This is a genomic window from Pseudomonas sp. GT1P32 (assembly GCF_054897805.1).
The window spans coordinates 3,400,201-3,629,920 of sequence record NZ_CM142704.1 but is presented as its reverse complement, the minus strand read 5'-3'; the positions used below and the strand labels follow the sequence as shown (position 1 = coordinate 3,629,920).

203 protein-coding genes, 5 tRNA genes, 3 rRNA genes, 1 other RNA gene and 2 pseudogenes (2 of these 214 running past the window's edge) are annotated in these 229,720 nt (G+C 58.9%); 116 read left to right on the top strand and 98 right to left on the bottom strand.

The window, feature by feature from the left end; genetic code table 11:
- Positions 1-124: the 5' end (the start) of an SDR family oxidoreductase gene (locus ACYZUC_RS16705; RefSeq protein ID WP_461989350.1), read on the bottom strand. It extends 563 nt beyond the left edge of the window; 124 of the gene's 687 nt are visible here — the first part of the coding sequence; the start codon lies at positions 122-124; the stop codon falls past the left edge of the window.
- Between the two features lie 25 nt (positions 125-149).
- Positions 150-500: a MerR family transcriptional regulator gene (locus ACYZUC_RS16700; RefSeq protein WP_192227000.1), complete on the bottom strand. Its 351-nt coding sequence runs from the start codon at positions 498-500 to the stop codon at positions 150-152.
- Between the two features lie 82 nt (positions 501-582).
- Here ACYZUC_RS16700 and ACYZUC_RS16695 point away from each other — a divergent pair, with 82 nt between their 5' ends.
- On the top strand, positions 583-1,023 hold the full coding sequence (locus ACYZUC_RS16695; protein ID WP_461989349.1) for a hypothetical protein: 441 nt from the start codon (positions 583-585) through the stop codon (positions 1,021-1,023).
- 40 nt (positions 1,024-1,063) lie between these two features.
- On the opposite strand, the gene ACYZUC_RS16690 is transcribed toward ACYZUC_RS16695, so the two are convergent.
- The 6 genes from ACYZUC_RS16690 to ACYZUC_RS16665 all read right to left on the bottom strand — a co-directional run bounded on the left by ACYZUC_RS16690 (position 1,064) and on the right by ACYZUC_RS16665 (position 7,575).
- On the bottom strand, positions 1,064-1,990 hold the full coding sequence (locus ACYZUC_RS16690; protein WP_461989348.1) for an ABC transporter permease: 927 nt from the start codon (positions 1,988-1,990) through the stop codon (positions 1,064-1,066).
- A complete protein-coding gene (locus ACYZUC_RS16685; RefSeq protein WP_461989347.1) occupies positions 1,990-3,096 on the bottom strand; it encodes an ABC transporter permease in 1,107 nt (368 codons plus the stop codon). Before ACYZUC_RS16685 ends, ACYZUC_RS16690 begins: the two co-directional genes overlap by 1 nt.
- An 11-nt stretch (positions 3,097-3,107) precedes the next feature.
- Entirely contained in the window at positions 3,108-4,673 is a 1,566-nt protein-coding gene (locus ACYZUC_RS16680; protein ID WP_461989346.1) for an ABC transporter ATP-binding protein, read from the bottom strand.
- A 531-nt stretch (positions 4,674-5,204) separates the two neighbouring features.
- Positions 5,205-5,786 (bottom strand): IMPACT family protein, encoded by a 582-nt coding sequence (locus tag ACYZUC_RS16675; protein WP_461989345.1) that lies wholly within the window; start codon positions 5,784-5,786, stop codon positions 5,205-5,207.
- A gap of 7 nt (positions 5,787-5,793) precedes the next feature.
- Positions 5,794-6,444: a TetR/AcrR family transcriptional regulator gene (locus ACYZUC_RS16670; protein ID WP_008031358.1), complete on the bottom strand. Its 651-nt coding sequence runs from the start codon at positions 6,442-6,444 to the stop codon at positions 5,794-5,796.
- A 210-nt stretch (positions 6,445-6,654) separates the two neighbouring features.
- Positions 6,655-7,575 carry a LysR family transcriptional regulator gene (locus ACYZUC_RS16665; protein WP_008031360.1) on the bottom strand — a complete coding sequence of 307 codons (921 nt, stop codon included), beginning with the start codon at positions 7,573-7,575 and terminating at the stop codon, positions 6,655-6,657.
- Positions 7,576-7,699: 124 nt separating this feature from the next.
- Between ACYZUC_RS16665 and aptA the strand changes: the two genes are divergently transcribed.
- The 14 genes from aptA to ACYZUC_RS16595 all read left to right on the top strand — a co-directional run bounded on the left by aptA (position 7,700) and on the right by ACYZUC_RS16595 (position 29,155).
- Positions 7,700-9,049, top strand: a complete 1,350-nt coding sequence (aptA, locus tag ACYZUC_RS16660) for an omega-aminotransferase AptA (RefSeq protein WP_192227006.1) — start codon at positions 7,700-7,702, stop codon at positions 9,047-9,049.
- A 64-nt stretch (positions 9,050-9,113) separates the two neighbouring features.
- Complete coding sequence (locus ACYZUC_RS16655; protein ID WP_008031364.1) at positions 9,114-10,607, top strand: CoA-acylating methylmalonate-semialdehyde dehydrogenase; 1,494 nt, start codon at positions 9,114-9,116, stop codon at positions 10,605-10,607.
- 627 nt (positions 10,608-11,234) lie between these two features.
- Positions 11,235-12,771, top strand: a 16S ribosomal RNA gene (locus ACYZUC_RS16650).
- 82 nt (positions 12,772-12,853) lie between these two features.
- Positions 12,854-12,930: transfer RNA gene (locus ACYZUC_RS16645), tRNA-Ile, on the top strand.
- Between the two features lie 28 nt (positions 12,931-12,958).
- Positions 12,959-13,034: transfer RNA gene (locus tag ACYZUC_RS16640), tRNA-Ala, on the top strand.
- A 236-nt stretch (positions 13,035-13,270) separates the two neighbouring features.
- A 23S ribosomal RNA gene (locus tag ACYZUC_RS16635) occupies positions 13,271-16,162 on the top strand.
- Between the two features lie 145 nt (positions 16,163-16,307).
- Positions 16,308-16,423: ribosomal RNA gene (gene rrf / locus ACYZUC_RS16630) — 5S ribosomal RNA — on the top strand.
- The 16S, 23S and 5S rRNA genes sit together here with 2 tRNA genes alongside, the layout of an rRNA operon.
- A 154-nt stretch (positions 16,424-16,577) precedes the next feature.
- Complete coding sequence (gene recC / locus ACYZUC_RS16625) at positions 16,578-20,030, top strand: exodeoxyribonuclease V subunit gamma (protein WP_461989344.1); 3,453 nt, start codon at positions 16,578-16,580, stop codon at positions 20,028-20,030.
- Positions 20,027-23,719, top strand: coding sequence for an exodeoxyribonuclease V subunit beta (gene recB, locus ACYZUC_RS16620; protein WP_461989343.1), 3,693 nt, complete (start codon positions 20,027-20,029; stop codon positions 23,717-23,719). Before recC ends, recB begins: the two co-directional genes overlap by 4 nt.
- Positions 23,716-25,824, top strand: coding sequence for an exodeoxyribonuclease V subunit alpha (gene recD, locus ACYZUC_RS16615; RefSeq protein WP_461989342.1), 2,109 nt, complete (start codon positions 23,716-23,718; stop codon positions 25,822-25,824). Before recB ends, recD begins: the two co-directional genes overlap by 4 nt.
- A gap of 120 nt (positions 25,825-25,944) precedes the next feature.
- A complete protein-coding gene (locus tag ACYZUC_RS16610; protein ID WP_461989341.1) occupies positions 25,945-26,520 on the top strand; it encodes a YfiR family protein in 576 nt (191 codons plus the stop codon).
- Positions 26,517-27,785 carry a diguanylate cyclase domain-containing protein gene (locus tag ACYZUC_RS16605; RefSeq protein ID WP_461989340.1) on the top strand — a complete coding sequence of 423 codons (1,269 nt, stop codon included), beginning with the start codon at positions 26,517-26,519 and terminating at the stop codon, positions 27,783-27,785. The genes ACYZUC_RS16610 and ACYZUC_RS16605 overlap by 4 nt, the downstream gene beginning before the upstream one ends.
- Positions 27,785-28,285: an OmpA family protein gene (locus tag ACYZUC_RS16600; RefSeq protein WP_461989339.1), complete on the top strand. Its 501-nt coding sequence runs from the start codon at positions 27,785-27,787 to the stop codon at positions 28,283-28,285. Before ACYZUC_RS16605 ends, ACYZUC_RS16600 begins: the two co-directional genes overlap by 1 nt.
- Before the next feature lie 78 nt (positions 28,286-28,363).
- Complete coding sequence (locus ACYZUC_RS16595) at positions 28,364-29,155, top strand: CatB-related O-acetyltransferase (protein ID WP_461989338.1); 792 nt, start codon at positions 28,364-28,366, stop codon at positions 29,153-29,155.
- On the opposite strand, the gene ACYZUC_RS16590 is transcribed toward ACYZUC_RS16595, so the two are convergent.
- Positions 29,094-30,041: a LysR family transcriptional regulator gene (locus ACYZUC_RS16590; protein ID WP_008040813.1), complete on the bottom strand. Its 948-nt coding sequence runs from the start codon at positions 30,039-30,041 to the stop codon at positions 29,094-29,096. The genes ACYZUC_RS16595 and ACYZUC_RS16590 overlap by 62 nt on opposite strands.
- Positions 30,042-30,190: 149 nt before the next feature.
- On the opposite strand from ACYZUC_RS16590, the gene ACYZUC_RS16585 reads away from it, so the two are divergent.
- Positions 30,191-31,717 carry a CoA-acylating methylmalonate-semialdehyde dehydrogenase gene (locus tag ACYZUC_RS16585; protein ID WP_008024085.1) on the top strand — a complete coding sequence of 509 codons (1,527 nt, stop codon included), beginning with the start codon at positions 30,191-30,193 and terminating at the stop codon, positions 31,715-31,717.
- 10 nt (positions 31,718-31,727) lie between these two features.
- Positions 31,728-32,615, top strand: a complete 888-nt coding sequence (gene mmsB, locus ACYZUC_RS16580; protein WP_461989337.1) for a 3-hydroxyisobutyrate dehydrogenase — start codon at positions 31,728-31,730, stop codon at positions 32,613-32,615.
- A gap of 109 nt (positions 32,616-32,724) precedes the next feature.
- Here the strand turns inward: mmsB and ACYZUC_RS16575 are convergent, their stop codons facing one another.
- Positions 32,725-33,648 carry a DMT family transporter gene (locus ACYZUC_RS16575; RefSeq protein ID WP_461989336.1) on the bottom strand — a complete coding sequence of 308 codons (924 nt, stop codon included), beginning with the start codon at positions 33,646-33,648 and terminating at the stop codon, positions 32,725-32,727.
- Positions 33,649-33,802: 154 nt separating this feature from the next.
- On the opposite strand from ACYZUC_RS16575, the gene ACYZUC_RS16570 reads away from it, so the two are divergent.
- On the top strand, positions 33,803-34,708 hold the full coding sequence (locus ACYZUC_RS16570; RefSeq protein WP_461989335.1) for a LysR family transcriptional regulator: 906 nt from the start codon (positions 33,803-33,805) through the stop codon (positions 34,706-34,708).
- A gap of 36 nt (positions 34,709-34,744) precedes the next feature.
- Here ACYZUC_RS16570 and ACYZUC_RS16565 read toward each other — a convergent pair whose 3' ends face one another.
- The 3 genes from ACYZUC_RS16565 to ACYZUC_RS16555 form a co-directional block, all read right to left on the bottom strand.
- Entirely contained in the window at positions 34,745-35,089 is a 345-nt protein-coding gene (locus ACYZUC_RS16565; RefSeq protein WP_008024653.1) for a cupin domain-containing protein, read from the bottom strand.
- A gap of 167 nt (positions 35,090-35,256) precedes the next feature.
- Positions 35,257-36,660, bottom strand: coding sequence for an amino acid permease (locus tag ACYZUC_RS16560; RefSeq protein ID WP_461989334.1), 1,404 nt, complete (start codon positions 36,658-36,660; stop codon positions 35,257-35,259).
- Between the two features lie 103 nt (positions 36,661-36,763).
- A complete protein-coding gene (locus ACYZUC_RS16555; protein WP_461989333.1) occupies positions 36,764-37,666 on the bottom strand; it encodes a LysR substrate-binding domain-containing protein in 903 nt (300 codons plus the stop codon).
- A 223-nt stretch (positions 37,667-37,889) separates the two neighbouring features.
- On the opposite strand from ACYZUC_RS16555, the gene ACYZUC_RS16550 reads away from it, so the two are divergent.
- Positions 37,890-38,654, top strand: a complete 765-nt coding sequence (locus ACYZUC_RS16550; protein ID WP_461989332.1) for a sulfite exporter TauE/SafE family protein — start codon at positions 37,890-37,892, stop codon at positions 38,652-38,654.
- Here the strand turns inward: ACYZUC_RS16550 and ACYZUC_RS16545 are convergent.
- The gene (locus ACYZUC_RS16545) at positions 38,644-38,958 is read right to left on the bottom strand and encodes a putative quinol monooxygenase (protein ID WP_461989331.1); all 315 of its coding nucleotides are present in this window, start codon (positions 38,956-38,958) and stop codon (positions 38,644-38,646) included. The genes ACYZUC_RS16550 and ACYZUC_RS16545 overlap by 11 nt on opposite strands.
- A gap of 162 nt (positions 38,959-39,120) precedes the next feature.
- Between ACYZUC_RS16545 and ACYZUC_RS16540 the strand changes: the two genes are divergently transcribed.
- The 10 genes from ACYZUC_RS16540 to ACYZUC_RS16495 all read left to right on the top strand — a co-directional run bounded on the left by ACYZUC_RS16540 (position 39,121) and on the right by ACYZUC_RS16495 (position 49,295).
- On the top strand, positions 39,121-39,711 hold the full coding sequence (locus ACYZUC_RS16540; protein WP_253401678.1) for an NADPH:quinone oxidoreductase MdaB: 591 nt from the start codon (positions 39,121-39,123) through the stop codon (positions 39,709-39,711).
- A 121-nt stretch (positions 39,712-39,832) separates the two neighbouring features.
- Positions 39,833-40,744, top strand: a complete 912-nt coding sequence (locus ACYZUC_RS16535; protein ID WP_461989330.1) for a LysR family transcriptional regulator — start codon at positions 39,833-39,835, stop codon at positions 40,742-40,744.
- A 103-nt stretch (positions 40,745-40,847) separates the two neighbouring features.
- Complete coding sequence (locus tag ACYZUC_RS16530; protein WP_461989329.1) at positions 40,848-41,741, top strand: NAD-dependent epimerase/dehydratase family protein; 894 nt, start codon at positions 40,848-40,850, stop codon at positions 41,739-41,741.
- Between the two features lie 205 nt (positions 41,742-41,946).
- Positions 41,947-43,392, top strand: coding sequence for a SulP family inorganic anion transporter (locus ACYZUC_RS16525; RefSeq protein WP_461989328.1), 1,446 nt, complete (start codon positions 41,947-41,949; stop codon positions 43,390-43,392).
- A 281-nt stretch (positions 43,393-43,673) separates the two neighbouring features.
- On the top strand, positions 43,674-45,023 hold the full coding sequence (locus ACYZUC_RS16520; RefSeq protein WP_461989327.1) for a GntT/GntP/DsdX family permease: 1,350 nt from the start codon (positions 43,674-43,676) through the stop codon (positions 45,021-45,023).
- 15 nt (positions 45,024-45,038) lie between these two features.
- Positions 45,039-45,899 carry a MurR/RpiR family transcriptional regulator gene (locus tag ACYZUC_RS16515; protein WP_223435496.1) on the top strand — a complete coding sequence of 287 codons (861 nt, stop codon included), beginning with the start codon at positions 45,039-45,041 and terminating at the stop codon, positions 45,897-45,899.
- Between the two features lies 1 nt (position 45,900).
- Positions 45,901-47,376 (top strand): N-acyl-D-amino-acid deacylase family protein, encoded by a 1,476-nt coding sequence (locus ACYZUC_RS16510; protein WP_461989326.1) that lies wholly within the window; start codon positions 45,901-45,903, stop codon positions 47,374-47,376.
- Between the two features lie 156 nt (positions 47,377-47,532).
- The gene (locus ACYZUC_RS16505; protein WP_461989325.1) at positions 47,533-47,901 is read left to right on the top strand and encodes a glyoxalase superfamily protein; all 369 of its coding nucleotides are present in this window, start codon (positions 47,533-47,535) and stop codon (positions 47,899-47,901) included.
- Positions 47,902-47,969: 68 nt separating this feature from the next.
- Complete coding sequence (locus ACYZUC_RS16500) at positions 47,970-48,182, top strand: FitA-like ribbon-helix-helix domain-containing protein (protein WP_461989324.1); 213 nt, start codon at positions 47,970-47,972, stop codon at positions 48,180-48,182.
- Positions 48,183-48,686: 504 nt separating this feature from the next.
- The gene (locus tag ACYZUC_RS16495; RefSeq protein ID WP_461989323.1) at positions 48,687-49,295 is read left to right on the top strand and encodes a hypothetical protein; all 609 of its coding nucleotides are present in this window, start codon (positions 48,687-48,689) and stop codon (positions 49,293-49,295) included.
- 97 nt (positions 49,296-49,392) lie between these two features.
- On the opposite strand, the gene ACYZUC_RS16490 is transcribed toward ACYZUC_RS16495, so the two are convergent.
- Complete coding sequence (locus tag ACYZUC_RS16490; protein ID WP_461996721.1) at positions 49,393-50,106, bottom strand: methyl-accepting chemotaxis protein; 714 nt, start codon at positions 50,104-50,106, stop codon at positions 49,393-49,395.
- Between the two features lie 144 nt (positions 50,107-50,250).
- Positions 50,251-51,177: pseudogene (locus ACYZUC_RS16485) on the bottom strand (methyl-accepting chemotaxis protein); the annotation flags it as partial.
- 393 nt (positions 51,178-51,570) lie between these two features.
- Here ACYZUC_RS16485 and pmrG point away from each other — a divergent pair.
- Positions 51,571-52,242, top strand: coding sequence for a lipopolysaccharide core heptose(II)-phosphate phosphatase PmrG (gene pmrG / locus ACYZUC_RS16480; RefSeq protein WP_461989322.1), 672 nt, complete (start codon positions 51,571-51,573; stop codon positions 52,240-52,242).
- Between the two features lie 8 nt (positions 52,243-52,250).
- On the top strand, positions 52,251-53,093 hold the full coding sequence (locus ACYZUC_RS16475) for a phosphatase PAP2 family protein (RefSeq protein ID WP_461989321.1): 843 nt from the start codon (positions 52,251-52,253) through the stop codon (positions 53,091-53,093).
- Between the two features lie 52 nt (positions 53,094-53,145).
- On the opposite strand, the gene ACYZUC_RS16470 is transcribed toward ACYZUC_RS16475, so the two are convergent.
- On the bottom strand, positions 53,146-53,406 hold the full coding sequence (locus ACYZUC_RS16470) for a DUF6124 family protein (protein WP_192227671.1): 261 nt from the start codon (positions 53,404-53,406) through the stop codon (positions 53,146-53,148).
- 637 nt (positions 53,407-54,043) lie between these two features.
- Entirely contained in the window at positions 54,044-55,450 is a 1,407-nt protein-coding gene (locus ACYZUC_RS16465; protein ID WP_461989320.1) for a DUF2252 domain-containing protein, read from the bottom strand.
- 213 nt (positions 55,451-55,663) lie between these two features.
- Between ACYZUC_RS16465 and ACYZUC_RS16460 the strand changes: the two genes are divergently transcribed.
- Positions 55,664-55,843, top strand: a complete 180-nt coding sequence (locus tag ACYZUC_RS16460) for a hypothetical protein (protein WP_411736640.1) — start codon at positions 55,664-55,666, stop codon at positions 55,841-55,843.
- A 135-nt stretch (positions 55,844-55,978) separates the two neighbouring features.
- Here the strand turns inward: ACYZUC_RS16460 and ACYZUC_RS16455 are convergent, their stop codons facing one another.
- The 9 genes and pseudogenes from ACYZUC_RS16455 to ACYZUC_RS16415 form a co-directional block, all read right to left on the bottom strand.
- Complete coding sequence (locus tag ACYZUC_RS16455) at positions 55,979-56,524, bottom strand: hypothetical protein (RefSeq protein WP_461989319.1); 546 nt, start codon at positions 56,522-56,524, stop codon at positions 55,979-55,981.
- A gap of 197 nt (positions 56,525-56,721) precedes the next feature.
- Positions 56,722-57,115: a transfer-messenger RNA gene (ssrA, locus tag ACYZUC_RS16450) on the bottom strand.
- Positions 57,116-57,228: 113 nt separating this feature from the next.
- A complete protein-coding gene (locus ACYZUC_RS16445; RefSeq protein ID WP_008029815.1) occupies positions 57,229-57,483 on the bottom strand; it encodes a hypothetical protein in 255 nt (84 codons plus the stop codon).
- 331 nt (positions 57,484-57,814) lie between these two features.
- Positions 57,815-58,087, bottom strand: coding sequence for a hypothetical protein (locus ACYZUC_RS16440; RefSeq protein WP_461989318.1), 273 nt, complete (start codon positions 58,085-58,087; stop codon positions 57,815-57,817).
- Between the two features lie 137 nt (positions 58,088-58,224).
- A pseudogene (locus tag ACYZUC_RS16435) lies at positions 58,225-61,029 on the bottom strand (FAD-binding and (Fe-S)-binding domain-containing protein); the annotation flags it as partial.
- Entirely contained in the window at positions 61,026-61,697 is a 672-nt protein-coding gene (locus ACYZUC_RS16430) for a LutC/YkgG family protein (RefSeq protein WP_461989317.1), read from the bottom strand. The pseudogene ACYZUC_RS16435 and the gene ACYZUC_RS16430, both read right to left, overlap by 4 nt.
- On the bottom strand, positions 61,697-63,151 hold the full coding sequence (locus tag ACYZUC_RS16425; RefSeq protein ID WP_008029808.1) for a LutB/LldF family L-lactate oxidation iron-sulfur protein: 1,455 nt from the start codon (positions 63,149-63,151) through the stop codon (positions 61,697-61,699). Before ACYZUC_RS16425 ends, ACYZUC_RS16430 begins: the two co-directional genes overlap by 1 nt.
- Positions 63,148-63,972 carry a (Fe-S)-binding protein gene (locus ACYZUC_RS16420; protein ID WP_461989316.1) on the bottom strand — a complete coding sequence of 275 codons (825 nt, stop codon included), beginning with the start codon at positions 63,970-63,972 and terminating at the stop codon, positions 63,148-63,150. The genes ACYZUC_RS16425 and ACYZUC_RS16420 overlap by 4 nt, the downstream gene beginning before the upstream one ends.
- A gap of 151 nt (positions 63,973-64,123) precedes the next feature.
- Entirely contained in the window at positions 64,124-65,818 is a 1,695-nt protein-coding gene (locus ACYZUC_RS16415; protein WP_461989315.1) for a lactate permease LctP family transporter, read from the bottom strand.
- 262 nt (positions 65,819-66,080) lie between these two features.
- Between ACYZUC_RS16415 and ACYZUC_RS16410 the strand changes: the two genes are divergently transcribed.
- Positions 66,081-66,848, top strand: a complete 768-nt coding sequence (locus ACYZUC_RS16410; protein WP_008029801.1) for a GntR family transcriptional regulator — start codon at positions 66,081-66,083, stop codon at positions 66,846-66,848.
- A gap of 110 nt (positions 66,849-66,958) precedes the next feature.
- Here the strand turns inward: ACYZUC_RS16410 and smpB are convergent, their stop codons facing one another.
- Positions 66,959-67,441, bottom strand: coding sequence for an SsrA-binding protein SmpB (gene smpB, locus ACYZUC_RS16405; RefSeq protein WP_008029800.1), 483 nt, complete (start codon positions 67,439-67,441; stop codon positions 66,959-66,961).
- Positions 67,442-67,559: 118 nt separating this feature from the next.
- Between smpB and ACYZUC_RS16400 the strand changes: the two genes are divergently transcribed.
- Genes ACYZUC_RS16400 through ACYZUC_RS16390 form a run of 3 tightly spaced genes read left to right on the top strand, consistent with a single transcriptional unit; the run spans position 67,560 to position 69,712 of the window.
- Positions 67,560-68,963 carry a sodium-dependent transporter gene (locus ACYZUC_RS16400; protein ID WP_461989314.1) on the top strand — a complete coding sequence of 468 codons (1,404 nt, stop codon included), beginning with the start codon at positions 67,560-67,562 and terminating at the stop codon, positions 68,961-68,963.
- 7 nt (positions 68,964-68,970) lie between these two features.
- The gene (locus ACYZUC_RS16395) at positions 68,971-69,405 is read left to right on the top strand and encodes a type II toxin-antitoxin system RatA family toxin (RefSeq protein WP_461989313.1); all 435 of its coding nucleotides are present in this window, start codon (positions 68,971-68,973) and stop codon (positions 69,403-69,405) included.
- Complete coding sequence (locus tag ACYZUC_RS16390; RefSeq protein WP_461989312.1) at positions 69,398-69,712, top strand: RnfH family protein; 315 nt, start codon at positions 69,398-69,400, stop codon at positions 69,710-69,712. The genes ACYZUC_RS16395 and ACYZUC_RS16390 overlap by 8 nt, the downstream gene beginning before the upstream one ends.
- Positions 69,713-69,773: 61 nt before the next feature.
- Here the strand turns inward: ACYZUC_RS16390 and ACYZUC_RS16385 are convergent, their stop codons facing one another.
- A complete protein-coding gene (locus tag ACYZUC_RS16385; protein ID WP_008029791.1) occupies positions 69,774-70,301 on the bottom strand; it encodes an outer membrane protein assembly factor BamE in 528 nt (175 codons plus the stop codon).
- A gap of 97 nt (positions 70,302-70,398) precedes the next feature.
- Here ACYZUC_RS16385 and fur point away from each other — a divergent pair, with 97 nt between their 5' ends.
- Positions 70,399-70,803: a ferric iron uptake transcriptional regulator gene (gene fur, locus ACYZUC_RS16380; RefSeq protein WP_003197684.1), complete on the top strand. Its 405-nt coding sequence runs from the start codon at positions 70,399-70,401 to the stop codon at positions 70,801-70,803.
- A 75-nt stretch (positions 70,804-70,878) separates the two neighbouring features.
- Here the strand turns inward: fur and recN are convergent, their stop codons facing one another.
- Positions 70,879-72,552 (bottom strand): DNA repair protein RecN, encoded by a 1,674-nt coding sequence (recN, locus tag ACYZUC_RS16375; RefSeq protein WP_007942901.1) that lies wholly within the window; start codon positions 72,550-72,552, stop codon positions 70,879-70,881.
- 241 nt (positions 72,553-72,793) lie between these two features.
- On the opposite strand from recN, the gene grpE reads away from it, so the two are divergent.
- The 8 genes from grpE to ACYZUC_RS16335 all read left to right on the top strand — a co-directional run bounded on the left by grpE (position 72,794) and on the right by ACYZUC_RS16335 (position 83,258).
- Positions 72,794-73,360: a nucleotide exchange factor GrpE gene (grpE, locus tag ACYZUC_RS16370; RefSeq protein WP_008029789.1), complete on the top strand. Its 567-nt coding sequence runs from the start codon at positions 72,794-72,796 to the stop codon at positions 73,358-73,360.
- Between the two features lie 102 nt (positions 73,361-73,462).
- Complete coding sequence (dnaK, locus tag ACYZUC_RS16365) at positions 73,463-75,379, top strand: molecular chaperone DnaK (RefSeq protein ID WP_392885230.1); 1,917 nt, start codon at positions 73,463-73,465, stop codon at positions 75,377-75,379.
- A 297-nt stretch (positions 75,380-75,676) separates the two neighbouring features.
- Entirely contained in the window at positions 75,677-76,801 is a 1,125-nt protein-coding gene (gene dnaJ / locus ACYZUC_RS16360) for a molecular chaperone DnaJ (RefSeq protein WP_008029785.1), read from the top strand.
- Positions 76,802-76,810: 9 nt separating this feature from the next.
- Entirely contained in the window at positions 76,811-77,617 is an 807-nt protein-coding gene (gene dapB, locus ACYZUC_RS16355; protein ID WP_461989311.1) for a 4-hydroxy-tetrahydrodipicolinate reductase, read from the top strand.
- 258 nt (positions 77,618-77,875) lie between these two features.
- Complete coding sequence (gene carA, locus ACYZUC_RS16350; protein WP_461989310.1) at positions 77,876-79,012, top strand: glutamine-hydrolyzing carbamoyl-phosphate synthase small subunit; 1,137 nt, start codon at positions 77,876-77,878, stop codon at positions 79,010-79,012.
- Positions 79,013-79,130: 118 nt separating this feature from the next.
- A complete protein-coding gene (gene carB / locus ACYZUC_RS16345) occupies positions 79,131-82,352 on the top strand; it encodes a carbamoyl-phosphate synthase large subunit (protein ID WP_461989309.1) in 3,222 nt (1,073 codons plus the stop codon).
- Positions 82,349-82,825, top strand: coding sequence for a transcription elongation factor GreA (gene greA / locus ACYZUC_RS16340; RefSeq protein WP_028623125.1), 477 nt, complete (start codon positions 82,349-82,351; stop codon positions 82,823-82,825). Before carB ends, greA begins: the two co-directional genes overlap by 4 nt.
- 28 nt (positions 82,826-82,853) lie before the next feature.
- On the top strand, positions 82,854-83,258 hold the full coding sequence (locus tag ACYZUC_RS16335; RefSeq protein WP_461996720.1) for an MFS transporter: 405 nt from the start codon (positions 82,854-82,856) through the stop codon (positions 83,256-83,258).
- Positions 83,259-83,267: 9 nt separating this feature from the next.
- Here ACYZUC_RS16335 and ACYZUC_RS16330 read toward each other — a convergent pair whose 3' ends face one another.
- Positions 83,268-83,576 (bottom strand): YhbY family RNA-binding protein, encoded by a 309-nt coding sequence (locus ACYZUC_RS16330; RefSeq protein ID WP_007942889.1) that lies wholly within the window; start codon positions 83,574-83,576, stop codon positions 83,268-83,270.
- A 105-nt stretch (positions 83,577-83,681) separates the two neighbouring features.
- Between ACYZUC_RS16330 and rlmE the strand changes: the two genes are divergently transcribed.
- The 16 genes from rlmE (at position 83,682) to ACYZUC_RS16250 (ending at position 99,195) form a co-directional block, all read left to right on the top strand.
- The gene (gene rlmE / locus ACYZUC_RS16325; protein WP_461989308.1) at positions 83,682-84,311 is read left to right on the top strand and encodes a 23S rRNA (uridine(2552)-2'-O)-methyltransferase RlmE; all 630 of its coding nucleotides are present in this window, start codon (positions 83,682-83,684) and stop codon (positions 84,309-84,311) included.
- A gap of 202 nt (positions 84,312-84,513) precedes the next feature.
- Positions 84,514-86,424: an ATP-dependent zinc metalloprotease FtsH gene (ftsH, locus tag ACYZUC_RS16320; RefSeq protein ID WP_032828773.1), complete on the top strand. Its 1,911-nt coding sequence runs from the start codon at positions 84,514-84,516 to the stop codon at positions 86,422-86,424.
- Between the two features lie 8 nt (positions 86,425-86,432).
- A complete protein-coding gene (gene folP / locus ACYZUC_RS16315) occupies positions 86,433-87,284 on the top strand; it encodes a dihydropteroate synthase (protein ID WP_192227692.1) in 852 nt (283 codons plus the stop codon).
- A gap of 16 nt (positions 87,285-87,300) precedes the next feature.
- Positions 87,301-88,638: a phosphoglucosamine mutase gene (glmM, locus tag ACYZUC_RS16310; RefSeq protein ID WP_461989307.1), complete on the top strand. Its 1,338-nt coding sequence runs from the start codon at positions 87,301-87,303 to the stop codon at positions 88,636-88,638.
- A 66-nt stretch (positions 88,639-88,704) separates the two neighbouring features.
- Positions 88,705-89,460: a triose-phosphate isomerase gene (tpiA, locus tag ACYZUC_RS16305; RefSeq protein WP_461989306.1), complete on the top strand. Its 756-nt coding sequence runs from the start codon at positions 88,705-88,707 to the stop codon at positions 89,458-89,460.
- Positions 89,461-89,464: 4 nt separating this feature from the next.
- Positions 89,465-89,848, top strand: a complete 384-nt coding sequence (gene secG / locus ACYZUC_RS16300) for a preprotein translocase subunit SecG (RefSeq protein ID WP_461996719.1) — start codon at positions 89,465-89,467, stop codon at positions 89,846-89,848.
- Positions 89,849-89,870: 22 nt separating this feature from the next.
- A tRNA-Leu gene (locus tag ACYZUC_RS16295) sits at positions 89,871-89,956 on the top strand.
- A gap of 96 nt (positions 89,957-90,052) precedes the next feature.
- Positions 90,053-90,129: transfer RNA gene (locus ACYZUC_RS16290), tRNA-Met, on the top strand.
- A gap of 138 nt (positions 90,130-90,267) precedes the next feature.
- Positions 90,268-90,726 carry a ribosome maturation factor RimP gene (gene rimP, locus ACYZUC_RS16285; RefSeq protein WP_032828556.1) on the top strand — a complete coding sequence of 153 codons (459 nt, stop codon included), beginning with the start codon at positions 90,268-90,270 and terminating at the stop codon, positions 90,724-90,726.
- 47 nt (positions 90,727-90,773) lie between these two features.
- Entirely contained in the window at positions 90,774-92,255 is a 1,482-nt protein-coding gene (gene nusA / locus ACYZUC_RS16280) for a transcription termination factor NusA (RefSeq protein ID WP_008024459.1), read from the top strand.
- Positions 92,256-92,282: 27 nt separating this feature from the next.
- On the top strand, positions 92,283-94,811 hold the full coding sequence (gene infB, locus ACYZUC_RS16275) for a translation initiation factor IF-2 (RefSeq protein ID WP_461989305.1): 2,529 nt from the start codon (positions 92,283-92,285) through the stop codon (positions 94,809-94,811).
- A gap of 159 nt (positions 94,812-94,970) precedes the next feature.
- Positions 94,971-95,372, top strand: a complete 402-nt coding sequence (gene rbfA / locus ACYZUC_RS16270; RefSeq protein WP_461989304.1) for a 30S ribosome-binding factor RbfA — start codon at positions 94,971-94,973, stop codon at positions 95,370-95,372.
- Positions 95,373-95,375: 3 nt separating this feature from the next.
- Positions 95,376-96,293, top strand: coding sequence for a tRNA pseudouridine(55) synthase TruB (gene truB / locus ACYZUC_RS16265; protein WP_461989303.1), 918 nt, complete (start codon positions 95,376-95,378; stop codon positions 96,291-96,293).
- Positions 96,294-96,410: 117 nt separating this feature from the next.
- Complete coding sequence (gene rpsO, locus ACYZUC_RS16260) at positions 96,411-96,680, top strand: 30S ribosomal protein S15 (protein ID WP_003197723.1); 270 nt, start codon at positions 96,411-96,413, stop codon at positions 96,678-96,680.
- Positions 96,681-96,874: 194 nt separating this feature from the next.
- Positions 96,875-98,980: a polyribonucleotide nucleotidyltransferase gene (pnp, locus tag ACYZUC_RS16255; RefSeq protein ID WP_007942868.1), complete on the top strand. Its 2,106-nt coding sequence runs from the start codon at positions 96,875-96,877 to the stop codon at positions 98,978-98,980.
- A 139-nt stretch (positions 98,981-99,119) separates the two neighbouring features.
- Positions 99,120-99,195, top strand: a tRNA-Thr gene (locus ACYZUC_RS16250).
- Between the two features lie 85 nt (positions 99,196-99,280).
- Here ACYZUC_RS16250 and ACYZUC_RS16245 read toward each other — a convergent pair.
- Together ACYZUC_RS16245 and ACYZUC_RS16240 are read right to left on the bottom strand one after the other, a co-directional pair.
- Positions 99,281-100,198, bottom strand: a complete 918-nt coding sequence (locus ACYZUC_RS16245; protein WP_461996718.1) for an SGNH/GDSL hydrolase family protein — start codon at positions 100,196-100,198, stop codon at positions 99,281-99,283.
- Positions 100,199-100,455: 257 nt separating this feature from the next.
- Entirely contained in the window at positions 100,456-101,493 is a 1,038-nt protein-coding gene (locus ACYZUC_RS16240; RefSeq protein WP_461989302.1) for a hypothetical protein, read from the bottom strand.
- 316 nt (positions 101,494-101,809) lie between these two features.
- On the opposite strand from ACYZUC_RS16240, the gene ACYZUC_RS16235 reads away from it, so the two are divergent.
- Positions 101,810-102,115, top strand: a complete 306-nt coding sequence (locus ACYZUC_RS16235) for a DUF6388 family protein (RefSeq protein WP_280162907.1) — start codon at positions 101,810-101,812, stop codon at positions 102,113-102,115.
- 105 nt (positions 102,116-102,220) lie between these two features.
- On the opposite strand, the gene nadC is transcribed toward ACYZUC_RS16235, so the two are convergent.
- Complete coding sequence (gene nadC, locus ACYZUC_RS16230) at positions 102,221-103,069, bottom strand: carboxylating nicotinate-nucleotide diphosphorylase (protein WP_461989301.1); 849 nt, start codon at positions 103,067-103,069, stop codon at positions 102,221-102,223.
- A gap of 360 nt (positions 103,070-103,429) precedes the next feature.
- Between nadC and ACYZUC_RS16225 the strand changes: the two genes are divergently transcribed.
- The 5 genes from ACYZUC_RS16225 (at position 103,430) to ACYZUC_RS16205 (ending at position 110,020) form a co-directional block, all read left to right on the top strand.
- Positions 103,430-105,640 carry a DUF1631 domain-containing protein gene (locus ACYZUC_RS16225; RefSeq protein ID WP_461989300.1) on the top strand — a complete coding sequence of 737 codons (2,211 nt, stop codon included), beginning with the start codon at positions 103,430-103,432 and terminating at the stop codon, positions 105,638-105,640.
- Positions 105,641-105,704: 64 nt separating this feature from the next.
- Positions 105,705-106,265, top strand: coding sequence for a 1,6-anhydro-N-acetylmuramyl-L-alanine amidase AmpD (gene ampD, locus ACYZUC_RS16220; protein WP_008024447.1), 561 nt, complete (start codon positions 105,705-105,707; stop codon positions 106,263-106,265).
- The gene (gene ampE, locus ACYZUC_RS16215; RefSeq protein WP_461989299.1) at positions 106,262-107,098 is read left to right on the top strand and encodes a regulatory signaling modulator protein AmpE; all 837 of its coding nucleotides are present in this window, start codon (positions 106,262-106,264) and stop codon (positions 107,096-107,098) included. The genes ampD and ampE overlap by 4 nt, the downstream gene beginning before the upstream one ends.
- Positions 107,099-107,363: 265 nt before the next feature.
- Entirely contained in the window at positions 107,364-109,394 is a 2,031-nt protein-coding gene (locus ACYZUC_RS16210; protein ID WP_461989298.1) for a methyl-accepting chemotaxis protein, read from the top strand.
- 236 nt (positions 109,395-109,630) lie between these two features.
- Complete coding sequence (locus ACYZUC_RS16205; protein ID WP_461989296.1) at positions 109,631-110,020, top strand: hypothetical protein; 390 nt, start codon at positions 109,631-109,633, stop codon at positions 110,018-110,020.
- Here the strand turns inward: ACYZUC_RS16205 and ACYZUC_RS16200 are convergent, their stop codons facing one another.
- On the bottom strand, positions 110,021-110,797 hold the full coding sequence (locus ACYZUC_RS16200; protein WP_461989294.1) for a TatD family hydrolase: 777 nt from the start codon (positions 110,795-110,797) through the stop codon (positions 110,021-110,023).
- Positions 110,798-110,800: 3 nt separating this feature from the next.
- A complete protein-coding gene (gene cra / locus ACYZUC_RS16195; protein WP_461989292.1) occupies positions 110,801-111,796 on the bottom strand; it encodes a catabolite repressor/activator in 996 nt (331 codons plus the stop codon).
- 282 nt (positions 111,797-112,078) lie between these two features.
- On the opposite strand from cra, the gene ptsP reads away from it, so the two are divergent.
- Genes ptsP through ACYZUC_RS16180 form a run of 3 tightly spaced genes read left to right on the top strand, consistent with a single transcriptional unit; the run spans position 112,079 to position 117,632 of the window.
- Positions 112,079-114,940, top strand: coding sequence for a phosphoenolpyruvate--protein phosphotransferase (ptsP, locus tag ACYZUC_RS16190; RefSeq protein ID WP_461989290.1), 2,862 nt, complete (start codon positions 112,079-112,081; stop codon positions 114,938-114,940).
- Positions 114,940-115,881 (top strand): 1-phosphofructokinase, encoded by a 942-nt coding sequence (pfkB, locus tag ACYZUC_RS16185; RefSeq protein WP_461989289.1) that lies wholly within the window; start codon positions 114,940-114,942, stop codon positions 115,879-115,881. The genes ptsP and pfkB overlap by 1 nt, the downstream gene beginning before the upstream one ends.
- Positions 115,882-115,892: 11 nt before the next feature.
- On the top strand, positions 115,893-117,632 hold the full coding sequence (locus tag ACYZUC_RS16180; protein WP_461989287.1) for a PTS fructose-like transporter subunit IIB: 1,740 nt from the start codon (positions 115,893-115,895) through the stop codon (positions 117,630-117,632).
- 221 nt (positions 117,633-117,853) lie between these two features.
- On the opposite strand, the gene ACYZUC_RS16175 is transcribed toward ACYZUC_RS16180, so the two are convergent.
- The 4 genes from ACYZUC_RS16175 to ACYZUC_RS16160 all read right to left on the bottom strand — a co-directional run bounded on the left by ACYZUC_RS16175 (position 117,854) and on the right by ACYZUC_RS16160 (position 120,731).
- Positions 117,854-118,129, bottom strand: a complete 276-nt coding sequence (locus tag ACYZUC_RS16175) for a bacteriocin immunity protein (RefSeq protein ID WP_461989285.1) — start codon at positions 118,127-118,129, stop codon at positions 117,854-117,856.
- A 7-nt stretch (positions 118,130-118,136) separates the two neighbouring features.
- The gene (locus tag ACYZUC_RS16170; RefSeq protein ID WP_461989283.1) at positions 118,137-119,492 is read right to left on the bottom strand and encodes an S-type pyocin domain-containing protein; all 1,356 of its coding nucleotides are present in this window, start codon (positions 119,490-119,492) and stop codon (positions 118,137-118,139) included.
- A 265-nt stretch (positions 119,493-119,757) separates the two neighbouring features.
- Positions 119,758-120,057 (bottom strand): hypothetical protein, encoded by a 300-nt coding sequence (locus tag ACYZUC_RS16165; RefSeq protein WP_192417411.1) that lies wholly within the window; start codon positions 120,055-120,057, stop codon positions 119,758-119,760.
- Positions 120,058-120,488: 431 nt separating this feature from the next.
- Positions 120,489-120,731, bottom strand: a complete 243-nt coding sequence (locus ACYZUC_RS16160) for a pyocin S6 family toxin immunity protein (protein WP_461989281.1) — start codon at positions 120,729-120,731, stop codon at positions 120,489-120,491.
- A gap of 390 nt (positions 120,732-121,121) precedes the next feature.
- On the opposite strand from ACYZUC_RS16160, the gene ACYZUC_RS16155 reads away from it, so the two are divergent.
- A complete protein-coding gene (locus tag ACYZUC_RS16155) occupies positions 121,122-122,663 on the top strand; it encodes an alkaline phosphatase D family protein (RefSeq protein ID WP_461989279.1) in 1,542 nt (513 codons plus the stop codon).
- Between the two features lie 80 nt (positions 122,664-122,743).
- Here the strand turns inward: ACYZUC_RS16155 and ACYZUC_RS16150 are convergent, their stop codons facing one another.
- Entirely contained in the window at positions 122,744-125,269 is a 2,526-nt protein-coding gene (locus ACYZUC_RS16150; RefSeq protein ID WP_461989277.1) for a PepSY domain-containing protein, read from the bottom strand.
- Between the two features lie 162 nt (positions 125,270-125,431).
- Positions 125,432-127,777: a TonB-dependent receptor gene (locus ACYZUC_RS16145; protein WP_461989275.1), complete on the bottom strand. Its 2,346-nt coding sequence runs from the start codon at positions 127,775-127,777 to the stop codon at positions 125,432-125,434.
- A 205-nt stretch (positions 127,778-127,982) separates the two neighbouring features.
- On the opposite strand from ACYZUC_RS16145, the gene ACYZUC_RS16140 reads away from it, so the two are divergent.
- Positions 127,983-128,663, top strand: a complete 681-nt coding sequence (locus tag ACYZUC_RS16140) for a Fe2+-dependent dioxygenase (protein WP_461989273.1) — start codon at positions 127,983-127,985, stop codon at positions 128,661-128,663.
- Positions 128,660-129,427: a tetratricopeptide repeat protein gene (locus ACYZUC_RS16135; RefSeq protein ID WP_461989271.1), complete on the top strand. Its 768-nt coding sequence runs from the start codon at positions 128,660-128,662 to the stop codon at positions 129,425-129,427. The genes ACYZUC_RS16140 and ACYZUC_RS16135 overlap by 4 nt, the downstream gene beginning before the upstream one ends.
- 169 nt (positions 129,428-129,596) lie before the next feature.
- Here ACYZUC_RS16135 and ACYZUC_RS16130 read toward each other — a convergent pair whose 3' ends face one another.
- From ACYZUC_RS16130 to ACYZUC_RS16110, 5 genes are all read right to left on the bottom strand, one after another.
- Positions 129,597-130,760, bottom strand: coding sequence for a type III PLP-dependent enzyme (locus ACYZUC_RS16130; protein ID WP_461989269.1), 1,164 nt, complete (start codon positions 130,758-130,760; stop codon positions 129,597-129,599).
- Positions 130,761-131,200: 440 nt separating this feature from the next.
- Entirely contained in the window at positions 131,201-132,358 is a 1,158-nt protein-coding gene (locus ACYZUC_RS16125; protein WP_461989267.1) for an osmoprotectant ABC transporter ATP-binding protein OsmV, read from the bottom strand.
- A complete protein-coding gene (locus ACYZUC_RS16120) occupies positions 132,355-133,008 on the bottom strand; it encodes an ABC transporter permease (RefSeq protein ID WP_007900392.1) in 654 nt (217 codons plus the stop codon). Before ACYZUC_RS16120 ends, ACYZUC_RS16125 begins: the two co-directional genes overlap by 4 nt.
- Positions 133,009-133,020: 12 nt before the next feature.
- On the bottom strand, positions 133,021-133,914 hold the full coding sequence (locus ACYZUC_RS16115) for a glycine betaine ABC transporter substrate-binding protein (protein ID WP_461989264.1): 894 nt from the start codon (positions 133,912-133,914) through the stop codon (positions 133,021-133,023).
- 20 nt (positions 133,915-133,934) lie between these two features.
- Positions 133,935-134,651 (bottom strand): ABC transporter permease, encoded by a 717-nt coding sequence (locus tag ACYZUC_RS16110; protein ID WP_223516425.1) that lies wholly within the window; start codon positions 134,649-134,651, stop codon positions 133,935-133,937.
- A 466-nt stretch (positions 134,652-135,117) separates the two neighbouring features.
- Between ACYZUC_RS16110 and ACYZUC_RS16105 the strand changes: the two genes are divergently transcribed.
- Positions 135,118-136,701: a peptide chain release factor 3 gene (locus ACYZUC_RS16105; RefSeq protein WP_461989261.1), complete on the top strand. Its 1,584-nt coding sequence runs from the start codon at positions 135,118-135,120 to the stop codon at positions 136,699-136,701.
- Between the two features lie 342 nt (positions 136,702-137,043).
- Positions 137,044-137,289 carry a hypothetical protein gene (locus ACYZUC_RS16100; protein ID WP_461989259.1) on the top strand — a complete coding sequence of 82 codons (246 nt, stop codon included), beginning with the start codon at positions 137,044-137,046 and terminating at the stop codon, positions 137,287-137,289.
- 188 nt (positions 137,290-137,477) lie between these two features.
- Here the strand turns inward: ACYZUC_RS16100 and ACYZUC_RS16095 are convergent, their stop codons facing one another.
- From ACYZUC_RS16095 to ACYZUC_RS16050, 10 genes are all read right to left on the bottom strand, one after another.
- Complete coding sequence (locus ACYZUC_RS16095) at positions 137,478-138,458, bottom strand: peptide ABC transporter ATP-binding protein (protein WP_008024408.1); 981 nt, start codon at positions 138,456-138,458, stop codon at positions 137,478-137,480.
- On the bottom strand, positions 138,458-139,426 hold the full coding sequence (locus ACYZUC_RS16090; RefSeq protein ID WP_461989257.1) for an ABC transporter ATP-binding protein: 969 nt from the start codon (positions 139,424-139,426) through the stop codon (positions 138,458-138,460). The genes ACYZUC_RS16095 and ACYZUC_RS16090 overlap by 1 nt, the downstream gene beginning before the upstream one ends.
- A gap of 10 nt (positions 139,427-139,436) precedes the next feature.
- Positions 139,437-140,360, bottom strand: coding sequence for an ABC transporter permease subunit (locus tag ACYZUC_RS16085; protein WP_008024403.1), 924 nt, complete (start codon positions 140,358-140,360; stop codon positions 139,437-139,439).
- A 10-nt stretch (positions 140,361-140,370) separates the two neighbouring features.
- Positions 140,371-141,381: an ABC transporter permease subunit gene (locus ACYZUC_RS16080; protein ID WP_461989255.1), complete on the bottom strand. Its 1,011-nt coding sequence runs from the start codon at positions 141,379-141,381 to the stop codon at positions 140,371-140,373.
- A gap of 74 nt (positions 141,382-141,455) precedes the next feature.
- A complete protein-coding gene (locus ACYZUC_RS16075) occupies positions 141,456-143,051 on the bottom strand; it encodes an ABC transporter substrate-binding protein (protein WP_461989253.1) in 1,596 nt (531 codons plus the stop codon).
- A gap of 77 nt (positions 143,052-143,128) precedes the next feature.
- The gene (locus ACYZUC_RS16070) at positions 143,129-144,562 is read right to left on the bottom strand and encodes an OprD family porin (RefSeq protein WP_461989251.1); all 1,434 of its coding nucleotides are present in this window, start codon (positions 144,560-144,562) and stop codon (positions 143,129-143,131) included.
- Positions 144,563-144,735: 173 nt separating this feature from the next.
- Positions 144,736-146,337 (bottom strand): ABC transporter substrate-binding protein, encoded by a 1,602-nt coding sequence (locus tag ACYZUC_RS16065; protein WP_461989250.1) that lies wholly within the window; start codon positions 146,335-146,337, stop codon positions 144,736-144,738.
- Positions 146,338-146,645: 308 nt separating this feature from the next.
- Positions 146,646-148,271, bottom strand: a complete 1,626-nt coding sequence (locus ACYZUC_RS16060; RefSeq protein ID WP_461989248.1) for an ABC transporter substrate-binding protein — start codon at positions 148,269-148,271, stop codon at positions 146,646-146,648.
- A gap of 258 nt (positions 148,272-148,529) precedes the next feature.
- Positions 148,530-150,131, bottom strand: a complete 1,602-nt coding sequence (locus ACYZUC_RS16055; RefSeq protein WP_461989246.1) for an ABC transporter substrate-binding protein — start codon at positions 150,129-150,131, stop codon at positions 148,530-148,532.
- A gap of 844 nt (positions 150,132-150,975) precedes the next feature.
- Positions 150,976-151,692, bottom strand: a complete 717-nt coding sequence (locus ACYZUC_RS16050; RefSeq protein ID WP_192417392.1) for an SIMPL domain-containing protein — start codon at positions 151,690-151,692, stop codon at positions 150,976-150,978.
- 326 nt (positions 151,693-152,018) lie between these two features.
- Here ACYZUC_RS16050 and ACYZUC_RS16045 point away from each other — a divergent pair, with 326 nt between their 5' ends.
- The 4 genes from ACYZUC_RS16045 (at position 152,019) to ACYZUC_RS16030 (ending at position 156,586) form a co-directional block, all read left to right on the top strand.
- Positions 152,019-153,281 (top strand): ATP-binding protein, encoded by a 1,263-nt coding sequence (locus tag ACYZUC_RS16045; protein ID WP_461989244.1) that lies wholly within the window; start codon positions 152,019-152,021, stop codon positions 153,279-153,281.
- Positions 153,274-153,834: a response regulator transcription factor gene (locus tag ACYZUC_RS16040; RefSeq protein WP_019582418.1), complete on the top strand. Its 561-nt coding sequence runs from the start codon at positions 153,274-153,276 to the stop codon at positions 153,832-153,834. The genes ACYZUC_RS16045 and ACYZUC_RS16040 overlap by 8 nt, the downstream gene beginning before the upstream one ends.
- Positions 153,835-153,931: 97 nt before the next feature.
- Complete coding sequence (locus ACYZUC_RS16035; RefSeq protein ID WP_461989242.1) at positions 153,932-155,659, top strand: ABC transporter ATP-binding protein/permease; 1,728 nt, start codon at positions 153,932-153,934, stop codon at positions 155,657-155,659.
- A 177-nt stretch (positions 155,660-155,836) separates the two neighbouring features.
- A complete protein-coding gene (locus tag ACYZUC_RS16030; RefSeq protein ID WP_031318393.1) occupies positions 155,837-156,586 on the top strand; it encodes a FadR/GntR family transcriptional regulator in 750 nt (249 codons plus the stop codon).
- A 157-nt stretch (positions 156,587-156,743) separates the two neighbouring features.
- On the opposite strand, the gene ACYZUC_RS16025 is transcribed toward ACYZUC_RS16030, so the two are convergent.
- Together ACYZUC_RS16025 and ACYZUC_RS16020 are read right to left on the bottom strand one after the other, a co-directional pair.
- A complete protein-coding gene (locus tag ACYZUC_RS16025) occupies positions 156,744-156,935 on the bottom strand; it encodes a hypothetical protein (RefSeq protein WP_008037435.1) in 192 nt (63 codons plus the stop codon).
- Between the two features lie 14 nt (positions 156,936-156,949).
- Positions 156,950-158,254 carry a phospholipase gene (locus tag ACYZUC_RS16020; protein WP_461989240.1) on the bottom strand — a complete coding sequence of 435 codons (1,305 nt, stop codon included), beginning with the start codon at positions 158,252-158,254 and terminating at the stop codon, positions 156,950-156,952.
- A gap of 245 nt (positions 158,255-158,499) precedes the next feature.
- Between ACYZUC_RS16020 and kdgD the strand changes: the two genes are divergently transcribed.
- The 5 genes from kdgD (at position 158,500) to ACYZUC_RS15995 (ending at position 165,125) form a co-directional block, all read left to right on the top strand.
- Entirely contained in the window at positions 158,500-159,411 is a 912-nt protein-coding gene (gene kdgD / locus ACYZUC_RS16015) for a 5-dehydro-4-deoxyglucarate dehydratase (RefSeq protein WP_008026855.1), read from the top strand.
- A 60-nt stretch (positions 159,412-159,471) separates the two neighbouring features.
- Positions 159,472-160,917, top strand: a complete 1,446-nt coding sequence (locus tag ACYZUC_RS16010; protein WP_461989238.1) for an aldehyde dehydrogenase family protein — start codon at positions 159,472-159,474, stop codon at positions 160,915-160,917.
- Positions 160,918-161,065: 148 nt separating this feature from the next.
- Positions 161,066-162,436, top strand: a complete 1,371-nt coding sequence (locus ACYZUC_RS16005; protein ID WP_461989236.1) for an MFS transporter — start codon at positions 161,066-161,068, stop codon at positions 162,434-162,436.
- A gap of 11 nt (positions 162,437-162,447) precedes the next feature.
- Positions 162,448-164,001, top strand: a complete 1,554-nt coding sequence (garD, locus tag ACYZUC_RS16000; protein WP_461989234.1) for a galactarate dehydratase — start codon at positions 162,448-162,450, stop codon at positions 163,999-164,001.
- Between the two features lie 182 nt (positions 164,002-164,183).
- The gene (locus tag ACYZUC_RS15995) at positions 164,184-165,125 is read left to right on the top strand and encodes an AEC family transporter (protein ID WP_461989232.1); all 942 of its coding nucleotides are present in this window, start codon (positions 164,184-164,186) and stop codon (positions 165,123-165,125) included.
- 110 nt (positions 165,126-165,235) lie between these two features.
- Here the strand turns inward: ACYZUC_RS15995 and ACYZUC_RS15990 are convergent, their stop codons facing one another.
- From ACYZUC_RS15990 to gatC, 6 genes are all read right to left on the bottom strand, one after another.
- Positions 165,236-165,616, bottom strand: a complete 381-nt coding sequence (locus tag ACYZUC_RS15990) for a carboxymuconolactone decarboxylase family protein (RefSeq protein ID WP_259155308.1) — start codon at positions 165,614-165,616, stop codon at positions 165,236-165,238.
- Positions 165,613-166,674 carry a calcium/sodium antiporter gene (locus ACYZUC_RS15985; protein ID WP_461989230.1) on the bottom strand — a complete coding sequence of 354 codons (1,062 nt, stop codon included), beginning with the start codon at positions 166,672-166,674 and terminating at the stop codon, positions 165,613-165,615. The genes ACYZUC_RS15990 and ACYZUC_RS15985 overlap by 4 nt, the downstream gene beginning before the upstream one ends.
- A gap of 50 nt (positions 166,675-166,724) precedes the next feature.
- Entirely contained in the window at positions 166,725-167,096 is a 372-nt protein-coding gene (locus ACYZUC_RS15980; RefSeq protein WP_461989228.1) for a septal ring lytic transglycosylase RlpA family protein, read from the bottom strand.
- A gap of 149 nt (positions 167,097-167,245) precedes the next feature.
- Positions 167,246-168,691, bottom strand: coding sequence for an Asp-tRNA(Asn)/Glu-tRNA(Gln) amidotransferase subunit GatB (gene gatB / locus ACYZUC_RS15975; protein ID WP_008026871.1), 1,446 nt, complete (start codon positions 168,689-168,691; stop codon positions 167,246-167,248).
- Positions 168,692-168,701: 10 nt separating this feature from the next.
- Positions 168,702-170,153, bottom strand: coding sequence for an Asp-tRNA(Asn)/Glu-tRNA(Gln) amidotransferase subunit GatA (gatA, locus tag ACYZUC_RS15970; RefSeq protein ID WP_008026874.1), 1,452 nt, complete (start codon positions 170,151-170,153; stop codon positions 168,702-168,704).
- Positions 170,154-170,169: 16 nt separating this feature from the next.
- On the bottom strand, positions 170,170-170,457 hold the full coding sequence (gatC, locus tag ACYZUC_RS15965; RefSeq protein ID WP_008026876.1) for an Asp-tRNA(Asn)/Glu-tRNA(Gln) amidotransferase subunit GatC: 288 nt from the start codon (positions 170,455-170,457) through the stop codon (positions 170,170-170,172).
- A 214-nt stretch (positions 170,458-170,671) separates the two neighbouring features.
- Here gatC and mreB point away from each other — a divergent pair, with 214 nt between their 5' ends.
- The 8 genes from mreB to tldD all read left to right on the top strand — a co-directional run bounded on the left by mreB (position 170,672) and on the right by tldD (position 182,019).
- Complete coding sequence (mreB, locus tag ACYZUC_RS15960) at positions 170,672-171,709, top strand: rod shape-determining protein MreB (protein ID WP_002555108.1); 1,038 nt, start codon at positions 170,672-170,674, stop codon at positions 171,707-171,709.
- Between the two features lie 140 nt (positions 171,710-171,849).
- Positions 171,850-173,010: a rod shape-determining protein MreC gene (mreC, locus tag ACYZUC_RS15955; protein ID WP_461996717.1), complete on the top strand. Its 1,161-nt coding sequence runs from the start codon at positions 171,850-171,852 to the stop codon at positions 173,008-173,010.
- Positions 173,010-173,501 (top strand): rod shape-determining protein MreD, encoded by a 492-nt coding sequence (gene mreD, locus ACYZUC_RS15950; RefSeq protein ID WP_008037410.1) that lies wholly within the window; start codon positions 173,010-173,012, stop codon positions 173,499-173,501. The genes mreC and mreD overlap by 1 nt, the downstream gene beginning before the upstream one ends.
- Before the next feature lie 44 nt (positions 173,502-173,545).
- The gene (locus tag ACYZUC_RS15945; RefSeq protein WP_461989225.1) at positions 173,546-174,142 is read left to right on the top strand and encodes a Maf family protein; all 597 of its coding nucleotides are present in this window, start codon (positions 173,546-173,548) and stop codon (positions 174,140-174,142) included.
- Between the two features lie 57 nt (positions 174,143-174,199).
- Positions 174,200-175,657, top strand: coding sequence for a ribonuclease G (gene rng, locus ACYZUC_RS15940; protein ID WP_461989223.1), 1,458 nt, complete (start codon positions 174,200-174,202; stop codon positions 175,655-175,657).
- A 75-nt stretch (positions 175,658-175,732) separates the two neighbouring features.
- Positions 175,733-179,536, top strand: a complete 3,804-nt coding sequence (locus ACYZUC_RS15935; RefSeq protein ID WP_461989221.1) for a YhdP family protein — start codon at positions 175,733-175,735, stop codon at positions 179,534-179,536.
- 173 nt (positions 179,537-179,709) lie between these two features.
- Positions 179,710-180,558, top strand: a complete 849-nt coding sequence (locus tag ACYZUC_RS15930; protein WP_461989219.1) for a carbon-nitrogen hydrolase family protein — start codon at positions 179,710-179,712, stop codon at positions 180,556-180,558.
- Positions 180,559-180,576: 18 nt separating this feature from the next.
- Positions 180,577-182,019, top strand: coding sequence for a metalloprotease TldD (tldD, locus tag ACYZUC_RS15925; RefSeq protein ID WP_461989217.1), 1,443 nt, complete (start codon positions 180,577-180,579; stop codon positions 182,017-182,019).
- 48 nt (positions 182,020-182,067) lie between these two features.
- Here tldD and yjgA read toward each other — a convergent pair whose 3' ends face one another.
- Positions 182,068-182,592: a ribosome biogenesis factor YjgA gene (gene yjgA / locus ACYZUC_RS15920; protein ID WP_007901505.1), complete on the bottom strand. Its 525-nt coding sequence runs from the start codon at positions 182,590-182,592 to the stop codon at positions 182,068-182,070.
- 108 nt (positions 182,593-182,700) lie between these two features.
- Between yjgA and pmbA the strand changes: the two genes are divergently transcribed.
- The 6 genes from pmbA (at position 182,701) to ACYZUC_RS15890 (ending at position 188,045) form a co-directional block, all read left to right on the top strand.
- Positions 182,701-184,047, top strand: a complete 1,347-nt coding sequence (pmbA, locus tag ACYZUC_RS15915) for a metalloprotease PmbA (protein ID WP_008026894.1) — start codon at positions 182,701-182,703, stop codon at positions 184,045-184,047.
- 237 nt (positions 184,048-184,284) lie between these two features.
- A complete protein-coding gene (locus ACYZUC_RS15910; RefSeq protein WP_461989215.1) occupies positions 184,285-184,692 on the top strand; it encodes a FagA protein in 408 nt (135 codons plus the stop codon).
- A complete protein-coding gene (locus ACYZUC_RS15905) occupies positions 184,673-186,049 on the top strand; it encodes a class II fumarate hydratase (protein WP_461989213.1) in 1,377 nt (458 codons plus the stop codon). The genes ACYZUC_RS15910 and ACYZUC_RS15905 overlap by 20 nt, the downstream gene beginning before the upstream one ends.
- A 27-nt stretch (positions 186,050-186,076) precedes the next feature.
- Positions 186,077-186,508, top strand: a complete 432-nt coding sequence (locus tag ACYZUC_RS15900) for a hypothetical protein (RefSeq protein ID WP_461989211.1) — start codon at positions 186,077-186,079, stop codon at positions 186,506-186,508.
- A 1-nt stretch (position 186,509) separates the two neighbouring features.
- Positions 186,510-187,121 carry a superoxide dismutase gene (locus tag ACYZUC_RS15895; protein ID WP_008026904.1) on the top strand — a complete coding sequence of 204 codons (612 nt, stop codon included), beginning with the start codon at positions 186,510-186,512 and terminating at the stop codon, positions 187,119-187,121.
- Between the two features lie 30 nt (positions 187,122-187,151).
- Positions 187,152-188,045 carry a ZIP family metal transporter gene (locus tag ACYZUC_RS15890; RefSeq protein WP_461989208.1) on the top strand — a complete coding sequence of 298 codons (894 nt, stop codon included), beginning with the start codon at positions 187,152-187,154 and terminating at the stop codon, positions 188,043-188,045.
- A 7-nt stretch (positions 188,046-188,052) separates the two neighbouring features.
- On the opposite strand, the gene ACYZUC_RS15885 is transcribed toward ACYZUC_RS15890, so the two are convergent.
- The 10 genes from ACYZUC_RS15885 to ACYZUC_RS15840 form a co-directional block, all read right to left on the bottom strand.
- Positions 188,053-188,328, bottom strand: coding sequence for an HPr family phosphocarrier protein (locus ACYZUC_RS15885; RefSeq protein ID WP_392885318.1), 276 nt, complete (start codon positions 188,326-188,328; stop codon positions 188,053-188,055).
- A 15-nt stretch (positions 188,329-188,343) separates the two neighbouring features.
- Positions 188,344-189,201 (bottom strand): RNase adapter RapZ, encoded by an 858-nt coding sequence (gene rapZ / locus ACYZUC_RS15880; protein WP_008026911.1) that lies wholly within the window; start codon positions 189,199-189,201, stop codon positions 188,344-188,346.
- Between the two features lie 2 nt (positions 189,202-189,203).
- Entirely contained in the window at positions 189,204-189,668 is a 465-nt protein-coding gene (gene ptsN / locus ACYZUC_RS15875; protein WP_008026914.1) for a PTS IIA-like nitrogen regulatory protein PtsN, read from the bottom strand.
- A 12-nt stretch (positions 189,669-189,680) separates the two neighbouring features.
- Entirely contained in the window at positions 189,681-189,989 is a 309-nt protein-coding gene (gene hpf, locus ACYZUC_RS15870; RefSeq protein WP_007941242.1) for a ribosome hibernation-promoting factor, HPF/YfiA family, read from the bottom strand.
- A 74-nt stretch (positions 189,990-190,063) separates the two neighbouring features.
- Positions 190,064-191,557, bottom strand: a complete 1,494-nt coding sequence (locus ACYZUC_RS15865; protein ID WP_032828652.1) for an RNA polymerase factor sigma-54 — start codon at positions 191,555-191,557, stop codon at positions 190,064-190,066.
- A 184-nt stretch (positions 191,558-191,741) separates the two neighbouring features.
- A complete protein-coding gene (gene lptB, locus ACYZUC_RS15860) occupies positions 191,742-192,467 on the bottom strand; it encodes an LPS export ABC transporter ATP-binding protein (protein ID WP_027924532.1) in 726 nt (241 codons plus the stop codon).
- Entirely contained in the window at positions 192,467-193,015 is a 549-nt protein-coding gene (gene lptA / locus ACYZUC_RS15855) for a lipopolysaccharide transport periplasmic protein LptA (protein ID WP_461989204.1), read from the bottom strand. Before lptA ends, lptB begins: the two co-directional genes overlap by 1 nt.
- The gene (gene lptC, locus ACYZUC_RS15850) at positions 193,002-193,574 is read right to left on the bottom strand and encodes an LPS export ABC transporter periplasmic protein LptC (protein ID WP_461989202.1); all 573 of its coding nucleotides are present in this window, start codon (positions 193,572-193,574) and stop codon (positions 193,002-193,004) included. Before lptC ends, lptA begins: the two co-directional genes overlap by 14 nt.
- A gap of 7 nt (positions 193,575-193,581) precedes the next feature.
- Complete coding sequence (locus tag ACYZUC_RS15845) at positions 193,582-194,106, bottom strand: KdsC family phosphatase (protein ID WP_008037377.1); 525 nt, start codon at positions 194,104-194,106, stop codon at positions 193,582-193,584.
- Complete coding sequence (locus ACYZUC_RS15840; protein WP_008026924.1) at positions 194,106-195,080, bottom strand: KpsF/GutQ family sugar-phosphate isomerase; 975 nt, start codon at positions 195,078-195,080, stop codon at positions 194,106-194,108. The genes ACYZUC_RS15845 and ACYZUC_RS15840 overlap by 1 nt, the downstream gene beginning before the upstream one ends.
- Before the next feature lie 276 nt (positions 195,081-195,356).
- Between ACYZUC_RS15840 and ACYZUC_RS15835 the strand changes: the two genes are divergently transcribed.
- The 10 genes from ACYZUC_RS15835 to hisC all read left to right on the top strand — a co-directional run bounded on the left by ACYZUC_RS15835 (position 195,357) and on the right by hisC (position 203,326).
- Complete coding sequence (locus ACYZUC_RS15835; RefSeq protein WP_461981368.1) at positions 195,357-196,166, top strand: ATP-binding cassette domain-containing protein; 810 nt, start codon at positions 195,357-195,359, stop codon at positions 196,164-196,166.
- Positions 196,166-196,963 (top strand): lipid asymmetry maintenance ABC transporter permease subunit MlaE, encoded by a 798-nt coding sequence (mlaE, locus tag ACYZUC_RS15830; RefSeq protein WP_008026928.1) that lies wholly within the window; start codon positions 196,166-196,168, stop codon positions 196,961-196,963. The genes ACYZUC_RS15835 and mlaE overlap by 1 nt, the downstream gene beginning before the upstream one ends.
- Entirely contained in the window at positions 196,963-197,430 is a 468-nt protein-coding gene (mlaD, locus tag ACYZUC_RS15825) for an outer membrane lipid asymmetry maintenance protein MlaD (RefSeq protein WP_461989199.1), read from the top strand. The genes mlaE and mlaD overlap by 1 nt, the downstream gene beginning before the upstream one ends.
- Before the next feature lie 11 nt (positions 197,431-197,441).
- Positions 197,442-198,098: an MlaC/ttg2D family ABC transporter substrate-binding protein gene (locus tag ACYZUC_RS15820; RefSeq protein ID WP_461989197.1), complete on the top strand. Its 657-nt coding sequence runs from the start codon at positions 197,442-197,444 to the stop codon at positions 198,096-198,098.
- Positions 198,095-198,400, top strand: coding sequence for an STAS domain-containing protein (locus ACYZUC_RS15815; protein WP_461989195.1), 306 nt, complete (start codon positions 198,095-198,097; stop codon positions 198,398-198,400). Before ACYZUC_RS15820 ends, ACYZUC_RS15815 begins: the two co-directional genes overlap by 4 nt.
- A 113-nt stretch (positions 198,401-198,513) precedes the next feature.
- Entirely contained in the window at positions 198,514-198,753 is a 240-nt protein-coding gene (locus tag ACYZUC_RS15810) for a BolA family protein (RefSeq protein ID WP_150710210.1), read from the top strand.
- A gap of 22 nt (positions 198,754-198,775) precedes the next feature.
- Entirely contained in the window at positions 198,776-200,041 is a 1,266-nt protein-coding gene (murA, locus tag ACYZUC_RS15805; RefSeq protein WP_017336551.1) for a UDP-N-acetylglucosamine 1-carboxyvinyltransferase, read from the top strand.
- A gap of 143 nt (positions 200,042-200,184) precedes the next feature.
- A complete protein-coding gene (gene hisG / locus ACYZUC_RS15800; RefSeq protein WP_008026940.1) occupies positions 200,185-200,820 on the top strand; it encodes an ATP phosphoribosyltransferase in 636 nt (211 codons plus the stop codon).
- 125 nt (positions 200,821-200,945) lie between these two features.
- Entirely contained in the window at positions 200,946-202,271 is a 1,326-nt protein-coding gene (gene hisD, locus ACYZUC_RS15795; protein WP_461989192.1) for a histidinol dehydrogenase, read from the top strand.
- A gap of 2 nt (positions 202,272-202,273) precedes the next feature.
- Positions 202,274-203,326: a histidinol-phosphate transaminase gene (gene hisC, locus ACYZUC_RS15790; RefSeq protein ID WP_461989190.1), complete on the top strand. Its 1,053-nt coding sequence runs from the start codon at positions 202,274-202,276 to the stop codon at positions 203,324-203,326.
- A 125-nt stretch (positions 203,327-203,451) separates the two neighbouring features.
- Here hisC and algW read toward each other — a convergent pair whose 3' ends face one another.
- Complete coding sequence (algW, locus tag ACYZUC_RS15785; RefSeq protein WP_008026944.1) at positions 203,452-204,612, bottom strand: Do family serine endopeptidase AlgW; 1,161 nt, start codon at positions 204,610-204,612, stop codon at positions 203,452-203,454.
- Between the two features lie 102 nt (positions 204,613-204,714).
- Here algW and ACYZUC_RS15780 point away from each other — a divergent pair, with 102 nt between their 5' ends.
- The 3 genes from ACYZUC_RS15780 (at position 204,715) to cysN (ending at position 208,546) form a co-directional block, all read left to right on the top strand.
- Positions 204,715-205,473 (top strand): Nif3-like dinuclear metal center hexameric protein, encoded by a 759-nt coding sequence (locus ACYZUC_RS15780; RefSeq protein ID WP_008037366.1) that lies wholly within the window; start codon positions 204,715-204,717, stop codon positions 205,471-205,473.
- Between the two features lie 247 nt (positions 205,474-205,720).
- Positions 205,721-206,638, top strand: a complete 918-nt coding sequence (gene cysD, locus ACYZUC_RS15775; RefSeq protein WP_008026947.1) for a sulfate adenylyltransferase subunit CysD — start codon at positions 205,721-205,723, stop codon at positions 206,636-206,638.
- A gap of 9 nt (positions 206,639-206,647) precedes the next feature.
- On the top strand, positions 206,648-208,546 hold the full coding sequence (gene cysN, locus ACYZUC_RS15770) for a sulfate adenylyltransferase subunit CysN (RefSeq protein ID WP_461989187.1): 1,899 nt from the start codon (positions 206,648-206,650) through the stop codon (positions 208,544-208,546).
- A 180-nt stretch (positions 208,547-208,726) separates the two neighbouring features.
- Here cysN and ACYZUC_RS15765 read toward each other — a convergent pair whose 3' ends face one another.
- From ACYZUC_RS15765 to ACYZUC_RS15755, 3 genes are read right to left on the bottom strand one after another with little or no spacing between them, the layout of a single operon-like run.
- Positions 208,727-209,629 carry an acyltransferase gene (locus ACYZUC_RS15765; RefSeq protein ID WP_461989185.1) on the bottom strand — a complete coding sequence of 301 codons (903 nt, stop codon included), beginning with the start codon at positions 209,627-209,629 and terminating at the stop codon, positions 208,727-208,729.
- Positions 209,630-211,729, bottom strand: coding sequence for a phosphate acetyltransferase (gene pta, locus ACYZUC_RS15760; protein ID WP_461989183.1), 2,100 nt, complete (start codon positions 211,727-211,729; stop codon positions 209,630-209,632). It lies immediately after the preceding gene.
- Positions 211,730-211,789: 60 nt separating this feature from the next.
- A complete protein-coding gene (locus ACYZUC_RS15755; protein WP_081500182.1) occupies positions 211,790-212,128 on the bottom strand; it encodes a DUF3565 domain-containing protein in 339 nt (112 codons plus the stop codon).
- On the opposite strand from ACYZUC_RS15755, the gene ACYZUC_RS15750 reads away from it, so the two are divergent.
- The 3 genes from ACYZUC_RS15750 to ACYZUC_RS15740 all read left to right on the top strand — a co-directional run bounded on the left by ACYZUC_RS15750 (position 212,097) and on the right by ACYZUC_RS15740 (position 214,514).
- Positions 212,097-212,582: an FKBP-type peptidyl-prolyl cis-trans isomerase gene (locus ACYZUC_RS15750; protein WP_007942189.1), complete on the top strand. Its 486-nt coding sequence runs from the start codon at positions 212,097-212,099 to the stop codon at positions 212,580-212,582. The genes ACYZUC_RS15755 and ACYZUC_RS15750 overlap by 32 nt on opposite strands.
- 123 nt (positions 212,583-212,705) lie before the next feature.
- Positions 212,706-213,188: a glutathione peroxidase gene (locus ACYZUC_RS15745; protein ID WP_461989181.1), complete on the top strand. Its 483-nt coding sequence runs from the start codon at positions 212,706-212,708 to the stop codon at positions 213,186-213,188.
- A gap of 222 nt (positions 213,189-213,410) precedes the next feature.
- The gene (locus ACYZUC_RS15740; protein WP_461989180.1) at positions 213,411-214,514 is read left to right on the top strand and encodes an NADH:flavin oxidoreductase; all 1,104 of its coding nucleotides are present in this window, start codon (positions 213,411-213,413) and stop codon (positions 214,512-214,514) included.
- 125 nt (positions 214,515-214,639) lie between these two features.
- Here the strand turns inward: ACYZUC_RS15740 and ACYZUC_RS15735 are convergent, their stop codons facing one another.
- The 9 genes from ACYZUC_RS15735 to cysZ all read right to left on the bottom strand — a co-directional run bounded on the left by ACYZUC_RS15735 (position 214,640) and on the right by cysZ (position 221,759).
- Complete coding sequence (locus ACYZUC_RS15735) at positions 214,640-215,839, bottom strand: glycosyltransferase family 4 protein (RefSeq protein ID WP_461989178.1); 1,200 nt, start codon at positions 215,837-215,839, stop codon at positions 214,640-214,642.
- Positions 215,840-215,918: 79 nt separating this feature from the next.
- Positions 215,919-216,470: an acyltransferase gene (locus tag ACYZUC_RS15730; protein ID WP_461989176.1), complete on the bottom strand. Its 552-nt coding sequence runs from the start codon at positions 216,468-216,470 to the stop codon at positions 215,919-215,921.
- Positions 216,467-216,877, bottom strand: coding sequence for a GtrA family protein (locus ACYZUC_RS15725; protein WP_461989175.1), 411 nt, complete (start codon positions 216,875-216,877; stop codon positions 216,467-216,469). Before ACYZUC_RS15725 ends, ACYZUC_RS15730 begins: the two co-directional genes overlap by 4 nt.
- On the bottom strand, positions 216,874-217,725 hold the full coding sequence (locus tag ACYZUC_RS15720) for a glycoside hydrolase family protein (RefSeq protein WP_461989173.1): 852 nt from the start codon (positions 217,723-217,725) through the stop codon (positions 216,874-216,876). The genes ACYZUC_RS15725 and ACYZUC_RS15720 overlap by 4 nt, the downstream gene beginning before the upstream one ends.
- A 56-nt stretch (positions 217,726-217,781) precedes the next feature.
- On the bottom strand, positions 217,782-218,447 hold the full coding sequence (locus ACYZUC_RS15715) for an acetyltransferase (RefSeq protein ID WP_461989171.1): 666 nt from the start codon (positions 218,445-218,447) through the stop codon (positions 217,782-217,784).
- Positions 218,444-219,079 (bottom strand): class I SAM-dependent methyltransferase, encoded by a 636-nt coding sequence (locus ACYZUC_RS15710; protein WP_461989169.1) that lies wholly within the window; start codon positions 219,077-219,079, stop codon positions 218,444-218,446. Before ACYZUC_RS15710 ends, ACYZUC_RS15715 begins: the two co-directional genes overlap by 4 nt.
- Positions 219,060-219,989, bottom strand: coding sequence for a glycosyltransferase family 2 protein (locus ACYZUC_RS15705; RefSeq protein ID WP_461989167.1), 930 nt, complete (start codon positions 219,987-219,989; stop codon positions 219,060-219,062). Before ACYZUC_RS15705 ends, ACYZUC_RS15710 begins: the two co-directional genes overlap by 20 nt.
- Positions 219,986-220,735 (bottom strand): WbqC family protein, encoded by a 750-nt coding sequence (locus tag ACYZUC_RS15700; protein ID WP_461996716.1) that lies wholly within the window; start codon positions 220,733-220,735, stop codon positions 219,986-219,988. Before ACYZUC_RS15700 ends, ACYZUC_RS15705 begins: the two co-directional genes overlap by 4 nt.
- Positions 220,736-220,982: 247 nt before the next feature.
- Complete coding sequence (gene cysZ, locus ACYZUC_RS15695; protein ID WP_461989166.1) at positions 220,983-221,759, bottom strand: sulfate transporter CysZ; 777 nt, start codon at positions 221,757-221,759, stop codon at positions 220,983-220,985.
- Positions 221,760-222,074: 315 nt separating this feature from the next.
- On the opposite strand from cysZ, the gene trxB reads away from it, so the two are divergent.
- Positions 222,075-223,037: a thioredoxin-disulfide reductase gene (gene trxB, locus ACYZUC_RS15690; protein WP_461989164.1), complete on the top strand. Its 963-nt coding sequence runs from the start codon at positions 222,075-222,077 to the stop codon at positions 223,035-223,037.
- Positions 223,038-223,190: 153 nt separating this feature from the next.
- Here the strand turns inward: trxB and ACYZUC_RS15685 are convergent, their stop codons facing one another.
- The 7 genes from ACYZUC_RS15685 to ACYZUC_RS15655 all read right to left on the bottom strand — a co-directional run bounded on the left by ACYZUC_RS15685 (position 223,191) and on the right by ACYZUC_RS15655 (position 227,811).
- Positions 223,191-224,441, bottom strand: coding sequence for a 2-aminoadipate transaminase (locus ACYZUC_RS15685; RefSeq protein WP_461989163.1), 1,251 nt, complete (start codon positions 224,439-224,441; stop codon positions 223,191-223,193).
- 248 nt (positions 224,442-224,689) lie between these two features.
- Positions 224,690-225,028, bottom strand: a complete 339-nt coding sequence (locus ACYZUC_RS15680) for a HopJ type III effector protein (protein ID WP_461989161.1) — start codon at positions 225,026-225,028, stop codon at positions 224,690-224,692.
- The gene (locus tag ACYZUC_RS15675) at positions 225,021-225,317 is read right to left on the bottom strand and encodes a DUF1244 domain-containing protein (protein WP_008026968.1); all 297 of its coding nucleotides are present in this window, start codon (positions 225,315-225,317) and stop codon (positions 225,021-225,023) included. Before ACYZUC_RS15675 ends, ACYZUC_RS15680 begins: the two co-directional genes overlap by 8 nt.
- Before the next feature lie 68 nt (positions 225,318-225,385).
- Complete coding sequence (folX, locus tag ACYZUC_RS15670; protein WP_461989159.1) at positions 225,386-225,757, bottom strand: dihydroneopterin triphosphate 2'-epimerase; 372 nt, start codon at positions 225,755-225,757, stop codon at positions 225,386-225,388.
- A gap of 2 nt (positions 225,758-225,759) precedes the next feature.
- Positions 225,760-226,335: a GTP cyclohydrolase I FolE gene (folE, locus tag ACYZUC_RS15665; protein WP_461989157.1), complete on the bottom strand. Its 576-nt coding sequence runs from the start codon at positions 226,333-226,335 to the stop codon at positions 225,760-225,762.
- 21 nt (positions 226,336-226,356) lie between these two features.
- Complete coding sequence (folM, locus tag ACYZUC_RS15660) at positions 226,357-227,067, bottom strand: dihydromonapterin reductase (protein ID WP_008037344.1); 711 nt, start codon at positions 227,065-227,067, stop codon at positions 226,357-226,359.
- 174 nt (positions 227,068-227,241) lie between these two features.
- Positions 227,242-227,811, bottom strand: coding sequence for an antibiotic biosynthesis monooxygenase (locus ACYZUC_RS15655; RefSeq protein ID WP_461989155.1), 570 nt, complete (start codon positions 227,809-227,811; stop codon positions 227,242-227,244).
- A gap of 211 nt (positions 227,812-228,022) precedes the next feature.
- Between ACYZUC_RS15655 and ACYZUC_RS15650 the strand changes: the two genes are divergently transcribed.
- The gene (locus ACYZUC_RS15650) at positions 228,023-228,982 is read left to right on the top strand and encodes a MerR family transcriptional regulator (RefSeq protein WP_461989153.1); all 960 of its coding nucleotides are present in this window, start codon (positions 228,023-228,025) and stop codon (positions 228,980-228,982) included.
- A 1-nt stretch (position 228,983) separates the two neighbouring features.
- Here ACYZUC_RS15650 and ACYZUC_RS15645 read toward each other — a convergent pair whose 3' ends face one another.
- Together ACYZUC_RS15645 and ACYZUC_RS15640 are read right to left on the bottom strand one after the other, a co-directional pair.
- Complete coding sequence (locus ACYZUC_RS15645) at positions 228,984-229,589, bottom strand: hypothetical protein (protein WP_461989151.1); 606 nt, start codon at positions 229,587-229,589, stop codon at positions 228,984-228,986.
- A 54-nt stretch (positions 229,590-229,643) separates the two neighbouring features.
- Positions 229,644-229,720 carry the end of a PAS domain-containing protein gene (locus tag ACYZUC_RS15640; protein WP_461989150.1) on the bottom strand. The gene runs 400 nt beyond the window's last position, so only the last 77 of its 477 coding nucleotides appear in the window; its start codon lies beyond the right edge, outside the window — the gene reads right to left on this strand; it ends in the stop codon at positions 229,644-229,646.

The window sequence follows — 229,720 nt, the reverse complement described above, 5'->3', positions numbered from 1 at the left end:
CGGCGTTCTGCGGGTTGCGCACGGTGGCGGTGACTTGCCAGCCGTCGGCCAGCAGGGTTTTCACCAGACCGAGGCCCAGGCCCCGGGAGGCGCCGATGATGAGTGCGGTTTTTACCTTGGACATGAGTGGCTTCCTTGATGAATGAGGATCACGGATTTAATGGACAACGCTGCCCGAGCCGTTGCTGCAACTCGTTGCGCAACGCGCCGAGTTCGTCCATTCGGGTTTCGATCAGTTTGAGTTTGTCTTGCAGCAATTGCGTGACGGCGCTGTCCGGATCGGGCGACTGCCACAACGCGGCGACGCTGTTGCCGATCTCGCCGAGGGTAAAGCCCAGCCGTTGAGCGGTCTTGATGTAGAGCACCAGTTGCACCATGTCATCCGGATATTCGCGATAACCGTTGGCACTACGTTGCGCCGCGATCAACCCGCGCTGCTCGTAGAAGCGCAGCGTGTCGCGGCTGACGGCGCTGGCCTGGGCTAATTCACCGATGCGCATGCTGATGTCTCGAGAGGGCTTGACCCTGGAGCATACTCCAGGCTTTAGGCTTGTTGCTCCCTGAATTTATGGAGCAGTGCCGATGTGGACTTCAACGCAATATCGCCGCGTGGTGCGCGGCAGCGCCTGGTATGACTTGATCGTGACGGCGGCGTTTGTCACGCCGTGGAGTTTTGCGGCGTTGCATGGGTTGTTGGCGGGTTTGAGTCAGGCTTTGGATTTGCCCGGCGAACTGCCGGCGTTTGAGCCGATGCACATGTTGATGGCGAACCTGTTGGGCTCGATCGTGTGCGTGTGGGCGGTGCTGCGGATTCGGGATCCGCAGCAGGTTTATGGCCGATATGACGCGGTCGGCAGATTCCTGTTCTCCACTTGGCAGCTCTATGCCTTGCTGCATGGCGCCAGTTCGCTGTTGGTGATTTTTCTGGTCTTTGAATTGGCTTGGGGCGTTGTTCAGGTGTTGCCTGTGCGGACGCCTTCGCGGGCAAGCCACGCTCCTACAGAATTTGCGCCAAACCTGTAGGAGCGAGGCTTGCCCGCGAAGAGGCCGGAGCAGACAACCCCTAATGCCCACCCTGCCAAGGCTGCCCCAACGACACCGGCGCATACAACCGTGTGCGCACGGCATCCCGCGACAGCAGCACCAACACCACAGTCGTCGCGACATACGGCAGCATCGCCAGCAGACTCGACGGAATCGCCAGCCCCAACCCCTGCGCCACCAGGTGCAGGATGCTGGCGAGCCCGAACAGATACGCCCCCAGCAGCAATCGCCATACCCGCCAACTGGCAAACACCACCAGCGCCAGGGCAATCCAGCCGCGACCGGCGCTCATGTTCTCCGCCCACATCGGCGTGTAGGCCAGCGACAGATACGCCCCGGCCAACCCCGCCATCGCGCCGCCGAACAGCACCGCCAGCGTCCGTACGCCCAACACCGGCAAGCCCATCGCACTGGCCGCATCCGGGTTTTCGCCGACGGCCTGAATGATCAGCCCGACACGACTTTTCACAATCACCCACGCCACCAGCGCAAACAACGCGAACGACAGATACACCAGCAGATCCTGTGCAAACAGCATCCGCCCGATCAGCGGGATCTCGCTCAGTAAAGGGATCGCCACCGGCTCAAAACCCGCCAGCGGTTTACCGACCCATGACGCACCGACAAAGGTCGACAGGCCCACACCAAAGATCGTCAGCGCCAACCCGGTGGCCACCTGATTGGCGTTGAACACCAGCGCCACCAACGCAAACAGCGACGACAGCAACATCCCGGCGAGCATCGCCAGCAACACGCCAAGCCACAGGTTGCCACTGTTCAACGCGACAATAAAACCGATCACCGCGCCAAACAGCATCATGCCTTCCTGGCCGAGGTTGAGGACGCCGCTCTTCTCACAAATCAACTCACCCAGCGCCACCAACAGCAACGGCGTGCCGCAGCGCACCATGGCGTAGAAAATATTGCTCAACAGATCGATATCCATCACAGCGCTCCTGCTTGTACGACGGTGGCTGATGCGCGACGCGTCCAGCGCAAATGCAAACGCGGTCGGTAGAGAATCAGCACGTCACTGGCCAGCAGGAAAAACAGCATCATGCCCTGGAACAATTGCGTGATCGCTTGCGGCAGATTCATGCTCATCTGCGCGTTCTCGCCACCGATGTACAGCAATGCCATCAACAGGCTGGAAAACAGAATGCCGATCGGATTGAGCCGCCCGAGAAATGCCACGGTGATCGCGGCGTAGCCATAGCCGGGCGAGACTTGCGGCACCAACTGACCAATCGGCCCGGTGACTTCACACACGCCGGCCAGCCCCGCCAAACCGCCGCTGACCAACAGCGCCAGCCAGATCAGCCGTTTCTCGCGAAACCCGACAAAACCCGCCGCACGCTTGTCCAGCCCGAGCACTTTGATCTGGAACCCGACAAAGCTTTTCTGCAGCAACACCCACACCGTCACCAACGCGAGCAGGGCAAAATAAACGCCGGCATGTACTCGACCGTCCTCCATCAACAACGGCAAACGGCTGGCATCGCCGAACATCGCCGACTCCGGAAAGTTGAACCCGGCCGGATCCTTCAGTGGCCCGTGCACACAGAACAGCAGCAGGTTCAGGGCGATGTAATTGAGCATGATGCTGGTGAGGATTTCGTTGGCATTGAAGCGCGTGCGCAACCACGCCGTCAGCCCGGCCCACGCCGCGCCGGCCAACGTGCCGACGAGCAGGATCAACACCAATGCCCAGCGACTTTGCAGACCGATGATGTTCACCGCCAACGCACTGCCGGCCAGCGCGCCGAGCAGCAATTGACCTTCGGCGCCGATGTTCCAGATCCGTGCCTGATACGCCACGGCCAGACCCAAGGCGCAGAGCAGAATCGGCAACGCCTTGACCAACAATTCGGAGACGCCATACAAGTCGCTGACCGGGGCGATCAGCAAGGTGTGCAATGTCAACAACGGGTCATGGCCCAACGCGATAAACAGCAGCGAGCCGCAGGCCAATGTCAGGGCCGCTGCCAATAACGGCGAGCACCACAGCATCAGGCGCGATTGCTGGCCACGGGGTTCGAGGGAAAGCAGCATGTGAAACTCCGTTAAACCGTTGCGGGTGCAAGTGATTGAGGGGCGTCGAACTGGCCGGCCATCCAGCCGCCGACGTCGATCAGGCGGGTGTCGACGGTCGCCCTGAGCGGCGACAAGCGTCCGCTGCACAAGGCGCCGAGGCGGTCGCTGATCTGGAACAGTTCGTCGAGGTCTTCGGAGATCACCAGGATCGCTGCGCCTGCATCGCGCAAGGCAATCAGCGCCCGGTGAATGGTTGCGGCGGCGCCGACGTCCACGCCCCAGGTCGGGTGCGCGGCCACCAGCAGTTTTGGTTGCTGAAGAATTTCCCGACCGAGGATGAATTTCTGCAAGTTGCCACCGGACAGACTGCGAGCCGGCGTTTGCGCATCGGGTGTCTTGACGCCGAAGCGGCGGATGATTTCTTCGGCCAGCGCCTTGACCTTGGTCCGCCGGATCAGCCCGTTGCGCACCAGGCCTTGTTGAAAGGCGCTGAGCAGGGCGTTGTCGGCCAGGCTCAATTCCGGCACCGCACCGTGCCCCAACCGTTCGGCGGGGACGAAGGCCAAGCCAAGTTTTCGGCGGGCATCCGGCGGCAAATGAGCCACCGCTTGCCCGTCAAAACGCAGGGTTGCACCGTCATTGCGGTGCAGGCGTTGTTCGCCACTGAGCAGCGCCAGCAACTCATCCTGGCCATTGCCTGCCACCCCGGCGATGCCGACGATTTCGCCACGGCGTACGTGCAGGTCGATGTCCTTCAGCGAGCAGCCAAACGGATCGGGGTTGTGCCACGACAATGCGTTCACGTTCAAAAATGCATCACCGCCCACAACCTTCGGGTAATCGGTGATCAGATCGGCCGCTTCCCCGACCATCAACTTCGCCAGTTGCTGATCCGAGCATTGCGCCGGCACGCAATGCCCCGCCACACGACCGCCGCGCAGCACCGTGGCGCTGTGGCACAACGCACGCACTTCACCGAGCTTGTGGCTGATAAACAGAATGCTGCAGCCCTCGGCCGCGAGCCGACGCAGGGTGACGAACAATTCGTCGGCCTCTTGCGGGGTCAGCACCGAGGTCGGTTCATCGAGAATCAGCAGGCGGATGTCCTGCATCAGGCACCGAATGATTTCCACCCGCTGCCGTTCGCCAATCGACAGGCTGTGGACAAGTCGCTCCGGTTCCACTGCCATGCCGTAGCGCCGGGACACTTCACGAATTTTTGGCTCAAGTTGTTTCGGTGTACCGGCCGCCGCGCCCATCGCCAGCGCAATGTTCTGCGCCACGCTGAGGGTTTCGAACAACGAGAAGTGCTGGAACACCATGCCGATTCCCAAACCGCGAGCCTGAGCCGGGTTGCGCATGGCCACGCGCTGGCCTTGCCAGATCATCTCGCCAGAATCAGCGTGGGTGACGCCGTAGATGATTTTCATCAACGTACTTTTGCCCGCGCCGTTTTCGCCGAGCAGCGCGTGGATTTCGCCGGGCGCAATACTCAGGTCGATGGCATCGTTGGCCAGGCAACCCGGGTAGCGTTTGCTGATTCTGCGCAGTTGCAGGCGAGGCGTTTGGTCGGGGATCGGCACGGGGTTGGGCATGACAGGCTCGGGTCGATGGGAGTTGTGCCTGTGGATAAAGCAATTTCCTGGCCATTGAGTCAGGAAAATTGAAAATGCTTGCCGGCCAAGGCATCGGGCGCGCCGCTTCGCCACATTTCGATCCCAACGCAGCACCACATAAGGGCGAAGCGGTAGATCAGGCTCCGGTTTTGCGCAGCTCGATTTGGTCAAAAAACGAGCAACCCTTTGCAAGCCATGCCGGATATGGGGCCGCGCCAGCCATGAACGGGTTATCCACAGATTGCTCCACAGTATTTGTGCGCAAGCGCAAAGCTCGGGCATAAGCACTGAGCGGCTATCTTCTAAAGGCGATAAACCACGCTAACTGATTGTTTTTACGTGGATTTAGTCTTTTTGAAGGCGGATTGGACGAAAAGTGAGCAATGCCCGCAAAGCCGCATGACAGAAGGGTTACAGCGGTATGTGCTCAGGTTATCCACAGCCGGGTGCACAGTAGATGTGGGCAAATACATGGGATCGATAGAAGGGCGTTGAGCGTTGTTGGTGCGCTCAGCGCTGCAACAGAATGCGCCCGCGACTCAAATCGGCCAGTTGCGTTTGCAGGGTGTCGATCTGTGCTTCGCCCATCGCCAATTTCAGCTCCACACCGTTGGCCGTGAACGTTTCTTCCACAACCAACCCGCCAAGTTCGGCCACCCGCAGTTTCACCAGCGTCAATTCGCCAAACCCGCAGGCGCAACTTAGCGGTACGCGGCTGATCAGCTCAACTTTCGGTGCCGCTTGCAGGCACTTGTTCGCGCCGCCGCCATAAGCCCGGGCGAGGCCGCCGGTGCCGAGTTGAATGCCGCCATACCAACGGATCACCAGCACCGCGACCTGGTCGCAATCCTGTGCATCGATGGCCGCCAGAATCGGGCGCCCGGCGGTGCCACCAGGCTCTCCGTCATCGGTGCTGCGGTATTGGGCGCCGAGTTTCCACGCCCAACAATTGTGCGTGGCGTTCAGATCGCTGTGCTGCTCGATGAACGCCTGGGCTTCAGCAGGGCTGCTGATCGGTGCGGCGAAGGTGATGAAGCGGCTTTTGCGAATCTCTTCGCGGTATTCGCAAAAGCCGCTGAGGGTATAAGGCATAGGAGTCTTAAATGGCTGGAGTCAGGCCGCAGCCTTTGAGAATGATGCGGATCAGGTTGTCGCCGGCGTCTTCCATGTCTTGCTTGGTCAGCTTGGTGCGGCCGCTGACACGGCAAATCTGCGTGGCAAAGTCCGCGTAATGCTGGGTGCTGCCCCACAACAGAAAGATCAGGTTGACCGGGTCGACCGGGTCCATTTTGCCAGCGTCGATCCACGCTTGAAACACCGCCGCCCGGCCCTGGAACCAGGCGCGGTAATCCTGGTTGAAATATTCGGTCAGGCATTCACCGCCGCTGATCACTTCCATGGCGAAGACTCGCGAGGCTTGCGGCTGGCGGCGGGAGAATTCCATCTTGGCGCGAATGTACCGCGTCAGCGCTTCGGCCGGATCATCCTCGGCGGTGAGGGTGTTGAAGGTGCTGTCCCACAACTGCAGGATGTTGCTCAGCACCGCCACGTACAACCCGAGCTTGTTGGTGAAGTAGTAATGCAGGTTCGCTTTGGGCAACCCGGCATTCAGGGCGATAGTGTTCATGCTCGTGCCTTTGAACCCGTGACGGGCGAACTCGTCTTCGGCGGCTTTGATGATGGTCTCTTCGTTCTTCTGACGAATGCGGCTGGCAGGTTTGCCGCCGTGAGCGGGGACTTCAAAGGTCATAGGCACTTCCGAACAGGTGGGTGGGTGCAACCAATGCGTTGATAGCGCAACCACAGTTTCCAGACAAGTCCTGAAGCAATAAAACCCCGAACACCACAAATCCCCGTAGGAGCGAAGCTTGCTCGCGAAGGCGTCTTAACATTCAACATTGATGTTAATTGAGCCGACGCCTTCGCGAGCAAGCTTCGCTCCTACAGGTTTCCACCTTATTCAGCGTGTTGCAGCCAGGCTCTCTAAAAAGCTTTCCAGCACTAGATGCGGGCGACGTCCCTTACGTGTCACCGATGCAAGGCTCAAGTCATAAAACCGTGCTGTCGGTTTCAGCGCGCGCAAGCGCCCTTGCTGCACCCAGAGGCTGGCGTAGTGGTCCGGCAGGTAACCGATGTAGCGCCCGGTGAGAATCAGAAACGCCATGCCTTCGCGGTCTGACGCACTGGCGGTGCAATTGAGTGCCTGGTAATGCGCCTGAATCTCGGCCGGCAGGCGGAAGGTCGGGGCGATGGCGTCCTGACTGTTGAGGCGCTCGTCATCCAGTTGTTTGTCGTCGACATAAAACAACGGATGACCAACCGCGCAATACAGCAGCGAACGTTCGCTGTAGAGCGGCTGATATTCCAGCCCCGACAGGGCGCTTGCCTGCGGCACCACGCCGACATGCAAGCGGCCGTCGAGCACGCCTTGCTCGACTTCATTGGGCGCGATCATGCGGATCTGAATCTGCACGTCCGGCCCGCGTTCCTTCAATTGCGCCAACGCGTGAGTGATGCGCATGTGGGGCAGGGTGACCAGGTTGTCGGTGAGGCCGATGGTCAATTCGCCGCGCAGGTGTTGGTGCAGGCCGTTGACCTCGGTGCGGAAACTTTCCAGCGCACTCAATAGCTGCAATGCCGATTGATACACCTCGCGGCCTTCTTCGGTCAGGGAAAACCCGGCGCGGCCTCGTTGGCACAGGCGCAGGCCGAGGCGCTGTTCCAGGTCGCTCATCTGTTGGCTGATCGCCGAGCGGCCGATCCCGAGCACCGACTCCGCCGCCGAGAAACCGCCGCATTCCACCACGCTGCGAAAAATCCGCAGCAAGCGGATATCAAAGTCGCTGACTTGTGCCAGAGGATCGGGGCGTCGAGTGCTCATAGTTTAGTGCTGGCCTGACTGAACGTTAGAAAAGTTGGATTTCACCGACTTTATCCCCGTGGCAATTTAGCTGCAAGAACGCTTTTCATCTCCACGCCGCTTATTGCCTTGCGAGGTTTTGCCCATGAACTTGCCTGAAAACGCCCCGAACTCCCTGGCCAGCCAGCTCAAGCTCGATGCTCACTGGATGCCCTACACCGCCAACCGAAATTTCCAGCGCGATCCGCGACTGATCGTGGCGGCCGAAGGTAGTTGGCTGACGGACGACAAGGGTCGCAAGGTCTACGATTCGCTGTCCGGTCTGTGGACCTGCGGCGCCGGGCACACCCGCAAGGAAATCCAGGAAGCGGTTGCCAAGCAGTTGGGCACCCTCGATTACTCGCCGGGCTTCCAGTACGGTCACCCGCTGTCGTTCCAACTGGCGGAAAAAATCACCGACCTGACGCCGGGCAATCTGAATCACGTGTTCTTCACCGACTCGGGTTCCGAGTGCGCTGACACTGCGGTGAAGATGGTCCGCGCTTACTGGCGTCTGAAAGGCCAGGCGACCAAAACCAAAATGATCGGCCGCGCCCGTGGTTACCACGGTGTGAACATCGCCGGCACCAGCCTCGGCGGCGTCAACGGCAACCGCAAAATCTTCGGTCAGGCGATGATGGACGTCGATCACCTGCCGCACACCTTGCTGGCGAGCAATGCTTACTCGCGTGGCATGCCAAAAGAGGGCGGTATCGCTTTGGCCGATGAGCTGCTCAAGCTGATCGAGCTGCATGACGCTTCGAACATCGCCGCCGTATTCGTCGAGCCAATGGCCGGTTCCGCTGGCGTGCTGGTTCCGCCTGAGGGCTACCTCAAGCGTCTGCGCGAGATCTGCGATCAGCACAACATCCTGCTGGTGTTCGACGAAGTGATCACCGGTTTCGGCCGTACCGGTTCGATGTTCGGCGCTGACAGCTTCGGCGTGACCCCGGACCTGATGTGCATCGCCAAGCAAGTCACCAACGGTGCGATCCCGATGGGCGCGGTGATTGCCAGCTCCGAGATCTACCAGACCTTCATGAACCAGGCGACGCCTGAGTACGCGGTGGAATTCCCGCACGGTTACACCTATTCCGCGCATCCGGTGGCTTGCGCCGCTGGCCTGGCCGCACTCGACCTGCTGCAAAAAGAAAACCTGGTGCAGAGCGTGGCCGACGTCGCACCGCATTTCGAAAATGCACTGCACGGCCTCAAGGGCTCGAAAAACATCATCGACATTCGTAACTACGGGCTGGCCGGTGCGATCCAGATCGCGCCTCGTGACGGCGATGCCATCGTGCGTCCGTTCGAAGCGGGTATGGCGCTGTGGAAAGCCGGGTTCTACGTGCGCTTTGGCGGCGACACCCTGCAGTTCGGCCCAACCTTCAACAGCAAGCCGCAAGACCTTGATCGTCTGTTTGACGCGGTCGGCGAAGTGCTGAACAAAATCGACTGATTTCCCCTTCTATATAGAGGCGCCCGTTGACGGGCGCCTGTGGACAACTTTTCTGGAGCCCCGCATGAGCCTTATCCCGCATTTGATCAACGGCGAACTGGTGACCGAAGACGGTCGCACGGCCGACGTGTTCAACCCGTCTACCGGCCAGGCGATTCACAAACTGCCATTGGCCAGCCGCGAAACCATCCAGAAAGCCATCGACTCGGCCAAGGCTGCGTTCCCGGCCTGGCGCAATACTCCGCCGGCCAAACGTGCGCAGGTAATGTTCCGCTTCAAGCAACTGCTGGAACAGAACGAAGCACGTATCGCCCAACTGATCAGCGAAGAACACGGCAAGACCCTGGAAGACGCGGCGGGTGAACTGAAGCGCGGCATCGAGAACGTCGAGTTCGCTTGCGCGGCACCGGAAATCCTCAAGGGTGAATACAGCCGCAACGTCGGGCCGAACATTGATGCCTGGTCGGACTTCCAGCCGTTGGGCGTGGTCGCTGGGATCACGCCGTTCAACTTCCCCGCGATGGTGCCGTTGTGGATGTACCCGCTGGCGATCGTCTGCGGCAACTGCTTCATCCTCAAACCTTCCGAGCGTGATCCGAGCTCGACGCTGTTGATCGCTCAGTTGTTGCTCGAAGCCGGTCTGCCGAAAGGCGTGTTGAGCGTGGTGCATGGTGACAAGGCTGCAGTGGACGCGCTGATCGAAGCGCCGGAAGTCAAAGCATTGAGTTTCGTTGGCTCGACGCCGATTGCCGAATACATCTACGCCGAAGGCACCAAGCGCGGCAAACGCGTTCAGGCACTGGGCGGCGCGAAGAACCACGCGGTGCTGATGCCGGATGCGGATCTGGATAACGCCGTCAGCGCACTGATGGGTGCGGCGTACGGTTCTTGCGGCGAGCGTTGCATGGCGATTTCGGTGGCCGTGTGCGTTGGCGACCAGGTGGCCGATGCGTTGGTGGCCAAGCTGACTCCGCAGATCAAGGCATTGAAGATTGGCGCAGGTACCACTTGTGGTCTGGACATGGGGCCGTTGGTTACCGGTCAGGCTCGTGACAAAGTCAGTGGCTATGTAGAAGACGGCGTTGCGTCCGGTGCAACCCTGGTGGTGGATGGTCGTGGTCTGAGCGTGGCCGGTCACGAGGAAGGGTTCTTCCTGGGCGGTTGCCTGTTCGATAACGTCACGCCGGAGATGCGTATCTATAAAGAAGAGATCTTTGGGCCAGTGCTGTGCGTTGTCCGGGTGAACAGCCTGGAAGAGGCGATGCAACTGATCAACGATCACGAATATGGCAACGGCACCTGCATCTTTACCCGTGATGGGGAAGCGGCGCGGTTGTTCTGCGATGAGATCGAAGTCGGCATGGTTGGCGTCAACGTGCCGTTGCCGGTGCCGGTGGCTTATCACAGCTTTGGCGGCTGGAAGCGTTCGCTGTTCGGCGATCTGCATGCGTATGGCCCGGATGGCGTGCGCTTCTACACCCGTCGCAAGGCCATTACCCAGCGCTGGCCACAGCGTGCGAGCCATGAAGCATCGCAATTCGCATTCCCTAGCTTGTAAGTAGAAGGGAAGAAGGCCGAGCCCCTTGGGGCTCGGCCTTCGTGTTTTCGGGCTTTTTTGACCTGTGTGACAGAAATGTGAAAATAGGTGTTGACGGCAGATTCTGGAAGTCTATAATTCGCCCCACTTCCGGCGCAGTCGAAACGGAAAACTCCTTGGTAAACAAAGAGTTACGCAGTTTTCGGCAGCGAGTTGCTTCAGGTTATCGAAGCCCAGAAGGAGTTGGTTAAGCGGTGTTGTGCGGCTTGATTGACGGTTCGATCTTCTCGGTCGAAAGCGGAGAAAAAGAGGTGTTGACAGCAGCGAGTAACGCTGTAGAATTCGCCTCCCGCTAACGAGAGATCGGAAGCGCAAGTGGTTGAAGTTGCAAAGGAAACTTTGAAAACTTCTGAAAATAACCGCTTGACAGATACAGAGGACGCTGTAGAATGCGCGCCTCGGTTGAGACGAAAGATCTTAACCAACCGCTCTTTAACAACTGAATCAAGCAATTCGTGTGGGTGCTTGTGGGGTCAGACTGATAGTCAACAAGATTATCAGCATCACAAGTTACTCCGCGAGAAATCAAAGATGTAACCAACGATTGCTGAGCCAAGTTTAGGGTTTCTTAAAAACCCAAAGATGTTTGAACTGAAGAGTTTGATCATGGCTCAGATTGAACGCTGGCGGCAGGCCTAACACATGCAAGTCGAGCGGTAGAGAGAAGCTTGCTTCTCTTGAGAGCGGCGGACGGGTGAGTAATGCCTAGGAATCTGCCTGGTAGTGGGGGATAACGCTCGGAAACGGACGCTAATACCGCATACGTCCTACGGGAGAAAGCAGGGGACCTTCGGGCCTTGCGCTATCAGATGAGCCTAGGTCGGATTAGCTAGTTGGTGAGGTAATGGCTCACCAAGGCGACGATCCGTAACTGGTCTGAGAGGATGATCAGTCACACTGGAACTGAGACACGGTCCAGACTCCTACGGGAGGCAGCAGTGGGGAATATTGGACAATGGGCGAAAGCCTGATCCAGCCATGCCGCGTGTGTGAAGAAGGTCTTCGGATTGTAAAGCACTTTAAGTTGGGAGGAAGGGCAGTAAATTAATACTTTGCTGTTTTGACGTTACCGACAGAATAAGCACCGGCTAACTCTGTGCCAGCAGCCGCGGTAATACAGAGGGTGCAAGCGTTAATCGGAATTACTGGGCGTAAAGCGCGCGTAGGTGGTTTGTTAAGTTGGATGTGAAATCCCCGGGCTCAACCTGGGAACTGCATTCAAAACTGACAAGCTAGAGTATGGTAGAGGGTGGTGGAATTTCCTGTGTAGCGGTGAAATGCGTAGATATAGGAAGGAACACCAGTGGCGAAGGCGACCACCTGGACTGATACTGACACTGAGGTGCGAAAGCGTGGGGAGCAAACAGGATTAGATACCCTGGTAGTCCACGCCGTAAACGATGTCAACTAGCCGTTGGGAGCCTTGAGCTCTTAGTGGCGCAGCTAACGCATTAAGTTGACCGCCTGGGGAGTACGGCCGCAAGGTTAAAACTCAAATGAATTGACGGGGGCCCGCACAAGCGGTGGAGCATGTGGTTTAATTCGAAGCAACGCGAAGAACCTTACCAGGCCTTGACATCCAATGAACTTTCCAGAGATGGATTGGTGCCTTCGGGAACATTGAGACAGGTGCTGCATGGCTGTCGTCAGCTCGTGTCGTGAGATGTTGGGTTAAGTCCCGTAACGAGCGCAACCCTTGTCCTTAGTTACCAGCACGTAATGGTGGGCACTCTAAGGAGACTGCCGGTGACAAACCGGAGGAAGGTGGGGATGACGTCAAGTCATCATGGCCCTTACGGCCTGGGCTACACACGTGCTACAATGGTCGGTACAGAGGGTTGCCAAGCCGCGAGGTGGAGCTAATCCCATAAAACCGATCGTAGTCCGGATCGCAGTCTGCAACTCGACTGCGTGAAGTCGGAATCGCTAGTAATCGCGAATCAGAATGTCGCGGTGAATACGTTCCCGGGCCTTGTACACACCGCCCGTCACACCATGGGAGTGGGTTGCACCAGAAGTAGCTAGTCTAACCTTCGGGAGGACGGTTACCACGGTGTGATTCATGACTGGGGTGAAGTCGTAACAAGGTAGCCGTAGGGGAACCTGCGGCTGGATCACCTCCTTAATCGACGACATCAGCTGCTCCATAAGTTCCCACACGAATTGCTTGATTCATTGAAGAAGACGATAAGAAGCAGCCCGAAATTGGGTCTGTAGCTCAGTTGGTTAGAGCGCACCCCTGATAAGGGTGAGGTCGGCAGTTCGAATCTGCCCAGACCCACCAATTTTTGTGTGGGATCCTGTAGCAATACGGGGCCATAGCTCAGCTGGGAGAGCGCCTGCCTTGCACGCAGGAGGTCAACGGTTCGATCCCGTTTGGCTCCACCACTACTGCTTCTGATTGTATAAAGCTTAGAAATGAGCATTCCATCGTGATGGTGGTGAATGTTGATTTCTAGTCTTTGGCTAGATCGTTCTTTAAAAATTTGGGTATGTGATAGAAAGATAGACTGGATAGCACTTTCACTGGTGTTTATTCAGGCTAAGGTAAAATTTGTGAGTTTAATCGCGAATTTTCGGCGAATGTCGTCTTCACAGTATAACCAGATTGCTTGGGGTTATATGGTCAAGTGAAGAAGCGCATACGGTGGATGCCTTGGCAGTCAGAGGCGATGAAAGACGTGGTAGCCTGCGAAAAGCTTCGGGGAGTCGGCAAACAGACTTTGATCCGGAGATGTCTGAATGGGGGAACCCACCTAACATAAGTTAGGTATCTTAAGCTGAATACATAGGCTTAAGAAGCGAACCAGGGGAACTGAAACATCTAAGTACCCTGAGGAAAAGAAATCAACCGAGATTCCCTTAGTAGTGGCGAGCGAACGGGGACTAGCCCTTAAGTGGCTTTGAGATTAGCGGAACGCTCTGGAAAGTGCGGCCATAGTGGGTGATAGCCCTGTACGCGAAAATCTCTTAGTCATGAAATCGAGTAGGACGGAGCACGAGAAACTTTGTCTGAATATGGGGGGACCATCCTCCAAGGCTAAATACTACTGACTGACCGATAGTGAACTAGTACCGTGAGGGAAAGGCGAAAAGAACCCCGGAGAGGGGAGTGAAATAGATCCTGAAACCGTATGCGTACAAGCAGTGGGAGCCCACTTTGTTGGGTGACTGCGTACCTTTTGTATAATGGGTCAGCGACTTATTTTCAGTGGCGAGCTTAACCGAATAGGGGAGGCGTAGCGAAAGCGAGTCTTAATAGGGCGTCTAGTCGCTGGGAATAGACCCGAAACCGGGCGATCTATCCATGGGCAGGTTGAAGGTTGGGTAACACTAACTGGAGGACCGAACCGACTACCGTTGAAAAGTTAGCGGATGACCTGTGGATCGGAGTGAAAGGCTAATCAAGCTCGGAGATAGCTGGTTCTCCTCGAAAGCTATTTAGGTAGCGCCTCATGTATCACTGTAGGGGGTAGAGCACTGTTTCGGCTAGGGGGTCATCCCGACTTACCAAACCGATGCAAACTCCGAATACCTACAAGTGCCGAGCATGGGAGACACACGGCGGGTGCTAACGTCCGTCGTGAAAAGGGAAACAACCCAGACCGTCAGCTAAGGTCCCAAAGTTATGGTTAAGTGGGAAACGATGTGGGAAGGCTTAGACAGCTAGGAGGTTGGCTTAGAAGCAGCCACCCTTTAAAGAAAGCGTAATAGCTCACTAGTCGAGTCGGCCTGCGCGGAAGATGTAACGGGGCTCAAACCATACACCGAAGCTACGGGTATCACTTAGGTGATGCGGTAGAGGAGCGTTCTGTAAGCCTGTGAAGGTGAGTTGAGAAGCTTGCTGGAGGTATCAGAAGTGCGAATGCTGACATGAGTAACGACAATGGGTGTGAAAAACACCCACGCCGAAAGACCAAGGTTTCCTGCGCAACGTTAATCGACGCAGGGTTAGTCGGTCCCTAAGGCGAGGCTGAAAAGCGTAGTCGATGGAAAACAGGTTAATATTCCTGTACTTCTGGTTATTGCGATGGAGGGACGGAGAAGGCTAGGCCAGCTTGGCGTTGGTTGTCCAAGTTTAAGGTGGTAGGCTGGAATCTTAGGTAAATCCGGGATTCTAAGGCCGAGAGCTGATGACGAGTGTTCTTTTAGAACACGAAGTGGTTGATGCCATGCTTCCAAGAAAAGCTTCTAAGCTTCAGGTAACCAGGAACCGTACCCCAAACCGACACAGGTGGTTGGGTAGAGAATACCAAGGCGCTTGAGAGAACTCGGGTGAAGGAACTAGGCAAAATGGCACCGTAACTTCGGGAGAAGGTGCGCCGGTGAGGGTGAAGGACTTGCTCCGTAAGCTCATGCCGGTCGAAGATACCAGGCCGCTGCGACTGTTTATTAAAAACACAGCACTCTGCAAACACGAAAGTGGACGTATAGGGTGTGACGCCTGCCCGGTGCCGGAAGGTTAATTGATGGGGTTAGCTAACGCGAAGCTCTTGATCGAAGCCCCGGTAAACGGCGGCCGTAACTATAACGGTCCTAAGGTAGCGAAATTCCTTGTCGGGTAAGTTCCGACCTGCACGAATGGCGTAACGATGGCGGCGCTGTCTCCACCCGAGACTCAGTGAAATTGAAATCGCTGTGAAGATGCAGTGTATCCGCGGCTAGACGGAAAGACCCCGTGAACCTTTACTATAGCTTTGCACTGGACTTTGAATTTGCTTGTGTAGGATAGGTGGGAGGCTTTGAAGCGTGGACGCCAGTTCGCGTGGAGCCAACCTTGAAATACCACCCTGGCAACTTTGAGGTTCTAACTCAGGTCCGTTATCCGGATCGAGGACAGTGTATGGTGGGTAGTTTGACTGGGGCGGTCTCCTCCTAAAGAGTAACGGAGGAGTACGAAGGTGCGCTCAGACCGGTCGGAAATCGGTCGTAGAGTATAAAGGCAAAAGCGCGCTTGACTGCGAGACAGACACGTCGAGCAGGTACGAAAGTAGGTCTTAGTGATCCGGTGGTTCTGTATGGAAGGGCCATCGCTCAACGGATAAAAGGTACTCCGGGGATAACAGGCTGATACCGCCCAAGAGTTCATATCGACGGCGGTGTTTGGCACCTCGATGTCGGCTCATCACATCCTGGGGCTGAAGCCGGTCCCAAGGGTATGGCTGTTCGCCATTTAAAGTGGTACGCGAGCTGGGTTTAGAACGTCGTGAGACAGTTCGGTCCCTATCTGCCGTGGACGTTTGAGATTTGAGAGGGGCTGCTCCTAGTACGAGAGGACCGGAGTGGACGAACCTCTGGTGTTCCGGTTGTCACGCCAGTGGCATTGCCGGGTAGCTATGTTCGGAATAGATAACCGCTGAAAGCATCTAAGCGGGAAACTAGCCTCAAGATGAGATCTCACTGGGACCTTGAGTCCCCTGAAGGGCCGTCGAAGACTACGACGTTGATAGGTTGGGTGTGTAAGCGCTGTGAGGCGTTGAGCTAACCAATACTAATTGCCCGTGAGGCTTGACCATATAACACCCAAGCAATTTGACTACTCGAAAGAGCATCAGATTGCGGTGTGTGAAGACGCAATGAACCGAAAGTTCGAGAGCAACACACAAACTATCGCATACCCAATTCGCTGGAACGTCGCAAGACGCGTCAGCTCAAGAATTTCTTGACGACCATAGAGCATTGGAACCACCTGATCCCATCCCGAACTCAGCAGTGAAACGATGCATCGCCGATGGTAGTGTGGGGTTTCCCCATGTGAGAGTAGGTCATCGTCAAGATTAAATTCCGAAACCCCAATTGCGAAAGCAGTTGGGGTTTTGTTTTGCCCGCAGGAAAGTTCGTACAGCATTACCGGACAGCTCCCGGCTGTCACAGTCTCCCGACAATGCTAAGGTTCGGCCCTAGCTTTTGTATTTTTCCAAGGAAGCCTTTATGCCGGACGCGACGTCCCTCAGTGCTGGTTTTATGGTGGTTCACGGTAACCGCCTGGACGAGCTGCGCAGCCTGGTGGTCAGCTGGATGCGGCGATACCCGCTGGCTCCCTTGGAAAATGAAATCGCTCTGGTGCAGAGCAACGGCATCGCCCAGTGGCTAAAGCTGGCACTGGCGGAAGACCCGGAAGAGGACGATATGGGCGGCTGCGGAATCGCCGCAGCCATCGACGTGCAATTGCCGGGCAGCTTCATGTGGCAGCTCTATCGCATGGTGCTTGGCCGAGATGAAATTCCTGCCAAGTCTTTGCTCGATAAGGCCCCGCTGACCTGGCGACTCATGCGACTACTTCCGCAGTTGATAGGTCAGCCCCACTTCGAGCCTCTGCAACGCTTTCTGACCAATGACACCGATTTGCGCAAACGCTATCAACTGGCGGAGCGGCTGGCAGACCTGTTCGACCAATATCAGGTGTACCGAGCCGACTGGCTTGAAGACTGGGCTGAAGGTCGTCATCAATTACGCAACGGTCGGGGTGAAGCGAAACCCCTGACCCCGGCCAACTGCTGGCAGGCGGAATTGTGGCGTGCGTTGTTGCTGGATGTGGGAGAGCAAGGCATGGCGCAAAGTCGTGCTGGCGTCCATCAACGATTTATCGAGCGCATCAACAACCTCGATGTCGCCCCCGACGGATTACCATCCCGAGTGATCGTTTTCGGGATTTCTTCGCTTCCCGCTCAAGCTCTGGAAGCACTCGCCGGTCTGGCCCGTTTCAGTCAGGTTTTGCTTTGTGTGCACAACCCATGTCGTCACCATTGGGCGGACATCGTCGCCGATAAAGACCTGTTACGGCATCAATACAAGCGTCAGGCCCGCAAGAGTGGCATGCCGGTCGTGCTGGATTCGCAAACGCTGCATCAGCATGCCCATCCGCTATTGGCAGCTTGGGGTAAACAAGGGCGGGACTACATTAATCTGCTCGACAGCTACGACGATCCCAACAGCTATCGCTCGGCGTTTCGTGACGGGCGCATTGATCTGTTCAGTGACAGCCAGCCACAGAACCTGCTGAACCAGCTGCAGGACGACATCCTCGAATTGCGTCCTCTGAATGAAACGCGCGAACGCTGGCCGGCAGTCGATACAGACGCGGATCAATCGATCCGTTTTCACATTGCCCACAGTGCTCAGCGCGAAGTAGAGATACTTCACGATCAGTTGCTCGCACGCTTCAGTGCTGATCCTGAGTTAAGACCGCGCGACATTATCGTGATGGTTCCGGACATCGACAGTTATGCACCGCATATTCGCGCTGTGTTCGGCCAGCTTGAACGCCATGACCCACGCTTCATTCCATTCACGCTCGCAGATCAAGGCCAGCGCGGTCGTGACCCGTTGCTGATTGCTGTCGAACACCTGCTCAAACTGCCCGACAGTCGTTTCCCCGTCAGTGAGATCCTTGATTTGCTGGACGTTCCAGCGTTGCGCGCTCGCTTTGGTGTAGAGGAACGTGACCTGCCGACCCTGCATCGCTGGATCGAAGGCGCAGGCATCCGCTGGGGTATGAGCGCCGAGCAACGAGCGGGGCTTGGATTGCCGCAGGAACTGGAGCAAAACAGTTGGCGTTTCGGTTTACGGCGGATGCTGCTTGGGTATGCAGTCGGCAGCGCCAGTGCTTGCCAAGGTATCGAGCCTTACGACGAAATTGGTGGTCTGGACGCCGCGCTCATAGGTCCTTTAGTGGCGCTCCTGGATGCGCTTGAAATTGCTCACCAGGAACTCACCCGACCTGCGCCGCCCCTGCAATGGGGGATGCGCCTGCAAGCGTTGGTACAGTTATTTTTCCAGGCCAGTAATGAGCATGACGACTACTTGCTTGCCCAGCTCGAAGAGTTGCGTGAGACCTGGCTTGAGACCTGTGAGTCTGTCGGTCTGTACGACGAGTTGCCGTTGACCGTAGTTCGTGAAGCCTGGCTCGCCGGTCTCGATCAGGGGCGCTTGTCCCAACGTTTTCTCGCCGGTGCAGTTAACTTTTGCACCTTGATGCCCATGCGCGCGATCCCGTTCAAGCTGGTCTGCCTGCTCGGGATGAATGATGGTGATTATCCGCGTGCGCAACCGCCACTGGACTTCGACCTGATGGGCAGCGATTACCGTCCGGGTGATCGCTCACGACGCGAAGATGACCGCTATCTGTTGTTGGAAGCGCTACTGTCTGCACGTAACCAGCTCTACATCAGTTGGGTTGGCCGCAGCATTCGCGATAACAGCGAACGCCCGGCTTCTGTGCTGATTGGCCAACTGCGCGACCATCTGGCCAGCGGATGGCGACTGCACAATGCCGATGAAGACTTGCTTGAGGCAATGACTCAGGAGCACCCGTTACAGCCTTTCAGTGCCCGCTATTTCCACGAAGGCGATGACTTGTTCAGCTACGCCAGCGAATGGCAGGTGCTTCATCAAGCTGTTGAGTCGGCAACCGATAACAGCATCCTCGCCCCCTATGTTCAGGACGAGCCGCTAAGCCTTGGCCAACTGCAGGATTTTCTGCGCAACCCGGTGCGTCACTTCTTCAGTCAGCGGCTGAAGGTGTTCTTTGAATCGGCTGAAGTGCCGCTTGCCGATGAGGAGCCATTTGTCCTCGACGCGCTGCAACGCTACAGCCTCAGCGACAGTTTGCTCGACGCCGCGCTGGAGCATCTGGATCAGTCCGATCAGGCTTTGGAGGCGCAGGCCAAACGTCTGCAAAACAGCGGCCTGCTGCCCATGGCCGGCTTTGGTGAATGCCTGCAACGGGAATTGATTGAGCCATTGCCGGATCTGCTGCAGCGTTATCAACATCTTTTGGCCCTGTGGCCGACACCGCTCACCAGCGCTTTACCTGTGAGTCTTGAGCTGCAAGGGCTGCGCCTCGAAGGCTGGCTCAGCGGTCTGCATCAGCGAGCTGACGGTGGTTTACTGTCGGTCACTACTATTCCCAACAGCATCGGCTCGATCAAGTCTCGCAAATGGCATCGTCTGACACGGTCATGGGTCAATCATCTGGTTGCCAGCGCCAGTGGAATGGCCATGACCACTGCGCTGGTGGCCAGTGACGACAGCCTGCTGCTCGGTCCGATGGAGAAGGATGTTGCATTCCGGACCCTGAGCGACCTGCTGATGGCCTGGCAAGCAGGCATGCGCCAACCTCTACCCATTGCAGTAAAAACGGCGTTTGCCTGGCTAACCCAGACTGATCCTGCCAAAGCCGACGCCGCTGCTCGCAAGGCCTATGAAGGCGACGGCCTGACCACTGACGGCGAGCGCCGCGAAAGTCCTGCGCTTGCCCGGCAGTTTGCTGACTATGACGCACTGATTGCCGACGAGACTTTCGCCGATTGGTGCAACGCCTTGTACAAGCCAATGCTGGAAGCCCCTTGGCGCTCATTGACCAGCGAGGAGCCGCGCTCATGACCAGCCAGACACCGTTGGCCCTGGCGTTCCCGCTGCGCGGCAGTCAACTGATCGAGGCCAGTGCCGGGACCGGCAAGACCTTCACTATTTCCGCGTTGTACCTGCGTCTGGTCTTGGGCCACGGCGGGGAATCGAGCGGATTTGGACGTGAACTGTTACCGCCGCAAATCCTCGTTGTGACGTTCACCGACGCCGCGACCAAAGAGCTGCGCGAACGTATTCGAACGCGTCTTGCCGAAGCCGCACGGTTTTTCCGCGATGAAACACCGGCGCCGGATGCCCTTATTGCTGAGCTGCGTGAACAGTACCTTCCCGAACAGTGGTCCGGATGCGCAAACCGTCTGGACATCGCTGCTCAGTGGATGGACGAAGCAGCTGTCTCGACCATCCACAGTTGGTGTCAGCGCATGTTGCGCGAGCACGCGTTCGACAGTGGCAGCCTGTTTACCCAGACCCTGGAAACCGATCACAGTGATTTGCTCGGCGAGGTTCTGCGCGATTACTGGCGATTGTTTTGTTACCCGATGCAAGGCGATGCGCTGAATTGGGTGCGGGGTAATTGGGGCGGGCCCGCAGCCCTGTTGCCGCGAGTTCGTGGTTTGTTCGCCAGTGAGCGCCACAGCGCTGAAGGCAAAGAGCCTGTCGAGCTGATCACTGAGTGTCTGCAAGAGCGACGGGCTGCATTGCTCGAACTCAAAATGCCTTGGCGTCAATGGGCGGACGAGTTGCTTGCCATCTGTCATGAGGGCGTCGCAAGTAAAAGCGTCGACGGTCGGAAGATGCAGGCACGCTATTTCGAACCCTGGTTCGAAAAGATAAAAACCTGGGCCGAAGATGAATTACTCGAGCAGTTGGATATTGGCACCGGCTTCACTCGCCTGACGCCTGATGGCATGGCTGAGGCGTGGAAAAAGGGCGAAGTGCCCAATCACCCGGGACTGGACGCAATGCCTGGCCTCAAGGCCAGTCTCGACAGTTTGCCGACCCCCGATGCGGCAGTCCTGCAACATGCCGCTCAATGGGTAGGCGCGCGGTTCGAGGAAGAAAAGCGTCGCCGCGCGGAAATGGGTTTCGATGACATGCTGCTGCGCCTCGATGCCGCGTTGCAAGCCGAGGGCGGCGAACGTTTGGCAACCCTGATCCGCGAGCAATTTCCGGTAGCGTTGATCGACGAATTCCAGGATACCGACCCGGTTCAGTACCAGATCTTCGAAAGCATCTATCGCATCGAGGACAACAATCCTGAATGCGGCCTGTTCCTGATCGGCGACCCGAAGCAGGCGATCTACGCCTTCCGTGGTGCCGACATCTATACCTACCTGCGTGCCCGCCAGGCCACCACTGGCCGGCTGCATACCCTGGGCACCAATTTCCGTTCCAGCCATGGCATGGTCGATGCGGTGAACCATGTGTTCGAGCGCGCCGAGTCGCGGGAAGCGGGGCGGGGCGCATTTCTGTTCCGTGAAAAAAGTGGCGAAAATCCGGTGCCGTTCCTGCCGGTCGCCTCCCAGGGCCGCAAAGAATTTCTGCAGGTTAAGGGGCAGGTTGTACCCGCTCTGAACATCTGGCATCTGCCCGCCGAACAACCATTGTCCGGCGCCGTTTACCGACAGCAATTAGCCGCTGCTTGCGCCAGCGAAATCACTGCTTTGCTCAATGGCGGGCAACAAGGCCAGGCGGGTTTCATCCAGGACGGCAAGGACTTCAAAGGCTTGCTGCCAGCGGATATTGCGATCCTGGTACGCGACGGCAAAGAGGCCCAGGCCGTGCGCGCCGAACTCACCGCTCGGGGCGTGCGCAGCGTGTATCTGTCGGACAAGGACTCGGTGTTCGCCGCACAGGAAGCTCATGACCTGCTGACCTGGCTCAAGGCCTGCGCCGAGCCGGATGTCGAGCGTCCGCTGCGAGCGGCGTTGGCCTGTATCACGCTGAATCTGTCGCTGGCTGAGCTGGAACGCTTGAATCAGGACGAGTTGGCGTGGGAAGCGCGGGTCATGCAGTTCCGCGGTTATCGCGAACTCTGGCGCAAACAGGGTGTGCTGCCGATGCTGCGTCGCTTGCTGCATGACTTCCAGCTACCTCAGGCACTGATCGCGCGAAGCGACGGCGAGCGTGTGCTGACCAACCTGTTGCACTTGTCCGAACTGCTGCAACAGGCGGCCGCCGAACTCGATGGCGAGCAAGCGTTGATCCGGCATTTATCCGAACACCTGGCGTTGTCCGGTCAGGCTGGCGAAGAGCAGATACTGCGTCTGGAGAGCGACGAGCAACTGGTCAAGGTCGTGACGATTCACAAGTCCAAGGGGCTTGAGTATCCGTTGGTGTTCCTGCCGTTCGTGTGTTCGGCGAAGCCGGTCGACGGCAGCCGCTTGCCGCTGCATTACCACGACGAGACCGGCAAGGCCCAAGTGACGTTGAAGCCGACACCTGAGTTGATCGCGTTGGCCGATCATGAGCGCCTGGCCGAGGATCTGCGCTTGTTGTATGTGGCCTTGACCCGTGCACAACACGCCTGTTGGCTCGGTGTTACGGACCTCAAGCGTGGCAATAACAACAGTTCGGTGCTGCACGTTTCGGCACTGGGTTACTTGCTGGGCGGTGGTGCGCCATTGACCGAATCGGCGGGGTTGACGCGTTGGCTTGAAGACTTGCAGCAGGACTGTCCGGCGCTGAACTACAGTGAAATGCCTGAAGAAACCGCCGAGCATTACCACCCGCCGCAAAACGATGCGACGTTGCTTGCCCCGCTGATTCCCAAACGCAAGGCCAGCGAAAACTGGTGGATTGCCTCCTACAGCGCCCTGCGCATTGGCGACAGCCTGAGCGTGGGCAGTGACGAAGCACCGGAAAACCCGCAAGCGCAAAAGCTGTTTGACGACGAGCGCCTTGACCCGGAAGCGCCGCGAGAAGTGGTCGCTGGCGGTGCCGATATCCATCGTTTCCCTCGTGGTCCGAATCCCGGCACCTTTCTCCATGGTTTGCTTGAATGGGCCGGTAACGAGGGTTTTGCTGCTACGCCACAAGCCGTGGAAGATGCCATTGCCCGTCGCTGCAACCGTCGTGGCTGGGAAGGCTGGATCACCACGCTGAGCGATTGGCTGCAGCACCTGCTCAAGTCGCCGCTGCACATCGGTGCCGGACAGGCGCCAGTGATGTTCGAGCAATTGACCCAGTACCGCGTCGAGATGGAATTCTGGTTCGCCAGCCATAAAGTCGATGTGCTCAAACTCGACGAACTGGTCCGCCAATACACCCACAATGGCGTTGCCCGTGTTGCAGCTGAACCGGTGTTGCTCAATGGCATGTTCAAGGGTTTCATCGATCTGACGTTCGAGCATGATGGTCGCTATTACGTCGCCGATTACAAATCCAACTGGTTGGGTGTCGATGACATGGCCTATACCGAGCAAGCCATGGAACAGTCGATTCTGGACAATCGCTACGACCTGCAATACGTGCTGTACCTGCTGGCCCTGCACCGCCAGCTCAAGGCACGGCTTGTCGATTACGATTACGACCGGCATGTCGGTGGGGCGCTGTATCTGTTCCTGCGTGGCACCCGCGCATCCAGTCAGGGCGTGTATTTCGCCCGTCCGCCAAGAGAACTGATCGAGCGTCTTGACCGGCTGTTCCAGGGCAAGCCAGAACCCAAGGCCGAACCCGCCTGGGAACAGGGAGTACTGCTATGAGTCGCACCTTCGCCGATTTGCTGCCGACGCCATTGGCAGCGGAAAGTCTGGCGAGTCTGGCACCGTTGAGTCGCGCCGATGACTTGTTGCTGCTGCTCACCCGTTGGGTAGAACGGGGTTGGTTGCGAGCGCTGGACAAGGCCTTCGTTGCGTTCTTGCACGAACTCGCTCCCGACGATGACCCTCTGGTGCTGTTGGCTGCGGCATTGACCAGCCACCAATTGGGCCACGGCCATGTCTGCCTGGACCTGTTCGAGACCCTGAAAGAGCCGGACTTCGCACTGTCATTGCCCCCGGAAGGTGATCTGCAAAGTGGCGCGATGCTGCTGCCATCACAATTGCTCGAGGCGCTGGACGGCGCCCATTGGTGCAAGGTACTGGCCGCCAGCAACTTGGTCGCATTGGCAGCCGACAGGAGTGAAACGGCTCAACAAAGGCCGTTGGTACTGTCGGGAAAACGCCTTTATCTGCGCCGCTATTGGGCTTACGAGCGGCGTATCGATGACGCCCTGCGTGTGCGTCTGGCCGAACACGAAACCACGCCGAGCGATCTGCCCCAACGTCTTGTCGGTCTGTTCGGTTCGGCCAGGCCTGGCGAGGTGATCGACTGGCAGAAACTAGCGTGTGCCTTGGCGACCCGCAGTGCCTTCAGCATCGTCACCGGCGGCCCGGGGACCGGCAAGACCACCACGGTCGTGCGCTTGCTGGCATTGCTTCAGGCGCCAGCGGTGGAGGCTGACAAACCCTTGCGCATCCGTCTCGCCGCCCCCACCGGGAAAGCTGCGGCACGGTTGACGGAATCCATCAGCCAACAAGTCCGCACGCTGGAAGTCGCTGAAGCCGTGCGAGATAAAATTCCGTCAGACGTTACCACCGTGCACCGTCTGCTCGGCAGTCGGCCCGGTACGCGACATTTCCGTCATCACGCCGGTAACCGTTTGCCGCTGGATGTGCTGGTGGTGGATGAAGCCTCGATGATCGACCTGGAGATGATGGCCAATCTTCTCGACGCGATGCCGGCTCATGCCCGACTGATTCTGCTGGGGGACAAGGACCAACTGGCCTCGGTGGAGGCCGGTGCTGTGCTGGGTGATCTGTGCCGCGACGCCGAGGCTGGTTGGTATAGCCCGCAGACGCGTCAGTGGCTGGAAACGGTCAGTGGTGAAAACCTCGCAACCAGTGGTTTGCAAGAAGACACTCAGGGGACTCATCCACTGGCCCAGCAAGTGGTGATGCTGCGTCACTCGCGTCGGTTCGGCGAGGGAAGCGGCATTGGCCAACTGGCGCGCTGGGTCAACCGGCAACAACCCGAAGAGGCTCGGCAGTTGCTGGCGGCTCGAAGCCACGGCGATGTATTTTCCCTGCCCCTCAAGGGTGAACAGGACCGGGCGCTGGAGCGCTTGTTACTCGAAGGGCATGGTGAGGGGCCGCAAGGCTACCGGCATTACCTCAGCCTGCTGCGCCACCTGCGGCCACCGCTCGACAGCTCGCTTGAGGATTCACGCTGGACCGATTGGGCACGCCAGGTGCTGCAAGCCTTTGACGCCTTCCAGTTGTTGTGTGCCGTTCGCAAAGGGCCATGGGGGGTGGAGGGCTTGAATCAGCGCGTGACCGATGCGTTGCTCAAGGCCCGGTTGATCGACAGCAATCAGCAGTGGTACGAAGGCCGGCCGGTGCTGATGACCCGTAACGACTATGGCTTGGGTTTGATGAACGGCGACATCGGCATTGCCCTCAAGTTGCCGGAGCGCGATGGTCCCGAGGCGGGTCGTCAGGTATTGCGCGTGGCCTTCCCGCGCAATGATGGCCAGGGTGGCGTGCGTTTTGTCCTGCCGAGCCGGCTCAATGATGTCGAAACCGTGTACGCCATGACCGTGCACAAATCCCAGGGCTCCGAGTTTGCCCATACGGCGCTGATTTTGCCGGACGCCCTGAACCCGGTTCTGACCAAGGAGCTGATCTATACCGGCATTACCCGGGCCAAGGACTGGTTCACATTGATCGAGCCACGTGCCGGAGTGTTTGAAGAGGCGGTCCGACGCAAGGTCAAGCGGTTGAGCGGGTTGATGCTGGAGTTGGAAGAGGCTGTCGAGCCGAGGCAATAAATGGCGGCGCCACCGGACGCCGGAAACTGTCCGAAGTGCCGTCGTACGTGGCCTCGCTGGTGTTTCAGCGCTGTGCTATCGTTGCGGCATCCTCCCGTTACGATCGAAGAGAATCCCTGCATGAAGGTGGCTGTCTGGATGACAGAGTGCGTCGCTGGCTGCAAGCAGGCCGTACTTGCAGGCTTTCTCTGTTTGCTGAGCGGCTTCGTTTTCGCTCAAGCGCAAACACCACCAGGCATGGCCGACCAGCGCGCCAAATCGGTCACGCAGGTTGTACTTGGGATACTCAGCTATGCCCGCTGGCCAGTTGAGCCCGCACAACTTCGTTTGTGCATCGTCGGCCCTACCGAATACACCGACGACCTGGTCAAGGGCACCACCCAGGCCACTGGCCGACCCGTTACCGTGCGCCGCCTGCTGGCCGACAACCCATCCATCGTCGGTGAGTGCGACGCGGTGTACATCGGCAAATTGACCAGCGAAGAGCGCAGCCGGCTGTTCGCTTCGCTGAGCGGGCATCCGGTGTTGAGCATCAGCGAAAGCGACGATCAATGCACCGTCGGCAGTCTGTTCTGTTTGCGTGTCGGCGATGAACAAGTGTCCTTTGAGGTCAACCTCGATTCCGTCGCCCGCAGCGGCGTGAGAATTCACCCAAGTGTGCTGCAACTGTCCCGCCGCAAACCGGCGGCGCCATGAGGCTATTCAAACCTGGCAGTCGCCCGACCTTGCGTTCGGTCATTGGCCGCGGTCATTTGATCGTCGCGCTGGTCGGCGTAGCCATGGCCAGCATCTCGCTGACGCTGCTCGGCGTCCTGGCTTTGCGGGTCTATGCCGACCACAACCTGCACCTGATCGCGCGCTCCATCAACTACACCGTGGAAGCTGCCGTGGTGTTCAACGACAAAGCCGCTGCCACCGAAGCGCTGGCACTGATCGCCTCCACCGAAGAAGTGGCGGATGCCCAAGTGCTGGACGAGCAAGGCAAGTTGTTGGCGCGTTGGCAGCGGCCGGAAACCGGATTGTTCTCTGATCTCAAAATGCAGATGGCCAAAGCCTTTCTGGAAAAGCCCATCAGCATGCCGATCATCCATCAAGGTCAGGCAATCGGCAGCATCCTGCTGATTGGCCACGGTGGCAGCCTGATGCGCTTCTTGCTCAGCGGTCTGATGGGCATCGTTTTGTGCACCGCCGCCAGTGCCTGGGTGGCGCTTTATCTGGCTCGCCGACAACTGCGCGGGATCACCGGCCCGCTGCGCAGTCTGGCGTTCGTGGCGCACGCTGCGCGCAGCGAACGAGCTTTCGATCAGCGTGTGCCGCCCGCCGACATCGCCGAACTCGATAACCTGGGCAATGACTTCAATGCCCTGCTCGATGAACTCGAATCCTGGCAAACCCACCTGCAAAGCGAGAATGAAACCCTCGCCCACCAGGCCAGTCATGACAGCCTCACCGGTTTGCCGAACCGGGCGTTTTTCGAAGGCCGATTGATGCGTGCGCTACGCAACGCCAACAAGCTCAACGAGCAGGTAGCGGTGCTGTTTCTCGACAGTGACCGGTTCAAGGAAATCAACGACACCTTCGGTCACGCCGCTGGCGACGCGGTGTTGGTCGCAGTCGCCAATCGGGTTCGTGCGCAACTGCGCGAAGAGGATCTGGTGGCGCGTCTTGGGGGGGACGAGTTTGCTGTCCTGCTGACACCGCTGCACAAGACCGAAGACGCCGAGCGGATCGCCGATAAAATCATTGCCAGCATGGAAGTTCCGATCCCGTTGCCGGGGCATACTCAGGTTTTGACTTCTCTGAGCATCGGCATTGCTGTGTACCCGGATCATGGTGCTACACCGGGTGCCCTGCTCAATGCTGCCGATGCGGCCATGTACCAGGCCAAACGCTTTTCCAGAGGTGCACAGCACACGTCAGGGTCGGAGCACCCTGTCGCCGATGTTCAAACCAGGAGCTAATGTTCGTGTTCTCATTCAATCTGCGATTTTTTGCGATCCCCTTGTTCATGGCTTTGCTGGCACTGACCGGTTGCCAGACGGCACCACAAAAAGGTTTGAGTCCGGCACAGGTTGCAGTGCTCCAACAGCAAGGTTTCGAGCTGACCGACGAGGGCTGGGCGTTTGGCTTGTCCGGCAAAGTGTTGTTTGGCAGTGATGTCGAAAGCCTGAATCCGCAGAGCACCGAGATCGTCGAGCGCATTGGCAAGGCGTTGCTGGGTGTCGGGATCGATCGGGTGCGGGTTGATGGTCACACCGATGCGTCGGGCAAAGAGACCTACAACGAACAGCTGTCCCTGCGCCGCGCGAACAGCGTCGGCAAGGTCCTGACCGCGGTCGGCATGAAAGAACAGAATATCCAGCTAAGGGGCTTTGGCAGCAGTGAGCCGGTAGCCTCCAACGATAACGCGGCCGGTCGAACCGAAAACCGCCGGGTGTCGATTGTGGTGAGCGCCGATTGATCGGCTGACCCTCTTTTTAACTATTCTTTTTGGGGGGATTGATACCCCCGTAGATGAACGGAACATGACGACTGCCACATGAAAAAAATAATAAATTACTGCCGCAACCACTTCTGGAAAAAATGGCTTCGCCAACATAAATGCAAGATCGCTGGCGGGGTGTCATCGCTTAACGCCAAAACCAAGTTGTTGGTGGAAGAGAATGTTTCGCTCGGTCATGTGGTGGTCGGCACCAAACGGTTGAGCATTGGTGCCCACACTTACATTCGAAGTGGTTGCGTGCTGTCCGCGGTGTCCTCGATAGGACGGTTTTGTTCGATTGGAAATGACTGCTACATCGGGCAAGACAAAAATACCCACCCGTCCGACTGGGTCAGTTCGCACCCCTTCCAATTTACCCGTACAAAACTGTCCTTCGAACCAGAGATCGTTGATGTAACGATCGGCGACGACGTCTGGATCGGACATGGCGCCATGATCATGGAAGGTGTCACGGTGGGCACGGGTGCCATTATCGCCACCCGCGCACTGGTTGCCCACGATGTGCCGCCCTACGCGGTTGTCGCCGGGATTCCGGCGAAGGTCATCAAGTATCGGCACCCGCCAGAGGTGGTGGCGCAGTTACTTGATAGCCGATGGTGGGAATGTAATGTCGATTTTCTTCTGAGCCTGCGCCTGGACGATCCCCGTTCTGCTTTGCCGATCATTGCCGATTCGCGCAGCGCCAATCAGGTTGTCTACAAGCAGGTGGAAGTCACCCGTAAAGGCTGCCAATTAGTCAGCAATCTCGGATTGGCCGCTCCGACGCTCAGTCTGCAAACCGAAGATCCCGCGTCTCGCCCAGTAACAACGGGCCATTCAGTTCAGTGACCTCCCTGATGTAATCCCACAACAGGGTAATCCGCTTGAGCTTGCGCAGGTCCTCCCGGCAGTACATCCAGAACTGCCGGGTGATGTTGATTTCCTCCGGCAACACCGGCAGCAACCGCGGATCCTGAGCCGCGAGGAAGCACGGCAGAATCGCCAGCGAACGCCCTTGCTGCGCTGCCACGAACTGCGCAATTACGCTGGTGCTGCGCAAGTTGGCGCTGGCGCCGGGCAGCACGTTCGCCAGGTACAACAGCTCCGAGCTGAAGGCCAGGTCGTCGACATAACTGATAAATGAATGCTTGCCCAAGTCTGTCGGGCGGCGGATCGGTGGGTGTTTGTCCAGATAGTCCTGGGTCGCGTACAGCTGCAACCGGTAGTCACAGAGTTTGCAGCAGACGTACGGGCCATGCTCCGGGCGCTCCAGGGCGATGACGATGTCCGCTTCGCGTTTGGACAGGCTGATGAAATGCGGCAGCGGCAGGATGTCCACCGAGATCGCCGGGTAGGCGTCGACGAAATGGCTCAGCTGCGGGGTGATGAAAAAGCTGCCGAACCCTTCGGTGCAACCCATCCGCACATGGCCGGACAGCGCCACGCCGGAACCGGAAACCTGTTCGCACGCCATGTGCAGCGTGCTCTCGATCGACTCGGCGTAACCCAGTAAACGCTGACCCTCAGCGGTCAGGACAAAACCGCTGGTCCGGGATTTTTCGAACAGCAACGTGCCCAATGCCGCTTCCAGCGAACTGATGCGCCGCGACACCGTGGTGTAGTCCACCGCCAGGCGCTTGGCCGCGGTGCTGGCCTTGCGGGTGCGGGCCACTTCGAGGAAAAACTTGAGGTCATCCCAGTTCAGCGAACCTAAAGACGTGATGTTTTTTTGCATGATGGACCGGCTTTTATGTGCGTTCTTATTAGAAGTTTGCACATCTATACTCCAAAAACAGTCCGACAACCAATTCGCGACACACGCCTCATCTCAAGGCGACTTATCCGCCTTGGCTCCCTGCATAACAACAAGTCCAGGAGACCAGCATGAACGCATCGCTCACGCCCAACGAAACCACTGTCCAGAACGTCAAGCTGTTGATCGACGGTGAGTGGGTCGAGTCCCAGACCACTGAGTGGCACGACATCGTCAACCCGGCGACTCAGCAAGTACTGGCCAAGGTTCCGTTTGCCACAGCCTCGGAAGTCGACGCCGCGATCAGCGCCGCCCATCGCGCCTTCCAGACCTGGAAGCTGACGCCGATCGGCGCCCGCATGCGCATCATGCTCAAGCTTCAGGCGTTGATCCGCGAGCACTCCAAGCGTATCGCCGTGGTGCTCAGCAACGAACAGGGCAAGACCATTGCCGACGCTGAAGGCGATATTTTCCGAGGCCTGGAAGTCGTCGAACACGCGTGCTCCATCGGCAGCCTGCAAATGGGCGAGTTCGCCGAGAACGTCGCGGGCGGCGTCGATACCTACACCCTGCGCCAGCCAATCGGCGTCTGCGCCGGCATCACCCCGTTCAACTTCCCGGCGATGATTCCATTGTGGATGTTCCCGATGGCCATCGCCTGCGGCAACACCTTCGTGCTGAAACCGTCCGAACAGGACCCGATGTCGACCATGCTGCTGGTGGAGCTGGCGATTGAAGCTGGCGTTCCGGCGGGCGTGCTCAACGTGGTTCACGGCGGCAAGGACGTGGTGGACGCGCTCTGCACCCACAAAGACATCAAGGCGGTTTCCTTCGTCGGTTCGACTGCCGTCGGTACTCACGTTTATGACCTGGCCGGTAAGCACGGCAAGCGCGTGCAATCGATGATGGGCGCGAAGAACCACGCTGTGGTGCTGCCGGATGCCAATCGCGAACAAGCGCTGAATGCGCTGGTCGGTGCCGGTTTCGGTGCGGCCGGTCAGCGTTGCATGGCAACGTCAGTGGTGGTGTTGGTCGGCGCGGCCAAGCAATGGCTGCCGGACCTGAAAGCGCTGGCGCAGAAACTCAAGGTCAATGCTGGCAGCGAGCCGGGCACGGACGTTGGTCCGGTGATCTCCAAGCGTGCCAAAGCGCGGATTCTGGATCTGATCGAAAGCGGTATCAAGGAAGGCGCCAAGCTTGAGCTGGATGGTCGTGACATCACGGTTCCCGGCTACGAGAAGGGCAACTTTGTCGGTCCGACTCTGTTCTCTGGCGTGACCCCCGAGATGCAGATCTACACCCAGGAAATCTTCGGCCCGGTATTGGTGGTGCTGGAAGTGAATACGCTCGACGAGGCCATCGCCCTGGTCAACGCCAACCCGTTCGGCAACGGCACGGGCCTGTTCACCCAAAGCGGTGCGGCGGCGCGCAAATTCCAGAACGAAATCGACGTGGGTCAGGTCGGCATCAACATTCCGATTCCGGTGCCGGTCCCGTTCTTCAGCTTCACCGGTTCGCGCGGTTCCAAACTCGGCGACCTCGGCCCGTATGGCAAGCAAGTGGTGCAGTTCTACACTCAGACCAAGACCGTCACCAGTCGCTGGTTCGATGACGACAGCGTCAACGACGGTGTGAACACCACCATCAACTTGCGTTAAGGAGCCGGACATGAAAATCGCTTTTATCGGTCTCGGCAACATGGGCGCGCCGATGGCGCGCAACCTGATCAAGGCCGGCCACGCGCTGCGACTGGTTGATTTGAACAAAACCGTTCTGGCCGAACTGGAGCAGCTGGGCGGCAGCATCAGCGCGACAGCTCGTGAAGCGGCTCAAGGCGCAGAGCTGGTGATCACCATGCTGCCCGCCGCTGTGCACGTGCGCAGCGTGTGGCTGGGTGAAGACGGCGTGCTGGCGGGGATCGCCAAAGGCGTGCCGGCCGTGGATTGCAGCACCATCGACCCGCAAACTGCGCGTGATGTGGCGGCGGCCGCTGCCAAGCAAGGCGTGGCCATGGCCGACGCGCCGGTGTCGGGCGGCACTGGCGGTGCAGCAGCCGGGACCCTGACCTTCATGGTCGGCGCCACGCCTGAACTGTTCGCCACACTGCAACCGGTGCTGGCGCAGATGGGTCGCAACATCGTCCATTGTGGCGAAGTCGGCACCGGGCAAATCGCCAAGATCTGCAACAACCTGCTGCTGGCGATCTCCATGGTTGGCGTCAGTGAAGCCATGGCATTGGGTGATGCTCTTGGGATCGACACGTCGGTGCTGGCCGGGATCATCAACAGTTCCACCGGGCGTTGCTGGAGTTCGGAGATGTACAACCCGTGGCCGGGCATCGTCGAAACGGCGCCTGCGTCGCGCGGTTATACCGGTGGTTTTGGTGCCGAGCTGATGCTCAAGGATCTGGGACTTGCCACGGAAGCGGCACGTCAGGCGCACCAACCGGTGGTGCTTGGCGCGGTGGCTCAGCAGTTGTATCAGGCGATGAGCCTGCGTGGGGAAGGTGGCAAGGATTTCTCGGCAATCATTAACAGCTATCGCAAACCACTGTAGGAGCCGGCTTGCCGGCGATGGGGTCGGCAAAGTCACCATTGATAGTGACTGATCCACCGCCATCGCCAGCAAGCTGGCTCCTACAGGAGCGGTGTGTGCGCATCGACATTTACCGGGAAATCACGTTGGGTGATCTCCCGGTTTTTTTGTGCCGGGCAGGCGTCTGGATCACATACACGCCAACGAGAATTGCGCTCATCGCGATCAGGTCCATCACTCGCAGCGCCTCTCCGGCAAGTAGCCCGATCAGCAGCGCCACCACCGGAGGCAGGTACGTCACTGTCGAGGCTTGCACCGCCCCCATTCGCTGCACGATGAAGTAGTAGAGGACATACGCAATCCCGGTGCCCGTCAGTCCAAGACCCAGCACGAGTCCGGTCAAGGCGACGCCACTCTGGCCGATGTTGCTCAAGCCCGAATAGGGCGTCACCACCGCGAGAATGAAGAGCGCCAATCCGACCTGATAAGTGGATAACGCGAGGGGCGTGATGTCCAGACTCGACATGAAGCGCCTGGCATAGACGAACGAACTTCCGAGGCTGAGCGATCCCAGGATCATGTAGCCCACCCCCCACAAATCGAGACCGCCAGCACCGGTGCTCCAGGGCCGAGCGATCAGCAGAACACCTAGGAATCCCAATGCCACGCCGACGATTTTTCTTGCGTTGATCGACTCTTGCTTCAGGAACAGCGCGGTCAGCAAAAACGCAAAAAGCGGGATGGCACCGCTGAGCATTCCGGCGACACTGGATGGCAGCAGCGCGGTCCCTTTTGCGAAGGCGTAGTAATACAACGCGGTCGCCAATATCGACATGACAAGGAAATGGGGCCAGTGGCGTAGGTGTTGCCTGCGCAGGACGCCGCGATAAAGCGCGAGTGCCAGGATCGGGAAGAAACCGAACAACACGCGAAGGAACACGATCTGGAGAGGACTGATCAGCTCGACCGCCCACTTCATGAAAATGAAATTGCTGCCCCAGATCAGGCCCAGGGATGCAAATGCCAGAATGGCAGAGCGCTCTATCGTTTTCATGCTTGACTCCACTGTGTTGGCGGCCTGTCTTGGCCCGGGATCGACGGTATCTCCACGTCGAAAGCGTCCCGGGTGTTGGTACAGAAGTTAAGCCCTTCAATATCTTGCGACTAGCCGGTAAATTCGCAAGGAATCCTTTCACACGTGAGAGACCATGGACCGACTCGAAGCCATGACCATCCTGGTGGCCGCTGTAGACGCGGGCAGTCTCTCCGCCGCCAGTCGTCAGCTGCGCATCCCCCTCGCCAAAGTCAGCCGCCGGGTCTCGGACCTTGAGGAACACTTGGGAATGCGCCTGCTCCTGCGCGGCACGCGCAAACTTGTTCTGACCGATGCCGGGCACGACTACGTCGCATCATGCCGGCGGATCCTGGAGGAGATTGCGCAGGCCGAGCGAACGGCTTCCGGCGAATACCGTGCGCCGCAGGGGGAGCTGATCATCAGCGCACCCGCGATCCTGGGCTGCATGCATGTGGTGCCCGTTGTGGTGGAGTTTCTGCGAACCTATTCAGACATCCGCGTGCGCTTGCAACTGACCGATCGGAACGTGAACCTCCTGGAAGAGCACGTCGATCTCGCTCTACGCTTCGGCGAACTGCCCGACAGCAGCATGATCGCCACACGCGTTGCGCTACTTCGACAGGTGCTGTGCGCGAGTCCCGCTTACCTGGAAACCCGCGGCACACCGATGACGCCCGATGATCTGGCATCGCACGACTGTGTGACGTACGAAGGTTTTTGGACCGGGAACTATTGGGCTTTCGGTACAAACACAGTTCCGCAGACGGTCCGTGTTTCCTCGCGGCTTGTCGTGGACTCGTCCGAGGCGGCGATCATCGCCGCAAGAGCCGGGGCAGGAATTGCACGGGCATTTTCGTATCAGGTGGATGACCTCGTGGAGGCGGGCTCGTTGGTCACTTTACTGGAGGCGTATGAACCTGCGCCGATGCCCGTCAATCTGATCTACCCCAACCAGAACCAGGTGCCGCTGAAGTTGCGTGCTTTCCTGGACTTCTCGGTCCCACGATTGAGGGACCGGCTTGGGTACAACAGACCGTAGTCGATGTAACCCGAGCCGATCGTCACGCAGTTTTTTTCAAGCAAACACAAAGTATTTTCGTACCGTCTCTACCACTTCCCACGTGCCTTTCATCCCCGGCTCGATGACGAAAATATCACCGGCACGCAGATGGATCGGCTCCTTTCCTTCCGGGGTGATGATGCAGTAGCCCTCGCGGAAGTCGCAGTATTCCCACTTCACGTATTCCACATACCACTTGCCCGGCGTGCAGATCCAGGTGCCCATGATCTTGCTGCCGTCTTCGCTGGTGTAGGCGTTGAGGTTGACGGTGTGCGGATCGCCTTCGAGTTTTTCCCATTTGCAGGCGTCGAGCACTGGCAGCGGGTGGGTGTCGCGAAGAACGGTAATCGGTGCGGACATGATGACTCCGAGCGTGATGGAGAACTGAAGTCGCACCCTATCGGGCTTGGTGCGGCGTCAGTTGTCTGTGCTCGACATCGAGGTATCCAGAAACGCTGGATTCACTGCGCTCGCCATAAAAAACGCCCCGGCATTCATCGAATGCCGGGGCGTTTTTTTTTACGCGATTACTGAGTCACTGACATCTTTCGGTGCCTGGCCATACGCAACCGATAGCACCCGTAGATGAGCAACACCCACACCGGCATGGCGTACACCGAGGCGCGCACTGGCGGAATCATCCAGATAACGCAGATGATCACGGCCATGAACGCCAGGCACAGGTAGTTGGTGTACGGCGACCAGAAAGCCTTGAAGCCTGGCACGATGCCGCGCTGGACCATGGCCTTGCGGAACTTCAAATGCGTGAGGCTGATCAGCGCCCAGTTGATCATCAAGGACGCGACCACCAGGGCAAACAACAACTCAAGCGCTTCATGCGGCGCGACGTAGTTGACCAGCACCGCCAGCATCGTGATCAACGCCGAAACGCCCAGTGCCAGCAACGGCACGCCCTGCTTGTTCAGCTTCATCAGCACTTTGGGCGCGTCGCCCTGTTCGGCCAGGCCGTAGAGCATGCGGCTGTTGCAGTACACGCCGCTGTTGTAGACCGAGAGCGCCGCGGTGAGCACCACGAAGTTGAGGATTTGTGCGGCGGTGTCGCTGCCGATCAAGGCGAAGATCTGCACGAACGGACTGCCGCTGTAGGCATCGCCTGAGGCGCCCAGTGTCTGCAGCAGTTGGTCCCACGGGTACAGCGACAACAACACGGTGAGTGCGCCGACGTAGAAGATCAGCACCCGATAAACCACTTGGTTGATGGCTTTGGGAATAACCTTGCGCGGTTCGCTGGCTTCGGCGGCGGTGATGCCGACCAGCTCCAGGCCGCCGAAGGAGAACATGATGAACGCCATCGCCATCAGCAAACCGTTGGTGCCATTGGGGAAGAAACCGCCGTGGCTCCACAGGTTGCTCACCGATGCTTGCGGGCCGCCGGTGCCGCTGAACAGCATGTAGCAGCCCAGGAGGATCATGCCGATGATGGCCACGACCTTGATGATCGCGAACCAGAACTCCATCTCGCCGAAGACTTTGACGTTCAGCGTATTGATCAGGTTGACCAGCACAAAGAACACCGCCGCGCTGACCCAGGTCGGCACCTCCGGCCACCAGAACTGCACATACTTGCCGACGGCTGTCAGCTCGGCCATGCCCACCAGCACATACAGGACCCAGTAGTTCCAGCCGGACAGGAAACCGGCAAAGCCGCCCCAGTAGTTGTGAGCGAAGTGGCTGAACGAGCCGGCCACGGGTTCCTCGACAATCATTTCGCCCAGTTGGCGCATGATCAGGAACGCGATGAAACCGGCAATCGCATAGCCGAGGATCATCGACGGTCCGGCGGATTTGAGCACTCCGGCGGAGCCCAGGAACAGCCCCGTACCAATGGCGCCGCCCAATGCGATCAGTTGAATGTGCCGATTTTTCAACCCCCGCTTGAGCGTTGCCTGTTGCAAGATTTCATCCGCCATCTGGTTCCCTTTTGGTTGTTGTGGCCAGGCCTGATTTGAAAGGGCAGATATTACTCTTCGCGGCCTTCGTCATACAGGTGCCTGTTGGGCCAAACACTGGTTTTCAAAGGCTCCCGGTCCGGTTTGCAGTGCACAACGCGTCGAGCAAGGCCCTGGCGTAACCGGGCAGGCCAGCGAACGAGCGGGCACACAGCAGCAGTTTGCGCTGCGCCCAGGCTTCCTGCAGGGCAACGTGTTTGAACGGTTGATCGACGGCCCGGCGCTCGATCGCCGCCAGCGGCACAATCGCCAGCCCGGCGCCGCGAGCGACCATGCGAATTACCCCGTCGAAGCCTTCCGCACGGATGCGGATTTGCATGCGCACGCCCGCGTGCAGCGCCTGTTCTTCGAGGTACACCGCCAGTGCGCTGTTGGCGCTCAGGCCGACGTAATCGTGATGCAGCGTCTCGCTGAAGCTCGGTGCTGCGCCCTCACCCAATGGATGCCCGAGTGGCATGATCAGCACCAGCGGATCGTCGCGAAAGGGCTGGGTTTCGAGGGCGTGGGTGTCGACGGCGTCGGAGACGATGCCAAGGTCCGCCGTACCCTGATGCAGTGCATGGACGATGCGCAGGCTCGGCAATTCCTGCAGATCAATGTCGAGGTTGGGGTGGCGACACAGGAAGTCCGCCAGCACTTCCGGCAGGTACTCGGTGATTGCCGTGGTGTTGCATAACAAACGCACCTGGCCTTTGACGCCTTTGGCGTATTCGGCCAGGTCCTGCTGCATGCGGTCTGCGTGTTGCAGCAGCAGCCGGGCGTGTTGCGCCAGGGCTTTTCCCGCAGGTGTGGCTGTGACACCGCGACGACCGCGTTCCAGAAAATCGATGCCGAGCGAAGCCTCCATCGCGCGGATTCGCGCGCTCGCCGCCGCCAGGGACAAATGGCTGCGCGCGGCGCCGGCGGTGATGTTGCCGGTGTCGAGGATGTTCAGGTAGAGGCGCAGGTCGGTCAGGTCGAAGTGCATGGGTACAGCCTCGGGAGGTGTGTTGACTGGGCAGCCGCCTTCGCGGGCAAGCCTCGCTCCTACACGATTTGCGCAACCCCTGTAGGAGCGAGCGGTGCGGCGATCCGACTTGCCCGCGAAGACGCCAGAAGCATCGACAAATTTTTAAGCCTCTATCAAAACAAGAGGCACCCTCAGTATATGGCAGATTTTCACACGGCCAATCCAGGCGCAGGATCAGCCCATGAATACACTCGCCACGTTCTACCAAAACCTTGGCCTGGCCCTTTCTCTGCTGGTCATCGCCACTTTCCTGCTGGCCGGCATGATCAAAGGCGTGATCGGCCTTGGCCTGCCAACCATCGCCATGGGCCTGCTCGGTCTGGCTATGGCACCGTCGCAGGCTGCGGCGCTGCTGATCATTCCAGCGACCCTGACCAACGTTTGGCAACTGACATTCGGCGGGCATTTGCGCGGGTTGGTCAGGCGGCTGTGGCCGATGCTGCTGGCAATCTTCATCGGCACCGGTGCCGGTACGGTTTGGATTGGCATGGCGGGTGGTCATTGGGTGGTGCGAGGGTTGGGCGCGGCATTGTTGCTCTATGCGTTGAGCGGTTTGTTTCTGCCGACCTTGCGCGTCAGCCGTCAGACCGAGCGCTGGCTCGGTCCGCTGTGCGGCGTGCTGACCGGCGTCATCACTTCCGCCACCGGCGTCTTCGTGATTCCGGCGGTGCCATATCTGCAAGCACTGGGTTTGAACAAGGATGAGCTGGTGCAGGCGCTGGGCCTGTCGTTCACCGTATCGACCCTCGCCCTCGCCGCCGGCCTGTTGTGGCGCGGGGCGCTGGGCGGTGGCGAGTTGAGCGCGTCATTGCTGGCGCTGATCCCGGCGGTGCTCGGCATGTTGCTCGGGCAATGGCTGCGCCAGCGGATCAGCGCCGTGCTGTTCAAACGCGTGTTCTTCATCGGCCTCGGAGTGCTCGGCGGCCACTTGCTGATCAGCGGGTAGCGGACGACGGGCTGAGCATCTCGATGGCGCGGATGTCGAAATCCCGTTCCAGGTATTCGTCGCGCTGCTCGAGGAACTGCTTCATGTGCGGCAGGTTCGAGTGCACGTCGAGGTGCGCCTGGGATTGCCAGATCTCGAAGAAGATAAACAGCGTCGGGTCCTGTTTGTCGCGCAGCATGTGGTACTCGATGCAGCCCGGCTCGGCACGACTCGCTTCCACATAGCCGCGGAAGAACGCTTCGAAGGCGTCGGATTTTTCCGGGCGGGTCTTGGCGTGCAGGATGAAGCCTTGTATTTCACTCATCAGGAGTCTCCTCAAAGTCAGAATCGGCGCCAGTTTATGGCAACAATCGCCTGTTGATTCGTGCGTATAGGTCAAATGAATTTTGCGAATTCAGGGCTTATTCCGCGCGAGGCCGGTCGCTAACCTGCCGCCATCCACTTTCTGACCCTTCCGAGATTCCTCATGAAAAAAGTACTGTTGCTCAATGGCGGCAAAAAGTTTGCGCACTCCGATGGCCGTTACAACACCACCTTGCATGAAGCCGCGTTGAGCGTGCTGGATCGCGGCGGCGTTGACGTGAAAGCCACCTTCATCGACGAGGGTTACGACGTCGCCGAAGAAGTCGCCAAATTCCTCTGGGCCGACGTGATCATTTATCAAATGCCGGGCTGGTGGATGGGCGCGCCGTGGACCGTGAAAAAGTACATCGACGAAGTCTTCACTGAAGGCCACGGCAGCCTCTACGCCAGTGACGGCCGCACCCGTTCCGATGCTTCGCAAAAGTACGGCAGCGGTGGTTTGGTGCAGGGCAAGCAATACATGTTGTCGCTGACCTGGAACGCGCCGCAGCAAGCCTTCGACGACCCGACCGACTTCTTCGAAGGCAAGGGCGTGGACGCGGTGTACTTCCCGTTCCACAAGGCCAACGAATTCCTCGGCATGACCGGTTTGCCGACGTTCCTGGCCGTTGACGTGATGAAACGCCCGAACATCGAAGGTGATGTGGCGCGTTATGAGCAGCACCTGACTGAGGTGTTCGGCCTGAAAGCATAAGGTTCGGCTACTATCGTCATCTGGAATCCGAACCTGTAGGAGCCGGCTTGCCGGCGATAGCAATCCTGAGGACGCCATCGCCAGCAAGCTGGCTCCTACAAAAAAGCGATAAGGAACACAGGTGAAAGCCAGATCCGATGAGTTGCAGATTTTCGTCTGCGTGATTGAGTGCGGATCTATTTCCGCTGCGGCCGAACAGGTCGGGCAGACGCCTTCGGCGGTCAGCCGCACGCTGTCGCGGCTGGAGGCCAAGCTCGATACCACGCTGATCAACCGCACCACGCGGCGCATGGACCTGACGGAGGAGGGCAAGTATTTCTTCGAGCACGCCAAACTGATTCTCGATCAGATGGAGGAACTTGAAGAACGCCTCAGTTCACGTCAGCAAACCCCGTCCGGGCGTTTGCGGATCAACGCCGCCTCGCCGTTCATGCTGCACGCCATCGTGCCGTACATCGACGAGTTCCGCCGGCTCTACCCGGACATCCAGCTCGAACTCAACAGCAACGACCTGATCATCGACCTGCTCGAACAAAGCACCGACATCGCCATCCGCATCGGCACGCTGGCCGACTCGACCCTGCACGCCCGTTCGCTGGGTTGCAGCCCGCTGCACATCGTCGCCAGCCCGGCTTACCTTGAGCAACACGGCACACCGCTGGTGGTCGAGGACCTGAGCGGGCACGCGCTGTTGGGCTTCACCCACAATGAAGGCCTCAACCAATGGCCGCTGCGTTATGTGCATGGCGATCGCTGGCCGATCGAGGCGTCCATCAGCGCGTCCAGCGGTGAGACGATCAGGCACCTGGCGCTGGAAGGTCAGGGCATTGCCAGCCTGTCGCATTTCATGACCATCGAAGACATCCGTGCCGGGCGCCTGAAAGTGCTGCTGGCGGATTTCAACAGCGGTTATCGCCAGCCGATCAACGCGGTCTATTACCGCAACTCGCAGCTCGCCCTGCGGATTCAGTGCTTCCTGGACTTTATCCAGGGCAAATTGGCGGTGTACGCGAATGCGGATTTTGAAGGTTGATTCATGACCCCTGCGCAAGAGTGAATTGGGTCAACGGGGATTTTTCAGTCGTGATGACTGCTTGATACTCGTTGCATCACTTATTCACGCAGGGAGTTTCTCCATGAACGTATTCGTTACCGGCGCTGCAGGTTTCATCGGCGGCTCCATTGCTACTGGCCTGGTTCGCGCTGGGCACAAGGTCACCGGCCTGGTGCGCAGCAGCGAACAAGCCAATGAACTGAGCGCGTTGGGCATCACAGCGGTCATCGGCACTCTTGACGACAGCGCACTACTGGCCGAACAGGCCCGCGCTGCCGACGCGGTGATCAACGCCGCCAGCAGCGACCATCGCGGCGCGGTGGAAGCCTTGGTCAATGCCTTGCGCGGTTCCAACAAAGTTTTCCTGCACACCAGCGGTTCGAGCATCGTCGGCGATGCGTCGGGCGGCCAGTTCGGCGACGCCATTTATTACGAAGACACGCTGCCGGAGCCTACTGTCGACAAGGCGGCCCGCGTGGCCATCGACAACCTGATCCTCGACGCGGCGAACGACGGGGTGAACTCGGCGGTCATCTGTAACACGCTGATCTACGGCCACAGCCTGGGCGTCAATCGCGACAGCGTGCAGTTGCCGCGCCTGCTGAAACAGGCACGCAAAAGTGGCGTGGTTCGGCATGTCGGCACCGGCCAGAACATCTGGTCCAACGTGCACATCGAAGATGTGGTTTCGCTGTACCTGCTGGCGCTGAGCAAAAATGTGCCGGGCACGTTCTATTTCGTTGAGAGTGGTGAAGCGTCGTTCATCGACATGACCACGGCGATTGCCCAGGCGTTGAATCTCGCTGAGCCGCAAGACTGGCCGCTGAAAGAGGCCGAAGCCGAGTGGGGTTATGAAATGGCCAACTACGGTTTGGGTTCCAACAGCCGGGTACGCGGCAAGCATGCGCGGGCATTGCTGGGTTGGGTGCCGAAGCGGACTTCGGTGGTTGAGTGGATTCGGGACGAGATGGTTTGAGTTCGCTCTAAACCGCGTCGCTGCCATCGCGAGCAGGCTCACTCCCACATTGGATCTCCATTAGACACATATTTTGTGTACGACGAAGGTCCCTGTGGGAGTGAGCCTGCTCGCGATGGCATTTTCTGCCACCCTGCAACTGGCCGGGTTTCCCTCAATTCCGTACCATCCGCCCCCTCTTTCCCAGCTGTGTCCAGTCCTCCCCATGAAAGCAAACCGTCTGCGCGCCGATGTCCTGGCCGGGCTCACCACATCCTTCGCCTTATTACCCGAATGCATCGCCTTCGCGCTGGTGGCTCACCTCAATCCGCTGATGGGCCTGTACGGCGCGTTCATCATTTGCACCCTGACCGCGCTGTTCGGTGGTCGGCCGGGCATGGTGTCGGGTGCGGCCGGTTCGATGGCCGTGGTGATCGTCGCGCTGGTGGTGCAGCACGGTGTGCAGTACTTGCTCGCGACGGTGTTGCTGGGCGGGTTGATCATGCTGGCGTTCGGGTTGTTGAAACTCGGCAAACTGGTGCGGATGGTGCCGCATCCGGTGATGCTCGGCTTCGTCAACGGCCTGGCGATCATCATCGCGCTGGCGCAACTGGAACACTTCAAGAGCGGTGACAACTGGCTCAGCGGCTCACCGCTTTATGTGATGAGCGGATTGGTGGCGCTGACGATGGCGATCGTCTATCTGCTGCCGCGCCTGACCCGCGCCGTGCCGCCAGCGCTGGTGGCGATTCTGGGCGTCGGGCTGGCGGTGTATCTGCTCGGCTTGCCGACTCGCACCCTGGGCGACATGGCGCACATCGCCGGTGGCTTGCCGACGTTTGCCTTGCCGGACATTCCGTGGACGCTGGCCACCCTGCGCATCATCGCCCCCTACGCGATATTGATGGCGCTGGTCGGCCTGCTGGAAACCCTGCTGACCCTGAACCTCACCGACGAAATCACCGAGAGCCGTGGCTTCCCGGATCGTGAATGTGTGGCGCTGGGCGCGGCCAACATGGTCTCCGGCGTGTTTGGCGGCATGGGCGGCTGCGCGATGATCGGCCAGACCGTGATCAACCTCAGCTCAGGCGGCCGTGGTCGGCTTTCCGGCGTGGTGGCCGGTGTGCTGATTCTGCTGTTCATTTTGTTTTTGTCGCCGCTGATCGAGCGCATTCCGCTGGCCGCACTGGTCGGCGTGATGTTCGTGGTGTCGCAACAGACGTTTGCCTGGGCATCGTTGCGCGTGGTCAACAAGGTGCCGCTGAACGACGTGCTGGTGATCGTCGCCGTGACGGTCATTACCGTATTCACCGACCTGGCCACCGCTGTGCTCTGCGGGATCATCATTGCCGCGCTCAACTTTGCCTGGCAGCAGGCCCGCGAGCTGTATGCCGACAGTCACCTCGAAGCCGACGGCAGCAAGCTTTACCTGCTGCATGGCACACTGTTTTTTGCCTCGACTACACCGTTCCTCAATCAGTTCGACCCTGCCAATGACCCGTCCGTGGTGACGATTGATTGCCGTCACCTGAGCTTCGTCGACTACTCGGCCATCGCCGCGCTGAAAACCCTGCGCGAACGCTACGCCAAGGCCGGCAAGCACCTGCGGGTGCTGCACTTGTCTGAGCGTTGCAAGAAATTGCTTAAGCGTGCTCGGGTCAGTCACGACTGAGTTCGCAATCCTGTGGGAGCGAGCCTGCTCGCGAAGAGGGAGTGTCAGCCGCGATAGGTGTTGGCTGACCCACCGCTTTCGCCGGCAAGCCGGTCTCGCTCCTACAGGGGAATGGATGAAAATCCGCCTGCCTGATTTTCATATTCACCGACCTCGCATACCTCTGCGCGACATCCCTTACCCCTCTACGAAAATTACTTTCACCTCGTTTGAGTTTCGCGCCTCGAAATGTTTTAAGAGTTTCACAAAACTTTCGACGTGACCCTTTCGAGGAGTACCGCATGACCCTGTCCTTCGGCTATTGGCTGCTGGTGTATGCCGCCATCGCCATCATCGCGCTGATCGTTCTGATCGCCCGTTACCGGCTTAATCCCTTCATCGTCATCACCCTGGTCTCCATCGGCCTGGCATTGCTCGCCGGCATGCCGCCGTCCGGCGTGGTTGGCGCCTACGAGGCCGGTGTCGGCAAAACCCTGGGGCACATTGCGCTGGTGGTGGCGCTGGGCACGATGCTCGGCAAGATGATGGCCGAGTCCGGCGGCGCCGAGCAGGTGGCGCGGACCTTGATTGACCGTTTCGGCGAGAAGAACGCGCATTGGGCGATGGTGTGCATTGCCTTCCTGGTCGGGCTGCCGTTGTTCTTCGAAGTCGGCTTCGTGTTGCTGGTGCCGATTGCCTTTACTGTGGCGCGCCGGGTCGGCGTGTCGATTCTGATGGTCGGTTTGCCGATGGTCGCCGGGCTGTCGGTGGTCCACGCCCTGGTGCCGCCGCACCCGGCGGCGATGCTCGCGGTGCAGGTGTATCAGGCGTCGGTCGGGCAGACGTTGATGTATGCGATTTTGATCGGCATTCCGACGGCGATCATTGCCGGCCCGCTGTACGCCAAATTCATCGTGCCGCGCATTCAACTGCCGGCGGAAAACCCGCTGGAACGGCAGTTCCTTGACCGCGAACCGCGCGACAGCCTGCCGGGTTTCGGCATCACCATGGCGACCATTCTGTTGCCGGTGCTGTTGATGCTGATCGGTGGCTGGGCCAACCTGATTTCCACGCCGGGCAGCGGCTTCAACCAGTTCTTGTTGTTCATCGGTAACTCGGTAATTGCGTTGTTGCTGGCGACCTTGCTGAGCTTCTGGACCCTCGGCCTCGCCCAGGGCTTCAACCGCGAATCGATCCTCAAGTTCACCAACGAATGCCTGGCACCAACTGCCAGCATCACCTTGCTGGTGGGCGCCGGCGGCGGTTTGAACCGGATCCTGGTAGACGCCGGGGTCACCGACCAGATCGTCAGCCTGGCCCACGAATTTCACTTGTCGCCGCTGCTGATGGGCTGGCTGTTCGCCGCGTTGATGCGCATCGCCACCGGCTCCGCCACCGTGGCCATGACCACCGCCTCCGGCATCGTCGCGCCGGTGGCCATTGGTCTGGGTTATCCGCACCCAGAGTTGCTGGTGCTGGCGACCGGCGCCGGGTCGGTTATCTTTTCCCACGTCAACGACGGCGGCTTCTGGTTGATCAAGGAATACTTCAACATGACCGTTGCCCAGACGTTCAAGACCTGGACCGTGCTGGAGACCATTATTTCGCTGGTCGCCTTTGCGTTGACCGTGGGTCTTTCTTACCTGATTTAACCGGAGCCGCCTGCCATGGACATCCTCTACCAGATCCGCGCCCGTCAGGATTCTTTCAGCGCCGGCGAAGGACGCATCGCGCGGCTGATGCTCGACGACGTAGGATTTGCCTCTGCTGCCAGCCTCGACGAGCTGGCGCTGAGAGCGGAAGTCAGCACCGCCACGCTGTCGCGTTTCGCCCGCACGGTGGGTTGCCGCGACTTGCGCGACCTGCGCCTACAACTGGCACAGGCCAGCGGCGTCGGCAGCCGTTTTCTCGACCCGGCGGGCACGCCCGATCAGTCGGCGTTCTATGGGCAGATTGTGGGCGATATCGAGTCGACGTTGCGTCAGCACCTGTCGGCGTTCGACGAGTCGCGCTTCGCCGACGCGGTGAAACTGTTGGGCAAGGCGCGGATGATTCACGCCTTCGGCATGGGCGGTTGCTCGACCTTGTGCAGCGATGAACTGCAAGTGCGGCTGGTGCGCTTCGGCTACCCGATTTCGGTGTGCCACGACCCGGTGATGATGCGGGTTACTGCGGCCAGCCTCAGTGCCGAGCACGTGGTCATCGTTTGTTCGCTGACCGGCATCACCCCTGAGTTGCTCGAAACGGTGGAAGTGGCCCGCAACTACGGCGCAAGGATTCTGGCCATCACACGCAGCGACTCGCCGTTGGCACAACTGGCCGACATCGTGCTGCCGCTGCAAAGTGCGGAAACCTCGTTCATCTACAAACCCACGGCGGCGCGCTACGGCATGCTGCTGGCCATCGATGTGCTCGCAACCGAGCTGGCACTGGCCAATCCTGAAGACAATCAAGAACGTCTGCGGCGGATCAAACTCGCCCTCGACGATTACCGCGGCGGCGACGATCACTTGCCGCTGGGAGACTGACATGATGTACGACACGCTGATTCGCAACGCCCTGATCATCGATGGCAGCAACGCCCCCGGTTACCCCGCCGACGTGGCGATTCTGCACGGCCGCATCGAGCGCATCGGCGACCTGCACGACGCCACTGCCAGCGAGGAGATCGACGCCGCCGGCCGAGTGCTGGCACCAGGTTTCATCGACGTGCACACCCACGACGACACGGTGGTGATCCGCCAGCCGCAAATGCTGCCCAAGCTCAGCCAGGGCGTGACCACGGTGATCGTCGGCAACTGCGGGATCAGCGCTTCGCCGGTGAGCTTGAAGGGCGATCCGCCAGACCCGATGAACCTGCTCGGCACCTCGGCGGCCTTTGTTTACCCGACGTTTCGCGACTACCGCGCGGCGGTCGAAGCGGCGAACACCACGTTGAACGTCGCCGCTCTGGTCGGCCACACCGCGTTGCGCAGCAATCACCTTGATGACCTGTTTCGCACGGCCACGCCGGATGAAATCAGCGCGATGCGTGAGCAACTGCGCGAGAGCCTTGAAGCCGGAGCGTTGGGTCTGTCCACTGGTCTGGCGTACGCTAGCGCGTTCTCGGCGTCCACCGATGAAGTGATGCAACTGACCGAAGAACTGACCGCGTTCGGCGCGGTGTACACCACGCATTTGCGCAGCGAATTCGAGCCCGTGCTGGAGGCCATGGACGAGGCGTTCCAGATCGGCCGCCATGCGCAATCACCGGTGATCATTTCCCACCTCAAATGTGCCGGCGCCGGTAACTGGGGACGGAGTCCGCAACTGTTGGCCTCACTTGAAGAGGCTGCGAAAACCCACCCGGTGGGCTGCGATTGTTATCCCTACGCGGCGAGCTCTTCGACCCTGGACCTCAAGCAGGTCACCGATGCGCACCGCATCACCATCACCTGGTCCACGCCGCACCCGGAACTCGGTGGCCGCGACCTGATGGATATCGCCGCCGAGTGGAATGTTCCACTGCTGGAGGCCGCTCGCCGGCTGCAACCGGCTGGCGCGGTGTACTACGGAATGGACGAGTCGGACGTACGAAGCATCCTCGCGCATCCGCTGTCGATGGTCGGCTCCGACGGCTTGCCGGAAGACCCGTTCCCGCATCCACGCCTGTGGGGCGCTTTCCCACGTGTACTCGGACATTTCAGTCGCGATGTCGGGCTGTTTCCGCTGCACACCGCGGTACACAAAATGACCGGGTTGTCCGCAGCGCGATTCGGCTTGAAGGAGCGCGGTGAAATCCGTGAAGGGCATTGGGCGGACCTGGTGTTGTTCGATCCTGCAACCATCCGTGATGTCGCGGATTTCAACGATCCGCAACGGGCGGCAGAAGGCATCGACGGGGTGTGGGTCAACGGTGTGTTGAGTTACAGCGAAGGGCAGGCGAACGGCAAAAGGGAAGGGCGGTTTCTGGCGCGGGAAGGCGATTTGCGTGACGGTTTTCAGAGCCTCCACAAACCCCTGTAGGAGCCAGGCTTGCCGGCGAAAGCGATCAGCCAGTCGACAAATCTTTTGAACTGCTTCACGTGGTGGCACATTGCAATTAAAGAAAGCCATCGCCAAGCCGAAGCGCTGACACTAGCCCGGCTACACTCTGGGCCTTACCAGTCTGGGAGCAACTTGATGAGCTTCGGCAAAACCACCCCGATCCTGCGGATTTTCGACGAAAACAAGGCCGTGGAGTTCTACGTCGACTTCCTCGGTTTCAAGATCGACTGGCAGCATCGTTTCGAGCCGAATTTCCCGCTGTACCTGCAAGTCTCCCGCGGCGAATGCGTGTTGCACTTGTCGGAGCATCACGGCGACAGCACACCGGGCTCGGCACTGCGCATCGAGACCGATGAGCTGGAGGCGTTTCAGCAGCAATTGCTGGCCAAGGAATACAAGTTTTCGCACCCACAGATTCAGGCCATGCCGTGGGGTAGCCAGGACATGACCATCGCTGATCCGTTCGGGAATCGGTTGGTGTTTACCAATGCGATTAGTGTGTAACGCGGCAGGAAAAATCACGCCTCGTGATAGTGTCGTCCGTTCAATTTCGACGAGCACAAGAGGCGCTTATGGCCAGCATTACCATTGGCAATCTTGATCAGCAGATCTACGAGCAATTGCGAATCGCGGCAGAGCGTAATTGCCGTTCAGTTGAAGAAGAGGCTCTCTTCATCTTGAGGAAAGCGCTCGACCCGAATGGTCGTACCTGCGGTTTGGGGACTCGAATCAATAATCGATTCAGAGAGAGTGGCGGTATCGAGTTAGATCTACCTCTGCGTTAAGGCGGTGAATGTGAGGCTAGAGGCCGATCCCAGGTAACCGTAGTCAGTTCAATTGCATTCGCGGGCAAGCCTCGCTCCTACAGGATTGATGTCGTTCAGATGATTTTCCGAACGACATCAATCCTGTAGGAGCGAGGCTTGCCCGCGAATGGGCCTTTGCTTCACCGCAACGTGAACGTCAAACCCTGAAGTGACTCACCATCATCTGCAAATGATTCCCCAACCACCCTGTTCAACACTGGACTTGGCAGTTTCGTCGCGGGCGGCGGTTTGCTCGAACATGTTGGGCGCATTGTTGCAGCCAGAAAAAAGGGATTGGGGTGTTTATTCCGTGGGATGCCCAGTAGCTTCGGCATGTAATGTTTCTACACAAGCCAGTATTCGCTGAAACGGGAAACCGTTCGTCGCAACTGTCATTTGTTACAGCTAGTTATTGTGCGGAACGGATATTAAAAGGAGAGCCAAAGGAAGCGACAATCGCGACCGGTGAAGGAGTACTGGATCATGATAGATGAAGCTGTTACAGCCAAAGAAGGAACACCAATTGAATCTCTGGTTACTGCCCCAACTATCACGGAACCTGCAGTCGGAGAGTACATTGTTCCCGGTTTTTTGATCCGAGCAGAAACTAACATAACTCCCCTTTCCGAATGGAATATAGAAATTCATGATGCCAAAAGCATGCTTTTAAAATCTAATTATAAAACTACTTCAAACTACGTCCGTTTCACCGTTTCAAAAGAACTTATTCAGCCAGGAGCAGGCTTTTACTTCAAGCTCGAGTATTACAGTTGGCCGTTTTGGAGTAAGTGGGCTTGGTCTGGCGACAAAGTAATGGGAATTGATCGTCCGTATTTTTTAAGCGGCTCCGGACCCGTCTATTCAACGACGCCGGTGATTAAGGCCGCCGGTTTTCCAGGTGCCATAATCAGATTGTATGAAGCCGGTTCGGGGGTGCATGTTCATGGCGAGGGCACGGTGAGAGCGGATGGCACTGTTGATATCCAGGTGACGAAACCACTGTGGTCAGGCAATTTTCCTATGACTGCTAATCAGACCAAAAACGGTGTGACGTCTGGTTGGGCGAATCAGCGGAATTTTATTGTTCCTTGAACATTATCATGCCGAGACAGGTAATCAGGAGGCTCGCAGTAATGCGAGCCTCCTTCATGAAACACGTCAAATTCTTTGTTGACGTGTTTTAGTACAGTCAAACCCTGAAGTGACTCACCATCATCTGCAACTGATTCCCCAACCGCGCCAGTTCAACACTGGACTTGGCCGTCTCGTCGCTGGCAGCGGCGGTCTGTTCGGACACGTCGCGTACGTTGATGATGCTGCGGCTGATCTCTTCGGCCACGGCGCTTTGCTGTTCGGCGGCGGCAGCGATCTGCTGGTTCATCGACTGGATGTTGGACACCGTGCGGGTGATGTTTTCCAGTGACACGCCGGCCTTGCGGGTCAGGGTGACGCTGCTGTCGGTGAGGGCGCGGCTGTTGTTCATCACGGCGGACACTTGTTGCGTGCCGTTCTGCAAACCGGCCACCAGGCCTTCGATTTCCTCGGTGGATTTCTGCGTGCGCTGGGCCAGGCCGCGGACTTCGTCGGCCACCACGGCAAAACCACGACCGGCTTCACCGGCACGCGCCGCTTCAATGGCGGCGTTGAGCGCCAGCAGGTTGGTCTGTTCGGCCACGGCTTTGATCACGTCCATGACGCTGCCGATCTTGTCGCTTTCGTGTTGCAGCACGCTCATGGCTTCGGTGGAACGCACCACTTCGCTGGCCAGGCGCTCGATCTGGGCAATGGCTTCGTTGACCACTTTGTCGCCTTCGCGGGCTTCGCCGTCGGCGGCGGCCGCTGCTTGTGACGCTTCCTCGGCATTGCGCGCGACTTCCTGCACGGTGGCGGTCATCTCGTGCATGGCAGTGGCCACCTGATCGGTCTCGATCTTCTGGCTGTTAACGCCGGCGCTGGTCTGCCCGGTTACGGCGGACAACTCTTCGGCGGCGCTGGCGATCTGAGTAACGCCGTCGCGGATACCGCTGATCAGGTCACGCAGGGTCACGCCCATGCGCGCAATGCCTTGCTGCAACACGCCGAGTTCATCGCGGCGCGTCACTTTGACGTCCTGGGACAGGTCGCCGCCGGCGATGCGCTCGACCACTGCAAGTGTGTCGCGCAGCGGGCGGGTGATCTGACGGGTGATGATGACGGCGGCAATGATCCCGACCAGCAGCGCCAGCAAAGTGCTGATCAGTTGCAGGGTGCGAGCCTGGGCGCTTTCAGCGTCGCGGCGGTCGAGCTGGATCTGATAGAGCTGATCACTCAGGGTGACGATGGCGGCGCCCTGATCGGTCATTTCCTTGCGCGCCTGCACGGCATCGTTGCTCGCGGCCTTATAGGCCTGCAAGGCGCTGCGGTAGTTGCCCAACGCGGTTTCCAGTTGGCGCAACTCGTCCAGCATAGTGTCGGCGAATTGCACATTGAGTTGTTTCAGGCTGGCGATGGCCGCGTCCAGTTGGCCGACGGCTTTCTGCTCGGTCTCGGCGTTGGTGGTCGCGGTATAACCGCGCACTTCGTAGCGGGCCAGCATGAACGCTTCCTTGGCGGCGGTGATGGCCTGGAATTGTTCGAAGCGCTGATCGCTCAACGGCATTTGTTGTACGCGGGTACTGATGGCGTTGATCAGCGAATTCGCATTTTCCGCGTTGGTGCCCATGGCGTCGCGCGCGCTGTTGCCGGCGCGGTAGGCGCTGCGCATTTTGTTCAGGGACGTTTTGTACGCGTCAATTTGCGTACCTTGCTCTTTGAGCAGCTTGAGGTTTTCCGGGCTCTTGAATTTCACCAGCAGCGCTTGTTGCTGAGCGGCAAACGCCTCCAGGGTGGTCTGGACGTTCTGCGCGGTGGTTTCATCGCCGTTGGCCAGCATGTATTGCAAGCGAACCACACGCAGCTTGGTCAGGCCGGCATTGAGCTGGGTGATGTCGCTCATCCAGTTGCTGCGGTCAATCAGGCTGCCCAGGCTCGTCCAGCCGGTCAGGGCGAGGACGCAGGTCAGTGCCAGGACCAGGCCAAACCCCAGGCCCAGTTTCATGTTCACGCTGATGTTGCCGAACCAGCTATTCATCAAATTCCTCCAGGAACGTTGCGCTTTTGGTCGTCGGTTGGCTGGAAGATTGTTGTTTTTGGTAGCCAAGGGTGTGTAGCAGGTCTGTATCGGCAGCAATCACTAGAGCTGAAAGGATTTTGTCAGACGGTTCTGTAACAAGAGTTTTTGCAGGGGGCTTAAGCTTTTTTTCACATGGGTTTCACCGACTGCCGACGCGAGCCTCTCTACCCTCACGGCATCGAATGTAAGTGATGCATGCCGGTGAGGCGGCCTGATGTGGAATTGAGACTGAGTCTGTTCGGGATCAAACGCTCGATTGATCTGAGCCGTTTTACCCGCTATCGAAACACCGTAGTGGTACTCGCCTCGGCGCTGCTGGTGATCCCGTTGACCGTCTGGCTGTTGCGGCCTGCCGCCGTTCCGGACCTGGCCCATGGCAATGTCGAGGGCGCCCAGGCGTTGTTGTCCGGTTGGGCCAAGGGCGACATGATTGTGCTGGTGCGCCATGTCGAGCGCTGCGATCACTCGACGGCCGAGTGCCTGACGGGCAATGATGGCATCACGGATCGTTCGCGCAGCGTCGCCGTGAGTGTCGGTGCGCAATTCGAAAGCCTCGGCCTGGGCAAGGCTGACATTTACAACAGCCCGATGATGCGGACCGCACAGACGGCCGCCTACATGTTCAACAAGGTCAGTACCAATGAGGAGTGGTTGATCAATTGCAAGGGCACTATGCTGCGTGACGCGCTGGCGCACAAAGTGCCAGGGCGTAATCTGATTCTGGTGACCCACAGTGAATGCATGGCGCAGATCGAAAAAGCCCTCAAGCTTCCGACGGCCACTCTTGGCTATGGCGCCTCCTTGTTTATCTCCGCCGAATCACTACAGGCGCCGCGAATGCTTGGTTACATCGAAGCTTCCGACTGGCGCTCGGTGACCAGCCAATGAGTAATCCCATGCGTTTTTACTATTTCAACTTCGGCATTCCTCTGGCCTGCGCGGCCGTCGTTTTTCTGATGTTCGACATGACCAAAATCGACATCGCGTTCAGCAATCTTTTTTTTGATCCGCTGACCCAGACCTTCCCGCTCGACCAGGTTCACTTCTTTGAGAAACTCACCCATAAATGGGCGCGCATCATTCCGAACTGGACTGCTGAAATTGCCTTGATCGGCGCGATGCTGTCGTTTGTCTGGCCCCTGATCAACCCGCAAAAGCGTCCGCGTCTTGGCCGATTCCTGGAGCGGAGCAAAGCCGCTCCGGTGCTGAAGTTTGCCTATGACCATCGTCGGGATTTTCTGTTTGTAGTGTTCGCGTTTGCCATTTGCACCGGGGTGATCCATTTCCTCAAGGCGCACACCAGCGTCTACTGCCCAATTGAAACGACCCTGTATGGCGGGAAAATTGCCCACATGGAGTGGTACGAAAACTTCCAACTGTTCAGGGAAGCCGGTGAAGGGCGCTGCTGGCCGGGCGGGCATGCTTCGGGCGGTTTCACCATGCTTGCGCTGTACTTCGTCGCGCGCCGCTACCGCTGGCGCTATTCGAAAGCGCTGATGTACGGCTCGCTGCTGCTCGGTTTTGTCTACGGCACAACGCGGGTTCTGCAAGGCTGGCACTACATGTCCCACACGTTTTGGGCCGGGATCTTCGTGTGGCTGGCGTGTTTGCTGACAGCGTTGGCGTTTTATGGGCGAGCGTCTCTGGAAAAATCTCTATTGACTGACGTGCCGTCATCGCGAGCAAGCTTGCTCCTACAGGAGACTGCGGTCGTGCGCGCAATCCGTGAGCAACAATGAACCCTTGTGGGAGCGAGCCTGCTCGCGATTAACGATGACGCGGTATGCCTGCCTACTCCTGCGGATCAACGTTATCCAGTGCCTGGTTCACTGCCAGCTCCGCCAGCATGATGATCTGCGCAATGGCCAGCGCGGTGTTGCGCTGTGAACCGTCGAGGTAGGTGGCTAAATCGCTGGTCATGACGCTGGCGGATGCCAATGACTCGCAGGCATGGGCGAGGAGGTTTTCAGTGCCGATGTCGGGGAGAATCGTGAAAAAGGGGCTGGGGCGATAGGGTTTGTTGGTGGGGGGATCGGGGATTAATTTATCCAAGGCGGTTCACCTATGACGTTGGAACCACCGCTTTCCGTTTCTCACACGGTGAAGAGGTGGCAGCTATGTGCGAGGTGAGAAAACGGGTCATAGGCAACCCGGCCAGACCGAAGTCTGCCCGCACACAGCCGCCATAACGCATTTGTAGACAGCGGATTAAGCTGGCGGCAATTATGCAGTTGCTGGCACTGGATGACTATGAATTGCCGGGTTCTCACACCCGATCACTGAGTTTTCAGTGACAAGCAAAGACTAAAGAGCCCGCTTCCGAGCAACAACCTTAAAAATCTGTGGGCGTTTTCTTCGTTTTTGGTAGGAGATGTCCTGCAATGACGACGACATTTTTATCGACAGTGAAGCCGCCATCGCGAGCGGGCTCGCTCCTACAGGAGACTGCGGTCGTACGCGCAATCCGTGAGCAAAGTCATCAAGCGGATGGCGTACGGCTACCGGGACAGCGAATTCTTTTTCATGAAGACCAAGAGCGTCTTTCCCGGTAATCCGTGAAGAACCCAAAAAAAAAGCCCGCGGGAGGGCGGGCAAACCGTAGTTTCTTGAATGAGCGAGCGCAATGTACCGGTTGCCGGGGCGCGATGGGGTGAAGAAAAATTCATCTGCGCCGCGGCAAAGTCGGGGCTTACGGCAAATGATCGGCCGCAAAGTCTGCCTCCGAGCGCGCCCGCAAACGCCCCTTGCGACACGCTTGCTGGAAGCGTTCGAAGTCGCGGTCATTCTGTTCGGTATAGGTTTTCGCATACTTGAACAGTGCATCGGCGAGCGCATCGCTTTTGCCGATATAACCACTGATCTGCGCGGCATGCCCGGACGATTTGGCATGTGCACGGGCGAGGGCGCGGCCGCAGATTCGGCCGTAGGCGGCAAAGGCTTCGGCGTCGAAGGTTTCCAGTTCGGCGGAGATTTTCATGTCGCGCAACTGACGCACGTAAAAATGACGACCGTTGGGGCCGGTGGTCCAGCCAAGGAACAGATCACTGGCGGACTGCATCAGCCGTTGACCATCGACCACGCGCTGACCGTTATGCCGCACGCGAGACTTGGCCTTCACGTAATCGGCGAGCACCGACTGCCGTGCTTCCTTGAATTGCAGGAACAACGGGAACTCTTGCTCGTCAGTCAGCAGCGCCACCAGGCAGCGCGTGCCGACACTGCCGACACCGACTACTTTGAACGCCAGGTCCTGAACATTGAAGCGCGACAGCAGCCCGCGCCGGTCAGCTTGCAGGGTCGTCCGATATTCACTCATGAACGTCTCGTAGAGCGGTCGCCAGTCCGCGAGCCGCAGCCAGTCATCGTCGGCATCCAGCAACGTGGTGTTTTTGTGCAGATGGAAAATTTCCGGCAGGTCATCGCGAATGATCAGACGGCCTGCGGCGTCACGTTCACTGATTTTCGGCAACAGTTCAGCATGGGTACGGCGTTCGGCTTTGGCGATGGCGCGCTCCACGTGTTCCAGCGTGGCTTTACTCGCCTGTTGCCGCAGGTCTTCGTAACTGATGGACTCGTACCAGTTCTCCAACGCGCTTTGCTCCGCGCATTCGAGCATCGTTTGCTGATACGCGGCGACCACTTCGCGGCAGACGTTTTCTTCCACGGTTTCGCCATGGCGCAGGTCACGGGCGGCCACCATGAAACTCGCCACCAGACGTTTGACATCCCATTCCCAAGGGCCGGGATGGACCTCATCGAAGTCATTGACGCTGAACAGCAGGTTGCGTTCCGGCGTGGCGAAACCGCCGAAGTTCATCAAGTGACTGTCACCACAGATCGTCGACACCAAGCCCATGTTCGCCGTGCTGGCCAGGTCGTGAGCCTGCAACAGCGCATTACCGCGATAAAAGGTGAACGGCGACACCAGCATGCGCCCGTAGCGCAACTCGACCAGAGAATTGACCCGGCCCTCGCTGGAGCGCTTGATCAGTGGCAGCGGGTCACGACTGGTTTTTCCGGTGGCCGCTTGATCACTGCGAGGGCAGTTTTTTCGAGCGTCCTTGCCTTGCTTCAAGCGGTCTTTGAGGGTGGTCATGTGGGCTCGGTAGATAAAAGTGATGAAAGGTCAGGTTTTGGTATCCGAACGATTTGTCTTTGATGGGATGAGTGTAGAGAAAAATGCTTAAAGCACTGCTTCAAGTTAGTTGATGTCATTTTGATGTTGAAGCGGGCAGTAATGGTCCCTAAAGTGCCTGTTCTTTTTTTCAAGAGAAGGAACTCCCGCGTGAAGATTATCCAGTGCTCTTTGATCTTGGGTGCCGTGTTCGTGTTGAGCGGTTGTGTGGTGCAAAGCACCTATAGCAAGACGATCGCCGTTACCAAGGACGCTGACGGTCGTGTGATTCAAACCGTTGAAAGCGAGACAGTGGTTCAGCCAGCCTCGGGTTACCCACTGCGACTGGAAAAAATCAAAGGTGTTCAACCTTGATGGTTCGTTGAAAAAACATCTCTTGGAAAGTGATCCCGGATAAAAAATCCAGGCAAAAAAAGGCCGTGAAGCTTCGATTTCTCGACGCTTCACGGCTTTGTTCATTCTGCGCAGCAAGAACCTCTACGAGCCAGATTACTTGGCCTTCGCGCTCTTGATGTCGCTGATGATTTGCTGCGCAATCGCCTGGACCTGTTTTTTGGTCATGGCCGACATCACGCCTTCCCATGCCGACGATGACGTGTCGTAGGTCCGGGTGCCGATCAGGCTCCCCGATTTCAAGTCAGAAAAGTCGGCGCTGGAATTGACCCAGGCGTTGCCCACCATAATGCCAGCGGCAACACGTGCCCCTGGCGTCAAGTAGCGGAAGTTGCTCACGTTGATGGTGATGCCGACGCCATCCTTGGTGCCCGAACTCAACGTCTGAGCCTCTGTAAGGCCGTAGCCGGCACGGGCGGCTTCTGCTTGCAGGGCCTCATTCCAGTCACGCTGCAAAAGGGGCCAGTCTTCATTCTGCTGGACCTTGCTGTTCCCTTTGAAATTGACCACCAGGTTTTGCTTCGCCGACTCCTGAATCGCCAGTGTTTCACCGCCGCCACTTTTTACCGACGCAGCACAACCGCTCAGAAGTGACACGGCCAGGAGGCATGAAAGGGAGAGCAAATGCTTTGGATTTTTCATTGAATGTCCATATCCGGAACGATTGGGTTGGCGCTAAACAGAGAATGGTAGCGATATGATGGCAATTGGCGCAATCCTGAGGCGAAGCCATTGATTTCGTCAAGCGGCGCGGTAGCTATCAATGAACCGACGTCAATCGTTCAGGCACAAAAAAGGCACTTGCGATAATCGCTAAGTGCCTTTTTTTCTAGCTTATTTGGTGGAGCCGGGGGGATTTGAACCCCCGTCCGCCAGTACTCCGCTGTCGGTACTACATGCGTAGCCGTGTCTATTAAGTTAACCCGCAGCGACCCGACGGGCAGGGTGCTTTGGGCGAGTTGTGTAAGTTTTAGCCGCTTCGTCCACAACGTACTGCACGGCGATTCTGTTCTATATGACAATCACTTTGGGTTTACAGACATCCCCTGATGATTGCTGGACCCGAAGGTACCAGGAGGGAAGGGCTAAGGCTGCTTACGCAGCGAGAGCGTATTCCCCGTAGGTTTCGTCATTGGCAACTATAAGAAGTTGCAACAGTGGATTTACGAGTTCTGTTACCAACTCGGCATGCACCTAAAGTTTCGCGACCGGCGTCGAATCCTAAACGGCCCCGTGCCTGTTGCTCTGTGAATCAAAGTGAACAGCAAGCCTGCGCAGTGTACGCCAACGTGGCTCAGAAGGCCACCCGATGCTTGGCGCGAGTGATCATGGGTTGGGATCTTTGCTCAGTTTGCCAGCGACAATCCCTGGGTGGCCTCGGTGACGCATTTTTTGTCGTCCCCGGCAGCTTTTGAAGCTTCGGCGCTGGCCAGCAGTCTTTTGATCTCCATTGTGGTGTTGTCGGCGCTCGCCGGCAGTGCATTCACTTTGGCTTTGAGCTGTTGCAGCTTGCTTGTACACAGGTCGTTGTCCGCTGCAAATACGGGAGAAGCCAACAGTGCAGCAGACATGAGCAAACCAGCGATCGCGGTACGTTTCATGGGTATTTCCTTGTACGGGTAGTCTCGGTGCTGCCATAGGGGCGGGGGCTCGGCCGAGGTCGAAAAACAAGCCACGATTGATCGGCCCTACCTAAAAGACTACGACGCTGCGCAAGAATTCGTTTTTCACCCGAAGGCTATGGAAAAAAGGTCCATGCAGGACCAAACCCCAGAAGCAACAAAACCCGCAGTTGGCGGGTTTTGGTTTGTTTCGCATTGGGTGGAGCCATCCTGAGCGCTCCCTGGCCTGTTGCTCTGTGAATCTTGATGAGCAACAAGCCTGCGAGTTTAACGCCAGGAAAGCCCACCCGAAGGTTGGCAGTGTGCCGGCTTACTTCCCGCCTTTGTTCGCGTTCTTGATTTCCTGGATAGTTTGTTCTGTCTCGGCGATGCAATCATCAGTCCCTTCCTTGGTGCCTTTTGCCTGGTCGGCTTTGGCTTGCTTGACGCTGTCCATTACCTGATCAGACATTTCTGGAGGAGTCTGTGCCCTGGCATTTTCGATGGTTTTAATGTTGACCGCGCAGAGGTCTTCAGCGGCAAACGAGGTGGACGCCATCAGCGAGACAGTAACGAACAGACCTAACAGTACAGAACGTTTCATGAGTATCTCCTTGAACTGAGGGTCCAGGCATTTGCTGGCCATCAGGACGGGCTGCCGAGTTTGGGTAAAGCCCGGCAATATCCGGGCTTAATCTGTGGACTACGACACTGCGTCAGGGTTCTATTTTTCTTCAGACAGCCCCTCGGCTGTGTGACCCGATCCACCAGATAGACCAGCCCGTGGTAGTCGATTCCGCCATGTTGCGTCAGACCGATCTCACAGGTGCGGCTGGTCGAAATCCCCTCGCTGCACTGTTGCACCGCGTCCTTGAGCGTACGCAGCGAATGGGCGTTCAGCTCCGGTGTGGTGAAGCCCTTGTCACCGGCAAATCCACAGCAGTGAATACCTTCGGGAATGACCACGTTTTTGCTGCACTTGCGCGCCAGATCAATCAGCGCCTGGCTTTCCCCGAGGTGCTGAGTGCTGCACGTGACGTGCACGGCGATGGGCGCTTCCTGCGGTGTGAAGTCGAGACGATCCATCAAATGCGTACGGATGAAACGCACCGGGTCGTACAGGTCCAGTCGAACCTCTCCCAGGTCCTGAACCAGTCGCAAGGTGCAGGGGCTGGTGTCGCAGTAGATCGGGTCGAGCCCGCCACGGCTGGCGTGCAGTAGTGCGCCAATCAGTTCCTGGCGCTTGTGTTCGGCCTGTTCGGCGTAGCCCTTGGAGGCAAACGGCTGGCCGCAGCAGAGACTGTCCTGGTTGTCCGGAAAGACTACCTGGTAACCGGCTTTTTCCAGCAGACCACGGGTTTTGTCGTACAGCGACATTTGCTCTTTATCACCGGCCGCCGGGCCCATGACCCGCGAGACGCAAGCCGCCAGGTACACCACGCGAGGGCGCTCGTCCGACACGATCGGGCTGAAGCGAATGGCTTTTTCTGGCTGCGGCATGGCGTTGGTCCATTGCGGGACCTGGCCTTTGGATAACTTCGTCAGCGTTGCCGAAAGCTTCGCCAGACGTGGCGCCCCCAGCAGCATCCGCGCGCCATTGGCCACATGCAGGGTGAAACGGGCGCCTTGCAGCGCGGTAGCGAAATTGCCTTCGAGCCAATTGGCGGTTTTCGTATGTGTCGCCTTACGGCTGCGAAGCTTTTTCACCAGCTCGCCAGTGTTGATTCCTACAGGGCAACGTTGTGCGCACAGTCCGGTGGCGGCGCAGGTGTCGATGCCCTGGTATTCGTAAGCGGCTTCGAGTTTCGTGGTGTCCACACCGGCGCGTTTTTTTGCCTGAATATCTCGCCAGATCACGATGCGCTGGCGCGGGCTCAGGGTCAGGCCTTTCGACGGGCAGACCGGCTCACAAAAACCGCACTCGATGCACTTATCCACAATCTCGTCGGCGGCAGGCAGCGGTTTCAGATGCTTGAGATGGATCTGCGGATCGTCACTGAGCACAACGTCCGGATTGAGAATGCCGTTGGGGTCGAGCAAGCGTTTGAGCTGCCACATCAACTGGTAGGCATCGCTGCCCCATTCCAGCTCCACGAACGGCGCCATGTTGCGACCGGTGCCATGCTCGGCTTTCAGCGAACCGCCGAACTCCACCGCGACCAACTGCGCCACGTCGTCCATGAACGCCTGGTAGCGTGCGACTTCTTCCGGGTTGTTGAAGCCTTGGGTGAAGACGAAGTGCAGATTACCTTCCAGCGCGTGTCCGAAAAGGATCGCTTCGTCGTAGTGATGCTTGTCGAACAACTCGATCAGACGATTCACGCCGATGGCCAGTTGTTCCACCGGGAAGGTTACGTCTTCGATGATCACCGTGGTGCCGGTTTTGCGCACCGCGCCGACGGCGGGAAAGGTGTCCTTGCGAATGGCCCAGAGACGGGCGTTCTCGATTGGGTCTTCGGTGAAGTCGACCTGTTTTTCCACTGGAAACGAAGTCAGCGACGCCATGATTTGCGCCAGTTGCTCGTGCAGCAAAGTCGACGACGCGGCGCGGGATTCGATCAGCAGCGCGCAGGCATTGTTCGACAGATGCTGTACGAAATCCGGCATGCCGGGTTTGTTCTGCACTGAACGCAGACTGCGACGGTCGAGCAGTTCCACGGCCGACACCGGTTGGCTTTTCAGCACGGTGACGGCGTTGCAGCAGGTCTCCACATCCGGGAACACGATCAGCGCCGACGCCTTGTTCGGGTGGTCGATCACCGTGTCGTAGGTCACGGCGCTGATGAACCCCAGCGTGCCTTCGGAACCCACCAGCAAGTGGCTCAAGATATCCACAGGCTCGTCGTAATCCACCAGGGCATTGAGTGACAGGCCGGTGGTATTTTTCAGACGGTATTTGTGGCGGATTTTTGCGGCTAATTCGGAATTGGCGCGGGTCTCGCGGCCCAGTGTCGCTAAACGGTCAAGCAACGCTGCGTGGCTCTCACGAAACGCCGCTACGCTCGCCGCATCTTCGGTGTCGAGACGGCTGCCGTCGGCGAGTACCAGGCGAATACCGGCCAGCGTGTGATAGGTATTTTGCGCCGTGCCGCAGCACATGCCGCTGGCGTTATTGGCGACGATACCGCCGATTTTACAGGCGTTGATCGAGGCCGGGTCGGGACCGATCTTGCGTCCGAATGGCGCTAGCCACGCGTTGGCCTGCGCGCCAATGACGCCCGGCTGCAGGCGGATTTGCGTGCCGTGGCCGCGGATCTCGCGTCCATTCCAGTTATCCCCAAGCACGATCAGCACCGAATCGCTGATGGCCTGGCCGGACAGGCTGGTGCCGGCGGCGCGGAAGGTCACCGGAACCTGATCCCGTTGCGCCAGTTTCAGCAGCGCCACCACTTCATCTTCAGACTCGACGCGGATCACCAGTTGCGGAATCAACCGGTAGAAACTGGCATCGGTGCCGAACGCCAATGTCGACAGCGGGTCGTCGAACCGTCGTTCTTGAGGTATCAGTTGCTGCGCATCTCGCAGGAAAGTCGCCGGTAGAGTCATTGGTCCTCCAGGATCAAAACCACCAGGTCTTTCGGGCCGTGGGCACCGTAAGCCAGGACTTGTTCGATGTCGGCCGTTTTCGACGGGCCGGACACCAACAGCGCGTTGGTCGGCATGCCGTGAGCCCAGTTGAACTCCTGCTGCACCTGATAGAAGTTGTCGCGGATTTCACTGGCCTTGAGCAGGGCGAAATGTACGGGTGGTACCAGGCTCATCAAGCGTGGTTCTTCCCGCGTCGGCCAGAGAATCAGACTACCTGTGGCGGCGATTGCGCCGAGGGTGGTGGTGAGGCTGGCCGGTGTATCGTTGAACAGCTCGGCTTTCCATTCTTCCACCGGGCGGTCGTAGGCCTGTAGCGTCGGCAAGCCAGGATTGTTCGCCCAGTGCTGAGTGACACGTTGACCGTGCGGCGTCGTCGGCGCGATCAACAGGCTCGGCAGCTGACGATCCCGCAGCAACTGGGCAAGCAGCGAAGGCCAGGCTTCGCCGGACGTTAGATGGATTTCCGTGTGCACCGCTTCCATCAGTTTGCGCAGCTGTGGAATGCGTTGTTCGGGGGCGTAGGTGTACGGCGCTGTCACCAGTTCGACGTCGAACTCGTCAGGCACGGGCGTGGTGCCGGTCAGACTTTTCCGTAACTTGGCGAGGATATTTTGCTTGGCGCTCATCAGCGGTCTCCCTGTTTGGCCAGATGCTCGCGGGCCATGTCGTGCAGTGAGCGGGCAGCCGGTTTCGGGGCGCTGTGGTTTTGCGTCCATGGGCCGACGTTGCTCGGTGCGAGGGCACGCAGACGCGTGGCGACAAAGCCGAACAGTCGATACAGCGTCGGCGAGCTGTTGAGCTTCGCCCAGGCATTCCAGATAAAACGCTCCTTGCGCGAATACTTGCTGCCCTGGCCGCGCATCACTTGATGCGGGCTGTCCGGGGCTTTGACGTTCTCTTCCCGCAGGCGACGCAGTAAGGAAGGGATAGGAATTTTTACCGGACAGACTTCGCCGCAAGCACCACACAGCGATGACGCACTCGGATGATCCGGGACATTCGCCAGGCCGACCATGTGCGGCGTGATGATTTTTCCGATAGGCCCAGGGTAAACCTCCCCATAGGCGTGGCCGCCGATTCGAGTGTAGACCGGGCAATGATTCATACAGGCGCCGCAGCGAATACAGTTCAGGGTCTGGCGCAATTCACTGTCGGCAAAGGCTTGGCTGCGACCGTTGTCCAGCAGCACAAGGTGCACTTCCTGTGGGCCATCGAGTTCATCGGCCTTGCGTGGGCCGGAGATCATGTTGACGTAGGTGGTGATCGGCTGGCCGAGGGCCGAGCGGGTCAACAGTGACACCAGTGGCACCACGTCACGCAGGTTTTCCACGACTTTTTCGATGCCGGTGACCGCGATGTGTACCGGCGGCACCGTGGTGGTCATGCGCCCGTTGCCTTCGTTTTCCACCAGCAGCAAGGTGCCGGTTTCGGCCACGGCGAAGTTGACGCCGGAGACGCCGATGTCCGCTTCGAAGAATTTCTGCCGCAAGACTTTGCGACCGATCTGAATGAGTTGGTCAACGTCCTTGGTGTATTCCACGCCAAGTTTGTCATGGAACAAGGACGCGACCTGACCGGCATTCTTGTGGATCGCCGGCATAATAATGTGTGAAGGCTTCTCGTGGTCGAGCTGGACGATGTACTCGCCCATGTCCGATTCCAGGCATTCAATGCCCCGTTCAGCGAGGAAATGGTTCATCTCCATTTCTTCGCTGACCATCGATTTGCCCTTGATCACTTGCCGCCCCTCGTGAGCGCGGATGATCGAGAGGACGATGCCATTGGCTTCGTCCACCGTTTCCGCCCAGTGCACTGTCACACCGTTGCGGGTCAGGTTCTGTTCAAGTTGCTCGAGCAGGTCGGGCAGCTTCGATAACGCACGGGCGCGGACAGCATTGCCCAGCGCTCGCAAATGTTCTCTTTCATGGGCATCGCTGAAGGACGCTGCCCGTTTTGTCATCAGAGAATCCATCGCAGTGCGAAAGTTGTTTCGCAGTTGCTTGTCACCCAACGCCTTGTGCGCACGGGTGCGGAAATCTTCTTCTACGGCAACCGTAGGAATAATCGCGGAAGCGTTCATTGAACACCTCCGGTGCGCTGCCAAAGGAAACTGGCCAGGTGTTGACCGCGCAACGCTTCCTTCTGTTTCTCCAGCGAGCCGTTGATGTTCATCAAGCAACCGCAATCGGCACTGAGTACCTTGTGCGCACCGGATTCCTTCAACGACCGGGTCTTGTCAGCCACCATCGCGCCGGAAATGTCTGGCATACGGACGCTGAAAGTCCCACCGAAGCCACAGCATTCACTTTCATGGCTGTGCTCGACTCGCTCCACATTCCCCAACTGCGCCAACAACTCGCGGCCGTGCAAGTGGGTGTTCATCTCACGACGTGCCGAACACGATGTGTGCAATGCCACTTTGACCGGTTCGCCGCTGTCCTTGAGCTGCACCTTGCAGACAAACAACAGAAACTCGGCCAGCTCATACGTCCGGGCCGCCAGGGCCTGAACCTGTTTCAACGTTTGCGGCTCGTCCTTGAACAAGTCGGCATAGTGCTCGCGCAGCATGCCGGCGCACGATCCCGACGGCACCACCACCGGATAATCTCCAGCGAACAGCGCCAGTTGCGCGCGCGCCACGGTCCGGGCCTGGTCGGTGTAACCGGAGGTGTAGGCCGGTTGCCCGCAGCAGCTTTGCCCTTGCGGGTACTCGACACGAATGCCTTCGCGTTCCAGCAGGTGAATCGCATCCATCCCGGCTTCGGGGTAGAACAGATCAACCACGCAGGTCCCGAACAGGTAGACCCGTGACGGTTTTTCGCTGGGGTATTGCCGAGGCTCGGGCAGTGGCGGGGCAACGCGGGTCGCGTTCGGCACGGCGTTGTAAAAAAGCTCGCTCATCAGGCGTGTCTCCGGGTGGTCCCGGTTATCCGTCCGCTGAGGCTGCTGAATATAGAGAGAGATTCTTTCAGCAGCCTTACAGACCGGGTTGTGAATAGCTGACGCCGGAATCGTGGTCCGGCGTCGGTTTTTGCGTTTTTTCTTGTAGTACTTAGTGCACCAGCATGCCGGTGAACCAGTAGGCCTGAGCCAAGGTGATCAGGCCGACGATGGTTGCGAAGAACAGGCTGTGCTTGAGGGTGAAACGGAACAGGTCCGATTCCTTGCCGACCAGACCGGTCGCGGCGCAGGCCACGGCGATCGATTGTGGCGAGATCATCTTGCCCGTCACGCCGCCGCTGGTGTTTGCCGCGACCAACAACACATCGTTCACACCAATCTGGTGCGCGGTGGTCGCTTGCAACGAGCTGAACAGCGCGTTGGACGAGGTATCGGAACCGGTCAGGAACACACCCAGCCAGCCGAGGAACGGCGAGAAGAACGGGAACGCCGCGCCAGTGCCTGCCAATACCAGCGCCATGGTCGACGACATGCCCGAGTAGTTGGTGACGAAGGCAAACGCCAGCACCATGCCGATGGACAGGATCGGCCAGCGCAGCTCGTAGAATGTCTCTCTCAAAGTGGTCAGACCAGTTTTTACGTTGATCTTCAACACCAGCATCGAGATCAGCGCGGAGAAGAAAATCGCCGTGCCGGTCGCGGAAATCGGATCGAGTTTGAACACGGCCGGGATGGCGGTCGGAGCGGTCACGATCGGTGCGACCTTGATCACCATTTGGTCCAGGTGCGGAATGGCGAAGTTAAACACCCAGCTGTACATCGAGCCACCGGCGGCGAACATCGCCTTGAACGGCTTCAGGGTCCAGATGGTGACCAGCACGGTGAGGATCAGGAACGGCGACCAGGCTTTGAAAATTTCACCGAGGCTGTAAGGCGAGGCCACGGTTGTGCGCGGCTGGCCGAAACCGCCGGCGCTGGCAGTCACAACGGAGGCTGAGACGGCGCCAGCAATGTGTTGGCCTGCGGCGCGTTTCGGTTGCCAGACTTTCAGGAACAGCGTCAGGGAAATCAGGCTGGCCAGGGCCGAGGTGATGTCTGGCAGTTCCGGGCCGATGAAGTTCGACGTGAAGTATTGGGTGACGGCGAAGCTCAATCCGGCCACCAGCGCTGCTGGCCAGGTTTCCCGCACGCCGCGCAGGCCGTCCATCATGAACACCAGCCAGAACGGCACGAACAGCGACAGCAACGGCAGTTGGCGGCCGGTCATGGCGCCGATCTTGAACGCGTCGATACCGGTCACTTGCCCGGCGACGATGATCGGAATCCCCAAGGCGCCGAAGGCCACTGGCGCGGTGTTGGCGATCAGGCACAGGCCTGCGGCGTACAGCGGGTTGAAGCCGAGCCCGACAAGGAGGGCGGCGGTAATCGCTACCGGTGCGCCGAAACCGGCTGCGCCTTCAAGGAATGCACCGAAGCAGAAACCGATCAGCAGCACCTGCAAACGCTGGTCGTCGGTGATCGACAGGACGGAGCTGCGAATCACTTCGAACTGACCACTCTTGACCGTCAGTTTGTAGAGGAACACGGCGGCGACGATGATCCACGCAATCGGCCACAGGCCGTAGGCGAAGCCATACCCGGCGGCGGCGAATGCCATATCGACCGGCATCTGGAACGCGAAGATGGCCACCGCAATGGACAAGGCCAGCGTGATGCTGCCGGCCACGTGCCCTTTGAGTCGGAACACGGCCAACGCCAGAAAGAAAAACACGATGGGGATAACGGCTGCGAGCGCGGAAAAGCCGAGGCTGCCGAGCGGGGTATAGAGCTGTTGCCAGGTTTGCATATGGGGTGGCCCCTAATTGTTGTTGGTCAGGCACTGATCAGCGTTCTTGGGTAATTGGTAATACCAATTTACAATCGCTGTTCGCTAGGGTAAAAGCCTTGTAGGCGGCGTGTCAATTTGCCGCCCTAAAACTTTTGTCGAACAAGCGCTATGGCGCCTGTTTGAGCCGGTCGTACAAATGCCGTCTGGTAGGTGCTGGCAAAGCGCCGATAGGCCAGAATAGAGAGCCCGGCGAGTCGTCGGGATCGTGGAGAATTGAGTTATGGGGTTTGATCAAATTCGTCAGCGCCGTTTGTCTGACGATATTGTCGAGCAGCTCGAGGGGATGATCCTCGAGGGCACGCTGAAGGCCGGTGAGCGCTTGCCGGCCGAGCGCGCATTGGCCGAGCAGTTCGGCGTGTCACGCCCTTCGTTGCGCGAAGCGATTCAGAAGCTGGCGGCCAAGGGCTTGCTGGTCAGCCGCCAGGGTGGCGGCAACTATGTGGTGGAGTCACTGGGCACGACCTTCAGTGATCCGCTGCTTCATCTGCTTGAAAGCAACCCCGAGGCCCAGCGCGATCTGCTGGAGTTTCGCCATACCCTGGAAGCGTCCTGCGCCTATTACGCAGCAATGCGGGCGACAGATGTCGATCGCGAGCGGCTGACCGCGGCCTTCAATGAATTGCAGGACTGCTACACCCGTCACGATGAAGTGAGTCGGGCGGAAGAGGGGGCGGCGGACGCGAAGTTTCACCTGGCAATCGCCGAAGCCAGTCACAACGCGGTGTTGCTGCACACCATTCGCGGGCTGTTCGATCTGCTCAAGCGCAACGTGGTGACCAACATTGGCGGCATGTACAAACAGCGCACGGAAACCCGCGACATGCTGATCACGCAGCATCGGGAGTTGTACATGGCGATTATCGAGGGAAGGGCGGAGCAGGCGCGGGAAGTTTCCAGTCGACACATTCTGTATGTACAGGAAGTGCTGGAAGAGGTGCGTCAGGAAGTGCAGCGCATGGCCCGGGCGGAGCGGCGCAAGGGGATGTAGTCAGTTAGTTTTGTATCGTTCGTGCGATTGCATTCGCGGGCAAGCCTCGCTCCTACAGGGTAACGTGTAGGAGCGAGGCTTGCCCGCGAAGAGGGCCTCAAGGCGAAAAATTACTCTTCCTTGCCCTTGTTGCGCACCGCTCGCTGCAACTCGCGACCGGCGTCGCGTTCGCGTTCGGTATCACGCTTGTCGTATTCCTTCTTGCCCTTGCCCAGAGCGATCTCGCACTTGACCATGTGCTTGCTCCAGTACCAGGACAGGCACACGCAGGCGTAACCCTTTTGCTGCACGGCGGCGGCCAGCTTTTCCAGCTCGCGGCGGTTGAGCAGCAATTTGCGGGTGCGCGTCGGATCGGCGATGACGTGCGTGCTGGCGGTCGTCAGGGGCGTAATGTGGCTGCCGAGCAGCCAGGCTTCGCCATCCTTGAGCAGCACGTAACTGTCGACCAGTTGCAGCTTGCTTGCCCGCAGACTTTTTACTTCCCAGCCGGCCAGGACCAGACCAGCCTCGAACCGATGTTCGATGAAGTAATCGTGTCGCGCCTTTTTATTCTGCGCGATGGTCCCTGTTGGGTGTTTCTTCTGTTTAGCCATAGGGGCGGCATTATAGGGAGTTGCACGCGAGTCGGCTACGGTGATGCTGCGTGCTTGAGCAGGTTGATTGAATCCCGGACAATGCGCCCTCTTTTTTCAATGCTTGGACGTGGTAACGATGTCGACAGACAAGGTTTCTGTCCACGGCAGTTGGGCTAGCCGCTGGGTCTTCATACTCGCCGCGACCGGTTCGGCCGTGGGCCTGGGTAGCATCTGGAAGTTCCCGTACATGGTCGGGGTCTACGGCGGCGGTGCCTTTGTATTGATGTTCCTGGCCTGTATCGCACTGATCGGCGTACCGGTCATGCTGGCTGAAACCCTGATCGGCCGGCGCGCCCGGCAAAGTCCAGCCAATGCCTTGAAGGTGCTGGCGCAGGAGGCCGGGCATTCGGGCAAGTGGTCCTGGGGCGCATTCGCCGGGATGATCACGGCGTTGCTGATCCTGTCTTTCTATAGTGTCGTCGGCGGTTGGTCGCTGGATTACATCATCGACATGGGTCGTGGCGACTTTCAGGGGGTAACGCCGGATCAGGTCGGTGCGTATTTTGGCAAGGTGATCGCCGATCCATGGCGCCTGACACTTTGGCACACGATTTTTATGCTGTTGTCCGCCGTCGTCATCGCCAGGGGCGTAGTCGCCGGCCTTGAGCGCAGCCTGCGCATCATGATGCCGCTGCTGTTTGTGATGATTCTGGTGCTGCTGGGTTACAGCATGACCACGGGCCATTTCATGGAGGGCGTGCATTTCATGTTCGACTTCCATCCGGAAAAAGTCCTCGACGGCTTGCTGCCGGCCATGGGGCACGCGTTCTTTTTCCTGAGCGTCGGCGTTGGTTCGATCATGATCTATGGCGCCTATATGCCGAAACATTCGTCGATCTCCGGCACCGTGGTCGGTGTCGCGCTGCTCGATACCTTTGTTTCGCTGGTCGCGGGCCTGGCATTGTTTCCGATTGTGTTCGCCGCCGGCCTGAACCCGAGCGAAGGCCCTGGCCTGATGTTCGTCAGCCTGCCATTTGCCTTTGGCAACGTAGCGTTCGGCCAGTTGATGGGGGTAGTGTTCTTCGTCCTGGTTGCGATTGCAGCCTGGAGTTCGGCGATTTCATTGCTCGAACCGATGGTGGCTTACCTGGTTGAACGCACTAAAGTCAGCCGCGCTTGGGTGACTTTCTGGCTGGCGTTCACCTGTTGGTTCGTCGGTCTGGGCACGGTGTTTTCCTTCAATATCTGGAAGGAAGCCAAATTTTTCGTGAACGAAGGCGGGATGTTCCATCTCTATCAATGGGGTGCGGCCGGCGGTCTGGATTTCTTTGGCGTGATCGATTTCTTTACTTCGCGGATCATGTTGCCACTCGGTGGTTTGTGTTTCGTGGTGTTTGCAGGCTGGGTGATGGGGCGTGAAGCGGTGCGCGACGAGTTGTCGATCCGCAGCCCCATGCTGTTCAATCTGTCCCTGTTTTTGATGCGCTATGTGGCGCCCATCGGCATTCTTGTAGTGTTTGCCGCCCAGCTGTGGAAGTGACGCTGACATGACGACACACATTCAACGTTCGGCTCTGCTGCCGTACCCGGCACAAGCGCTGTATGACCTGGTCAATGACGTGGCACGCTACCCGGAGTTTTTGCCGTGGTGCTCGTCGGCCGAAGTCCTCGAAAGCTCTCCCGAGTACATGCGCGCGAGCGTTGGCGTGGCCAAGGGTGGCCTCAGTCAGCATTTCGTGACGCGTAACACCCTGGTCCCCGGGCAATCGATCGAGATGAATCTCGAGGAGGGCCCATTCACGCAGTTGCATGGCATTTGGGTGTTCAAGGCGTTGACCGACAAGGCCTGCAAGATCAGCCTGGACCTGTCGTTCGATTACGCCGGGCCGATTGTTCGCGCGACCCTGGGGCCATTGTTCAATCAGGCAGCCAATACGCTCGTCGATGCGTTCTGCCAGCGCGCCAAACAGATACATGGTTAAGCCCGTGATCGAAGTCGAGGTGGTGTATGCCGCCGTTGATCGTCAGGTGCTTCGTGGTGTGACGGTGCCCGCAGGCACAACAGTGCGCGCAGCGCTGCTTGATTCGGGAATAGGCGAAGCGTTTCCAGAGCTGGATCTGGGCGAATGCCCTGTCGGGATATTCGGCAAGGTGATCGCCGATCCGGACACGCACCAGGTTCGGGCGGGGGATCGTATTGAGATCTATCGGCCTTTGCTGGCCGATCCGAAAGAGGTTCGCCGGTTGCGTGCGGCTAAGGCTGCCGAGGCAAAAGCCCGAAACCAGTGACCTGGTTAAATGCCAGGCAATAAAAAACCCGGACATTCCGGGTTTTTTATTGCGTCGCAAATTATTGCGGCGAGGTTTCCAGCGGTTCTGGCGTCGGGACTGGAACGGTTTCTACGCCGTCCACGTCCTTCTGGATCTGATCCAGCAACGAACCTGGCTTGACCGGTTTTTCCGGTTTCGGCTTCTCAGCGTTTTCAACAGGTGCGGTCACATTAGTGCCACTGTCCTTGCCGAGAATGGCTTCGTCCCGGCTCACGCCTGGCATGAAATCACCAGAGAGGCTGACAAGTTGGTCATTTGGGTTGAAGATAACGCTAATGCGTTCCTGTTGGCGTTCACCGCCACCGGGTTGCAGGCTGTACAGATAATCCCAGCGATCGGCATGGAACGTGTCGGTCAACAGGGGATTGCCCATGATAAACCGTACTTGCTTACGGGTCATTCCCGGGCGTAACTGGTTTATCATGTCCTGCGTGACGACATTGCCCTGCTGGATGTCGATTTTGTAAACCCCGGGGAATGAACAACCGGCGAGTGCGAGCAGTCCCACAAAGGTGAAACTGGTTAGCAAGAGCTTGGTGTTTTGCATCGGTGGGCGACTTCCACTATCTTGGCTGGGACAACGTAAACGCCGATCATACCCGCATTAAGAGAAGCTGCGAAGCAGCATCGCGAGAAAGCTGACCATGGTTGAAAATAGCGAACTACGCAAAGCCGGTCTCAAAGTGACCCTTCCACGGGTCAAAATTCTGCAAATGCTCGATTCCGCCGAGCAACGCCACATGAGTGCCGAGGATGTTTACAAGGCGCTGATGGAGGCTGGTGAGGACGTCGGTCTGGCCACGGTTTACCGTGTACTGACTCAGTTCGAGGCAGCTGGCCTTGTGGTGCGGCACAACTTCGACGGAGGCCATGCGGTCTTCGAGCTGGATGACGGCAAGCATCACGACCATATGGTCAACGTCGAAACCAGCGAAGTGATCGAATTCTTCGACGAAGAAATTGAGCGCCTGCAGAAAGCCATCGTCGACAAGTACGGTTTCGAGATGGTCGATCACAATCTGGTGCTGTACGTACGCAAGAAAAAGTAAGCATGTCGCGCGAATTTCACATTCGCGAAACGAACGAAGGCGACCCCAGGGTCGCCTTCGTGCTGTCTGCCGTTCTTAAATTTTTGCGGTAACGACCATTTTTTTCGCGTGCGCCAGGGATTCCTTGGTGAGGTCGATGCCGCCCAGCATCCGCGCGACTTCTTCAACGCGATCATTCTTGCTCAGCTTGGAGACGGCCGTGTGGGTCGCCTCTTCGCCACGCACCTTGTGCACAAATAGATGCTGATGCCCTTGCGCCGCCACTTGCGGCAAGTGAGTCACTGTCAGCACCTGCCCGCGCTCACCGAGGCGACGCAGTAACTGGCCGACAATCTCGGCCGTCGGGCCGCCGATACCGACGTCCACTTCGTCGAACACCAGGGTGGGTACGCGCGAGGTCTGTGCGGTGATCACCTGAATCGCCAGGCTGATCCGCGACAGCTCACCACCCGAGGCTACTTTGGCCAAAGCTTTCAAGGGCTGGCCGGGGTTGGCGCTGACCAGCAGTTCTACCTGTTCGAGACCGTTAGGCAGCAGCTCATCGCTGCTGTTGGGGCGCAACTCGATGGTAAAGCGGCCGCCGGGCATGCCTAGTCGCTGGATTTCCTGCTCCACGGCGCTGGCCAGGCTGCTGGAGGCCTGGTGGCGCAAATCGCTCAGTTCGCGAGCCTTCTCCTGATAATGGCGGGCATAAGAAGCCAGTTCATCGCTCAGGCGCTCGATGGATTCATCATTGGCATTCAGGGTTTCAATTTCATCCAGCAAGCGTTGCTGCATCTCGGCGACCTCGGTCGGCTGGATGCGGTGTTTGCGCGCCATGGTGTAGATCGCATCGAGGCGTTCTTCCAGGTACTGCAGGCGCGCCGGGTCGGCATCGAAGTTATCGAGGAAGCGATTCAGTTCGCCCACGGCCTCTTCAACCTGGATCTGTGCACTGGTCAGCAAACTGCTGGCTTCACCCAGTGCGCCGATCGAGTTGTTCACACTCGACAGGCGGTTGAGGCTGGCGGTCAGGGCGTTCAGGACATTGCCGGAATCACTTTCGCTGCATTGTTCGACCACTTGCCGGCAGATGCCCAGCAGGGTTTCGGCGTTGGTCAGGTTCTTGTGTTCCTGCTCCAACTGTTCCAGCTCGTTGTCGCCGAGGCCGAGATTTTCCAGCTCTTCGAGTTGATAGCTGAGCAGTTGATGGCGGGCGCGTTGTTCATCGCCGGAGTTGGAGAGGCGCTCCAGCTCCTGGCGAGTCTGGCGCCAGCGTTGGGCGGCCAATTGCACCTGGCGGGCAAGGTCGGTGGCGCCGGCGTATTCGTCGAGCAGGCGGCGGTGAGTATCGGTCTTGAGCAGGGATTGGTGCTCGTGCTGACTGTGGATATCAATCAACAACTCGCCCAGGGCCTTGAGATCACCAAGCGGGCAGGGCGTGCCATTGATATAGCCGCGCGAGCGCCCTTCAGCGGTGATCACCCGGCGCAAGATGCACGGGCCATCGCTTTCAAGGTCGCGCTCGGCCAGCCAGGCGCTGGCTTCGGGAATATCGACCAGGTCGAAGGTGGCCAGGATGTCTGCCTTGTCGGCGCCCGGGCGGACCACGCCACTGTCGGCGCGATCGCCCAGGGTCAGGCCGAGGGCGTCGAGCATGATCGACTTGCCGGCGCCGGTTTCCCCTGTGATCACACTCATCCCGCGATCGAGTTCGAGATCGAGATGTTCAACGATGGCGTAATTGTGTACGGACAGGTGCACCAGCATAAAGGCCGCTCCCAGGCTTTAGGTCTGGTTATTTATACAGTGTTTTATTTGTGGCTGACAATGCCCTCGCTTAGCTCGATTTGCTTGATCCGACGAAATCGTTAGCGCATCGGGAAATGACAATGCAGCTGTTTTTTGTAGGGTTAATCACAACAAACCCCTTGAAGCTGATTTTTGCGGCCCCATATAGCTGGGCAGAAGCGCGAGTTGAGCTCGCGGACGATATTGAAAGGAGAAATCTATGGCTGACGAACAGACAGTGGATACGCAAAATCAAGAAGCCAACCAGGGCTCCGCGGCTTCGGGTGAAGACCTCGCGGCTCGTGTACAAGTGCTCGAAGAGCAACTGGCAGGCGCGCAGGATCAGGCTTTGCGTGTTGCCGCCGATCTGCAGAACGTCCGCCGTCGCGCCGAGCAGGATGTCGAAAAGGCTCACAAATTCGCTCTGGAAAAATTTGCCGGTGATCTGCTGCCGATCATCGACAGCCTTGAGCGTGGCCTGGAGTTGTCCAACCCGGACGATGAAAGCATCCGCCCAATGCGCGAAGGCATCGAGCTGACCCTGAAAATGTTCCAGGACACCCTGAAGCGTTATCAGCTGGAAGCGATCGATCCGCATGGCGAACCGTTCAACGCCGTTCTTCATCAGGCAATGGCCATGCAGGAAAGCGCTGACGTCGAGCCGAACAGCGTGCTCAAGGTGTTCCAGAAGGGCTATCAGCTCAATGGTCGTCTGCTGCGCCCGGCCATGGTCGTGGTCAGCAAGGCACCGGCACCGGTTTCGCCTTCGATTGACGAGCAGGCTTGAAATTAGCCGCAAGGCCCCCATTTAGAAGTCAAGCGTTTAAGTGCTACCGCAGTTAGCCACCACTGCTGCGGCAACCAAATCCAAAGTTTCGGGAGAGTGAACATGGGCAAAATTATCGGTATCGACCTGGGGACTACCAACTCCTGCGTCTCCGTGCTTGAAAACGGCGTAGCCAAAGTTATTGAAAACGCTGAAGGCGCGCGTACCACGCCGTCGATCATCGCTTACGCCAACGACGGCGAAATCCTCGTTGGTCAGTCGGCCAAACGTCAGGCTGTGACCAATCCGCACAACACCCTGTATGCGGTGAAGCGTCTGATCGGTCGTAAGTTCGACGAAGAAGTCGTACAGAAAGACATCAAAATGGTCCCTTACAAAATCGCCAAGGCTGACAACGGCGACGCTTGGGTTGAAGTGAACGGCCAGAAAATGTCGCCGCCACAGATCTCGGCTGAAATTCTGAAGAAAATGAAGAAGACCGCCGAAGACTACCTCGGCGAGCCAGTGACCGAAGCGGTGATCACCGTTCCGGCCTACTTCAACGACAGCCAGCGCCAGGCGACCAAAGACGCCGGCCGCATCGCGGGCCTGGACGTTAAACGTATCATCAACGAACCAACTGCAGCCGCTCTGGCTTACGGTATGGACAAGGCGAAAGGCGATCACACCGTGATCGTTTACGACTTGGGCGGCGGTACTTTCGACGTTTCCGTGATCGAAATCGCTGAAGTCGATGGCGAGCACCAGTTCGAAGTATTGGCCACCAACGGTGACACGTTCCTGGGCGGTGAAGACTTTGACATTCGTCTGATCGACTACCTCGTCGACGAATTCAAGAAAGAAAGCGGCATGAACCTCAAAGGTGACCCGCTGGCCATGCAGCGCCTGAAAGAAGCCGCTGAAAAAGCCAAGATCGAACTGTCTTCGAGCATGTCGACCGACGTGAACCTGCCGTACATCACTGCAGACGCCACCGGTCCTAAGCACTTGAACGTGAAAATCTCCCGCGCCAAGCTGGAAGCGCTGGTTGAAGACCTGGTTCAACGCACCATCGAACCTTGCCGCATCGCTCTGAAAGACTCCGGTATCGACGTTGGCGCCATCAACGACGTGATCCTGGTAGGCGGTCAGACCCGTATGCCACTGGTTCAGAAGCTGGTGACCGAGTTCTTCGGTAAAGAAGCACGTAAAGACGTGAACCCGGACGAAGCCGTTGCCATGGGTGCTGCTATCCAGGGCGCCGTATTGGCCGGTGATGTGAAAGACGTTCTGCTGCTGGACGTCAGCCCGCTGACCCTGGGTATCGAAACCATGGGTGGCGTGATGACCGCGCTGATCGAGAAAAACACCACGATTCCTACCAAGAAATCGCAAGTGTTCTCGACTGCCGACGACAACCAGGGCGCCGTGACCATTCACGTGCTGCAAGGCGAGCGTAAGCAAGCCGCCCAGAACAAGTCCCTGGGCAAGTTCGACCTGGCCGAGATTCCACCAGCACCACGTGGCGTGCCACAAATCGAAGTGACCTTCGACATCGACGCCAACGGCATCCTGCACGTAGGCGCCAAAGACAAGGCCACCGGCAAGGCTCAATCGATCGTGATCAAGGCAAACTCCGGTTTGTCCGATGAAGAGATCGAGAAAATGATTCGCGATGCTGAAGCGAACTCCGAGGAAGACCGCAAGTTCGAAGAGCTGGCCACTGCCCGCAACCAGGGCGATGCACTGGTTCACTCGACTCGCAAAATGGTCACCGAGGCAGGCGATAAAGTGACTGCTGAAGAGAAGACTGCAATCGAAGCTGCTGTTGTTGCTCTGGAAGCCGCTGTTAAAGGCGACGACAAAGCTGCAATCGAAGCCAAGGTTGAAGAGCTGTCGAAAGTCTCCGCTCCAGTGGCGCAGAAGATGTACGCCGAACAGGCCCAGCCTGCTGAAGGCGCGGCACCGCACGACGAAAAAGCTGAAAAGGCTGACGACGTTGTCGATGCCGAGTTCGAAGAAGTCAAAGACCACAAGTAAGTTGTTGGTCGCCCGGTTGACTGCCTTTAGGCGGTGACTGGTAGGATGTCGCCGCGCGGGAGCCTGCTCCCGCGTTGGCGTGTCTGGAGTACACGAATTTTTACAGCATGCGACAACGCTCGTGTGCTGGTGGTATGGCCGGGAATGCTCCTGCTTTTCGAGCCGAAAGTACCGCAATGAATCAAAGACCAGGATCGTTGAATTGACGTGAGTTGGGTCCGGGCCTGTATTGGGGCTCAACGAGTTCGGCAGGGCTCAGGAGAGGTTTGCCGAACGTCCTTAAGAGTGCAAAGACTTATGGCAAAGCGTGACTATTACGAAGTATTGGGTGTTGAGCGTGGCACAAGCGAAGCGGACCTGAAAAAGGCCTACCGTCGCCTGGCGATGAAGCACCACCCGGACCGTAATCCCGATGACAAAGCGTCGGAAGAGATGTTCAAGGAGGCCAACGAGGCCTACGAAGTGCTGTCCGATTCCAGCAAGCGCGCGGCATACGACCAATACGGTCATGCCGGTGTCGACCCGAGCATGGGGGGCGGCGGTGCCGGGTTTGGCGGTCAGAACTTCTCCGACATCTTTGGCGATGTCTTCAGTGACTTCTTCGGTGGCGGTCGCGGCGGTGCTCGTGGCGGCGCTCAGCGCGGCAGCGACCTGCGTTACACCCTGGAACTGAATCTGGAAGAAGCGGTACGCGGTACCACCGTGAATATCCGCGTTCCGACGCTGGTCAACTGCAAGCCGTGCGATGGCTCGGGTGCCAAGAAAGGCTCTTCGCCAGTCACTTGCCCGACGTGCGGCGGTATTGGTCAGGTCCGCATGCAGCAAGGTTTCTTCTCGGTGCAGCAGACCTGCCCGCGCTGCCATGGTCAGGGCAAGATCATTTCCGACCCGTGCAACTCCTGCAACGGTGACGGTCGCGTCGAAGAGTACAAAACCCTTTCCGTGAAAGTGCCGGCCGGTGTCGACACCGGTGACCGCATTCGTCTGTCCGGCGAAGGCGAGGCGGGCGCTCAGGGTGGTCCGACGGGCGATCTGTACGTGGTGATCAACGTGCGCGAGCACGCGATCTTCCAGCGTGACGGCAAGCACTTGTTCTGCGAAGTGCCGATCAGTTTCGTCGATGCGGCGCTGGGTGGCGAGCTGGAGATTCCGACCCTTGATGGTCGGGTCAAATTGAAAATCCCTGAGGGGACTCAGACCGGCAAGCAGTTCCGCGTTCGCGGCAAAGGCGTTGCGCCTGTGCGTGGCGGCGGTGCCGGTGACCTGATGTGTCGTGTGGCGGTGGAAACCCCGGTCAATCTGGGCCGTCGTCAGCGCGAATTGCTGGAAGAGTTCCGCAGCTCCCTGGCAGACGACAACAGCCATTCGCCAAAAACCACTGGTTGGTTCGAAGGCGTGAAGCGCTTCTTCGGCGATCTGTAAGGAGTGAGCATGCGACGTATAGCTGTGATGGGCGCCGCTGGCCGCATGGGCAAGATCCTGGTTGAAGCGGTGCAGCAACGCGCGCCGCAGACCGGTCTGACAGCCGCCATTGTTCGCCCTGGCAGCACGCTGATTGGCGTGGATGCTGGTGAGTTGGCTTCGCTGGGGCGTATCGGTGTGCCGTTGTCCGGTAACCTGGATGCGGTCGCGGATGAATTCGATGTGTTGATCGATTTCACACTGCCGGAAGTCATGCTGAAAAACCTGGCGTTCTGCCGCAAGGCGGGCAAAGCCATGGTCATCGGCACGACGGGGCTCGACGCTGCACAAAAGCAGTTGCTGGCCGAGGCGGGCAAGGACATTCCTATCGTGTTCGCGGCCAACTTCAGCGTCGGCGTGAACCTGTCGCTGAAGCTGCTCGACATGGCTGCGCGCGTGCTGGGTGATGATGCCGACATCGAAATCATCGAAGCTCATCATCGGCACAAGATCGATGCGCCTTCGGGCACTGCCCTGCGTATGGGGGAGGTGATTGCCAGTGCGCTGGATCGTGACCTGCAGAAGGTCGCGGTCTACGGGCGTGAAGGTCACACCGGTGTGCGCGAGCGTGAAACGATCGGTTTTGCCACTGTGCGCGGCGGTGATGTGGTCGGTGATCACACCGTGCTGTTCGCCTGTGAGGGCGAGCGCCTGGAGATCACACATAAAGCGTCCAGTCGCATGACCTTCGCCAAGGGCGCTGTGCGTGCGGCGTTGTGGCTGGACAGTCGTGAGCCTGGCCTCTACGACATGCAAGACGTGCTCGACCTGCGTTAAGATGCAGCCGAAACCGGGTTCCAGCATTGCGTTTGGGCCCGGTTTTATTACGCCAAGCGACGTCCTGTCGCATTCTCCGGCCTTTAAGGCTCATTGGCGGTAGACCAAAAATGCCTTTTTCTGTAAGCTACAGCTTTAGTGTGTTCACTAAAAGCGCGCAGAATAATTCAGTGAATGAGCGGGGTGACGTGTCCATACGTCACTCCGCTTTTTTACACCTGCGATCGCCCTTTCAGGCTTTATTTACGGGAGGTCTTCTTGACTAAGCCAGCCATACTCGCCCTTGCTGATGGCAGCATTTTTCGCGGCGAAGCAATTGGAGCCGACGGTCAAACCGTTGGAGAGGTGGTGTTCAACACCGCCATGACCGGCTATCAGGAAATCCTTACCGATCCTTCCTACGCCCAACAGATCGTTACCCTGACTTACCCGCACATCGGCAACACCGGCACCACGCCGGAAGACGCCGAGTCCGACCGCGTCTGGTCCGCTGGCCTGGTCATCCGTGACCTGCCACTGGTTGCGAGCAACTGGCGTAACACGATGTCCCTGTCCGACTACCTGAAAGCCAACAACGTTGTGGCCATCGCCGGTATCGACACCCGCCGCCTGACGCGCATCCTGCGTGAAAAAGGCGCGCAGAACGGCTGCATCATGGCCGGTGACAACATTTCCGAAGAAGCGGCTATCGCCGCAGCTCAAGGCTTCCCGGGCCTCAAAGGCATGGACCTGGCGAAAGTCGTCAGCACCAAGGAAACCTACGAGTGGCGCTCAACTGTCTGGGACTTGAAAACCGACAGCCACGCGACTATCGACGCTTCCGAGCTGCCGTACCACGTGGTTGCCTACGACTACGGCGTCAAACTCAACATCCTGCGCATGCTGGTCGAGCGCGGTTGCCGTGTGACCGTGGTGCCGGCGCAAACGCCTGCCGCTGACGTGCTGGCGATGAAGCCGGACGGTGTGTTCCTGTCCAACGGCCCTGGCGACCCGGAGCCTTGCGACTACGCGATCCAGGCGATCAAGGATGTGCTGGAAACCGAGATTCCGGTATTCGGCATCTGCCTCGGCCACCAACTGCTGGCCCTGGCCTCCGGCGCCAAGACCCTGAAAATGGGTCACGGCCACCACGGTGCCAACCACCCGGTCCAGGATCTGGACAGCGGCGTGGTTATGATCACCAGCCAGAACCACGGTTTTGCGGTGGACGAAACGACCTTGCCAGCCAACGTGCGCGCGATTCACAAATCGCTGTTCGACGGCACCCTGCAAGGCATCGAGCGTACCGACAAGAGCGCCTTCAGCTTCCAGGGTCACCCGGAAGCCAGCCCTGGCCCGAACGACGTAGCGCCATTGTTCGATCGCTTCATCAACGAAATGGCCAAGCGACGCTGATCGCTCGCCCTGATGCAGCAGAGCTTGAGGGCGGTCCCGACACCGGCGGCCCCCTCAAGGCTTCACAGATTGAACAAGACGGCTTGCCGACTGACCTGCGGATTTGAGTGACAAACCCATGCCAAAACGTACAGACATTAAAAGCATCCTGATTCTCGGCGCTGGCCCGATCGTTATCGGCCAGGCCTGCGAATTCGACTACTCCGGCGCCCAGGCCTGCAAAGCCCTGCGCGAGGAGGGTTACCGCGTCATCCTGGTGAACTCCAACCCAGCGACCATCATGACCGACCCGGACATGGCCGACGCCACGTACATCGAGCCGATCAAATGGCAGACCGTTGCCAAGATCATCGAGAAAGAGCGTCCGGACGCGCTGCTGCCAACCATGGGCGGCCAGACCGCACTGAACTGCGCACTGGACCTGGAGCGCGAAGGCGTTCTGGAGAAGTTCGGCGTAGAAATGATCGGCGCCAACGCTGACACCATCGACAAGGCCGAAGACCGTTCGCGCTTTGACAAGGCGATGAAATCCATCGGCCTGGACTGCCCGCGTTCGGGTATCGCCCACAGCATGGAAGAAGCCAACGCAGTGCTCGAGAAGCTGGGCTTCCCGTGCATCATTCGTCCTTCCTTCACCATGGGCGGCACCGGTGGCGGTATCGCTTACAACCGTGAAGAGTTCGAAGAAATCTGCGCCCGTGGTCTGGACCTGTCGCCAACCAAAGAGCTGCTGATCGACGAATCCCTGATCGGCTGGAAAGAGTACGAGATGGAGGTTGTCCGCGATAAGAAGGACAACTGCATCATCGTCTGCTCCATTGAAAACTTTGACCCGATGGGCGTGCACACCGGTGACTCGATCACTGTTGCGCCGGCACAGACCCTGACGGACAAGGAATACCAGATCATGCGTAACGCCTCCCTGGCGGTACTGCGCGAGATCGGCGTGGAAACCGGCGGCTCCAACGTTCAGTTCGGCATCTGCCCGGACACTGGCCGCATGGTCGTCATCGAGATGAACCCGCGTGTTTCCCGTTCTTCGGCCCTGGCCTCGAAAGCCACCGGTTTCCCGATTGCGCGTATCGCTGCCAAGCTGGCGATCGGCTATACCCTGGACGAGCTGCAGAACGAAATCACCGGGGGCGCTACTCCGGCGTCGTTCGAGCCGTCGATCGACTACGTCGTCACCAAGCTGCCACGTTTCGCTTTCGAGAAATTCCCGAAAGCCGACGCACGCCTGACCACTCAAATGAAGTCGGTCGGTGAAGTCATGGCCATCGGCCGGACCTTCCAGGAATCCCTGCAGAAAGCCCTGCGCGGCCTGGAAGTGGGCGTTTGCGGCCTGGACGAGAAACTCGACCTGGGCAACCCGGAAAGCATGAGCATCCTCAAGCGCGAACTGACCGTGCCGGGCGCCGAGCGCATCTGGTACGTGGCTGACGCCTTCCGCGCCGGCCTGTCGGTCGAAGACATCTTCGGCATGAACATGATCGACCCGTGGTTCCTGGTACAGATCGAAGATCTGATCAAGGAAGAAGAGAAGGTCAAGACCCTGGGTCTGGCCAGCATCGACCGCGACTTGATGTTCAAGCTCAAGCGCAAAGGCTTCTCGGACATGCGTCTGGCCAAGCTGCTGGGTGTGACCGAAAAAGCTTTGCGTCGCCACCGTCACAAGCTGGAGATCTTCCCGGTCTACAAGCGCGTTGACACCTGCGCTGCCGAGTTCGCCACCGACACCGCCTACATGTACTCGACTTACGAGGAAGAGTGCGAAGCCGCGCCGTCGGGCCGCGACAAGATCATGATCCTCGGCGGCGGTCCAAACCGTATCGGCCAGGGCATCGAGTTCGACTACTGCTGCGTACACGCGGCACTGGCCCTGCGCGAAGACGGTTACGAGACCATCATGGTCAACTGCAACCCGGAAACCGTTTCCACCGACTACGACACCTCCGATCGCCTGTACTTCGAACCAGTAACCCTGGAAGACGTGCTGGAAATCTGCCGGGTCGAGAAGCCGAAAGGCGTGATCGTCCAGTACGGCGGCCAGACTCCATTGAAACTGGCTCGCGCCCTGGAAGAAGCCGGCGTGCCGATCATCGGCACCAGCCCTGACGCCATCGACCGTGCCGAAGACCGTGAGCGCTTCCAGCAAATGGTTGAGCGTCTGAACCTGCGTCAGCCGCCAAACGCCACCGTGCGCAGCGAAGACGAAGCGATTCGTGCCGCGGCCAAGATCGGTTACCCGCTGGTGGTTCGTCCGTCCTACGTACTGGGCGGCCGCGCGATGGAAATCGTCTACGAAGAAGAAGAGCTCAAGCGCTATCTGCGTGACGCAGTGAAAGTGTCCAACGACAGCCCGGTGCTGCTTGACCACTTCCTCAACTGCGCCATCGAGATGGACGTGGATGCGGTCTGCGACGGCACCGACGTGGTGATCGGCGCGATCATGCAGCACATCGAGCAGGCCGGCGTTCACTCCGGTGACTCCGCATGCTCCCTGCCGCCGTACTCGCTGCCTGCACACATCCAGGACGAGATGCGCGAACAGGTCAAGAAAATGGCCCTGGAACTGGGTGTTGTCGGCCTGATGAACGTTCAGTTGGCGCTGCAAGGCGAAGACATCTACGTCATCGAAGTCAACCCGCGCGCTTCCCGTACCGTACCGTTCGTGTCCAAGTGCATCGGTGTTTCCCTGGCAATGATCGCGGCTCGCGTGATGGCTGGCAAAACCCTGAAAGAAATCGGCTTCACCAAAGAAATCATCCCGAACTTCTACAGCGTGAAAGAGGCGGTCTTCCCGTTCGCCAAATTCCCTGGCGTGGACCCGATCCTGGGCCCAGAGATGAAGTCCACCGGTGAAGTGATGGGCGTGGGCGACACCTTCGGCGAAGCGTTCGCCAAGGCTCAGATGGGCGCCAGCGAAGTGCTGCCGACCGGCGGTACCGCGTTCATCAGCGTGCGTGACGACGACAAACCACTGGTTGCAGGCGTGGCCCGTGATCTGATCAACTTGGGCTTCGAAGTGGTTGCCACTGCCGGTACTGCCAAGCTGATCGAAGCCGCAGGCCTGAAAGTGCGCCGTGTGAACAAGGTGACTGAAGGTCGTCCGCACGTGGTCGACATGATCAAGAACGACGAAGTCACCCTGATCATCAACACCACCGAAGGTCGCCAGTCGATCGCTGACTCGTACTCCATTCGTCGTAATGCCTTGCAGCACAAGATCTACTGCACCACCACCATTGCTGCTGGCGAAGCCATCTGCGAAGCGCTGAAGTTCGGTCCCGAGAAGACCGTACGCCGCTTGCAGGATCTACACGCAGGATTGAAGGCATGATCAAGTACCCAATGACCGTCCAGGGCGCGAAAGCCCTGGAAGAAGAACACGCTCACCTGACCAAGGTCATCCGTCCAAAGCTCAGCCAGGACATCGGTACGGCCCGGGAATTGGGTGACTTGAAGGAAAACGCCGAATACCACGCTGCTCGCGAGCAGCAAGGTATGGTCGAGGCGCGGATTCGCGACATCGAAGGCCGGATTCAGAATCAGGTCATCATCGACGTCACGAGCATTCCTCACACCGGTAAAGTGATTTTCGGCACCACCGTTGAAATCGCCAACGTCGAGACGGATGAGCGCGTCACTTACCACATCGTGGGTGAGGACGAGGCTGACTTCAAACTCGGCAAGATTTCGGTAGGTTCGCCATTGGCCCGCGCCTTGATTGCCAAGGAAGAGGGTGATGTGGTTGCCGTGAAAACGCCGGGTGGCGTTATCGAGTACGAGATTGTCGAAGTTCGCCACATCTGAAAGAAGGCGCCCGCTGCGTGCGGGCGCCATGCTTTGGCAGCTGACTCAGATGTTGTGGGTTGGCGGTCTGTGGCTGTTACACATTGGTCTGCTGCCGGTGCTGGGCCAAATTGGCCTGGCGCCGCTGCTGATCGACGAAATTGCAGGCATGCTGAATGCGCTGATGGTGGGTTTCGCCTCTGCGTGTGTAGTTTTTCAGGCTTTGGTGCTGGTTCAGGCCGAGGGCCTTGCTAGTCTATGGCGCGATATTCGCGGGCAACTGCTGATGATGGCGCTGTATGCGTGCGCGATGTTTTTCGCGGTGCGCATGTTTTGGCCGGATGCGGGGCGTTGGCAAGTGTTCAGCTATCTTGTTCTGGGCTTTTCCGGGCTGGTGCTGGTCTTGCAGCCGGTGCCGGGATGGAGTGGCAGGGTGCGCGAAGCACACCCTTGACCCTTGCCATCACTTGAAGCGATGGACGTTCGACAGCTGCTTGTTGACGCTGAAGTTCTTGCGGTAAATCAGTGCCATCTTGCCGATGACTTGAACCAGATCCGCTTTGCCGACCTTGCAGAGTTCTGCAATGGACGCCAGGCGCGATTCGCGATCGAGGATGTTGAGCTTGATTTTGATCAGCTCGTGATCCGCCAAAGCGCGTTCAAGTTCGGCTAACACACCTTCAGTCAAACCGTTGTCAGCCACAATCAAAACTGGTTTCAGATGGTGGCCAATGGATTTGTACTGTTTCTTCTGCTCTTGAGTGAGCGGCATAATCTGACCCCTGCGTCTGATCTTGTAAAAAGCGGCGGCCAGTTTACCCGAGCGAGTCCGGGACCGCCCAGTTAATCACGACCCGTTTTATTTTCGAGGTGGCTAGTGGCCCGTTCCAAGACAAGCCTTAAGTGGCTGCAAAGACATGTCAACGATCCCTATGTGAAGCAGGCGCAGAAGGATGGTTATCGTTCGCGTGCGAGTTACAAGCTTCTGGAGGTCCAGGAGAAATACAAGCTGATCCGTCCGGGTATGAGCGTTGTCGACCTGGGGGCGGCCCCCGGCGGCTGGTCGCAGGTCACTAGTCGGCTGATCGGTGGTCAGGGGCGTCTGATCGCCTCGGACATCCTGGAAATGGACAGCATTCCGGACGTGACTTTCATCCAGGGTGACTTCACCGAGGACAAAGTGCTCGCTCAGATCCTTGAAGCCGTCGGTAATTCGCAGGTGGACCTTGTGATTTCCGATATGGCCCCCAATATGAGTGGTACGCCTGAGGTGGACATGCCAAAAGCCATGTTTCTATGTGAGCTGGCTCTTGATCTGGCGGCTCGGATACTCAAGCCGGGTGGTAATTTCGTGATCAAGGTGTTTCAGGGCGAAGGGTTTGATGCTTACGTGAAGGACGCCCGTCAGAAATTCGACAAGGTCCAGATGATCAAGCCGGACTCTTCCCGTGGCAGTTCCCGCGAGCAATACATGCTGGCTTGGGGCTACCGCGGTCGTAGTGAGTAAATCGAGGTTTTTTTGCGGGGCGATAGGTTTTTCGTATTTCGCCTTGTGGGAATTAGCGAATATTGTGTAGGAAGTGTTTCACAAAGGGTTACAGACGGCGCCTGCCAGTGTTGTAGGTAATGTAGTAAGTTAGGCCGGTGAATATCATGCGAAGCGCGCGCCATTAGCGGCGCTTGCTTCAGAGGGTAGTTAATTGAACGATATGGCAAAGAATCTGATCCTGTGGTTGATCATCGCGGCTGTCCTGGTGACAGTGATGAACAACTTCTCCAGCCCTAACGAGCCGCAGACCCTCAACTATTCCGACTTCATCCAGCAGGTCAAGGATGGCAAGGTCGAGCGCGTAGCCGTTGATGGCTATGTGATTACCGGTAAACGCAACGATGGCGACAGCTTCAAGACCATTCGTCCTGCGATCCAGGACAACGGTCTGATCGGCGATCTCGTGGACAACCACGTGGTAGTCGAAGGCAAGCAGCCTGAGCAGCAAAGCATCTGGACTCAACTGCTGGTCGCGAGCTTCCCGATCCTGGTGATCATCGCCGTGTTCATGTTCTTCATGCGGCAGATGCAGGGCGGTGCCGGAGGCAAGGGCGGGCCGATGAGCTTCGGCAAGAGCAAGGCGCGCCTGCTCTCCGAAGACCAGGTGAAAACTACCCTGGCTGACGTTGCCGGTTGCGACGAAGCCAAGGAAGAAGTCGGCGAGCTGGTCGAGTTCCTCCGCGATCCGGGCAAGTTCCAGCGTCTGGGCGGTCGCATTCCTCGCGGCGTGCTGATGGTCGGTCCTCCGGGTACCGGTAAAACCTTGCTGGCCAAGGCAATTGCCGGTGAAGCCAAGGTGCCGTTCTTCACCATTTCCGGTTCCGACTTTGTCGAAATGTTCGTAGGTGTCGGTGCGAGCCGTGTTCGCGACATGTTCGAGCAAGCCAAAAAACATGCGCCATGCATCATCTTCATCGATGAAATCGACGCCGTCGGTCGCCACCGTGGCGCCGGTATGGGTGGTGGTCACGACGAACGCGAGCAGACTCTCAACCAGTTGCTGGTAGAGATGGACGGCTTTGAAATGAATGACGGTATCATCGTCATCGCCGCAACCAACCGTCCGGACGTACTGGACCCTGCGTTGCTGCGTCCGGGCCGTTTCGACCGTCAGGTCGTTGTCGGTCTGCCGGACATCCGCGGTCGCGAGCAGATTCTCAAGGTCCATATGCGCAAAGTGCCAATGGGTGACGACGTCGCTCCGGCCGTGATCGCTCGTGGTACGCCTGGTTTCTCCGGTGCCGACCTTGCCAACCTGGTGAACGAGGCTTCGCTGTTTGCCGCTCGCACCGGCAAGCGCATCGTCGAGATGAAAGAATTCGAACTGGCGAAAGACAAGATCATGATGGGCGCCGAGCGCAAATCCATGGTCATGTCCGAGAAAGAGAAGCAGAACACCGCTTATCACGAAGCAGGCCATGCCATTGTTGGTCGCGTCGTGCCTGAGCATGATCCGGTCTACAAAGTGTCGATCATCCCGCGCGGTCGTGCGCTGGGTGTGACCATGTTCCTGCCGGAAGAAGATCGCTACAGCCTGTCCAAGCGTGCGTTGATCAGCCAGATCTGTTCGCTGTACGGCGGCCGTATCGCTGAAGAGATGACTTTGGGCTTTGACGGTGTCACCACCGGTGCATCCAACGACATCATGCGTGCCAGTCAGATTGCACGGAACATGGTGACCAAGTGGGGTCTGTCAGAGAAGCTCGGTCCGTTGATGTACGCCGAAGAAGAGGGTGAGGTGTTCCTCGGTCGCGGCGGCGGTGGTCAGAGTGCAAGCTTCTCCGGTGAGACAGCCAAGCTTATCGACTCCGAAGTGCGCAGCATCATTGACCAGTGCTATGGCACGGCCAAACAGATCCTCACGGATAACCGTGACAAGCTCGACGCCATGGCTGATGCCCTGATGAAGTATGAAACGATCGATGCCGATCAGATCGACGACATCATGGCGGGTCGTACGCCTCGCGAACCTCGTGACTGGTCGGGCGGCACCGGTACCTCCGGGACGCCTCCGGTGGTACAGGATGAGCGTCCGGAAACACCGATCGGCGGTCCGGCTGCTGACGTTTAAGGTTTGAAATGACTTCTGTTCAGTCCTCGACCCGGTTGCCTTGCGGCAACCGGGTTCTTGATTTGGCCCAGACGCATGTCATGGGCATTCTCAATGTCACCCCTGATTCCTTTTCCGATGGCGGCCAATACAGTCAGCTCGATGCGGCCCTGCGCCACGCCGAGGCCATGGTGCTGGCCGGCGCGACGCTGATTGATGTCGGTGGTGAATCGACCCGGCCCGGTGCCAGGGCGGTTTCGCCGCTCGAAGAGCTGGAGCGCGTAGCGCCGATTGTCGAGCGCATCAACCGCGAGCTGGATGTAATTATCTCGGTCGATACTTCCACTCCAGCTGTCATGCGTGAAGCGGCGCGGCTGGGTGCGGGTTTGATCAATGACGTCCGCTCGTTGCGTCGAGAGGGTGCTCTGGATGCGGCCGCCGCCACTGGCCTGCCTGTCTGTCTGATGCATATGCTCGGTGAGCCGGGCGACATGCAGGACAATCCGCATTATCAGGATGTCACCCGAGAGGTCGGCGAGTTTCTTGTCGAGCGCATGGCGCAGTGTGCGTCAGTCGGAATTCCGGCTGAGCGGATCATCCTGGATCCGGGTTTCGGCTTCGCCAAAACCTTGCAGCACAACCTGAGCTTGTTCAAACATATGGAAGTCCTGCATGCCTTGGGGCGGCCCCTGTTGGTCGGGGTTTCGCGAAAGAGCATGATAGGTCAGGCCTTGAATCGCCCGGTCGGTGAGCGACTGCATGGCGGTTTGGCGCTCGCGGCGCTGGCTTCATTCAAGGGGGCGCGTATATTGCGCGTCCATGATGTGGCCGAAACCGTCGATGTGGTGCGGATGATCGCCGCAGTGGAATCAGCCGAATAAGAATGATGGAGCACCTATGACTAAGAAATATTTTGGCACCGACGGCATTCGTGGTCGGGTCGGCGTGTACCCGATTACTCCTGAATTCATGCTCAAGCTCGGCTGGGCTGCGGGCATGGCGTTCCGCAAAATGGGCGCCTGCAAAGTGTTGGTAGGCAAGGACACCCGGATCTCCGGATACATGTTCGAATCGGCGCTCGAGGCCGGGCTGACTTCGGCGGGTGCCGACGTGATGCTCCTGGGCCCGATGCCGACGCCGGCCATCGCCTACCTGACGCGTACGTTCCATGCCGAAGCAGGTATCGTGATCAGTGCCTCGCACAATCCTCACGATGACAACGGCATCAAGTTTTTCTCCGGCAAGGGCACCAAGTTGCCGGATGAAGTCGAGCATATGATCGAAGAGCTGCTCGACACCCCGATGACCGTGGTTGAGTCGAGCAAAATCGGCAAAGTGTCGCGAATCAACGATGCTTCGGGTCGTTATATCGAATTCTGCAAGAGCAGCGTACCGACCGGCACCAGCTTTTCGGGCCTGAAGATCGTGATCGATTGCGCTCACGGTGCGACCTACAAAGTGGCGCCGAGTGTGTTTCGCGAGTTGGGCGCCGACGTTGTCGTGCTTTCAGCGCAGCCAAACGGCTTGAACATCAATGACAACTGCGGTTCGACCCATATGGGTCAGTTGCAGGCTGCCGTTCTTGCCGAGCATGCAGATCTCGGTATTGCGTTCGATGGTGATGGCGACCGGGTCCTGATGGTCGATCACACGGGTGCTGTTGTCGATGGTGACGAGCTGCTGTTCATCATCGCCCGCGACTTGCATGAGCGTGATCTGCTGAAAGGCGGTGTGGTCGGAACATTGATGAGTAACCTGGGGCTGGAGCTGGCCCTGGCAGATCTGTCGATTCCGTTTGTGCGTGCCAACGTCGGTGACCGTTATGTGATCGCGGATCTGCTGGAGCGCAATTGGCTGGTCGGTGGTGAGAACTCGGGTCATATCGTCTGCTTCAATCACACCACCACCGGTGATGCGATCATTGCAGCGTTGCAGGTGCTGATGGCATTGCAGACTCGCTCCGAAGGACTGGCTCAAGCCCGTCAGTCGCTGCGCAAGTGCCCTCAGGTGCTGATCAACGTGCGTTTCAGTGGCGGTGCGAGCCCGCTGGATCACCCGTCGGTCAAAGAGGCCAGTGAGCGCGTTACCAAGGCCATGGCTGGGCGTGGGCGCGTGCTGTTGCGCAAGTCCGGTACGGAGCCGTTGGTGCGTGTCATGGTCGAAGGCGAGGACGAAACACAGGTTCGCGGCTACGCCGAAGAGCTGGCAAAACTGGTTACTGAAGTTTCTGCCTGAATTCGGCTTGCCAGCCATGATTGTGTTGGGTAACATCTGCGCCCACTTTGACCGACGAGGTACAGCATGCGTCGCCCTATGGTAGCTGGTAACTGGAAGATGCACGGTACCCGCGCCAGCGTCGCTGAGCTGATCAACGGCCTGAGTCATTTGGCCTTGCCGAGCGGTGTTGATGTCGCGGTATTCCCGCCTTTCTTGCATATCAATCAAGTGATTGATGGTTTGAAAGGCAAGTCGATTTCGGTCGGCGCGCAGAACTCTGCAGTGGAATCCATGCAAGGTGCTTTGACCGGCGAAGTTGCACCGAGTCAGTTGGTGGATGCAGGTTGTACCTTTGTACTTGTCGGGCATTCCGAACGCCGCCAGATAATGGGCGAGCAGGACGGAATGCTGATTCGCAAGTTCGCAGCGGCACAGGCATGTGGCTTGATTCCAGTGTTGTGTATAGGGGAAACCCTGGAGCAGCGCGAAGCTGGAAAAACTCTTGAGGTTGTCGGGCGTCAGCTTGGCAGTATCATTGAGGAGCTGGGTGTTGGTGCTTTTGCAAATGCAGTCATTGCTTACGAGCCGGTCTGGGCCATTGGTACCGGGCTGACTGCTTCGCCGCAACAGGCGCAGGATGTGCACGCAGCCATTCGCGCTCAGTTGGCGGCAGAGAATTCTGAGGTCGCACAAGGTGTGCGGCTTCTATACGGCGGCAGCGTGAAGGCGGCCAATGCGGTCGAACTGTTCGGCATGCCGGATATCGATGGGGGGCTCATTGGTGGAGCTTCCCTGAATGCAGATGAGTTCGGTGCGATTTGTCGCGCCGCGGGAAACTGAAAAAATGCTGGAAACAGTCGTAGTCGTTTTTCATCTGCTGGGTGCATTGGGCGTAGTTGCTCTGGTATTGCTGCAGCAGGGTAAGGGTGCGGATGCTGGCGCGTCTTTCGGAGCAGGTGCTTCAAATACTGTGTTCGGAAGCCAAGGTTCCTCTACCTTTCTTAGTAAGTTTACTGCTATACTTGCCGCCGGTTTCTTCATAACCAGCTTAGGGTTAGGTTACTTTGCTAAAGAGAAAGCTCACCAGCTGACTCAAGTAGGTTTGCCAAATCCATCAGTGTTGGAAGTTCCAAAGCAAAAACCGGCTTCTGATGATGTACCGGTGCTTCAAGAGCAAAAGTCGGCTACTCCAGCGACTGACGTACCTCCAGCTCAAGAGCAAAAGTAAGAAGGGTTTCAAACGTAGTATTGCCGAGGTGGTGGAATTGGTAGACACGCAACCTTGAGGTGGTTGTGCCCATAGGGTGTAGGGGTTCGAGTCCCCTTCTCGGTACCAATTATCAGGAGAGCCCGCTGTTGCGGGCTTTCTTGTAGGTGGAAGGTTACATTGACCCTGTCAGGGATCGGTCGTATACTTCCGCCCCAGCTTTGTCGCGGGGTGGAGCAGTCTGGTAGCTCGTCGGGCTCATAACCCGAAGGTCGTCGGTTCAAATCCGGCCCCCGCAACCAGTTTAAGGAGCCCCTTTTAAGGGGCTTTTTGTTAGCTGGACACTTTCTACGCCGCTGTTCGACGGCGTTTCAAGGATGGGCGTTTCGCCCATTTTTTTATTTTGCATAGCATGCACATACATGCACGAGGGGGTTCAGGTGTCGAGCAAGCTAGAAGAGTTGCAGGCCTTGTTGGCCCCGGTGGTCGTGGCCCTAGGCTATGAATGCTGGGGTATTGAGTTTTCGGCTCAAGGTCGCCACTCAATGTTGCGCGTTTATATTGATAAAGAAGGCGGCGTGTTGGTGGACGATTGCGCCATCGTCAGCCGTCAGATCAGCGGTGTCCTGGATGTTGAAGATCCAATCGCCGTTGAGTACACCCTTGAAGTTTCCTCGCCTGGCATGGAACGCCCGCTGTTCACTATTGAGCAGTTTGCAAAATTTGCCGGTGAACAAGTGAAGATCAGGCTGCGCTCGCCTTTTGAAGGGCGACGCAACTTTCAGGGCCTTCTGCGCGGTGTAGAAGAGCAGGACGTCGTGGTGCAGGTAGAAGACCATGAGTTCCTGTTGCCGATCGATATGATCGACAAGGCCAACATTATTCCCAGTTTTGACTGAGACGCGGATCCCGCGGATCCAATGGCTTGCGAAAGGCGAGGCGTACGATGAGCAAAGAAGTACTGCTGGTTGTTGAGTCGGTATCCAATGAAAAGGGCGTACCGGCAAACGTAATTTTTGAAGCGCTGGAGCTGGCTCTGGCCACTGCTACCAAAAAGCGTTTCGAGGACGAAGTCGATCTGCGTGTGGAAATCAATCGCCACACCGGTGCTTACGAGACCTTCCGTCGCTGGACGGTTGTCGAAGAAGCAGACCTGGATGATCCGGCCATCGAAACCTGGCCGAGCAAGGTTGCCGAAACGCATCCTGGCGCCCAGGTTGGTGACGTAGTCGAAGAAAAAATCGAATCCATCGAGTTCGGCCGCATTGCTGCACAGACTGCCAAGCAAGTCATCGTGCAGAAAGTTCGCGAAGCCGAGCGCGCTCAAGTCGTTGACGCCTATCGCGAGCGCCTGGGGGAAATCATCTCCGGCACCGTGAAGAAAGTGACCCGCGACAATGTGATCGTCGACCTGGGCAACAACGCTGAAGCGTTGCTGGCTCGTGAAGACATCATCTCTCGCGAAACCTTCCGGGTTGGCGTGCGTCTGCGTGCGCTGCTCAAGGAAATCCGCACCGAGAACCGCGGCCCGCAGTTGATCCTGTCGCGTACCGCGCCGGAAATGCTGATCGAGTTGTTCCGCATCGAAGTGCCGGAAATCGCTGAAGGCCTGATCGAAGTAATGGCTGCCTCCCGTGACCCGGGTTCGCGCGCCAAGATCGCGGTCCGCTCCAAGGACAAACGCATCGACCCACAGGGCGCTTGCATCGGTATGCGCGGTTCGCGCGTCCAGGCAGTGTCGGGTGAGTTGGGCGGCGAGCGTGTTGACATCGTCCTGTGGGACGACAACCCGGCTCAGTTCGTAATCAACGCCATGTCCCCGGCTGAGGTTGCGGCAATTATCGTTGACGAAGATGCCCATGCAATGGACATCGCCGTTGGCGCAGACAATCTGGCTCAGGCCATCGGTCGCGGTGGTCAGAACGTGCGTCTGGCTAGCCAGTTGACTGGCTGGACCCTGAACGTGATGACCGAATCGGACATCCAGGCTAAGCAGCAAGCAGAAACCGGCGACATCCTGCGCAACTTCATCGACGAGCTGGAAGTCGACGAAGACCTGGCACAGGTGCTGGTAGATGAAGGCTTCACCAGCCTGGAAGAGATTGCCTACGTACCGTTGGAAGAAATGCTCAACATCGACGGCTTTGACGAAGAAACCGTCAACGAGCTTCGCGCTCGTGCCAAGGATCGTTTGTTGACCAAAGCCATCGCTACTGAGGAAAAGCTGGCAGACGCCCATCCGGCCGAAGACCTGCTCTCGCTTGAGGGTATGGACAAGGATTTGGCGATGGAACTGGCGGTGCGCGGCGTAATTACCCGCGAAGACCTGGCCGAGCAGTCTATTGACGACCTGCTCGACATCGACGGCATTGACGATGATCGTGCCGGCAAGTTGATCATGGCCGCCCGAGCCCACTGGTTCGAGTAATTAGGCGCGGCCTGAGGAGAGAAGTGCATGACGCAAGTCACGGTGAAACAACTGGCCGATGAGGTCAAAACACCGGTAGAGCGCCTGTTGCAGCAGATGCGTGAGGCAGGTCTGCCGCACACCGCCGCCGAAGAACATGTGACTGACAGTGAGAAGCAATCTTTGCTGACTCACTTGAAAAGCAGCCACAAGGCGAAAGTGGAAGAACCACGCAAGATCACACTGCAGCGTAAAACCACCAGCACCCTGCGTGTTGCTGGCAGCAAAAGCATCAGTGTTGAAGTCCGTAAAAAGAAAGTTTTCGTACAACGCAGCCCGGAAGAAATCGAGGCCGAGCGCAAACGCGAACTGGATGAACGTCGCGCAGTAGAAAATGCTGCTCGTCAGAAGGCTGAAGAAGAAGCCAAGCGTCGCGCCGAAGAAGAAGCGCGTCGTCAGCCTGCTGCTGCGCAAACCGCTACCAACGACGCTGTTGCAGCGCCGGTTGCCGTTGCCGAGCCTGTGCGTGAAAGCGCTCCGGTTATTGCAGCTGCTCCAGCTCCGTCTGCTGACGTTCGCAACAAGCAGAACGAACAGCGCCGTCCGGACAAACCACGTGCCGACGATAACAATCGTCGTGGCAGTGGCGATGGCGAGCGCAAAAACGCTCCGCATCGTGCTTCGGTTAAAGAGAAAGCGCCTGCTCCACGTGTTGCGCCACGTACTACCGACGAAGAAAGCGATGGCTTCCGTCGTGGTGGTCGCGGCAAGGCCAAGCTGAAGAAACGCAACGCTCACGGTTTCCAGAGCCCAACCGGCCCTGTAGTGCGCGAAGTGAAGATCGGCGAGACCATCACTGTTGGCGATCTTGCCCAGCAGATGTCGGTCAAGGCTGCTGAAATCATCAAGTTCATGTTCAAACTGGGTACCCCAGCGACCATCAACCAGGTACTGGATCAGGAAACTGCCCAACTGGTTGCCGAAGAGCTGGGCCACAAAGTGACCCTGGTCAGCGACACCGCCCTGGAAGATTCCCTGGCCGAGTCCCTGAAGTTTGAAGGTGAAGCGTTCTCCCGTGCTCCGGTCGTGACCGTAATGGGCCACGTTGACCACGGTAAGACCTCGCTGCTCGACTACATCCGTCGTGCCAAGGTTGCTGCTGGCGAAGCCGGCGGTATCACCCAGCACATCGGTGCGTACCACGTTGAAACCGAACGCGGCATGGTCACCTTCCTCGACACCCCTGGTCACGCCGCGTTTACCGCCATGCGTGCTCGTGGTGCCAAGGCGACCGACATCGTGATCCTGGTGGTTGCAGCGGACGACGGCGTGATGCCGCAGACCGTTGAAGCCGTTCAGCACGCCAAGGCTGCCGGTGTTCCGCTGGTTGTAGCTGTGAACAAAATCGACAAGCCGGGCGCCGATCTCGATCGCATCCGTAGCGAACTGTCGGTTCACGGCGTGACTTCGGAAGAGTGGGGCGGCGACACCCCGTTCGTATCGGTTTCGGCGAAAGTCGGTACTGGCGTGGACGAGTTGCTCGAAGCTGTTCTGCTGCAAGCTGAAGTTCTCGAACTGAAAGCAACTCCGTCGGCTCCGGGTCGTGGCGTTGTGGTTGAATCGCGTCTCGACAAAGGTCGTGGCCCGGTTGCTACCGTTCTGGTTCAAGACGGTACCCTGCGCCAAGGCGACATGGTCCTGGTCGGTTCGAACTATGGCCGTGTACGTGCCATGCTCGACGAGAACGGCAAGCCAATCAAAGAAGCCGGTCCTTCCATCCCTGTCGAGATCCTCGGCCTGGACGGTACGCCGGATGCTGGCGACGAGATGAGCGTGGTTGCCGACGAGAAGAAAGCCCGTGAAGTGGCTCTGTTCCGTCAAGGCAAGTTCCGCGAAGTCAAGCTGGCCCGTGCTCACGCCGGCAAGCTTGAAAACATCTTCGAGAACATGGGTCAGGAAGAGAAGAAGACGCTCAACATCGTCCTCAAATCCGACGTCCGTGGTTCGCTGGAAGCGTTGAACGGTGCCTTGAACGGCCTGGGTAACGACGAAGTGCAAGTGCGTGTTGTCGGTGGCGGTGTCGGTGGTATCACCGAGTCCGACGCTAACCTGGCACTGGCCTCCAACGCTGTACTGTTCGGCTTCAACGTGCGTGCCGATGCCGGCGCTCGCAAGATCGTCGAGCAGGAAGGTCTGGATATGCGTTACTACAACGTGATCTACGACATCATCGAAGACGTCAAGAAAGCCCTGACCGGTATGCTCGGCAGTGATGTTCGCGAGAACATCCTGGGTGTGGCCGAAGTGCGTGACGTGTTCCGTTCGCCGAAGTTTGGCGCGATCGCCGGTTGCATGGTTATCGAAGGTACTGTTCACCGTAACCGTCCAATCCGTGTACTGCGTGAAGACATCGTTATCTTCGAAGGCGAGTTGGAATCCCTGCGCCGCTTCAAGGATGACGCTTCCGAAGTACGTGCCGGCATGGAATGCGGTATCGGCGTGAAGAGCTACAACGACGTCAAAGTCGGTGACAAGATCGAAGTCTTCGAGAAGGTTCAGGTTGCTCGCAGCCTCTAACTCGCGCACTTCAAGGGCCACGATGGGCCGCTGCATGCAAATGCGCGGCACAGCGTCAGGACTCTAAACGCAACGCCCGGTCTGGCTTTTGTCAGGCCGGGCGTTTGCCGCTTTCAGACCCCACGGGTTTCACCGTGAGGCAGTAACAGGTAACAAGACATGGCAAAAGAATATAGCCGTACCCAGCGTATCGGCGATCAGATGCAGCGTGAGCTGGCACAGCTGATCCGTCGTGAAGTCAAAGATCCGCGCGTCGGCCTGGTCACCATTACCGCTGTTGAAGTCAGCCGTGACGTCGGTCACGCCAAGATTTTCATCACCGTGATGGGCCAGGACAACGCCGAAGATATTGCGCAAAGCATCAAGGTGCTCAACTCCGCCGCCGGTTTCCTGCGTATGCAGTTGGCTCGCGAAATGAAGTTGCGCAGCGTTCCGCAGTTGCACTTCCACTACGACGAAAGCGTCGTGCGTGGTGCGCACCTGTCGGCCCTGATCGAGCGTGCGGTGGCTGAAGACAATCAGCACCCGGTTGCGGCAGAAGTCGAAGACACCAAGGAGTAATCGGTGGCTCAGGTCAAACGTATCCGTCGTAACGTCAGCGGCATTATCCTGCTCGACAAACCGCTGGGGTTCACCTCCAACGCGGCGTTGCAGAAGGTTCGCTGGTTGCTGAACGCCGAGAAGGCCGGGCACACCGGCAGTCTTGATCCGCTGGCCACCGGCGTGTTGCCGCTGTGCTTCGGTGAGGCGACCAAGTTCTCGCAATACCTGCTCGATTCCGACAAGGGTTATGAAACCCTGGCGCAACTGGGCAAAACCACCACCACGGCGGATGCCGAAGGTGAAGTTTTGCAGGAGCGCCCGGTGACCGTTGGTCGATCCGATGTCGAAGCGGTACTGCCGAAATTTCGTGGGCAAATCAGTCAGATACCGCCGATGTACTCGGCGCTCAAGCGTGATGGCCAGCCGCTGTACAAGCTGGCACGTGCAGGCGAAGTAGTGGAGCGCGAACCGCGTTCTGTTACTATTGCGCGCTTGGAATTGCTGGCCTTTGAAGGTGATACTGCGCGGCTTGCGGTGGATTGCAGCAAAGGCACCTATATTCGCACCCTGGTGGAGGATATCGGTGAGCAACTCGGTTGTGGCGCTTACGTTGCGCAATTGCGACGTACCCAGGCCGGGCCTTTCACGCTGGCGCAGACTGTCACGCTTGAAGAGCTGGAAGCGGTACATGCCGAAGGCGGCAACGAAGCGGTCGACCGCTTCCTGATGCCATCGGACAGCGGCCTGCTGGATTGGCCACTGTTGCAGTTCTCGGAAGCGAGCGCGTTCTACTGGCTCAACGGCCAGCCGGTTCGCGCCCCGGATGCTCCGAAGTTCGGCATGGTACGGGTACAGGATCACAATGGTCGCTTCATCGGTATCGGTGAAGTGAGCGAAGACGGGCGCATCGCGCCGCGTCGACTGATTCGGTCAGAATGACCGGACGAGGGTGGCTGTTAACAGGCACGGTCACTACTCATTTTTAGATACAGGGATTTGTCCCTGGCCTGTTGAAGCTGTTTCTTTGAAACAGTTTCCTGATAAAAGGATTGCCTCATGGCTCTCGACGTTCAAGAAAAAGCTCAAATCGTAGCTGACTACCAGCAAGCTGTTGGTGACACTGGTTCGCCAGAAGTGCAAGTTGCACTGCTGACCCACAACATCAACAAACTGCAAGGTCACTTCAAGGCCAACGGTAAAGATCACCACTCCCGTCGTGGTCTGATCCGCATGGTAAACCAGCGTCGTAAGCTGCTGGACTACCTGAAAGGCAAGGACGTGAGCCGTTACAGCGCTCTGATCGCTCGCCTGGGTCTGCGTCGCTAATAAGCGATTGCGCTAGAGGTTGGTTGTCTGTCGTGCATCAGTGGGTTTCCGCTGGTGCATGGCAGGCTCCCAGCCTCAAGTTTTATCTGGATACACGTTTTACCCTGGACAGGCGTTGGGCCGATTCCCGACATTGCCCAAGAATTTCGCAAGAAGACAAGTTCCCCAAGAGCCACAAAAGAAGGTAGGACACCGTGAACCCGGTAATCAAAAAATTCCAGTTCGGTCAGTCGACCGTTACCCTCGAGACTGGCCGTATCGCCCGTCAGGCCTCCGGCGCAGTATTGGTCACCGTTGACGACGACGTCAGCGTATTGGTGACCGTAGTCGGTGCCAAGCAAGCCGATCCAGGCAAGGGCTTCTTCCCTCTGTCCGTTCACTACCAGGAAAAGACTTACGCTGCCGGTAAGATCCCTGGCGGTTTCTTCAAGCGTGAAGGCCGTCCTTCCGAGAAAGAAACCCTGACTTCCCGACTGATCGACCGTCCGATCCGTCCGCTGTTCCCGGAAGGCTTCATGAACGAAGTGCAGGTTGTCTGCACCGTCGTTTCCACCAGCAAGAAGACCGATCCGGACATCGCTGCGATGATCGGTACCTCGGCTGCGCTGGCCATCTCCGGCATTCCTTTCGATGGCCCGATCGGCGCTGCCCGCGTTGCGTTCCATGAAAGCACCGGCTACCTGCTGAACCCGACTTACGAACAACAGAAAGCATCGAGCCTGGACATGGTCGTTGCCGGTACGTCGGAAGCCGTTCTGATGGTTGAATCGGAAGCCAAAGAGCTGACCGAAGACCAGATGCTGGGCGCGGTACTGTTTGCTCACGACGAGTTCCAGGTGGTGATCAACGCCGTCAAGGAACTGGCCGCCGAAGCTGCCAAGCCGACCTGGACCTGGGCTCCACAACCAGAAGCCACTGCTCTGCTGGGCGCTATCCGTGCCGAGTTCGGCGACGCGATCTCCCAGGCTTACACCATCACCATCAAGGCCGACCGTTACGCTCGCCTGGGTGAGCTGAAGGATCAGGTTGTTGCCAAGCTGTCCGGTGAAGAAGGTCAGCCTTCTTCCAGCGAAGTCAAAGCTGCTTTCGGCGAAATCGAATACCGCACCGTTCGCGAAAACATCGTAAACGGCAAGCCACGTATCGACGGCCGCGACACCAAGACCGTACGTCCTTTGAACATCGAAGTCGGTGTTCTGCCAAAGACCCACGGTTCGGCTCTGTTCACCCGTGGCGAAACCCAGGCTCTGGTCGTTGCAACACTGGGCACCGCCCGTGACGCACAACTGCTGGACACCCTGGAAGGCGAGAAAAAAGACCCGTTCATGCTGCACTACAACTTCCCTCCGTTCTCGGTAGGTGAGTGTGGTCGCATGGGTGGCGCCGGTCGTCGCGAAATCGGTCACGGCCGTCTGGCCCGTCGTTCGATTGCAGCCATGCTGCCTGCTGCCGACGTGTTCCCGTACACCATCCGTGTTGTATCGGAAATCACCGAATCCAACGGTTCGAGCTCCATGGCTTCGGTCTGCGGCGCGTCCCTGGCCCTGATGGACGCCGGCGTTCCGATGAAGGCACCGGTTGCCGGTATCGCCATGGGTCTGGTTAAAGAAGGCGAGAAGTTCGCCATCCTGACCGACATCCTGGGTGACGAAGACCACCTCGGCGACATGGACTTCAAAGTAGCTGGTACCGCCAAAGGTGTTACCGCGCTGCAGATGGACATCAAGATCAAAGGCATCACCGAAGAAATCATGGAGATCGCTCTGGGCCAAGCCCTGGAAGCGCGCCTGAACATCCTCGGTCAGATGAACCAGATCATTGGCCAGTCGCGTACCGAACTGTCGGAAAACGCTCCGACCATGATCGCGATGAAAATCGACACCGACAAAATCCGTGATGTCATCGGTAAAGGCGGCGCGACCATTCGTGCGATCTGTGAAGAGACCAAGGCTTCGATCGACATCGAAGACGACGGCTCGATCAAGATCTTCGGCGAAACCAAGGAAGCGGCTGAAGCAGCACGTCAGCGCGTTCTGGGCATCACCGCAGAAGCTGAAATCGGCAAGATCTACGTCGGTAAAGTTGAGCGCATCGTCGACTTCGGCGCATTCGTCAACATCCTGCCGGGCAAGGACGGTCTGGTTCACATCTCGATGCTGAGCGATGCTCGCGTTGAGAAAGTGACCGACATCCTGAAAGAAGGCCAGGAAGTGGAAGTGCTGGTACTGGACGTGGACAACCGCGGCCGTATCAAGCTGTCCATCAAAGACGTAGCAGCAGCCAAGGCATCGGGCGTTTAATCACTCCCCACGCCTGACCGCTTCAACGTTATAAAAAATGCCCCGCAGTGAAAACTGCGGGGCATTTTTTTGTCTGTGAAAACTGGAAACGGTTTGTGGATTTGCCCGCTCCCAATCTCGATGCTAGGTTTAGCTCACCGCCCGTGTAGCTCAGCCGGTAGAGCAGCGCACTCGTAACGCGAAGGTCGCAGGTTCGATTCCTGTCTCGGGCACCACATCTGTTTTCCACTATCGGTCGATCCGACCGTAGCACTGGTAAGCGATGCGCCGGTGGCTCTGTCGCCACCGGCTTTGCTCATTTCAATTGATCGAGTTCCGGATATCAGGACCAAGTAACTCGGTGATCTTTTGATAGCCTTCAAAATTCGGATGAGCTGCGTTATCCCAGAAATAGCTTTTTCTGTTTGGTAGTTTTCTGAACTCTGACCCCAAGTCGACGATCTTGCAGTCGCATCCCTCGCCATTCCACGCAAGCAACAATCGGTTCACTTCTTCATTGCGTGCATCATGTTCGTCAAGGCGAGGCAGCAACGTGGAAATAATTACCTTTCCACCTTTGTCGTTCAGCGCCTTTGCGATCAACTTCAAGTTTTCAATCGTTTTCGGCGGAGCCCAAAAGTTCCAATCGTTTGTTCCGGCTAGGACAAAGTAGTAATTGGACGGTTTGATGTTGTCGAGACGGTCAATTACTTGCTGGGTATTGTCGCCACCTTCACCTGCATGGCCATACCCGACAACGTCGGTGTGAGGCCCTACAAACTGAACATCCGGCAGCGCGGGGGCGAGCAGACAGCGGAAATAACGGCCGTAGCTCCACCAGGTGATTGAGTCACCGACCATGGTCAGGGTTTTTGCGTTCTTCACTGGCTCGGTTTTAAGGGCGTAGAACTGGTAAGTGCCTGCCTTCTTCGGCGCCTTTCCAGATTCCCACTCAACATTCCCAACATAGGAAACCCCATCAATCAGGAAATCTTCTCCGAGGCGGAATCGGGCAGTCGACTGACCAGAGTCCATTTCATAGAGGGTGTCGTAGTCGAACACTGCATTCTTACCAGTGATATCCCCGGTCTCTGGTGAAAACTTAATCGAGTTGGATTCTAGTTTGTTCGTCTCGAAAGACCCGATCAGGGTTTTCCCAACGACGGCAGCGGGTTGCATCTCGCAGGCGGCTTGCGCTGTCGATGCGCCAAGCATGAGCAAGAGAAGGGTTCTGAGCATCACTGCTATTAGATCCATGTTTGTATGATGGGATCCAAGTCTACAAGCAGAGCTCGCGGATAACTGTATGGTTTTTGTTCGGGGGCTTGTGTGAAGCGATTGTGCTGGAGCTCCTATGTAGAAGAGTCACTGAGCCCCAGCAGATCGTAAAAATTACATGGGTTAATACACTGGGAACGTTGAGCATGTGGAACCGCGTTTAATCATTGGCTGTACTGCCTTTGATGCGATTCCTGCCCCGGGCACCATCCCCCTGTTTATTTCACCTTACTTCTCAGATCATCCACTGCGCGTTTCAGCTGATCCAGTTGACTGTCCTGATTGCTGACGTCCCGCTTGAGGCTGGACAGGTCGCTGGAACTCGCGCTGGAGTTCGACCCGGCGCTACGCTTCAAGTCTTCCACCTGACTGGCGAGCCTTTTCAAGTCGTTGTCCTGTGCGCTGACGGTGCGCTTGAGGTCGCTCACTTCGCTGGAGCTGGAGCTTGAACCGGAATTCGAGCCGCTGCTGCGCTTGAGATCGTCCATTTGGCTGGCAAGCTTTTTCAGGCCGTTGTCCTGTTCACTGACCGTGCGCTTGAGGTCGCTCACTTCGCTGGAACTGGCGCTTGAACCGGAATTCGAGCTGCTGCTGCGCTTGAGATCGTCCACCGCTTTAGCAAGGTTTTTCAGGCCGTTGTCCTGTTCACTGACCGTGCGCTTGAGGTCGCTCACTTCGCTGGAGCTGGCGCTTGAACCGGAATTCGAGCTGCTGTTGCGCTTGAGTTCGTCCACTGCTTTGGCGAGGTTTCTCAGGCCGGTTTCCTGTTCAGTGAGCGTGCGCTTGAGGTTGGCCACTTCGCTGGAACTGGAGCTGGAACTCGAACCGCTGTTGCGTTTGAACTCCTCCAATTGCTTGGTGAGTTCTTTCAGGTCCTTGTCCTGTTCGGTGGCAGTGCGTTTGAGGTTGGTTATCTCACTGGCACTCGAACTGGAGCTTGTTCCGTTGTTGCGCTTGAGTTCCTCGATGAGACGAGCCTGCGCTTCGAGGACATTCTTGAGTTCCTTGATGTCATCCGTGTTGGTTTTAGCGGTGCGTTGCAGTGTTTCCACACCCTCGACACTGAGATTGCTCCTGACCATGACGTCTTTACCATACAGCCTGTGAAAGACGAGGAAGCTGTCGGTGGAGGAAGGGTTGTCTGAGGCGAACTCCAGACTGGCCTGGGCCGTATTGGCCATTGCCATGTTGCCAAGAAAAAGGGCGGCCATGCCGGTTGCCAACAGGGTAGACGGAAGCTTCTTGAAAATGCGCATCACCTGAGTTCCTTGTGAAGTGCCTAGATGGCACATCGCTATGACTTTGCTTTTTGAAGGTTGTTCCTGTGTGGCAGGGGAATATTTTCAGAAAAACCGCTCGACAGTTTTTTTGTAGATTTGATGTAAAAGTCCATATAAATCGTCTTCCAAACGTCCTATATTCGGACATTGCACGAGCATCACCCTGCAGTTTTCAAATGATCCACGAATGGTTCTGAAGGCCAGACAAACCGGGCTTCACACGGTTTTTTGCGTCAGAGAGATCCTTGATGATCCAGATCCATCTTCCATTCCCCCGATCAGCGAGAACAACATGACCGTTAAAGAATTGACCCAGGAAGCCAGGCACGAAGAAGCGCTGAAGAAGTACGTGCTTGAGTCGCCCCAGCTAGCCGAAGAGATCAAGGACTTGCCCGCCGACGATCAGAAAGACCAGATTCAATGGGCGTTCGAGGATGAAGCAGAAGCCCAGGGCCTGCAGCCGTGGGAGCTGACGCTCAAGTACACCTCGAGCCCGGAAGAGTTTGAAGCGGCGCGACTGGTGCTGCACAAAGAGGCGGCCGAGGTATTGGGCGTCGAGTGGGAAGAGTACTGCGAGATGAATAATCTGGTGGTCTGACCCATGTAGGAGCCGGCTTGCTGGCGAGGGCGGCGTAACGTGTACACCGCGTCGCCTGGATCGCCAGCAAGCCGGCTCCTACAGTTTCATGTCGTTCAGGACATTTCAGAGGCTTAAACGCATCGACAGATCGACAGCCTTCACGTCCTTGGTCATCGCACCAATCGAAATGTAATCCACCCCGGTTTCTGCGATCGGCAGCAGCGTGCTTTCATTGATGCCGCCGCTGGCTTCCAGTTTTGCCTTGCCGCCATTCAGGCGCACGGCCTCGCGCATGTCATCCAGGCTCAACTCGTCGAGCATGATGATGTCGGCACCCGCCGCAAGCGCTTCTTTCAACTCATCCAGGCTTTCCACTTCGATCTCCACCGGTTTGCCCGGGGCGATCTTGTGCGCGGCGTTGATCGCTTCAGGGATGCCGCCGCTGGCAGCAATGTGGTTTTCCTTGATCAGGAAGGCGTCGTACAGGCCGATGCGGTGGTTGTGGCAGCCGCCGCAGGTCACGGCGTACTTTTGCGCCAGACGCAGCCCTGGCAGGGTTTTGCGGGTGTCGAGTAGCTTTACCTGCGTCTCGGCGACGAAATCCGCCAGGTATTGCGCACGAGTGGCCACGCCGGAGAGCAATTGCAGGAAATTCAGCGCACTGCGTTCGCCTGTGAGCAGCGAACGGGCAGGGCCTTCGAGGTGGAACAGCACTTGATTGGGCTTCACCCGTTCGCCATCGCGCACCTGCCAATGTACAGCCACTCGCGGGTCCAGTTGCAGGAAAACCGCATCAACCCAAGCGGTGCCGGCGATGACCGCGGCGTCGCGCGTGATGATGGTGGCTTTGGCCAGGCGTTCGGCCGGGATCAGCTGCGCGGTGATGTCGCCGCTGCCGATGTCTTCGCGCAACGCACGGCGTACGTTGGCTTCGATTTCGGCGGTCAGATCGGCGAGACGTAGATTCGGCATAACGGACTCCACAAACAAAGTGGCTCGATTATAGGGCCATGGCGCGGGGCAACCCAAGGCGCGCGAGACCTTCCGGTCGTTCTGGAACCTGCATTTGGTCGATTCTCTTGAGCCATCGAGGTTCAGCAGCGGTCCTTTGCAAGCGTCTATTTCAAAGAGAAACACAGAGTCTGCTGGCATACGGGGCATCTTTTGCAAGATAATGCGCCTTGCATTTGACGTCATGACTTTGACGTGTCTTTGGTTCGCCGATTATTGAATGACAGCGGGCGGGCATTGTCTTCTGTTGCGCGCGGCTGTGAGGCTGGCGTACTCGATCTTTTCAACCGAACCAAAGCATCACCGTTTCAGGAGGCCAGGATGCACAACGACGGGAATGTAGTGCCTTTGCACAAGGCAACTACCGATCAGGCGAGTCACTCGCCGCTCGCCCGCCTGCCTGTGATTCTGCTTCAGGTTCGCGACAAGGCCGCTCAACAGCTCAGGCATGCTCTGCAGGAGTTGTTCGATAACGCCGACGACACGCTGTTCGAAATGGCTGACCGGGCCCGCAATGACGTCGAGCAGAACATCTTTTTTGAAGCCATGCGCGACTTGCGCCTCAAGCGCAAAAATATCGAGCGGGTGTTTCTCGAACAATTCTTCGAAGCGTTTGTCGGTCTCGCAGGCAGTACTCAGACAGCCTTGCCTCAGGCATTGAGCCTCGATACGGCGGCGCAGCAGTCCGGTGATGACCTGGAACGTCGCGTGGCGGTGGAGGCCATGGTCAATAAAGTGCTGAACCGCGACGGTTTTGCGCTTGATCAATTGACCGCCCGACTCAGCACGTTGCTGGGCAAGCAGCTGGTGACTACGCACAATCCCCTGGGCCCGGCGATGCTCTGTGAGTATTTCATGCAGGCCGGGCGCAACCTGGGGGTCGAGATCAAGGTCAAGTTGATCATCCTCAAGCTTTTCGAGCGCTACGTGCTCAGTGATGCCGACCAGCTCTACACCGAAGCCAATCAGATATTGATCGCCACGGGCATATTGCCCGACCTGAAGCCTGCCCCGAACCGGCGTGCCATTGATCGTGCGCAGGCCAGTGTTCGTGCCGACCCCGTCGAGGCTGGCAACCGTTGCGACAGCACGCCAATCGACGACAGCGTGCAGGAAGTATTCGCGGCATTGCAGGAATTGCTGCTCCACGTGCGTGGCAGTGTCGCGCCAACGCTGGAAACCAGTGCTCAAGCGCAACCGATATCCACCCGCGACCTGCTGCGGCTGCTCTCGCACTTGCAGCAGTACGTGCCGGCTCCGGCGGTCCAGGACGACTTCGACCTGCGAAACCAGCTTGAGCAACTGCTGACCCGGGTCAGCGTCAAAAGCGGCAAGTCGCGTGTCGTCGGCGTCGCTGACGAAGATGTGATCAACCTGATCGCCATGCTCTTCGAATGCATCCTCGATGACCGCAATCTGCCGGATTCCCTCAAGGCGCTGATCGGGCGCTTGCAGATCCCGATGCTGAAAGTGGCCGTGCTCGACAAGAGCTTCTTCAGCCGCAGCAGTCACCCGGCCCGTCGTCTGCTCAATGAAATCGCCGCCGCGGCCCTGGGCTGGGGCGAGTGTGATGACCACGAGCGCGACAGCCTGTACCTGCGCATCGAGCAAGTGGTGCAGCGTTTGTTGAACGACTTTGTCGACGATCCGGCGATCTTCTCCGAATTGCTGGCGGATTTTCTGGCGTTCACCAGCGACGAGCGTCGTCGCAGCGATTTGTTGGAGCAGCGTACCCGCGACGCCGAAGAGGGCCGCGCCAAAACCGAACTGGCCCGGCAACGCGTCGAGCTGGCGTTGAATCAGGCGTTGTTGGGCAAAGTGCTGCCGCAACGGGTGGTGGCGTTTGTTCAGGACGCCTGGAGCCAGGTGCTGCTGCTGACCTGCCTCAAGCACGGCGATCAGTCCGCCGAGTGGCATGCGGATGTGCACACCATGGAGCAATTGATCTGGAGCGTGCAGCGCCATGACGACGCTGATGCAAACCTGCGCCTGTTGGCGCTGGTGCCGGGGTTGCTCAAGTCCTTGCGCGACGGGTTGAGCAGTTCGGCGTTCGATCCGTTCGCTACCGGAGAGTTTTTCAGCGAGCTGGAAGGCTTGCACGTTCAACTGTTTGAACGAGCGGACCAGGCACCGGCCGCCACCCGTCCAGCCGATGCGCCGCTGATGGTTGAGGTGCGTGAAGAAATCGTGCTGCTCACCGCGGACGAAGGGCCGGTGGAATCGGTCTCGGTGCGCTTGCCGGCGGATGATCCAGGCCTGCTTCAAGTCGATCAGTTGCACGCGGGTTGCTGGGTCGAATTTCAGGAAGATGAGGAAAACACCCTGCGCTGCAAGCTCGCCGCGATCATCGACGCCACGGGCAAGTACATTTTCGTCAACCGCACCGGCATGAAAGTGCTGGAGCGCAGCCGTACCGGGCTGGCGCTGGATTTCCGTCGTGGCGCGGTGCGCACCCTCGACGACACCTTGCTGTTCGATCGGGCCCTGGAGTCGGTGGTCGGCAACCTGCGGCGGCTCAATCGCGGCAAGTGATCGCGCGCCGAGGGTCTATCGCGGCATACTGGGCACCAACACAGTCGTCGTTGAAGGAACCTGTATGCAGTTGGACCCCGCGAGCGGTTGGTGTCAGGGCGTGAACGTTTGCCCGTCACCCAACTTCAATGCGCGCCCCACGGGCGAAATTTCCCTGCTGGTGATCCACAACATCAGTCTGCCGCCGGCACAGTTTGCCACCGGCAAGGTGCAGGAATTTTTCCAGAACCGGCTGGATGTCACAGAGCATCCCTACTTTGAAGGGATCGCTGACCTACGGGTGTCTGCGCATTTTCTGATTGAGCGTGACGGCACCGTCACTCAGTTTGTCTCTTGTCTTGAACGTGCCTGGCATGCCGGCGTGTCGTGTTTCGACGGCCGGGAAACCTGTAATGATTTTTCCGTGGGCATCGAGCTTGAAGGCACGGATGATCTGCCGTTCACCGATGCTCAATATGACGCGTTGACGGCCCTGACCTTGCAACTGCAAAGCGCTTTTACGGGCATCACCGCGCAGCGCATCTGCGGGCACAGCGACATCGCGCCGGGGCGCAAGACGGATCCCGGACCTGCGTTCGACTGGGCGCGTTATCGCGCGGCCCTGGCTAAAGAGGAACCACAATGAGTTTTCTGGTGTTGCTGTTGGCGGTCTGGATCGAGAAGTTCTCGGCCCTGCGCCATCGGGTTCAACGTGATGGCGGTTGGGTGGGCGAGTTGCGCAAGCTTGAAGCCAACCCGCGTCTGGTCAATCGCCCGTGGTTGATTTTGCTGATTCTGGTGCTGCTGCCGGTGGCACTGCTGGGGTTGCTGCTGGTGGTGCTGGATCCGGTCGCTTACGGTCTGTTGGCGCTGCCGGTGCATTTGCTGGTGGTGATTTATAGCCTGGGGCGTGGTGATCTGCTGGCCGGTCTCGGACCGTTTCGCGATGCCTGGCGCCGGGAAGACCTGCAAGCTGCCGCTCACGTGGCAAAACGTGATCTGGACATTTGTGCCGAAAGCGGCGAGCAACTGCTGGAACGGGTTGAAGGGCATCTGCTCTGGGAGGCGTACCAGTGTTTTTTTGCGGTGATTTTCTGGTATTTCCTGCTGGGCCCGGTGGCGGCGCTGAGCTATCGACTGCTGGCCCTCGCCGAAGAACACGGGCAGAACCCGGCCGTCGTCGAGCGCGCCGCACAACTGCGCCACGCCTTCGATTGGGTGCCGGTGCGTCTGTTGGCGGCGAGTTTTGCGCTGGTCGGCAACTTTGTCGCCGTCAGTCGGGTGATGCTGAGCGAACTGCTGAACTGGAACATCAGTGCCGCCCAATTGATCGAGAAGGTCGGGCTGGTGGCCGGTGAAATTCCTGCGCCGGTGGTCGGGCCCGATGGCATCAACAGCCTCGACCGGATCTGGGAGCTGCTGCTACGTGCGGCAGTGCTCTGGTACGCCGGTTTTGCGCTGTGGACAGTCCTCCCTTGAACACCACGCCCCTGTAGGAGCCGGCTTGCCGGCGATGGCTGCGGCTCGGTGTTTCAGGTACACCGCATTGATGCCATCGCCGGCAAGCCGGCTCCTACAAGGTCTGTAATGGCAAGACGGAGCGTCTCGTCGGATAAGCTGCCGTTAACCTTAAGTTACAAAACCTCCCGTCGATTTAAGCTATACAGAGATAGCACTCAATAGTGGCTATCTGCTGCTTGTCTGTGCCTGCCAATAAAAATAAGAAATCCAAGGGAGACTTCCAGTGAAGAGCTTGCTCTATCCCGCCGTCGCGCTAATGAATCGCCTGAGCTTCGGCATGAAGTTCAGCCTGATCAGCGTTCTGTTCCTGGTGCCCATGTTGGTGACCAACTTTTATCTGGTGCGTGATTCCTATCGCGAATTCCAGGGCACCCGGGTGGAACTGCAGAGCCTCGACCTGCTGGGCAGCAGCCTGACGCTTCGACGCGACCTGGAAACCCTGAACAACCTGGTACAGATCAACGTCATCCTTGGCCAGTCCGGCAAGGCCGGTAATCTCGAATCCAAGATCACATCCCTGGAGCAAAACGTTCTGGCCCGCCTGCAAGGGCTGACAGCGATGACCACCGATCCGGAACAGATCACCGTTTTCGATGGCAAACGCGACGAGATGATCACCGCGTTCAAGGCCCAGCAAACGGAAAGCTCCCTGCAAAGCAAAAGTGCGCTGATCGGCAAGTTGCTCGGCAATGCACAGATTTTCAGCCAGATCATCGCCAGCCAGGCGGGTTTGAGCCGTGACAATCAGAGCGACATGCGTCAGCTCACCGAACTCATCACCAACGTTACGCCGCCCGTCACCCAGACGTTGGGCGATGGTCGCGCCATGGGTTCTTACTCGCTGGGGCAAGGGTTTCTCAATTCGTCTTCGAGCACCCGCTTCGATGAATTGCTGGTGCAAATTGAAAAGCTGCAAGCCGAGTACGGTCTGAAGTTGCAGGATGCGCTGGGGTCGAGCAAGGCGGCACGTGAAACCCTGGCGGCGCAGGCCGAGAGCAGCAAGGCGTCGCTGAAAAAAGCCAGTGAACTGTTCGAAGAACAGGTGGTGATGGCCGACACCCTCGATGCGCCGTGGCAGGCCTTCTACGATCAGGTCAGCGGCCTGATGGACCAGACTTACCAACTCAACGAAGCCACCCTGAAATTCCTCGACACCCAATTGCAACAACGACTGAGCCAGAACCGCACGCACATGGTCTTGCAGGCCGTGGCGCTGTCGGTGGTGTTTGTGCTGATTTTTTACCTTTACGGCGGCTTCTACGCCTCGACCCGCACCACCCTCAAGCGCCTTGGCGCGATGATGGACAAAGTCGCGGCCGGCGACATGACCGTGACCTTCAACGCCAACAGCCGTGATGAACTGGGCGAGTTGGGCGAAGTGTTCAACGGCACGGTGAAGAAAATCCATGACTTGATCGAGCGTGTCGGCCATACCGTCGGGGAAGTCGAGCGTCAGGCCGGTCAGGTCGAGAACGTGTCCGCCCAGAGCAACCAGGCTGTTGCGGGGCAACGCACGCAGATCGAACAGGTCGCCACGGCGATGAACCAAATGTCGGCCACCTCACTGGAGGTGGCCCGCAGCGCCGCCGCGGCGGTCAGCAGTGCCCACAGCGTCAACGACGAAACCATCAGCGGTCGCGGGTTGGTGGAGTCTCAGCAGGGCAGCATCGCTGCGCTGGCCAGCGAGATCGATCAGTCGGTGCTGGTGATCAATCAACTGGCCAGCGACAGCCAGTCCATCAGCCGCGTGCTGGAAGTGATCAAAAGCATCGCCGAACAGACCAACCTGCTGGCGCTCAACGCCGCTATCGAGGCGGCGAGGGCAGGCGAGCAGGGACGTGGTTTTGCGGTGGTGGCGGACGAGGTCCGGACCCTGGCCAAACGCACCCAGCAATCGACCGAAGAAATCGAACAGATGATCGCCAAACTGCACAGCGGTGTCGGCGCTGCGGTGAAGGCCATGGGCACCAGTCATCAAATGGCCAACGGCACGGTGGGGCAGTCGGAAAAGGTCCAGCAGGCGCTGGAAAACATCCTTGGCGCTGTCGGCATGATCGTCGATCAGAACCAGCAGATTGCGGCTGCCGTAGAGCAGCAGACCGCCGTGGCCCACGACATTGACCAGAACATCGTCGAGATCAACCGGGCCGGCGAGCGCACCGCCGAAGGTGCACACCAGACCGAGGACGCCAGTCGGGCGCTGTCGGCGCAGGTGGTGGAGCTCAAGCAGTTGATCAGCGCGTTCCGGGTCTGAAGAACCGCATAACCCCTGTAGGAGCGAGCCTGCTCGCGATGGCGTAGGAACATTCACCCTTCAGGGTGGCTGTCAGACCGCTATCGCGAGCAAGCTTGCTCCTACAGGTTTGCGCGCTGTCTGTAATACTTGTTCCCTTCATGTGTAGTAAATGTCCGATTTCCCTCCAGAATCTGTTTTTTGGTCTTCAATGAGGGATTATCCACAACCCTGACCTACTCTGAGGAAGCTCGGTTATGTCCTTCGCTACAACTGGAATCCAGGGGCACTGTGCCCATTGCAGGAGCACTCGGCGACTCGAACCCTGGCAACTCAACGCCATTGCCATCAGTGAAGCCTTCGCCTGTTCCCACTGTCACAAAGCCTTGCAACTGAGCGACCCGAAACAGATCAGGCGCATCAAGTCCCTCGACTCACTCGCGATGCTGCGGGCGAGCACGCTGGTGATGGTATGCACCGCGTTGCTGGTCGCATTAGTGATGGAATGGATCGGGCTACTCAGCGTGGTCGAACAGCTGAATTTTTCGTTGATCGCGATTCTGGTCTACTTCGCGGTTATCCGGTTCGCCCGTCACCGACAACACATGACGCTGATTCTGGAAGCTGCCAAGGCTCACGCCGACTGATTACCAGTTGAACAACTCACAGGCATTGGCCGTGCTGACAGCCGCCAGCCGTTCAGGGCTGATCGCCATGATGTCAGCCAGTGCCGAGCAGATCGCCGGCAAATGCGCCGGGCTGTTGCGTTGACCGGGAAACATGGCGGGGGCCATGTCCGGTGAGTCGGTTTCCAGCACCACAGACTCCAACGGCAACTCGGCGAGCACCCGGTGCATGCGCAACGCCTGCGGCCAGGTCGCCGCGCCGCCGAGGCCCAGTTTGAAGCCGAGCCTGATGTACTCGCGGGCCTCTTCCTTGCTGCCGGCGAAGGCGTGAATGATCCCCGCGCGTTTCAGCTTGAAGCGCTTGAGCGTGGCAATCACCGCCGCATGGCTGCGTCGCACGTGAATCAGCGCCGGCAGATTAAAGTCCGCCGCCAGTTGCAGTTGTGCGTCGAACAACGTCTGCTGGCGTTCGCGGTCGAGGGTTTCGATGAAGTAATCCAGGCCGATCTCGCCCACCGCGCACAGCTGTCGGTGACCGGCCAGGCGGGTCAGCCACTCGGCGAGTTCGCGTAGATCCGCAGGCCGATGCTCGTCCAGATACACCGGGTGCAAACCGAACGCCGCGTGCAGATCGGGATCGCTTTGCACCAGGTCCCAGACCCGCTGCCAATTGGCCTGATCAACCCCCAACACCACCATCCGCCGCACGCCGAGGGCGCGGCTCTCGGCGAGCAGCGCCTGACGATCCTCGTCGAAGTCCGGAAAATCCAGATGAGTGTGGCTGTCGATCAGCTCCACGGTTCAGTCCTGGCGAATACGCTGCTTGAAGGTCCGCGCAATGGCTTGCACACCGGGCTGGTAATCGGACTGCTCGATGGCGGCGAGGGCCAGTTCCAGCGCTTTGTCGGCGATCAACTGGTGTTGCTGGGCCATGGCGTTGACTGGCAGCGGCAGAAAGTCCAGCAACTGCGTGTCGCCGAATGTGCCGAGGCGCAGCGGGCGGTTTTTCAGCGGGAAGTCGTGCAAGGCGTCGAACACACCCTGGAGCAGCACGTAGGAAGTGGTCACCAGCGCGTCCGGCAAATGCCCCAGGCGCTGAAGCAATTCTTCCATCAGTTGCTTGCCGTACTCACGGCTGAACGATTCGCCGTGTTCGATCAGGATCTCGCCTTTGAACCCGGCCAGCGCTTCCTTGAACCCGGCGGCCCGCTCCTGACTGATGCTCAGTTCGGGGCGCGCGCCGATCAGGGCGATCTGCTTGGGCAACGGATCGAGCAGGCTGCGCGTCAGTTGCAGGCTGGCTTCACGATCATCACTGATCACCGAGCAGAAGTGCTCGGGCTCCATGACCCGGTCGATGGCGATGATCGGAATGCCTTTGGCTTGCAACTGGCGGTAACTGTCGTCGCCGGACGGCAGGCAACTGGCGACGATCAACGCGTCGCAGCGCCGGGCGCGGAACAGTTGCAGCAGCTGCCGTTCGCTGTCCGGCGCATCGTCGGAACTGGCGATCAGCAACTGATAACCGCGGGCCCGGGCACCTTGCTCCAGCAGCTTGGCGATACGTGCGTAACTGGGGTTTTCCAGGTCCGGAAGAATGAAACCCAGCGTGCGGGTGTGCCGACTGCGCAGCCCGGCCGCTTGCGGATTGGGCGTAAAGCCATGTTGTTCGACGACCGCGCGCACACGCTCGACGGTGGCACTGCTGATGCGTTGCTGTTCGGCCTTGCCGTTGATGACATAGCTGGCGGTGGTCACGGACACACCGGCCAGTTGGGCGATATCACTGAGTTTCAACTCGGGATTTCCTTGTTTTTCGGCCGATACTTTCGCCAATCCTACCCGATTCAGGCAGGGGACTATTGTCGCAACATATCCGACAAGTTGGACTTCAAGGATGGGACATTATCGAGTAACGTGCCAATCATTCTAGATTAAACGTTTCAGCAAGCGTATTTTCTACGTATCAGGTGCATTTGGCCGGTTCTGCCGTGAAACCGCCAAAAGTGATGATTAAGCGCCTAAGCTGACTCATTCAAAACAATACCTGGCACCCCAAGGTGCCAAAAAGGAGAAAGCATGCTCGAGCTCACTCTAGAGCAGATTTCCATGGGCCAGTCGGCCGTGGACAAGTCCGCAGCACTGCATTTGTTGGCGCAGCATCTGGTCAACGACGGCCTGGTCGCCGAAGGTTATCTCGCCGGTTTGCAGGCGCGTGAAGCCCAGGGCTCGACCTTTCTCGGTCAAGGTATTGCCATCCCCCACGGTACGCCGCAAACCCGCGACCAGGTGTTTTCCACCGGCGTGCGCTTGATGCAATTCCCTGAAGGCGTGGATTGGGGCGACGGTCAGATCGTCTACCTGGCGATCGGCATTGCGGCCAAATCCGATGAACATTTGCGCCTGTTGCAACTGCTGACCCGCGCCCTCGGCGAAACCGATCTGGGCCAGGCCCTGCGTCGCGCCAGTTCTGCCGAAGCGTTGCTGAAACTGCTGCAAGGCGCGCCGCAGGAGCTGGCGCTGGATGCGCAGATGATCGGCCTCGGGGTGTCGGCTGATGACTTCGAAGAACTGGTCTGGCGCGGTGCCCGTTTGCTGCGTCAGGCGGATTGTGTGAGCAATGGTTTTTCTGCGGTTTTGCAGCAAGTCGACGCGTTGCCGCTGGGCGACGGTTTGTGGTGGTTGCACAGCGAGCAAACGGTGAAGCGTCCGGGCCTGGCGTTTGTCACGCCGGACAAACCGATGCGCTACCTCGGCCAGCCGCTCAGTGGTTTGTTCTGTCTGGCCAGCTTGGGCGAGGCGCACCAGGCGTTGCTCGAACGCCTTTGCGCGTTGCTGATCGAAGGCCGTGGTCATGAACTGGGGCGCGCCACCAGCAGCCGTAAAGTCCTCGAAGTGCTCGGCGGTGAACTGCCGGCGGACTGGCCGAGCGCACGCATTGCGCTGGCCAATGCCCACGGTTTGCATGCGCGCCCGGCGAAGATCCTCGCGCAACTGGCGAAGAGTTTTGAAGGCGAAATTCGTGTGCGCATCGTCGATGGCCAAGACAGCGCAGTGTCGGTGAAAAGCTTGAGCAAACTGCTCAGCCTCGGCGCCCGTCGCGGTCAGGTGCTGGAATTCATCGCCGAGCCGAGCATCGCCGCCGATGCCTTGCCAGCGTTGTTGGCAGCCATCGAAGAGGGGCTGGGTGAAGAAGTCGAACCCTTGCCTGCCGTGAGCCAGCAGCGCGAAGTGATTGCCGAGGTGGCCGAAGTGCTGTTCGCCCCGGCGTCTGGCAGCCTGGTTCAGGCCATTCCCGCCGCACCGGGCATCGCCATCGGCCCGGCGCATATTCAAGTGCTGCAAACCATCGAATACCCGCTGCGCGGGGAGTCCGCCGCCATTGAGCGCGAGCGTCTCCAGCAAGCGCTGGCGCACGTGCGTCGCGACATCGAAGGCTTGATCGAGCGCAGCAAATCCAAAGCCATTCGCGAAATCTTCATCACTCACCAAGAAATGCTCGACGACCCGGAACTGACCGATGAAGTCGAGACTCGCCTCAAGCAGGGTGAAAGCGCCGAAGCGGCGTGGATGGCGGTGATCGAAGCGGCGGCGAAACAACAGGAGTCGCTGCAGGATGCATTGCTTGCCGAGCGTGCGGCGGACTTGCGCGATATCGGCCGTCGCGTGTTGGCGCAACTGAGCGGCGTCGAAACCCCGAGCGAACCTGATCAACCGTACATTCTGGTGATGGACGAAGTCGGTCCTTCCGACGTGGCACGTCTCGATCCGACCCGTGTCGCCGGCATTCTCACCGCCCGTGGCGGCGCCACCGCGCACAGCGCCATCGTCGCCCGTGCGCTGGGTATTCCGGCATTGGTCGGCGCAGGTGCGGCAGTGCTGCTGCTGGCGCCGGGCACGCCGTTGCTGCTCGATGGCCAACGCGGTCGCCTGCACGTGGACGCCGACGCGGCGACCTTGCAGCGCGCCACCGAAGAACGCGACACCCGCGAGCAACGCTTGAAAGCCGCTGCCGAACAGCGTCATCAACCGGCGCTGACCACCGACGGCCATGCGGTCGAAGTGTTCGCCAACATCGGCGAAAGCGCGGGCGTCACCAGCGCGGTGGAGCAGGGCGCCGAAGGCATTGGCCTGCTGCGCACCGAACTGATTTTCATGGCCCACTCGCAGGCGCCGGACGAAGCGACTCAGGAAGTCGAATACCGCCGTGTGCTCGATGGCCTCGCCGGTCGGCCACTGGTGGTGCGCACCCTCGACGTTGGCGGCGACAAGCCGCTGCCGTATTGGCCGATCGAGAAAGAAGAAAACCCGTTCCTCGGCGTGCGCGGCATTCGCCTGACCTTGCAGCGTCCGCACATCATGGAAGCGCAATTGCGCGCCTTGCTGCGTGCCGCTGACAACCGTCCGCTGCGCATCATGTTCCCGATGGTCGGCAGCGTTGACGAGTGGCGTCAGGCCCGAGATATGACTGAGCGCTTGCGTCTGGAAATCCCGGTGGCGGACCTGCAACTGGGGATCATGATCGAAGTGCCGTCGGCCGCACTGCTGGCGCCGGTGTTGGCCAAAGAGGTCGATTTCTTCAGCGTCGGCACCAACGACCTCACCCAATACACCCTGGCCATCGACCGTGGCCATCCGACCTTGTCGGCCCAGGCTGACGGCTTGCACCCGGCGGTGCTGCAACTGATCGACATCACCGTGCGCGCGGCCCATGCCCATGGCAAATGGGTCGGTGTGTGCGGCGAACTGGCGGCGGATCCGTTGGCGGTGCCGGTGCTGGTCGGCCTCGGTGTAGACGAGTTGAGCGTGTCGGGCCGCAGCATTGCCGAGGTCAAGGCGCGCATCCGCGAACTCAGCCTGACCCAGACTCAAACCCTTGCCCGACAGGCCCTGGCCGTGGGCAGCGCCAATGAAGTGCGCGCATTAGTGGAGGCCCTGTAATGGCCAAGATCCTGACCCTGACCCTCAACCCGGCGCTGGACCTGACGGTGCAGTTGCCGCGCCTTGAGCCCGGCCAGGTCAATCGCAGCGACGAGATGCACACCCACGCCGCCGGTAAAGGCGTGAACGTGGCGCAGGTGCTGGCAGACCTCGGGCATTCGCTCACCGTCAGCGGTTTTCTCGGCGAGGACAACCTTCAGGCGTTCGAAACCCTGTTCGCCAAGCGCGGTTTTGTCGACGCGTTTATCCGCGTTCCCGGTGAGACCCGCAGCAACCTCAAACTGGCGGAAAGCGACGGGCGCATCACCGACATCAACGGCCCTGGACCGAAGGTCAGCGAAGCGGCGCAGCAGGCGTTGCTCGATCGACTGGATCAGATTGCGCCAGGGCATGATGCGGTGGTCGTGGCCGGCAGTCTGCCGCAAGGCGTCAGTCCTGAATGGTTGCAGGCGTTGGTTCAGCGCTTGAAAAACCTCGGGTTGAACGTCGCGCTTGATACCAGTGGCGAAGCATTGCGGGCGGCGCTCAAGGCCGGTCCGTGGCTGATCAAACCGAACACCGAAGAGCTGGCCGAAGTGCTCGGCTGCGAGGTTGTTTCGGTGGCGGCTCAAGCCGAAGCTGCGAGCCGTTTGCACACGCAAGGCATCGAACACGTGGTGATTTCCCACGGCGCCGACGGTGTGAACTGGTTCAGTGTCGGTTCGGCGCTGCACGCCACGCCGCCCAAGGTCAGCGTCGCCAGCACCGTGGGTGCGGGGGATTCGTTACTGGCCGGCATGCTCCATGGTCTGCTCAGTGCCGATACGCCGGAACAGACTTTGCGCACTGCTACGGCGATTGCGGCGATGGCGGTCACGCAGATCGGTTTCGGTATCGGCGATGCGGCGCAGTTGGCGCGGCTCGAACAGGGTGTGCGCGTGCGCCCCCTGACAGAACAATAAGAGGGTTTGTCATGAAGTTAGCCATCGTTACGGCTTGCCCCAACGGCATGGTCACCAGCGTGCTGTGCGCCCGATTGCTCGATGCCGCGGCGCAGCGTCAGGGCTGGAGCACCAGTGTCGAAGTGGTGGATGTGGCGCACCCGGAACGCCAGTTGTCGGCGGCCACGATCGAGGCCGCCGAGTGGGTGTTGCTGGTCACCAGCGCGCCGGTGGATATGTCGCGATTCGTCGGCAAGCGCGTGTTCCAAAGCACTCCGGCACACGCCCTGCAAGATGTCGAAGCAGTGCTGCGACGCGGTGCCGAAGAAGCGCAGGTTTACGCCGCAACCGAAGCCACCGTCGAACCTGCAACCGTTACCCAAAGCGCCCCGCGCCTGGTCGCGATCACCGCGTGCCCGACCGGCGTCGCTCATACTTTCATGGCCGCTGAAGCCCTGCAGCAAGCGGCCAAGCGATTGGGCTATGACCTGCTGATCGAAACCCAGGGCTCGGTCGGTGCGCGCAATCCGTTGAGCGCCGCCGCGATTGCCGACGCGGACGTGGTGCTGCTGGCCTGCGATATCGAAGTCGCGACCGAGCGTTTTGCCGGCAAGAAAATCTACCGTTGCGGCACGGGCATCGCCTTGAAGCAAGCCGAAGCGACGCTGAATAAAGCACTGGCCGAAGGCAAACAGGAAAGCGCTGCGACCGGGGCCAAAGGCCCGGCCAAGCAAGAGAAGACCGGCGTCTACAAACACCTGCTGACCGGCGTGTCGTTCATGCTGCCAATGGTGGTGGCTGGCGGTCTGATGATCGCCTTGTCGTTCGTGTTCGGCATCACCGCGTTCAAGGAAGAAGGCACACTCGCCGCCGCGCTGATGCAGATCGGCGGCGAGACCGCGTTCAAGCTGATGGTGCCGCTGCTGGCGGGCTACATCGCCTACTCGATTGCCGACCGCCCAGGCCTGGCGCCGGGGATGATTGGCGGCTTGCTGGCGAGCACGTTGGGTGCCGGTTTCATCGGCGGGATCATTGCCGGTTTCATCGCCGGTTACGCGGCGCAGGCGATCAACCGTTACGCGCGATTGCCGCAAAGCCTTGAAGCGCTGAAACCGATCCTGATCATCCCGTTGCTGGCGAGTCTGTTCACCGGGTTGGTGATGATCTACGTGGTCGGCAAACCGGTGGCCGGGATGCTCTCCGGGCTCACGCATTTCCTCGACAGCATGGGCACCACCAACGCGATTCTGCTCGGCGTGTTGTTGGGCGCAATGATGTGCGTCGACTTGGGCGGGCCAATCAACAAAGCCGCTTATGCGTTCTCGGTGGGGCTGCTGGCGTCCCAGAGTTATGCGCCGATGGCCGCGACCATGGCCGCCGGGATGGTGCCGCCGATTGGCCTGGGTATTGCCACGTTCATTGCCCGGCGCAAGTTCGCCCAGACTGAGCGCGAGGCGGGTAAAGCGGCGTTGGTGCTGGGGCTGTGCTTCATCTCCGAAGGCGCGATTCCGTTTGCCGCCAAGGACCCGTTGCGGGTGATTCCGGCAAGCATCGCCGGCGGTGCGCTGACCGGTGCGTTGTCGATGTACTTCGGCTGCAAACTGATGGCGCCGCACGGTGGATTGTTCGTGTTGGCGATCCCGAATGCGATCAACCATGCGCTGCTTTATTTGCTGGCGATTGTTGCGGGGAGTTTGCTGACGGCGGTGGTTTATGCGGTGGTCAAACGGCCTGAGGTTGTTGAACTGGCAATAGAGCCCGTCAGCGCATAACCCACCTTTGTAGGAGCCAGCTTGCTGGCGATGGCGGTATTGAAATTGTCATCGCCGGCAAGCCGGCTCCTACAAGGTTGTGGCGATCACAAAACGCGTGAACGACACGGATCTGTAGGAGCAAGCTTGCTCGCGATAGCGGTTTCCCAGCCTGCATAGTTCCTGAATGCTAAACCGCTCTCGCTCCCACAGTGGGGCTGGTTTGTTTTCGGAGTCATGCCTCATTTCTCCTTGAATCCGGGCAGGCCTTGAGCTGCTCGCCACTCTTTTACCGTCCGAGTAATGCCCTCCGGGGAATTGTCCGCCCCCGCTTCTGGGTAGTAGATTAAGTCCGAGCCGTCAGGGTGCTCACTTATTTTCTCGAAATGCAGCAGTAGCAGATCAGCACGATCGTCTGTTTCGGCTTCTGCATCTTCCTTGGCCAATTCTTTTAGCAGCCCGATGAATTCTGCTTCTGTGTACTGCGAAAAACTATCTTTCAGAAGTGTGTCTGTCATGGCTCGCCTATTCGCTCCGGTGAATGTCAATGTGGTTTCTTGGAGTGTTAACTCGCAAGTTGTCGACGTCATACACCTCTCCACCTTTCGACACAGAGTCGAGATGGTGCAGTTCATAAGACAGCCTACCGCCAACTCTATCGGCCTTTCTAACCCGTGGAGCCCGGCCTGCTTTCATCCGACTCACGTTCTGTTTGATGAACTGATCAGCAACCATCGACTTTGAAATCACCTCCCAAAATGCTGATCTGAATTTATCGAAACTTTTGAAGTTACGGCCTCTTAATGCATCAGCAATTTCTGTGGGGATCGGCGCCCCCACGCCGGAATTTGCCCCCGCCAGCCAAATACCCGAAACATCTTCACCCACCCCCGTAACACCGCCCGGCTCATACCGTGCATTGAGCACAATGTAGATTGGCTCAAGCCCGGCATCCGCCGGAAACCAGATAATTGCATCCAGGTACTCGGGAGGATGCTGCGGGTTCACCAGTATCTTGTCGGCCTGTTCCGTGGGCGGGTACACCCATACGGTGGGCAACTGCGGGGCGCCTTCCAGCGCCGGGATACTCGGTGCGTCTTCGGGATTCGCGGCTGGCGTCCAAGTCAGGCCGATGCCGTTGCCGAGGTCGGCGATGAACTGCTCGCCGTACTTTCGGGCCTTGATGATGGGGACAAACTCCCAGTCTTTTTTCCCGCCGGTGTAGAAGCCGTAGGCGTTGACCGCGCCATCCGGCAAGGTTTTTACATTGACGCGAACGCGGGTTCGTCCCGCCTCCAGTGCCGCGTACTGTTCGTTTTTGTAGAAGGCGCTGTCGGGCGAAAGGTGGGTGTTGGGCATTAGCAGCGCCACTGTCCCGACGGCTGCCCCGGTCGTCACCACTGAACCCGTCAGTGATAGGGCGAGCGAACCACCGAGGCGTAGGGCCAAGGCGTTGCCCGTCGCCGAGCCGGCCACCCATTTAAGCGGTGTGCCTTCGGCGGTAATCGCCGCGCCGGTGCCCAGTACAGCCCACAACCCGTAGTCAGCCAGTTTCTCGACGGGGACATAACCGGCGTGGTTGTTGTGATTGATGACACCGTCCGGGAGGTTGCAGCTTTTGGCGAACACGCAACCTTTGAATTGCGAATCGGACGTTGTGTCGAGTGTGACCTGTTGTGTTTTTCGACGGACCTGCCAACGGGCATTGGCATCCAGTTCATGCTGTTCGTTCTTGGCGGATACCGCTGCGCCAGCATCCTGGAAGGCTTGCACTTCCACCCGCGTGGGTAGTTGTCTTGGGGCGGGCAGATAGTCCGGGGATTCCGGGAAACCGAGCTTTTTCATCAGCGCTTCTTTTTCGTCCTTGGACAATCCCGGCATGTAGCCGGGTTTGCCTCGACCCTATCCGGGACGCTCAGGCGTAGGCGTTAGGACGTTTCCTAAAAGTGGCGCTGAAATTTCCTATTTCATGGTGTTGCAGGGTGCTGTGGTGGTGAGTCAGTAAGACCGCGTTATCGTTCTTCGCGGGCAAGCCACGCTCCCACAGGGTTTGTGTTGAGCACAAAATTTGTGAACGCTATAAATCCTGTGGGAGCGTGCGATGCGGCGACCCGACTTGCCCGCGATGGGGCCGGCGGCAACACTGCTAAATCGTGGTTTTGTACTCATTTTCCCGTTGTGACGCCCGCGCTTGAACCACATCCAGCACAGCACAGCCTTCACGCATCAGCAGATGCACGGCGCGGGTGACCCGCGTCAGATCACAGTCGGAAATGTTTTTCAGATTCAGGCTGGTCAGCGTGTCTGCCAAATCGCGAACCACGGTGAAGCGATGCATGGCGCAGGCAGTGAGTTCACTGAGTTCTTTGTGGGTGTTGACGAAGAGCACCGGTGTTTCGGCGTCGTAGGTATCGATGGGGAGGTAACGCGGCATGACTTGGAACATGATGGAACTCCTGTAATTGGAGCTACCACCTCTCGCGGCCAAACGGAGAAGGTGGCAGCCATACGCGGGTTGGCCGACCGGGTACAGGAACCGGCACACCCGAAGGTGTCCCACGCACAGCTGCCATAACACAACGCCTCAGGCACAAAGTGCCTGAGGTGGTGTTGCTACGCTGTAGCGTTTCTGCACCGACCGGCCAAGGTCGTTCGCGGGTGTTTTCCGCGAGCCCGAACTATGGAGTCGATACCGAAACGCGGCAACAAGATACGTTGTAGGAAACGTCTTGAAAAGTTGTGTGCCTCACGGTGATCATTTCCACGCTCTGCGTGGGAACCCAACCCTGTGGGAGCAAGCCTGCTCCCGAACTCGATTTTTCTGTCAGCGACGTTGTTGAATGTTAAGCCGCCGTTCAGGTGGGGGATGCTGAAGGCTCACATGTAGCTGCTGATATACAGCATTAGGTTCCTGGGCAATTTTCTCGGTAAGAAAAGATCAATTGCCGCAATCTGCTTGGCGGTTAGAAGATGGCTCGCCATTGCATCCTCTTCCTGATGCCAAGCCATTATCGGCATCAGGACATCCGTGGTAACAGTCGGGGGCAAATTGATCTCGAATACAGCCAAGTCGCTGCCTTCATCTATTCCGTAAATCTGAAACTTCAAATCATATTTCATGGTTCAACCTTCCTGGTACTGTTTGCTGGCTTTTGCGTCCCGGTCTCCGATTTGATTACCGAGGTGTGATCCCCGGCAGCACGTTCAGCAAAATGTAGATAGGCTCTACACCTGCATCGGCAGAAAATGAGCCTGAGGGAGCCTCGAAACTACTTGGGTCGCTCAGGCGCTGACGTTAGGACGTTTCCCAAATGCAGCGCTGAAATTTCCTATTCCTTGATAGGACCAGGAGCCGCGATGAAAAATCAGAGCGAATACCCGCCGGTCTGAAATTGCAGGGTTGCCCTGCAACATAGAATCTTCCACAGGGATCTGTGGTGTTGGCCGATTTCTGTGTCACGCCCGGGTCACACGGCCATGTTTAAGTTTTCCTTTTTCAGGGAGAACACCATGAGCGAATTCAACCTCGGTCGCCGTCGTGTCATGCAAGCGGTCGGCGCCGGGATTCTGCTTCCCGGTCTTGCGCCGGCGGTGATTGCCTCGGTCAAGGATCGGCCGCAACTCACCGATGGCGTGCAGTCCGGCGACGTGCTGGGCGACCGGGCGATGGTCTGGAGCCGCAGCGATCGTGCGGCGCGGATGGTGGTGGAATGGGACACCCGTAGTCTGTTCACCAACCCTCGGCGTTTTGTCTCGCCACTGGCTGATGCCCGCAGCGATTTCACCGCGCGGGTCGAGCTCACCGGTCTGCCCGCCGACCAGGCGATTTTCTATCGCGTGCATTTCGAAGACGCCCAGAGCGGCGTCACCAGCGAACCCTGGTTTGGCCACTTGCGCAGCGTGCCGCAAACCCGGCGCGACATCCGTTTCGTCTGGAGCGGCGATACCGTTGGCCAGGGTTTCGGCATCAACCCGGACATCGGCGGCATGCGCATCTACGAAGCCATGCGTATGCGCCTGCCGGACTTCTTTATCCACAGCGGTGACACCATCTACGCTGACGGCCCGGTGCCGGCACAACTTGTGACTGAAAGTGGTCGCGTGTGGCGCAACATCACCAGCGACGCCAAGAGCAAAGTCGCCGAAACCCTCGACGAGTATCGCGGTAATTACCGCTACAACCTGATGGACGAAAACGTCCGTCGCTTCAACGCCGAAGTGCCGCAGATCTGGCAGTGGGACGACCACGAAGTGGTCAACAACTGGTCACCGGGCAAGCAACTGGATGAGCGTTACCAGAGCAAGGATATCCACAGCCTGGTAGGTCGAGCACGTCAGGCGTGGCTGGAATATGCGCCTATGCGTTTGCAGAGCGCGGATAACGGCGGGCGGATCTATCGCAAGATCGGTTATGGGCCGATGCTGGATGTGTTTGTGCTCGACATGCGCAGTTATCGCGAGGCCAATGATGACAACCTCGGTGCAGCCAAACCCTTTCTCGGGCGCGAACAACTGGACTGGCTCAAGCATGAATTGAAAGCCTCCAGCGCCCAGTGGAAAGTCATTGCCGCCGACATGCCGATCGGTCTCGGCGTACCCGACGGCGAAGTCAGCCCTGGCGTGGCGCGCTGGGAAGCGGTGGCCAATGGTGATCCGGGCGCGGCCCAGGGGCGTGAGCTGGAAATCGCTGAATTGCTCGGTTATCTGCGGGCGCAACAGGTGCGCAATTTCGTGTTCCTGACGGCGGATGTGCATTACTGCGCGGCGCATCACTACCATCCGGATCGTGCCGCGTTCCAGGATTTCGAACCGTTTTGGGAGTTTGTTGCCGGGCCGTTGAACGCGGGGAGCTACGGGCCTAATCCGCTGGATAAAACCTTCGGGCCTGAAGTGGTGTTCGAGAAGGCGCCGCCGGCGCAGAACACGTCGCCGTTTGCCGGGTTTCAGTTTTTTGGCGAGGTGAATATTGAGGGGGCGACGGGGGAGATGAGTGTGGTGTTGCGGGATCTGGATGGGGTGAGTGTGTTTGAGCAGAAGTTGCAGCCACAATGACTTGTAGGAGCCAGCTTGCTGGCGATGGCGGTTTTGATATCGCCATCGCCAGCAAGCTGGCTCCTACAGGGGGGAGGGGGTCAGTAGACGTCGCGGCGGTAGCGGCCTTGCTCGATCAAGCGCTCAACCTCTTCAACCCCGAGCACTTCGTTGAGTACCTGATCCACCCCTGAAGCCATTCCCTGCAAGCTGCCGCAGATGTAAATGACGGCACCGTCAGCCAGCCATTGCTTGAGCAAACCGGCGGATTCGCGCAGGCGATCCTGCACGTAGATTTTCTCGGCCTGATCCCGCGAAAACGCCAGGTCCAGCCGTTCCAGATCCCCTGAAATCAACCACTCTTCAAGCTCGTCGCGGCACAAGTAGTCGTGCTCGCGATTGCGCTCGCCAAACAACAGCCAATGACGTTGCTGCCCATCGGCGATCCGCGCCTTGAGCAAACTGCGCAGCCCGGCCAGGCCGGTGCCGTTGCCCAGCAGGATCATCGGCAGCGGTTCGACCGGAAGATGGAAACCGCTGTTGCGACGCACCCGCAGGCTGATGGTGCTGCCCACCGGCGCGTGTTCGGTCAGCCATCCGGAGCCGATACCCAGGCTGCCGTCGGGGTGCAGTTCCTGGCGCACGATCAGTTCCAGCACACCGTCGGCGGCAATCGAGGCGATGGAGTATTCGCGCATGGCCAACGGCACCAGTGCGTCCACCAGCGCTTGCGCATGCAAGCCGACAAGGTGCGTGCGGTTCTCGGGTAATTGTCGAGTCGCAAGTGCTTGTTCCAGCGCTTGCGACAGGCCATCGAGTATCACCGAGGCGCGACCGTCGATCCCGAGGCCATCGAGGAAATGCTCGATCGCCCACGGGCAGTTACGCGGCAACACTTCCACCAGATCACCGGCCAGCCAACTGCTGGTGGTCGGTGCGCTGAGGCCCAACAGGTACACCGGCGAGCCACTGCTGTCCGGGTTCATCACGTCGCGACGGCTCAGCGTCCAGTTGTCGTAGCTCGGCGCTTGCCAGGTGTCCACAGGGGCCTGTCCGGTCAGCAGACCGAGTTGCTGCTGCCAGTGACGCAAGGCGTAGGGGTCGCCGCAGTCGACTTCCACCGGCGCGAACAGGTGCTTGCCGCCGTGATCGCCAAGCCAGGCATGCAAGCGTCGGGCGAAACCGCAGAAGTGTTGATACTGCCGGTCACCCAATCCAAGCACCGCATAATTCAGGCTCTCCAGGCTCAATGCCCGGCCCAGCACTTTGCGTTCGAAACCACGGGCGCTGTCCGGCGCTTCGCCGTCGCCGAAGGTGCTGACGACGAACAGCGCGTTGCTGGAATGACGCAGGTCTTGCTCGCTGACGCTGGCCAGTGGCTGAACCTTCACCGGCAGGCCTGCTGCCTGCAGTTGGCCGGCGGTCTGCCACGCCAGTTGTTCGGCAAACCCGCTTTGGCTGGCGAAGCCGATCAGCCACGCCGGAGCATCGCTGTCCGGTTGTTCGAGGCCTTTGCGGGCGTCCTTGATCTGCTTTTTCTTGCGTCGACGATCGAGGTACAGCAACCAGCCCGTGACGAAAAACAGCGGCATGGTCAGCGCGCTGAGCGTCAGGACGATCCGCCCGACAATCCCGAAGTAACTGCCGACGTGCAGCGCGTAGATGCTCGTCAGCAGTTGCGCCTTGAAGCTTTTGTCGCTGTAGCGGTCGTGGCGTTTGACGACGCCGGTGGCCGGATCGAGGGAGATCTGGTTCAGCGCGCGGTCGTGGGGCGAGGTGGTCAACAGGTAGAACACCGTCGCGGGTTGCCCGGCCACGGGCGGCATACGAATGTTGTACGCACTCAATGCCGGGCCGGCAGCGCTGTAAATGCTGCTCCACATCGATGCGTAATCGGCCGTCGGTGCCGGGCCTTCCGGTGCCGGGCCACGATTGCGAACGCGTTCATTTTGCGGCGCATCGGACAGCAATCGGGTCAGGCCCTTGTTGTACCACTCATAGGACCAGGACAACCCGGTCAGCGCTGCCAACAGATAAAACACCAGGCACCAGGTGCCGGCCACCGAGTGCAAATCCCAGTTGAAGCTGCGGCCTGTTTTCTTCCAGTCGAGGGTCAGCCAGGCGCGCCAGCTTTTCCATTGACGCGGCCAGCGCAGGTACAGGCCGGACAGGCAGAAGAACAGCAGAATCAGCGTGCACGCGCCGGTGATCTGCCGACCGGTATCGCCCATGGCGAGGAAGCGGTGCAGTTGCAGCATCAGGTCGAAGAAACCCTGGCCGGTGGCGTCGCCCATGAACTCGGCGGTGTACGGGTCGAAGTAGCGCATTTCCCCGCGACGCTCACCCGGTGGCGGGGTGAAAACCACCCGTGCGGCGTTGCCGCTGTCGGTGTCGACCCAGAGCATCGAGACTTTCTTGCCCGATGCGCCCTCGATTTTTTCCACCAGTTCAGCAGGCGGCAGCACACCGGCAACCTGTTTCTCGACCTGCAACACCGACGGGTTGAGTGCGCGCAGGATTTCATCCTCAAACGACACTATCGCCCCGGTGATGCCCATGAGGGCCAAAACCAGCCCGGCACTGATACCGAAAAACCAGTGCAACTGGAACAGGGTTTTCTTCAACACGTCACTCGCCTTGTTCGTTCGAAATTGTCATCACGGCGCGCATTATGCCGTGGGCTGTCGAGAAGCATTCTTTTTTACGCACAAAAGCCCCGTTCATGGAGATGAACGGGGCTTGGGCTATTCGCCCGTCACTCCTGTGCGGGAGCGAGTTTCACACCTCTATCAGAAGTGGAAGTTGGTGCTCAGCAAAGCGGTACGACCTGCTGCCTGGTTGGCGAAGTGGGTCGAGAAGGCCTTGTCGTAGTAGGTTTCGTCGGTCAGGTTCTGCACGTTCAGCTGCAGGTCGACGTTCTTGGTCAGCTTGTAAGCGGCCATGGCGTCGTAACGCACGTAGGAGTCGACCATGGTGGTGTTGGCCACGCTTCCGAATACGTCGTCGACATAGAACGCACCGCCACCGATGGTCAGCTTCGGCGTAACGGCATACGTCGTCCACACGCTGGCACTGTTTTTCGGGGTGTTAGGCAGTTCGTTGCCATCGTTGGCCTTGCCCAGCGGGCCGCCGTCGACTTGCTTGCTGTCCAGGTAGCTGTAACCGGCGAACACTTGCCATTTTTCGGTGATCTTGCCGGTGGCCGACAGTTCCAGACCGTCGACACGGGTGGTGCCGGCGTTCTCGTAAGCCGTGGTGTCGACCTGGACACGAGCGTTCTCTTTCTGAGTGCGGAAGATCGCCGCCGTCAGGGACAGGCGCTGGTTCAGCAGATCCCACTTGGTACCGATTTCGTAGTTCTTGGTGGTTTCCGGCTCCATGTCGCTGCTCAGCAGGTTTTTGTTGCGGTCAACCGTGCCGCCGAGCGGGTTGCCGTCCATGCCTTCGCCGAGGGTGGCGCCCGGTGGCGTGGCGGAGGTGGCGTAGGAGGCATAGATGCTGCCATTTTCAGTCGGCTTGTAGACCACGCCGAACTGACCGGTGACGAACTCGCTGGTGTCTTTGCCTTTCGCTGCCACGCCTTTGTTCAGGGTTGTCGCACCATTGGCTTCATAGGTGCGGTACTGGGTGTCGAAATGGTCGTAACGCAGCCCCATGTTCACCAGCCACTGCTCGGACAACTCCAGGGTGTCGAACACGTAAAGGGCGCGGGTGTCGGCCTTGGTGTCGGTGCCGGCGTAGTTGCGCGAGATCGAACCGTTCCATGGATCGTTCGGGTTCGGGTTCGACAGCGAGGTGCAGTTGTAGCCGCTCCGAGCACCGATCGTCGCCGCGGTGCATTGGGTGCCTGGATCTCTTGTTGTAACTGGAGTCCCCGGCGTGGTGTCCGTGTCGACGGTGTACGAGGATTTTTTGCTTTCCTCGCGGCTCAACTCAATGCCCGTGGAGAAGCTGTTCTTGAACCCGGCGATGTAGACGTCACCAAACAGGTCGGTCTGGTTGGTCGTGGTTTCGGTGTTGCTGACGCGGGAGTTGGCCCGGCGCCAGACGCTGCCATTGTTGACGTTGCCCTTGCTGTCGTCCGGCTGGGTCAGGATGTAATCCTGCATGCTGGTGCCGTGACGCAGGGTGTTCTTGACGGTCAGCGCGTCGCTCAGGTCGTGCTCGATGGCGAAGGTCGCGGTGTCGGTGCGGCCCTTGCGGAAATCGCGGTCGGTCAGGCCGTAGAAGTTGCTGCTGTCACCACCGGCGTAAGGCTTGTCCGGATTGGACTTGGTGCGAGCCGCCGCGAGGCCTGCCGGGATGGTGTACGGAATGCCGGAGTCCGGCATGTCGTTGCTTTCCAGATGGTAGTAGTCGAGGTTCACGCGGGTGTCGGTGCCCAGGCCGAAGGCCAGCGACGGCGCGATGCCCCAACGGTCGTAATCGACCTTGTCGCGGCCGGCGACGTTGCTTTCGTGGCTCATCAGGTTCAGACGGCCAGCGGCGGTGTCGGTGAACTGGTAGTTACCGTCCAGGGTGTAACGCTGGGTCTGGTCCGAGCCCCAGGTAAAACCACCGTCGAACGAATTGCCCAGGTGCGCCTTTTTGCTCACCAGGTTGATGCTGCCGCCCGCTGCGCCACGACCGCCGATGGCGGAGTTCGGGCCTTTGCTGACTTCGATCGATTCCACGGCGAAGATCTCGCGGCTTTGCGAACCGGTATCGCGCACGCCGTCCAGGTAAGTATCGCCCTGGGCATCGAAACCCCGGATGAAGGGACGGTCGCCCTGCGGGTTGCCGCCTTCACCTGCACCGAAGGTGATGCCGGGAACGGTGCGCAGTGCGTCCTGCATGTTCAGGGCGCCGGTATCCTTGAGGACTTGTTGCGGGATGACGGTGATCGAGCGCGGCGTGTCTACCAGCGGCGCGGTGTACTTGGGCGAGGACGCTTTTTCGACGTTGTAGGTCGTCTGGTCCTGGGCTTCGCCAGTGATGGCAGTGGCGTCCAGGGAAATCGCATTGTTCGGCGCTTTTTCGGTCTTTTCGGCCGCGAAAACCATATGCCCCGCAGAGCCGGCGGTGATTGCCACGCCAATCGCAGAAGCGAGCAAACGCGGTGAACTGACAGGTAATTGTGGTTGTTGGCGTGACATGTGAATTCCCCTCCCCAAGGATTTGAGGCGGCGGAATATAGGGTAGACGCGTCTATGTATCAATTGCGAAACGTTTCTATTCGCACTGAATTTACATTCTTTACAATTTACCCTTACGGTTTTTGCTGTTTCATTCGTCACAGGGGTTTTACAGCGTCAATAAGAATCAATACCATTGACGCCCCTTTGCCTTCAGGTGTTCCTCATGCTGCTGCACATTCCCGGCTTGTTCGCTAAAGAAGAAGTGCAGCGCATCCGCGAGGCTCTGGAACAGGCGGATTGGGCCGACGGCAAGATCACCGCCGGCTATCAGTCGGCCAAGGCCAAACACAACCTGCAACTGCCGGAAGGTCATCCACTGGCCAAGGAAGTCGGCGCGGCGATGCTGGAACGGTTGTGGAAAAATCCGCAGTTCATGTCAGCGGCGTTACCGCACAAGGTCTTTCCTCCGTTGCTGAACTGTTACACAGCGGGCGGCAGTTTCGACTTTCATATCGACAACGCCGTGCGCCAGCCCAAAGGCAGCATTGAGCGTGTGCGCACGGATTTGTCGGCGACCCTGTTCTTCAGTGAGCCGGACGACTACGACGGCGGCGAACTGGAAATCCAGGACACCTACGGTACCCAGCGCGTGAAGTTGCCCGCCGGCGACATGGTCTTGTACCCCGGCACCAGCCTGCACAAGGTCAATGCCGTCACCCGTGGTACACGGTTCGCCTCATTCTTCTGGACCCAAAGCCTGGTCCGCGAAGACAGCCAGCGCGCCTTGCTGTTCGAGATGGACGGAGCGATCCAGCAATTGACGCAGGACATGCCCGACCACCCTTCACTGATCCGCCTGACCGGCACGTATCACAACCTGTTGCGTCGCTGGGTCGAGGTATGAGTTTTCAACTGCGCCGCGAAGAAGTGCTCGACGGCGATCACCTCAAAGCCATGCTTGAGGAAAGTCCTGCGCGTGCTGCTCAGGCGATCCTGATCGCTGCCCGCGAAGGTGTACTCGACGCGCAAGCGTTGCTTGGCCAGATTCTGCTGGACGGACAGGGCATCGCGCTGGATCAACCGCTGGCGCTGCGCTGGTTCGAGATAGCCGCTCAGCGCGGGCACCTGATGGCGCGCAACATGCTCGGTCGCTGTCATGAACATGGCTGGGGTTGTGCGGCAGATGCTTCAGTTGCAGCGCAGCATTATCGCGTCGGCGCTGAAGCCGGACTGGATTGGGCGATGTACAACTACGCCAACCTGCTGGCTACTGGACGCGGGGTGACCGAAGATCAGCCGCAAGCGCTGAGTCTTTATCGTCGTGCTGCGGAGCTGGGTCACGCGAAGTCGATGAACCTGCTGGGGCGTTATCTGGAAGAGGGCAGGGTTTGCCCGCAGGATACGGCTGCTGCTCGCGACTGGTATCGACGTTCCGCAGATGGTGGGGACTTTCGCGGACAGTTCAGTTATGCCGCGGTGCTGGCGGCTGAAGATAACATCGACGAGGCGCTGGTCTGGTTGCGCAAGGCACTGGCCGGCGGGAATCTGAATTTCCTGCGTGTGGCGAGTAAAGCGTTGTTGAACGCAACCGATCCACAGATTCGCGCCCTTGCATCAGAGTATGCCGAGCGGTACGCCGAACTCGAACAGACGCTCGTCCCCCTGTAGGAGCCGGCTTGCTGGCGATGGACGAAAGAGCAACGCGTTCTGTCAGCGAGCACGCGTTATCGTTGACGACCATCGCCAGCAAGCTGGCTCCTACAAGGGGTAGCGATGTTTTTCGGATATAAAAAAGCCCATGACACGTCATGGGCTTTTTGATTTCTGCGTGCAGCGTTTACACGTAGAACGACTTCAGCGGCGGGAAGCCATTGAACTCGACGGCGCTGTAGCTGGTGGTGTACGCACCGGTCGACAGCCAGTACAAACGATCACCGATCGCCAGGTTCAGCGGCAAACCGTACTTGTAGTTTTCGTACATGATGTCGGCGCTGTCGCAGGTCGGGCCGGCGATAACCACTTCTTCCACTTCGCCTTTCTTTTCGGTCCAGATCGGGAACTTGATGGCTTCGTCCATGGTTTCGATCAGGCCGGAGAACTTGCCCACATCCGTGTACACCCAGCGCTCGACGGCGGTGCGGGATTTGCGTGCGACCAACACCACTTCACTGACCAGGATGCCGGCGTTGGCGATCAACGAACGGCCCGGTTCCAGGATGATTTCCGGCAGATCGTCGCCGAAGTCTTCCTTGAGGAAACGGATGATTTCTTCAGCGTAGGTTTCCAGGCTGTTGGTGCGGGTGATGTAGTTGGCCGGGAAGCCACCGCCCATGTTGATCAGCTTGAGGTGGATGCCGTCTTCTTCTTTCAGACGCTCGAAGATCACTTTGACCTTGGCGATCGCTGCGTCCCAGACGCTGATGTCGCGCTGTTGCGAACCAACGTGGAACGAGATGCCGTAAGGCACCAGGCCCAGGTCGCGAGCGAGGATCAGTAGGTCCATGGCCATGTCGGTCTGGCAGCCGAATTTGCGCGACAGAGGCCAATCGGCAGTGGTCGAGCCTTCGGTGAGGATGCGCACGTAGACTTTCGAGCCCGGTGCAGCCTTGGCGATGTTGCGCAGGTCGGCTTCGGAGTCGGTGGCATACAGACGCACGCCCTTCTCGTAGAAGTAGCGAATGTCCTTGGATTTCTTGATGGTGTTGCCGTAGCTGATGCGATCCGGGCCGACGCCCTGGTTCATCACTTTATCGAGCTCGTAGATCGAGGCGATGTCGAAGCTCGAGCCTTTCTCTTTGAGCAGGTCGATGATTTCGACGGCAGGGTTGGCCTTGACGGCGTAGTAAACCTTGGCGAATTCGAAACCGGCGCGCAGGTCGTCATAGGCCTGGCTGATCATCGCGGTGTCGATTACCACGAACGGGGTTTCTTGTTTGTCGGCGAAAGCCTTCATTTTCTGAAAGGTATCGCGCGCGAAATAGTCTTCGACGTTGATCGACATGCTGGGAACTCCTACTGGCAAACTAGATTAATCAATGGGTGCAAATGAACGTCCTCCGTATCCCCACTTTGGTTCGCCTACTTCCCAAGGCATGTCGCCGAAAGCAAAAAGGCCATGGGAAGCGGTGCTTTCCCTTGGCCTTGCTGTCTCGTCGTCAGTACTTGAGCCGGATGGATCGTTTCCAGCATGGACGTTCGGCGCGAACTTTAGGGCGTGAGGGGCTTGAGATCAACAAAAAATGTCGCGTTTTTGCACGCTTCCGTCGTGCGGTCCCGGACAGCTACTGATGTAACCGACCTGCATGACAGTGTGATGTTCCCGTTGGAGTGAGATTTGAGCGGAGTCAGGTGGGATTTGCGGTGCGCCCAATCGCCAGCAAGCCGGCTCCTACAGGGACAGTGGAGATCCTGTAGGAGCCGGCTTGCTGGCGATGGCGTCGGTCAGGCCAACGCCGTCTCTGCTGGCGAAACGATACTGGTCTTGCCCCCACGGGACTTGCCGGAGCTCAAATACTCGGCAATCGACTCTTGCGTCACCTCACCCAAAAACACCCGCTCGGCATCCATCACCGGCAACCACGAACGGTTGAACTCGTACATCCGCGACAGCAGGATGCGCAAATGCTCGTCGTACGCTGCCGTGGCATTGAACTCACGCAGGTACTGCGCGCAAGCCCCGGTCTGACGGTGCAGGTCGCGACGTCGTACATAACCGAGCGCCTTGTTCTCACCGTCCGTGACCACGACATAACGGCGGTCAAGTTCATCCATCAACTCCAGGGCTTCAGCCACTGGCGTTTCCGGGCTGACGGACGGTGCGTTGTCCGCCGCGTCTTCGGCCTTCACCAGCAGCAGACGCTTGAGCGTGCTGTCCTGGCCGACGAAGTTGCTGACAAAGTCGTCCGCCGGGTGCGCCAGCAGCGTGTCCGGGTGATCGATCTGCAACAGCTTGCCGGCGCGGAAGATTGCAATCTTGTCGCCAAGCTTGATGGCTTCGTCGATGTCGTGGCTGACCATGATCACGGTCTTGTTCAGCGCCCGTTGCATCTCGAAGAACTCGTTCTGGATCATCTCGCGGTTGATCGGATCGACCGCGCCGAACGGTTCATCCATCAACAGCAGCGGCGCATCGGCGGCCAGTGCGCGAATCACGCCGATCCGTTGCTGCTGACCACCGGACAACTCTCGCGGATAGCGATTCAAATACTGCTTGGGCTCGAGCTTGATCATGCTCATTAACTCGCGGGCGCGGTCGTGGCACTTCTGTTTGTCCCAGCCGAGCAGGCGCGGAACGATGGTGATGTTTTCTTCGATGGTCATGTTCGGGAACAGACCGATCTGCTGGATCACGTAACCGATGTTGCGACGCAGGGTCACTGCGTCGAGGTCGGTGGTGTCTTCGCCGTTGATCAGGATCTTGCCCGAGGTTGGCTTGATCAGGCGGTTGATCATCTTCAGCGTGGTGCTTTTGCCGCAACCCGATGGCCCGAGGAACACACAGATTTCGCCTTCATTGACGGTCAGGCTGACCGAGTCCACGGCTTTCACATCTTTGCCGTTGCTTTGGAAAGTCTTGCTGAGGTTTTGAAGTTCGATCATTTGAGCAGTCCTTTTGGAGTCAGCGTGCGTTGCAGCCATTGCAGAAGCAGGTCGGCGAAGATGGCCAGGAGACTGACCAGCACGGCGCCGACGATCAGCATCGACATGTCGCTGCGGCTGATGGAAGCGAGAATGAGAACACCGAGGCCACCGGCGCCGATGGTCGCGGCGATGGTCATGACACCGATGTTCATGACCACGGCGGTGCGCACGCCGGCGAGGATCACCGGCACGGCGATGGGCAGTTCGACCATGCGCAGGCGCTGGCCGAAGGTCATGCCGATGCCGCGCGCGGCTTCGCGAATGCCCGGTTCGACGCCGGTGAGGGCGAGGTAGGTGTTACGCATGATTGGCAGCAGCGAGTAGAGAAACACCGCGGTGATCGCCGGCATTGGCCCCAGGCCCTGGCCGAATTTGGAGTAGAACGGCAGCAGCAGGCCGAACAGTGCAATCGACGGCACGGTCAGCAGCACAGTTGCGCTGGCCTGCAACGGGCCGGCGAGCGTTGGGAAACGGGTCATCAGAATGCCCAGCGGCACGCCGACCAGAATCGCCAGGGTCACGGCGATGCCGACCAGAGTGATGTGCTGCCAGGTCAGATGCAGCACCTGCGGCCAGTCAAGATGGGAAAAGGCGTTGAGAAATTCCATGACTTTTCCTCCTTAGTTGATGGGGTGCTGGCGCAGAAAATCGGCGGCAACGGATGAAGGGCTTTCGTGATCGACATCGACCCGCGCGTTGAGCTGGCGCATGGTTTCGTCATCGAACAGCTCGGCCAGCGGTTTGATCTCTTGCGCCAGTTGCGGGTGGGCATCGAGGTAAGCCTGACGCACCACCGGCGCGGCGGTGTAGTCGGGGAAGTAGTGCTTGTCGTCTTCAAGCAGTTTCAACTTGAAGGCGTTCAAGCGACCGTCGGTGGTGTAGACCAGACCGGCAAACACCTGGCCATTGCGCAGAGCGGTGTAGACCAGGCCTGCATCCATCTGGCGGATGTTTTTGCGCGTCAGGTTCATGCTGTAGAGGTCGACCATGCCGTCCAGACCGTCGGAGCGGTTGGCGAACTCGGTGTCCAGTGCGACCAGGTGATTAGTCTTCGCCTCAGCCTGCATCACCGTGTTCAGCTCGCTGATGGTGTTGATCTGCGGGTAGGCCTTCGCGGTTTTTTCCGGCAGGGCCAGGGCGTAGGTGTTGCTGAACTTCGACGGGGTCAGCCAGACCAGGCCTTTTTTCGCGTCGAGTTCTTTCACCTTGGCGTAGGACTGAGCGCTGTCGAGCTTTTCGGTGACATGGTTGTAGGCCACCAGCGACACGCCGGTGTATTCCCACATCAAATCGAGCTGGCCACTTTCGTGGGCGCTGCGAGCGAGGTTGCTGCCCAGACCGCCAGTCACTTGGGTGTCATAACCTTTGGTGCGCAGGTACTGGGAGGTGATTTCCGCGAGCAGGGTTTGTTCGGTGAACACCCGGGCGCCGATGCGGATCACCGGTTTTTCAGCGGCTTGGGCAAATCCTGCGAACAGCAGGGCGCAGCCTAAGAATAAGCATATTTTTTTCATGTCAGTTCCTTTGCCGAGGCTTAAGACGGGCGCAAGCCGCGTTCGAGCCAGAGGCGGCTGGCGAGTGTCACCAGACCGTCGAGCAGCAAGGCCAGCAGGGCGGTGCAGGCCGCGCCGAGCAGCAATTGCGGCTGATTGTTCAGGGCGATGCCGGGGAAAATCAGGCTGCCCAGACTGTTGGCGCCAATCAGGAACGCCAGCGGTGCGGTACCGACGTTGATCGCCAGCGCCACACGCACGCCGCCGATGATGATCGGCACGGCGTTCGGCAATTCGACCCGCCACAGCACTTGAGTCGGTGTCATGCCGATGCCGACGGCCGCTTCCTTGAGCGAACCCTGAACATTTTTCAGGCCTTCATAGGTATTGCGCACGATCGGCAACAGCGAGGCGAGGAACAGGGCGAAGATCGCGGGGCCGCTGCCGATGCCCAGAATCCCCAGGGCAATGGCCAGTACGGCAAGTGGCGGCACGGTGTTGCCGATGTTGAAGAGCTGCATGAAGCGTTCGGCGCGGCCCACCATGGTCGGGCGGCTGAGGAAGATGCCGGCGGGTATGCCTACAACAAGGGCGGCCAGCATGGAGGCGAGGACGAGAATCAGATGAGCTTGCAGGTAAAACAACAAATCGTCGCGGTAATGTTCGATCGTGTTGATGCCAATCCAGTGGACCAGCAGGGCCAGAAGGGCGACGACAACCGCACCTCCTATTAGCCCTTTGCCATAGCGAATAGCCACAGGCGGACTCCTTTTTTCTTTGTCGGCGAACGCAGCTTCGTGTGGCAATGCCAGTCCTGGCTGCCGAAGTAAGCGTTCGCGAGAAGCAGCGCGTTCTATGCCCGCGAAGGGACATGAATCGAGCCATAAGCGCAGCCTCGTCAGGCTAACTTGCTGATTTTTCAGCCCCTGGGACGAGTGCCGTAACAGGGGAGTGGACGCCTCCACCTTTTAAAAGGTTCCATAATTAGCAGCAGATAGCCACCCTTGATGCCGACGCGTACCTGCCCGATGCCATAACACCAACCTGTAGGAGCCGGCTTGCTGGCGATGGAATCACCTCGGTTTGTCAGGTGCCCCGAGGTGATGCGATCGCCGGCAAGCCGGCTCCTACAAAGATCTATGCGTCCGGGCGGGCGGTGGTCCGTGACGGTCGCTTTGCGCTATACTCGCCGCCCTTTTTTGAATCACCGCCAGGCGATTTCCCATGACCAAACAGGCCGCCGAAGTCGCGAAACGCCGCACTTTCGCCATTATTTCCCACCCCGATGCCGGTAAAACCACCATCACCGAGAAGCTCTTGCTGATGGGCAAGGCGATTGCGGTTGCCGGCACGGTGAAGTCTCGCAAGTCCGACCGCCATGCCACCTCCGACTGGATGGAAATGGAAAAGCAGCGGGGTATCTCGATTACCACGTCGGTCATGCAGTTCCCGTATCGCGATCACATGATCAACCTGCTCGACACCCCGGGCCACGAAGACTTCTCCGAAGATACCTACCGCACTCTGACGGCAGTGGACTCGGCATTGATGGTCCTCGACGGCGGTAAGGGCGTAGAGCCACGGACCATCGCGTTGATGGACGTTTGCCGTCTGCGTGACACGCCGATCGTCAGCTTCATCAACAAACTCGACCGCGACATCCGCGACCCGATCGAACTGCTCGACGAAATCGAAGCGGTCCTGAAGATCAAGGCCGCGCCGATCACCTGGCCGATCGGTTGCTACCGCGATTTTAAAGGCGTTTATCACCTCGCCGACGACTACATCATCGTGTACACCGCCGGCCACGGCCACGAGCGTACCGATGTGAAAATCATCGAAAAGCTCGACTCCGATGAAGCCCGCGCGCACTTGGGCGACGAGTACGATCGCTTCGTTGATCAACTTGAACTGGTGCAAGGTGCCTGCCACGAATTCAACCAGCAGGAATTCCTCGACGGTCAACTGACCCCGGTGTTCTTCGGTACCGCACTGGGCAACTTCGGTGTCGATCACGTGCTCGACGCCGTGGTCAACTGGGCACCGAAACCGCTGGCCCGTGTCGCCAACGAGCGCACCGTGGAGCCGGTCGAAGAGAAATTCAGCGGCTTCGTGTTCAAGATCCAGGCGAACATGGACCCGAAACACCGCGACCGTATCGCCTTCATGCGTATCTGCTCCGGCAAATACGACAAGGGCATGAAGATGCGCCACGTGCGCACTGGCAAGGACGTGCGGATCGGCGATGCCCTGACGTTCTTCTCCTCCGAGCGTGAGCAACTGGAAGAAGCGTTTGCCGGCGACATCATCGGCCTGCACAACCACGGCACCATCCAGATCGGCGACACCTTCACCGAAGGCGAAGTCCTGGGCTTCACCGGTATCCCGCACTTCGCCCCGGAACTGTTCCGCCGCGTGCGTCTGCGTGATCCGCTGAAATCCAAGCAACTGCGCCAAGGCTTGCAGCAATTGGCCGAAGAAGGCGCGACCCAGGTGTTCTTCCCTGAGCGCAGCAACGACATCATCCTCGGCGCCGTCGGTGTGCTGCAGTTCGACGTGGTCGCCAGCCGCTTGAAAGAGGAATACAAGGTTGAGTGCTCCTACGAGCCGATCACCGTGTATTCCGCGCGCTGGATCGATTGCGACGATAAGAAGAAGTTCGAGGAATTCCGGGTCAAGGCCGTGGAAAACCTCGCGGTCGATGGCGGTGGTCACCTGACCTACCTGGCGCCGACCCGCGTCAACCTGGCGCTGATGGAAGAACGCTGGCCGGACGTGAAATTCCGTGCCACGCGTGAGCACCACTAAGCGCTGAGCTGCAAAACCAAAAGCCCCGGTTGCGAAAGCGCCGGGGTTTTTTAATGCCTGTCACAAATCCCCCCTGTAGGAGCCAGCTTGCTGGCGATGGACCAGAGAACGCCGCGTTAATCCAGACAGCACGCGTTATCGTTAACGACCATCGCCAGCAAGCTGGCTCCTACAGTGAGTGATTACGGTTCGAGATAGCGGTTATTCCAAACCAATCTCCCCACCCACGGCATTTCCGGTCCTTCACTAGGGTCCTATTCAGGTGAACGCGGCCAATCGGAACTAAATTTCAATGAGGGCCGTCAGGCTTCCACGCATTACCCGCGAAGGATGGAATCAGCCATGAACATTTTTCAACGCATTGTGTTGTTGCTGAAGGTTTTGGTAATGCTGTCGGTTGGCATGTCGGCAGCGTGGGCGGAGTGCCCTGAACACGGCGAGCAGGCATCGAGCGGGCAGGTGACGCACACCGCGTTGATGATCGCCAAATCCGAATCAGAGCCCGGTGATCAGGGGCAGGGTGGCAGCGAGGGTGATGATGACTCGACCACTGACGAGCCGGACAGTGATGAGGAAGAAGGGACGTAACCAAGAGGCAAAAGAAAACCCCTTCTTCCCGACTGATACGCAGCCTGGGCAGAAGAGGTTATTGAATAGATCGCAGATCCCTTGTGGGAGCGAGCCTGCTCGCGAAGCGATGTGTCAGAGACATGGATATCGTCTGACACGCCCTCTTCGCGAGCAGGCTCGCTCCTACAGGTTTTTTCAGCCCGCTGTTACGCCGCGCCGTCGAGGAATTGCTCGGCGTAGTGGCAAGCCACCTGGCGGTTATCGAGAGGGCGCAGGGCTGGCTCTTCGGTTTTGCAACGGTCGGTCGCGTACGGGCAACGCTTGTGGAAAGCGCAGCCCGACGGCGGGTTCAACGGGTTGGGTAACTCGCCGACGATCTTGATCTTCGGCTTGTTCGGGTCCGGGTGAATGGTCGGTGTGGCCGACAGCAACGCCTGGGTGTACGGGTGCAGTGGACGCTCGTAGATGTCGTTCTTCGGGCCCATTTCCACCGGGCGACCGAGGTACATCACCATCACGTCATCGGCAACGTGTTGCACCACGGCCAGGTTGTGCGAGATGAACACGTAGGCGGTGTTGAACTCTTGCTGCAGGTCCATGAACAGGTTCAGCACCTGCGCCTGGATCGACACGTCCAGCGCCGAGGTCGGTTCATCCGCGACCAGCACTTTAGGCTGCAGCATCATGGCGCGGGCGAGGGCGATCCGCTGGCGCTGACCGCCGGAGAACATGTGCGGATAGCGCTGGTAATGCTCAGGGCGCAGACCCACCTGCTTCATCATCGCCTGCACTTTCTCGCGACGCTCGGCTGCGCTGAGGCTGGTGTTGATCAGCAGCGGCTCGGCGAGTTGATCACCGACTTTCTGCCGAGGGTTCAACGAGGCGTACGGGCTCTGGAACACCATCTGCACGTCTTTGCGCAGTTGTTTGCGTTGAGCCTTGTCAGCCCCGGCGACTTCCTGCCCGGCGATTTTCAAGGAGCCGGAAGACGGCTCTTCGATCAGCGTCAGGGCGCGGGCCAGGGTGGATTTGCCGCAACCGGATTCGCCCACGACGGCGAGGGTCTTGCCGGCTTCCAGTTCGAACGACACACCGTTCAGGGCGCGTACGGTCGCATGGCCCTTGAACAGGCCTCGGGACACTTCGTAGTGACGGGTGAGGTCGCGGGCGGTAAGTACGACGGCCATTACGCCACCTCCTGGTTCAGCGGGTAGAAGCAGCGGGCGAGGCTGTTGCTTTTCGGGTCAAGGGCCGGACGCTGCGCACGGCAGCTGTCCTGCACATACGGGCAGCGCGGCGACAGCAGGCAGCCTTGCGGACGGTCGTAACGACCGGGAACGATGCCCGGCAATGTCGACAGGCGTGAGGCGCCGAGGCTGTGTTCCGGAATCGCCTTGAGCAGCGCTTCGCTGTACGGGTGCGCCGGAATGTCGAACAGTTGTGGCACATGACCGACTTCTACGGCCTGGCCGGCGTACATCACGCACACACGCTGGGCAGTTTCGGCCACGACCGCGAGGTCGTGAGTGATCAGCACCAGGCCCATGTTCTGCTCTTTCTGCAACGCCAGGAGCAGGTCCATGATCTGCGCCTGAATCGTCACGTCCAGTGCGGTGGTCGGTTCGTCGGCGATCAGCAGTTTCGGCTCGCCGGCAATCGCCATGGCGATCGCAACACGCTGGCTCATACCGCCCGACAGTTGATGCGGGTAGGCGTCCATACGGCTGGCGGCACCCGGGATTTCAACTTTTTCCAGCAGTTCGATGGCGCGGGCGCGGGCTTGCTTGCCGGACATTTTCAGGTGCAGGCGCAGCACTTCTTCGATCTGGAAGCCGACGGTGTAGCTCGGGTTCAGCGCGGTCATCGGGTCCTGGAAGACCATGGCCAGGTCTTTGCCGACGATTTGCCGACGCTGACGGTTGCTGAGCTTGAGCATGTTCTTGCCGTCGAAATTCAGGGCGTCGGCAGTGACGATCCCCGGATGCTCGATCAGGCCCATCAGCGCCATCATGGTCACGGATTTACCCGAACCCGACTCGCCAACGATGGCCAGGACTTCGCCCTTGTCCACGGTAATGTCGAGACCGTCGACCACCGGAACGGCGTTTTTGTCGCCGAAGCGAACGTTGAGATTCTTGATTTCTAACAGTGACATTTGAATCTCCTCAGGCGGCGTTCTTGAGTTTCGGGTCCAGCGCATCGCGCAGGCCGTCGCCCATCAAGTTGATTGCCAGCACGCTGAGCAAAATGGTCAAACCAGGCAGGCTTACCACCCACCAGGCGCGTTCGATGTAGTCGCGAGCCGAAGCCAGCATGGTGCCCCACTCAGGGGTTGGCGGTTGTACGCCAAGGCCCAGGAAGCCAAGGGCTGCGGCATCGAGAATCGCCGAGGAGAAACTCAGGGTGGCCTGAACGATCAGCGGCGCCATGCAGTTGGGCAGCACGGTGACGAACATCAGGCGTGGCAGACCGGCACCGGCCAGACGCGCGGCGGTCACGTAGTCGCGGTTCAGCTCGCCCATCACCGCAGCGCGGGTCAGACGAACATAGGACGGCAACGAAACCACGGCGATGGCAATGATGGTGTTGATCAGGCCAGGGCCGAGGATGGCGACAATCGCCACGGCCAGCAGCAGCGAGGGCAGGGCCAGCATGATGTCCATCAGACGCATGATGGTCGGGCCAAGGATGCGCGGGAAGAAGCCGGCGAACAGACCGAGCAGGATGCCCGGGATCAGCGACATCACCACCGACGACAAGCCGATCAGCAGGGACAGGCGCGAACCGTTGATCAGACGCGACAGCAGGTCGCGGCCCAGTTCATCGGTGCCGAGCAGGAACTGGATTTGCCCACCTTCCAGCCAGGACGGCGGGGTCAGCAGGAAGTCACGGTATTGCTCGCTCGGGTTATGCGGCGAGACCCACGGCGCGAAGATCGCGCAGAAGATCACCAGCAACATGAACATCAGGCCGGCGACGGCGCCTTTGTTCTTGGAGAACGCTTGCCAGAATTCTTTGTACGGGGACGGGTACAGCAGGCTTTGATCGACTGTTACCGCTTGATTTGTAGTTGAAGCTGGAGTGGTCATGGTCATGATCTCAGCGCTGGTGACGGATGCGTGGGTTGGCGAAGCCGTAGAGGATATCCACGATGAAATTCACCAGAATCACCAGGCAGGCGATTAACAGGATGCCGTTTTGCACCACGGGATAATCCCGTGCGCCAATGGCTTCGATCAGCCATTTGCCGATGCCGGGCCACGAGAAGATGGTTTCGGTCAGGACCGCACCGGCCAGCAATGTGCCGACTTGCAGGCCGACCACGGTCAGTACCGGAATCAGCGCGTTGCGCAGGCCGTGTACGAACACTACGCGCGACGGCGACAGGCCTTTGGCCTTGGCGGTCCGGATGTAGTCTTCACGCAGCACTTCGAGCATCGAAGAACGGGTCATCCGCGCAATCACCGCCAGCGGGATGGTGCCGAGCACGATGGCCGGCAGGATCAGGTGATGCAGGGCATCGAAGAACGCACCGACGTCATCGGCCAGCAGCGTGTCGATGAGCATGAAGCCGGTGCGCGGCTCGATGTCATAGAGCAGGTCGATCCGCCCGGACACCGGGGTCCAGCCCAGGGACACCGAGAAGAACATGATCAGGATCAGGCCCCACCAGAAGATCGGCATCGAATATCCCGCCAGGGAGATGCCCATCACCCCATGGTCGAACAGGGATCCTCGCTTGAGTGCCGCGATCACCCCGGCCAGAAGGCCCAGGATGCCGGCGAACAACAGGGCGGCCATGGACAGTTCCAGGGTCGCGGGGAATAGAGAGCTGAACTCGCTCCACACGCTTTCACGGGTACGCAGGGATTCTCCGAGATCGCCGTGAGCCAGTTTGCCGATGTAATCCAGGTATTGGGCATACAGCGGTTTGTTCAGACCTAGGCGTTCCATTGCCTGAGCATGCATTTCGGGGTCGACTCGTCGTTCGCCCATCATTACTTCCACGGGGTCGCCAGGAATCATGCGAATCAACGCGAAAGTCAGCAAGGTGATGCCGAAGAACGTGGGGATCAATAACCCCAATCGGCGGGCAATAAAACTAAACATCTTCTGGTGTACCTCATCAGCCGGTTAGGCGTGCCTGGTGTCCCTGGAGTCAGGGACACCGGGAGTTTTCTTATCTACTTCACCTGGGTGGTGGCGAAGTTATTAGTGGTGAGCGGGCTAATGTGATAGCCCTCTACGTTGTTGCGCATTGCGGTGAACATTCTAGTGTGCGCCATGCTGATCCATGGCTGGTCCTGGTTAAAAATAACCTGGGCCTGTTCGTACAGCGCTGCCCGCTCGGCCGGATCGGTTTTTTCGCGAGCCTGGTCGATCAGCGCCTGGAACTTGTCATTGCACCAACGTGCATAGTTTTCGCCGTTCTTCGCGGCTTCGCAACTGAGCATAGGCGTCAGGAAGTTATCCGGGTCGCCGTTATCACCCGCCCATCCGGCGGAAACCATGTCGTGCTCGCCGTTTTTCGCACGTTTGAGCATTTCGCCCCATTCCATCACGCGAATGTCGATCTTGATCCCGACCTTGGCCAGGTCAGCCTGCATCATCTGCGCGCCGAGCATCGGGTTCGGGTTGGTCGGGCCGCCACCGTTGCGGGTGAACAGGGTGAACGTGGTGCCTTCCGGTACACCGGCTTCCTTGAGCAGGGCGCGGGCCTTGTCCAGATCGCGGGCCGGGTTTTTCAGGCTGTGGTTGTAGCCCAGCAGCGTGTCCGGGAACGGGTTGACCGCCACTGTCGCATTGCCTTTACCAAACAGCGCGTTGACATAAGCCTCTTTATCGAAGGCGATGTCGATGGCTTTGCGCACCCGCACGTCGCTCATGTACTTGTGCGTGGTGTTCATGGCGATGTACGAAACGGTCATCGCGTTCATTTCATCGACGCTCAGTTTGGCGTCTTTCTTGATGCTCGGGATGTCATCCGGCTTCGGATACAGCGCGACCTGGCACTCGTTGGCCTTGAGCTTTTGCAGGCGCACGTTGTTGTCGACGGCGATGGCCAGAATCAACGAGTCAGCCGGCGGCTTGCCACGGAAGTAGTCTGGGTTGGCCTTGAAGCGAACCTGGGCGTCCTTGGCGTAACGCTGGAAAACGAACGGGCCGGTGCCGACCGGTTTGTTATTGAGTTCGCCGGTCTTGTTCGTCTTGAGCAGCTGGTCGGCGTACTCGGCAGGGTAAATCGAGGAGAACGCCATGGCGATGTCGGCCAGGAACGGCGCTTCGCGACGGGTCAGGGTGAATTTGACCGTGTTGTCGTCAACTTTCTCGACGCTTTTCAGCAGTTCCTTGAAGCCCATGCTTTCAAAGTACGGGAAGCCCACGCTCGACAGTTTGTGCCACGGGTGTTTCGGGTCCAGCTGACGCTGGAAGCTCCAGACCACGTCGTCGGCGTTCATGTCGCGGGTCGGCTTGAAGTATTCGGTGGTGTGGAACTTGACGCCTTTGCGCAGGTGGAACGTGTAGGTCAGGCCGTCTTCGCTGATGTCCCAGGACTCGGCCAGTGCCGGAATCACTTCGGTGGTACCGGGCTTGAAGTCCGCCAGGCGGTTGAAGATGGTTTCGGCCACCGCATCGGCTGTGACTGCAGTCGTGTATTGAACCATGTCGAAGCCTTCCGGACTGGCTTCGGTGCAAACCACCAGGGGTTTGGCCGAGACGCCAACGGCAACACTCAGCAACGCGGCAGCGATGGCCGCACGTAGGGGAAGCATTTTCATCAAGAGCCCTCTGCAATCAGTTAAGGACAAAAGCCGAACGGTAGATTCGTCACTGAATCAGCCGTTCGGCGGGTGCATTACAGAACGTTGAACGGGATGGTGGTCACGAGACGGAACTCGTTGATGCTGCCGTCAGCCTGGTTTTCGCTGGCGCGATGCGTGGTGTAAGTCGCACGAATTGCGGTGGCTTTGAGCGGGCCACTTTGTACGGCGTACGACGCACCGATACCGTATTCGTAGTGGTGTTCGCCGTCCTGGGCCTGGATACCGTCGTAGCCTTTGTCTTTGACGCCGCCGTTGCCGTTGTAGTGAGTGCCGTCAATGCCCCAGCCGCGAGCTTGGTAGATGTTGAACTTCAGGCCTGGCACGCCGTATTCAGCCATGTTCAGGCCGTAGGCGATCTGGAAGGATTTCTCGTTCGGGCCGTTGAAGTCCGACAGCAGGGAGTTGGCCAGGTAGATGCCGTTGGTTTCGTGCAGGTAGTCGAAGTACTCGTTACCGTTCACTTCCTGGTAGGAGAAGGTCAGGGAGTGAGCCTGGTGAGTCAGGCCGAACGACAGGGAATAGGTGTCGTTGTCGATGTCGCCGATCAGGGCTTTGCCTTCATCCTGGGTTTTGTAGTAGTTCAGGCCGGTGGTCAGGCTCAGCACCGAGCTGTCGCCCAGCACGTGGGACGCGCCGACGTAGTACTGGTTCCAGATGTCTTCGGCCTGGGTTGCCCAGAGGCTGGTGGTCAGGCTGGCGAACGGCGTGTAGGTGATACCGCCGGTGTAGATGTGATCGGATTCAACGATACCGTTGGCGTATTCGGTGCGGAATTTACGCTGGCTTTGTTCGGTACGCGGAGAGTTGCGGTCGAAGGTGCCGAGGTCGAAGGTCAGGTTTTCCAGCTCTTCGCTGTGCAGCGTCACACCTTCGAAGCTCGAAGGCAGTGGACGGTTACCGATGACATCCACTTGCGGGCTGCTGAAGTTCTGGCGACCGGCCGTCAGCGTGGTGTTGGAGAAACGGGCCTTGACGTTGGCCAGGCCCAGTTTGCTCCACTGGTCTACGGCATCGCCACCTTCTTCGGTCAGCGTACGGTTATACCCGGCTTTTGCACGATCGCCCGGTGCACCACCGAAGCGAGAGGCCAGGTCTTCGCGATCACGATTCAGGGCGATGGCATTGTAGGCCGCGACCTCAGTGCTGAAACCGACAGTACCTTCGGTAAAGCCCGAGTTGTACTTGATGATGGTGCCCTGGACCCAGTTGATACGGCGATCGGTATTGGTCAACACGCCATTTTTGTTGTACTGGAACTTGGCGCCGCGCTTCAGTTGCTCATTCGCATACCAGTTACGCGTGGAACCGGTGACCGATTGCCCTTCGACAAAGCCGGTGGCTTCGCTTTGGGCGCTCTTTTCCTTGACGGTGACCGGTGTGAAAGCCTGGCTCTGGGACTCTGCGTAGGCCGTGGCGGTAACGCTGCTGATGGCCAGGGCCAATAACGCGGTGCTGCTCAGTTTCATGGGTGAAGCTCCTTTCTTTCTCTTATTAATGCCGGTCTTTTTTTGTGATCCGGCTATTGGTTTTGTAACTCATACAAGGCTTCGCAAACGTTTGCTGTCTGCCTGATCGGCAAATAACGGCAATACGCTTGCGTGGGGGCAGAATCCGCCCCCAGCGTTTTTTGGCTAATCGGTTATTGGTCGATACTGACGCCCGAGAACACGTTGCGGCCGAAAGGACTCACCTTGAATCCTTCGACTTTGGCGCTCAACGGCTGGTTGACCGTCGAATGGGCGACAGGCGTGATCGGCACTTGCTGCTTGAGCAACTGCTGAGCCTGTTTGTAAAGCACGGTGCGCTGGTCACGGTCGGTGACGACCTTGGCCTGCTTGATCAGCTTGTCGTAAGCCGGATCACACCATTGGGAGTAGTTGTTGCCGCCAATGGCGTCGCAGCTGTAAAGCGTGCCGAGCCAGTTGTCCGGGTCCCCATTGTCACCGGTCCAGCCAATCAGGCTGACGTCGTGCTCGCCATTCTTGGTGCGCTTGATGTACTCGCCCCATTCGTAGCTGACGATCTTCACTTTAAGACCGATCTTCGCCCAGTCAGCCTGGAGCATCTCGGCCATCAACTTGGCGTTGGGGTTGTAGGGACGCTGAACCGGCATCGCCCACAGGGTAATTTCGGTGCCTTCTTTCACGCCGGCAGCCTTGAGCAGTTCCTTGGCTTTTTCCGGGTTGTAGGCGGCGTCTTTAATGGTCTCGTCGTAGGACCATTGGGTCGGCGGCATGGCGTTTTGCGCCAGTTGACCGGCGCCTTGGTAAACGGCGTTGAGAATGCTTTGCTTGTTGACCGCCATGTCCAGCGCCTGGCGCACTTCGAGCTGGTCGAATGGCTTGTGGCGCACGTTGTAGGCGATGTAGCCGAGGTTGAAGCCAGGCTTCTCGATGAGCTTGAGTTTCGCGTCGTTCTTCAGTGCTTCGACATCGGCAGGACGTGGGTGCAGGGTGATCTGGCACTCGTTGGCCTTGAGCTTCTGCACCCGCACCGACGCGTCGGTGTTGATGGCGAAAATCAGGTTGTCGAGTTTGACCCGGCTCGGGTCCCAGTACTGCTTGTTGCCGCTGTAACGGATGTTGGAGTCTTTCTGGTAGCTCTTGAACACGAACGGGCCGGTGCCGATCGGCTTCTGGTTGATGTCGCTAGGCTTGCCTTCGGCCAGCAGCTTGTCGGCGTATTCGGCGGACAGGATGGCAGCGAAGCTCATGGCGATGTTCTGGATGAACGCGGCGTCCACGCTGTTGAGCGTCATGACCACGGTCAGCGGCCCGGTCTTTTCGACCTTGGCGATGTTCTTGTTCAGGCTCATCCCGTTGAAATACGGGAACTCGGTTGGATAAGCCTTACGGAAAGGTTGCTGCGGATCGAGCATGCGATTGAACGTGAACAGCACGTCATCGGCGTTGAAATCACGGCTCGGCGTGAAGTACTTGGTCGTATGAAATTTCACCCCTTCGCGCAGGTGAAAGGTGTACTTGAGGCCGTCTTCGGAAATATCCCAGCTCTTTGCCAGGCCTGGTACGACGTTGGTGGCGCCTTTTTCGAATTCTGCCAATCGGTTGTACAACGGCTCGGCGGCGTCGTTATCGGTCGCGGTCGTGTACTGCGCGGTGTCGAAGCCAGCCGGGCTGCCTTCGGAGCAGAACACCAGGCTGTTGTTGGCGGCCTGGCTGATGGAAGTGGCGGCCAGCAGGCCGGTGCCCAGCAATGCGGATAAAACCAAGGTATGGCGCATGACGCTCCCTTTTCTCTTTCGCTAAGTGTTTTCAATGCGCCGCTATCCCGTCCGGGGACGTGGAGGCATCACTGATCTCAAGCCATGAGGTACAGCAATAACCGAGAGCCCACGCGTGCACTGGTCAGAACCCGACGGTAAGAGCCGCGAGTCTGGCAGTAAATGCGTAGAGTCCTAAAGACTCGTAGGAAAGGGCAACGCGTCCGACGCCGCAGCTGTAATGCTCAGCGGAATGGGATGTAGGTTGTTTCCTGCTTTCTCGGTAGAAAAAGCAACGGCGACGTCAAAAACGTCGCCGTTGCCAAATCTTATTTGCTGACGCTAACGCCGTAGAAGGAGTTCAAGCCGAATGGGCTGATCTTGAAGTCCTGCACTTCGTTGCGCATGGGTTGGAACACCGTCGAGTGAGCGATAGGTGTCATCGGAACAGCGTCTTTGAGGACGTGTTGCGCCTGCTTGTACAGTTCGGTGCGCTTGCCCTGGTCGGTCGTGCGCTTGGCTTCTTTGACGATGCCGTCGAACTTCTTGTCGCACCACTTGGAGAAGTTGTTGCCTTGCAGCGAGTCGCAGCCGAACAGCACGTTCAGCCAGTTGTCCGGGTCACCGTTGTCGCCGCTCCAGCCAATCAGCATCGCGCCGTTTTCGCCGCCTTTGGAGCGCTTGATGTACTCGCCCCACTCGTAGGTCACGATCTTGGCCTTGATACCGATCTTGGCCCAGTCGGACTGCAACATTTCGGCCATCAGCTTGGCGTTCGGGTTGTAAGGACGTTGCACCGGCATCGCCCACAGGTTGATCTCGGTGCCTTCCTTGACGCCGGCTTCCTTGAGCAGCTCCTTGGCTTTCTCAGGGTTGTACGGCGCATCCTTGATGGTGGTGTCGTAGGACCACTGGGTCGGCGGCATGGCGTTGACGGCCAGCTGACCTGCACCCTGGTAAACCGAGTCGATGATCTGTTGTTTATTGACGGCCATGTCCAGTGCCTGACGCACTTTCAGTTGGGCCATCGGGTTTGGCTGGTCGCTGCCCTTGATCTTGTCCATCACGTTGTAGGCGATGTAACCCAGGTTGAAACCGGCCTGGTCAGGCACTTTCAGGGTTTTGTCTTCTTTCAGCGCCTTCAGGTCGGCTGGACGCGGGAACAGAGTGATCTGGCACTCGCCCTTTTTCAGCTTCTGGATACGCACCGACGGGTCGGTGGTGATGGCGAAGATCAGGTTGTCGATCTTGACGTCGTCAGGCTTCCAGTAGTCCTTGTTCCCGGTGTAGCGGATGTTGGAGTCTTTCTGGTAGCTCTTGAACACGAACGGACCAGTGCCGACCGGCTTCTGGTTGATGTCGGCGGCTTTGCCTTCCTTGAGCAGCTGGGCTGCGTACTCGGCGGACTGCACCGAGGCGAAGCTCATGGCCATGTTCTGGATGAACGCGGCATCTACTTCTTTAAGGGTGAACTTGACAGTGTGGTCGTCGACTTTATCGATCTTGGTGATGTTGGTGTCCATCCCCATGTCGGTGAAGTACGGGAATTCGGTCGGGTACGCCTTACGGAACGGATCATCCTTGTTAATCATGCGATTAAAGGTGAACAGCACGTCGTCGGCGTTGAACTCGCGAGTCGGCTTGAAGTACGGGGTAGTGTGGAACTTGACGCCTTCACGCAGATGGAAGGTGTAAGTCAGGCCATCATCGGAGATGTCCCACTTGGTCGCCAGACCAGGAATAACGGCGGTGCCGCCGCGCTCGAACTGAGTCAGACGGTTGAACATGGTTTCGGCAGAGGCGTCGAAGTCGGTTCCGGTGGTGTACTGACCAGGATCAAAACCGGCCGGGCTCCCTTCGGAGCAGAACACCAGGTTACTCGCAGCTTGAGCGAACGGCGCGGCAGCCAACAAGCTGGCGCCGACTAAAAACGGAATGACCGCGTGTTTAAGCATGGTGGCCTCATGATTTGTTGTCATTTTTGAATTTGAGGACGACCTCGTGAGTCGTGCCTGCGGATACTTATGCAGGGGCCATACCCAATGCAAGATGTTGAATGGCCACAAGCCTTAAACAGTGGCACGAACGTACCTTAATGTCGCATATGTATAAATTGACGCGCATTTGACCGTTTGCGTGTATTTTTTTCGGTGCAAACCACGCACCGACGAAGGGCAACCGGGGCGCTGGGCGCACCCGGTTGGCGCGCGGTGTTACTTATTTATACCCACACCATAGAAGGGTGTGAGGCCGAACGGGCTGATCTTGAAGTCGGTGACTTCCTTGCGCAGCGGCTGGAACACCGTCGAGTTGGCGATCGGCGTGATAGGGACCTGTTGCTTAAGGATTTGTTGGGCCTGTTGATACAGTTTCACCCGCTGCTGTTTGTCCGTGGACACCTTGGCTTGCTGGACGAGTTTGTCGTAGGCCGGGTCGCACCACTTGGCGTAGTTGCTGCCCTTCACGGCCGCGCAGCTGTAAAGCACGCCGAGCCAGTTGTCGGGGTCGCCGTTGTCGCCGGTCCAGCCGTAGATCATCGCGTCGTGTTCGCCGTTCTTGGCGCGCTTGATGTACTCGCCCCATTCATAGCTGACGATGTTGGCCTTGATGCCGACCTTCTCCCAATCCTGCTGGATCATCTGTGCCGACATCCGCGCATTGGGGTTGGAGGCACGCTGCACGGTCATGGCCCACAAATTAATGGTGGTACCGGGTGCAACCCCTGCTTCTTTCAGTAGCGCCCGGGCTTTTGTCGGGTCGTAGGAAGCATCCTTGATGTTTGGGTCGTAAGACCATTGCGCCGGTGGCAAGGCGTTTTGCGCCAGTTGCCCGGCACTCTGGTAGACCGCCTTGATGATCGCCGGTTTGTCGATCGCCATGTCCAGGGCCTGACGCACCTTGAGCTGGTCCAGCGGCGGGTGTGTGACGTTGTAGGCCAGGAAGCCGAGGTTGAACCCGGCCTGCTTGAGCACGCGCAGGTTCGGGTCTTTCTCCATCACCTCGATGTCGGCCGGGCGCGGGTAACCGCTGACCTGGCACTCGCCGGTCTTGAGTTTCTGCAAGCGCACGGCGGCGTCCGGGGTGATCGAGAACACCAGGTTGTCGATTTTCACATCCTCGGGTTTCCAGTACGCCTTGTTGGCGACGTAGCGGATCTGCGAGTCCTTTTGATAACGCTTGAACACGAACGGGCCGGTGCCGACGGGTTTCTGGTTGATGTCGGCGGCTTTACCTTCCTTTAACAGTTGCGCGCCGTACTCGGCGGATTGCACCGAAGCGAAACTCATTGCCAGGTTCTGGATGAAGGCGGCGTCGATGTTGTTCAGGCTGAAGCGCACGGTGTGCTCGTCGATTTTGTCGACGTTCTTGATCGTTTTGTTCAGGTCCATATCGGTGAAGTACGGGGACTCGGCGGGATAGGCTTTGCGGAAGGCATTCTCCGGGTCGAGCAGGCGCTGGAAGGTGAACAGCACGTCGTCGGCGTTGAAATCGCGGGTCGGGGTGAAGTAGTCGGTGGTGTGGAATTTCACGCCGTCGCGCAGGTGGAAGGTGTAGGTGAGGCCGTCTTTTGATACGTCCCAGTTTGTCGCCAGCCCAGGTTCGACTTCGGTGCCGCCGCGTTTGAATTGGGTTAGGCGGTTGAAGACGGTTTCGGCGGAGGCGTCGAAGTCGGTGCCGCTGGTGTATTGGCTGGGGTCGAAGCCGGCGGGGCTGGCTTCGGAGCAGTAGACCAGGGTGGTGGCGGCTTGTGCGAATGGGGCGGTGGTGGCGAGGGCTAGGGCGAGCAGGAGTGGTTTGACGGTGGTTCTTTCCATGGAGTCCCCGGGGGTTTGGGTCGCTGTGTTTTCCTCAGGGTAGCGTCGTAGACGGGGTGGGCGGAAATATCCGTTTGTGAGGGGGACCCCTCTATCTTGGTATATTCAGGCTGGTTGCCGGATGTGTGCACGTTCAAAATGTAGGAGCCGGCTTGCTGCGGGCGGCGTTCCGACGATGGCGGCCTTATGGCCTACCATTTTTTTTTGGGTGTACATATCCATTCCTGCGGTAACGGCCACTTACGGTTTCGCCCTTACGGCGAGTCACTTTTGACAAACGCCTCAAAAGTAACCAAAAAGTCTTGCCCCAGCGTCCGGCCCCTCGCTCCGGTCCTGCTCCGTGGGCCCGCCGCCATCGGCCATCCATGGCCGGGGGCGGCTAACCCGGCATCCATGCCGGGCTGCCCACTGCGCAGAACCTCCACTCGGCCTCCCGAAGGGGCGGGCAGATCAAAATCAAAAGCTGCAGGCGAGCTAACGCTCGGCCTGTTGAGTGGTGAGAAGCGGGTGGTCGCCGACCTGCATTTGTAGGAGCCGGCTTGCCGGCGATGGCGGCCTGTCAGCCGACCTGATTTCGCGGATGTACCCGAACCTTTGTAGGAGCCGGCTTGCTGGCGATGACGTCCTGTCAGCCGACCTGCTTTCGCGGATGTACCACGCCCTTTGTAGGAGCCGGCTTGCTGCGGGCGGCGTTCCGACGATGGCGTGCGTAGCAGCGCCGCAAACCCCGGAATTTTTCGCCAGCAAGCCGGCTCCTACAGGATCGGGTGGCGTCGATTTTCCGGGGCCATAAAAAAACGGCGATCACTCCGGTGATCGCCGTTTCTGTGTGCGGGTTATCGAATCAAGGCATCAACACTTCAATCGACCCATCCGCCGTCATGCTGACCTGGCTGGTGCCAGCTTCAACTTCCGGCGTAACCGGTGCGGCATCCATGCTGGCCGCTTTCATCATCATCGGCCCACGCATGTACGGTTGTGGATAACCGTTGCTGTTCAGGTTCAGGTTGACGATTTTGTAACCCTTGCCGCCCAGCGCGTCGGTGGCCAGTTGCGCGCGGGCCTTGAAGGCGGTCACGGCGTCTTTGAGCAGGGCGTCTTCGCTGGCCTTGCGGGTTGGCGTGGCGATGGCGAAGTCCATGCCGCCCATTTTCAGGTCGGTGAGCAGTTCACCGGTCAGTTTCGACAGGGCGGCGAAGTCGGAGCTTTCCAGGCGCAGTTCGGCGCGCTCGCGCCAGCCAGTGATTTTCTGGCCCTTGGTGTCGTAGATCGGGTAGCTGTTGCGGCTGCCCTGGCGCAGGGTGATGTCCTTGACTTGCTTGGCCTGGGCCAGCGCTTTGTTCATGGTGGTGCTGACGTCGGCCGCGAGTTTGGCCGGGTCGGTGTTTTGTTCTTCGGTGTAGAGCGTCACGATCATCAGGTCGCGGGCGACTTCCTGACTGACTTCGGCGCGCAGGGAAATCTGGTTGTAATGCAGCTCGTCGGCGGCCAGGGCCGGGAGGCTGGCGACGGTGCCAACGCTGAGGGCGAGAAGGGCGGCGCTGCGGCGGAAAGTGTGCATGAAAACTCCTTGGACGATGCGCAGGGGTTAGGTCCGAGCCTGCGTGAAACCATCAGACTCTAGCTTTAATGATCCGGTTCGCACAGTTACAACTTCTATACAGATGGTTGACCGCGTCGCGGCCTTCGCGGGCAAGCCTCGCTCCTACAGGAAAATGCATTCTGGCGTAGGAGCGAGCGGGCGGCGATCCGACTTGACCGCGAAGGCGGCCTTATAGACGCAGCTGATATTCCTGCCATGTGGCCGTTTGCCGCACTTTTGCCTGTCAGCCCCCGTGCTTGGTTATACTCCGTGCGATCCGCCTGGAGCGCTCATCAGGAGAGCTCATGCTCGCCCCCGTTCAAATCACTTCCGCAACCCGTCAGAATCTCTGGCGGCTGACGTTCATCCGCACATTGGTGTTGGCCGCTCAGGCCGGTTCCGTGGGCCTGGCCTACTGGCTCGACTTGTTGCCGCTGCCTTGGTTTCAACTGGCCGCGACCCTCGGTTGTTCGATGTTGTTGTGCGCGTTCACGGCGATTCGGCTGCGTACCTCCTGGCCGGTTACCGAACTCGAATACGCCGTGCAACTGGCCTGTGACCTGTTTATCCACAGCGCCTTGCTGTATTTCTCCGGCGGCTCGACCAACCCCTTTGTCTCTTATTACCTGGTGCCGCTGACCATCGCCGCTGTGACGCTGCCATGGCGTTATTCGGTGATTCTGTCGGGCATCGCCCTGGCGATGTACACCTTGTTGCTGGCGGGTTTCTATCCGCTGCAAACCTTCCCGATTGCCCGGGAAAACCTGCAGGTCTACGGGATGTGGCTGAGCTTCGCCCTGGCCGCGGCGGTCATCACCTTCTTCGCCGCGCGCATGGCCGAAGAGCTGCGCCGGCAGGAAGAGCTGCGCGCGATCCGTCGGGAAGAAGGCCTGCGTGATCAGCAATTGCTGGCCGTCGCGACCGAGGCCGCCGGTGCCGCCCATGAGCTGGGCACGCCGCTGGCGACCATGAGCGTGTTGCTCAAGGAAATGCGTCAGGACCATCACGATCCGATGTTGCAGGACGACCTCAGCGTGCTGCAGGATCAAGTCAAACTCTGCAAAGAAACCTTGCAGCAACTGGTGCGCGCCGCCGAGGCCAATCGCCGCTTGGCAGTGGAGATGCAGGACGTCACTGATTGGCTCGACGAAGCGCTGAACCGCTGGCACCTGATGCGCCCGGAAGCCAGTTACCGTTTCCAGCGTCTGGGCCAGGGCACCGTGCCGCGTATGGCGCCACCACCGGACCTGACCCAGGCGCTGCTGAATTTGTTGAACAACGCCGCTGACGCGTGCCCCGAAGGGCTGCAAGTGACGCTGGACTGGAATGCCGAGAATTTGACCATCAGCATTCGCGACCACGGCGCCGGTGTGCCGCTGGCCATTGCCGAACAGATCGGCAAGCCGTTTTTTACCACCAAGGGCAAAGGTTTCGGCCTGGGCCTGTTTTTGAGCAAGGCCAGCGTGACACGCGCCGGCGGCTCAGTGAAACTCTACAGTCATGAGGAAGGCGGCACGCTCACCGAGCTGCGCCTGCCCCGTGTCGCCCGAGGAGACGAACATGAGTGAAGAGATCCAAGTCGAAGGCGAAGAACTGCCGCATTTGCTGCTGGTAGATGACGACGCCACGTTCACCCGCGTGATGGCGCGCGCCATGGCTCGCCGTGGTTTTCGCGTCAGCACCGCCGGCTCCGCCGAAGAAGGCCTGACCATCGCCCAGGCCGATATCCCGGATTACGCCGCGCTGGACCTGAAAATGGACGGCGATTCAGGCCTGGTGTTGCTGCCAAAACTGCTCGAACTCGACCCGGACATGCGCGTGGTGATCCTCACCGGTTACTCGAGCATTGCCACCGCTGTCGAAGCGATCAAGCGCGGTGCCTGCAACTACCTGTGCAAACCGGCGGATGCCGATGATGTCCTTGCTGCGCTGCTCTCCGAGCACGCCGACCTCGACTCCCTGGTGCCGGAAAACCCGATGTCGGTGGACCGTTTGCAGTGGGAACACATCCAGCGCGTGTTGACCGAACACGAAGGCAACATCTCCGCCACTGCCCGCGCCTTGGGCATGCACCGGCGTACGCTGCAGCGCAAACTGCAAAAGCGTCCCGTTCGTCGCTGAACCTGCGCTGAACGAATGCCGGCCGCGCCTCGCGACAAACCGAGCCGATCATCTATGATCGGTTCGTGCGTGTTCTTTTCTTTATCGAGCCTTTTCCATGAATCAGAACGCTGAATATTCCGCGGTCAACGATGCCGTGCGCGGGCAGTTTTTTCGCAAAGTCTGGGCGATGATCACGCCTTATTGGCAAAGCGAAGAGAAGGTCAAGGCCTGGACACTACTGATCGCGGTGATCGCGTTGTCGTTGATCAGCGTGGGGCTCTCGGTGTGGTTCAACACCTGGTACAAGGATTTTTACAACGCTCTGCAGAAGAAGGACGAAGCCGCGTTCTGGCAGCTGATTCTGTATTTTTGCGGGATTGCGGCGGTGGCGATCATCGGTGCCGTTTACCGGCTCTATCTGACCCAGATGCTGACCATTCGCTGGCGTGCCTGGCTCACGGAAAAGCATTTCGCCCGCTGGCTCGGCAACAAGAATTACTACCAGCTGGAGCAGGGCGGTTACACCGATAACCCGGACCAGCGGATTTCCGAAGACCTCAACAACTTCACCTCCAATACCCTGGAACTGGGCATCGGTTTGCTGCGCAACATTGTCAGCCTGGTGTCGTTCTCGATCATTCTGTGGGGCGTGTCGGGCAGTATCGAAGTGTTCGGTTTCACCATTCCCGGCTACATGTTCTGGTGTGTGCTGGTGTATGCCGTGATCGGTAGCTGGCTGACGCATCTGATCGGTCGCCGTTTGATCGGCCTGAACAACCAACAACAACGCTTTGAAGCCGACCTGCGTTTCTCCATGGTGCGGATTCGCGAAAATGCCGAGAGCATCGCGCTGTACAACGGCGAACCCAATGAAAACCGTCGCTTGAGCAGCCGCTTCGGGCAGGTCTGGCACAACTTCTGGGACATCATGAAGGTGTCGAAGCGCCTGACGTTCTTTACCGCAGGTTACCAACAGGCCGCCATCATCTTTCCGTTCATGGTCGCCGCACCACGTTATTTCGCTGGCAAGATCGAACTTGGTGATCTGATGCAAATCAGTTCGGCGTTCGGCAATGTGCAGGAGAGTTTCAGCTGGTTTATCAGCGCGTACCAGAACCTCGCGTCCTGGCGTGCCACCTGTGATCGTCTGCTGAGTTTCCGTCAGGCCATGACCGACAACGAAGAGCGCGTGCCAGCCATCGACGTGCAGAATCAGGGTGATGGGTTGAAGGTGCACAACCTGGGCCTCGATCTGGCGGACGGTCGGCATTTGCTGACCAATGCCGACATGACCGTGGAGGAGGGCGAGCGCGTGATGCTCAGCGGTCGTTCCGGCAGCGGCAAGTCCACGTTGCTGCGAGCAATGGGGCATTTGTGGCCAGCGGGTCATGGCAGCATTCGTCTGCCTGCGGCGCGCTATTTGTTCCTGCCGCAAAAGCCTTATCTGCCGATTGGCACGCTGCGTGAGGTGTTGAGTTATCCACAGCCTGGCGAGACCTATTCGCAGGAACGCTACGTTCATGTGCTGGAAACCTGTCGTTTGCCGCACCTGGTTTCGCGCCTGGATGAAGCGAATCACTGGCAACGCATGCTTTCACCGGGCGAACAGCAACGTCTGGCCTTTGCCCGTGCGCTGCTTTATGCGCCGCAATGGCTGTACATGGACGAAGCGACTTCGGCGATGGATGAAGAGGATGAAGCTTCGCTGTATCAGGCATTGATCGATGAGATTCCGGGGCTCAGCATCGTCAGCGTCGGGCATCGCAGCAGCCTGAAACGCTTCCATCCACGGCATGTGCGCATCGACAATGGCCATCTGGTGGATCAGACCGTAACCGCCTGAGCACCACCCCTTTGTAGGAGCGAGGCTTGCCCGCGAAGGCCGTTACGCGGTTTGTAATCAAGACCGCGTCATCGTTCTTCGCGGGCAAGCCTCGCTCCTACAGGGGTGGTGGTGATCGTACAACCGCGTTGAGCTATGATGCGGTTTCAGCCGAATTTTTCGAGACAGACGTTCACCATGGAAAACCCGATCGACGCACCACGCCTCCCTCGCAAGCGCCGCAGCCTCGCACAGGAATTGGTGACGGTGCTGTCCGAGCAGATCCGCGACGGTCACCTCAAGCGCGGCGACAAATTGCCCACCGAGTCGGCGATCATGGATGCCCATGGCGTCAGCCGCACCGTGGTGCGCGAGGCGATTTCCCGTTTGCAGGCGGCCGGGCAGGTGGAAACCCGCCACGGCATCGGCACCTTCGTGCTCGATACACCGAGCCCGAGCGGTTTCCGTATCGACCCGGCGACGGTGGTGACGCTGCGTGATGTGCTGGCGATTCTGGAGCTGCGTATCAGCCTCGAAGTGGAATCCGCGGGGCTTGCTGCGCAACGTCGCAGCCCTGAACAGTTGGCGTTGATGCGTGCCGCCCTGGACGCCTTGAACGAAAGCGCGGCCCACGCCAGCGATGCCGTGGCCTCTGACTTCCAGTTCCACCTGCAAATCGCGCTGTCGACCGGCAACCGCTACTTCACCGACATCATGACCCACCTGGGCACCAGCATCATTCCGCGTACGCGCCTGAACTCTGCGCGCCTGGCCCATGACGACCAACAGCACTACATGAGTCGCCTGAGCCGTGAGCACGAAGAGATTTACGATGCGATCGCACGCCAGGATTCCGATGCGGCGCGGGCGGCGATGCGCTTGCATCTGACGAACAGCCGCGAGCGGTTGCGTCATGCGCATGAAGAGGCTGAGGCGCAGCGGGGGTAGGGTTCCAATTGGGTTGATCCGTCGCCTGACAGACCGTCATCGCCGGCAAGCCAGCTCCTACAGTGGATCTCGGGTGTTCACAGATAATGTGTTCACCACGAATCCCTGTAGGAGCTGGCTTGCCAGCGATGGGGTCAGTCGCCGTTACACCACAGCGTCAGCCAGTACGAAGAATCGAACGATCCACCCTCACCGCCAACCGACCTGCACCGGGCTTGGCATCGAACACCACATCCCCATGCTTACCCACCACCGCTTTCGCAATGGCCTTGCCATCAGCCAGCAATTCCAGCGGCGCACCCTTCAGCGAATCGCCCGAAGCCAATTCCAGTTTCAGTTTGATAGTCATCATCGATCTCCTTATCAGGCCACGTTGCCAGTCGGGTTGTAGTCCTTGAGCAGCAGGTAAGTGCTCCAGCCCCACCAGTCATCGACGGTGGCGGTGTCATTCAGGTTATTGACGTCCTTGCGCCGCAACACCTTGTTGCCCTCGACCTTGAACAGCGGCGAGAAATTGCCCGCCGGGTTCAGTACCGCTTGCAGATCAGGCAGTTTTTTCAATGCCGCGAAACTGCCGGGCGACGGGGCGATGCCGCTGAGGTACGTCGCGAAAATTTCATCCGCCGACACCTGGACCGCTTGATTGACCTGGGCGCGATTGGTGCTGTCGATTGCATCGAAATAGCGCTTGTCGCCATAAGCGTGCCATTGAACGCCGTCGCCATTGCGCACATTTAGGCCGAACTTGCTGTCTTCGTCGTGCATGAAGCGGGTAATCAACGAGCCCAGGTCACTCGGCGTGACCACCGCTGCTAACTGTTTGCGCGGCACCCGCAGGTGACCGGCGGAAAACAGGTCGGTCAGGTAGTGATCGGCGAAAGCGTTCATCGCGTAAGCCAGTTCCAGCGACGCGTCATTGCCACTGTTGTGGGCGACCACCGCTTGTTGCAATGCCGCCGTATGCCCGGCGATGTAGGCCAGCAGTGCCCACTCGGCGAAGTGGTCAGCGTTGTTGGCGGCCAGTTTCAGGTAGCGGCCCAATGGATACAGGGCCGAGACGAAACTGCCGCCGCCGGTGATTTTGTTCCACTCTTCCGACAACGTATCACCCAGTGCGTCATACGCCTCGTGGGGCTGTTTGCCGTCCTTTATCGCCTGTTTAACCGCGGCGATTTCCTTCTGCATGACGCCGAGGATCAGCTTCGCTTCGGCATTTGACGCCGGCAGCACCGCAAGGGAATTGAAGGCCTCGTTAAAGCGCTGGATCCGGTCGGCAGCGGTTGCGCCTTCGCTGACCGGTTTATCCGGGATTCCATAGAAATCACCGCCCAGTGCAACAACCTGCCCATACGTCAGAGCCAGGCCGTTAGGCAAATGCAACTCGACCTGCGAGGCCGTAATCGCCGGTGCATCCTTGGCGAAACGCAGCAGCGTGTTGTCGCCGATGGCGGTGTGTTCACCACCCTCGAACCTCAGCTGTGGCTTGCCTTTCAAGGCGTTGCCGGATGCAGGGGCGGACGGCTGATGGGTGTCGGTTCGGTGCTCGTCGAGGCGCAGGACCAGATGGTCATCGCCCTTGATGGCGATGCCGTTTTCGGTGAATAGATCATCCAGGCCGGCAATGACCTGTTTTGGTTTTTCCTGAGTTTTTGTGTGTAGACCTGACATTTCTATCTCCTTGATATGTCGTCGGTATGTTTCAAGATAACTGTATGCATATACAGTTACTCCGAGCATAGAGGAGATCTTTCCTACGTCAAGAAAATACTTTTCCGACGCATAAATTTTGGGTGCGGCGATGAAATGCAGTTGACGGTTGTTTTTTAAGTTGTACGATGACCTACAACTTCGGCGCAGGCTGAACGGTTTTCTCACACACACAAACAAACGTTGCTACCCAGGGTGTTCGAATAATGAATCCACAAGAACTGAAGTCCATCCTCTCTTCCGGTCTGCTGTCTTTCCCGGTTACCGATTTCAATGCTCAGGGCGACTTCAATCGCGCGGGCTACATCAAGCGTCTCGAATGGCTGGCCCCATACGGCGCCTCGGCTCTGTTCGCCGCAGGCGGCACTGGTGAGTTCTTCTCCCTGGCGGCCAGCGAATATTCGGAAATCATCAAGACCGCCGTCGACACCTGCGAAACCAGCGTGCCGATTCTGGCCGGCGTTGGCGGTTCGACCCGTCAAGCCATCGAATACGCACAGGAAGCCGAGCGTCTGGGCGCCAAAGGCCTGTTGTTGCTGCCGCACTACCTGACCGAAGCCAGCCAGGACGGCGTTGCCGCCCACGTTGAAGCCGTGTGCAAATCGGTGAAGATCGGCGTGGTGGTTTACAACCGCAACGTCTGCCGCCTGACCGCGCCGTTGCTGGAACGCCTGGCCGAGCGCTGCCCGAACCTGATCGGCTACAAGGATGGCCTGGGCGATATCGAGTTGATGGTGTCGATCCGTCGTCGCCTCGGCGATCGCTTCAGCTACCTGGGTGGTTTGCCGACCGCCGAAGTCTACGCCGCTGCCTACAAGGCCTTGGGCGTACCGGTTTACTCCTCGGCGGTGTTCAACTTCATCCCGAAAACCGCGATGGATTTCTACCACGCCATCGCTCGCGAAGATCACGCCACCGTCGGCAAGATCATCGACGACTTCTTCCTGCCGTACCTGGACATCCGTAACCGCAAATCCGGTTATGCGGTGAGCATCGTCAAGGCCGGGGCAAAAATTGCCGGCTATGACGCAGGTCCTGTGCGTGCGCCGCTGACCGATCTGACCGGCGAAGAGTACGAAATGCTCGCCGCGCTGATCGACAAGCAAGGTGCGCAGTAACACACCCGATTAAACAAGGCCGCTGAGCAATCAGCGGCCTTTTGCGTGAGGAGAATTGTTGTGGCAGATGCAAAGCGTTTTGATAACTACATCAACGGTGAATGGGTTGCCGGCAGTGAATACTGCACCAACATCAACCCGTCCGAACTGACCGACACCATCGGTGAATACGCCAAGGCCGATCTGGCCCAGGTCCACGCCGCCATCGACGCCGCTCGCGCTGCGTTCCCGTCCTGGTCGACCTCGGGCATTCAGGCCCGCCACGACTCGCTGGATAAAGTCGGTACTGAAATCCTTGCTCGCCGCGAAGAGCTCGGCACCTTGCTGGCTCGAGAAGAGGGCAAGACCCTGCCTGAAGCCATCGGCGAAGTGACCCGCGCCGGTAACATCTTCAAGTTCTTCGCCGGTGAAACCCTGCGTCTGTCCGGCGACTACTTGCCGTCGGTACGTCCGGGCGTCAATGTCGAAGTCACTCGCGAAGCCTTGGGCGTGGTTGGCCTGATCACCCCGTGGAACTTCCCGATCGCCATCCCTGCGTGGAAAATCGCCCCGGCCCTGGCCTACGGCAACTGCGTCGTGCTGAAACCGGCGGATCTGGTGCCGGGTTGCGCCTGGGCGCTGGCTGAAATCATATCCCGCGCAGGCTTCCCGGCCGGCGTGTTCAACCTGGTGATGGGCAGCGGTCGCGTGGTTGGCGATGCAATGGTTCAGAGCCCGAAAGTCGATGGCATCAGCTTCACCGGTTCCGTCGGTGTCGGTCGTCAGATCGCCGTCAGCTGCGTGTCGCGCCAGGCCAAGGTTCAGTTGGAAATGGGCGGCAAGAACCCGCAGATCATTCTCGACGACGCCGACCTCAAGCAAGCGGTCGAACTGTCGGTACAGAGCGCGTTCTACTCCACCGGTCAGCGTTGCACCGCTTCCAGCCGCTTCATCGTCACTGCCGGCATCCACGACAAATTCGTCGAAGCGATGGCCGAGCGCATGAAGTCGATCAAGGTTGGCCACGCATTGAAAACCGGCACCGACATCGGTCCGGTGGTCTCGCAAGCTCAGCTTGAACAGGACATGAAGTACATCGACATCGGCCAGTCCGAAGGTGCACGTCTGGTCAGCGGCGGCGGTCTGGTGACCTGCGACACCGAAGGCTACTACCTCGCGCCTACGCTGTTTGCCGACAGCGAAGCCGCGATGCGTATCAGCCGCGAAGAGATTTTTGGCCCGGTGGCCAACATCGTTCGCGTGGCGGATTACGACGCTGCACTGGCCATGGCCAACGACACCGAATTCGGTCTGTCGGCGGGCATCGCCACCACGTCGCTGAAGTACGCCAACCACTTCAAACGCCACTCCCAGGCCGGGATGGTGATGGTCAACCTGCCGACGGCGGGCGTGGATTACCACGTTCCATTCGGTGGGCGCAAAGGTTCATCCTATGGATCACGTGAGCAAGGTCGCTACGCGCAAGAGTTCTACACCGTGGTGAAAACCTCCTACATCGGCTCCTGATACACGCAATACCTGTAGGAGCCGGCTTGCTGGCGATCGCATCACCTAGGTGTAAATGACACACCGAGGTGCCTGCATCGCCAGCAAGTCGGCTCCTACAGAACAACGTTATTACCCGCATAAAAATAATCAGTGGGAGTACATCTACATGCAATCGACTCAGAAGCCGACTCACGTCCGCTATTTGATCCTGCTCATGCTTTTTCTGGTGACCACGATCAACTACGCCGACCGGGCGACCATCGCAATCGCCGGCTCCAGCCTGCAAAAAGACCTCGGCATCGACGCGGTCACCCTCGGTTACATCTTCTCCGCATTCGGTTGGGCCTACGTGGCCGGGCAAATTCCCGGTGGCTGGCTGCTGGACCGTTTCGGCTCGAAAAAAATCTATGCGCTGAGCATTTTCACCTGGTCGTTGTTCACCGTGCTCCAGGGCTATGTCGGCGAGTTCGGCATGTCCACGGCGGTGGTTGCGCTGTTCATGCTGCGCTTCCTGGTGGGCCTGGCCGAAGCGCCGTCCTTCCCCGGTAACGCACGCATCGTGGCCGCCTGGTTCCCGACTGCGGAACGCGGCACCGCCTCGGCGATCTTCAACTCGGCGCAATACTTTGCCACCGTGTTGTTCGCGCCGCTGATGGGCTGGATCGTCTACAGCTTCGGCTGGCAGCACGTGTTCGTCGTGATGGGCGTGATCGGCATCATCTTCTCGGGTATCTGGCTGAAGGTGATCTACAGCCCGCGCCAGCACCCGATGATCAACGACGCCGAGTTCAAGCACATCGCTGACAACGGCGGCATGGTCGATATGGACCAGGACAAAGGCAAAGGCAAAAAAGGCGACGGTCCGAAGTGGGACTACATCCGCCAGTTGCTGACCAACCGCATGATGCTCGGCGTGTACCTGGGCCAATACTGCATCAACGGCATCACTTACTTCTTCCTGACCTGGTTCCCGGTATACCTGGTGCAAGAACGCGGCATGACCATCCTCAAGGCTGGTTTCATCGCTTCGTTGCCGGCGATCTGCGGCTTCATCGGTGGGGTGCTCGGCGGGGTGATTTCCGACTACCTGCTGCGCAAGGGCCATTCCCTGACCTTCGCTCGCAAGGCGCCGATCATCGCGGGCTTGCTGGTTTCCAGCAGCATCGTGGCTTGCAACTATGTCGATGTTGAATGGATGGTCGTGGGCTTCATGGCCTTGGCTTTCTTCGGCAAAGGCGTAGGTGCGCTGGGTTGGGCCGTGGTGTCCGACACCTCGCCGAAACAGATCGCCGGTCTCAGCGGTGGCCTGTTCAACACCTTCGGCAACATTGCGTCGATCACCACGCCGATTGTCATCGGCTACATCATCAGCTCCACCGGTTCGTTCAAGTGGGCGCTGGTGTTTGTCGGTTGCAACGCACTGGTTGCAGTGTTCAGCTACCTGGTGATCGTTGGCCCGATCAAGCGTGTGGTGCTCAAAGAGCCGCCAGTCAGCGGTCCTGAAGCAAACAACAAATTGTCACAAGCGCATTCCTGAGGAGCGGCGTCATGCAGTTGATTGAACATTCCGACTCGCCGCGCTACATCCGCCTGCACGAGCGGGACAACGTCGTGATCGTGGTCAACGATCAGGGCGTGCCGGCGGGCACCGAGTTTCCCGATGGCCTGGTCACCGTGGACTTCGTGCCGCAGAGCCACAAGGTCACCCTCGAGGACATTCCCGAGGGCGGTCAGGTGATTCGTTACGGCCAGACCATTGGCTACGCGTTGCAGCCGATTCCGCGCGGCAGTTGGGTCAAGGAAGATCAACTGCGCATGCCCACCGCGCCACCGCTGGACAGCTTGCCGCTGTCCACCGAAGTGCCGGCGGCGCAGGCCCCGCTGGAAGGCTTTACGTTCGAGGGTTATCGCAATGCCGACGGCACCGTCGGCACGCGCAACATTCTCGGGATCACCACCACCGTGCAGTGCGTCACTGGCGTTCTGGATCATGCGGTCAAGCGCATCAAGGACGAGTTGCTGCCCAAGTATCCGAATGTCGATGACGTGGTCGCGCTGACCCACAGCTACGGCTGCGGCGTGGCAATCACCGCGACGGATGCGTACATCCCGATCCGCACCGTGCGTAACCTGGCGCGCAACCCGAACCTGGGTGGCGAAGCGCTGGTGATCAGCCTGGGCTGCGAGAAATTGCAGGCCGGGCAGGTGATGCACGACAACGACAGCTCGGTGGATTTGAGCGAGCCGTGGCTGTATCGCTTGCAGGATTCGAGTCACGGTTTCACCGAGATGATCGAGCAGATCATGGCGCTGGCCGAGACCCGTTTGAAGAAGCTCGATCAACGTCGTCGGGAAACCGTGCCGGCGTCCGAGCTGATTCTCGGCATGCAGTGTGGTGGCAGTGATGCGTTCTCCGGCATCACCGCCAACCCGGCGCTGGGTTACGCCTCTGACCTGTTGCTGCGCGCCGGTGCGACGGTGATGTTTTCCGAAGTCACCGAAGTGCGCGACGCGATTTACCTGCTGACGTCCCGCGCCGAAACCGAGGAAGTCGCTCAGGAACTGGTGCGAGAAATGGACTGGTACGACCGTTACCTGGCCAAGGGCGAAGCGGATCGCAGCGCCAACACTACGCCGGGCAACAAGAAGGGCGGGTTGTCGAACATTGTCGAGAAATCCCTTGGGTCGATCGTCAAATCCGGCAGCAGCGCGATCAACGGCGTGCTGGGCCCTGGCGAGCGCTTCAAGCGCAAAGGCCTGATTTTCTGCGCGACCCCGGCCAGTGACTTTGTCTGCGGGACGTTGCAACTGGCGGCCGGGATGAACCTGCACGTGTTCACCACCGGGCGTGGCACGCCGTATGGCCTGGCGATGGCGCCGGTGGTGAAGGTATCGACCCGGACCGAACTGGCGCAGCGCTGGCCGGACCTGATCGACATCGATGCCGGACGGATTGCGACTGGACGGGCCTCGATTGAAGATCTCGGCTGGGAGTTGTTTCACTACTACCTGGACGTGGCCAGCGGCAAGAAACAGACGTGGTCGGAGCGGCATAAGCTGCATAACGACATTACCCTGTTCAACCCGGCACCGATCACGTAAGACCGCGTCGTCTGCATCGCTGGCAAGCCAGCTCCTACAGGATCTTCGTCGTACACAAAATTTGCGTACGACACAGTTCCTGTAGGAGCCGGCTTGCCGGCGATAGCGGTCTACCAGACGCCAACGTCCTGGGTGGCTTATCATTAGCCCCCTAACGACGCCCACCCAAGGTGACCCCCGGCATGCTGGCTATCTTCCTCGAAACCCTGAACATCACCGCGCCGGTGTTTGCCATGCTGTTTCTGGGTGTGCTGCTCAAGCGCATCAACTGGATCAACGACAATTTCATCCACACTGCGTCGGCTCTGGTGTTCAACGTCACCATGCCGGCGTTGCTGTTTCTGGGCATCCTGCATGCCGACTTGCACGCCGCGTTGCAACCGTCGCTGCTGATCTATTTTTCGATTGCCACGCTGGTCAGCTTCGCCATCGCCTGGGGCTGGGCGATCTGGAAGTGCCCGCGTGAAGACCGCGGGATTTACACCCAGGGTGCGTTTCGCGGCAACAACGGCGTTATCGGCCTCGCGCTGGCCGCGAGCATGTACGGCGATTACGGAATTTCCCTCGGCGCGATTCTCGCGGCACTGGTGATCCTGTTTTACAACACGCTGTCGACCATTGTGCTGGCGGTGTACAGCCCGGTGATCAAGTCCGACCCGTGGAGTATCTGCAAAAGCGTGATGAACAACCCGCTGATCCTCAGCGTGTTTGCGGCGGCGCCGTTTGCGTATTTCAATATTGCCTTGCCGGGCTGGCTGGAGAAGTCCGGGCAGTACCTGGCGCAAACCACGTTGCCCTTGGCGTTGATCTGCATCGGCGGCACGCTGTCGCTGGCGGCGATGCGCAAAAGCGGCAACATGGCACTCAGCTCCAGCCTGGTGAAGATGATCGGCCTGCCGGTGCTGGCGACGCTGGGCGCATGGCTCTGGGGCTTTCGCGGGGCGGAGTTGGGGATTCTGTTCCTGTACTTCGGCAGCCCGACCGCGGCGGCCAGTTTTGTCATGGCGCGTCAGGCCGACGGCAATCATGAACTGGCGGCGGCGATCATTGTGATCACCACGCTGATGGCGGCGGTGACCACCAACATCGGGATCTTTTTGTTGCAGTGGGGTGGGTGGATCTAGCGTCGGGATTTGTAGTGTTCTTCAGGGCCTCTTCGCGGGCAAGCCTCGCTCCTACAGGTTGGTGGATGCCCTGTAGGAGCGAGGCTTGCCCGCGAAGGCGATAGACCTGCTTACTCAGGCTTCTGATAGCTATCGATCACTTCCTGCGCCGCCCGAAACGCATCGATCGCCGCCGGCACACCGGCATATACCGCGCAATGCAGCAGTGCCTCGCGAATCTCTTCCACGGTGCAGCCATTGTTCAGCGCGCCGCGCACGTGGCCTTTCAATTCCTGCGGGCACTTCAACGCAGTCAGCGCGGCGAGGGTGATCAGGCTGCGGGTTTTCAGCGGCAACCCTTCGCGATTCCACACACTGCCCCAGGCGTGTTCATTGACGAAATCCTGCAACGGCTGGGTGAACTCGGTGGCATTGCCCAATGCGCGATCGACGAAAGCGTCACCCATCACTTGGCGGCGGACTTCAACGCCGGGTTTTTTGTTGTCGGTCATGGCAATTCCTTCTTGTGGTGTTGGCGACGCCAGGCGCGCAGCGACGTGAACAGCAAAAACGCCAATAGCGCCGGCAGGACGAAAAACAGCATCAGGTGTTCAAGCTTGCCGGCCAGCGGCATGCCGGTGGTGAACGACACCACGTGCAGACCGTAAGCCAGGTACAAACCCAAAAACAGCAGACCTTCGGCGCGGGTCACCCGGTAGCCGGAATAGAACACCGGCAGGCACAGCGCCGCGACACCGAGCATCACCGGCAAGTCGAAATCCAGCGCATTGGGCGAGACCGACAGCGGCGACGGCGCGATCAGTGCGGTAACGCCCAGCACGCCCAACAGGTTGAACAGGTTGCTGCCGATCACGTTGCCTACGGCGATGTCGCGTTGACCACGCAATGCCGCGATCAACGAGGTCGCCAGTTCCGGCAGGGAGGTGCTGACAGCGACGATGGTCAGGCCGATGATCCGTTCCGACAGCCCCAGATCCGTGGCGACCGACACCGCGGCGCCCAGCAGTAAATGCCCGGCGTAGATCAGCATTGCCAGGCCGGCGACGATCATCAGCAGGCTGCTGAACCACGGAACTTCAGGGCCTTCATGCGGGCTCGTTTGCGGGCGCGCCGAATGCCGCGACTGGCGCAGCAACAGGCCCAGATACAGCACCAGCGCCGCCAATAGCAGGACGCCGTCGGCCCGGGTCAGTTCTTCATTCCATGCCAGAACGAACACCAGCAGGCTGGCGCCGATCATCAGTGGAATATCCAGGCGCACCAGTTGCCGCGAGACCCGCAGCGGGATGATCAGCGCCGAGAGCCCAAGGGTGACGAGGATGTTGAAGATGCTGCTGCCGATCACGCTGCCGACGGCGATGTCGGCGTTCTGCGCCAGCGTGGCTTGCAGGCTGACGGCCATCTGCGGTGCGCTGCTGCCGAGGGCGACGATGGTCAGGCCGATGATCAACGGTCGAACGTGCAGCCGCGCGGCCAGGCGCACGGCGGCGCGCACCATCAGTTCGGCACCGGCGATTAGTAGAACCAGGCCGCTGAGCAGTTCAATCACGCTGAGCAGGGGTAAGTCGGCAAGTCCGAAAATGGTCGGGGCTCCGTGAGTCAGTCGAGGGCTTGCACGCGAACCCGTGCGGTGCCGCTTTTGAGCATGCCCAGTTGCTCGGCGGCTTCATGAGACAAGTCGATCAGGCGCCCGCGAGTGTGCGGCCCGCGATCATTGATGCGGACCACGCAGGATTTGTCGTTGTTCAGATTGGTGACCTTCACCCGCGTACCAAAGGGTAGTTGGCGGTGGGCGGCGGTCAGGGAATTTTTGTCGAAACGTTCACCGCTAGCGGTGCGTTTGCCCTGGTGTTTGGCGCCGTAGTAGGACGCCACGCCTGTCTGGTCGTAACCGTGAGGATCGACGACATCGGTGCTGGCGCAACCGGCCAGTAAAGACAACAGGGCGCAGGCCCCCAGTAGACGTTTCATAAACGGTTTCCCAAAAACAAATGTGGGAGCGGGCTTGCTCGCGAAGGGGCCATCACATCCAGCATAAATGCTGAATGTCACACCGCTTTCGCGAGCAAGCCCGCTCCCACAGGGGGTAGAGCCAGGCTTGAATACTGGCTCCATGCTCATCAACCTTCGAGCTTGCTTTTCAGCAGTTCGTTGACCTGTTGCGGGTTGGCCTTGCCTTTGGAGGCTTTCATGGCCTGGCCGACGAAGAAGCCGAACATCTTGCCGCGTTTGGCTTCGTCTGCCGCGCGGTATTGTTCGACCTGCTCGGCGTTGGCCGCGAGCATTTCGTCCAGCACCGCCGAGATCGCGCCGGTATCGGTCACTTGCTTCAAGCCGCGCTTGTCGATGATCTCGTCTGCGCTGCCTTCGCCATTGGCCATCGCTTCAAACACCACTTTGGCGATCTTGCCGGAGATGGTGTTGTCCTTGATGCGCAGCAGCATGCCGCCCAGTTGCTCCGCCGAAACCGGCGACTGATCGATGTCCAGGCCTTGTTTGTTCAACAGGCTGCCCAGTTCAACCATGACCCAGTTGGCCGCCAGTTTGGCGTCGCCGCCAATGCTCGCGACTTTCTCGAAGTAATCGGCTTGCTCGCGGCTGGTGGCCAGGACGCTGGCGTCGTAGACCGACAGACCGAACTGCTCCTGGAAACGCTCGCGTTTCTGCGGTGGCAATTCCGGCAGGGTGGCGCGCACGTCGTCGAGGAACGAGTTCTCGATAACCACCGGCAGCAGGTCCGGATCGGGGAAGTAACGGTAGTCGTTGGCTTCCTCTTTGCTGCGCATCGGACGGGTTTCGTCCTTGTTCGGGTCGTACAGGCGGGTCTGCTGGATCACCTTGCCGCCGTCTTCGATCAGTTCGATCTGACGCTGCACTTCGGTGTTGATCGCCTTCTCGATGAAGCGGAACGAGTTGACGTTCTTGATCTCGCAGCGCGTGCCGAACTCAGCCTGGCCTTTCGGACGGATCGACACGTTGCAGTCGCAACGCAGCGAACCTTCGGCCATGTTGCCGTCGCAGATGCCCAGGTAGCGCACCAGCGCGTGGACAGCCTTGACGTAAGCCACGGCTTCCTTGGCGCTGCGCATGTCCGGCTCGGAAACGATTTCCAGCAGCGGCGTGCCGGCGCGGTTCAGGTCGATGCCGGTGGCACCGTTGAACTCTTCGTGCAGGCTTTTACCGGCGTCTTCTTCCAGGTGCGCGCGGGTGATGCCAACGCGTTTAACCGTACCGTCTTCGAGGGCGATGTCCAGGTGGCCCTTGCCGACAATCGGCAATTCCATCTGGCTGATCTGGTAGCCCTTGGGCAGGTCCGGGTAAAAATAGTTTTTGCGGGCGAACACGTTGTGCTGGCCGATCTCGGCATCGATAGCGAGGCCGAACATCACGGCCATGCGCACCGCTTCCTGGTTCAGCACTGGCAAGACGCCAGGCATGCCGAGGTCAACCAGGCTGGCCTGGGTGTTCGGCTCGGAACCGAAAGTGGTGGAACTACCGGAAAAGATTTTCGACCGGGTGGTGAGCTGGGTATGAATCTCCAGCCCGATCACGACTTCCCATTGCATGTGTTTCTCCTCAGAAGCCGGTTGGGGTGCGGGTGTGCCAGTCAGTGTTCAACTGATACTGATGGGCAACGTTCAACAGGCGACCTTCCTGGAAATACGGGGCGAGCAGTTGCACGCCGACCGGCAGACCATCGACGAAACCGGCGGGCATGGACAAGCCCGGCAGGCCGGCGAGGTTGGCGGTGATGGTGTAGACGTCTTCCAGATAGGCAGCGACCGGATCGCTGCTCTTGGCGCCAAGCTTCCAGGCCGGGTTCGGCGTGGTTGGGCCGAGGATGATGTCGACTTCATTGAAAGCCGCCATGAAGTCGTTCTTCACCAGGCGACGAATCTTCTGCGCCTTCAGGTAGTAGGCGTCGTAGTAACCGGCCGACAGCGCGTAGGCGCCGACCATGATCCGGCGCTGCACTTCTGCACCGAAACCTTCGCCACGGGAACGCTTGTAGAGGTCTTCCAGGTTTTTCGGGTCTTCGCAGCGATAGCCGAAACGCACGCCGTCGAAACGCGACAGGTTGGAAGACGCTTCTGCCGGGGCGATCACGTAGTACGCAGGAATCGCGTGCTGCATGTTCGGCAGGCTGATTTCCTTGATCACGGCACCGAGCTTTTCCAGCTCCTTGATGCTGTTCTGGATCAGTTCGGCGATACGCGGGTCGAGACCGGCGCTGAAGTATTCCTTCGGCACACCGATACGCAAGCCTTTCAACGAATCGTTGAGGCTGGCGCTGTAATCCGGCACGGGCTCGTCGATGCTGGTGGAGTCATTGCTGTCGAAACCGGCCATGCCTTGCAGCAAAATTGCGCAGTCTTCGGCAGTGCGCGCCAACGGGCCGCCCTGATCGAGGCTGGACGCGTAAGCGATCATGCCCCAGCGCGAAACACGACCATACGTCGGTTTCAGGCCGGTGAGGTTGGTGAACGCGGCCGGCTGGCGGATCGAGCCGCCGGTGTCGGTGGCGGTCGCGGCTGGCAACAGACGAGCGGCAACGGCCGCCGCCGAACCACCGGACGAACCGCCCGGCACGTGTTCCAGGTTCCACGGGTTTTTCACCGCGCCGTAGTAGCTCGACTCGTTGGCCGAACCCATGGCGAATTCGTCCATGTTGGTCTTGCCCAGGGTCACTGCACCGGCGGCTGCCAGTTTGGCGACGACGGTGGCGTCGTACGGTGCCTTGAAGTTGTCGAGCATCTTCGAGCCGCAGCTGGTGCGCACGCCCTGGGTGCAGAACAGGTCTTTATGGGCGATCGGCGCGCCGAGCAGGGCGCCGCTCTCACCATTGGCGCGGCGTGCGTCAGCGGCTTTCGCCTGCTGGAGCGCCAGGTCTTCGGTGAGGCTGATGAAGCTGTTGAGCTGTGGATCGAGCTGGGCGATGCGCGCCAGCAGGACTTTGGTCAGCTCTTCGGAAGAAAACTTTTTATCGGCGAGTCCGCGGGCGATCTCGGCCAGAGTCAATTGATGCATTGCAGGCTCTTTCCCTTTAGTCGATGACTTTCGGAACCAGGTACAGGCCGTTTTCGACCGCTGGTGCGATGGACTGATAGGCCTCGCGATGATTGGTCTCGGTCACGACGTCTGCACGCAGGCGCTGGCTGGCTTCCAGTGGGTGGGCGAGCGGCTCGATACCGTCGGTATTGACCGCCTGCATTTCGTCGACCAGTCCCAGAATGCTGTTCAGGGCCGAAGTGATGTGTGGAAGATCGGCATCATTGAGGCCCAAACAGGCCAGATGAGCGATTTTTTCCACGTCGGAGCGTTCAAGCGTCATGGGATTCTCCAGTGGAAGGAAAACAGAACGGATGCTATCCGTGTGTTAGATTGTCGGAACACTACCGCATTTCTACGGTCATAAGGCCGCGATTGTGGGGGTTGGTGCACAGAAAAGCGGCCAATTTAACATATTGGCGCCTTGCCCAAAATCCCTGTCGTTGTTAGAGTTTGCCGCACTTTTTTACCCACGCGTTGCCTAGGGTCCCTTTCCCATGTTCAAGAAACTGCGTGGCATGTTTTCCAGCGATCTTTCCATTGACCTGGGCACTGCCAACACCCTTATTTACGTGCGCGAGCGCGGAATCGTCCTGAATGAGCCATCGGTTGTGGCTATTCGGACACACGGTAACCAGAAAAGTGTCGTTGCTGTCGGCACCGAGGCCAAGCGCATGCTCGGCCGTACGCCGGGCAACATCGCTGCCATTCGTCCGATGAAGGATGGCGTCATTGCCGACTTCAGCGTCTGCGAAAAGATGCTGCAATACTTTATCAACAAGGTTCACGAAAACAGCTTCCTGCAGCCTAGCCCTCGTGTGCTGATCTGCGTTCCGTGCAAATCCACTCAGGTTGAGCGTCGTGCCATCCGTGAATCGGCCCTTGGTGCCGGCGCACGTGAAGTGTTCCTGATCGAAGAGCCGATGGCGGCTGCGATCGGTGCCGGCCTGCCGGTTGAAGAAGCACGCGGTTCGATGGTGGTCGATATCGGTGGTGGTACCACTGAAATCGCACTGATCTCCCTGAACGGTGTGGTTTACGCCGAATCCGTACGGGTTGGCGGCGACCGCTTCGACGAAGCGATCATCACCTACGTGCGTCGCAACTATGGCAGCCTGATCGGCGAATCCACCGCCGAGCGCATCAAACAGGAAATCGGTACCGCCTACCCGGGCGGCGAAGTTCGCGAAGTCGACGTTCGTGGCCGTAACCTGGCTGAAGGCGTTCCACGCGCATTCACCCTGAACTCCAATGAAGTGCTGGAAGCTCTGCAAGAGTCCCTGGCCACTATCGTTCAGGCCGTGAAAAGTGCGCTGGAGCAATCGCCGCCGGAGCTGGCTTCTGATATCGCCGAGCGTGGCCTGGTACTGACCGGTGGTGGCGCCTTGTTGCGTGACCTCGACAAGTTGCTGGCCCAGGAAACAGGTCTGCCGGTGATCGTTGCCGAAGACCCGCTGACCTGCGTTGCTCGCGGCGGTGGCCGTGCATTGGAAATGATGGATAAACACACCATGGACCTGCTTTCCAGCGAGTAAGTCGCCGGATCGCTTCTATGCTGTTGAGCGCGCAGGCGGCACTTTGCAGTGCTGCCTGTTTGCGTTTACCTTCTGTCAGTCTGTATCCAGGCCGGTCTGCCGTATGAATAAAGAAAACATTTGCCTGGGAGGAGCGGCTTATTAAACCGCTTTTCACCAAAGGGCCTTCACTGGGCGTGCGCTTGTTGGTGCTGGTCGTGCTATCGGTCGCGCTGATGGTGGTCGATGCCCGCTTCACACTGCTCAAGCCAGTGCGTAGCCAGATGTCGCTGGTGCTGATGCAGTCTTACTGGATCACCGACCTGCCGCAGCGGCTATGGCAAGGTGTGGCCAGCCAGTTTGGCAGCCGTACCGAGCTGGTCGCCGAAAACGAAAAACTCAAGACCGAAAACCTGCTGCTGCAGGGGCGCATGCAAAAGCTTGCCGCCCTCACCGAGCAGAACGTTCGGCTGCGCGAGTTGCTCAATTCCTCCGCGCTGGTCAACGAGAAGGTCGAAGTGGCCGAGTTGATCGGCATGGACCCCAACCCCTTCACCCATCGCATCATCATCAACAAAGGTGAGCGCGACGGTGTGGTCCTCGGTCAGCCGGTGCTCGATGCCCGTGGCCTGATGGGCCAGGTGGTCGAGTTGATGCCGTACACCTCCCGTGTGCTGTTGCTCACCGACACCACCCACAGCATCCCGGTACAAGTGAACCGTAACGGTCTGCGAGCGATTGCCAGCGGCACCGGCAACCCGGAACGCCTGGAACTGCGTCACGTGGCCGACACGGCGGATATCAAGGAAGGTGACTTGCTGGTCAGCTCCGGTCTCGGCCAGCGATTCCCTGCGGGTTATCCGGTGGCGACGGTCAAGGAAGTGATTCACGATTCCGGCCAGCCATTTGCCATTGTCCGCGCCGTGCCAACCGCAGCCTTGAACCGTAGCCGTTACCTGTTGCTGGTGTTCAGCGATACGCGTACGCCGGAAGAGCGCGCCAATGATGCTGCTCAGGCTCAGGAAAACCTCGATGCGCAAGGCGGCGGCCCCATCATTCCCGCCACCGTGCCGAAGCCTGTCGGCGTGATCGCCCCGGCTGCCGCTGCTGCCCCTGCCGTTCCGGCGACTGCACCTGCTGCTGCGACCCCGGCCAAACCAACCGCTGCAACCCCGGCCAAACCAGCTGCCGCACACCCTGCTGCTGCCAAGCCGCCCGCGACTGCACCCGCCGCCAAGCCACCGGCGACACAACCCGCTGTCGTGAAGCCTGCTGCCAAACCGCCTGTCTCTGCACCGGCTACCACTGGGGGAAGAGAATAATGGTCGGTGCTACCGCCTCTCGAAACGGCTGGATGATCTGGCTGACGTTCGCCATCGGCATGTTGCTCAGCGTTTCGCCGCTGCCGCAATTCATGGAAATCCTTCGTCCGCTGTGGCTCGCCTTGCTGCTGGCGTTCTGGGCGTTGGCCCTGCCGCAGAAAGTCGGCATGGTCACCGCGTGGTGCCTGGGCCTGGCCGAAGATGTGCTTTACGGCACGCTGCTGGGCCAGAACGCGTTGATCCTGACGCTCATCACGTTCCTGGTGTTGTCGCTGCAACAGCGGCTGCGGATGTTCCCGATGTGGCAACAGAGCCTGGTGATCCTGGTGATCTTCGGCCTCGCGCAGCTTGTTCAGCTGTGGCTCAGCGCCCTGACCGGCAATCGTCAGCCAACGCTGGCGCTGGTCTTGCCGGCACTGGTCAGCGCGTTGCTCTGGCCGTGGATCAGCTTCGGTTTGCGCGGTCTGCGTCGACGTTACAAAATTAACTGATTCGGTCAGGCATTTGCCCACACCACGACAAGGGAGATGTCTTGATGAAACAGCTATTCCTCGCCTCAGGCTCGCCGCGTCGGCGTGAACTGCTCACGCAGATCGGCGTGCCGTTCTCCGCCATCAGCGCGGACATCGATGAAACCCCTTTGAATCATGAATCGCCGTCGGCCTATGTCGAGCGCCTTGCGCGCGGCAAGGCTGAAGCCGGGCGCGACACGGTCGTGTCCGACGCCGATTTTTGCGTGCTGGGCGCCGATACCGCCGTAGTGCTCAACGGCAAAATTCTCGGCAAACCGGTGGACGAAGCCGACGCGTGCGCCATGCTTATGATGTTGGCAGGACAAGAACATGAAGTGCTGACCGCCATTGCCGTGCTTGACGGTGAGCGTTGCGAGTCTCGTGTTGTGCGCAGCCTGGTGCGTTTTCGCCCTATCGATCTCAATGAAGCGGCGGCCTACTGGGCCAGCGGCGAACCGCGGGACAAGGCGGGTGGCTATGGCATTCAAGGACTGGGCGCGGTGTTTGTCGCCGGGCTCAATGGCAGCTACTCGGCGGTGGTCGGACTGCCGCTGTGCGAAACCGCTGAGCTGCTTGGCCATTTCGGCATACCCTGTTGGCAAACCCTTAACGCGCGCTGAGCGTCGTACTGACAAGATGCGGCCATTATCGTGAACATGCCTGAACGAGACCCTGCCATGAGTGAAGAGATCCTGATCAACATCACGCCGATGGAATCGCGCGTGGCGGTGGTTGAAAACGGTGTCCTGCAAGAGGTCCACGTCGAACGCACGCAAAAACGCGGTATCGTCGGCAACATCTATAAAGGCAAAGTGGTGCGGGTGTTGCCGGGCATGCAGGCGGCGTTCGTCGACATCGGTCTGGACCGCGCTGCGTTCATTCATGCCTCGGAAATTTCCCTGCGCGAAGGCCCTGCGGTCGAAAGCATCAGCGCGCTGGTTCATGAAGGCCAAAGCCTGGTCGTGCAAGTCACCAAGGACCCGATTGGTTCCAAAGGCGCACGCCTGACCACACAATTATCAATACCTTCGCGTTACCTGGTGTACATGCCGCGTACCGCGCATGTCGGCATTTCCCTGAAGATCGAAGACGAAGCCGAGCGCGAACGCCTCAAGCAAGTGGTCACCGATTGCGTGGCCACGGAAGGCATCAAGGAAGCCGGTGGTTTCATCCTGCGTACCGCCGCCGAAGGCGCCGGGGCCGATGAGATCCTCATGGACATCCGCTACCTGCGCCGGCTCTGGGATCAGATCAACGAGCAGATCAAAACCATCAGCGCGCCGAGTGTGATCTACGAAGACCTTGGCCTGGCACTACGCACCTTGCGCGACCTGGTCAGCCCGAAGATCGAGAAGATCCGCATCGACTCCCGGGAAACCTTCCAGAAAACCACGCAGTTCGTGGCCGAACTGATGCCGGAAATCGCTGATCGCCTGGAGCATTATCCGGGCGAGCGGCCGATCTTCGACCTGTACGGCGTCGAAGACGAAATCCAGAAAGCCCTCGAACGCAAAGTCCCGCTGAAGTCCGGCGGTTACCTGGTGGTAGACCCGGCGGAAGCCATGAGCACCATCGACGTCAATACCGGGGCGTTCGTCGGTCATCGCAACCTTGAAGAAACCATCTTCAAGACCAACCTCGAAGCCGCGACCGCCATCGCTCGCCAGCTGCGCCTGCGCAACCTGGGCGGGATCATCATCATCGACTTCATCGACATGGAAGACGAAGAGCATCAGCGTCAGGTGCTGCGCACGCTGGAGAAACAACTGGAGCGCGACCACGCCAAGACCAACATTATCGGCATCACCGAGTTGGGCCTGGTGCAGATGACCCGCAAGCGCACCCGCGAAAGTCTCGAACAAGTGCTGTGCGAGCCGTGCAGCAGTTGTCAGGGACGCGGCAAGCTCAAGACACCGGAAACGGTCTGCTACGAAATTTTCCGCGAAATCCTCCGTGAGGCTCGCGCCTATCAAGCGGAAGGCTATCGTGTATTGGCGAACCAGAAAGTCGTCGACCGCTTGCTCGATGAAGAGTCGGGCAATGTCGCGGAGCTGGAAGGATTTATCGGACGCACCATTCGGTTCCAGGTGGAAACCATGTATTCCCAGGAACAATACGACGTGGTGCTGCTCTGAATCGCTGTGTTTCAACCCGACTAGAACAGCTGGCCTCAGCTTTTTGCAGCATTTTTGCCATGGGAGCCAACTGACATGGACCGTCTGACACGCATTTTGGCCGCACTGACCCGCTGGGGTCTGGGCCTGTGCGCGTTGGCTTTGGTGATGATGGCGCTTTACGTCAGTCTCGGTCGCGAGCTGGCGCCGCTGGTGGCCGAGTACCGGGCCGAAGTCGAAACCAAAGCCGGTGCTGCCCTGGGCATGCCGCTGCATATCGGTGAGCTGGAAGGCAACTGGAGTGGCTTCGCGCCGATTTTGCTGGCTCACGACGTGATGGTCGGCGAGGGCGCCAATGCCCTGCGTCTGGATCAGGTGCGCGCGGTGCCGGACCTCTGGGCCAGCCTGCTGGCCCGTGAAGTGCGCATCGCTCATCTGGAACTCAACGGTCTGAAGATCAGCCTCAAGGAAGGCGAGGACGGTCATTGGGCGCTGGAAGGCTTGCCGGTGCAGCAGGATCAGCCACTGGATCCGGAACAACTGCTCAATCGCATGCAGATGGTCCAGCAGTTGTCGGTGCTCGACAGCCAAGTGACCTTGCAGCCACTGGATCACCCGCCGCTGACCTTGACCTACGTTGGCCTGAATCTGAAAACCGGCGTCTCCCGGCAACGACTCGACGCACGGCTGACCCTGCCCGACGGCCAGCCGGTCGCCATGAGCGTGCACACCCGCATTCGCGCCAGCCAGTGGCAGGACGGCGCAGCGGATGCGTACCTGAGCCTGCCGCAAAGCGACTGGTCGAAATGGCTGCCCGAACGCGTGACCCGGCAATGGAACTTCTCCGAAATCAAGGCCGGTGGCGAACTCTGGGTCAACTGGGATAAAGGCGCTCTGCAAAGCGGCGCAATCCGCTTGAACGCGCCGCAACTCAAGGGTGCGTACGCCGAGCGCAAGCCGATCCAGATCAACAACCTGGCGTTGAACGGCTACTTCCAGCGCGGCTCTGAAGGCATGCTGGTGACTGTGGATTCCCTGTCCATGAACCTGGGCGAAACCCGCTGGGAATCGCACCTGCAACTCAGACAGAGCCTGGCCACCGACAAGGCCGAAGAACTCTGGCATCTGCAAGCCGACCGCCTCGATCTAACCCCGCTGACTCCGCTGCTGAATGCCTTGGGGCCATTGCCCGAAGGCCTCGCCACCGCCGTCGAGCGGCTCAAAGTGACGGGTGGTTTGCGTAACGTGCTGGTCGACTTCCGGCCCAACGCCACCGACGACACCAAGGTCAGTTTCGCCGCCAACCTCGACCGGGTCGGCTTTGATGCCTATCACGGCGCCCCGGCAGCGCGGAATGTCAGCGGCAGCATCAGCGGTGATCTGGGGCACGGCGAACTGCGCATGGACAGCAAGGATTTTTCCCTGCACCTGGACCCGATTTTCGCCAAGCCATGGCAATACATTCAGGCCAACGCCCGTTTGACCTGGAAGCTCGACAAAGAAGGTTTCACCCTGATCGCGCCGTACCTGAAGGTGCTGGGCGAAGAGGGCAAGATTGCCGGCGACTTCCTGATCCGCCTGCATTTCGATCACACCCAGGAAGACTACATGGACCTGCGGGTCGGCCTGGTGGAAGGCGATGGCAAGTACACCGCCAAGTACCTGCCCGAAGTGCTCAGCCCGGCGCTGGACGAATGGTTGCGTACGGCGATTCTCAAGGGCGCGGTGGACGAGGGCTTCTTCCAGTATCAGGGCTCGCTGAACCATGACGCCGCCGACACCGCGCGCAGCATCAGCCTGTTCTTCAAAGTGCACGATGCCGAGCTGGCGTTCCAGCCGGGCTGGCCGCATGTCAGCAAGGTCACTGGCGACGTGTTCATCGAAGACAGTGGCGTACGGATTCTGGCCAGCAAAGGCCAGTTGCTCGACACACAAGTCAGCGATGTTTACGTCAATATTCCCCACGCGCCCGCCGGGCAAAACCCTCACCTGTTGCTCGATGGCGCTTTCGCGGGCGGGTTGGGCGATGGCCTGAAAATTCTCCAGGAGGCGCCGATCGGCACTGCCGCCACCTTCGCCGGATGGGAAGGCGAGGGCGAGCTGAAGGGCAAGCTGAAACTGGATATTCCGCTGGCCAAAGGCGAACAGCCGAATATCCTCGTCGACTTCAAGACCGCCAAGGCGCGCTTGAAACTGGCCGAGCCAGTCCTTGAGCTGACTCAGTTGAAGGGCGATTTCCGCTTCGACAGCACCAAAGGTTTGAGTGGGCAGAACATCACCGCTCGTGCCTTTGACAAACCGGTCAGCGCACAGATTTTCGCCGATGGCAGTCCAGGCGACATCAAGACGCGCGTCACCGCTTCCGGCCAGGTCGAGGTCAAAAAGCTGACTGATTGGCTGAGTGTCACGCAGCCGTTGCCGGTCTCTGGTTTGATCCCGTATCAGTTGCAACTGAACCTGGATGGCGCAGACAGCCAGTTGATGGTCAATTCCAACCTCAAAGGCGTGGCCGTCGATTTACCGGCGCCGTTCGGCATGGCGGCCGATGTGGGGCGCGACACGACATTCCGCATGACCCTGCAAGGGCCGGAACGGCGTTACTGGGTCAAGTACGGCGAATTGGCCAGCTTCACGTTTGCAGCGCCGGCCGGCAGTTTTGCCGATGGTCGAGGTGAACTGTTCCTCGGTGGTGGCGATGCAGTATTGCCAGGCGGCAAAGGCCTGCGGGTGCGCGGCGTGTTGTCGGAGCTGGATGTCGGCCCGTGGAAGGATCTGGTGGACAAGTATGCCGGCCAGGATCCGGGCGGCAGCGCCAAGCAGTTGCTCAGCGGTGCGGATTTCAAGGTCGGCAAGCTCAGCGGCATCGGTACCACGCTTGATCATGCCTCGGTGCAGTTGACCCGCAAGCCGAGTGCGTGGGCCCTGCAACTCGACAGTCAACAGGTCAAGGGCACCGCCGGTATCCCCGATGCGAAAGCCGCGCCGATTGCGATCAATCTGCAATACGTGCGTTTGCCGGCACCGGACCCAACGGTTCTGGCCGATGAAAATTCGCCGGATCCATTGGCTTCCGTGGATCCGACGAAGATCCCGGCGCTGGATATCACCATCAATCAGCTGTTCCAGGGGCAGGATCTGGTCGGGGGCTGGTCGCTGAAAGTGCGTCCGACCGCCAAAGGCATCGCGCTCAATGCGCTGGATCTGGGCCTCAAGGGCATTCTGTTGCAGGGCAGCGGTGGCTGGGAAGGCACGCCCGGTGCTTCCACCAGTTGGTACAAGGGCCGGGTCAGCGGCAAGAATCTGGCGGATGTGCTGAAAGGCTGGGGCTTTGCGCCCAGTGTCACCAGCGAAGAGTTTCATATGGATGTCGACGGTCGCTGGCCCGGTTCACCGGCCTGGTTGGCCACCAAGCGTTTCTCCGGGACGCTTGATGCGTCGCTGAATAAAGGCCAGTTCGTTGAAGTCGAGGGTGGCGCTCAGGCGTTGCGGGTATTTGGCCTGCTCAACTTCAACTCCATCGGCCGGCGCTTGCGGCTGGACTTCTCCGATCTGTTTGGCAAAGGCTTGAGTTACGACCGGGTCAAAGGCCTGCTGGTCGGGACCAACGGCGTTTACGTGACCCGTGAGCCGATTCTGCTGACCGGTCCGTCGAGCAATATCGAGCTCAATGGCACGTTGGACCTGGTGGGTGATCAGATCGATGCGAAGCTGCTGGTGACCTTGCCGGTTACCAACAACCTGCCGATTGCCGCGCTGATTGTCGGTGCACCGGCCATCGGCGGGGCGCTGTTCCTGATCGACAAGCTGATCGGTGACCGCGTGGCACGTTTCGCCAGCGTGAAGTACACCGTCAAAGGCCCGTGGAAAGAGCCGAAAATCACCTTCGACAAACCTTTTTGACGCGAGCCGATGGAGTAGCATGGCCGTAGAGAAATTTGACTGTAGGAGCGAGCCTGCTCGCGATGGACGTCAACGATAACGCGTACATTCTGGATAACCGCGTTGTCATTAAGTCCATCGCGAGCAGGCTCGCTCCTACAGGGAATCTGTCGATTTCGGTATAGGAAAGCACCATGTCTTTTGCGGTGATTCAAATGGTCAGCCAGAGCGATGTGCTGGCCAATCTGGCCCAGGCCCGTCGGCTGCTCGAACAAGCGGCCATCGGGGGCGCAAAGCTTGCCGTGCTGCCGGAAAACTTCGCCGCCATGGGCCGACGCGACATCGCTGACATCGGCCGCGCCGAGGCGTTGGGCGAAGGTCCGATCCTGCCCTGGTTGAAACAGACCGCCCGCGACCTCAAGTTATGGATAGTGGCCGGCACATTGCCGTTGCCGCCGGCGGATCAGCCGACGGCGAAAGTGCATGCCTGCTCGTTGCTGGTCAATGATCAGGGCGAGACGGTGGCACGCTACGACAAGCTGCATTTGTTCGACGTGGACGTGGCGGACAACCGTGGGCGTTACCGTGAATCCGATGACTATGCTTATGGCAGTGGCGTGGTGGTCGCGGACACGCCCGTCGGTCGAGTCGGCCTGACGGTGTGTTACGACCTGCGCTTCCCTGAGTTGTACAGCGAATTACGTGCCGCCGGCGCAGAGTTGATTACTGCGCCGTCGGCCTTTACCGCGGTGACCGGCGCGGCGCATTGGGATGTGCTGATTCGTGCGCGGGCCATCGAGACCCAGTGTTACGTGCTCGCGGCTGCCCAGGGTGGAACGCATCCGGGGCCGCGAGAAACCTGGGGCCATGCCGCAATTGTCGACCCGTGGGGTCGAGTGCTGGCGCAACAGGATCAAGGCGAGGCCGTGCTGCTGGCCGAATGCGATAGCAGCGAACAGGCGTCCATCCGGGCGCGGATGCCGGTGTCCAGTCACCGGCGCTTTTTCTCGCAGGGCGCCCGGCGACCTGCCTCAGAACGATGAATTTAAGGCGTAAAGCATATGAGCGAGTTGTTGTCCTCAGTCAGTGAAAACCTCCTGGCGCCCGGCGGCGTCACCATCGAAAGCCTGCAAGGTGTGCTCGGCGATCTGGCCGGCCCGGGCATCGATGCCGCCGACCTGTATTTCCAGGGGCAGATTTCCGAGTCCTGGGCGCTGGAAGACGGCATCGTCAAGGAAGGCAGTTTCAACCTCGACCAGGGCGTTGGCGTGCGCGCGCAATCGGGTGAGAAAACCGGTTTTGCCTACAGCAATGCCATTACCCTCGAAGCCCTTGGCGCTGCGGCCCGTGCTGCGCGCTCGATCTCCCGCGCCGGGCAGAACGGCACGGTGCAGGCCTTCACCACTCAGGACGTCGCCCAGTTGTACGGGCCGGACAACCCGCTGGAAGTGCTGACCCGTGCCGAAAAAGTCGAGTTGCTCAAGCGTATCGACGTGGCGACGCGCGCCCTCGACCCGCGTATTCAGCAAGTCACGGTGAGCATGGCCGGCGTCTGGGAGCGCATTCTTGTCGCTTCGACCGACGGCAGCCTGGCGGCGGATGTGCGGCCGCTGGTGCGCTTCAACGTCAGCGTCATCGTCGAGCAGAACGGTCGCCGCGAACGCGGTGGCCATGGTGGTGGCGGTCGGACCGATTACCGTTATTTCCTCGCCGAAGACCGTGCCATGGGTTACGCCCGCGAAGCATTGCGTCAGGCACTGGTCAATCTTGAAGCCATTCCGGCGCCGGCCGGTACGTTGCCGGTGGTGTTGGGTTCGGGCTGGTCCGGCGTGTTGCTGCACGAAGCGGTCGGCCATGGTCTGGAAGGCGATTTCAACCGCAAGGGCAGCTCGGCTTACAGCGGCCGTATGGGCGAGATGGTTGCGTCCAAGCTCTGCACCATCGTCGATGATGGCACGCTGGCTGGTCGTCGCGGTTCGTTGAGTGTCGACGACGAAGGCACCCCGACCGAATGCACCACGCTGATCGAAAACGGCGTACTCAAAGGCTACATGCAGGACAAGCTCAACGCGCGCCTGATGGGTGTCGCCCGCACCGGCAACGGTCGCCGTGAATCCTACGCGCACCTGCCAATGCCACGCATGACCAATACCTACATGCTGGCGGGCGAAAGCGATCCGGCGGAAATCATCGCCTCGGTGAAGCGCGGCATCTACTGCGCCAACCTTGGCGGCGGCCAGGTGGACATCACCAGCGGCAAGTTCGTGTTCTCCACCAGCGAGGCGTACCTGATCGAAGACGGCAAGATTACAGCGCCGGTCAAAGGCGCGACGTTGATCGGCAACGGGCCTGAAGCGATGAGCAAGGTGTCGATGGTCGGTAATGACCTGTCGCTGGACAGCGGCGTGGGCACGTGTGGCAAGGATGGGCAGTCGGTGCCGGTGGGTGTCGGCCAGCCAACGCTGAAAATCGATGCGATCACTGTGGGTGGTACAGGATCGTAAGGGATGGAGCTTCGGGTGGGCCGCGTGGCGGCTCACCCGAGAAGAGATTCAACGCAGACCGCGTTGAGTCTCGTCCAGCTCACGGATGTACTTGAAGATTTTACGGCTCGATGCCGGTGGCTTGTTGGTCGCCAGTTCGTGCTGGGCCTGACGGATCAGGGAGCGCAACTGCTGACGATCAGCCTCCGGGTAGTCGAGCACGAACTTCTCCAGGACTGCATCGTCGCCCGCGATCAAGCGATCGCGCCAGCGTTCCAGGCCATGGAAACGTTCGTTGTACTGCCGGGTGGAGGCATCGAGTTGATCGAGCAAAGTCAGAATGGCGTCAGTGTCCTGATCGCGCATCAGTTTGCCGATGAACATAAGGTGCCGTTTACGCGCGATATTCGCGGTGTGCTTGGGCGCATCGGCCAGAGCCCGGCGCATAGCGTCGGTCAATGGCAGCTTTGCCAGCAAGTCAGGCTTGAGCGTTGTAAGGCGTTCGCCGAGGTCAACCAGAGCATGCAGCTCGCGTTTAACCTGGGATTTGCTTTTTTCTCCCGTATCGAGGGAGTCGTCGTAAGAATCAACCATGGTGGCCGTCCGCAAAGAAACGCCGCCATGATAACCAGTCGGGGGCCGCTTGTCCGGCCCGGTCGCTCGAAGGCCTTTACCGAAAGCAGAATTTGAGTGGAGAACAGCATGAGTGCAGTTGAAAGCGTCGGCCCACAAGCGTTGCCGGCACTGCAAGAACAAGTCGAGCAGATCATCGCTGAAGCCAAGCGTCAGGGCGCCAGTGCCTGTGAAGTGGCGGTGTCCCTGGAGCAGGGCCTGTCCACATCGGTGCGTCAGCGCGAGGTCGAAACCGTCGAATTCAACCGCGATCAGGGCTTTGGCATCACCTTGTACGTCGGGCAGCGCAAGGGCTCGGCCAGCACGTCGGCCAGCGGTCCTGAAGCGATTCGTGAAACCGTCGCTGCGGCGCTGGCCATCGCTAAACACACCTCCGAAGACGAAGCCGCCGGCCTGGCGGATGCCGCGCTGATGGCCAAGGATCTTCAGGATTTCGACCTGTTCCATCAATGGGACATCACACCGGAACAAGCCATCGAGATGGCCCTGAGCTGTGAAGCCGCAGCATTTGCCACCGACAGCCGGATCAAGAACGCCGACGGCACCACCCTCAGCACGCATCAGGGCTGCCGCGTTTACGGCAACAGCCACGGTTTTATCGGCGGTTATGCATCGACTCGTCATAGCTTGAGCTGCGTCATGATCGCCGAAGCCGACGGCCAGATGCAGCGTGATTACTGGTACGACGTGAATCGCCAAGGCAACTTGCTGGCCGACCCGGCGAGCATCGGCCAGCGTGCCGCGCAACGGGCGGCGAGCCGACTGGGCGCGCGTCCGGTGCCGACCTGTGAAGTGCCGGTATTGTTTTCGGCTGAGCTGGCCGGTGGCTTGTTCGGCAGTTTCCTTTCGGCGATTTCCGGCGGCAGTCTGTATCGCAAATCGTCGTTCCTTGAAGGCACCTTGGGTCAGAAGCTGTTCCCGGAATGGCTGACCATCGATGAGCGTCCGCATTTGATGCGTGCAATGGGCAGCTCGGCGTTTGACGGCGATGGTCTGGCGACCTACGCCAAACCGTTCGTCGAAAAAGGCGAGTTGGTGTCCTACATCCTCGGCACCTATTCCGGTCGCAAACTCGGCATGCCGAGCACGGCCAACGCCGGCGGCGTGCACAACCTGTTCGTTACCCATGGCGATGAAGATCAGGCGGCATTGCTGCGCCGCATGGGCCGTGGCTTGCTGGTCACCGAGCTGATGGGCCAGGGCCTGAACATGGTCACGGGTGATTACTCCCGTGGCGCGGCGGGTTACTGGGTCGAGAACGGCGAAATCCAGTTTGCCGTCCAGGAAGTGACCATCGCCGGCAACATGCGCGACATGTTCAAACAGATCGTTGCGGTGGGTAACGACCTGGAATTGCGCAGCAACATTCGCACGGGTTCGGTGCTGATTGAACGTATGACAGTCGCAGGCAGCTAACCCCCACCGTTGCACAAAAGGCGCGCCACCCATCGGGTAGCGCGCCTTTTTTATGCCTGTAAAACACACATGTAGGAACCGGCTTGCTGGCGATTGCGGTCAATCAGTCGACATCGATGTTGAATGCCAGATTGCAATCGCCAGCAAGCCGGCTCCTACAAGGGACCATACTCTGAGCTTGTGTTGGTTCTCATTATCATCTAATAATAAATCTCATTACCGAATGAGCCCCGGATCATGAGTTCTGCCTTGCACGAGCAGCCTTACCTCGAAAGCTGGCGCTGGATGAGCCGCCAGATCCGTTGCGGGATGGACCCTGACGAGCCGCGCCTGATCGAACACTACCTGGCCGAAGGCCGGTATCTGGCGTGTTGCACGGCGACTTCACCCTGGACCATCGCTGAAACCTCTTTCCGTTTATTGCTCGACACCGCCGCCGATGTCGCGCTGCCCTGGCACTGGCGAACGTATTGCCTGGACCAGGCGTGGCGCCCGTTGCGCGAACTAGAACGCCTCTCCCTCTGCAAGTGCCGCCTCAAGCGCTGGCAAAGCTACACCTGGCAACTGGCGACCTGCGAGTTGCAGCCTTCGATTCCTCTCATAGAACTGGTGCAAGGATTTTCTGATGAACAAGACTCGTATTGAGCGCGACAGCATGGGCGAGCTACAAGTCCCGGTGGATGCCCTCTACGGCGCACAGACCCAGCGTGCGGTGAATAACTTCCCGATCAGCGGCAAACCGATGCCGGAGCAGTTCATCCGTGCACTGATCCTGGCCAAGGCTGCCGCCGCCCGCGCCAACGTCGAACTCAAGCAGATCAGCGAATCCCAGGGCAATGCCATCGTCGAAGCGGCGTTGGGGTTGCTCAAGGACGACTTCATGCAGCACTTCCCGGTGGATATCTTCCAGACCGGTTCCGGCACCAGTTCCAACATGAACGCCAACGAAGTGATTGCCACGCTGGCGAGCCGACTGCTTGGCGAGCCGGTGAACCCCAACGATCACGTCAACTGCGGGCAGAGCAGCAACGACATCATCCCGACCACCATCCACGTCAGCGCTGCGCTGGCATTGCATGAGCAATTGCTGCCGGCATTGGTGCGCCTGGTGCAGGTGATCGAGCAAAAGGCTGAGGAGGTTCACCACCACGTCAAAACCGGTCGCACTCACTTGATGGATGCGATGCCGGTGCGCATGAGCCAGGTGCTCAACGGTTGGGCGCAACAGCTGAAAGCCAACATCGGCCATCTGCAGGATCTGCTGCCGAGCCTGCAATCCCTGGCTCAGGGTGGCACGGCGGTGGGCACCGGCATCAATGCGCACCCTGAATTTGCCAGGCTTTTCAGCCAGCAGCTGAGCAAATTGACTCAGGTGCAATTCACGCCGGGCACCGATCTGTTTGCACTGATCGGCTCCCAGGACACCGCCGTCGCGGTCTCCGGGCAGTTGAAAACCACCGCTGTCTCGCTGATGAAAATCGCCAACGACCTGCGCTGGATGAACTCCGGCCCGCTGGCCGGCCTCGGTGAAATCGAACTCGAAGCCTTGCAGCCGGGCTCGTCGATCATGCCCGGCAAGGTCAACCCGGTGATCCCGGAAGCCACCGCGATGGTCGCCGCCCAAGTGATAGGCAATGACACGGTGATCACCATCGCCGGCCAGTCGGGCAATTTCGAGCTGAACGTGATGCTGCCGATCATCGCCCAGAACCTGCTGAGTAGCATCGAATTGCTGGCCAACTCCAGCCACCTCTTGGGTGAAAAGGCTATCGGCAGTTTCAAGGTCAACGAAGCCAGGCTCAAGGAAGCGCTGTCGCGCAACCCGATTCTGGTCACGGCACTCAACCCGATCATTGGTTACCAAAAAGCTGCGGAGATCGCCAAGAAGGCTTATCAGCAGGGCCGGCCGGTGATCGATGTCGCTCTGGAGCACACCGAACTGTCGCGCAGCCAACTGGAAGAGTTGCTCAATCCGGAAAAGCTCACCGCAGGCGGCGTGTAATCACCGCAACCGCTTTGGAGGCTCACCATGGAGCACTGGAAACGCACGATCGAAAGGGCAAACCGTTGTTTCATGCTGGGCGAATACGTCGATGCCCGCGAGGCTTACTTGCAGGCATTGGCCCTGGCCCAGGTGTTGTTCGAGCGCTGGGCGGATGCCGACGAAGCGGTGGCGGCCTGCGTCATTTCCCATCACAACCTGGCGGACCTGCATTTGCGTCTGAACCAGCCGGAGGAGAGCGCCGAATACCTGTGCGCCATCCACCAGCGCTTGTTGAAGACCATGCAGGACTCGCGACTGGCGCCCGCATTGCGTGAAGCCGCACTGCGTCAGAGCAGCAAAACCTACGTCGAACTGCTGAATTTCATCAGCGAGCATGGCGAATACCCGCGCACTCATCGTTTGCTGCACATCGATGCCGCGTCGCCCCCTGCGTCTCTACATCATGGAGTCCACTGAAATGGCTTTTAGCTTGCCTGCCTTGCCGTACGCCTACGATGCCCTGGAACCGCACATCGATGCGCAGACCATGGAAATCCACTACACCAAGCATCACCAGACTTACATCAATAACCTCAACGCTGCCGTCGAAGGCACCGAGTTCGCCGAGTGGCCGGTGGAAAAGCTGGTGGCAGCAGTCCAGCAACTGCCGGAAAAGCTCCGCGCGGCGGTGATCAATCAGGGCGGCGGTCACGCCAACCACTCGCTGTTCTGGGAAGTGATGGTGCCCAACGGCGGCGGTCAGCCGGACGGTGAATTGGCCAAGGCCATCGAAGACCAGTTGGGCGGTCTCGACCGTTTCAAGGAAGCCTTCACCAAAGCCGCACTGACCCGTTTCGGCAGTGGCTGGGCCTGGTTGAGTGTGACGCCGCAAAAGACGCTGGTCGTTGAAAGCAGCGGCAACCAGGACAGTCCTTTGATGAACGGCAATACGCCGATTCTGGGGCTGGATGTCTGGGAGCATGCCTATTACCTGCAGTATCAAAACCGCCGGCCGGAATACATCAACGCTTTTTACAACGTGATCAATTGGCCCGAAGTCGCTGCGCGCTATCAGGCTGCACTGGTTTAAGTCTTCTATAAAAACAATCCTGGGCAGACTATGGGCACTGAAACACTGGCGATCGGAAGTGGACGACTGTTTCGTTACGCGTTTGGGTCGCTGTTACTACTGGCGGGCGTGAGCCTGTTGGTTGCGCATGGGCTTGCGTGGCTGGACCTTGAGCCGAAACTGCTGCGTGCGTTGCAGGGCGGGGCAATTTGCGCCTTGGGCACGGCTCTGGGTGCGGTGCCGGTGCTGGTGATTCGACGCATGCCCCAGGCGGTCAGCGATACGCTGCTCGGCTTCGGTGCCGGGGTGATGCTCGCGGCGACGGCGTTTTCGCTGATCGTGCCGGGCATTGCCGCTGCTGAAAGCCTGGGGCTGACACCTTGGGCGGCCAGCGGTCTGATCAGTTTCGGCATCATGCTTGGCGCGTTCGGGCTGTATCTGGTGGATCGAAAGGTTTCCGGCGCTTCACCGGAAATGCTCGTCGGCACACTGGAGCGGCCGGTCATTCCGCCACGGATCTGGTTGTTCGTGTTTGCCATCATCGCCCACAACATTCCCGAAGGCATGGCGGTCGGTGTCTCGGCGGGTGGCGGCATGCCCGACGCCGACAGCCTGGCCATGGGCATCGCCTTGCAGGATGTGCCAGAAGGATTGGTCATTGCGTTGGTGTTGGCCGGAGCAGGGATGTCGCGGGTCAAGGCGTTCCTGATCGGGGCGGCATCAGGCTTGGTCGAGCCGGTCTTCGCACTGTTGTGCGCCTGGCTGGTAAGCCTGGCCGAGCTGTTGTTGCCGTTGGGCCTGGCGCTCGCGGCCGGGGCCATGTTGCTGGTGGTCACGCACGAAGTCATTCCCGAGTCGCGCCGCCATGGTCGCGACAAGCTGGCCAGCCTTGGGCTGCTGATCGGGTTTTGTTTGATGATGGTGATGGATACAGCGCTCGCCTAGGCGAGCGTTATTCGCCTTCGTCGAAGTAACGGTTGATCAAGTCTGTCAGCGCATCTAGCGCTTTTTGCTCGTCTTCGCCTTCGGTGCTGATATAGATTTTGGTGCCTTTGCCTGCAGCGAGCATCATCATTGCCATGATGCTTTTGCCGTCGACCGTTGATTCCGGCGTTCGTCCGACTCTGATCGTGCAGTCTTTGAACTCGCCGGCGACACCAACGAATTTGGCGGAAGCGCGGGCATGCAGGCCCAGCTTGTTGATGATTTCGATTTCCAGAGCAGGCATCGCGATGTGAATCCTTTAGCTGAGGTCGCGGTGGCGGACCTGGACGTTCTTCAGGGTTTTTTGCAGGGCCTGACCCAGACGTTCGGTCAGATAGACGGAGCGGTGGTGCCCGCCGGTGCAGCCGATGGCAATGGTGACATAAGCGCGGTTGCTGGCGGCAAAGCGCGGCAACCATTTGAGCAGGTACGTGGAAATGTCCTGGAACATCTCTTCGACGTCCGGCTGGGCGGCCAGGTATGTGGCAACCGGTTCATCAAGCCCGGACTGATCGCGTAGCTCGGGCTTCCAATAGGGGTTCGGCAGGCAGCGCACGTCGAACACCAGATCGGCGTCCACCGGCATGCCGCGCTTGAATCCGAACGACTCCACCAAAAACGCTGTGCCGGGTTCCGGCTGGTTCAGCAGGCGCAACTTGATGGTATCGCGCAGCTGGTACAGGTTCAGGTTGGTGGTGATGACCTTGAGATCGGCGAGGTCGGCAATCGGCCCCAGAAGGCTGGTTTCATCGTTGATCGCCTCGGCCAGCGAGCGGTTGGCGCTGCTCAGCGGGTGACGACGGCGAGTTTCCGAAAAACGCTTAAGCAAGGTTTCTTCGTCGGCGTCCAGGTACAGGACGTCGCACTGGATATGCCGGCTGCGAACTTCTTCGAGCAGTTCCGGAAACCGGCTCAGGTGGCTCGGCAGGTTGCGCGCGTCAATGGACACGGCAACCAGCGGTTGCGCCAGTTCGGTGTGGATCAGCGCGCGTTCAGCCAGTTCCGGCAACAACCCGGCGGGCAGGTTGTCGATGCAGTAATAGCCGTTGTCCTCGAGAACATCGAGCGCGGTGCTTTTACCTGAGCCGGAACGGCCACTGACGATGATCAAGCGCATGATTAGTGCCCGTTTTGCTCGTCCAGGACAACCTGATACAAGGCTTCATTGCTCGGGGCGCTACGCAGGCGATCGCGGACTTCCTTGCGATCGAGCATGCTGGCGATCTGACGGAGCAATTCAAGGTGCGCATCGGTAGCGGCTTCGGGGACCAGCAAGACGAACAGCAGGTCAACCGGAGCACCGTCGATGGCGTCGAAATCGATAGGGGCGTCCAGGTGCATCAAGGCGCTGATGGGCGAGGTGCAACCTTTCAGCCGACAGTGAGGGATAGCGATGCCGTTACCAAAACCGGTCGAACCGAGTTTTTCACGGGCAATCAACGCCTCGAAGACATCTTGCATCTCCAGATCCGGCACTTCCCGGGCGATCAGGTTGGCAATTTGCTCGAGGGCTTTCTTTTTGCTGCCGCCCGGCACGTTCACGAGGGAACGGCCGGGGGTCAGGATGCTTTCAAGTCGGATCATGGGTTGGGAGTGTTAACGACCGGTCGCGCCCTGGAGGAGGCTCTGGGTCTTTTCCTTATGCTTTTTGAGTTGTTTATCCAGCTTGTCGGTCAATGCGTCGATCGCCGCGTACATATCGGTATGTTCCGCGTTGGCGACCACTTCATTGCCGGGAATATGCAGCGTGGCTTCGATTTTCTGCTTCAGCTTTTCGACCGTCATCGTGACCTGCACGTTGGTGATCTTGTCGAAATGCCTCTCTAACCGTTCGAGTTTTTCGCCGATGTAGGTGCGAAGAGGTTCGGTCACTTCCAGTTGGTGTCCACTGATGTTGACTTGCATACAGCTTCTCCTTCGTTGCCAGTGCATAAAGCGGTAGACCAGATGATCTACCACTGGAACGCTGTGGCGTGGCTCTACATCAACCGCTTGCGTTCGCTCGAAGGCGCGATCCCGAGGGATTCGCGGTACTTGGCGACGGTGCGGCGAGCCACCTGAATGCCTTGTGCCTCCAGTAAACCAGCGATCTTGCTGTCACTCAACGGCTTTTTCTGATTTTCCGCGGCAACCAGTTTTTTGATGATCGCGCGGATCGCCGTGGACGAGCATTCACCGCCTTCGGAGGTGCTGACGTGGCTGGAGAAAAAGTATTTCAGCTCATATATGCCCCGGGGGGTATGCATGAATTTTTGTGTCGTTACGCGGGAAATCGTCGACTCGTGCATGCCCACCGCTTCGGCGATGTCATGCAGCACCAGCGGTTTCATCGCTTCGTCGCCGTATTCCAGAAAACCGCGCTGATGCTCGACGATCTGGGTGGCAACTTTCATCAGGGTTTCGTTGCGGCTTTGCAGGCTCTTGATGAACCAGCGGGCCTCTTGCAACTGATTACGCATGAAGGTGTTGTCGGCACTGGTGTCGGCGCGGCGAACAAAACCGGCGTATTGGGCGTTGACCCGCAACCGTGGCACCGATTCCTGGTTCAGCTCGACCAGCCAGCGCTCGTTGTCCTTGCGCACGATCACGTCGGGGACGACGTACTCGGCTTCGCTGGATTCGATCTGCGAGCCAGGGCGCGGGTTGAGGCTCTGAACCAGTTCGATCACCTGGCGCAGTTCATCTTCCTTGAGCTTCATGCGGCGCATCAGCTGGCTGTAGTCGCGGCTGCCGAGCAGGTCGATGTAATCGGTGACCAGGCGCTTGGCCTCGGCCAGCCAAGGTGTCTTGGCTGGAAGCTGGCGCAATTGCAGCAGCAGGCATTCACCCAGGTTGCGGGCGCCGATGCCGGCGGGTTCGAATTGCTGGATGCGATGCAGGACGGCTTCGATTTCGTCCAGTTCGATGTCGAGTTCCGGATCGAAGGCTTCGAGGATTTCCTCGAGGGTTTCGTCCAGGTAGCCCTGATTGTTGATGCAATCGATCAGGGTCACGGCGATCAGGCGATCGGTGTCGGACATCGGCGCCAGGTTCAGTTGCCACAACAGGTGGCTTTGCAGGCTCTCACCGGCGGATGTACGGGTAGTAAAATCCCACTCGTCGTCATCGTTGCTCGGCAGGCTGCTGGCGCTGGTCTGGTAGACGTCTTCCCAGGCGGTGTCGACGGGCAGTTCGTTGGGAATGCGCTCGTTCCAGTCACCTTCCTCGAGGTTGTCCACCGTCGGGGCGGTTTCCTGATAGGAGGGTTCTGAAACGTCGGCGTTGGGTTGCTGTTCGGCTTTGTCGGCCAAGGGGTCGGCGTTATCGAAGTCGTCGCCTTCTTCCTGGCGTTCGAGCATCGGATTGGACTCCAGGGCCTCCTGGATTTCCTGTTGCAGGTCCAGGGTCGACAATTGGAGCAGGCGGATGGCCTGTTGCAGCTGCGGTGTCATCGTCAGCTGCTGGCCCATTCTCAAGACTAGCGATGGTTTCATGGCAGGGGCTAAACACCTTATTCGCCGGCGCACATGCGCCATCCACTACAGGGCGCCGAAGCGCCAAACATAAGCAAATTATATGCCCGAAACCGTAGCGTTTGCCTAGAGCGCTGTAACAATAAAAAAGTATTGATTTTTTATCGAGACAAGCGCTCGGACAGCCAGCCAGACACCTCAGCGCTTACAGGCGGAACTCATGGCCCAGATAGACTTCTTTCACGAGGTCGTTGGCCAGGATGGTGGCCGAATCACCTTCGGCGATCAATTGGCCATCGTTGACGATGTAGGCGGTTTCGCAGATATCCAGCGTTTCACGGACGTTGTGGTCGGTGATCAGCACGCCAATGCCCTTGGCCTTGAGGTGGTAGATGATCTGTTTGATGTCGCCCACCGAAATCGGGTCCACGCCGGCGAACGGTTCGTCGAGGAGGATGAATTTCGGGTTGGTGGCCAGTGCCCGGGCGATTTCCACACGGCGGCGTTCGCCACCGGACAGGCTCATGCCGAGGTTGTCGCGGATGTGGCTGATGTGGAATTCCTGCAGCAGGCTTTCCAGTTCCTTGCGACGACCGGCCTTGTCGAGTTCCTTGCGGGTCTCGAGGATCGCCATGATGTTGTCGGCGACCGATAGTTTGCGGAAGATCGACGCTTCTTGCGGAAGATAGCCGATACCTGCCTTCGCACGACCGTGCATCGGCTGGTGGCTGACGTCCAGATCATCGATCAGTACGCGACCCTGATCGGCCTGAACCAGGCCGACAATCATGTAGAAGCAGGTGGTTTTGCCGGCGCCGTTAGGGCCAAGCAGGCCGACGATCTGACCGCTGTCGATAGACAGGCTGACGTCGCGCACGACCTGACGGCTCTTGTAGCTCTTGGCCAAATGCTGAGCTTTCAGAGTTGCCATTACGGGGCCTTTTGCTCGTCGGTTTTCTTTTTCGGCTGGATCACCATGTCGATACGCGGACGCGACTCGGTCACATTGGTGCCCGTGGCTCGGCCTGCGCTGGCAAGCTTTTTGTTGGTGTCGTAGACGATTTTCTCGCCTTGGGTGACGTTGCCGTCTTTATCGACAACTTTGGCGCGATCAATCAGCACGACGCGGTCTTGCGAGGCGTGATACTGGATGGTGACGCCCCAGCCCTGAACCGGCTTGGTGTCACCAGCGGTTTGGATCTGCTCGAAGTAGGCGAGGTTGCCCACCGAGGTCACCACGTCGATGTCGCCGTTAGGTTTGCGGGTCATGGTCACAGTATTGCCGGTGACCTTCATTGAGCCCTGAGTGATGATCACGTCACCTTTATAGGTGGCAACGCCATTCTTGTCGTCCAGTTGGGCGTCGTCGGCCTGAATGCGGATAGGCTGATCTCTATCGGTCGGCAGAGCCCAGGCGCTCACGCTTCCCAGTGCTGCGCTCAGACCGAGCAAAATAGGGAGAGTTTTAACGAGCCTCATACTGTCCTCTTACGTTCGATAGCAGGTGTATCCTGCTTTCTTTCAAATACGCTTTCATTCCCTTGCCAGTCGATACACCGCCAGCGCCGTCGATTCTAACGGGTTGCTCGGTCTGCGCATATTGCTGTTGCGGGAACACGGTCATGCGGGTGGTGGTAATCAGGGTCTTGCGGTTTTTCTCGTCGAAGCGCGTGATGCGCACCGAGTCAATCAGTTCGACCTGAGTGCCGTCCGGGTTGACCTCGCCGTGTTCGCTCTGGACGTGCCAGGGGAACTCGGTGCCGCGGAACATGTTCAGGTCCGGGTTGGTCAACAGCGTCACTTCGGTCGCCTTCAGGTGTTCAACCTTGTCGGACGTCATTTCGTATTGCAGTTTGCCATCCGGCAGGTACTGGACGCTGTGCGCGTTGATCGCGTAGTAGTCGATCGCGCTTTCATCGACCGTTACCACTGGCTTGTCGAGGAAGCGTTCCGGGCTGATGTTCCAGTAGCCAACCGCAGCAAATATCGCTGCGATGCAACCGAACATCAGGAAGTTGCGAAATTTCTTGCTCAGCATAGTTGGCTCACAGGTACGCGGCGTTGGCCGCATCGAGGCGGCCCTGGGCGCGCAGGATCAATTCGCAGAATTCGCGAGCGGCACCCTCGCCACCACGGGCCTGGGTGATGCCGTGGGCGTGTTCACGCACAAAACTGGCGGCATTGGCCACCGCCATACCCAGGCCAACGCGGCGAATCACCGGCAGGTCTGGCAGGTCGTCGCCGAGGTAGGCGACTTGTTCGTAGCTTAGGTTGAGCTGGGCGAGAAGCTCGTCAAGCACCACCAGTTTATCTTCACGGCCCTGATAAAGGTGGGGAATGCCGAGGTTCTTCGCTCGTCGCTCGACCACCGGGGTCTTGCGGCCGCTGATGATAGCCGTCTGCACGCCCGCTGCCATCAACATCTTGATGCCCTGGCCGTCGAGTGTATTGAATGTCTTGAATTCGCTGCCGTCTTCAAGGAAGTACAGGCGTCCGTCGGTCAGGACGCCGTCGACGTCGAATACCGCCAGTTTGATCTGTTTGCCGCGTTGCAGCAGGTCCGTGCTCATTACATTACTCCCGCACGCAGCAAGTCGTGCATGTTCAAGGCGCCGACCGGGCGGTCTTCGCTATCGACCACGACCAGCGCGTTGATTTTATGGTCTTCCATGATTTTCAGGGCCTCGGCCGCAAGCATTTCGGCGCGGGCGGTCTTGCCGTGAGCGGTCATGACCTGGTCGATCGTCGCGCTGTGGATGTCGATGCTGCGATCCAGGGTGCGGCGCAAATCGCCGTCGGTGAAGATCCCGGCGAGTTTGCCGTCGGCTTCCAGGATCACGGTCATGCCCAGACCCTTGCGGGTCATTTCCATCAGCGCGTCCTTGAGCAGGGTGCCGCGCTGGACTTGCGGCAGCTCCTGCCCGGCGTGCATGACGTTTTCCACTTTCAACAGCAGGCGTCGGCCCAGCGCACCACCGGGGTGGGAAAAAGCGAAGTCTTCAGCGGTAAAGCCGCGGGCTTCCAGCAGCGCAACGGCCAGGGCGTCGCCCATGACCAGCGCCGCGGTGGTCGATGAGGTCGGTGCCAGGTTCAGCGGGCAGGCTTCATGCTCGACGTGTACGTTGAGGTTGACCTCGGCCGCCTTGGCCAGCGGTGAGTCGGGGTTGCCGGTCACGCTGATCAGTTTGATGCCCAGGCGCTTGATCAGCGGCAGCAGGGTCACGATTTCGTTGGTGGAGCCGGAGTTCGACAGGGCCAGGATGATGTCGTCGCGGGTGATCATGCCCATGTCGCCGTGACTGGCTTCGGCCGGGTGCACGAAAAACGCGGTGGTGCCGGTGCTGGCCAGGGTGGCCGCGATCTTGTTGCCGATGTGCCCTGATTTGCCCATGCCGACCACGACCACGCGGCCTTTGCTGGCCAGAATCATCTCGCAAGCGCGTACGAAATCTGCGTCGATGTGGGGCAGCAAGCCTTCTACGGCTTCCAGTTCGAGGCGGATGGTGCGTTGTGCTGATTGAATCAGGTCGCTGGATTGGCTCATGTCAGAAATCGTATAGCCTGATGAAAAGGCGGCGATTATAGCGGTAATGATCGAAACCCTCACGCAAGTTCGTCGCGCTTTGTCATTCCCGGTTACCGAAACCCACTGAGTGAAAGCTTTTTGCCTGTCATGTTGCTGAACATGGCCCGGCTTGGCGCTTGGGCGCTTGGCCTTTGCAGTGATATAGTTCGCCGCCAGTTCGGCATGCCCAGGAGGTATGTGCTTTCGTCAGAAAGTCAGGCGTCCGAGTGAGAGGCTGCATCGCAAGGAGTTTAGATGAGTGCCGATAACGCCTACGCGGTCGAGCTGAAGGGACTGACCTTCAAGCGCGGTGCGCGCAGCATTTTCAATAACGTCGATATCCGTATTCCACGCGGCAAGGTCACCGGCATCATGGGGCCTTCCGGGTGTGGCAAGACCACATTGCTGCGTTTGATGGGCGCACAGCTGCGTCCCACCAAGGGCGAAGTCTGGGTCAACGGTCAAAACCTGCCGAAGCTGTCGCGCAGCGATTTGTTCGACGCGCGCAAGCACATGGGTGTGCTGTTTCAGAGCGGCGCACTGTTTACCGATCTCGATGTGTTCGAGAACGTCGCCTTTCCGCTTCGCGTTCATACCGAGCTTCCGGAAGAAATGATCCGGGACATCGTCCTGCTCAAATTACAGGCCGTGGGCCTGCGTGGCGCCATCGACCTGATGCCCGAGGAACTGTCCGGCGGCATGAAGCGCCGTGTGGCGCTGGCCCGGGCAATTGCTCTCGATCCGCAGATTCTCATGTATGACGAACCCTTCGTCGGTCAGGACCCGATCGCCATGGGCGTCCTGGTGCGCCTGATCCGCCTGCTCAACGACGCGCTGGGCATCACCAGCATCGTGGTCTCCCACGATCTGGCCGAGACGGCGAGCATCGCCGACTACATCTATGTGGTGGGCGAAGGCCAGGTGTTGGGGCAGGGCACGCCCGAGGAACTGATGAACTCGCAGGAGCCGCGAATTCGCCAATTCATGACCGGCGAACCCGACGGCCCGGTGGCGTACCACTTTCCAGCGACGGATTACCGCGCAGATCTTCTGGGGAAGCGTTGATGCGCAAGATTTCACTATTGGAGCGCGTGCGCCGGTTCGGCCACTCCGGCATCGATGTGCTGGCGGTGTTCGGCCGTTCGACGATCTTCCTGTTTCATGCCTTGCTCGGCCGCGGCGGTATCGGCGGCGGGTTCGGGTTGCTGATCAAGCAATTGCATTCGGTGGGCGTGATGTCCCTGGTGATCATCGTGGTCTCCGGGGTGTTCATCGGCATGGTGCTGGCGCTGCAGGGGTTCAACATCCTGTCCAGCTATGGTTCGGAGCAGGCGGTCGGGCAGATGGTTGCGCTGACGTTGCTGCGTGAACTGGGCCCCGTGGTCACGGCGTTGTTGTTCGCCGGGCGCGCCGGTTCGGCCCTGACGGCTGAAATCGGCAACATGAAGTCCACCGAGCAGTTGTCCAGTCTGGAAATGATTGGTGTCGACCCGCTCAAGTACATCATTGCCCCGCGCCTGTGGGCCGGCTTCATTTCCCTGCCAGTGCTGGCGATGATTTTCAGCGTGGTGGGTATCTGGGGCGGTTCGTGGGTGGCCGTCGACTGGCTGGGTGTCTATGAAGGTTCCTACTGGTCGAACATGCAAAACAGCGTGACCTTTGCCGACGATGTGCTGAACGGCATCATCAAAAGCATTGTCTTCGCTTTTGTCGTGACCTGGATCGCCGTATTCCAAGGCTATGACTGCGAGCCCACATCCGAGGGGATCAGTCGTGCCACTACCAAGACCGTTGTGTACGCCTCGTTGGCGGTACTCGGCCTGGACTTTATTCTGACCGCCTTGATGTTTGGAGATTTCTGATGCAAAACCGCACCCTGGAAATCGGTGTCGGCCTTTTCTTGCTGGCTGGCATCCTGGCTTTGCTGTTGCTGGCGTTGCGGGTGAGTGGCCTGTCCCCGACCGCAACCAACGATACTTATAAACTTTATGCGTATTTCGACAATATCGCCGGTTTGACGGTCAGAGCTAAAGTGACCATGGCCGGTGTGACCATCGGCAAGGTCACGGCGATCGATCTGGACCGCGACAGTTTCACCGGTCGAGTGACGATGCAGCTGGAAAAGCGCGTAGATAACCTGCCGAATGACTCCACTGCATCTATCCTGACTGCTGGTCTGTTGGGCGAGAAGTACATCGGTATCAGCGTGGGCGGCGAAGAAGCCCTGCTCAAGGATGGTGGAACCATCCACGACACTCAGTCGTCGCTGGTGCTTGAGGACCTGATCGGTAAATTCCTGCTCAATACCGTTAGTAAAGACGCCAAATGAGGAGCTTTTGAATGATCTCTACCTTGCGACGTGGCCTGTTGGTATTACTCGCGGCCCTGCCGTTGATGGCTAACGCCGTGGCGGCGCCTTCCGCGCACGAACTGGTACAAGACACCACGACCCGGATGCTCGCCGATCTGTCGGCCAACAAAGAGAAGTACAAGCAGGACCCGAAAGACTTTTACGCGGCGCTGAACACCATCGTCGGCCCTGTCGTGGATGCGGAGGGCATTTCCAAGAGCATCATGACGGTCAAATATTCGCGCAAGGCCACGCCTGCGCAAATGAAGACCTTCGAAGAAAACTTCAAGAAAGGCCTGTTCCAGTTCTACGGCAACGCCTTGCTCGAGTACAACAACCAGGGCATCACCGTTGAGCCGGCCAAGGATGAGTCGGGTGACCGCACCAGCGTTGGCATGACGGTCAAAGGCAGCAACGGCGCGATCTATCCTGTGTCCTACACGCTCGAGAAGATCAACGGCGAGTGGAAGCTGCGTAACGTGATCATCAACGGCATCAATATCGGCAAGCTGTTCCGCGATCAGTTCGCCGATGCGATGCAGCGCAATGGCAACGACCTGGACAAGACCATCAATGGTTGGGCCGGTGAAGTCGCCAAGGCCAAGGAAGCCAGCCAGAAGCAATCCACCGAGCAGCAGTCCCAATGAGTGTATCGGCCATTCGCATGAATGAATCCGGTGAGCTGATGCTCAGTGGCATGCTGGACTACCTTACCGGTCCGGGCCTGCGCAAGCAGGGCCAGGCGCTGATCAAGGCCAGCAAGGCCACCGCACTGGTGGTGGACTGCTCGGCGGTGTTGAAATCCAGCAGCGTCGGCTTGTCGTTGCTGCTGTGTTTCATGCGGGATGCGCAGGAGGCCGGCAAGGCGTTGAGCATCCGTGCGATGCCCGAAGACATGCGCGAAATCGCTCAGGTCAGCGAATTGACCGAGCTGTTGGCGCATCCCTAACCGCATCGACAGAGAAGCCCCCCGTCAGAGTCCTGCTTCGCGGGGTTCGCAGGCGCGGGGCTTTTTTGTATGATGTCCGACCCGCGCGCACAGGGCGCCGATTGAGGTTGAGCATGCAGGCCGTAGAAGTGAAGAGCTTCCTTGAAGGAAAGCTGCCGAACACGCAGGTGGAAGTTGAAGGCGAAGGCTGCAATTTCCAGCTGAATGTGATTAGCGATGAACTGGCGGCGTTGAGCCCGGTGAAGCGTCAGCAGCAGGTCTATGCCCATTTGAACCCATGGATCACCGATGGCAGCATCCATGCGGTCACTATGAAATTTTTCAGCAGCGCGGCCTGGGCCGAGCGCACCTGAGCCCAAGGGCGTCGAGATTCTTATGGATAAATTGATTATTACCGGTGGCGCTCGTCTTGATGGCGAGATCCGCATTTCCGGGGCAAAGAACTCTGCCCTGCCGATCCTGGCTGCAACCTTGCTGTGCGATGGCCCGGTGACTGTTGCCAACCTGCCGCACCTGCACGACATCACCACCATGATCGAGCTGTTCGGTCGCATGGGTATCGAGCCGGTGATCGACGAGAAACTCAGCGTCGAAATCGACCCGCGCACCATCAAGACCCTGATCGCTCCGTACGAACTGGTTAAAACCATGCGTGCGTCGATCCTGGTACTGGGCCCGATGGTTGCCCGTTTCGGTGAAGCCGAAGTCGCACTGCCTGGCGGTTGCGCCATCGGTTCGCGTCCGGTGGACCTGCACATCCGTGGTCTTGAAGCCATGGGCGCGGTCATCGACGTCGAAGGCGGCTACATCAAGGCCAAGGCGCCTGAAGGCGGCCTGCGTGGCGCGCACTTCTTCTTCGACACCGTCAGTGTGACCGGTACCGAAAACATCATGATGGCCGCTGCCCTGGCCAAGGGCCGCAGCGTGCTGGCCAACGCCGCGCGCGAGCCTGAAGTGGTCGACCTGGCGAACTTCCTGATCGCCATGGGCGCCAAGATCACTGGCGCCGGCACCGACACCATCACCATCGATGGCGTCGAGCGTCTGCACACCACCACTTACAAAGTGATGCCGGACCGTATCGAAACCGGCACCTACCTGGTTGCCGCCGCCGTGACCGGCGGTCGTGTGAAGGTCAAGGACACCGATCCGACCATCCTCGAAGCCGTCCTGGAAAAACTCCGTGAGTCGGGTGCCGAAATCACCTGCGGCGAAGACTGGATCGAGCTGAACATGCACGGCAAGCGGCCAAAAGCCGTCAACGTGCGCACCGCTCCATACCCGGCGTTCCCGACCGACATGCAAGCGCAGTTCATCTCGCTCAACGCCATTGCCGAAGGCACCGGTGCCGTGATCGAGACGATCTTCGAAAACCGCTTCATGCACGTTTACGAACTGCACCGCATGGGCGCCAAGATCCAGGTCGAAGGCAACACCGCCATCGTCACCGGTACCGAGAAGCTGAAAGGCGCGCCAGTCATGGCCACCGACCTGCGTGCCTCGGCCAGCCTGGTGATCTCGGCGCTGATCGCTGAAGGCGACACCCTGATCGACCGCATCTACCACATCGACCGTGGTTATGAGTGCATCGAAGAGAAACTGCAGATGCTCGGCGCCAAGATCCGCCGCGTACCGGGCTAGTTTTTTGCTGCATGGGCATAAGGATGTGCCCGTTGAATTCGTTTCAAGTCGAGGGCGTCTTTTCATTATTGAGAGAGCCCTCGATGTGTGTCCGGCGCCATTTGCGACCGGGCATCAGTAGCCTGATAAGGACTGACGTTCCCATGTTGACCATCGCACTGTCCAAGGGCCGCATCCTTGACGACACCCTGCCGCTTCTGGCTGAAGCGGGCATCGTGCCGACCGAGAATCCGGACAAGAGCCGCAAGCTGATCATCCCCACGACCCAGGAAGATGTACGCCTGCTGATCGTGCGCGCCACCGATGTGCCGACTTACGTCGAGCATGGTGCCGCTGACCTGGGCGTCGCCGGTAAAGATGTGTTGATGGAATATGGCGGCCAGGGCTTGTATGAGCCACTGGACCTGCGAATTGCCCTCTGCAAGCTGATGACCGCTGGCCGTGTCGGTGACGTCGAGCCCAAGGGCCGTTTGCGGGTGGCGACCAAGTTCGTCAACGTTGCCAAGCGTTACTACGCCGAACAGGGCCGTCAGGTCGACATCATCAAGCTGTACGGCTCGATGGAACTGGCGCCGCTGATCGGTCTGGCGGACAAGATCATCGACGTGGTCGACACCGGCAACACCCTGCGCGCCAATGGCCTGGAACCCCAGGATTTCATTGCCGACATCAGCTCCCGGCTGATCGTCAACAAAGCTTCGATGAAAATGCAGCACGCCCGTATCCAGGCGTTGATCGACACCCTGCGCAAGGCAGTGGAGTCTCGACACCGCGGCTGATTCACCTGCGCGACCTTGAGTCGCGCCCGTCTATCCGCCTCATAGCCAGAATCTCAGGTGCCCAAGCGGAAACGACTGCTAAGTTAGGGCGCCTGAGTTTTTGCCATTCCTATGAGGCTCTCGCTATGACCGCACCGACTGCAATTCGCCGACTCAACGCTGCTGACCCGGATTTCGCACATCATCTGGATCATCTGCTGAGCTGGGAAAGTGTGTCTGACGACTCGGTCAATCAGCGGGTGCTGGACATCATCAAAGCCGTGCGCGAGCGTGGTGATGCGGCGCTGGTGGAATTCACCCAGAAGTTCGACGGCCTGGAAGTCGCCTCGATGGCCGACCTGATCCTGCCGCGCGAGCGTCTGGAACTGGCGCTGACCCGAATCACCGTGCCGCAGCGTGAAGCGCTGGAAAAAGCCGCGGCCCGTGTGCGCAGCTACCACGAAAAGCAGAAACAGGATTCCTGGAGCTACACCGAGGCCGATGGCACCGTGCTGGGCCAGAAGGTCACGCCGCTGGATCGCGCCGGTCTTTACGTCCCGGGCGGCAAAGCGTCGTATCCGTCGTCTGTGCTGATGAACGCCATCCCGGCCAAGGTTGCCGGCGTGACCGAAGTGGTCATGGTGGTGCCGACCCCGCGCGGTGAAATCAACGAACTGGTATTGGCCGCGGCGTGCATCGCGGGTGTCGACCGTGTCTTCACCATTGGCGGCGCGCAAGCCGTTGCTGCGTTGGCTTATGGCACCGAAAGCGTACCGAAGGTCGACAAGGTGGTCGGCCCGGGCAACATCTATGTCGCCACCGCCAAGCGTCACGTGTTCGGCCAGGTCGGCATCGACATGATCGCCGGCCCGTCGGAAATCCTCGTGGTCTGCGACGGCCAGACCGATCCGGACTGGATCGCCATGGACCTGTTTTCCCAGGCCGAGCACGACGAAGACGCCCAGGCGATTCTGGTCAGCCCGGACGCCGCGTTCCTCGACAAGGTCGCCGCCAGCATCGCCAAACTGCTGCCGACCATGGAACGCGCCGAGATCATCGAAACCTCGATCAATGGCCGTGGGGCGCTGATCCAGGTTCGCGATATGGAACAAGCCATCGAAGTGGCCAACCGCATCGCACCGGAGCACCTGGAGTTGTCGGTCGCCGATCCACAAGCGTGGTTGCCGCAGATCCGCCACGCCGGTGCAATCTTCATGGGCCGTCACACCTCCGAAGCCTTGGGCGACTACTGCGCGGGCCCGAACCACGTGCTGCCGACCTCCGGCACTGCTCGTTTCTCGTCGCCGCTGGGCGTGTACGACTTCCAGAAACGCTCGTCGATCATCTTCTGCTCCGAGCAGGGTGCGTCGGAACTGGGCAAGACCGCTTCCGTGCTGGCCCGTGGCGAGTCGCTGACCGCCCACGCCCGCAGTGCCGAATACCGCATCGTCGACGAACAAAAGGGGAACTGAGCATGAGTAAATTCTGGAGCCCGTTCGTCAAGAACCTGGTGCCTTACGTGCCGGGCGAGCAGCCGAAACTGGCGAAACTGGTGAAGCTCAATACCAACGAAAACCCGTACGGCCCATCGCCCAAGGCCTTGGCCGCGATGCAGACCGAACTGAATGACAATCTGCGTCTGTACCCGGACCCGAACAGCGACCTGTTGAAAAACGCAGTCGCCAAGTACTACGGCGTGCAAAGCAATCAGGTGTTCCTCGGCAACGGTTCCGATGAAGTCCTGGCGCACATCTTTCACGGTTTGCTGCAACACGATCAGCCGGTGCTGTTCCCGGACATCAGCTACAGCTTTTACCCGGTTTACTGTGGGTTGTACGGCATCACGTTCGACGCGGTGCCGCTGGACGAACAGTTCCAGATCAACCCGGCGGATTACGCCAAGCCGAACGGCGGGATCATCTTCCCGAACCCGAACGCCCCGACCGGTTGCCTGCTGGCGCTGGACGCGGTCGAGCAAATCCTCAAGGCCAGCCCGGATTCGGTGGTCGTGGTGGATGAGGCTTACATCGACTTCGGTGGCGAGACGGCGATCAGTCTGGTGGACCGTTATCCGAATTTGCTGGTGACTCAGACCTTGTCCAAGTCCCGTTCGCTGGCCGGCCTGCGGGTCGGTCTGGCGGTGGGGCATTCGGACCTGATCGAGGCGCTGGAGCGGATCAAGAACAGCTTCAACTCTTATCCGCTGGACCGCCTGGCGAACGTCGGTGCAGCCGCCGCGTTCGAAGACCGCGAGTACTTCGACAAGACCTGCGGGCTGGTGATCGAGAATCGCGAGAAGGTCGTTGCGCAACTGCAAGCCAAGGGCTTTGAAGTGCTGCCGTCAGCGGCGAATTTCATTTTTGCCCGTCATCCGCAGCACGATGCGGCGGGGTTGGCGGCGAAGTTGCGCGAGCAGGGCGTGATCGTCCGGCACTTCAAGCAGGAGCGGATTGCGCAGTTCCTGCGGATTTCCATCGGCACGCCTGAACAGAATCAGGCACTGATCGACGGCCTCGGCGACCTCTAAACACCCCACAACCCCTTGTAGGAGCGAGGCTTGCCCGCGAAGAACGATGACACGGTGCATCAAGTACACCGTGTCATCGTTCTTCGCGGGCAAGCCTCGCTTCTACAAGGGGACGTGGGGAGTGCTTACTGTTCTTCTTTCTCTTTGACCGGCGCCGGTGGCGGGCGCAAGCCGATTTCAGCGGTGAGCTTCAGCTCCTTGCCGTTGCGCATCACCTGAACCGTGACTTTGTCAGTCGGTTTGATCCGCGCGACCTGGTTCATCGAGCGGCGACCATCACCGGCCGGTTCGCCGTCGATGGTGAGAATCACGTCACCCAATTGCAGGCCGGCCTTCTGCGCCGGACCGTCACGGAAAATCCCTGCGACCACAATGCCCGGACGTCCCGACAGGCCATACGACTCCGCCAGTTCCTGGCTCAACGGCTGCACTTCGATACCGAGCCAGCCGCGAATTACCTGGCCGTGTTCGATGATCGACTTCATGACCTCCATCGCCAGTTTGACCGGGATCGCGAAGCCGATGCCTTGCGAACCGCCGGACTTGGAGAAGATCGCCGTGTTGATCCCGGTCAGGTTGCCATTGGCATCCACCAGGGCACCGCCAGAGTTGCCGGGGTTGATCGCGGCGTCGGTCTGGATGAAATCTTCGTAGTTGTTCAGGCCCAGCTGGTTACGGCCGGTGGCGCTGATGATGCCCATGGTCACGGTCTGGCCGACGCCGAACGGGTTGCCGATGGCCAGCGCGACGTCGCCGATGCGGATGTTGTCGGAGCGGCCGACGGTGATCGACGGCAGGTTTTTCAGATCGATCTTCAGGACCGCAAGGTCGGTTTCCGGGTCGCTGCCGATGACACGGGCCAGGGTTTCACGCCCGTCCTTCAGCGCGACGACAATCTGGTCGGCGCCGCTGGTCACGTGGTTGTTGGTCAGCAGGTAGCCTTCCGGGCTCATGATCACGCCGGAGCCGAGGCTCGATTCCATGCGTTTCTGCTTGGGCGCGTTGTCGCCGAAGAAGCGGCGGAACTGCGGGTCTTCGAACAGCGGATGGTTCGGCTTGTTGATGACTTTGGTGGTGTACAGGTTCACCACCGACGGCGCAGCGGTGGTCACGGCGTCGGCATAGGACACCGGCCCCTGTTGCATGGTGGTGGTTTGCGGGGCTTGCTGCAGGTTAACGTCGAGGCTTGGAAGCCCGACCCACTGCGGGTAACGCTGGATGATCAATAGAGCGATAAGCACGCCGGCCAACAGCGGCCAGCCGGAAAAACGCAGCGCCTTGAGCATTAAGCACGTCCTGAGAGGTTGCAGGCGGTTAGAGACCGCCCATAATGTCGCGCATTATACGAGGCCGCGCGCGCCTCTGAACGGGATATTTAGGAGTCTTTTATGGCCGTCGCCCTGAGCACCCTGGTCGAAGAAGCCGACCGTTATCTGAACAGTGCAAAGATTGCCGATTATTGCCCCAACGGGTTACAGGTTGAAGGCCGGCCGCAGGTGATGCGCATCGTCAGTGGCGTCACGGCCAGTCAGGCGTTGCTGGATGCCGCCGTCGAAGCGCAGGCCGATCTGGTGCTGGTGCATCACGGTTACTTCTGGAAGGGCGAGAACCCGTGCATCACCGGTATGAAGCAGCGTCGGTTGAAAACCCTGCTCAAGCACGACATCAGCCTGCTGTCCTATCACTTGCCGCTGGACCTGCACCCGGAAGTCGGTAACAACGTGCAGCTCGCCCGTCAGTTGGACATCACCGTCGAAGGGCCGCTGGACCCGGATAACCTCAAGATTGTCGGTCTGGTCGGCTCGTTGAACGAACCGGTGACGCCGCGTGATTTCGCTCGTCGCGTGCAGGAAGTCATGGGCCGCGAGCCGCTGCTGATTGAAGGCAGCGAGATGATTCGTCGGGTCGGCTGGTGCACCGGTGGCGGCCAGGGGTATATCGATCAGGCGGTTTTGGCGGGCGTCGATCTGTACCTCAGCGGTGAGGCGTCCGAGCAAACCTTCCACAGCGCCCGGGAAAACGACATCAGTTTCATCGCCGCCGGTCACCACGCCACCGAGCGTTATGGTGTGCAGGCGCTGGGGGATTACCTGGCGCGACGGTTTGCGCTGGAGCACATCTTCATCGATTGCCCGAATCCGATTTGATTTCAACACGTCTCAGTAGGAGCGAGGCTTGCCCGCGAAGAACGATAACGCGGTCCATAAGTTAACCCGCGTTATCGTTCTTCGCGGGCAAGCCTCGCTCCTACAGGGGCTGCAACCCAAACGAGGGGGTATATTCATATACCCTTTCGATCTAGCTCGCGTCCTGATTAGAAGAGGTCGCTGTGCTAGGATTCCCCGCTCGAACACGGCCCGCTGGCCGTCCATAAGATCGTTTTCGTGAGTAGCCATGGTCGACAAACTGACGCATCTGAAACAGCTGGAGGCCGAAAGCATCCACATCATCCGCGAGGTCGCCGCCGAGTTCGATAACCCGGTGATGCTGTACTCCGTCGGTAAAGATTCCGCCGTGATGCTGCACCTTGCGCGCAAGGCATTCTTCCCGGGCAAATTGCCGTTCCCGGTGATGCACGTCGACACCCGGTGGAAGTTCAAGGAAATGTACGAATTCCGCGACCGCATGGTCGAAGAACTCGGCCTGGACCTGCTGGTGCACGTGAACCCCGATGGCGTCGCCCAGGGCATCAACCCGCTGACCCACGGTAGCGCCAAGCATACCGACATCATGAAAACCGAGGGCCTGAAACAGGCGCTCGACAAGTACGGTTTCGACGCCGCTTTCGGTGGCGCTCGCCGCGACGAAGAGAAGTCCCGCGCCAAAGAGCGCGTGTATTCCTTCCGCGACACCAAGCACCGCTGGGACCCGAAAAACCAGCGTCCAGAGCTGTGGAACGTCTACAACGGCAACGTCAACAAGGGCGAATCGATCCGCGTTTTCCCATTGTCGAACTGGACCGAACTGGACATCTGGCAGTACATCTACCTCGAAGGCATCCCGATTGTGCCGCTGTATTTCGCCGCCGAGCGCGATGTCATCGAGATGAATGGCACCTGGATCATGATCGACGACGAACGCCTGCTCAATCACCTGAGCGACGAAGACAAGGCGCGCATCGTCAAGAAGAAAGTCCGTTTCCGTACACTGGGTGACTACCCGCTGACCGGTGCGGTCGAGTCCGAGGCCACCAGCCTGACCGACATCATTCAGGAAATGCTCCTGACGCGAACTTCCGAACGCCAGGGCCGGGTTATCGATCACGATGGCGCAGGCTCGATGGAAGAAAAGAAACGTCAGGGTTATTTCTAAGGGGTTGTCATGTCGCACGCATCTGATTTGATCAGCGAGGACATCCTCGCCTACCTGGGCCAGCACGAACGCAAGGAAATGCTGCGCTTTCTGACCTGTGGCAACGTCGACGACGGCAAGAGCACCCTGATCGGGCGCCTGCTGCACGACTCCAAGATGATCTACGAAGATCACCTGGAAGCCATTACCCGCGACTCGAAAAAAGTCGGCACCACTGGCGAAGACATCGACCTGGCATTGCTGGTCGACGGCTTGCAGGCCGAGCGTGAGCAGGGCATCACCATTGATGTCGCCTACCGCTACTTCTCCACCGCCAAGCGCAAATTCATCATCGCCGACACCCCTGGCCATGAGCAGTACACCCGCAACATGGCTACCGGTGCATCCACCTGTGACCTGGCGATCATCCTGGTCGACGCCCGCTACGGCGTGCAGACCCAGACCCGTCGCCACAGCTTCATCGCCTCGTTGCTGGGCATCAAGCACATCGTGGTCGCCATCAACAAGATGGACCTCAACGGTTTCGACGAAAGCGTATTCGAGTCGATCAAGGCCGATTACCTGAAGTTCGCCGAAGGCATCGCGTTCAAGCCGACCACCATGGCCTTCGTGCCGATGTCGGCGCTGAAGGGCGACAACGTGGTGAACAAGTCCGAGCGCTCGCCGTGGTACACCGGCCAGTCGCTGATGGAGATTCTCGAAACCGTCGAAATCGCCAGCGACCGCAACTACACCGACCTGCGTTTCCCGGTGCAGTACGTCAACCGTCCGAACCTGAACTTCCGTGGTTTCGCCGGCACCCTGGCCAGCGGCGTCGTTCACAAGGGCGATGAAGTCGTTGTGCTGCCGTCGGGCAAGAGCAGCCGCGTGAAATCCATCGTCACCTTCGAAGGTGAGCTGGAGCATGCCGGTCCGGATCAAGCGGTGACGCTGACCATGGAAGACGAGATCGATATCTCTCGCGGCGACTTGCTGGTGCACGCCGACAACCTGCCGCAGGTGACTGACGCTTTCGATGCCATGCTGGTGTGGATGGCCGAAGAACCGATGCTGCCGGGCAAGAAATACGACATCAAACGCGCGACGTCTTATGTGCCGGGTTCGATCACCAGCATTGTCAACCGCGTTGACGTGAACACCCTGGAAGAAGGTCCTGCCAGCGCGTTGCAGTTGAACGAGATCGGTCGCGTCAAGATCAGCCTCGACGCCGCCATCGCGCTGGACGGTTACGCGAGCAACCGCACCACCGGTTCGTTCATCGTCATCGACCGTTTGACCAACGGCACCGTTGCCGCCGGCATGATCATCGCTCAGCCGTTGGCGCATGGCAGCAGCACGCACCACGGCAAACTGGCGCACGTTGCCACCGAAGAACGCGCTCAGCGTTTCGGCCAACAGCCGGCCACCGTGTTGTTCAGCGGCTTGTCGGGCGCGGGCAAAAGCACTCTGGCGTATGCGGTTGAACGCAAGCTGTTCGACCTGGGCCGCGCGGTGTTTGTGCTCGATGGCCAGAACCTGCGTCACGACCTGAACAAAGGTCTGCCACAGGATCGCGCCGGGCGTACCGAGAACTGGCGTCGTGCCGCGCACGTTGCGCGTCAGTTCAACGAAGCCGGTCTGCTGACCCTCGCTGCGTTTGTTGCGCCGAGTGCAGAAGGGCGTGAGCAAGCCAAGGACCTGATCGGCAAGGAGCGTCTGCTGACGGTCTACGTCCAGGCCTCGCCGACGGTTTGTGCCGAGCGTGATCCGCAAGGCTTGTACGCAGCGGCCGGGGATAACATTCCGGGCGATTCCTTCCCGTACGACGTGCCGCTGGACGCCGACCTCGTGGTCGACACCCAGTCGCTGTCGCTGGAAGAAAGCGTCAAGCAAGTGCTGGATCTGCTGCGCAAGCGTGGCGCGATCTAAGCGTTAGCTGCTCATAAAAAACCCGCCGATGAGTGATCATCGGCGGGTTTTTTTGTGTCCCTGAAACCGCCATCGCGAGCAAGCCTCGCTCCTACGGGATGGGTGTGACCGCGACATCGGGAGCGACGCAAATCCGTAGGAGCGAGGCTTGCCCGCGAAGGGGCCGGAACAGGCACCTGATTACTGGGCGGGATACTCCCGATGCATCTGCGTCAACAACGCATCCTTGTCTAACCAAAGCTGATTGATCCACCCCTGAAACTGCAACCGATACTCCCCATCCTGGTCGTAGTTCTTGCCAATAAACTGCGGCGGAATCTTCAGTTCCTGAAAATGCACCACCACATCCGCAACGTTCCCGCAGAGCAAATCCCAATACCCCGGACGCCCGCCCGGATAGTGAATCGTCACGTTGACGATCGACTCCAGCTGCTCACCCATGGCGTCCAGCACAAACGCAATGCCACCGGCCTTGGGTTTGAGCAGGTACTTGAACGGGGATTTCTGCTGCGCATGCTTGCCTTCGGTGAAGCGCGTGCCTTCAACGAAATTGAAAATCCCCACCGGGTTATCGCGAAACTTCGCACAGGTCTTGCGCGTGGTTTCCAGGTCTTTGCCTTTCTTCTCCGGGTGCTTTTCCAGATAGGCCTTGGAGTAACGCTTCATGAACGGAAAGCCCAACGTCCACCAGGCCAGGCCAATCACCGGCACCCAGATCAGCTCTTGCTTGAGAAAGAACTTCAGCGGCTGGATGCGACGGTTGAGCACGTACTGCAACACCATGATGTCGACCCAGCTCTGGTGGTTGCTGGTGATCAGGTACGAGTGCTGATAGTCCAGCCCTTCAAGGCCGCTGAGGTGCCAGCGGGTGCGGCGGACCAGGTTCATCCAGGCCTTGTTGTTGCTGATCCAGGCTTCATGGGTATGGCTCATCAGCCAGCGTGTGAAACGCTGAGTGAGGGCAAACGGCAACACCTTGAAAATCGCCACGCAGAACAGAAACGAGCAGAGCAGAATCGTATTCAGTGCCAGCAACAACGATGAAATCACGCCGCGCACGGCGGCAGGCAGGAAATCCAGCATTTAAACATCCAGAGGTCGGTTGGCAGCTTGAATCGCGGTCAACGCGATGGTGTACACGATGTCGTCGACTTGCGCGCCACGCGGCAGGTCGTTCACCGGTTTGCGCAGGCCTTGCAGCATCGGGCCGAGGCTGACGCAGTCGGCGCTGCGCTGCACGGCTTTGTGCGTGGTGTTGCCGGTATTCAGGTCGGGGAACACGAACACCGTAGCGCGACCGGCGACCTGACTGTTCGGCGCCAGTTGCCGGGCAACGGTTTCGTTGGCGGCGGCGTCGTACTGCAACGGGCCGTCGATCAGCAGCGAATGTTGTTGTTCGTGGGCGAGCAACGTCGCCTCGCGGACCTTCTCGACCTCTTCACCGCTGGCCGATTCACCGCTGGAGTAGCTGATCATCGCCACGCGCGGCGTAATGCCGAACGCTGCTGCCGAGTCCGCACTTTGCAGGGCGATCTCGGCCAGTTCCGTGGCGCTCGGGTGCGGGTTCATCACGCAGTCGCCGTAGACCAGCACCTCTTCGGGAAACAGCATGAAGAACACAGAAGACACCAGGGTGCAGCCCGGTGCGGTCTTGATCAACTGCAAGGCCGGGCGGATGGTGTTGGCGGTGGAGTGAATGACGCCGGACACCAGGCCGTCGACTTCATCCAGCGCCAGCATCATGGTGCCGATCACCACGGTGTCTTCCAGTTGCTGCTCGGCCATCGGTGCGTTGAGGCTTTTGGACTTGCGCAGTGCAACCATCGGCTCGACGTAGCGTTCGCGAATCAGGTCCGGGTCGAGAATCTCCAGGCCTGGCGGCAGCTCGATATCGTGGGCACGCGCCACGGCTTCGACGTCCGCCGGTTTCGCCAGCAACACGCAACGGGCAATGCCGCGCGCCTGGCAGATCGCTGCGGCTTGCACAGTTAGCGGCTCGCTGCCTTCGGGCAGCACGATGCGTTTGTTGGCGGCCTGGGCGCGCTGGATCAACTGGTAGCGGAACACCGCTGGCGACAGGCGCATTTCCCGAGGCGTGCCGCAACGCTGGTGCAGCCAGTTGGCGTCGAGGTGGCTGGCGACGAAGTCGGTGATGATCTCCGCACGCTCGCGGTCGTCGATCGGGATTTCCTTGTTCAAACCGTTCAGCTGGTTCGCGGTGTCGTAGGAGCCGGTGCTCACCGACAACACCGGCAAACCGGCCTGCAAGGCGCCACGGCACAGGTCCATGATGCGCGGGTCGGGCAGGGTGTCGCTGGTCAGCAGCAGGCCGGCCAGCGGCACGCCGTTCATGGCCGCGAGGCTGACGGCGAGGATGATGTCGTCGCGATCGCCGGGCGTCACCACCAGCACGCCGGGCTTGAGCAGCTCCACGGTGTTGCGCATGGTGCGCGCACAAATGATGATTTTGGTCATGCGCCGGGTTTCGTAATCGCCGGCATTGAGGATTTGCGCGCCCATCAGATCGGCCACGTCGCGGGTGCGCGGCGCGTTCAGTTCCGGCTGGTACGGGATGCAACCGAGCAAGCGGAAATCACCGCTGCGCAGCAATGGCGAATGCTCTTTAAGGCGCGAGGCGAAGGCCTCCATGCTCTCGTCGGTCTTGACCTTGTTGAGGATCACGCCGAGGACTTTCGGGTCTTTCGGCCCGCCGAACAATTGCGCCTGCAATTCCACGCGACCGGAGAGCTCGGTCAGCACTTCGTTTTCCGGTGCCGAAACAAGAATCACGTCGGCGTCCAGACTCTTGGCCAAATGCAGATTGACCCGCGCGGCGTAACTGGCGCTGCGGGTCGGGACCATGCCTTCGACGATCAGCACGTCCTTGCCGATGGCCGCTTGCTGATAGAGCGTGATGATTTCTTCGAGCAGCTCATCGAGCTGGCCGTCGCCGAGCATGCGCTCGACGTGCGCCAGGCCCAGCGGTTGCGGCGGTTTCAAACCGTGGGTTCGCGCCACCAGTTCGGTGGAGCGCTCCGGCCCGGTATCACCCGGATGCGGCTGGGCAATCGGTTTGAAAAAGCCGACTTTGAGGCCGGCCCGCTCGAGGGTGCGCACCAGCCCGAGGCTGATGGAGGTCAGACCCACACCAAAATCGGTGGGCGCGATAAAAAAAGTTTGCATGCGGATTCTCTGGAGGTGCATGGCAAAGGCGATCATCTATAGCTGACGATCTACCGAAATTCAGTCGCCAAGGTTATCGCTAACCGAGCCTTGTGCGCACCAACCGCATTCAAAGGGCTGGCCTATTTTTTCAATACGTTGCGCCGGGTCCATGACCCAGGCGCGCGATTGCCACGGTGGCTGGTGGCGCAGGTGCTGCGTGTGGCCACAGGACAGCTCGGCCACCCAATGCCCGTCCTCGTCCTGATGAAAACCTGTGACCGTCGAGCCTGGCGCCGCATTCCGTCTGTCCGGGTTGTGTTCGCTTTCGGACGATTGCTTCGCTAAACTTGGCCTTTCTAAATTCTTATGCAAAAGGTCTCGCCCCATGCTGATCGCCGCCAATAAGGCTGTCTCCATCGACTATACCCTGACCAACGACGCTGGTGAGGTCATCGACAGCTCCGCCGGCGGCGCGCCGCTGGTCTACCTGCAAGGCGCAGGTAACATCATTCCAGGCCTGGAAAAGGCTCTGGAAGGCAAAGCAGTCGGCGACGAGCTGACCGTGGCCGTTGAACCTGAAGACGCTTACGGCGAATACGCTGCCGAACTGGTCAGCACCTTGAGCCGCAGCATGTTCGAAGGCGTCGACGAGCTGGAAGTGGGCATGCAGTTCCACGCTTCCGCACCGGACGGCCAAATGCAGATCGTGACCATTCGCGATCTGGACGGCGACGATGTCACCGTCGACGGCAACCACCCGTTGGCCGGTCAGCGCCTGAACTTCCAGGTCAAGATCGTCGCCATCCGTGACGCCAGCCAGGAAGAAATCGCTCATGGTCACGTCCATGGCGAAGGTGGCCATCACCACTGATTTTCTGCGCTAAGCTTTCGAGAACTGGAGAGGCGCCCGAGGGCGCCTTTTTAGTCCGCGGCTGTCCCCGGTGACACCGCCAAGTGGCTGTTTCGAGAAGAACACGGGAATCTGGAGTACGTCATGAGTGCTTTTCACGACCTTAATTTGACAGGCCTGGATGGTCAGGAGCTACCTCTGGCGCCCTTCAAGGGGCATGTCGTGCTGGTGGTCAACGTCGCTTCCAAATGTGGCTTGACCCCACAATACGCGGCGCTGGAAAACCTCTACCAGCAATACAAAGGTAAAGGCTTCAGCGTGCTGGGCTTGCCGTGCAACCAGTTTGCCGGGCAGGAGCCGGGCACCGAGCAAGAGATCCAGGCGTTTTGCAGCCTCAACTATGGCGTGACCTTTCCGTTGTCCAGCAAGCTGGAAGTCAACGGTCATGATCGTCATCAGTTGTACCGCCTGCTGGCGGGCGAGGGTGCCGAGTTTCCGGGTGACATCACCTGGAACTTCGAAAAATTCCTGCTCGGCAAGGACGGTCGCGTACTGGCACGGTTCTCGCCGCGTACGGCGCCGGATGATCCCACCGTCATTCAGGCAATCGAAAAAGCCCTGAGCTGAAATCCCCCCTGTAGGAGCGAGGCTTGCCCGCGAAGGCGTCAGGTCAGTCAGTAATGATGTCGACTGACCGACCGCCTTCGCGGGCAAGTCGGAGCGCCGCCCGCTCGCTCCTACGATGCTTTCCACCTTTTATTCCTTAATCACCAAAATCAATAGTGCTATTCAAGGCGTTCCCAACTCCATATTATCGCCGTCATAAAGTCTATTCCCGTGGAGCGTCCCATGCCTGTCAAAGCCCTGTTCAAACCGTTCCACCTCGGCACCCTCGAACTGCCGACCCGTGTCGTCATGGCGCCGATGACCCGCTCGTTTTCGCCGGGTGGCGTACCTAATTCCAAAGTGATCGAGTACTACCGTCGTCGCGCCGCTGCAGGCGTGGGCTTGATCATCACCGAAGGCACCACCGTCGGCCACAAGGCCTCGAACGGCTACCCGAACGTGCCGCATTTCTACGGTGAAGCCGCGCTGGCCGGCTGGAAGAAAGTCGTCGACGCGGTGCATGCCGAAGGCGGCAAGATCGTTCCGCAGCTTTGGCATGTCGGCAGCGTGCGTCGCATCGGCACCGAGCCTGACGCCAGCGTGCCGGGTTACGGTCCGTCGGAAAAACTGAAGGATGGTCAGGTCGTGGTTCACGGCATGACTAAACAGGATATCCAGGACGTGATCGCCGCGTTCGCCCAGGCTGCCAAAGACGCGCAAAGCATCGGCATGGACGGCGTGGAAATCCACGGCGCCCATGGTTACCTGGTGGACCAGTTCTTCTGGGAAGGCACCAATCAGCGCACCGATGAATACGGTGGCGACCTGGCGAACCGTTCGCGTTTCGCCATCGAACTGATTCAGGCGGTGCGTGCGGCAGTCGGTGAAGGCTTCCCGATCATCTTCCGTTTCTCTCAGTGGAAGCAGCAGGATTACACCGCGCGTCTGGTGCAAACTCCGGAAGCGCTGGGCGAGTTTCTCAAGCCGTTGTCCGACGCAGGCGTGGACATTTTCCACTGCTCGACGCGCCGTTTCTGGGAGCCGGAGTTCGACGGTTCCGAGCTGAACCTGGCAGGCTGGACGCGCAAACTGACCGGCAAGCCGACCATCACCGTGGGCAGCGTCGGCCTGGATGGCGAGTTCCTGCAATTCATGGTCAACACCGACAAGATCGCGCAGCCGGCCAGCCTGGAAAAACTGCTGGAGCGTTTGAACAACGACGAGTTCGATCTGGTGGCAGTGGGGCGTGCACTGCTGGTGGATCCGGACTGGGCGCAGAAAGTGCGTGACGGTCGTGAGGAAGACATCCTGCCGTTCAGCCGTGAGGCGTTGATGACGCTGGTTTAAGCGGCGACTGCGCTGACGCCATCGCGAGCAGGCTCGCTCCCACATTCGACCGAGTTTCGTGTGAGAACTCGGTCACCTGTGGGAGCGAGCCTGCTCGCGAAGACTGACTCTAAATCACCAAAGGCTCAGGGTAAGATCGACGCATTCGGAATCACCTGTTCACCAACACAAGCCCCCCTCAACTGCCCCTCGAACTGCTCGATAATCGCTGCCCAACCCTGCCGACTCGCATGCTGGCGCGCATTGAGCCTTACGCATCGCAAGTTTTCGTGCTTCTCCAGCAGCCACGCCGCGGCATCGCTGAACGCCTCCTCATCCCCCGGCATCGCCAGCACACCGTTGTAGCCATGGCGAATATGCTGCGCCGCCGCAGCCTGATCGTAGGCCACCACGCCCAACCCTGACGCGAGTGCCTCTAGCACCACATTGCCGAACGTTTCGGTCATGCTCGGAAACAAAAACACATCCCCTGACGCATAGTGGCTGGCCAAGGCTTCGCCGCGTTGTGTGCCACAGAAAATCGCTTCGGGCAGTTCCTGTTCCAGGGCCACTCGTTGCGGACCGTCACCGACGATGATCAGCTTTAGGTTTCGCTGTGGATAAGTCGCTTTCAGCGTGTCGAAACAACGCTTGAGCAAACCAAGGTTCTTCTCCGGTGCCAGGCGTCCTACGTGGATGACAGCGATGTCCTTCTCGCCCAGGCCCCATTGCTCACGCAACGATTGCAGCCGTTTGGTCGGGTGGAACAACTGGCTGTCGACCCCACGGGACAGCAATGCCAGCCGCTCGAAATGCCGGCGCTCCAGCTCCAGTCGCTGGCTGACACTCGGCACCAGCGTCAGGGTCGAACGATTGTGAAACCAGCGCAGGTAGTGGGTCAGCAGGCGTGTGAGCAATCCGAGCCCGTACTGATTGGAGTACTGCTGGAAGTTGGTGTGAAAACCGCTGACCACCGAAATCCCCAGACGCCGTGCTGCGCGCAACGCGGACAAGCCCAGCGGTCCTTCCGTGGCGATGTACAGCACGTCCGGGCGCTGGCGCTTCCAGCGTCGCAGCAGCTTGTGCATCGATGACTGACCCCATTGCAAACCCGGATACCCCGGCAGCGGCCAGCCGCGGCACAGCAGCAATTCATCGTCGCTGCCCAGTTGCTGATCGCAACCCTGGCGCGGCCGCACCAGTTCCACCTGATGCCCGCGCGCGCGCAAACCGTCGCACAAGCGGCCAAGGGTATTGGCCACGCCGTTGATTTCGGGAGGGAAGGTTTCGGTGATCAGGGTGATATGCAGAGCTGTCGTCATGACCTCAGTGTCGGCTGAGGCCATGTCGTCGTTGTGGCGTTTTGATGATGGATTTGTGACTGAGTAGCGCGAGTTTCCAGATTTCAGTGATGAGCTTAGAGACCTAGTTACTTTGGGAAAGTATCCTGTTCTTTATGACCTTCGCAGGGTTTCCTACTGCGACGGTGTAAGCCGGGATGTCTTTGGTCACTACGGAGCCAGCGCCTATAATGGCGCCTTCACCTATTGTAACGCCTGGAAGAATGATGCTTTTACCGCCGATCCATGCGTGTTTCCCCACCGTTACGGGCGCGGATATATCGGGAAGCTGGAGGGACGAGTAGTCATGTCCTGAAGAAAAAATAATGACCCCAGGGCCAAGTACCACGTGATCCTCCAAAGTGATAACGCCTTGATCGGTTTGCATGGATGGATACAGTTCGCAGCCGCGATTAATTGCCACACCGTTCCCCAGGGAAACCCTCCATGGGTATCTGACAAAACTACGGTAGTCCAGCATGGTCTCGCGTCCGTAAGCTTTGAACACGAGACGAAAGAGAAAGTTTCTAACAAAGTACGGAAGAAGGTCGGCGATAATCCAGAGTACGCCGGAGAAATAACTGAACATGGAATAGACAAAGACAACCATGTTTCTATTTTTTATGGGGTTCTTCATAAGTTATCACTTTCATGAACGTAGAATTTATTGACTAAATAGAAAAATACCGAGACCAGAACGACGGATGCAATCTGGATCAACCAGGCTGGTGCATTATATAAATCAACAAAAATATACAGCATTAGTATGTTTAGAACGTAACCCGCCATCAGCATGATCAATAATCGGAGCAGGCTTGTGCGGATGTGTATGGTGCTGTCAAATACCAGTTTTCGATTAAGCCAAAAGCTGATCAGGGCGCCAATGACATAAAGAATTGATGCGGCGAGTTTGGCTTCAATTTTTTGATGTATTAGTATTAGGAAGGCGGCATAGCCACCGGCATTGACGAGTGCGCCAACCAGGTAATATTTTATGAACTGTAGCAGGCCGAGTGAGGCAAATTGTTGAAAATAATGCTTCATGATTCAAGTACAGCCAGGCCAAACCCGGTTATTCCGTAGTTGTTGCCGTTATATAGCATGTAGCGTTTACCATCATGGTCAAAGACAAAGGGGTATTCAATCATTTCGGAATCCCAGCCGGTATCCGACACATCAATACCTACCTGATCATCCATTCTTGTCCAGTTAATACCATCCGCCGACTCTGCATAGCCAATTCTGTAAGACTGACCTCGGTAGGAGTACCACATTTTCCAACCATGTTGGTCGCGAATGACGGAGGGCCTGGAGATTGCGTGCTCGTCGTCCTGAGCATAATCAATAGCAACTTTACCCTCTCGTAACCAGTTTATACCGTCAGAAGATTCAGCGTATTTGATATGGTACTTGTGCTTAGGTGTTCCGTTAACCATCTGCCATTCGGTACAGGATAAATACCACATCCTCCATTTTCCGTCCTCCACTAACACACAGGGTGTCGCGGTGAAGTGAGGCTCGAACATGGAGCGGTCGACGATTGGGCCAGGCGAATAACGTGTGAACGGACTATTTGAAGTGCTGGTTGCAACGCCGATAGAGTTTCGGAATGGAACCGTTACGCCGAGGTTCCAGCCTTGATAGTACATATAACGGGTATCTTCATTCTTTAATAGCCAGCAGCCCATTGACCCGCTGTCATCGAATTCGCCCAATGATCCAGGAACCAGTACTGGTTTCTCAGAGATACTCAGTATCTTGAAAGGTGGGCAAATATCGACGTCCACAAAAGCCGTGTGAGAGCGGCTTTGGGCATCGCGGGTAGTGAAATAGACACGGAACACATTGCCAGTCAAATATTCACAGAAAGGCACTGCTGCATGGCTGCGCATCCATGGCGACTCTCCGGAGGGCGTGAATATGTGTCCAAGTTTGCGCCAATGATGTGTCATATTTTTCTCAACTTGCTGCTTGGAACTTTTGAGCGTTCAGTGGCGGTACCAATGTACACACCTTCTGCTTCGACATCGGCCAGGATTAACGTTCCGGCGCCAATGACACTGCGTTCGCCGATCGTTATATGATCTCGTAATGTTGCATTAACACCGATGAAACATTGCTCTGCGATTTCGACACCACCCGAAACAACAACGTGCGAGGCGATAAAGCAATGGTCTTTGATGGTCGAGTGATGACCAATATGATTTCCACTCCACAACGTGATGTTATTGCCGATTGTTACAAAAGGCTGAATAGTGTTGTCTTCCAGAATAAAACAGTTCTCTCCAATGGCATGATCGTTCAAGACGGTGGCGTGCGAACTTACATAGCTGGTCAGATGGTAGCCTAGTGCTTTGGCCGCCAAATACTTTTCCTTTCGCACGGCATTGATTTTGGAGTAGCTCAATGCCACAAAAAAGTCATTGGATTCAGGGGGGTATTGGTTGTGAACGTCTTCAAACGGAATGACTGGCAATCCACAAAACTCATGTTCGACTATGTAGGCGCGATCAATGGTAAAGGCAACAACGTTGTAGTCGGAGTCTGTGCTGAAATAATGAAGGGCCAGTTGGGCGATATCGCCAAAGCCAAAAATTACCAGGTTCTTTTTCATGATGTCTTTCTCACCAAAACGGTAAATTCGTAGAGGTCGTAATCATGCAATATTGCTACATTCCGCGAATAGCGCTTTTTGCAGAGATCAAACAAGGCGCAGGGATCAGCATAATAAAGATAATCGCGCATTTTATCTGCGTCTGAATATGATGTGAGGCAGTTAAAGGCGAAGCCAAGTCGACTTGTCCGATCAAGTGCATCTAACGTCTCTTCGACATAAGCTAGCCACTCTTCATCCGAGCGACCTTGGCGGACATTAAAAATTCCACTGGCGATGGAATAGTCAGAAATGCAATCGGGCTCTCCCGCTAATACAAATCGTGCTTGAGGGGTTTTGTTGTAACGCTCTTTGGCTGCGTCAATCATCCCTTCGGATATATCAATGCCGGTGTAGGTGAAATTTTTGTACCTTTCTGCCAGGCAATCATATAGCGCGCCATAGCCGCAGCCGAGATCGTTCAGGGAAAAGTTCTGATCTTGTTTGATGATCTTGAAAAGTTGCTCAAATCTTAATGTTTGGCTTTCTGTGCCATTCCAGTCTACACCTTGAGGCGTTTCTCCGTGTTGGGCAAGCTTTTCGGAGTAGTAGGTGGCTACTTCATTTAGTAATTCATTCTTGTGGTTTTGCATAAATCTGCCTCACTATTGTATAGGGGCGCTGTTTGGTTTCGGAGTATATTTTTGAAAGATAAATTCCGACGACGCCAATAAACGAGATTATCATTCCGCCTAGCAACCAGATTGACGCCATTACTGATGTCCAGCCGCTCACTGGCTGTGCTAGAAAAATCCAATGCAAGACCAGGTAGGAAATGTAAAGTGTTGCAATGAGGGAGATTGATATTCCTATGTAAAATATACCAATCAACGGTGCATTGCTGAATGAAGTTACGGAGTTGACCAATAACGACATTTTTTTACGGAAGGTATAGGTTGTCTCACTTGTGTTGTGTTTTTTTACATAAAGCGGGTGTTGTTCAAAGCCGGTGATGTACCACAGGCCAGCCATGAAGATTTCTCTTTCCGAATGTCGCAAAAGTGCTTCAACGTAGCGGTGAGTCATCAATCGGGCAGTGACGACATTCTCGGGCAGCGCCAAGCCGGTAAGTGCCTTGAAGAAATGATAAAACCACTGTCCACTCCAGGACTCGATTCGACCGCCCTTACGTTTTTCCTGTACGCCATAAACCACGTCACAGTTGTTGTTTTTCATTTCTTCGGAAAATGGCAACAGCCACTCAGGTTCTTCTTCCAGATCGCTGTCTATTAAAAAAACCTGTTCACCTTTAGCATGAGCCAAGCCCGTCATCATCGCCTTGTGATGACCAAAATTTCTAGACAGGTCAACCACGACAACGTGGTGATCAGCTATTGAAAGCTGGACTGCCAATTCCAGGCTGTCATCCGGCGACCCATCGTTGACAAATACAATTTCAAAGTCTTCTCCTGCCATTTGCCGGGCGGAAGCACAGGCACGCTGATAGAACTCTGCAATGTAAGGAGACGACTGGTATAAGGTTGCAACGATAGAAAGTTTCATGGGTTGACATGTCTCATGTATTGGTATGAGTCTTTCCCGCAGTTAAAAAGCAAGTCGAGGATGGTAACGCCATGAGTAAACTCCCCCCACAACTGAGGGTACTCGCGATAACCGGAGTAATCGAACCACGTTAAACTGATATCCAGTTGACTGAAAACAGCCTCCTCAACATAATCTTTTGCCGAAGGTCCCGAAATATATTCAGAGGCTCCAGCTTGTACGCAAAGATCTGCCAATCGTTCCGTTTTGCCGTCAAGTAGCGTGTAGTCAGATGAACTACTTATTAACGTCCGGATTCCGAGGTAGTCGCAGATAGCTTTAATGAAACTTAGATTAAGTTGAGATATATGGGTGTAGCTACTGGTGGTGTAGAGAGGTTCCAGCCATGCTGCTATTTCATTGAAATGGGGCGCGCGGCGGTAATTTTGAACGAGTGACTTCCAATGCGACTCCATCCAATCGGAACCATCAATTTCGGTCTCGTTTATCTTTTGATGATACTTGCCTTTCACCTGCACCGGAACGGTCAGCCATTGTACGCCTTGAGGCGTTTTTATCTGATTGCGATTACGCCAATCACGGCGGGTGTACTGCATGTCGTCAAAGAGAATAAACTCATCTACCGCGGCGATCATGTCGAAGTATCCCTTCCACGGGATGTAATTGGATTGGAGAATAGCAACTTTTTTCAATGTACATGTCCCGTCTGCTTCGTTTTGTCGACTGGATAGCCGGACCGTTCCCACGGGTTCTAGTAGCACCAGCAATAGTATTTCCTGCGCTCGCGGTTCATGAACAGTTGCGAGAGTGAAAGGGAGTTCTTCACTTCGATCTCTTGATGGTCACTGAGCCGCTATTGCACGTACTGGGCGCGTCTGTTTTCCGTAAATGCCGCTACTTTAATGCTGGAGGAGGGGGGTGTCACTTTTTTCCCCCCTCATTGGGCGCATTCTTTCGATGCGTGCTGCTGGAAAACAGGTTCTTGAGCGAGCCTCAGAGACTTTGTCGCGTCACAACGTTGCCTTGGACGCTGTTACTTTGATCCCCGCGCTCACGCACCCAGAACAATGTCGCACCCGCCACGGCAGCCGGCATCATCAGGATGTTGACCACCGGAATCAGCAGCACCAGGTAAACACTCCCGCCAAAACTCATGCTCTGCCAGCGCTTCTCGCGCAGCCAGGCGAGCATCTCGTTCCAGCCCAGCTTGTGGTTGTCCGCCGGGTAGTCGATGTACTGGATCGCCATCATCCACACCCCGAACAGTAGCCACAGCGGCGCGGCGATGATGTTCACCACCGGGATGAACGAGAGGATGAACAGCCCGATCGCCCGCGGCAGGAAGTAGCCGAGTTTGCGCATTTCCCGGGCGAGGGTGCGCGGGATCATGGCGATCAGTTCGCCCCAGCTGAAAGCCGGGAAGTCGTCGGTGCCGCGCACCACCACTTCGACTTTCTCCGCGAGAAAACCGTTGAACGGCGCAGCGATGACGTTGGCGAGCATGGTGAAGGTGAAGAACACCATCAACACCACCAGCACCACGAAAATCGGCCAGAGGATGTAACTGAGAAAACTCAGCCAGTCGGGCAGGGACGGCATCAGCGTATCGACCCACAGACTGAATTGATGGCCGGCCAGATAAATCAATCCGACGAACAGCACCAGATTGATTGCCAGCGGCAGCAACACGAATAAACGCAGGCTGGGACTCAGGACCAGCTTGAGGCCTTCGCGCAGGTATTGCGGGCCGGACAGAACAGGGGCGGGCATATCGAGCTCCGAGCAGAAGGGAAACGCGCCGACCTTACCGGCTTTGCCTGACGGGTGAAAGCGCGGTCGCAGCATCGACATCAACAGTAACAAAGGCGTCTATATATTGGCCGTGACGGGATAGAGACCGCCTATGAGCTGGATTGTTAAACCGTATTTCCTTAATCTTCGCCCCCTCGATACGCTGCACCCAATCTTTTTACAGGACTGTCGAGTTCAAGCCTTCCCCAAGTGCTTTCAACGGTCCTTTTTTATTCCCGCCGGCAACCCGGCGTTCCGCGCCAGGTGTTCCGGGCCGGTCAACAGGAGCAGGTCATGTCTGAAGTCCGTCATTCGCGAGTGATTATTCTCGGTTCCGGCCCTGCCGGTTACAGCGCCGCGGTGTATGCCGCCCGTGCCAACCTCAAGCCACTGCTGATCACCGGCATGCAGGCCGGCGGTCAACTGACCACCACCACCGAAGTCGACAACTGGCCTGGCGATGTCCACGGTCTGACCGGCCCGGCGTTGATGGAGCGGATGCGTGAGCACGCCGAACGCTTTGAAACCGAGATCGTTTTCGATCACATCAATGCCGTGGACTTCGCCGCCAAGCCGTACACCCTGACCGGTGACAGCGCGACTTACACCTGCGACGCCCTGATCATCGCCACCGGCGCCAGCGCTCGCTACCTGGGCCTGCCATCGGAAGAAGCGTTCATGGGCAAAGGCGTTTCGGCCTGCGCGACTTGCGACGGTTTCTTCTACCGCAACAAGCCAGTGGCTGTGGTCGGTGGCGGTAACACCGCTGTTGAAGAAGCACTGTACCTGGCCAATATCGCCAGCACGGTGACCCTGATCCACCGTCGCGAAACCTTCCGCGCCGAGAAGATCCTGATCGACAAGCTCAATGCTCGCGTTGCCGAAGGCAAGATCATCCTGAAGTTGAACTCGAACCTGGACGAAGTCCTGGGCGACAACATGGGCGTGACCGGTGCTCGCCTGAAGAACAACGACGGCAGCTTCGACGAGCTGAAAGTCGACGGCGTGTTCATCGCCATCGGCCATACCCCGAACACCTCGCTGTTCGAAGGCCAGCTGACGTTGAAAGACGGCTATCTGGTTGTGCAGGGCGGCCGTGAAGGCAATGCTACCGCGACCAACATCGAAGGCATCTTCGCGGCCGGCGACGTGGCTGACCACGTTTACCGTCAAGCGATCACCTCGGCCGGCGCCGGCTGCATGGCGGCACTGGACACCGAGCGTTACCTCGATGGTCTGCAGAACGCTTCGTTCTGATTCTGTTGAAATGAAAAAACCGGCTTCGGCCGGTTTTTTTGTGCCGCTCATTTTGCTTGTCCTGTAGGAGCCGGCTTGCTGGCGATGCAGGCGGCGCGGTGTTCCTGTAAAACCGCGTCGTCTGCATCGCCAGCAAGCCGGCTCCTACAGGGATCAGGTCAGCTTTTTCAGGCACGCTTCAAGGATGTCGAGCCCTTCTTCCAGCACGGCGGGCTCGGTGGTCAACGGCGCCAGCAGCCGGATGATGTGCCGCGACTTGCCGCTAGGCATCAGCAGCAAACCCGCTTCACGGGCCAGGGCCAACAGTTGCGTCAGCTGCGCCGGGGCCGGTGTGCCGTCGGCATGGGCCAGTTCGATGCCGCGCATGGCGCCGACACCGGTCAGGCGTCCGAGATAAGGGGAAACCTTGTTGGCGCGCCAGGCTTCGTAGCGGCTGACGATCGCTTCTTCCTGCTGCGAACCCCAGGCGTGCAGGTTGGCGTCGGTCATTTCATCCAGCGTTGCCAACGCAGCGGCGCAGGCGATCGGATTGCCCGAATAAGTGCCGCCCAGTCCGCCCTTGGGCAAAGTGTCGAGCAGCGACTTGCGCCCGACCACCGCACCCAGCGGCATACCGCCGGCAATGCTTTTGGCCAGCAGGATCAGATCCGGCTCGATGCCCAGTCGCGAGAATGCAAACCGCTGGCCGGTACGGCCGAAACCCGACTGAATTTCATCGGCGATCAGCAGGATGTTCTTTTCATCACAGAACTTGCGCAAGGCCTGAGCGAACTCGACATCCATCGCCAGGAAACCGGCTTCACCCTGCACAGGCTCGACGATAAAACACGCCACGTCGTCGACATCGATCTCGACGCTGAACAGCCGATCCATCGCCTTCAACGCTTCGGCGCAGGTCACGCCGTTGTCCTTGCTCGGGTAGGGCAAGTGGAACACCGGACCGGGCAACACGCCGACCTTCTGCTTGTAAGGCGCGACTTTGCCATTGAGGTTGAGGGTGGCGAGGGTGCGACCGTGGAAGGCGCCGTCGAAAGCGATGACGGCCGTGCGACCTGTCGCGCCCCGGACAATCTTCAGGGCGTTTTCCGCCGCTTCCGCACCGCTGTTGGTGAGCATGCCGCTGACCGGGTAATCCACCGGGATGAACGCGGCCAGACGCTCCATGAGTTCGAGGTAAGGCACGTGCGGGGCGGCGTTGAACGCGTAGTGCGTCAACCGGGTGGCCTGTTCGCGAATGGCCTCGACGATGCGTGGGTGGCAATGGCCGAGGTTCAACACGCCGATGCCGCCGACAAAGTCGATGTAGCGTTTGCCCTCGGTGTCCCAGACCTCGGCGTTTTTGCCGTGGCTGAGCGTGACGGGGTGCACGATGTTGATCGACCGGCTGATGGTTTCGCTGCTCATGGATGACCGACTCTGAAGAAGGATGCTTCCTTTTATCTAAGCCGCGAGCAGTGGTGCCGGGCAAACGAAATAAAGTTGCCGGGTCAATCTTAAAAGTCGGGATGTGTTCTGAGCGTTATACAAAATCATTCGAAACAACGCAGAACCTGTAGGAGCATGGCTTGCCAGCGAAGGCGTCCTCGAAGGCGATGCAAGATTCAAAGGACCCATCGCCAGCAAGCCGGCTCCTACAGGGGGGAACTCAGAAATCAGCGGCGGGTCAGCGGTTGCTGGTTGAACTTCACACCGGCCAGTCCATGGGCAATCAACGCGCGGATGTTGCCGTGATCGCTGCCTTCTGGGGTGGCCACGACGGAGCGGTAATGCTCGCCGAATGCCAACAGCGCTTCTTCATCGCTCAGCCCTTCCAGCAGCGCCAGACCCAGGGTCTTGCACGAACCTTCGTTTTGCCCGGCGGCGTTTTCCACGCCACCGTTGTTGAACGCCTGTGGCTGGTAGTCATAACCGGCGGCGATGAAGGCAAGGGTGTCGGCAAAAACGTGTTCGCCGCTCTTGAGGCTGGCGCGCAGGGTGTTCAAATCACTCATTGGGTTTTCCTTTGGCGAACGCCGCTTGTTGCTCGGCGCTGGCTTCTTGCTGATATTGGGCTTTCCACTCGGCGTACGGCATGCCGTAGACGACTTCACGGGCGTCGTCGAGGCTGACCTCGATCTGACGTTCGTCAGCCGCGGCCTTGTACCATTTGGACAGGCAGTTGCGGCAGAAACCCGAGAGGTTCATCAGGTCGATGTTCTGCACATCCTTGCGGCTGTCCAGATGCGCGACCAGCCGGCGGAAGGCGGCGGCTTCAAGTTCGAGGCGTTGTTGGTCAGTCATGATGGGCTCTGTGCTACTCAGTCGTGCGCGAGATAATAAAAGTCTGGCGAGCAATGCGCCAGACGCGGTCAGCGGCTCGCGGCCAGGGTGATCGATACCGAGTCGGCGAAGCGCAGGGCGTGGGGCTTGTCGACTTCGACCTCGGCGTACAGCACCGACTCATTGGCCATGACCAGATCGAGAATTTCCTGGGTCAGGCGTTCGAGCAGGGCAAAGCGATTGCCTTCCACGTGAGCGATGATCGCTTTGGTGATGGTCCGGTAATTCAGCGCGTGATCAATGTCGTTGTCACGCACCGCTTCCTGGGCTGCATACAGGATCGTCAGGTTGATCAGCACGTCCTGCTTGTTGAGGATTTCATCCTCGTTGATCCCGATGAACGTCCGCAGGCACAGGTCCTTGACCCGGATGCGTGCCATTCCTGGTTGAAGTTGTGGCATTGCTACTTGCTCCGTCCAATCAATTGCAGGAACTCCTGACGGGTGTTGCTCGACTCGCGGAAGGCGCCGAGCATCACCGAGGTGTTCATTGTCGAATTCTGTTTCTCGACGCCGCGCATCATCATGCACATGTGCTGTGCCTCGATGACCACCGCGACACCGGCGGCACCGGTCACTTGTTGCACCGCGTCGGCGATCTGCCGGGTGAGGTTTTCCTGGATCTGCAGGCGACGCGCAAACATGTCCACCAGCCGCGCAATCTTCGACAGGCCCAGCACTTTGCCCGTTGGAATATAAGCCACATGCGCCTTGCCGATGAAGGGCAGCAGGTGATGTTCACAAAGTGAGTACAGCTCGATGTTGTCGACAATGATCATTTCATCGTTGTCGGAGGCGAACAACGCGCCGTTGACGATCTCTTCGACACATTGGTCATAACCATGACACAGGTACTGCATGGCTTTGGCTGCGCGCGCCGGAGTATCGAGCAGGCCTTCGCGGTCGGGATTTTCACCGAGGCCGATGAGGATCTCGCGGTAGTTCTGGGACAGGGCGTTCTGGGGCCGGGATAACGTCATGAAATATCCTCGCGGGGCAACTTACTTGAGGTGCCGTCCGCCGTTGACGGTCAGGGTCGTGCCGGTGACATAAGGGTTGTCGAGCAAATAACGCAGGCTTTGGTAGATCACGTCGCTACCGGGTTCGATACCCAATGCGGATTTGGCCAGAGCCTTGGCGCGGTACGCCGCGTCGTCGTCAGGGTTGAACAGTAGCAGGGCGGGCGCGATGCCGTTGACCTTGATGTCGGGCGCGTACTTCGCCGCGAAGGACAGGGTCAGGCTGTCGAGCCCGGCTTTGCTGGCGCAGTAGCCGATGTGCTTGCTGCTGCCCTTGCGTGTGACGTCATCGCTGATGTGCACGATGTCCGCCGGGGTCGAGCGTTGCAGCAAGTCGGCACAGTGCAGGTTGATCAGGTAGGGCGCCAGCATGTGCACGCTGAACATGCGGGTAAACGCTGCGGCGTCGGTGTCCGGCGTTTCGGCCAGCCATTCGGATGCGTTGTGGATGATCGCCCGCAGGCAGTCGGTGTGGGTTTTCAGTTCGCTGATGAAGGCGAGAATCCCGCCCTCGCTGGAAAAGTCGGCGAGGATTGCCGTCGCCCCCAGATCACGCAATGCCTGTACGCCGGGGCGTTCAGTGCGATAGCTGAAGATCAGCGCATGGCCGTCTTCGAGCAGTCGCTGCGCGCAGTGCAGGCCGACACGCTGGCCGGCACCGGTGATGAGGATCGGGGCGGATGAAGAGGTCATGAACGGCTCGCGTCGCGGTAAGAGCAAAACTATACCAGCGACGAGCCGTGAGGTGGCTTTTGTAGGAGCGAGCGATGCGGCGATCCGACTTGCCCGCGAAGAACGATGACGCGGTCCAGGCATTCAACCGCGTCATCGTTCTTCGCGGGCAAGCCTTGCTCCTACAGGTGGCGGTCAGTGATTCTGGGTGGTGGGCTCTACAGGTAATCGGCGTGTCGGCGCGCTGTTCAACCAACCCGCCAGCACCCGGGTCGACAGCGGAATAAAGAAGTAGACCATCAACGGCGTCAGACACAGCGTGCTGATGAACACCCGAGGCAACAGGCTCATTTCGCCGAGCAACGGCCCCAGTACGAAGTTGAACAACAACGACACCGGGAAGAACGCCAACCAGATTGCCACGGCCTGTTTCCAGCGCGGTGGACGTTGGCCGGCAGCGCCGAACCAGCCTTCGATGCCACTCACGCGATGTTCTGTCTTATGCGCAAACAAGTCGCTGCCGCGTGCGAGCCAGGCGGTACGCGAGGCTGAATGCTCCCAGGCGTGCATGGTCTGCGCGTTGGCGAAGCGGAAAATGATCTGGAATTCGTCATCGTCGGGCGGCGGGGCGAGCACGCCTGAGCCGAGATAACCCTGGAAGTCAGTGGCCAGTTGTTCGCCTTCGCGCAACCAGGCCATCAGGTCCTGATAACGCCCATCGGCGACGCGGCGCGCAACCATCAGCGTGACGGGGGAGGTAGACATTATGTATCTCCGTATGACAATCGCGTTACTCCGGATAGGAGTTTCGCCAGGCGCAGCGCCGGGGTGATGGGCTGCGTCTCGGAACAAGCAAGGATTATTCCGGATTCTACAGGTTATAGCGGCGACAATCGTCGTCCATCAAGGTATTGAATGGTGATGGGGCAAGAGAGGTAGAATGGGATCCAATCTATACGCGGACGTTGACTGCCCTATGCCTGTCTTGACTGAAGATGTCGCTGGTTTGCAGCGTGCTCTTTCCATAGAAAAGGAAGAACTGTTTCCGATCCGTGAAGTGTCACGGCTGACAGGCGTCAATCCGGTCACCTTGCGGGCGTGGGAGCGACGTTATGGTCTGATTCAGCCAATGCGCACCGAAAGTGGGCATCGCTTGTACGCAATGACCGATATCGAGCGGGTCCGCAGCATCCTGGGCTGGATCGAACGTGGCGTCGCCGTCAGCAAGGTCGGCAAGATACTGGCCAAGACTGCCCCGCTTCAAGCGTTGTCGCACATCATCCCCAACGAACTGGTGCAGGCTGACTACGCGCAGTGGCAGGAACAAGTCAAAGCGGCGGTGAGCGTGTTCGATGAGGTGCAACTGGAGCAGGTCTATGGGCAGATCTTTTCCAGTTACCCCCTGACCGTGGCGTTTCAGGACATTCTGATGCCACTCTGGAAGCAATTGCTGCAACGTCAGGAAGTGTTCGGCCAGGCCAGCGAGTGGCTATTCCTGGACGGTTTTTTGCGTTCCCGGGTGTTACAGCGGCTGTTGCTAGTGCGTGTCATGCAGCCACGACGGGTGATTGTCTGTCCCCTGAACGATCAATGTCGCGAACTCGAACTGTTGGTCACGGCGCTGTTTTTGAGCAGTGTCGATTCGGCCATTCAATTGCTGGCGATCGGTCAGCCCTTCGATGAACTGACGCTGGTCTGCGAAAGGGTCAAGCCCCAGGCATTGGTGCTGTTTTCCAATCACGCGCCGACCAGTGATTTGCCGCGACGTTTGAATCGTCTGGCGATGAGCCTGGATTGCCAGTTGATGCTGGCCGGTGATGCGTCGGAACTGGCGCAGGAGAGCCTGGACGGATCGTCCATTGGCTGCCTGGGTAACGAAGGAGTGGTGATGCGTCAGCGCCTGAAACAGTTTCTGGCAGGCAACCTGGATACCTGAATCACAGATGCAGGGTCGGGTGGGTCAGTCGATGCTGCTGAAGGATGTACTGGCGCAGGCGCTCGGTTTCGTCCTTGTCGCTCTGACTCAACTGATAGGCATAGAAACCGTTCTCGGTTTCTCTCTCGAAGGTGCCGCGCAACGCGATACGTTCGTAGCCTGACGGACTGAACCACAACGCGAAATGCTTGGGCGGCTTGGTCTTGTTGCGAACTTCCAGCAAAACCCCTTTGAACGACACTTCATGCACCCACATCGTGCCGGGTTGACCGGCGGCATTCTCCAGGGCGACCGGTTCTTCGAGGACCAGGCGCCATGGCCGGACCATCGGCCCGTCTTCGTAAATGCTGGGAACGCCGAGACGTAAATGCAGCGCATGAAACTCGTCTTCCACCAGGTGCAGCGGGAAGGTCATTTGCTGATTTTCGAAGTTGGCCTGGATCGTGACTTGCTCATGAGCGGCAAGGCGCGTGAGCAAGTCACGGATTTGTGAACCACCATTTACAAGCAGACTCGACGTCGCATCCCGCACATTGAGTTGCGGGTTGTGTTGCATGGTCTGGATGAAATCCAGCTCATCCTGGGTCAGGAGTGCGTCGCGCTGCATGATTGGCTCGAAAGGAAAAGTAACAACGTCATCGGTGATTGTAGTTAATGACAATCAATTATCGGTTTTGTTTTCACCGTTCGTCGGTTTGAGCGCGGCGAGCTCGGCCTGAAGCTCTGCCACTTGCGCTT

Excerpts from the sequence above, each read along its gene's own strand:
- ACYZUC_RS16700 (WP_192227000.1), bottom strand. The coding sequence starts at position 500 with ATGCGCATCGGTGAATTAGCCCAGGCCAGCGCCGTCAGCCGCGACACG.
- ACYZUC_RS16695 (WP_461989349.1), top strand. The coding sequence starts at position 583 with ATGTGGACTTCAACGCAATATCGCCGCGTGGTGCGCGGCAGCGCCTGG.
- ACYZUC_RS16690 (WP_461989348.1), bottom strand. The coding sequence starts at position 1,990 with ATGGATATCGATCTGTTGAGCAATATTTTCTACGCCATGGTGCGCTGC.
- ACYZUC_RS16685 (WP_461989347.1), bottom strand. The coding sequence starts at position 3,096 with ATGCTGCTTTCCCTCGAACCCCGTGGCCAGCAATCGCGCCTGATGCTG.
- ACYZUC_RS16680 (WP_461989346.1), bottom strand. The coding sequence starts at position 4,673 with ATGCCCAACCCCGTGCCGATCCCCGACCAAACGCCTCGCCTGCAACTG.
- ACYZUC_RS16675 (WP_461989345.1), bottom strand. The coding sequence starts at position 5,786 with ATGCCTTATACCCTCAGCGGCTTTTGCGAATACCGCGAAGAGATTCGC.
- ACYZUC_RS16670 (WP_008031358.1), bottom strand. The coding sequence starts at position 6,444 with ATGACCTTTGAAGTCCCCGCTCACGGCGGCAAACCTGCCAGCCGCATT.
- ACYZUC_RS16665 (WP_008031360.1), bottom strand. The coding sequence starts at position 7,575 with ATGAGCACTCGACGCCCCGATCCTCTGGCACAAGTCAGCGACTTTGAT.
- aptA (WP_192227006.1), top strand. The coding sequence starts at position 7,700 with ATGAACTTGCCTGAAAACGCCCCGAACTCCCTGGCCAGCCAGCTCAAG.
- ACYZUC_RS16655 (WP_008031364.1), top strand. The coding sequence starts at position 9,114 with ATGAGCCTTATCCCGCATTTGATCAACGGCGAACTGGTGACCGAAGAC.
- recC (WP_461989344.1), top strand. The coding sequence starts at position 16,578 with ATGCCGGACGCGACGTCCCTCAGTGCTGGTTTTATGGTGGTTCACGGT.
- recB (WP_461989343.1), top strand. The coding sequence starts at position 20,027 with ATGACCAGCCAGACACCGTTGGCCCTGGCGTTCCCGCTGCGCGGCAGT.
- recD (WP_461989342.1), top strand. The coding sequence starts at position 23,716 with ATGAGTCGCACCTTCGCCGATTTGCTGCCGACGCCATTGGCAGCGGAA.
- ACYZUC_RS16610 (WP_461989341.1), top strand. The coding sequence starts at position 25,945 with ATGAAGGTGGCTGTCTGGATGACAGAGTGCGTCGCTGGCTGCAAGCAG.
- ACYZUC_RS16605 (WP_461989340.1), top strand. The coding sequence starts at position 26,517 with ATGAGGCTATTCAAACCTGGCAGTCGCCCGACCTTGCGTTCGGTCATT.
- ACYZUC_RS16600 (WP_461989339.1), top strand. The coding sequence starts at position 27,785 with ATGTTCGTGTTCTCATTCAATCTGCGATTTTTTGCGATCCCCTTGTTC.
- ACYZUC_RS16595 (WP_461989338.1), top strand. The coding sequence starts at position 28,364 with ATGAAAAAAATAATAAATTACTGCCGCAACCACTTCTGGAAAAAATGG.
- ACYZUC_RS16590 (WP_008040813.1), bottom strand. The coding sequence starts at position 30,041 with ATGCAAAAAAACATCACGTCTTTAGGTTCGCTGAACTGGGATGACCTC.
- ACYZUC_RS16585 (WP_008024085.1), top strand. The coding sequence starts at position 30,191 with ATGAACGCATCGCTCACGCCCAACGAAACCACTGTCCAGAACGTCAAG.
- mmsB (WP_461989337.1), top strand. The coding sequence starts at position 31,728 with ATGAAAATCGCTTTTATCGGTCTCGGCAACATGGGCGCGCCGATGGCG.
- ACYZUC_RS16575 (WP_461989336.1), bottom strand. The coding sequence starts at position 33,648 with ATGAAAACGATAGAGCGCTCTGCCATTCTGGCATTTGCATCCCTGGGC.
- ACYZUC_RS16570 (WP_461989335.1), top strand. The coding sequence starts at position 33,803 with ATGGACCGACTCGAAGCCATGACCATCCTGGTGGCCGCTGTAGACGCG.
- ACYZUC_RS16565 (WP_008024653.1), bottom strand. The coding sequence starts at position 35,089 with ATGTCCGCACCGATTACCGTTCTTCGCGACACCCACCCGCTGCCAGTG.
- ACYZUC_RS16560 (WP_461989334.1), bottom strand. The coding sequence starts at position 36,660 with ATGGCGGATGAAATCTTGCAACAGGCAACGCTCAAGCGGGGGTTGAAA.
- ACYZUC_RS16555 (WP_461989333.1), bottom strand. The coding sequence starts at position 37,666 with ATGCACTTCGACCTGACCGACCTGCGCCTCTACCTGAACATCCTCGAC.
- ACYZUC_RS16550 (WP_461989332.1), top strand. The coding sequence starts at position 37,890 with ATGAATACACTCGCCACGTTCTACCAAAACCTTGGCCTGGCCCTTTCT.
- ACYZUC_RS16545 (WP_461989331.1), bottom strand. The coding sequence starts at position 38,958 with ATGAGTGAAATACAAGGCTTCATCCTGCACGCCAAGACCCGCCCGGAA.
- ACYZUC_RS16540 (WP_253401678.1), top strand. The coding sequence starts at position 39,121 with ATGAAAAAAGTACTGTTGCTCAATGGCGGCAAAAAGTTTGCGCACTCC.
- ACYZUC_RS16530 (WP_461989329.1), top strand. The coding sequence starts at position 40,848 with ATGAACGTATTCGTTACCGGCGCTGCAGGTTTCATCGGCGGCTCCATT.
- ACYZUC_RS16525 (WP_461989328.1), top strand. The coding sequence starts at position 41,947 with ATGAAAGCAAACCGTCTGCGCGCCGATGTCCTGGCCGGGCTCACCACA.
- ACYZUC_RS16520 (WP_461989327.1), top strand. The coding sequence starts at position 43,674 with ATGACCCTGTCCTTCGGCTATTGGCTGCTGGTGTATGCCGCCATCGCC.
- ACYZUC_RS16515 (WP_223435496.1), top strand. The coding sequence starts at position 45,039 with ATGGACATCCTCTACCAGATCCGCGCCCGTCAGGATTCTTTCAGCGCC.
- ACYZUC_RS16510 (WP_461989326.1), top strand. The coding sequence starts at position 45,901 with ATGATGTACGACACGCTGATTCGCAACGCCCTGATCATCGATGGCAGC.
- ACYZUC_RS16505 (WP_461989325.1), top strand. The coding sequence starts at position 47,533 with ATGAGCTTCGGCAAAACCACCCCGATCCTGCGGATTTTCGACGAAAAC.
- ACYZUC_RS16500 (WP_461989324.1), top strand. The coding sequence starts at position 47,970 with ATGGCCAGCATTACCATTGGCAATCTTGATCAGCAGATCTACGAGCAA.
- ACYZUC_RS16495 (WP_461989323.1), top strand. The coding sequence starts at position 48,687 with ATGATAGATGAAGCTGTTACAGCCAAAGAAGGAACACCAATTGAATCT.
- ACYZUC_RS16490 (WP_461996721.1), bottom strand. The coding sequence starts at position 50,106 with ATGCACGAGATGACCGCCACCGTGCAGGAAGTCGCGCGCAATGCCGAG.
- ACYZUC_RS16475 (WP_461989321.1), top strand. The coding sequence starts at position 52,251 with ATGCGTTTTTACTATTTCAACTTCGGCATTCCTCTGGCCTGCGCGGCC.
- ACYZUC_RS16465 (WP_461989320.1), bottom strand. The coding sequence starts at position 55,450 with ATGACCACCCTCAAAGACCGCTTGAAGCAAGGCAAGGACGCTCGAAAA.
- ACYZUC_RS16455 (WP_461989319.1), bottom strand. The coding sequence starts at position 56,524 with ATGAAAAATCCAAAGCATTTGCTCTCCCTTTCATGCCTCCTGGCCGTG.
- ACYZUC_RS16445 (WP_008029815.1), bottom strand. The coding sequence starts at position 57,483 with ATGAAACGTACCGCGATCGCTGGTTTGCTCATGTCTGCTGCACTGTTG.
- ACYZUC_RS16440 (WP_461989318.1), bottom strand. The coding sequence starts at position 58,087 with ATGAAACGTTCTGTACTGTTAGGTCTGTTCGTTACTGTCTCGCTGATG.
- ACYZUC_RS16430 (WP_461989317.1), bottom strand. The coding sequence starts at position 61,697 with ATGAGCGCCAAGCAAAATATCCTCGCCAAGTTACGGAAAAGTCTGACC.
- ACYZUC_RS16425 (WP_008029808.1), bottom strand. The coding sequence starts at position 63,151 with ATGAACGCTTCCGCGATTATTCCTACGGTTGCCGTAGAAGAAGATTTC.
- ACYZUC_RS16420 (WP_461989316.1), bottom strand. The coding sequence starts at position 63,972 with ATGAGCGAGCTTTTTTACAACGCCGTGCCGAACGCGACCCGCGTTGCC.
- ACYZUC_RS16415 (WP_461989315.1), bottom strand. The coding sequence starts at position 65,818 with ATGCAAACCTGGCAACAGCTCTATACCCCGCTCGGCAGCCTCGGCTTT.
- ACYZUC_RS16410 (WP_008029801.1), top strand. The coding sequence starts at position 66,081 with ATGGGGTTTGATCAAATTCGTCAGCGCCGTTTGTCTGACGATATTGTC.
- smpB (WP_008029800.1), bottom strand. The coding sequence starts at position 67,441 with ATGGCTAAACAGAAGAAACACCCAACAGGGACCATCGCGCAGAATAAA.
- ACYZUC_RS16400 (WP_461989314.1), top strand. The coding sequence starts at position 67,560 with ATGTCGACAGACAAGGTTTCTGTCCACGGCAGTTGGGCTAGCCGCTGG.
- ACYZUC_RS16395 (WP_461989313.1), top strand. The coding sequence starts at position 68,971 with ATGACGACACACATTCAACGTTCGGCTCTGCTGCCGTACCCGGCACAA.
- ACYZUC_RS16390 (WP_461989312.1), top strand. The coding sequence starts at position 69,398 with ATGGTTAAGCCCGTGATCGAAGTCGAGGTGGTGTATGCCGCCGTTGAT.
- ACYZUC_RS16385 (WP_008029791.1), bottom strand. The coding sequence starts at position 70,301 with ATGCAAAACACCAAGCTCTTGCTAACCAGTTTCACCTTTGTGGGACTG.
- fur (WP_003197684.1), top strand. The coding sequence starts at position 70,399 with ATGGTTGAAAATAGCGAACTACGCAAAGCCGGTCTCAAAGTGACCCTT.
- recN (WP_007942901.1), bottom strand. The coding sequence starts at position 72,552 with ATGCTGGTGCACCTGTCCGTACACAATTACGCCATCGTTGAACATCTC.
- grpE (WP_008029789.1), top strand. The coding sequence starts at position 72,794 with ATGGCTGACGAACAGACAGTGGATACGCAAAATCAAGAAGCCAACCAG.
- dnaK (WP_392885230.1), top strand. The coding sequence starts at position 73,463 with ATGGGCAAAATTATCGGTATCGACCTGGGGACTACCAACTCCTGCGTC.
- dnaJ (WP_008029785.1), top strand. The coding sequence starts at position 75,677 with ATGGCAAAGCGTGACTATTACGAAGTATTGGGTGTTGAGCGTGGCACA.
- dapB (WP_461989311.1), top strand. The coding sequence starts at position 76,811 with ATGCGACGTATAGCTGTGATGGGCGCCGCTGGCCGCATGGGCAAGATC.
- carB (WP_461989309.1), top strand. The coding sequence starts at position 79,131 with ATGCCAAAACGTACAGACATTAAAAGCATCCTGATTCTCGGCGCTGGC.
- greA (WP_028623125.1), top strand. The coding sequence starts at position 82,349 with ATGATCAAGTACCCAATGACCGTCCAGGGCGCGAAAGCCCTGGAAGAA.
- ACYZUC_RS16335 (WP_461996720.1), top strand. The coding sequence starts at position 82,854 with ATGCTTTGGCAGCTGACTCAGATGTTGTGGGTTGGCGGTCTGTGGCTG.
- ACYZUC_RS16330 (WP_007942889.1), bottom strand. The coding sequence starts at position 83,576 with ATGCCGCTCACTCAAGAGCAGAAGAAACAGTACAAATCCATTGGCCAC.
- ftsH (WP_032828773.1), top strand. The coding sequence starts at position 84,514 with ATGGCAAAGAATCTGATCCTGTGGTTGATCATCGCGGCTGTCCTGGTG.
- folP (WP_192227692.1), top strand. The coding sequence starts at position 86,433 with ATGACTTCTGTTCAGTCCTCGACCCGGTTGCCTTGCGGCAACCGGGTT.
- glmM (WP_461989307.1), top strand. The coding sequence starts at position 87,301 with ATGACTAAGAAATATTTTGGCACCGACGGCATTCGTGGTCGGGTCGGC.
- tpiA (WP_461989306.1), top strand. The coding sequence starts at position 88,705 with ATGCGTCGCCCTATGGTAGCTGGTAACTGGAAGATGCACGGTACCCGC.
- secG (WP_461996719.1), top strand. The coding sequence starts at position 89,465 with ATGCTGGAAACAGTCGTAGTCGTTTTTCATCTGCTGGGTGCATTGGGC.
- nusA (WP_008024459.1), top strand. The coding sequence starts at position 90,774 with ATGAGCAAAGAAGTACTGCTGGTTGTTGAGTCGGTATCCAATGAAAAG.
- infB (WP_461989305.1), top strand. The coding sequence starts at position 92,283 with ATGACGCAAGTCACGGTGAAACAACTGGCCGATGAGGTCAAAACACCG.
- rbfA (WP_461989304.1), top strand. The coding sequence starts at position 94,971 with ATGGCAAAAGAATATAGCCGTACCCAGCGTATCGGCGATCAGATGCAG.
- rpsO (WP_003197723.1), top strand. The coding sequence starts at position 96,411 with ATGGCTCTCGACGTTCAAGAAAAAGCTCAAATCGTAGCTGACTACCAG.
- ACYZUC_RS16245 (WP_461996718.1), bottom strand. The coding sequence starts at position 100,198 with ATGCTCAGAACCCTTCTCTTGCTCATGCTTGGCGCATCGACAGCGCAA.
- ACYZUC_RS16240 (WP_461989302.1), bottom strand. The coding sequence starts at position 101,493 with ATGCGCATTTTCAAGAAGCTTCCGTCTACCCTGTTGGCAACCGGCATG.
- ACYZUC_RS16235 (WP_280162907.1), top strand. The coding sequence starts at position 101,810 with ATGACCGTTAAAGAATTGACCCAGGAAGCCAGGCACGAAGAAGCGCTG.
- nadC (WP_461989301.1), bottom strand. The coding sequence starts at position 103,069 with ATGCCGAATCTACGTCTCGCCGATCTGACCGCCGAAATCGAAGCCAAC.
- ACYZUC_RS16225 (WP_461989300.1), top strand. The coding sequence starts at position 103,430 with ATGCACAACGACGGGAATGTAGTGCCTTTGCACAAGGCAACTACCGAT.
- ampD (WP_008024447.1), top strand. The coding sequence starts at position 105,705 with ATGCAGTTGGACCCCGCGAGCGGTTGGTGTCAGGGCGTGAACGTTTGC.
- ampE (WP_461989299.1), top strand. The coding sequence starts at position 106,262 with ATGAGTTTTCTGGTGTTGCTGTTGGCGGTCTGGATCGAGAAGTTCTCG.
- ACYZUC_RS16205 (WP_461989296.1), top strand. The coding sequence starts at position 109,631 with ATGTCCTTCGCTACAACTGGAATCCAGGGGCACTGTGCCCATTGCAGG.
- ptsP (WP_461989290.1), top strand. The coding sequence starts at position 112,079 with ATGCTCGAGCTCACTCTAGAGCAGATTTCCATGGGCCAGTCGGCCGTG.
- pfkB (WP_461989289.1), top strand. The coding sequence starts at position 114,940 with ATGGCCAAGATCCTGACCCTGACCCTCAACCCGGCGCTGGACCTGACG.
- ACYZUC_RS16180 (WP_461989287.1), top strand. The coding sequence starts at position 115,893 with ATGAAGTTAGCCATCGTTACGGCTTGCCCCAACGGCATGGTCACCAGC.
- ACYZUC_RS16175 (WP_461989285.1), bottom strand. The coding sequence starts at position 118,129 with ATGACAGACACACTTCTGAAAGATAGTTTTTCGCAGTACACAGAAGCA.
- ACYZUC_RS16170 (WP_461989283.1), bottom strand. The coding sequence starts at position 119,492 with ATGCCGGGATTGTCCAAGGACGAAAAAGAAGCGCTGATGAAAAAGCTC.
- ACYZUC_RS16165 (WP_192417411.1), bottom strand. The coding sequence starts at position 120,057 with ATGTTCCAAGTCATGCCGCGTTACCTCCCCATCGATACCTACGACGCC.
- ACYZUC_RS16160 (WP_461989281.1), bottom strand. The coding sequence starts at position 120,731 with ATGAAATATGATTTGAAGTTTCAGATTTACGGAATAGATGAAGGCAGC.
- ACYZUC_RS16155 (WP_461989279.1), top strand. The coding sequence starts at position 121,122 with ATGAGCGAATTCAACCTCGGTCGCCGTCGTGTCATGCAAGCGGTCGGC.
- ACYZUC_RS16145 (WP_461989275.1), bottom strand. The coding sequence starts at position 127,777 with ATGTCACGCCAACAACCACAATTACCTGTCAGTTCACCGCGTTTGCTC.
- ACYZUC_RS16140 (WP_461989273.1), top strand. The coding sequence starts at position 127,983 with ATGCTGCTGCACATTCCCGGCTTGTTCGCTAAAGAAGAAGTGCAGCGC.
- ACYZUC_RS16135 (WP_461989271.1), top strand. The coding sequence starts at position 128,660 with ATGAGTTTTCAACTGCGCCGCGAAGAAGTGCTCGACGGCGATCACCTC.
- ACYZUC_RS16130 (WP_461989269.1), bottom strand. The coding sequence starts at position 130,760 with ATGTCGATCAACGTCGAAGACTATTTCGCGCGCGATACCTTTCAGAAA.
- ACYZUC_RS16125 (WP_461989267.1), bottom strand. The coding sequence starts at position 132,358 with ATGATCGAACTTCAAAACCTCAGCAAGACTTTCCAAAGCAACGGCAAA.
- ACYZUC_RS16120 (WP_007900392.1), bottom strand. The coding sequence starts at position 133,008 with ATGGAATTTCTCAACGCCTTTTCCCATCTTGACTGGCCGCAGGTGCTG.
- ACYZUC_RS16115 (WP_461989264.1), bottom strand. The coding sequence starts at position 133,914 with ATGAAAAAAATATGCTTATTCTTAGGCTGCGCCCTGCTGTTCGCAGGA.
- ACYZUC_RS16105 (WP_461989261.1), top strand. The coding sequence starts at position 135,118 with ATGACCAAACAGGCCGCCGAAGTCGCGAAACGCCGCACTTTCGCCATT.
- ACYZUC_RS16100 (WP_461989259.1), top strand. The coding sequence starts at position 137,044 with ATGAACATTTTTCAACGCATTGTGTTGTTGCTGAAGGTTTTGGTAATG.
- ACYZUC_RS16095 (WP_008024408.1), bottom strand. The coding sequence starts at position 138,458 with ATGGCCGTCGTACTTACCGCCCGCGACCTCACCCGTCACTACGAAGTG.
- ACYZUC_RS16090 (WP_461989257.1), bottom strand. The coding sequence starts at position 139,426 with ATGTCACTGTTAGAAATCAAGAATCTCAACGTTCGCTTCGGCGACAAA.
- ACYZUC_RS16085 (WP_008024403.1), bottom strand. The coding sequence starts at position 140,360 with ATGACCACTCCAGCTTCAACTACAAATCAAGCGGTAACAGTCGATCAA.
- ACYZUC_RS16080 (WP_461989255.1), bottom strand. The coding sequence starts at position 141,381 with ATGTTTAGTTTTATTGCCCGCCGATTGGGGTTATTGATCCCCACGTTC.
- ACYZUC_RS16075 (WP_461989253.1), bottom strand. The coding sequence starts at position 143,051 with ATGAAAATGCTTCCCCTACGTGCGGCCATCGCTGCCGCGTTGCTGAGT.
- ACYZUC_RS16070 (WP_461989251.1), bottom strand. The coding sequence starts at position 144,562 with ATGAAACTGAGCAGCACCGCGTTATTGGCCCTGGCCATCAGCAGCGTT.
- ACYZUC_RS16065 (WP_461989250.1), bottom strand. The coding sequence starts at position 146,337 with ATGCGCCATACCTTGGTTTTATCCGCATTGCTGGGCACCGGCCTGCTG.
- ACYZUC_RS16060 (WP_461989248.1), bottom strand. The coding sequence starts at position 148,271 with ATGCTTAAACACGCGGTCATTCCGTTTTTAGTCGGCGCCAGCTTGTTG.
- ACYZUC_RS16055 (WP_461989246.1), bottom strand. The coding sequence starts at position 150,131 with ATGGAAAGAACCACCGTCAAACCACTCCTGCTCGCCCTAGCCCTCGCC.
- ACYZUC_RS16050 (WP_192417392.1), bottom strand. The coding sequence starts at position 151,692 with ATGCACACTTTCCGCCGCAGCGCCGCCCTTCTCGCCCTCAGCGTTGGC.
- ACYZUC_RS16045 (WP_461989244.1), top strand. The coding sequence starts at position 152,019 with ATGCTCGCCCCCGTTCAAATCACTTCCGCAACCCGTCAGAATCTCTGG.
- ACYZUC_RS16040 (WP_019582418.1), top strand. The coding sequence starts at position 153,274 with ATGAGTGAAGAGATCCAAGTCGAAGGCGAAGAACTGCCGCATTTGCTG.
- ACYZUC_RS16035 (WP_461989242.1), top strand. The coding sequence starts at position 153,932 with ATGAATCAGAACGCTGAATATTCCGCGGTCAACGATGCCGTGCGCGGG.
- ACYZUC_RS16030 (WP_031318393.1), top strand. The coding sequence starts at position 155,837 with ATGGAAAACCCGATCGACGCACCACGCCTCCCTCGCAAGCGCCGCAGC.
- ACYZUC_RS16025 (WP_008037435.1), bottom strand. The coding sequence starts at position 156,935 with ATGACTATCAAACTGAAACTGGAATTGGCTTCGGGCGATTCGCTGAAG.
- ACYZUC_RS16020 (WP_461989240.1), bottom strand. The coding sequence starts at position 158,254 with ATGTCAGGTCTACACACAAAAACTCAGGAAAAACCAAAACAGGTCATT.
- kdgD (WP_008026855.1), top strand. The coding sequence starts at position 158,500 with ATGAATCCACAAGAACTGAAGTCCATCCTCTCTTCCGGTCTGCTGTCT.
- ACYZUC_RS16005 (WP_461989236.1), top strand. The coding sequence starts at position 161,066 with ATGCAATCGACTCAGAAGCCGACTCACGTCCGCTATTTGATCCTGCTC.
- garD (WP_461989234.1), top strand. The coding sequence starts at position 162,448 with ATGCAGTTGATTGAACATTCCGACTCGCCGCGCTACATCCGCCTGCAC.
- ACYZUC_RS15995 (WP_461989232.1), top strand. The coding sequence starts at position 164,184 with ATGCTGGCTATCTTCCTCGAAACCCTGAACATCACCGCGCCGGTGTTT.
- ACYZUC_RS15990 (WP_259155308.1), bottom strand. The coding sequence starts at position 165,616 with ATGACCGACAACAAAAAACCCGGCGTTGAAGTCCGCCGCCAAGTGATG.
- ACYZUC_RS15980 (WP_461989228.1), bottom strand. The coding sequence starts at position 167,096 with ATGAAACGTCTACTGGGGGCCTGCGCCCTGTTGTCTTTACTGGCCGGT.
- gatB (WP_008026871.1), bottom strand. The coding sequence starts at position 168,691 with ATGCAATGGGAAGTCGTGATCGGGCTGGAGATTCATACCCAGCTCACC.
- gatA (WP_008026874.1), bottom strand. The coding sequence starts at position 170,153 with ATGCATCAATTGACTCTGGCCGAGATCGCCCGCGGACTCGCCGATAAA.
- gatC (WP_008026876.1), bottom strand. The coding sequence starts at position 170,457 with ATGACGCTTGAACGCTCCGACGTGGAAAAAATCGCTCATCTGGCCTGT.
- mreB (WP_002555108.1), top strand. The coding sequence starts at position 170,672 with ATGTTCAAGAAACTGCGTGGCATGTTTTCCAGCGATCTTTCCATTGAC.
- mreD (WP_008037410.1), top strand. The coding sequence starts at position 173,010 with ATGGTCGGTGCTACCGCCTCTCGAAACGGCTGGATGATCTGGCTGACG.
- ACYZUC_RS15945 (WP_461989225.1), top strand. The coding sequence starts at position 173,546 with ATGAAACAGCTATTCCTCGCCTCAGGCTCGCCGCGTCGGCGTGAACTG.
- rng (WP_461989223.1), top strand. The coding sequence starts at position 174,200 with ATGAGTGAAGAGATCCTGATCAACATCACGCCGATGGAATCGCGCGTG.
- ACYZUC_RS15935 (WP_461989221.1), top strand. The coding sequence starts at position 175,733 with ATGGACCGTCTGACACGCATTTTGGCCGCACTGACCCGCTGGGGTCTG.
- ACYZUC_RS15930 (WP_461989219.1), top strand. The coding sequence starts at position 179,710 with ATGTCTTTTGCGGTGATTCAAATGGTCAGCCAGAGCGATGTGCTGGCC.
- tldD (WP_461989217.1), top strand. The coding sequence starts at position 180,577 with ATGAGCGAGTTGTTGTCCTCAGTCAGTGAAAACCTCCTGGCGCCCGGC.
- yjgA (WP_007901505.1), bottom strand. The coding sequence starts at position 182,592 with ATGGTTGATTCTTACGACGACTCCCTCGATACGGGAGAAAAAAGCAAA.
- pmbA (WP_008026894.1), top strand. The coding sequence starts at position 182,701 with ATGAGTGCAGTTGAAAGCGTCGGCCCACAAGCGTTGCCGGCACTGCAA.
- ACYZUC_RS15910 (WP_461989215.1), top strand. The coding sequence starts at position 184,285 with ATGAGTTCTGCCTTGCACGAGCAGCCTTACCTCGAAAGCTGGCGCTGG.
- ACYZUC_RS15905 (WP_461989213.1), top strand. The coding sequence starts at position 184,673 with ATGAACAAGACTCGTATTGAGCGCGACAGCATGGGCGAGCTACAAGTC.
- ACYZUC_RS15900 (WP_461989211.1), top strand. The coding sequence starts at position 186,077 with ATGGAGCACTGGAAACGCACGATCGAAAGGGCAAACCGTTGTTTCATG.
- ACYZUC_RS15895 (WP_008026904.1), top strand. The coding sequence starts at position 186,510 with ATGGCTTTTAGCTTGCCTGCCTTGCCGTACGCCTACGATGCCCTGGAA.
- ACYZUC_RS15890 (WP_461989208.1), top strand. The coding sequence starts at position 187,152 with ATGGGCACTGAAACACTGGCGATCGGAAGTGGACGACTGTTTCGTTAC.
- ACYZUC_RS15885 (WP_392885318.1), bottom strand. The coding sequence starts at position 188,328 with ATGCCTGCTCTGGAAATCGAAATCATCAACAAGCTGGGCCTGCATGCC.
- rapZ (WP_008026911.1), bottom strand. The coding sequence starts at position 189,201 with ATGCGCTTGATCATCGTCAGTGGCCGTTCCGGCTCAGGTAAAAGCACC.
- ptsN (WP_008026914.1), bottom strand. The coding sequence starts at position 189,668 with ATGATCCGACTTGAAAGCATCCTGACCCCCGGCCGTTCCCTCGTGAAC.
- hpf (WP_007941242.1), bottom strand. The coding sequence starts at position 189,989 with ATGCAAGTCAACATCAGTGGACACCAACTGGAAGTGACCGAACCTCTT.
- ACYZUC_RS15865 (WP_032828652.1), bottom strand. The coding sequence starts at position 191,557 with ATGAAACCATCGCTAGTCTTGAGAATGGGCCAGCAGCTGACGATGACA.
- lptB (WP_027924532.1), bottom strand. The coding sequence starts at position 192,467 with ATGGCAACTCTGAAAGCTCAGCATTTGGCCAAGAGCTACAAGAGCCGT.
- lptA (WP_461989204.1), bottom strand. The coding sequence starts at position 193,015 with ATGAGGCTCGTTAAAACTCTCCCTATTTTGCTCGGTCTGAGCGCAGCA.
- lptC (WP_461989202.1), bottom strand. The coding sequence starts at position 193,574 with ATGCTGAGCAAGAAATTTCGCAACTTCCTGATGTTCGGTTGCATCGCA.
- ACYZUC_RS15845 (WP_008037377.1), bottom strand. The coding sequence starts at position 194,106 with ATGAGCACGGACCTGCTGCAACGCGGCAAACAGATCAAACTGGCGGTA.
- ACYZUC_RS15840 (WP_008026924.1), bottom strand. The coding sequence starts at position 195,080 with ATGAGCCAATCCAGCGACCTGATTCAATCAGCACAACGCACCATCCGC.
- ACYZUC_RS15835 (WP_461981368.1), top strand. The coding sequence starts at position 195,357 with ATGAGTGCCGATAACGCCTACGCGGTCGAGCTGAAGGGACTGACCTTC.
- mlaE (WP_008026928.1), top strand. The coding sequence starts at position 196,166 with ATGCGCAAGATTTCACTATTGGAGCGCGTGCGCCGGTTCGGCCACTCC.
- mlaD (WP_461989199.1), top strand. The coding sequence starts at position 196,963 with ATGCAAAACCGCACCCTGGAAATCGGTGTCGGCCTTTTCTTGCTGGCT.
- ACYZUC_RS15820 (WP_461989197.1), top strand. The coding sequence starts at position 197,442 with ATGATCTCTACCTTGCGACGTGGCCTGTTGGTATTACTCGCGGCCCTG.
- ACYZUC_RS15815 (WP_461989195.1), top strand. The coding sequence starts at position 198,095 with ATGAGTGTATCGGCCATTCGCATGAATGAATCCGGTGAGCTGATGCTC.
- ACYZUC_RS15810 (WP_150710210.1), top strand. The coding sequence starts at position 198,514 with ATGCAGGCCGTAGAAGTGAAGAGCTTCCTTGAAGGAAAGCTGCCGAAC.
- murA (WP_017336551.1), top strand. The coding sequence starts at position 198,776 with ATGGATAAATTGATTATTACCGGTGGCGCTCGTCTTGATGGCGAGATC.
- hisG (WP_008026940.1), top strand. The coding sequence starts at position 200,185 with ATGTTGACCATCGCACTGTCCAAGGGCCGCATCCTTGACGACACCCTG.
- hisD (WP_461989192.1), top strand. The coding sequence starts at position 200,946 with ATGACCGCACCGACTGCAATTCGCCGACTCAACGCTGCTGACCCGGAT.
- hisC (WP_461989190.1), top strand. The coding sequence starts at position 202,274 with ATGAGTAAATTCTGGAGCCCGTTCGTCAAGAACCTGGTGCCTTACGTG.
- algW (WP_008026944.1), bottom strand. The coding sequence starts at position 204,612 with ATGCTCAAGGCGCTGCGTTTTTCCGGCTGGCCGCTGTTGGCCGGCGTG.
- ACYZUC_RS15780 (WP_008037366.1), top strand. The coding sequence starts at position 204,715 with ATGGCCGTCGCCCTGAGCACCCTGGTCGAAGAAGCCGACCGTTATCTG.
- cysD (WP_008026947.1), top strand. The coding sequence starts at position 205,721 with ATGGTCGACAAACTGACGCATCTGAAACAGCTGGAGGCCGAAAGCATC.
- cysN (WP_461989187.1), top strand. The coding sequence starts at position 206,648 with ATGTCGCACGCATCTGATTTGATCAGCGAGGACATCCTCGCCTACCTG.
- ACYZUC_RS15765 (WP_461989185.1), bottom strand. The coding sequence starts at position 209,629 with ATGCTGGATTTCCTGCCTGCCGCCGTGCGCGGCGTGATTTCATCGTTG.
- pta (WP_461989183.1), bottom strand. The coding sequence starts at position 211,729 with ATGCAAACTTTTTTTATCGCGCCCACCGATTTTGGTGTGGGTCTGACC.
- ACYZUC_RS15750 (WP_007942189.1), top strand. The coding sequence starts at position 212,097 with ATGCTGATCGCCGCCAATAAGGCTGTCTCCATCGACTATACCCTGACC.
- ACYZUC_RS15755 (WP_081500182.1), bottom strand. The coding sequence starts at position 212,128 with ATGGAGACAGCCTTATTGGCGGCGATCAGCATGGGGCGAGACCTTTTG.
- ACYZUC_RS15745 (WP_461989181.1), top strand. The coding sequence starts at position 212,706 with ATGAGTGCTTTTCACGACCTTAATTTGACAGGCCTGGATGGTCAGGAG.
- ACYZUC_RS15740 (WP_461989180.1), top strand. The coding sequence starts at position 213,411 with ATGCCTGTCAAAGCCCTGTTCAAACCGTTCCACCTCGGCACCCTCGAA.
- ACYZUC_RS15735 (WP_461989178.1), bottom strand. The coding sequence starts at position 215,839 with ATGGCCTCAGCCGACACTGAGGTCATGACGACAGCTCTGCATATCACC.
- ACYZUC_RS15730 (WP_461989176.1), bottom strand. The coding sequence starts at position 216,470 with ATGAAGAACCCCATAAAAAATAGAAACATGGTTGTCTTTGTCTATTCC.
- ACYZUC_RS15725 (WP_461989175.1), bottom strand. The coding sequence starts at position 216,877 with ATGAAGCATTATTTTCAACAATTTGCCTCACTCGGCCTGCTACAGTTC.
- ACYZUC_RS15720 (WP_461989173.1), bottom strand. The coding sequence starts at position 217,725 with ATGCGCAGCCATGCAGCAGTGCCTTTCTGTGAATATTTGACTGGCAAT.
- ACYZUC_RS15715 (WP_461989171.1), bottom strand. The coding sequence starts at position 218,447 with ATGAAAAAGAACCTGGTAATTTTTGGCTTTGGCGATATCGCCCAACTG.
- ACYZUC_RS15710 (WP_461989169.1), bottom strand. The coding sequence starts at position 219,079 with ATGCAAAACCACAAGAATGAATTACTAAATGAAGTAGCCACCTACTAC.
- ACYZUC_RS15705 (WP_461989167.1), bottom strand. The coding sequence starts at position 219,989 with ATGAAACTTTCTATCGTTGCAACCTTATACCAGTCGTCTCCTTACATT.
- cysZ (WP_461989166.1), bottom strand. The coding sequence starts at position 221,759 with ATGCCCGCCCCTGTTCTGTCCGGCCCGCAATACCTGCGCGAAGGCCTC.
- trxB (WP_461989164.1), top strand. The coding sequence starts at position 222,075 with ATGTCTGAAGTCCGTCATTCGCGAGTGATTATTCTCGGTTCCGGCCCT.
- ACYZUC_RS15685 (WP_461989163.1), bottom strand. The coding sequence starts at position 224,441 with ATGAGCAGCGAAACCATCAGCCGGTCGATCAACATCGTGCACCCCGTC.
- ACYZUC_RS15680 (WP_461989161.1), bottom strand. The coding sequence starts at position 225,028 with ATGAGTGATTTGAACACCCTGCGCGCCAGCCTCAAGAGCGGCGAACAC.
- ACYZUC_RS15675 (WP_008026968.1), bottom strand. The coding sequence starts at position 225,317 with ATGACTGACCAACAACGCCTCGAACTTGAAGCCGCCGCCTTCCGCCGG.
- folX (WP_461989159.1), bottom strand. The coding sequence starts at position 225,757 with ATGCCACAACTTCAACCAGGAATGGCACGCATCCGGGTCAAGGACCTG.
- folE (WP_461989157.1), bottom strand. The coding sequence starts at position 226,335 with ATGACGTTATCCCGGCCCCAGAACGCCCTGTCCCAGAACTACCGCGAG.
- folM (WP_008037344.1), bottom strand. The coding sequence starts at position 227,067 with ATGACCTCTTCATCCGCCCCGATCCTCATCACCGGTGCCGGCCAGCGT.
- ACYZUC_RS15655 (WP_461989155.1), bottom strand. The coding sequence starts at position 227,811 with ATGTCTACCTCCCCCGTCACGCTGATGGTTGCGCGCCGCGTCGCCGAT.
- ACYZUC_RS15650 (WP_461989153.1), top strand. The coding sequence starts at position 228,023 with ATGCCTGTCTTGACTGAAGATGTCGCTGGTTTGCAGCGTGCTCTTTCC.
- ACYZUC_RS15645 (WP_461989151.1), bottom strand. The coding sequence starts at position 229,589 with ATGCAGCGCGACGCACTCCTGACCCAGGATGAGCTGGATTTCATCCAG.